Origin of the sequence: Myxococcus faecalis, from assembly GCF_050039385.1 — a bacterium.
GTDB classification, from domain to species: domain Bacteria; phylum Myxococcota; class Myxococcia; order Myxococcales; family Myxococcaceae; genus Myxococcus; species Myxococcus fulvus.
On record NZ_CP144336.1, the window covers coordinates 10,253,853 to 10,484,538 of the forward strand.

Here is a 230,686-nt window from a genome sequence, read left to right on the forward strand (position 1 = left end):
TCATGGAGAAGGCCACCGGCTCCCCCTTCACCTCGGCGATGAGCACCAGCTCCGGCCGGACGATGGTCTTCATCTCCTTGGCCAGGTGGTCGAACTCCTTGTCGGTGAAGGGCACGAAGCCCCAGTTCTTCTCCCAGGCGGAGTTGTAGATCTCCCGGATGCGCTCGACCTCGGCGGGGAAGTCCTTGAGGTTCACCGCGCGCACGGTGATGCCCTCGCGCTGCCGCATCTTCTCCGCGATGCGCACCACCTTCTCCGGCGGCTCCGCGGACGAGGACAGATCGAAGGCGAACAGGTCCTTCGCCTTCACCAGCCCGCACGCCTCCAGCAGCGTGGCGAAGTAGGGCGGGTTGTACGGCATCATGATGGCCGGGGGTGACTCGTATCCCTCGATGAGCAGGCCCCAGTCCTGGTTGGACGAGAAGTTGGCCGGACCGATCATGCTGTCCAGCCCGCGCTCCTTCAGCCACGATGCCGCGGCGTCCAGGAGCAGCCGCGCGATGCCCGCGTCGTTCACGCACTCGAAGAGGCCGAAGAAGCCCTCCTTCGTGCCGTGGATCTCCTGGTGCCGGGGGTTGCGGATGGCGGCGATGCGGCCCACCACGTCCTGGCCTCGCCACGCGAGGAACAGCTCCACCTCGCCGTACTCGAAGAAGGGGTTCTTCTTCGGGTCCAGGAAGTCCTTGCGCTCCATCTCCAGCGGAGGGACCCAGTTCGGGTCCCCCGTGTAGAGCGAGAACGGGAAGCGGATGAACGTCATCCGCGCCGCGGCGTCCCGCACGGGCGTCACCAGGACGTCCGAGGGGAGGGGCGGAAGGGCGGGCTGGACTGCGGGCGGCTCGGCGGGCAGGGCCATGGTGGAATCAGGTCCTCTCGGCGGAGTTGCCGTCGGTGCCGTTCTTCAGGAAGAAGTGCGCGCCCTTCTCCAGCAGGAAGCCGGGCAGCTCGCCGCGCTTCTCCCACAGCTTCATGGGCGCGGCGCGCAGCTGGCGCAGGTCCTCCGGCTGCAGGTTCGCCGCGCGCCAGGTGAGCTGCTCCACCGCGTCGAAGATCTTCCCGGCCACCTCGCGCGACGACATGCGCGACAGCTGGTCCAGGGTGATGCCGCCCTTGTCCGCCAGGAGGCCCGCGGAGCCCGCCGCCCACTTCTCGCTCGCCTTGTTGGAGCGCACGGACGTGCCCGGGCGGGCGATCTGCACCGGCTCGTACACCGTGGGGCGCGTCTGCGGAATCACGTTCAGCTTGCGGCCGATGGTCTCGAAGGTGTCCAGCACGCGGTCCAGCTGCGCGTCCGTGTGCGTGGCCATGAACGAGGTGCGGATGAGCGCGTGGCCCGCCTCCACCGCCGGCGGAATCACCGGGTTGGCGAAGACGCCCGCCTCGTGCAGCGCGCGCCAGAAGCGGAAACACTTCGTCTGGTCGCCGATGTGCACGGGGACGACGGGCGTCACGGACACGCCGGTGTCGAAGCCCATGGCGCGGAAGCCGTTGTGCATCTTCTCCGCGATGTCCAGCAGGCGCGCGCGGCGCTGGGGCTCCGCCTCGATGATCTCCAGCGACTTGAGCGCCGAGGCGATGGACGCCGGCGTCATGGACGCGGAGAAGATGACCGAGCGCGACTTGTGCTTGATGTAGTTGATGACGTCGAAGGGGCCGGCCAGCACGCCGCCCAGCGACGCGAAGCTCTTGGAGAACGTCCCCATCACGAGGTCCGTCTCCTTCTCCAGGCCGAAGTACTCGGAGGTGCCCCGGCCCTTCTCACCCAGCACGCCCATGGCGTGGGCGTCATCCGTCATCACCCGGGCGTTGTACTGCTTCGCCAGCTCCACGATGCGCGGCAGGTTGCAGACGTCTCCCTCCATGGAGAAGACGCCGTCGGTGATGATGATCTTCCCGGCGTTGGGATCGGCCTGGGACAACAGCTGCTCCAGGTGGTCCATGTCGTTGTGGCGGAACTTGCGCTCCGTGGAGAACGACAGCCGGATGCCGTCCACCAGCGACGCGTGGTTCTGGCGATCACTGAAGACGATGTCGTGGCGGCCCAGGATGGAGGACAGCGCCAGGTTCGTCTGGAAGCCGGTGGAGATGACCACCGCGGCCTCGCGGTTGAGGAACTTGGCCAGCCGTCCCTCGAGCTCCTCGTGCAGCGCCAGCGTGCCGTTGAGCAGACGCGAGCCCGAGCACGTGGTGCCGAACTTCTCCGTCGCCTTGATGGCGGCTTCCTTGACGCGCGGGTCCGCGGACAGGCCCAGGTAGTTGTTGGAGCCGACCATGATCACCCGCTTGCCCTCGATCTCCACCTCGGTGGCGCCGTGCGACGCCTCGATGACGCGGAAATAGGGGTAGAGGCCGGTGGCCTTCGCGATGCGGTAGTCCTTCCAATTGCTGCACTTGTCGAAGACGTCGCTCATGGTGCTCTTTCTGTAGGCCTGCGTCGGGGGAGGGTTTGGGCCTCTTCAGGAGAGGCGGAGTGCGGCACTGCGGTCGCCACTCACCATGCAGGGCTCGTTCCCGAGCCGGGGGCAACCATGCGCCCGACGACCTCCCTCGGGGGACGCGGGGCCGTGAATAAAGAGGCCGAGGGGCAGTGTCAAGGCGCGGACCGTTGCTTGGGACCCTTGCGAGAGGGGCCAAAAGTCCCCTCGGCTTGACAGCACCGTTGCATTGGTGGCACCCCGCCGACGCAGACCGTCTTCCAGTGGATAATGGGAAGCAAGGTCGCCCGCCCGCCTTCGTGCGCAAGCAGCCGACCCAGGGACGGAAGGCTTTCCGGTCGCCCGTTGTTTGAGGGGGCTACGACTGGCCGGGAATTTGCTAAGCCCGGCGAAAATCGAGGAGTGGACGGTGGCCAGGTCTCTGCGGCAACGGTGGTTCGAGGGGTTCATCCAGACGGCGGTCTCCCGGCCCTGGTACGTGCTGCTGATCTCCGCATTGCTGGCCGCCGGCGGTATGGCACTGGCGTCGCGGTTGGAGTTCCGTGGTTCATTCGTCGAGCTGCTCCCGCAGGGTGCCCGCGAAGTCCAGGACCTGACACGCGTGTCACAGAAGGCGGGTGGGGACGGGTACCTGGTCATCGTCGCGAAGGGAGACACACCCGAGCGGCTGAAGGCTTACGCGCGCGAGTTGAAGGGACGGCTCGAGGCGCTCCCCGAGGTGCGCTACGTCGAGCACAGCTATGACGTGGAGTTCTTCAAGCGCCACGCGCTGTGGCTCCTGCCCGCGGAGACGCTGGCGGAGCTGCGCGCGGACCTCTCGGCGCGGGTGCGCTACGAGCGGCAGCAGGCCAATCCCTTCTATATCGACCTGGGGGCCACGCCTCCGCCGCCCACGTTCGAGGAGATTGCCCGGAAGCACTCGCCCAACGCGCCGGTGCACGAGTCCCTGGCGAACGCGGACGGCACCGAGGTCTACCTGATGCTCAAGCCCATGGGCACCGCGGGGGACCTGGACTTCGCGCGCCGCTTCGTGGAGCTGGCGCTGGGCACGGGGCGCACGCTGGCCTCGGAGCGCTACCCGGCGGTGAAGCTGGAGGCGACGGGCAACTTCCAGAACCGCATCGAAGAGGACGCGGTGATGCGCGGTGATTTGTCGCGCGCCGGCACGCTGTCCGCGCTCATCGCCATCGGCCTCATCCTGCTGGCCACCCGGCGCATCGCGGCGCTGGCGGTGGTGGGCCTGCCCGTCGTCGTCGGCCTGTTGATGACGTTCGGCATCGCGTGGCTCGCCATCGGCCACCTCAACGTGGTGACGGGCTTCCTGGTCGCCATCCTCATCGGCCTGGGCATCGAGTACGGCGTGCACCTGTGCATGCGCTACTGGGAGGAGCGGCGCACCCGCTCCGCGCGCGACGCGCTGGCCACCGCCGTGGGCGGCACCTTCAGCGGGGCGATGACGTCCGCGGTGACGAACGCGGCGGCGTTCTTCGTGCTGATGCTGGCGCAGTTCCACGCCTTCAACCAGTTCGGCTTCCTGGCGGGGCTGGGCGTGCTGCTCGCGGTGCTGGCGGCCTATGCACTGGGGCCCTCGCTGCTGGCCATCGCGGAGCGGCTGCGCCCGGCCCGCGTGGACACGGCGCCCGCCTCCGAGGTCGCCGCCCCCGTGGTGGCGCCGCCGAAGCCCGAGCGGGAGTGGCGCCGGTGGCCCACGTCCGTCCTCGTCGTGCTCGCGCTGTCCGTGGTGGGCTTCGCCGCGTTCTCCGTCTCCATCGCGCCCCGGCTGGGCTTCGAGACGGACATGCGCAAGCTGAAGGGGGACTCCCCGGCGTCGCGGCTGGATGACCACGTCACCGAGCAACTGGGCCAGCCGCTCAACCCCGCCATCTTCCTGGTGGACGACCTGGGGCAGGCGGCGAAGGTCGAGCAGGTCATCGCCGAGGTGAAGCAGAAGAACGGCGCCGACTCGGTGTTCCTGCGCACGACCTCCTTGAACGACCTGGTGCCCGGAGACGTGGAGCGCCGGGGCGCGGAGATTGGCGGCATCCGCACGCTGCTGCACGGCCTGCCCGAGGCGGCGTACGAGGATCCGCGCCTCAAGGAGCTCCAGGGGATGGTGGAGGCGAAGCCGTATGGGCTGGACTCGCTGCCCGTGGAGGTGCGCCGCCGGTTCGAGGCCACGGACGGGCAGGGCACCTTCCTGCTGCTGTTCCCCTCCGTGTCGAACTACGACACCAAGGACCTCACGCGCTGGGCGGCGCAGATCGACCAGGTGGTGGAGGGCGCGAAGGCGGCGGGCGTGGAGATGGCGGTGCTGGACAGCAACCGCATCGCCTCGCGCATCTTCGCGCTGGTGAGCGCGGACGGCCCGCTCATCCTCTGGGCGGCCGCGGCGGCGGTGTTCCTGGTCATCCTGGTGAGCCTGCGCAGCGTGAAGCGGACGCTGCTGGTGACGGGGCCGCTGTTCCTGGGCATGACGTGCCTGGCGGGCGGCATGTACCTCTTCGACGTGCAGCTCAACTTCATCAACGCGGTGGTGCTGCCCAACCTGCTCGCCATCGCGGTGGACAACTCCGTGCACCTGTATCACCGGTACGAGGAGGAGGGCCCCGGCTCGCTCGGCAAGGTGGTGCGGCACACGGGGCTTGCGGCCGTGGTCGCCACGCTGTCGAACGCGGCCGGGTACGGTGCGCTGCTCGTCGCCAACCACCAGGGCCTGCGCAGCATCGGACAGATTGCGCTCCTCGGGGTCGTGTGCACCTTTCTGGGGACCACAGTGTTCTTCCCCGCGCTGCTTGCCCTCCTGGAGCGCTGGAAGGGGCGCAAGGGCCTGCTCGTCACCCAAGAGGGCGCGGTCGTCCGGAGTCTCGATCTCGACGCGGCCACCTCCGAGGTGGGGGCGTCGGGGGAGCGGAAATCGGCGTGAGTCTCTTGAATGCCCAGGGGCTGCGTGGCTCCGTCCCGTTGAAGGGTTCCCGCGAGGCGCAGGTCCGACTCGGGCCCGTGGACCTCATCATCGTCATCGCCTGTTCGCTCGCGGCGCTGGTGCTGCTCGGCCCCGGGCGGTGGACGCTGGGGTCGCTCCACCATGTCTGGCTGTTCGCCTCGATGGCGGCGGGCCCGCTGGTGCTGCGCACGCTCGAGTCGCGCTTCCCGACGCAGCGGTGGCTGACCGTCCTGGCGGACTTCTGGTTGCTGCCCGTGGCGGTGCTCACGCACGGCTGGCTCACCCCCGTGGTGGACACGCTCAACCCGTTCCTGCGGGACGCGCAGCTGGTGGCCGCGGACCAGCGCATCTTCGGGTTCCAGGCCTCCGTGGTGCTGGCGAACGTCATCCCCGGCTGGCTCAACGACGTGCTGCTCATCTGCTACTACGGCCACTTCGTGTGGCCGCTGGTGCTGGGCATCGGCCTGTACCGGCGCGCACGCGGCGCCTCGCCGGAGTTCGACGAGTACCTGTTGGGGCTGGGGCTGCTGTTCATCCTGAACTACTCGGCGTACTCGTTGGTGCCGGCCGTGGGGCCGCGCTACTTCTTCGTCGACGCGTTCGATGCGCCGCTGCAGGGCACGCTGACGCCGTGGCTGGACTCGCTGATGCGCAGGCCCGTCTTCGCACGGGACTGCTTCCCCTCGGGGCACACGGGCACCACGCTGCTGGTGCTCTTCTATGCGTGGCGGTTCTCCCGGAAGGTGTTCTGGGTGATGTTGCTGCCGGGCCTGGGGCTCATCTTCGCGACGCTCGCCGGGCGCTTCCACTACGCCACCGACTTGTTGTGCGCGGTGCCCCTGGTGATGGTGGTGGTGGGCATGGCCACGGCGCTGACGCGGGCGGCGCGGCATCGCGAGAGCGAGAGGGCCGCGCGTTCCGTCCCGGTGGACGCTATCCTGCGCCCCTGAGCACGGCTCCGGCCCCTCGAGGCCGGCCGTGTCGGGAGCGCTCCATGTCCAGGTCCGTGTCGTCGCAGCGCGTGTCGCGGTTCGGCACCACCGTCTTCTCCGAGTTCAGTGCCCTGGCCCAGAAGCACGGCGCGGTGAACCTGGGGCAGGGGTTCCCCGACTTCGACGGGCCGGAGGTCGTGAAGGAGGCCGCGTGGCGCGCCATCCACGACGGCGTCAACCAGTACGCCATGAGCACCGGCGCGCGGGACCTGCGCGTGGCCATCGCCGAGCACTCGGCCCGCTTCCACGGCCAGGCGGTGGACCCGGACACCATGGTGACGGTGACGAGTGGGGCCACGGAGGCCATCCTCGACGTCATCCTCGGCCTGGTGGACCCGGGGGACGAGGTCATCGCGTTCGAGCCGTTCTACGACTCGTACGACGCCAACATCACCTTCGTCGGCGCCACGGCGCGCTGGGTTCCCCTGAGGCCGCCGGACGCGGCGCATGCGCAGTGGTGGTTCGACTGGGACGAGCTGCGCGCGGCCTTCAGTCCACGCACGCGGCTGCTCATCCTCAACACGCCCCACAATCCGACGGGGAAGGTCTTCACGCGCGAGGAACTGGAGCGCATCGGCGCGCTGTGCGCCGAGCATGACGTGAAGGTGCTGTCCGACGAGGTCTACGAGCACATCACCTTCGCCCCCGCGCGCCACGTGCGCCCGGCCACCGTGCCCTCGTTGGCGGACCGCACGGTGACGGTGAGCAGCGGAGGCAAGACGTTCAGCCTCACGGGCTGGAAGGTGGGCTGGGTCATCGCGCCGCCCCCACTGCGCGACGCCATCCAGCGCGCGCATCAGTTCGTGACCTTCGCCACCGCGTCCCCCTTCCAGGCGGCCATGGCGGCGGCGCTCCGGCTGCCGGACGCGTACTTCGACGGACTGTCGGCGGCCTACGCCGCGCGGCGGGAGCGGCTGTTGTCCGGTCTTCGCGACGCGGGCCTGAAGGCCCATGTCCCGGAGGGGAGCTACTTCATCCTCACGGACATCTCCGGCCTGGGCTTCGCGGACGACGTGGCCTTCTGCCGGCACCTGGTGTCGGAGGTCGGCGTGGCGGCCATCCCCCCGAGCGTCTTCTATGGCCCCGAGCACCGCCACCTGGGCCATGGGCTCGCCCGCTTCGCGTTCTGCAAGACGGACGCGGTGCTGGACGAGGCCGTGCGCCGGCTGCGCGCGAAGCTCGGGCCCGGGCGCTGAAGGCCGGCGCCCCCGCGTTGCGACGGCGGGACGGGGTTGCTACATCCCCCGGCAGAGGAGGGCGGCGTCGTTCTTCCCGGCCGCTGACGTGCGCGCGTGGACTTCTTCGGCGAGCTGTACCTGCGCAGCACGTTGCCCTTCCTGTCCGAGAGCGTGACGGCGAGGGAGGCGGACTATCTGGCGCGCGCGTTCGCCGACGTGCCCGGCCCGGAGCCCGTGGCGGACCTGGGCTGCGGCCATGGGCGCCATGCCTCGCGACTCCAGGCCTCGGGCCCCCTGGCGGGGCGCGTCATCGGGCTGGAGCGGGATGCGTTGTCGCTGGCCATGCGACGTCCGGGGTTCCCCGTGGTGCGAGGCGACCTCCGGGCCTTGCCCTTCCGGGAGGGTTCCCTGTCCGGAGCGTACGCGTGGTACTCCACCTTGTTCGCCTTCACGGACGAGGAGCACGTGCGCATCCTCCGGGAGGTGGCGAGGGCGTTGAGGCGGGGAGGGCTCCTGGTGTTCCACACGGTGCCGCACGAGCGACTGGCCGCGTCACCGGGGGCCGCGTTCCAGCGGACACTTCCGGACGGGGCCGTGTTGGAGGAGGAGAGCCACTTCGACGCGGCGACGGGGCGCGACGAGGGACGGCGGACCCTCACCCTGCGGGATGGCCGTGTCCTGTCTGCGTCCTACTCCATTCGTTACTATCCCCTTGCGGAACTGACCGCGCTGTTGGAAAGCACCGGGTTTTCGATCTCCTGGGTGCATGGCGGACTCGATGGCGAGCCGCTGACGCGACGGTCGGCCGACCTGATTGTTGGAGCGGTGCTGCGAGATGCCTGAGACCTCACATTCACGAGCGCGCGGGAACCTGCTGGGCCAGCTGCCGAAGCGGGTGGACGTGTACGAGGTCGGTCCTCGCGACGGCCTGCAGAACGAGCTGCGCACGCTGCCCACGCGGGACAAGGCGCGGCTCATCAATGCCCTGGTGGAAGCGGGCGAGAAGCGCATCGAGGTGACGTCGTTCGTCTCGCCCAAGTGGATTCCCCAACTGGCGGACGCCGAGGAGCTGCTGCGCCTGGTGGGGCGCCGCGAGGGCGTGGTGTTCTCCGCGCTGGTGCCCAACCTCAAGGGGCTGGAGCGCGCGAAGGAGGCCGGGCTGGAGGAGGCCGCGGTGTTCATCTCCGCGTCCGAGGCCCACTCCAAGAAGAACATCAACAAGAGCATCGCGGAGGCCATGGCCGGCGCGCGCGAGGTCACCACGGCGGCGCTCCAGGCCGGCATGCGCGTGCGCGGCTACCTCTCCACCGTGTGGGGCTGCCCCTACGAGGGCCATGTCCCGGTGGAGCGCGTGGTGGACATCTGCCGGCATCTGGTGGACGCGGGCATCTACCAGCTCAGCCTGGGCGACACGATTGGCGTGGGCACGCCGAGGCAGACCGAGGAGATCCTCGACGCGCTGCTCAAGCACATCCCCGTCGAGAAGCTGGCGCTGCACCTGCACGACACGCGGGGCACGGCGCTGGCCAACTCGCTCGTCGGCTTGTCCGCGGGCGTGACGACCTTCGACGCGAGCATCGGCGGGCTGGGCGGCTGCCCCTATGCGCCGGGCGCCGCGGGCAACCTGGCGACCGAGGACGCCGTCTTCATGTTCCACGGCATGGGCGTGGAGACCGGCATCAACCTGGACCGGCTGGTGGAGGCCGGGGAGATTGCCCAGGAGCTGATCGGCCGGAAGCTGGCCGGGAAGTTCCTCCAGGCCGCGCTGGGTGAGCGGGAGAAGAAGGCGTCCCGCCGCGCTCAGACCTGAGGCGCTCGTCGCAGGTAGGGCGCGGCGCTGGTGACTTCACTCCCAGTAATCATTGATGCCGGTCTGGGTCGGCATGCCGACAAGCGCCTGCTCGGCCGCCCCGGCCCCCTCTGATGAGCTCGCCGCAGGGCCTGATGTGACGTTGGTGGTGACCAGCGTTCACCGGAGCGGCGCGGGCAGGCACTTCACTCCAGGTAATGGTTGTGCGCGTGGGGGTCGCCAGTCATCCCGAGGCCCGGTGGGGCTCCTCCCAGGGCAGGCAAGGAGCCGCCGCGTTGCGTCAGCGGCCGTCGATCATCGAAGCGAGCTTCTCCTGGAGGCCCAGGTGGGCGGCGGCGGACTCCAGCATCCGGCGCTCCTTGCGGTCGATGCGCCCGTCCACCAGGGCCATCTCGACGATGTTGCGCAGGAAGACCTCGGCCTCGGGGCTGCCGCGCGCCACCAACCGGTCGAAGAGCTGCGGCCCCGCGTTGAGCGCCATCTCCACCTGTGACCACTCCACGTTCCACCGCTCCGCGCACAGCTTCAGGAGGCGCCGCTCGGCCGCGGTGACGGTGCCGTCCGCGGAGGCGATCGCGGCCATCATGTAGATGAGCCGCTGCCGCTCCTGGAGGTCCATCACCGTGTCCGAGCCCGAGGCGGGGGCCGCCGCGGCACGGGTGACGCTCGGCGGTCGAGGCACCGACGCGCGCCGCGGCCTCTCACGGAAACCCGCGTCCTCGCGCGCGTTCCACGATTCGAACGGCAGCGCGGACGCGAGCACCCAGTCCCGCTCACCGTTCGCCAGCTGCGTGCCGCAGAACTCACACGTCGTGGCCGCGCTGTTCGTCAGCGGTGCGTTGCACTGCGGGCAGCGGTCCGTGGACATGCCGTTCGCGGTGTTCGTCTTCGCTCCGTGCTTGCGCACCAGCGTGAAGACGAAGCGCTGGGGAAGGGTGGGCAGTTGGGGCGGCCGCTCGTTGACGGGGCCGATGCCCATGCGCGCGCTCCAGCGAATCTCCACCTGCGCCTTGTCGTACCCGCGAGGGTCGATCTCCAACGCGCGCACGTCGACGGAGCCCACCGCGCACTCCAGGAACACGCGCCGCCGTCCCTGCTGACGCAGGCCCTCCAGCTCCGAGCCCAGTGACTCGAGTGCCTCCGGCGTGGCGACCTTCGACAGCCCCGTCGTGTCACCCCGGCTCTGGGCGTCGATCCACTTCCAGAACAGCAGGGACGCGCGGTCCTCGAGCATCTCCAGGTTGAGCGCCGGGTCGTCCTGGCGCGCCTGCATCAGCCCATCCACGTTGCGGTGGTAGCGCGAGTGCTCCACGCCCTGGGTGATCTCCGCCAGCGTCCAGTCGTAGTTGCCGGAGTTGACCACCGCGCCGCAGAACTCGCAGCTGTTCGCCGCGCCACCCTGGAAGGGCGCGCCGCAGTTGGGGCACTTGCCCTGGAACAGGTCCGCGCCGATGCGCGTCTGCGCGCCCGGCTTGCGCACGAAGGTCCACACCTCCGTGAACGCCTCCAACGGCGCCTTGCGCGCGGACTGGATGGCCTGCGCGTCAGAGTCGCTCGCCGACACGTCCGTGTCCCGCATCCGCGCGTGGACGCGGATCTGGACGCTGTCGAACCACTCGCTCTGCTCCAGGCCGATGAGCTGGAGGTCCAGCACCTCGATGTCGGTGATGGCGTCGCGGACGCCCTGGGCGTCGAGCAGCTTCAACTGCACGCCGAAGCGCTGCCACGTCGCGTCCGACAGGAAGGGCCGCACCGGCGTCATGTCGCGCTGGAACCAGGCCTGCTGCAAGTCGAGGAACAGCCGGCGCGTGCGGTCCAGCATGGGGCCGGGCTCGAAGGCGGGGTCCTTGAGCTTCAGCGCGTTGACCCAGCCTGCCACGTCGCTGGAGCTGACCTGGGTGCGCTGCTGCGCCTCGTACTGGTCCAGCGCCTTGCGTGTCGTCGCGTCCGGGTGGAGGTTGCGCTTGTAGAGCCAGTACATGACGCCGCCGATGACCAGCAGCGGAATCATCACCTTGGGGTAGCGGAACACCAGGCGGAACGCCTCGAACAGCAGCCAGATGGGCAGGCCGTCGCCGCCGCGGTCCCGGCTGTCGGAGTTGCCTCGGGTGTAGTGCTCGCCGCCACCGCCTCGGGCCAGGGCCTCCAGGGGACCGAGGGCCAGGGCCACCAGGGCGAGTGCCGAGGGCAGATGATGCGCCCACGGGGCGAGCTGTCGGAGCAGGTTGCGTGGCGAAGGCATGCGGGGATGCTAACCGTTTCCGCCTTGCCAGACCCGCCTTCCCACCGCACTCTGCCGCGTCCCAGGGCAGCCCGCCGGGCGGGCCCTGGAAGGGGAGCGGATATGCCGGAATTCAAGGTCGACGCACGCGGTGCCATCGAGATCTGGACCATCGACGGCGAGGGCCGCCGCAATGCCATCAGCCGCGCGATGCTCCAGGAACTGGGCGCGCTCGTCGAGCGTGTGTCATCGGGTCATCAGGTCCGCGCGGTGGTCATCACCGGCGCGGGCGACAAGGCGTTCTGCGCGGGCGCGGACCTCAAGGAGCGTGCGGGCATGCAGGAGGCGGAGGTGCGCGCGTTCCTCGACGGCCTGCGCCGGACCTTCCGCGCGATCGAAAAGAGCGACTGCGTCTTCATCGCCGCCATCAACGGCGCGGCCTTTGGCGGAGGCACCGAGCTGGCGCTCGCGTGTGACTTGCGCGTGGCGGCCCCCGCGGCCGAGCTGGGCCTCACCGAGGTGAAGCTCGGCATCATCCCCGGCGGTGGCGGCACGCAGCGCCTGTCTCGCCTCGTGGGACCGGGTCGGGCCAAGGACCTCATCCTCACCGCGCGCCGGCTCAACGCGGCGGAGGCGTTCGCCATCGGCCTGGTCAACCGGCTCGCGCCCGAGGGACATCTCCTGGAGGTGGCGCACGCCCTGGCCGAGTCCGTCGTCGACAACGCGCCCATCGCCGTGGCCACCGCCAAGCACGCCATCGACGAGGGCACGGGCCTGGAGCTGGACGACGCGCTCGCGCTGGAGCTGCGCAAGTACGAGGAGGTCCTCAAGACGGAGGATCGCCTCGAGGGCCTGCGCGCCTTCGCGGAGAAGCGCGCCCCCGTCTACAAGGGCCGCTGAGCCGCGACGCACGAAGGGCGGCGGCCCGCGAGCAGCTCGCGGACCCCGCCCCGTGAAGTGCCCGGCCGCCGTCGGCCCCCCGCTCGCGAGGGGCCCGCGGCCACCGGCTCAGGCGCTGGCGCTCTTCTCGGGCGCCAGGCCGATGTTCTGCTTGTTCATGTAGCCCATGGCCTTGTCCTTGACGGTGGTGCGCAGGTCATCCCCCGTCTTGGGCGTGAGCAGCAGCGCCGCCACGCCGCCGGCCACCGCGCCGATGACGAACAGCCCCAGGCCGCCCAGGCCGGAGCGCGCCGGCTTGTACGTCGTCAGGCCGATGTGGCGCAGCGCATCATCCGGCTCGAAGTCATCCCAGCGGTCCTTGGCCACGCGGGGAAGCTCGTCGAGGAGCTTGTGGGCCACCCACTTGCGGTACAGCTCACTCTTGGCCAAACCCTTCGCCGTCCACTTCGCCTTCTTCTTCGCGAACATGCATCCCTCCAGGGCCAGTGTGGTCGGGGCCGCGTCGCGGGCGCGGCGTGACCCCTATGAGCCTTGAAGGTAGGCAGGGGAGCCCGTGCCGCCACCCCCCGCGCCCTGGGGGTCGTTCGTCGCGTCGCCGTTTGGACGCACTCCCAGGCCCACCCCCTTGGAGAGGGGGCAGCCAGGCTCGGGGCTTTCTGGTATGTCGCCGGGCGCTCCCCGGGCCTCCAGGCGGTGCGAGAAGGTCGCCGCGCGGGGACCCTTTGCGATAGATCCGCCCGACATGGACTTCGAACTTCCCGAGAGTCACCGCGCCCTCCAGTCCTCGCTTCGCGACTTCTGCGAGGACCGCGTGAAGCCGTACGCCGCCCAGTGGGATCGCGAGGAGAAGTTCCCCATGGACGTGGTGCGGGAGCTGGGACAGCTCGGCGTCATGGGCATCCTGGTGTCGGAGCAGTACGGCGGGGCGGACATGGACTCGCTCGCCGTGGCGGTGGCCGTGGAGGAGATCGCCCGCTACGACGGCTCGCTCGCCCTCACCGTGGCCAGCCACAACGGCCTGGGCACCAGCCACCTGCGGGTCTTCGGCACCCCGGCCCAGCACGAGAAGTACCTGCCGAAGCTGGCCTCCGCCGAGTTCCTGGGCGCCTGGGGCCTGACGGAGCCGGGCTCGGGCTCGGACGCGTCGGGCATGAAGACCACGGCGGTGCGCAAGGGCGACGGCTGGGTGCTCAACGGCACCAAGATGTTCATCACCCAGGGCACCGTGGGCGACGTCTTCGTGGTGCTCGCGGTGACGTCCCCCGACAAGCGCCAGAAGGGCATCACCGCGTTCCTGCTGGAGAAGGGGATGCCCGGGTTCAGCCAGCGCGCCATCCACGGCAAGCTGGGCATGCGCTCCTCGGACACGGCGGAGCTGGTGCTGGAGAACGTGGAGGTCCCCGACTCGCACCGCGTGGGCGAGGTGGACCACGGCTTCATCGACACGATGAAGATCCTCGACAAGGGCCGCATCACCATCGGCGCGCTGGCGGTGGGGCTGGCCCGGGGCGCGCTGGAGGAGTCCGCGCGCTACGCCAAGGACCGCACCGCCTTCGGTCAGCCCATCGCGGACTTCCAGGCCCTGCGCTGGATGATGGCGGACATGAAGACGGAGACGGACGCCGCGCGGCTGCTCGTCCACCGGGCGGCGAGGCTCGCCGATGCGGGCCAGCCGTACTCCAAGGAGGCCTCCATGGCGAAGCTCTTCGCCTCCGAGGTCGCCACCCGCTCGGCCGCCAAGGCCGTGCAGATCCACGGGGGCTATGGCTACACCCGTGAATTCCCGGTTGAACGCTACCTCCGCGACGCCAAACTGTGTGAAATTGGCGAAGGAACCAGCGAGATCCAACGCACCATCATCGCGAGAGAGACCTTCAAAGGGGCTTGATGGACACCGCACGGCTGGAGGGACTCGGGCTTCAAGTCCGTGAGGACGTGGCCGGCACCGAGGCGGTGCTGGACCTGGAGTCGTCGCCGCTCGTCAATCCCGTGACCAAGGCGTTCATCGCCGAGGTGACCTTCCAGGTGATGGGGGACCGGCTCATCCCCATCTCCCCGGCGGCGGTGGTGGGACTGGCGCCCATCCTCATCGGCGCGCTGAGCGACGTGGCGGACATCGAGGCGCTGCTGTCGGATGCCTTCAACGAGCACATCTTCCACGTGCAGCGCCGCTCCGCGGAGCTCCAGGTCCTGGGGTTGTCGCCCAGGGTGGACGCGGACACGCTGGAGTTGACCACGGACGTGGTGGAGGGGGACCTGTCGGTCCTGCTCGCGGCGGACCGGCTGGGCAACTTCCGCATCGCGCGGGTGCAGCGCGACAAGGTGGACGTGGCCGGCGGTGCGGGCCACACGCTGGAGCTGTCGGAGTTCCGGGAGCGGGCGGCGCTGACGGGCTACCTGGCGGCCCTCCTGGGGGAGCCGGCGAGCCGTCCCCAGCCGACGCCCACGGGGCTGGTGCGCTTCTCGGACATCGTGGAGAAGTTCGGCGCGGAGTCGTTGGTGCCGCCCAGGAGCAGCCTGGAGTTGCTGGCGCAGTTGCAGGTGGAGGGCCGGCCGTACCGCTTCGCCGCCGCGAGGGTCGCGGGGCGCACCTTCCGGGGCCTGTTGGCGGGAGCCCAGGGCAAGGTGTGGGCGGGGCGGTTCGAGCTGGATGAGTTCCCCGGCATCGTCCGGATGGTGGCGTCGTTGTTGAAGGTGCGTCCGGAGGCCGTGAGGTTGGTGGGCCCCGACGCGCCGCAGGAGTGAGAGACGTCCGTGGAGAAGCTCAGTCCGTCGGAGCGGGTGGAGGCCCTGGAGAAGCGGCTGGGGTTCGTGTTCTCGCGCAGGGAGGTCGCGCTCGAGGCGCTCACCCACAAGACCTACGTCAACGAGACGCGGGACAAGGACCTCAAGGACAACCAGCGGTTGGAGTTCCTGGGGGACTCGGTGGTGAACCTGGCCGTGAGTCACCGGCTGATGGATCGCTTCCCGACGATGCCCGAGGGCGACCTCACCAAGCTGCGCGCCCGCATCGTCAACGAGGACGGCCTGGCCCGCGTGGCCCGGAGCGTGCCGCTGGGTGATCTGCTGCTGCTGGGCCGGGGCGAGACGCTGTCGGGCGGGCGCGAGAAGAACTCCGTGCTGGCGGACGCGCTCGAGGCCGTCTTCGGTGCCATCTACCTGTGTGCGAGCCTGGAGACCGCCGCGCAGCTGGTGGACAAGTGCTTCGCGGAGCTCCTGGACGAGGTCTCCAGCGGCCAGGGGCGGCTGGACTACAAGACGCTCCTGCAGGAGATGGCCCACGAGAAGCTGAAGGTGTCGCCGCGCTACCGCGTGGTGTCCGAGGCGGGGCCGGAGCACTCGAAGGTGTTCGAGGTGGAGGTGTCGCTCGGTGAGGCGCCCTTCGCTCGGGCCACCGGGCGAAGCAAGAAGGAGGCGGAGCAGTGCGCGGCCCAGGTCACCCTGGAGCGCCTCAAGCGGGAGGCCGCCGCCAGCCCGCCCCCCGGCCCCGAGGGGCAGGCCCCCACCTCCGAGGAGGGGATGGCCGCCCCCGCGCCGGTGACCCCGGAAGTGCCACCGGACGACAACCCGACGTGAAACCCCTTGGAGGGGAGAGGGGTGGGGAATAAGGTGCCGCGCCCATGCGTCCCTCCGCCCCCTTGCGTCTGTCGCTCGCCCTGGTGGCCTGCCTGTGGGCAGGGGTCGCCGTGGCCGCGGCGCCCGCGGCTCCGGGCAAGTGGACCAAGAAGGTGACGGCGGGCAAGGACGTCTACGCCACCTTCAAGACGAGCGCGGGGGACATCACCGTGCTGCTCTTCTCCAAGGACGCCCCCAAGACGGTGGCGAACTTCGTGGGCCTCGCGGCCGGGGAGAAGGAGTGGCGCGACCCCAAGTCCGGGGAGATGTCCAGGAAGCCCCTCTACGACGGCACGGTGTTCCACCGCGTCATCCCGGGCTTCATGATTCAGGGCGGAGACCCCACGGGGACGGGCTCGGGTGACCCGGGCTTCCGCTTCGAGGACGAGTTCCAGTCCGGCCGCACCTTCGACAAGGTGGGCCTGTTGGCCATGGCCAACCGGGGGCCGGGCACCAACGGCAGCCAGTTCTTCATCACCACCAGTACGCCGGACCACCTGACGAACCGGCACACCATCTTCGGCGAGGTGGTGAAGGGCTATGACGTGGTGGAGCGCATCGGCGGCCTGCCCCGGGACAACCGCGACCGGCCCCGCGAGGCGGTGGTGCTCACCAAGGTGGAGCTGAGCGACAAGGCGCCCCCGGGCCTCGCCGCGACGCAGGCCCCGGCGGATGCGCCGACCCGGCCCGGGGCGACGCCGAAGCGGAAGGGGTCGCAGCAGCCCGAGTCGACCCGGCCGTGGTGAGACGTGAAAGACGGGCCTGCGACTTCGGCGGGCCTCTGGTAGATGGGAGGAGTGTCGTGACGTTTTACATGGAGGACGCACCGCGGACGGTGAGCCGCCCGACGTCCCAGCCGTAGGCCGCCCGCCTGCCCGCCGCTCCCCGGCAGAAGCCAGGGACGCGGGTCTGTTATAGGGCGTTCATTTGGAAGTCTCCCCTCAGGGGCTCCCGGCATCGCGGGACTCCCAGACCACCTTCGAAGCAATGGCCTCTCCCAAGAACCACCGCAGCGGCTTCGCCGCGCTCATCGGACGCCCCAACGTGGGCAAGAGCACCCTGCTCAACGCGCTCACCGGTGAGAAGATCGCCATCGTCTCCGGCAAGCCGCAGACGACCCGCAACCGCATCCTCGGCGTGGTGACGCGCCCCGAGGGGCAGGTCGCCTTCATCGACACCCCCGGCATCCACCAGGCCAAGGGGGAGCTCAACCGCTACATGGTGGAGACGGCGCTGCAGGCCGCGGAGGAGGTGGACCTGGTCCTCTTCCTCATCGAGCCGCCCGCCGGCGAGAAGCTCGAGGTGAGTCCGGGCAACCGCACCATCCTCGAGCGGCTGCAGAAGCTGGGCAAACCCACCTTCCTGGTCATCAACAAGATCGACTCGCTGCCCAAGGCGGCGCTCTTGCCGCTGATTGATCTGTACCGGCAGGAGTTCCCGTTCGCGGAGGTGGTGCCCATCTCCGCCCGCGAGAAGGACGGCGTGGAGCGGCTGTTCCACGCGGTGCTGGGCCACCTGCCGGAAGGCGAGCGCATCTTCGACGAGGACATGCTCACCGACCAGCAGGAGCGCACGCTGGTGGCGGAGTACATCCGCGAGCAGGTGCTGCGTCACTGCCGTCAGGAGATTCCGTACTCCACGGCGGTGCTGGTGGACATCTTCGATGAATCCGAGCGCGAGCCCCGTCCGGGCACGCCGCCGGGCCAGCTGGGCGGACTCATCCGCATCGCCGCGTCCATCTACGTGGAGCGCGACAGCCAGAAGGCCATCATCATCGGCAAGCAGGGACAGATGTTGAAGACGATTGGCACCGACGCGCGCAAGTCCGTGCAGCGGCTGCTGGGAGCGCATGTCTACCTGGACCTGCGCGTCCGGGTGGAGCCGCGCTGGAGCGAGCGCCCCGAAGGCCTCAAGAAGCTGGGATACGACTGAGATGAAGCCCCTGGTCGCCATTGTCGGACGCCCCAACGTGGGCAAGAGCACGCTGTTCAACCGTCTCATCGGCAGGCGCCTCGCGCTGGTCGAGGACCAGCCGGGCGTGACGAGAGACCGTCACTACGCGGACGCGGTGTGGGGAGGCCGCTCGTTCACCTTCATCGACACGGGCGGCTTCGTCCCGGGCGAGAAGGACTCCCTGCTGCAGCAGGTGCGCGAGCAGGCGCAGCTGGCCGTGGAGGAGTGCGACGTCATCGTCTTCGTCGTGGACGGGCGCGACGGCGTCACGCCCGCGGACGAGGCGGTGGCCGGCTACCTGCGCAAGAGCGGCAAGCCCGTCATCGTCGCGGCCAACAAGCTGGACAACACCACGGGCACGATGCAGGCCCTGGCCGCGGACTTCTACAAGCTGGGCCTGGGCGAGGTGCACGCGCTGTCCGCCGAGCACGCCCTGGGCATCAACGGCCTGTTCGACGAGGTGGTGGAGAAGCTGCCGCCGAAGGAGGAGGGCGAGGACGACACCGCGCCCCCGGACGACGGCATCATCCGCGTGGCCATCATCGGCCGGCCCAACGTGGGCAAGAGCACCCTGGTCAACGCCATCCTGAAGGAGAAGCGGGTGGTGGCCAGCGACGTGCCGGGCACGACGAGAGATCCCATCGACTCGCCGCTCGAGTACAAGGGCAAGAAGCTGCTCCTCACGGACACCGCGGGCATCCGGCGCAAGAAGACGATTGCCCACCAGGTGGAGAAGTACTCGGTCATCGCGGCGCTGAAGGTGATGGAGCGCAGCGACGTGGCGGTGCTGTTGATGGACGCCACGGAGCCCGCGGTGGACCAGGACGCGAAGCTGGCGGGCCTGGCCGAGGAGCGGGGCCGCGCGCTGGTCATCGTGGTGAACAAGTGGGACCTGGTGGACCAGGACCAGCGTCGCCAGGAGGCCTACCGCGAGTCGCTCAAGCACGCGCTGAAGTTCGTGGGCTACGCGCCCATCCTCTTCACGTCCGCGCTGACGGGCTCGAAGGTGGAGAAGGTGGTGGACGTGGCGGTGGAGCTGGCCGAGCAGTTCCGGTTCCGGGCGCCCACGCCCCAGCTCAATCGCCTGTTGGAGCACATGGTGGACAACCACCCGGCGCCCATCGCCCGGGGCAAGCCCCTGCGGCTGTACTACATCACCCAGGTGGCGGCGGCGCCCCCGACGTTCGCGCTCACGTGCAACTACCCGGAGGGCGTTCCGGACATGTACAAGCGCTACATCACCAATCAGCTCCGCAAGACGTTCGACCTGCGCGTGCCCATCCGGCTCTTCTTCAAGGAGCGCCCCGGCAAGGCCAAGCGAGAGGCGCGAAAGAAGCCCCACCTCCAGGGCAAACACTGAAGCGTCCGTGCGTTGACACTCGCGGCGCGCGCTCCGTACAGTGCGCCGCCCTCCCGCTCTCCGACAGGGTAGAGCATCGAAGCGCAGAGAGAGGTTGACCGACGTGGCTGGAACCAAGACCGAGAAGATTCGCCAGCAGGAGCTTCGTCAGCCGGACACCTTCCAGAAGGTGGGCAACGACGCGCGTGACTGGCTGGCCCAGCGGCAGAAGCTCATCGGCATCGTCGTCGCCGTCATCATCCTCGGCGGCGTGGGCGCGGCCATCGCCAGCGAGCTGTCCAAGCGCGGCGAGGAGAAGGCGTCCCAGGCCCTGGGCCAGGCGCTCTCCGTGCTGGACCGTCCCATCGACGGCGTGCAGCCCGCCCAGCCCGGCGACACGGAGACGCCCTTCAAGAGCGTCAAGGAGCGCGACGAGGCGCTGGTGAAGGCCCTGTCGGACTTCCGCAAGGAGCACGGCGGCACCCGCTCGGCCACCACGGCCGCGCTGTCGCTGGGCGAGGCGCAGTTCCGCCTGGGCAACTTCGCGGACGCGCAGGCCTCCTTCGGCGAGTTCCTCAAGGGCGCCGCCCAGAATGATCCGCTCCGCGCGGGCGCGTTCGAGGGTCAGGGCTACGCCTTCGAGGCGGAGAAGAAGTTCGACGAGGCCCTGAAGGCCTTCGAGCAGATGGGCGCCGCGGGCGGTGGGGAGTTCCTGGCGGGCATGGGCGACTACCACAAGGGCCGCATGCTCATCGCGCAGGACAAGAAGGACGAGGCGGCCAGCGTCCTGTCGAAGGTGTCGACGGACCACCCGAACACCACCGCGGCGCGGCTGTCGAGCGAGCGGCTGGCGGTGCTGGCCTCGCAGGGCGTGAAGATTCCGGTGCCGGCGCAGCCCGCCGCCACTGGTACGGACGCGGGGTAGCACGGACGATGAGGAAGCAGCGCGTGAGCTGGAAGCATTGGCTGGGGAGCGCTGTGGCGCTCGGTCTCCTGGGCGGGTGCAGCAGCCTGCCGCGCTACGGCAATCCGGAGCTGCCTCGGACGGAGCAGGCCCCGCCGCTGGATTACTTCTCCGTGGCCTGGTGGGCGCCGTTGGTGACGCCCACCCTCATGGAGTACGCCCCGCGCGAGGTCGCGACGCCGGCGTATGACGGGCTGAGCAGGACTGTCATCGCGCTGACGCGGGACGGGTTCATCCGCGGCATCGGGCCGGACGGCCAGGTGAAGTGGTCCAAGAAGACCAGCACGCGCTTCGCGGCGGGCGCCCGGGTGAGCGACGGCGTCGCCTTCATCCCCGGGGGCGACGGCACGCTGTACGCGCTGGACGCGGCCACGGGCGAGGAGAAGTGGAAGTACGTGGCCGGCGAGTCGCTGGCGACGGTGCCCGTCGTGGCCGAGGGCCTGGTGCTGGTGGCCTCGGAGAGCGACACCCTGTTCGCGGTGAAGGCCGCGGATGGCGTGTGGGCCTGGCAGTACCGCAGGGATCCTCCGTCGGGCTTCTCGGTGCGCGGCGCGTCCACGCCGCTGGTGCGCGAGGGCAATGTCTACGTGGGCTTCTCCGACGGCTACGTCGTCTCGCTGACCATGCGGGACGGCAGCGCCAACTGGGAGAAGTCCCTGTCCGGCAGCGGCAACGAGTTCCTGGATGTGGACTCGACGCCGGTGATGGACGAGCACGGTCAGCTCTACGTGGCCTCGTACAAGAGCGGCATCTACGCGCTCGAGGCGGAGTCCGGGGACCTGGTCTGGACCAGCTCCGTGGGCGGCATGACGGCGCTGCTGTCGAAGGGGAAGATGCTCTTCGCGGTGGGCGATGGCCGTGTGGACGCCTACCTGGCGGAGGACGGGCGGCTCCTGTGGACGCACCCCCTGGGTGAAAGGGCCGCGCAGGCTCCAGTGTTCGCCAAGGGAATGCTCATCGTCCCCATCCAGCGCTCGCTGCTGTTCCTGGACCCGAAGACGGGCCAGGCGCGCGTGTCGTGGAACCCCGGGGACGGCGTCTCGGCGACGCCCTTCGTGGCGGGCTCGAAGCTGTTCGTGCTCTCCAACAACGGCTGGCTCTACGCGTTGGACTTCAACGGATTGAAGGGGTGACGGCGGTGACGACCCGGACGGTCCGCGTGGTGGCGGCGCTGATTCCCGGTCCCGTCGACACCCAGCGCTTCCTGGTGCAGCAGCGGCTCCCCGGTGGGAGCCGCGCGCTCCTGTGGGAGTTCCCCGGCGGCAAGGTGGAGGCCGGGGAGACGGACGAGGTGGCCCTCGCCCGCGAGTGTCGCGAGGAGCTGGATGTGGAGCTCTCCGTGGGCCGGCGGCTGTGGGAGGGCAAGCACCCGTACCCGGACCTGACGGTGGAGCTGGTGCTCTACGCGGCGCGGGTGGTGTCGGGCGAGCCGAAGCCGCTGGGGGCGCATGCGCTGGCGTTCCACACGCCGGTGGAGATGCAGGCCCTGCCGTTCTGCGAGGCGGACATCCCGCTGCTGGACGAGCTGGTGGCGGGAAGGCTGGGCGCGCTCGATTGATGCTTCAGCGGACGTTCCAGCACATCCCCGGCGTGGGGCCCTGGCGTGAGAAGGACTTGTGGGCGCGGGGCATCAAGAGCTGGGATGACTTTCCGGCGGCCGGACAGGGTGTGGCCATCACCCGGAAGACGGACGACATCGCGCGCGAGCGGATTGCCCAGGCCCGTGAGGCGCTGGAGCGCCGGGACCTGCGGCGGCTCGCGGAGCTGGTTCCTCCGCGGGAGCACTGGCGGCTGTATCCCGAGTTCCAGCACGACGCCGTCTACTTCGACATCGAGACGGATGGCCGGGAGGCACAGGCGCCCACGGTGGTGAGCCTGTTCGACTCGACCGGGCTGCACGTGTTCATCCAGGGGCGGAACATGGATGCGCTGCCGGAGGCGATGGCGGCCCGCCGGCTGTGGGTGACGTTCAACGGCTCCACCTTCGACGTGCCGGTGTTGAAGAACTACTTCGGGCCGGCGCGCTTCCCGGTGCCGGAGGCGCACATCGATCTGCGCTTCGTCACGCGGCGGTTGGGGATGGGCGGCGGGCTGAAGGACATCGAGGGCCAGATTGGCGCCGAGCGTCCGCCGCACATGAAGGGTGTGAACGGCTATGACGCGGTGCTGCTGTGGCGTGCGTACACGCGGCGCGGCGACGTGGAGGCCCTGCGGTTCCTGGTCGAGTACAACCTGTATGACTCGTTCCAGCTCCGCACGCTGATGGACGTGGCGTACAACCGCGGCGCGGATGACTTGAACCAGGACGTGCCCCGGCTGCCCGTGTTCGAGCGCGGGGATGTCCTGTACGACGTGAGCCGCATCATCCTGGAGCTGGGACCCACGGAGCGGGATCTGCAGACGCTTGCCCGGGTCCGCGCCGAGGAGCAGCTTCCCTGAGCCGGAGCGGGCAGGGTGGTTTCGTGTCGTCACCCTTCTGGAGTCTCTTCCGGTGAACAACCGGGCGTCGGCGCGTGGCCGGGGCCGTGGAATGCGCCGGGGAGTCGTTTGTAGGGTGTGACTCACCCTGGAGGGATGCGCACATGAGCGAACCGACGGACCCGATGCAGAGCTCGGAGACGCCCAAGCCCGGCTCGGCTGGGAAGAAGGCCGCGCTGATCGGAGGTCCCCTGGTGGCCGTGGGAGTGGGCGTGGCCGTGGCGATGGGCGCGTTCCGCAAGGAGCCGGTGCCCGTGCCCGTGGTGGCGGAGGCGCCGAAGCCCGTGGATGCTGGAGTCGCTCCCGCGGCGCCCACGGCGTCGCTTCCGGAGAGTGACGGCCGGGTCCGTGAGCTGGCGAGTCGGATGTCGGAGGAAGCCGAGCTCCAGCGCTGGCTCCAGGAGAAGGACCTGGTGCGCCGGGTGACGGCGGCCGTGAACAACGTCGCCGACGGCACGAGTCCTCGGATGGTGCTGGGGTTCCTGGCGCCGGCCGGTGGGTTCCAGGTCGTCGAGGGCAAGGACAAGAAGGTGACCATCGACCCGCGCAGCCATGCCCGGTACGACCTGGTCGCGCGTGTGTTCGGGACGTTCGATGCGCAGGTGGCTCGGAGCCTGTTCAAGGACCTGAAGCCGCTCATCGACCAGGCCCATGGCGAGATTGCTCCGCCGGGACAGTCGTTCGACTCGACGCTCAACCGGGCCATCGAGCATCTGCTCTCGGTTCCGGTTCCGGTTCCGGAGGGCGCGCTGGAGGTCCAGCCTCAGGCCGGGCTCTATGTCTACGCGTCGCCCGAGCTGGAGGGCTTGAGCAAGGCGCAGAAGCACCTGCTGCGAATGGGTCCGCAGAACATCCGGGTCATCCAGGCGAAGCTGAAGGAGCTTCAGACTGCCTTGGAGCTGCCGCCCGTGGCGGAGCGTTAGCGGGCCCGGGAGGGCGCTACATCCTGGAACCGGGATGTTCCGGGCCTGGGCTGCGGGCGTGAATGTTCTGGGGCCGCCTGGGCACCGGAAGAATGTTCTTGGGGCGCGAAGAATGTTCCTGGGGCGCGAAGAATGTTCCGCCGGGCCTCAGGAATATTCCTGAGGCCTCTGCTCAGCGGCGCTTCTTCTTCTTCGAGGGCGCTGGAGCCGGCGCCGGCTTCTCCTTTTCGCCGGCGATCTGGAACGTGGTCCGGAGCTCATCGACCTCGCGGCCCAGGGTGTCCGTGAAGGCCGTTCCGGTCTGGGCGTCGACGACCAGCGTGTACGAGAAGCCGGTCTTCAGCGGCTGGGGCAGGACGATGCGGTAGACGAGCTTGTCGTCGGATTCCTCGGCGACGTCGTCGGAGACCATGGCGCGCTCGGCCTCGTCGAACAGGCGGACCCGGTAGTTGCGCAGGCCGTGCGAGGCCGTGAGCTCGAGGCTGGACGTGGGCTGGATGAGGGGCTTGTCGCCGGGTTCGAGGGAGATCTCCGCGAGGTCGCTCGTGCCGGCATCGGCAAGGGGCTGGTAGCGCAGCGCGAACGTGGTCGGAGGCGGGGTCTTGGGGGCCTCGGGCACGGCGGCGACGCTCGCATCGGGGGCTCCGGGGGCCGTCTTGTCCGGGCAGCCAGTCAGGGCGAGCAGGCCGCAGCAGAACGCGGAGGCCAGCGCGGTTCGTCGAAGCAAACGCATGGCGGGCACGGTACGCGTCCAGCGTGGCCGCGAGAAGCGAGGAGTCGCGACCAGTGCCCAGCCGGGCAGGCGCTCGGTCCGGAACGAGGTTCGGTGAACGGTGCGCGGACAGGTCCGGCGTGATCCGGAACGAGGGACGACGAACAGTGTGCGGAAGGTCTGGGACGGCATGTCGGCTCAAGTGTCGGAGGTACGGGCAGAGGCTCCGGTGGGGCCCCAATTCAGGGGCTTCGGGAGGGACGCCAGGAGGCCCGGGGATGGCCCAGGAGAGCCCGCCGTCCACCCTGGTCTCCCTCTGTCGAAACGTCCGATAACATGCGTTATGTAAACTAAGCCTGCGGGGAACCAGGGGGCGATTTCGTCGGGTTCTTCCCCGCTGCCCCCGGGCTTTCCGGGCGCCGTTCCGGCCGTTCCATCCGCCAAGATGCGGGCCTCCGCCCACCCACCAGCTTCACCCCGAACGGCCCCATGAGAGTCCTCGACAGCCTGCTCGCGGATGCACGCTTCGCGTTCCGCACGTTCCGTCGCGCGCCCGGCTTCGCCGCGGCAGCCATCCTCTGCCTCGCCCTGGGCATCGGCGCGAACGCCGTCATCTTCAGTGCCGTCCATGGCGTCCTCCTCCGCCCGCTGCCGTACGCCGAACCCGAGCGAATCGTCTCGCTCGTCGAGTTCCGTGCCCACGGCAGCGGCGGCCCGGTGTCCTGGCTCACGTTCTGGGACTGGCGCGACCAGGCCAAGGCCTTCGAGCACATCACGGCCTTCACCGTTGGCGGCTCCATCCTCCGCGCCGATGGCGACTCCGAGCGCCTCGAGGCCACCCGTGGCACCTCCGGCTACTTCGCCGTCCACGGCGTGCCTCCGTTGCTCGGCCGCACCTTCGTCCCCGGCGACGACCAGCCCGGCCATGAGCCCGTCGCCGTCCTCAACGAGGCCCTGTGGCGTCGCCGGTTCGGCGCCAATCCCGCCGTCCTCGGCCGCACGGTGCTCCTCGATGACATTCCCCACACCGTGATTGGCGTCGTCCCCGAGTCCTTCGACCCGAAGACGGACGTCTGGCTCCCGTTGGTCGCTCCCGCCGATGCCCGTGGCCGCTTCTCCACGCTGCTCTCGGTCCGCGGCCGGCTGGCCCCGGGCTTCACCGTCGAGTCCGCCCACCAGGAACTCGCGGCCGTCACCGCCGCCATCGCCGCCGCGAGCCCGGACGCCCTCAAGGAGCGCACCTCCCGCGTCGAATCGCTCGCCGACGCCCGGACCCGCCTCTGGAGCGGCCCCTTGAAGCTCCTGCTCGGCGCCGTGGCCCTGGTCCTCCTCATCGCCTGCGCCAACGTCGCGAACATCCTGCTCGCGCGAGCCGGCGCCCGGCATCAGGAGCTCGCCGTTCGCGTGGCCCTCGGGGCCAGCCGCGCCCGCGTCATCCAGCAACTCCTCGTCGAGAGCCTCCTGCTCGCGCTCATGGGCGGCGCGCTCGGCGGATTGCTCGCGCGCTGGGGCCTGGACGGCCTGCTCGCCGTGGCCCCCGAGTCGATGCCTCACCGGGCCGCCATCGCCCTCGATGGGACGTCGTTCCTGTTCCTCGCGGCCATCTCCATCACCAGCGGCCTGGTCTTCGGACTGCTTCCCGCGCTCCAGTTGTCCCGGCTCGACCTCCGAGGCGCCGTGCCGTCCTCGGGCCGCCGGCTCCGCTCCACGCTGGTCGTCCTGGAGCTGGCCCTCTGTCTGGTCCTGCTCGTCGGCGCGGGCCTGCTGGGCCGAGGCTTCCTCCAGCTCCTGGGGACCTCGCCCGGGCTGGCCTCCGAGCAGCTCCTCACGCTGCACATCGCCATCCCCGACAGCCGGTTCTTCAACGACCAGGGCCTGGATACCCACGTCCCACAGACGCTCCTGGAGCCCATCCTCGAGGAGGTCCGAGCCCTCCCGGGCGTGAGCGCCGCGGCGATGACCTCGCTCCTGCCCATCCAGCGCGCCTGGAACAACGCCCGCTACGTCATCGAGGGCGAACCCCCGCCGGAGCCCGGCACGGAGCCCCGCGCCGAGCGACGCTCCACCAGCCCCGGGTTCTTCGCCACCGTCGGAATCCCGCTGCGCCAGGGCCGGGACTTCACCGCCGCCGACGCAGCCCCCGGCCAGCCCGCCACCGTCATCATCAACGAGACGCTTGTGCGCCGGCACTTCCCGGACGGCCAGGCCCTGGGGCGCCAGCTCCGCCTGGGTACCGGGCCGCACACCATCATCGGCGTGGTCGGCGACGTTCGGCAGGCCGGGCTCGACAAGACGCCGCTCGCGGAGCTCCACGTCCCATACGGACGCCCCTGGGGCGATGACAGCCTGGTCCTCGTCGCCCGGACGTCGGTGCCCCCCGAAACCCTCCTGCCGCCTGTCCGCGAGGCCGTGCGCCGAGTCGACTCGGGCCTGCCCGTCTTCCGCGCCCTCACCATGGACCAGGTCATCACCGAATCGCTCGGCTTCCGCCGGCTCGTGCTCGGCCTGCTCGGAGGCTTCGCGGCGCTGGCCCTGGTGCTCTCCACCTACGGGCTCTACGGCGTCATCTCGCTGCTCGTCTCCCAGCGCACCCGTGAGCTGGGCATCCGCATGGCCCTGGGCGCCCGGCCGAGCGATGTCCTGAGGCTGGTCCTGGGCCAGGGCGCGAGGCTCGCGGGCGTAGGCATCGCCCTGGGGCTCGTGGGCGCCCTGGCGCTGACCCGCATGCTCGAAAGCCAGCTCTACGGCGTCACGGCGACAGATCCGCTGACCTTCATCGCCGTGGCCACCCTCTTCGCGCTCGTCGCCCTGCTGGCCTGCTGGCTCCCCGCGCGACGGGCCACCCGCGTGGACCCGCTCGTCGCCATGCGGACCTGAGTCGCCCCGAGGCCGCCCTCGACGCACCGCGACGGGCGGCCCGGGGAGCGACCTCATCCCAGGAACGGGCGCGAACACCCTGGAAATCACAGCCCAAGCCCCCACGTATGGCCCCAGCGCGAGGAATCCCCCGGCCGCTCGGATGTTCAGGGTGGTTGGGAATTCTTCCCGGCTTTTTTCCCGGTTGACCCACGCAATGGGTTACCGCAGAACCGCGACACCCCCGGCCCTGGAAAGGACCTGTCCATGAAACGGTTGTTCCTGATTGCCACCCTCGTCGGCGCCGCTCCGGCCCTGGCCGACGAAGGCATGTGGACGTACAACAACTTCCCGTCCGCGAAGGTGAAGGAGAAGTACGGCTTCGAGCCCACCCAGCAGTGGCTCGACAAGGCCCGGCTGTCGTCCGCGCGGCTCGCGGGCGGCTGTTCGGCCAGCTTCGTGTCCCCCAACGGCCTGGTGATGACCAATCACCACTGTGCCCGCGGCTGTATCGAGCAGCTCTCCGGCGCGAAGAAGGACTACATCGCCAACGGCTTCTACGCGAAGACCGAAGCCGAGGAGACGCAGTGCCCGGCGATGGAGATCAACCAGCTCGAGCAGATCACCGACATCACCGAGACGCTGAACAAGGCGACGCAGGGCCTGTCCGGCAAGCAGTACGCCGACACCCTGAAGGCGAAGATGTCCGAGCTGGAGCAGGCGTGCTCCGCGGGCGACGCCAAGGTGCGCTGTGACGCCGTCACCCTGTACCAGGGCGGCAAGTACAACCTGTACAAGTACCGCCGCTTCCAGGACGTGCGCCTGGTCATGGCGCCCGAGCACGCCATCGCCTTCTTCGGCGGAGACCCGGACAACTTCGAGTTCCCCCGGTGGGACCTGGACGTGACGTTCCTGCGCGTCTACCAGGACGGCAAGCCGGCCAAGACGGACAACTACTTCAAGTGGTCCGAGAAGAGCGCCAAGGAGGGTGACATCACCTTCGTGTCCGGCCACCCGGGCCGCACCTCGCGCGGGCTGACCATCGCGGAGCTGGAGTACCAGCGCGACGTGGCCATGCCGAAGATGCTGTTCATGATGTCCGAGCTGCGCGGCATGGTGTCCGAGTTCCAGAAGCGCGGCCCCGAGCAGAAGCGCATCTCCAACAACCTGCTGTTCGGCGTGGAGAACGGCCTGAAGGCGACCAAGGGCCGTCTGGAGGCGCTGCAGGACAAGAAGTTCTTCGGCCAGAAGGTCGCCGCCGAGCAGGACCTGCGCAAGAAGGTCGAAGCCAACCCGGAGATGAAGAAGAAGTACGGCGCCGCGTGGGATGAGATCGCCAAGGCCCAGGCGCAGATGGTCAACATCCGCAAGGACCTGTCCTTCGTCGAGCAGGGCGCGGGCCTGTCCTCCAGCCTGTACAGCATCGCCAAGACGCTGGTGCGCGCCTCCGAGGAGCTCCCCAAGGAGAACGGTCAGCGCCTGCGCGAGTTCAACCAGGCCAACCTGCCCGCGCTCCAGGCTCAGCTCTTGAGCCCCGCTCCCATCTACCCGGAGCTGGAGATCCTCCGCCTGAGCTTCGGCCTGACGAAGATGCGCGAGGAGCTGGGCTCCAACCACCCGTTCGTCAAGAAGGTCCTGGGCAACGAGTCCCCCGACAAGCTGGCGGCCCGCCTGGTGAAGGGCTCCAAGCTGTGCGTCCTCAAGGACGTCAAGGGCTCCAAGGTGTGTGACGTGTCCGCCCGCAAGAGCCTGTTCGACGGCGGCAAGGCGGCCATCGCGGCCTCCAAGGACCCGATGATCCAGCTGGCGCTGGCGCTCGACGCGGATGGCCGCGCGGTCCGCAAGAACTACGAGGAGAACGTCGACGCCGTCATCAAGAAGAACGCGGAGCTGGTGGCCAAGGCGAAGTTCGAGGTCTACGGCACCAACCAGTACCCGGACGCGACGTTCACGCTGCGCCTGTCGTACGGCTCGGTGAAGGGCTACATGGAGGACGGCAAGAAGGTGGAGCCCATCACCCAGATGGCGGGCACCTTCGAGCACGCCACGGGCGAGGAGCCCTTCGCGCTGCCGCCGTCCTGGCTGAAGAACCAGAAGAACCTCGATGGCGCCACGGCGATGAACTTCGTCACCACCAACGACATCATCGGCGGCAACTCCGGCTCCCCCGTCATCAACAAGGACGCGGAGATCATCGGCCTGGTGTTCGACGGCAACATCCAGTCGCTGGGCGGTGAGTACGGCTTCGATGAGAGCGTCAACCGCACGGTGGCCGTGCACAGCGACGCCATCATCGAGTCGCTGAAGAAGATCTACGGCGCCACCCGCGTCCTCGAGGAGCTGCGCCCGGGCAGCACCCAGGTGCCCACCGTCCCCACCAAGCCGGCGGGGTGATGCACCCTCCAGCGGACCGGGTCTTCGTCTGAAGACCCGGTCCCTGAAGCAAGAAGAGGCTGCCTGGGCATCCACGCCAGGCAGCCTCTTTCGTTTTCTTCAGCGGGTATCGGGGCCCGCCGGTCGCGCGTCCCGCCCTGCCCCGCTCACTCCCACTCGATGGTGGCGGGGGGCTTGGAGGACACGTCGTAGGCGACGCGGTTGATGCCGCGCACCTCGTTGGTGATGCGCGTGGAGATGCGCTCGATGACCGGGTACGGCAGCCGCGCCCAGTCCGCCGTCATGCCGTCCACGCTGGTGACGGCGCGCAGCACGCAGGTGGACTCGTAGGTGCGCTCGTCGCCCATGACGCCCACGCTCTGCACCGGCAGCAGCACGGCGAAGGCCTGCCACACCTCCTTGTAGAGCCCCGCGGCGCGAATCTCCTCCTGGACGATGGCGTCCGCGCGGCGCACCAGCTCCAGGCGGGCCTCCGTCACTTCGCCCAGCACGCGGATGGCCAGGCCCGGACCGGGGAACGGCTGACGGGACACCATCTCCTCGGGCAGCCCCAGCTCGCGACCCAGCGCGCGGACCTCGTCCTTGAACAGCTCGCGCAGCGGCTCCACCAGCTTGAGCTTCATCGTCTCCGGCAGGCCGCCCACGTTGTGGTGGCTCTTGATGGTGACGGACGGGCCCTTGTACGAGACGGACTCGATGACGTCCGGGTACAGCGTGCCCTGGGCCAGGAACTCCGCGTCCTGGATGTCGCGCGAGGCCTCCTCGAACACGGCGATGAACTCGCGGCCGATGATCTTCCGCTTCTTCTCCGGGTCCGTCACCCCGGCCAGCGCGTCCAGGAACCGGGCCCGCGCGTCCACCGTCTTCAGCGGGACGTGGAAGCGGTCCACGAAGAGCGCCTCCACCTGGGCCCGCTCGCCCTGCCGGAGCACCCCGTTGTCCACGAAGATGCACTGCAGCCGGGGGCCGATGGCGCGGTGCAGGAGCAGCGCCGCCACGGAGCTGTCCACGCCACCCGACAGGGCGCAGATGACCCGGCCGTGCTCACCCACCTGCTTGCGGATGGTGGCCACCGCCTCGTCGATGAAGCCCTTCATCGTCCACGAGCCGGACACCTTGCAGTCGTTGAAGAGGAAGGCGCGCAGCATGGCCTTGCCCTGCGGGGTGTGCACCACCTCGGGGTGGAACTGGAGGCCGTAGAAGGGCTTGCTCTGGTGGGCCGCCGCCGCGAAGGGCGAGTTGCCGCTGCGACCGATCGCCTCGAAGCCCGGGGGCAGCTCCTCCACCCGGTCTCCGTGGCTCATCCACACCTGGACGCGGTCTCCCGGACGGAACTCCGAGAAGGGGCCGCGGGGGGCCAGCACCTCCACCTCCGCGTTGCCGAACTCGCGGTGGGCGCCCCGGTCCACGCGGCCGCCCAGCAGCTTGGCCGTGAGCTGCAGGCCGTAGCAGATGCCGAGCACGGGCACGCCCGCCTCGAAGACGAACGGGTCGCACCGGGGGGAGCCGGGCGCCTCCACGGACGCCGGGCCTCCCGAGAGGATGATGCCTCGGGGGGCGAAGCGGCGGATGTCCTCGGCCGGCAGGTCCGGGCGGTGGATTTCACAATAAACGCCCAGCTCACGGACCCGGCGGGCGATGAGCTGGGTGTACTGACTCCCGAAATCGAGGATCAGGATCTTCTCGGCGTGCAGGTCCACCGGAGTTTCTCCAAGGGGGCGTCGTTGACGGCTGGGGGCCCTTATCGCTACAAACTTCCGGAAAGCAACGCCCAAGTCCCCTCAAGTGTTCGAGGTCCGGATGCTCCGCCGCCTGTCCGCTTCCACTGCTGCGACCCTCTTGTTCCTCTCCGCCACTGGATGCGTGAAGGAAATCTCCTCTGACGAGCGGCTCGACCGCGAGACCCAGAACATGGCGGTGAAGGACACGCCAGGGGTCGCCGAGCTCCAGAAGCTCACCTGTGACGACACCAACGACGCGCTGGTCAAGGCCCGCAACGTCAACCGGCCCGAGACGGACCGGCTGGTGGACTACATCGAGCTGTACGGCTCGCTGCGCAAGCGCACCGCCACCTTCGAGGAGGCGATGAACCGCAACCCGGACCTGAGCTACCGCGAGGGCAGCCAGCAGTTCGTCAACGCCAAGGACAACTGCATCCAGCAGACGGCCGACATCCGCATCGAGTTCGAGACCTACGTGCGGGAGCTGGTCGAGGTGCCCACCGTGCAGGAGATCAAGGGCGGCAACGCCGTCACCATCGCCCGCCTGGACTTCGGCACCCTGCGCCAGGCCATCGAGGCGCTGGAGCCGGATGACAAGGACTCGCTGCTGGGCCGGGTGGCCAACGCGGAGAAGAAGATCTCCGCCGCGTCGCCCGCCGAGGAGCCCAGCGGCGGTGGCCGCAAGGGCCGCAAGTAGCCAGGCCGTCCGAGCCGGCTCCTGAGGGGCTGGCTCCCTTCGAGGGTCCGTGCCTCCTGGCGCGGGCCCTCTTTTCGTTTCCCCGCGGGGAGGCCTACTCCACGCGGTAGTTGGGCGCTTCCTCGGTGATGATGACGTCGTGCACGTGGCTCTCCTTGAGCCCGGCCGAGGTGATCCGCACGAAGGTGGCGTTCTTGCGCAGCTCCTCGATGGTGCCGCAGCCCACGTAGCCCATGCCGCTGCGGATGCCGCCCAGCATCTGGTGCACGTTCATGGCGAGCGTGCCCTTGTACGGCACGCGGCCCTCGATGCCCTCGGGGACCAGCTTCACCGCGTCCACGTCCGACTGGAAGTAGCGGTCCTTGGCGCCCTGCTTCATCGCGCCCAGGCTGCCCATGCCGCGGTAGCTCTTGTAGCTGCGGCCCTGGTACAGGATGACGTCGCCCGGGGCCTCCTCGGTGCCCGCGAAGAGCGATCCGATCATCACCGTGCTCGCTCCGGCCGCCAGCGCCTTCACGATGTCGCCCGAGTACTTGATGCCGCCATCGGAGATGATGGGGATGTCGTGCTTGTCCGCTTCGCGGCAGCAGTCATCCACCGCCGTCACCTGCGGCACGCCCACGCCGGCCACCACGCGCGTGGTGCAGATGGAGCCGGGGCCGATGCCCACCTTCACCGCGTCCACGCCCGCCTGGATGAGCGCGCGCGTGGCCTCGGCCGTCGCGACGTTGCCGGCGATGAGCTCGAAGCCCTTGAAGTTCTTGCGCGTGTCGCGCACGCCATCCACCACGCCCTTGGAGTGCCCGTGCGCGGTGTCCACCACGATGACGTCCACGCCCGCCTTCACCAGCGCGTCGATGCGCGCCTCGCGGTCCGGGGACACGCCCACGGCGGCGGCGCAGAGCAGCCGGCCCTTGGCGTCCTTGGCCGCGTTGGGGTGCGTGCGGCGCTTCTCGATGTCCTTGATGGTGATGAGGCCGCGCAGCTCGAAGTCGTCGTTGACGACGAGCAGCTTCTCGATGCGGTGCTCGTGCAGGAGCTTCTGCGCGTCACCCTGGCTGATGCCCTCGCGGCCGGTGACGAGCTTGCGCGTCATCATGGCCTCGACCTTCTGGGTGAGGTTGGTCTCGAAGCGCACGTCGCGGCTGGTGACGATGCCCACCAGGCGCTTGCCCTTCACCACGGGGATGCCGGACACGCCGTGCTGGCGCATCAGCTCCAGGGCGCGGCCCAGCGGGGCCTCTGGGTCGATGGTGACGGGGTCCACCACCATGCCGCTCTCGAACTTCTTGACCTTGAGCACCTCGAGCGCCTGCTGCTCGGGCGTCATGTTCTTGTGGATGACCCCGATGCCGCCCTCCTGCGCCATCGCGATGGCGGTCCGGGCCTCCGTCACGGTGTCCATCGCCGCCGACAACAGCGGGATGTTCAGCCGGAGGTTGCGGGTGAGGCGGGTCGTCAGGTCGGTGTCCTTGGGGACAACCGAACTTTCGGCGGGCACCAGGAGGACATCATCGAAGGTGAGTGCGAGCCGGATCTCGGGGTTCAACATGGGCGGCGCTCCCGGGGCATGGGGCCCGCGAGGCACCAGCGCCCTGCGGGTGCGGTTCCATACGAGGTACGTTGCCGCCACGCAACCTGGAAGGGCGGACTTTTTGACGCCCGTTCACTCGCACTTCAAGCGATAATCCGACCGGACTTTCCACTCACGTCTCAGGAACCGGGCTTTGACGGAATCGAATCAGGCGGCGGTCGGGTTGGTCGTGAAGCTGCCATTCGCGACGCCAGAGGAGTTCCTGGCGAAGTACGGCGGCAACGTCACGCGCGGTGGCATCTATCTGCGCGCCCGCGCGGTGAAGCCGCCCGGCACGGCCGTCACCCTGGACCTGCGGTTGGCCAGCGGCGAGCGGTTGATCCACGCCCAGGCCGTGGTCCACTTCGTCACCGGACAGGGAGGCCAGGGCGTGGCCGGCATGGGCCTGCGCTTCCTGTCGTTGGACCCGCAAACGCGCCGCTTCCTCGACTCCGCGGTCGCCGCCCTGCCCCACGCCCAGTCGGACGTCCCCCCCGTCCCCTCGGGTGTCGGGGCCCCGGACTACACCGTCCCACCTCCGGCGGAGAAGGCCAACCCGCAGGTGGTGACCCAGCAGCAGGCCGCCAGCGCTCCGGTGGCCGCCGCGCCCGTGACGATGATGTCGGACGAGGCGCTGGACCTGAGCACGCAGGAGCCCAAGCGCGCGGGCGTGGTCATCGGCATCGACCTGGGGACGACGAACTCCTGCGCCGCGTATGTGCGCAACGGCAAGCCGGGCGTGCTCAACAGTCGTGAGGGGCACAACACGGTGCCCTCCATCATCGCCGTCAACACGCGCGGCAAGCTGGTGGTGGGCCACCCCGCGAAGGGGCAGATGCTCACCAACCCTCGACAGACGGTGTACGGCGCCAAGCGGCTGGTGGGCCGCGCGTACGACTCGGCCATCGTCGAGAACATCAAGGACAAGTTCCACTACGAGATCACCGCCGGCGCCAACGGCGATGCGGGCGTGAAGCTGTCCGACAAGGTCTACTCGCTGCAGCAGATCTCCGCGCTCATCCTGCGCGAGGTGCGCGAGGTGGCGCAGAACCAGTTGGGCCAGCCCGTCTCGCGCGCCGTCGTCACGGTGCCCGCGTACTACAACGACAACCAGCGCCACGCGGTGCGGGAGGCCGGCAAGCTCGCGGGCCTCTACGTCGAGCGCATCCTGAACGAGCCCACCGCGGCGGCGCTCGCGTACGGGTACGGGCGCAAGCTCAACCAGCGCGTGCTGGTCTACGACCTGGGCGGCGGCACCTTCGACGCGTCCGTGCTGGAGCTGGCCGACAACGTCTACGAGGTCATCTCCACCGGCGGCGACACGTTCCTGGGCGGCATCGACTTCGACAACGCCATCGTCACGTACCTGCTGGAGGAGTTCCAGAAGAAGACGGGCCGCACGTTCCAGGGAGACCGCGTGGCGCTCCAGCGCATCAACGACGCGGCGGAGCGGGCCAAGTGCGCGCTGTCCGAGCGTTCGGAGATGCGGGTGCATGTGGCCTTCGTCACGATGATCGACGACAAGCCCTACGACCTGGACGTCACGCTCACCCGGCAGAAGCTGGTGGAGCTGACGGAGGGGCTCGTCGACCGGACGGTGAAGGTCTGCGACGAGGTGCTCAAGGCGAAGAACCTGGGGCCCAAGGACATCGACGAGGTCATCCTCGTGGGAGGCCAGAGCCGCTTCCCGCTGGTGCACGAGAAGATCACCCGCTTCTTCGGCAAGGCTCCGAGCAAGGGCGTCCACCCGGACGAGGCCGTGGCGCTGGGCGCGGCGCTCCTGGCGCACAGCCTGGGACAGCTCGAGGGCGTGGTGCTCATCGACGTGCTGCCCATGGCCATCGGCGTGGGGCTGCCCGGCGGGCGCTTCAAGCCCGTGCTGGAGCGCAACACGTCGCTGCCCTCCACCAAGAGCTACACGCTGTCCACGCACCGTGACGGCCAGACGGAGCTGGAGCTCACCGTGTTCCAGGGCGACTCTGAACGAGCGTCCGACAATGAGTACCTGGGCACGCTCAAGCTCGCCGGCCTGCCCAAGCTGCCTCGCGGCGCGGTGCAGGTGACGGTGACCTTCGAGGTCAACAACGAGTCGCTCCTCAAGGTGACCGCGCGCGAGTCCTCGAGTGGGCGCGAGGTCACGAGCACGTTCTCCACGAAGGACACACCGGAGGCGGTGAAGGCCCGGCTCGCACAGCTCGACACGGAGAGTGCGGCGGCGAATGTACCGCCTCAACCCACCGCACCCTCCGCGCGCACCACGAGCACGTCCGGTGCGCGCGTCGTCAATCCGGTGCCGATGAAGCCCCCGGCATCCACGCCTGCGGTGAATCGCACGCCTGCGGCGCGTCCGACAGCCGCGCAGCAAACCGCCGCTCCAGCGGTACCTGCGCTCGTCAGCCCGCCGCGGCAGCGTGGCTTCATGAAGTGGCTGAAGGGCTTGTTCGGTCGCGCCTGAAGCGCGATTTCATGCTGAGAGTGGATCAGCCCGTGCTCCACTTTCACACCGCTAATGAAGCTGCATGTGGGTAGTCGTTGTGGGCCGCGATTGTCGGGCTCGCCTGTTATTAAGCCGCCGGCCGAAAACAGCCCCGACGAGCCCCACACCCCATGCACGCTCCTTATCGAATCCTGAATGACGCTCTCCGTGTGCGCGCAGTTGGAGAGTCGTCGCGCCAGCCGCTCTACACGTTCCTGGGAGAGTCGGACGGCGACGAAGCCGCGCTGACGGCGTACGAGCTGGATCGCCAGGCGCGGCGGATTGCCGCGGTGTTGCAGTCCCGTGGCGCGGTGGGGCAGCGCGTGCTGCTGCTCTATCCGCCAGGGCTCGACTACCTCGCGGGTTTCTTCGGGTGTCTGTACGCGGGGGCGGTGGCGGTGCCCGCCTATCCCCCGGACCCGACGCGCCTGGAGCGCACCCTCCCCCGCCTGCGCGCCATCATCGACGACGCGCAGGCCACGGTGGTGCTCACGACCTCGGGCATCCTGGGGCTCGCGGACTTCGTGTTCGAGCAGGCGCCGGACTTCCGGGCGCTCCAGTGGTTGTCCACCGACGACCTGCCCGAGGGCCCGGAGGACACGTGGAAGGAGCCCGACGTGGGCCCCGACGCGCTGGCGTTCCTCCAGTACACGTCCGGCTCCACGGGTACGCCCAAGGGCGTGATGTTGTCCCACGCGAACCTGCTGCACAACCTGGGGCTCATCTCCGGGGCGTTCCAGGTGCGCCGCGACAGCGTGGGCGTCATCTGGCTGCCGCCGTACCACGACATGGGGTTGATCGGCGGCATCCTCCAGCCGCTGTACGGCGGCTTCACCGTGACGCTGATGTCACCGATGTCGTTCCTCCAGCGCCCCATGCGGTGGCTGGAGGCGGTGTCCCGGTTCCGCGGGACGGTGAGCGGCGGACCGAACTTCGCGTTCGAGTTGTGCGCGCGACGGGCGACGCCGGATGAGGTGAAGGCGCTCGACCTGAGCGCGTGGGAGGTGGCCTTCTGTGGCGCGGAGCCGATTCGCGCCGCCACGCTGGAGCGCTTCGCGGAGGTGTTCGCGCCCGCGGGCTTCCGTCGCGAGGCGTTCTATCCCTGCTACGGCCTGGCGGAAGGCACGCTCATCGTCACCGGTGAGGAGAAGGGCCGCGTGCCGCGCGTGCATCATCTGGAGGATGCGGCGCTGTCGCGTGGGAGCGCTGTGCGGGTGGCCCCGGATGCGGCGGGGGTGCGTGCGCACGTGAGCTGCGGCGCGACGCTGGCCGAGCAGCGCCTGCTCATCGTGGACCCGGAGACGCGGGTGCCGCGCGCTCGGGGCGAGGTGGGTGAGATCTGGGTGTCCGGTGGGAGTGTCGCGCAGGGGTACTGGCGCAAGCCGGAGCAGTCCCGGGAGACGTTCCAGGCGCGGCCCGTGGGTGCCGAGGATGGGCCCGCGTTCCTGCGGACGGGGGACCTGGGGTTGCTGCTCGAGGACGAGCAGCTCGTCGTCACGGGGCGCCGCAAGGACCTCATCATCCTGAGGGGGCGCAACCTGTACCCGCAGGACGTGGAGGCGGTCATCGAGCGCGCGCATCGACGCGTGCGGCCCGGGGGCGTGGCGGCGTTCGGGGTGGAGACGTCGGAGGGCGAGGCGCTCGCGGTGGTGGCCGAGGTGGCGCGCGAGCTGGCCGAGTCGAAGGACGCCGAGGCGCTGACGGCCGTGGCGGATGCCGTTCGCCAGGCGATTGCGCGGGAGCTGGAGGTCCAGCCGAGGACCGTGGCGCTGCTTCCGCCGGGCGCCGTTCCGAAGACGTCGAGCGGGAAGATCCAGCGTTACGCGTGCCGCGCGGGGCTCGCCTCGGGCGAGCTGACTGTGTTGTGGCGCTCGGACCTGGGGGCTCCGTCGACTCCGGCACGCGATGCGCCCTCTGCGCCGACGCGCGACGACGTGCCTTCCGCGTCCGGTGTGCCCTCGACTGGAGACGCCGCGTCGTCCGCGTCCGGTGTGCCCTCTGCCGGAGGCGCCGCTTCGTCCACCATCGCAGCGTCGGGCGCCACGGGGAGAGCGGATGCGAGCGCCTCGACCGTGCCTTCGCACGGCGGACCCTCCCTCAATGAATCGGGTTCTGTCAGCCGCACGGACGCGGGCTCTTCGCTGGCGCGGGCAGGTGCGGTCGCCGCGTCGTCCTCGGTGTCAGCAGCGGAGCTGGAGCGTGCGCTGCGCGAGGAGATCTCCGCCGTGCTGGGTGGGGCATCGTCGGCACTCGACGCGGATGCGCCGCTGACGCGATTGGGCATGGATTCGCTCGGTGCGGCGGACCTGCAGTCCCGCATCGAGAAGCGCCTGGGCGTACGGGTCTCCGCGGCCACGCTGCTCCAGGACGTGAGCCTCCAGGGCCTCATCTCGGAGGTCCTCAAGGCCGGCCAGGGCGGCACGGATTCGCGTCCGGGGCCCGTGGCCCGGGGCGGACCCGGCACGGGAGACCACCCCGCGTCCTTCGCGCAGCAGCGCCTGTGGTTCATCCAGCAGCTCGATCCGGCGTCGACCGCCTACCACATCCCCCTCGCCTTCTCGCTGCGCGGTCCGCTCGACACGCAGGCCCTGGAGCGCGCGCTGAACGAGCTGGTCCGCCGCCATGATGTCCTGAGGACCACGCTCATGGCGAAGGACGGCGCGCTCACCCAGCACGTCCACGCCCCTGCTTCCGTCACCCTCGAAAGGGTCATCGCGGATGCGGACGATGTCGCGGACCGGGCCTCCGTGATCGACGCGGTGGCCGTGCGCGATGGTCAGCGCCCCATGGACCCCGCGACGGGTCCGTTGCTCCGCTTCACCCTGGTCCGCTTCGCCGCCGAGGACCACGCCCTCGTGGTCTCCGTGCACCACCTGGTCGCGGATGGCTGGTCCATCGGCTTGATGGCCCGGGAGCTCGCGACCCTGCTCGTCGCGTTCACCCAGGGGCACCCGTCCCCGCTGCCCACGCCCACGCTCCAGTACGCGGACTTCGCGGTGTGGCAGCACGAGCACCTCACCCCCAAGGCCCTGCGCAAGGAGCTGACGTGGTGGAAGCAGGCGCTCGCGGAGGCGCCGTCCCTGCTCGCGCTTCCCACGGACCGTCCTCGCCCCCAGCGCCTGTCGTTCCACGGTGCCCGCCGCTCACGGCTGCTGCCCGCCGCGCTGATGACGAAGCTCCACGCGCTGGGCCGCCGTGAAGGCGTCACCCCGTTCATGAGCGTGGTCACCGCGCTGTCCACCGTGCTCCACCGCTGGAGCGGACAGTCCGACTTCGTGCTCGGCTCCGCGGTCTCCGGCCGCGAGGTCCCGGGCATCCGCGCGCTGATGGGCGACTGCACCAACTTCATCCCCCTGCGCGTCCGCCTGCCGGCCGAGGCCACCGTGAAGGGGCTGCTCTCCGCCGTGAAGCAGAGCACCCTGGGCGCGCTCGCGCACTCGCATTGCCCGTTCGACCACGTGCTCGCGGCCGTGCAGCCCGGCTCACAGCGGCGCGAGCTGTACAACGTGGCCTTCGTCCTCGACGACTACGACATCCCCCGTGACCTGTCCGTGGGCCAGGGGCTCACGCTGGACGTGTCGCTGCTGGACAACCGCACCACCGAGCTGGACCTCACCTTCGAGGCCGTCCACCGTCCCGAGGGCCTGCTCATCGGCTGCAAGTACGCGGCGGACCTCTTCGACGCGGAGACCATCGACCGCCTGCTGGGCCACCTCGAGGTCGTGGTCGGCGCGATGGCGGAAGCCCCCGAGCAGCGCATCGCCGAGCTGCCCCTGATGACGGAGGCCGAGCGTCAGCACGTCCTGCACGCCTGGAACCCCCGCGCCGACGCGCCGAGCGACGGCACGCTGGTGGAGCACTTCGAGGCGCAGGTGGACCGCTCACCCGACGCCATCGCCGTCACCTTCGAGTCCACGCGCCTCACGTACCGTGAGCTGGACGGACGCGCGAATCGCCTGGCCCAGGTGCTGCTGCGCCACGGCGTGGGCCCGGATGTCCTGGTGGGCGTGTGCCTGGAGCGCGGGCTGGAGCTGGTGGTGGCCCTGCTCGGCATCCTCAAGGCCGGCGGTGCCTACCTCCCGCTGGACCCGTCCTACCCCCGCGAGAACCTCGCGTTCATGCTGGAGGACGCGCAGGCCCCGGTCCTCATCACGCAGTCCTCGCTGGAGGACCGCATCCCCGCGCAGGGCAGCGCGGCCGTGATTCGGATGGACACGGACGCGGACGTCTCGGGCTCCGCCCCGCGTCCGCCGCGCTGCAATGCGCCGAGCGACCTGGCCTACGTCATCTACACCTCCGGCTCCACGGGTCGTCCCAAGGGCGTGATGGTGCGCCACGACAACGTCGTGCGCCTCTTCACCGCCACGGATGCGTGGTTCCACTTCGGGCCCGAGGACGCGTGGACGCTGTTCCACTCGTACGCGTTCGACTTCTCCGTGTGGGAGCTCTGGGGCGCGCTCCTGTACGGCGGCCGACTGGTGGTGGTGCCGTACTGGGTGAGCCGCTCGCCCGAGGCGTTCCACCGACTGCTCGCCGACGAGCAGGTCACCGTCCTCAACCAGACGCCCACCGCGTTCCGTCAGCTCATCCACGCCGAGCAGCAGGCCGCGGCGCGAGGACCGGTCGCGACGCTGTCCCTGCGCTACGTCATCTTCGGCGGTGAAGCGCTGGACATGGCCGCGCTGCGTCCCTGGTTCGAGCGGCACGGCGATGAGCAGCCGACGCTCGTCAACATGTACGGCATCACCGAGACCACGGTGCACGTCACCTACCGTCCCGTCCGGATGGCGGACGTGGACCGCCCGTGGTCCAGCGTCATCGGCCGCCCGATTCCGGACCTCCAAATCTACCTGCTGGATTCCTCCGGACAGCCGGTGCCCGTGGGTGTCCCAGGTGAGATTCACGTGGGGGGCGCGGGCGTGGCGCGCGGCTACCTGCGGCGCCCCGAGCTCACCGCCGCCCGCTTCGTGGAGGACCGCTTCGGCGCCGTGCGTGGGCGCAAGCTGTACCGCGCGGGCGACCTGGCGCGGCGCCTGGCCAACGGGGACCTCGAGTACCTGGGCCGCATCGACAACCAGGTGAAGATCCGCGGCTTCCGCATCGAGCTGGGGGAGATCGAGTCCGCGCTGAGCACCCACCCCTCGGTCCGCGAGGCGGTGGTGATGGCCCGCGAGGACTCGCCCGGGGACAAGCGGCTGGCCGCGTACGTCGTCCTGGGCGACCTGGACACCTCGGCGAGCGTGGAGCAGACGGCGCAGTGGAAGGCCGTCTACGACGAGACGTACACGCAAGGTGAGCGCAGCGAGGACGCCACCTTCGACATCTCCGGCTGGAACGACAGCTACACCGGAGGCCCGCTCCCGGCGCCGCAGATGCGCGAGTGGGTGGACACCACCGTCCGACAGATCCTGTCCCTGCGTCCCCGACGCGTGCTCGAGCTGGGCTGCGGAACGGGGCTGCTCCTGTACCGACTGGCCCCCCGCTGCGAGGCGTACTGGGGCGTGGACTTCGCGCGCCCCGCGCTGGACCGCATCGAGCGTCAGAAGGAGCGGCTCGGGGAGTCGCTGCGCTCGGTCCACCTGCTGCACCGCACGGCGGACGACCTGTCGGGCATCGAGCCTCGCTCGTTCGACACCGTCATCCTGAACTCCGTCATCCAGTACTTCCCGAGCGGCGACTACCTGCTCCAGGTGCTCAAGGGCGCGGTGGCGGTGCTCAAGCCCGGGGGCCGCATCTTCCTGGGCGACGTGCGCAACCTGGAGGTGCTGGAGGCCTTCCGCGCCTCGGTGCGGCTGCACCGCGCGCCTCCGAACCTGTCCACCGCGCAGCTCCAGTACCGCGTGCAGCGCGACGTGATGGCCGAGGAGGAGCTGGTCCTCTCGCCCACGTTCTTCACGTCGTTGACCACGCGCCTGCCCGGCATCTCCCGCGTGGAGGTCCTGCCCAAGCATGGCCGCTACGACAACGAGCTGAGCCGCTTCCGCTACGAGGTCATCCTTCACGTCGGCGAGGCCACCTCGCTCCCGCGCCCCGATTGGACGGACGGGAGCCAGCTGTCGCTGGAGTCGCTGCGCCAGAAGCTGGAGGCCCAGCCGACGATGCTCGCGGTGCGCGGCCTGCCGAACGCGCGCATCCTCGATGACACCCGGCTGGTCGACCTGCTGTCCGGCTCGGGTCGCCCGCCCCATGTGGCCGCGCTGCGCGAGGTGCTCCGCGACTGGCCCGGTTCGCGCGGCGTGGAGCCGGAGGACCTCTACGCGCTGGGCGGAGTGCTCGGCTACGACGTCAAGGTGAGCTGGTCGGGCGCGCACTCGAACGGTGCGCTGGACGTGGTCTTCACCCGCACGGGCGAGCCCGCGCTCTTCGACCTCTCGTCCGAGGAGGACCCGCGTCCCGTCTCCGCGCTGGCGAACGACCCGATGCGCGGGGCCCGGAGCGCGCGTGAGCTCGCGCGCATCCGTCAGGCCCTCACGGAGCGCCTGCCGCCGCACATGGTGCCGTCGGCGTTCGTCGTGCTGCCGTCCCTGCCGCTGACGCCCAGCGGGAAGGTCAACCGTGGCGCGCTGCCCGCGCCGGAAGCGGACCGCTCGGTCATCGAGGACGAGTACCTGGCGCCGCGGACTCCGATGGAGGAGACCGTCGCCCGCATCTTCTCGGAGGTGCTCGGCCACTCCCGCGTGGGCGCGCGCGATGACTTCTTCGCGCTCGGCGGGCACTCGCTGCTCGCCACCCAGGTGGTGACCCGACTGCGCGCGCAGCTCGGCGTCTCCCTGTCCCTCCGAGCCCTCTTCGAGGCCCCCACCGTCGAGCGCCTCGCCGAGCGTCTCGCGCCCCTGCAGGGTGCGCCCGCGGAGACACGGCCGGAGCCGCTGCTGGAGCGCATCCCGCGCACGGACGAGGCCCTGGCGGTGTCGTTCGCGCAGCAGCGCCTGTGGTTCCTGGAGCAGCTCCAGCCGGGACAGGCCGCGTACAACATCCCCGTGGCCCTGCGGCTGTCGGGACGTCTCGATGTCGAGGTCCTCCGCCGCACCTTCGCGGAGGTGGTCCGTCGGCACGAGCCGCTGCGCACCACCTTCGCCACCCAGGACGCCCAGCCGGTGCAGCGGGTCCACCCCGCGCCGGACGCCTGGGCGCTGGCCGTCGAGGACTTGAGCGCGCTCGAGCCCTCCGCGCGAGAGGCCGCGGTGAAGCAGCGGCTCTCCGAGGAGGCGCATCACCCGTTCGACCTGGAGCACGGCCCGCTGCTGCGCACGGCCCTGCTGCGGCTCGGCGCCGAGGAGCACCTGCTGTCGCTGTGCATGCACCACATCGTCTCGGACGGCTGGTCCATGGGCGTGCTGGTGCGCGAGGTGGCGCTGCTCTACGCGGCCTTCTCGCAGGGGCGTGAGTCATCGCTCCCGACGCTCCCGGTCCAGTACGCCGACTACGCGGCCTGGCAGCGGCGCGTCCTGGAGGGCGACGCCGCGAGGACCCAGCTCGAAGGGTGGCGCACCCATGTCCAGGGCACTCCCGTGTTGGAGCTGCCCACGGACCACTCGCGTCCCGCGGTGCGGACCTCGCGCGGCGCGACGCGGTTCTTCTCGTTGCCGCAGGCCCTGGTCTCCCGCCTGGAGAAGCTGGCCCAGGCCGAGGGCTCCACGCTGTTCATGGTGCTGCTCGCGGGCTGGCAGACGCTGCTGTCGCGCTACTCGGGCCAGACGGACTTCAGCGTGGGCACGCCGGTGGCGCACCGCTCGCGTCCGGAGCTCGAGGGCCTCATCGGCTTCTTCGTGAACACGCTGGCCCTGCGCGCGCGACTGGAGGGTGACCCGACCTTCCTGGAGCTGCTGGGCCGGGTCCGCGAGGAGTCACTCGCGGCCTTCGCGCACCAGGACGTGCCCTTCGACAGCCTCGTCGAGGCGCTGGGCGGCGCGAGGGACTTGTCCCGCACGCCCGTGTTCCAGACGGTGTTCGTGCTCCAGAACGCGCCGCTCCAGCCTCCGTCCCTCCCGGGCCTGGGCGTGGAGCTGCTGCCCACGGCGACGGACACGTCCAGGTTCGACGTCACCGTCTCGCTGATGGAGCGCCAGGGAACGCTGGACGGACAGCTCGAATACAGCCTGGACCTCTTCACCCCGGACACGGCCGCGCGACTGGTGGAGCACTTCCAGCGCTTGCTCCAGGGAATCGTCGAGGACTCGCGCAGCCGGCTCTCGGCGCTTCCGCTGATGTCCGAGGCCGAGTGTCGCCAGGTGCTCGTCGACTGGAACGACACCCGCGTGGCCGAGGCCGCGCCCGAGACCACGCTGCACGCGCTCGTCGCCGCGCGGGCCCGGGCCAACCCTGACGCCGTGGCCGTGGAGGCCGGGGCGCAGGTGCTCACCTACGGACAGCTCGACGCTCGCTCGAACCAGCTGGCCCGGCACCTCTTGTCCCTGGGGTTGGGCACGGAGCCTCGCGTGGGCCTGTGCCTGACGCGAGGGCTGGAGCTCATCGTGGGCATGCTCGGCGTCCTGAAGGCCGGGGGCAGCTACGTGCCCATGGACCCGACGTGGCCCGAGCAGCGACGGGCCCATGTCCTCGCGGACGCGGGGCTCTCCTCGGTCCTCACCGTGGACGCCTTCTCCGAGGTGCTCCCGGCCCGCTCGCGTGTCCGGCTGGACTCGGACTGGAGCGTCATCGCGCGCCAGTCGGCGGATCCGGTATCGCTCCCGGAGAGCGCGGACCAGCTCGCGTACGTCACGTACACCTCCGGCTCCACCGGCCTGCCCAAGGGCGTGGCCGTCTCGCATCGCGCGGTGCTCCGGCTGGCCCAGGGGCTGCGCATGGCGACAGGGCCGGAGGACATCGTCCTCCAGGTCTGCGCGCCCACGTTCGATCCGCACGTCTTGGAGGTGTGGACCACGCTGACCTTCGGCGCGCGGCTCGTCGTCTACCCGGCACATACGCCCGAGGTGGCGGAGCTGGCGAGCCTCATCATCGAGCGCAAGGTGAACGCGGCCGTCCTGGCCACGGCGCTGTTCGACGTCATGCAGCAGCACCAGCCGGAGGCCCTGGCCCAGGTGCGGCGACTCGTGGTCGGTGGCGATGTGCTGCCCGCGCCTCGCGTCCAGGAGCGACTGGCGCAGGGGCGCTCCATCACCAACGGCTACGGTCCCACCGAGGCCACCGTCGCGGCCACGCAGCACACGCTGAACCCCGGTGACGTGCCGGGGGACTCCATCCCCATCGGACGCCCGCTGGCGAACACGCAGGTCTACGTGCTGGATGCACACCTGCGTCCGGTGCCCGTGGGTGTCCCGGGTGAGCTGTTCATCGGCGGCCCGGGGCTCGCTCGGGGTTACCAGCATCAGCCCGCGCTCACCGCGGAGCGCTTCGTGCCGCATCCCTTCGCCACCACCCCCGGCGAGCGCCTCTACCGCTCGGGCGACCGGGTGCGCTGGCGTCAGGACGGGACGCTCGAGTTCCTGGGGCGCATCGACTTCCAGGTGAAGGTGCGCGGCTTCCGCATCGAGCTGGGCGAGGTCGAGTCCCTCCTGCGTGCCCACGCCGGAGTCGCCGAGGTCGCGGTGGTGGTGCGAGAGGACGCGCCCGGCGACAAGCGCCTGGTGGCCTATGTCGCGCCCGCCACCGTGGACGTGGAGGCACTGCGTGTCCACCTGCGGAGCCACGTGCCCGAGTACATGGTGCCGAGCGCGTTCGTCACGCTCGCCACCCTGCCCCAGACGTCCCACGGCAAGGTCGACCGCAAGGCCCTGCCCGCGCCGCACTTCACGTCGGGCGCGGCGGACTTCGAGGCGCCCCGGACTGACTTGGAGCGACAGCTCGCGGACCTCTTCCGCGAGGTGCTGCGCGTGGAGCGCGTGGGCCGACAGGACGACTTCTTCCTGCTCGGTGGCCACTCGCTGCTCGCCACCCAGGTGGTGACGCGCCTGCGCGCCCGGCTGGGGACGTCGCTGTCCCTGCGCGCGTTCTTCGAGGCGCCCACCGTGGCGCGGCTCGCCGAGCACCTGTCCGCCGCGTCGCCCGTGACCGAGCTGCCGCCCCTGGTGCCCGTATCCCGTGACTCGGGCGCGCTGGAGCTGTCGTTCGCCCAGCAGCGGCTGTGGTTCATGGACCAGCTCCAGCCGGGCCTCGTGGCGTTCAACATGCCCGCGGCGCTGAGGCTGCGCGGACCGCTCCAGGTGGACGTGCTCCGCCGGGCCTTCCGCGAGGTGGCTCGACGACACGAGTCGCTGCGCACCACCTTCACGGCTCGCGACGGAAGCCCCGTGCAGCGCATCCACGCCGCGCCCGAGCACTGGGCGTTGGAGGTCGAGGACCTGAGCGCGCTGGAGCCCTCCGCGCGTGAGGCAGCCTCCGAGCGTCGCATCGTCGAAGAGGCCCACCGACCCTTCGACCTGGAGCACGGTCCGCTGCTGCGCACCGCCCTGCTGAAGCTGGGCGCGCGGGAACACATCCTGCTGCTGTGCATGCATCACATCGTCTCGGACGGCTGGTCCGTGGACGTGCTGATCCGGGAGATCGCCGAGCTGTACACCGCGCTCCTGGAGGACAAGGCGCCCGTGCTGCCGGAGCTGCCCGTGCAGTACGCGGACTTCGCGGCGTGGCAGCGTCGGGTGCTGGATGGAGCGACGGTGGGCGCGCAGGTCGAGTGGTGGCGCTCGCGACTCGAAGGGGCTCCCGTGCTGGAGCTGCCCACGGACCACTCGCGGCCCGCGTCGCGCAGCTACCAGGGCGCGATGCACGCCTTCCGTCTGCCCGCGGACCTCGTGACGGGGCTGGAGTCCCTGGGGCGCGCGCGGGGCGCGACGCTCTTCATGGTGTTGATGACGGGCTGGCAGGCGCTGCTGGCGCGGTACTCGGGACAGCGGGACTTCACCACCGGGACGACGGTGAGCCACCGCGAGCGGCCCGAGCTGGAGGGGTTGATCGGCTTCTTCGTCAACACCGTCCCGCTGCGCTTCCAGTGGCACGAGGACCCCACCGTCGCGACCATGGTCCAGCAGGTCAAGGATGTGGCCCTGGCCGCCTTCGCGCACCAGGACGTGCCCTTCGAGCGGGTCGTCGAGGCCCTCGGCGGTGAGCGAGACCTGTCCCGCACGCCGCTGTTCCAGACGCTGTTCGTGCTCCAGAACACGCCCATGCGCGCCCCGTCGCTGTCGGGTGTGCAGGTGGACCTGCTGCCGAGCGCGACCCGGACGGCGCGCTACGACCTCACGCTCTCGCTGATGGAGCGCGACGGCGCGCTGGAGGGACAGCTCGAGTACAGCACCGACCTCTTCACCGAGGCGACCATCCGCCGGATGGCGGACCACCTGGGCGTGGTGCTCGGGGCCCTGGCCCGGGGCGGCGTGGAGCAGCGGCTCAGCCAGCTCCCGCTGATGCGCGACGAGGAGCGCGAGACGCTCCTTCGCACGTGGAACGACACCCACGTGGACCTGCCGGCCGTGGCGACGATTCCCGCGCTGTTCGCCGCGCAGGTGGCGCGGACTCCGTCGGCCGTGGCGGTGGAGTTCGACGGTCAGACGCTCACGTACGCGCAGCTCGATGAACGCTCGAACCAGCTCGCGCACCACCTGCGCGCCCTGGGCCTGGGCGTCGAGTCCCGCGTGGGCGTGTGCCTGCATCGCGGGCTGGAGATGGTCGTGGGGGTGCTGGGCATCCTCAAGGTCGGCGGCTGCTACGTGCCGCTGGACCCGTCGTATCCGGCGCAGCGCCTGGCGTTCCTCTTCGAGGACTCGGGCGTGGTGGCGGTGCTCACGCAGTCCTCGCTGGAGGACGAGCTGCCCGCGGGCTCGCAGTTCCTGGTGAGCCTGGACTCCGAATGGAACGCCATCGCGCGCCGGCCCACGCACGCGGTGAGCGCGGACCTCGGTCCGGACCACCTGGCGTACGTCTCGTACACGTCGGGCTCCACGGGGACGCCCAAGGGCGTGGCCATCCCGCACCGAGGCGTCATCCGCCTGCTCACCGGTGCGCGCTTCGTGGACCTGGGACCCAAGGAGGTGGTCCTCCAGCTCGCGCCCTTGGCCTTCGATGCGTCCACGCTGGAGCTGTGGGGCGCCCTGCTGTTCGGCGGTCGGCTGGTCATCTACCCGCAGGCGACGCCGGACCTGAAGGAGCTGGGCGAGGCCCTGGTCCGTCACCAGGTCTCACTGCTCTGGCTCACGGCGGCGCTGTTCGACCAGATGCAGCAGCATCAGCCGGAGGCGCTCGCTGGCGTGCGTCAGTTGCTCGCGGGTGGCGACGTGCTGCCCGCGCCGCGAGTGCGCGAGCGACTGGCGAGTGGCCAGGGGCTGGTGAACGGCTACGGCCCCACGGAGGGCACGACGTTCACGGCCTGCCACCGGATGTCCCCGGGTGACGACGTGGGCCTGTCCGTGCCCATCGGTCGCCCCATCGGGAACACCCAGGTCTTCGTCCTGGACGAGTCGATGCAGCCCGTGCCCGTGGGTGTCCCGGGCGAGCTGTTCATCGGTGGCGATGGCCTCGCGCGCGGCTACCTGGGCCAGCCCGCCCTCACCGCGGAGCGCTTCGTCCCCCACCCCTTCTCGACGACGCCGGGGGCGCGGCTGTACCGCTCCGGGGACCGCGTGCGCTGGGCCGAGGACGGCACGCTGCGCTTCCTGGGCCGCACGGACTTCCAGGTGAAGGTGCGTGGCTTCCGCATCGAGCTGGGAGAAATCGAGGCCACGCTCCGCGCCCACGCGGGTGTGGTCGAGGCCACGGTGGTGGTGCGCGAGGACTCGCCCGGCGACAAGCGCCTGGTGGCCTACGTGGTGCCGGAGTCACTGGAGACGGGCGCGCTGCGTGAGCACCTGCGGCGTCAGCTGCCGGAGTACCTGGTGCCCACCGCGTTCGTCGCGCTCCAGGCGCTGCCCCTGTCGCCCAACGGCAAGGTGGACCGCAAGGCGCTGCCCGCGCCGGAGCTCGGCTCGACGACGACCGTCTCCGAGGACTCCCTGCCCCTCCTCCAGCAGCAGCTCGCGGCGCTGTTCCGCGAGGTGTTGAAGGTGGACCGGGTGGGCCCGGACGACGACTTCTTCGAGCTGGGAGGCCACTCGCTCCTGGCCACGCAGCTGGTGACCCGGGTGCGCGCGCTGCTGGGCGTGGACCTGCCGCTGCGCGTGTTGTTCGAGGCCCCGACGCTGGCCGGCCTCGCGCGACACCTCGAGGAGCTGATGCTGAAGGCGTCCCGGACGCAGATGCCGCCGCTGGTATCGGTGGCTCGCGACGAGGCGTTGCCCCTGTCGTTCGCGCAGCAGCGCCTGTGGATCCTGGAGCAGCTCCAGCCGGGACAGGCCGTCTACAACGTCCCCGTGGCGCTGCGGATGACGGGCGCGCTCGACGTCGAGGTGCTGACGCAGACGTTCGCGACCCTCGTGCGCCGTCACGAGGTGCTGCGGACGACCTTCGGTGCACGGGAGGGCGTGCCGTTCCAGCGCATCCAGCCCGCGCCGAAGCAGTGGCTGTTGCCCGTGGTGGACCTGAGCACGCTGCCGGACTCCGCGCGTGAATCGGCGCTGCGTGCCCGGATGTCCGAGGAGGCGCATCACCGGTTCGATCTCCAGAGCGGACCGCTGCTGCGCACGGTGCTGGTGCGTACGTCCGCCTCCGAGCATGTCCTGCTGCTGTGCATGCACCACATCGTCTCGGACGGTTGGTCCATGGGCGTGCTGGTCCACGAGGTGGCGTCCATCTACGAGGCGCTCGCGGAGGGCCGGTCCGTGCCCCTGCCCGAGCTGCCCGTGCAGTACGCGGACTTCGCGGCATGGCAGCGCGAGTGGGTGAAGTCGGAGGGCATCCAGACGCAGCTCGAGGGCCTGCGTGCCCGCTTCACTGGCGCACCCGCGCTGGAGCTCCCCGCGGACACCGTCCGTCCGGCGACCCGTACGATTCGGGGAGGCAGCCACTTCTTCACGCTGCCGCCGGAGCTGGTGGCGGAGCTGGAGACGCTGGCGCGGAAGGAAGGGGCCACGCTGTTCATGGTCCTGCTCGCGGCGTTCGAGGTGCTGTTGTCCCGCTACTCGGGGCAGCAGGACTTCTGCGTCGGCAGCCCCGTGGCGCAGCGCACCCGGTCCGAGCTGGAGCCGCTCATCGGCTTCTTCGTCAACACGCTGGTGCTGCGCGCCCGCGTGGATGGCAACCCGACGTTCAGCGAGCTCGTGTCTCGCGTCCGAGAGGAGTCCCTGGCGGCGTACGTCCATCAGGACGTGCCGTTCGACCAGCTCGTGGAGGCGCTCGGTGGCGAGCGCGAGGGCCGCAGGTCCCCGCTCATCCAGGTCATGTTCGCGCTCCAGAACGCGCCCATGCAGCCTCCCGCGCTTCCGGGTGTCCGCGTGGACGTGCTCAAGACCACGACGAACACGGCGCGACTCGACCTCACGATGTCGATGATGGAGCAGCCGGATGGCGGGCTCGATGGCGCGCTGGAGTACAGCCTCGACCTGTTCTCGGCCGCGTCCGCCGAGCGACTGGGACAGCACTTCCGCGTCCTGCTGGAGGCAGTGGTTCGTGATGCCCGGAGCCCCATCGCCGACCTCCCGCTGATGGGCGAGGAGGAGCGGCAGCAGGTGCTGGTGGGGTTCCAGGGACGCACGGAGGCGTACCCGAAGGAGGCGACGCTGCACGCGCTCATCGAGGCGCAGGTGCGACGCACACCGGAGGCGGAGGCGGTCCGCTTCGAGGGAAGCACCCTCACCTACGCGCAGCTGGATGCACGGGCCAATCAGCTGGCGCACCACCTGCGGACGTTGGGAGTGAAGCCGGGGGTGCTGGTGGGGGTGTGCCTGGAGCGCTCGCTGGAGTTGGTGGTGGCGCTGCTGGGGGTGCTCAAGTCGGGAGCGGCCTACGTGCCGTTGGACCCGGCGTACCCGAGGGAGCGGTTGGCGGGGATGCTGGAGGACGCGGACGCGCCTGTCCTCGTCACGCAGGAGAAGCTGAAGTCGGTGCTGCCGACGACGGGCGCGCGAGTGGTGAGCCTGGACGGCGGGTGGGCCGAGGAAACCCGAGAACCGGTGGGGTACCCCGGTTGTGAGGCGGAAGCGGACTCACTGGCGTACGTCATCTTCACGTCCGGCTCGACGGGCCGTCCGAAGGGGGCGATGAACGCGCACGCGGGCATCGTCAACCGACTCTTGTGGATGCAGCAGGAGTACGGGCTGACGGCAGCGGACACGGTGGTGCAGAAGACACCGTTCAGCTTCGACGTGTCGGTGTGGGAGTTCTTCTGGCCGCTGCTGACGGGGGCGAGGTTGGTGGTGGCGAAGCCGGGAGGGCACCAGGACCCGGCGTACCTGGCGAAGCTGCTGCGGGACGAGCGAGTGACGACGGTGCACTTCGTGCCGTCGATGCTGCGGGCCTTCCTGGAGGAGCCGGGCATTGAAGGGCTGGGCCACCTGCGGCGGGTGGTGTGCAGCGGCGAGGCGCTGACGGCGGACCTGGTGACGAAGGCGCACGCACGGCTGCCGTCTGGAGCGGAGGTGCACAACCTCTACGGCCCGACGGAGGCGGCGGTGGACGTCTCGTACTTCCACTGCTCGCGAGGCACGCAGCGCACGAGCATTCCGATTGGGCGTCCGGTGGCGAACACGCGGCTGTACGTGCTGGACGCGCAGGGCCAGCCGACGCCGGTGGGAGTGCCCGGAGAGCTCTTCATCGGCGGTGTGCAGGTAGGCCTGGGGTACTGGAGGCGGCCGCAGCTGACGGCGGAGCGCTTCGTGCCGGACTTGTACTCGCAGGTGCCCGAGGCGCGGCTGTACCGCACCGGGGACGTGGCGAGGTGGCTGGCGGACGGGACGCTGGAGTACCTGGGCCGCTCGGACTTCCAGGTGAAGCTCAGAGGCTTCCGGATTGAATTGGGAGACATCGAGGCGGCGCTGCTGTCACAAGCCTCGGTGCGAGAGGCCGTGGTCCTCGTGCGCGAGGACTCCCCGGGCGACCAGCGCCTCGTCGCCTACGTCACCCAGTCCACTCCGTCCGCCGACACGAGTGGATTGAAGGACTTCCTGTCGACGCGCTTGCCCACCTTCATGGTGCCCTCGGCCTTCGTCGTCCTCCCGGCCTTCCCGCTGTCCCCGAGTGGGAAGCTGGACCGGAAGGCGCTCCCGGCCCCCGTGGCACCCCCGACCCCGGGAGGCCCCGCCGTGCCCTCCGCACCCGAACGTCTCACCCCCTTCCAGCAGCGCGTCGCCACCGCCTTCCGTGAGCTGCTCCGCGTCGAGCGTGTGGGCCTGCACGATGACTTCTTCGCGCTGGGCGGACACTCGCTGCTCGCCACCCAGCTCGTCTCGCGCCTGCGCACCACGTTCGGCGTCGAGCTGCCCGTGCATGCCCTGTTCGACGCGCCCACCGTGGCCCGAGTCACGGAGTTGGTCGAGGAAGGGATGCTGTTCCGCGACGCACCGTCACAGGTGCCCCCGCTGCGGCCCATCCCGCGCGATGGCGAGCTGCCGCTGTCGTTCGCGCAGCAGCGCCTGTGGTTGCTCGACCAGGTCCAGCCCGGAGGCACGCAGTACAACATCTCCGGCGCCATCCGGCTGGAGGGCGCGTTGAACCCGGAGGCGCTGCGACAGGCGCTCGACCTGCTCGTGTCCCGCCACGAGCCTCTCCGCGCGACCTTCGGACTGAAGGACGGTCAGCCCGTCCAGACGCTCCATCCGCACAGGCCCTGGTCGCTGCCGCTCACGGACCTGTCGGACGTCGCGCCGCCGGAGCGCGAGGCCGCCGCGCGCAAGTACGCCGCCGAGGAGGCCAGTCAGCCCTTCGACCTGTCCACGGGCCCGCTCCTGCGCACCGCGCTGCTCAAGCTGGACGATGAGCTGCACGTCCTGGTGCTGGTCATGCACCACATCGTCTCGGATGGTTGGTCCCTGGCGGTGATGGTGCGCGAGGTGGCGCTGGCCTACGAGGCCTTCGCCGCGAGGAAGGCCCCTGCCCTCTCCCCGCTGCCCGTGCAGTACGTCGACTTCGCGGCGTGGCAGCGCCAGTGGCTCCAGGGCGACACGCTGGCCAAGGAGGTCGACTGGTGGAAGCAGCGGCTCGCCGGGGCGCCCCTCGTCCTCGACCTGCCCACGGACCTGCCGCGTCCCGCGATGCGCACACCTCAAGGCGCGTCGCATCCCATCCAGCTCCCGCGTGAGCTGGTGGACCGCGTGGTCGCGCTCGGTCGACAGGCCGGGGCCACCCCGTTCATGACGCTGCTCGCGGCCTGGCAGACGCTGCTCTCCCGCTACAGCCGCCAGGAGGACCTGCTCGTCGGCTCGCCCATCGCGGGGCGTCGTCATGGCGAGCTGGAGGGACTCGTTGGCTTCTTCGTCAACACGCTGGTGCTGCGCGCCCGCGTGCGTCCCGAGGAGTCCTTCCGCGCGCTGCTCGCCCAGGTGCGCGAGACGACGCTCGCGGCCTACGAGCACCAGGACCTGCCCTTCGAGCGCCTCGTCGAAGAGCTCCAACCCCAGCGTGACCTGGGCCGCGGCCCCGTGGTCCAGGTGGTGTTCGCGCTCCAGAACACGCCCACGCCGACGATGCGCGTGCCGGGCCTCACCCTGCGTCAGCTCGACGTGGACAACGACACGGCGCGCTTCGACCTTGGCCTCGTCCTGGTCGAGGAGGCCGATGGCCTGCGCGGCGTCATCGAGTACAGCACCGAGCTGTTCACCGCGCCCACCGGGGCGCGCCTCGCCCGCCACCTGCGCAACCTGCTCGAAGCGCTGGTCGCCGCTCCGGACCGGCCGCTCTGGACCCTGGACCTGCTGTCCGCCGACGAGCGCCACCAGCTGGTCACCGAGTGGAACGACACCACGCGGCCCTACCCCGCGGACACCACCTTCGTGGAGGGCTTCTCCCGACAGGCGAGCCAGCGTCCCCAGGCCATCGCCCTGGAGTCGGGCGACCAGCGGATGACCTACGGCGCGCTGGAGGCCCGGGCCAACCAGCTCGCGCACCTGCTCCGCTCGAAGGGCGTGGGGCCCGATGTGCTCGTGGCCGTGTGCCTGGAGCGCGGCTTCGATGTCGTGGTCTCCATCCTCGCCGTCATGAAGGCCGGAGGTGCCTACGTCCCGCTCGACGCGGCGTACCCGGTGCAGCGGCTCGCCTTCATGGTGGAGGACGCGCGGCCCTCGCTGCTGCTCACCTCGCGGGTGCTGGGCGACAAGCTGACCCTGCCGGACGCGGGGCCCGAGCGCCTGCTCGTCGAGGGACTGGAGCTGGAGTCGTGGCCGACCACGGCGCCGGTGTCCCACGCGGGCCCTCGCAACCTGGCCTACGTCATCTTCACCTCCGGCAGCACGGGGCGCCCCAAGGGCGTGGCCATCGAGAACCGGGGCCTGATGCGCCTGTGCTACTCGGAGCCCTATGCCCGCTTCGGCGCGAAGGAGACCAGCATCCTGCTGGCGCCCATCTCGTTCGACGGCTCCGTGCTCGAGGTCTGCCCGTCACTGCTCCATGGTGGCCGCGTGGTCCTCTTCCCGGCCGACGCGGTGCCGAGTGACCTGGACCGCCTGGGCGAGGTCATGGCGCGGCACGAGGTCTCCTTCTCGCACCTGCCCTCCGGCCTCTTCGCGCAGCTCGTGGAGCACCGCCCGGACATCCTGGCCCGGATGGGACAGCTCCACGTCGGCGGCGAGGTGCTCTCCGTGCCTCATGCGCACCGGGCGCTGGCCTCGCTGCGGGTGCCCATCATCAACGCGTACGGGCCGACGGAGTGCTCGGTCATCGCGACCAACTACGCGCTGACGGGGCCCATGCCGTCGGGGAGCTCGTTCCCCATCGGCACGCCCATCGACAACACCACGGCCTACGTCCTGGATGCCCGCATGCAACTGGCGCCCGTGGGAGTCCCGGGCGAGCTGTACCTGGGAGGCGTGGGGCTCGCGCGCGGCTACGTGTCGCGCCCGGACCTCACGGCCGAGCGCTTCGTCCCGCATCCGTTCAGCACCCAGCCCGGTGAGCGGCTCTACCGCACGGGCGACGTGGCGCGCTGGCGCCCCGAGGGCGTGCTGGAGTTCATCGGCCGCACCGACCATCAGGTGAAGATTCGCGGGTTCCGCATCGAGCTGTCCGAGGTGGAGGCCGCGCTGGCCGCCCAGCCCGCGGTGCACGAGTCCGTGGCCGTCGTCCGCGAGGACGTTCCGGGAGATCGTCGGCTCGTGGCCTACGTGTCGCCGCGAGAGGGTCAGTCGCTGGACACGACGGACCTGCGCGCGGGCCTGCGGCAGCGGCTGCCCGAGTACATGGTGCCGTCCATCATCGTCACCCTGCCCTCGCTGCCGCTGAGCACCACGGGCAAGGTGGACCGCAAGGCGCTGCCCAAGCCGGACGCCGCCTCCACGGGACGTCAGGGGCGCTTCGTCGAGCCGGCCAATCCGCTGGAGGAGCGCATCTCCGCCGTCTGGGCGCGGGAGCTGGGCACCGAGCGCGTCGGCGTGCATGACCACCTGTTCGAGGAGCTGGGTGGTACGTCGCTCTCCGTGGTGCGCATCGCGGCGCGCTTGCGCGAAGAGCTGGGTCAGTCGGTTCCCGTCGTGTGGCTGTTCGAGCACCCCACGGTCCAGGGGCTGGCGCGAGCCCTGGAGAAGCAGCGCGCGGAGGTGGCCGCGGCGACCGCGCCCCAGTCGGTGCCGGCGCCGGAGCGGCCGGTGTCACGTCCGTCGACGACGGGGGCCGTGGCCATCATCGGCATGGCGGGTCGGTTCCCCGGCGCGGGCTCGGTGGACGCGTTCTGGTGCAACCTGCGCGAGGGCGTCGAGTCCATCTCCCGGTTCAAGCCCGAGGAGCTGGAGCGCATGCCTGGCCTGCCCGAGGGCATCGAGCTGAGCCAGCACCCGGCGTTCGTCCCGGCCGGTGGTGTGCTCGAGGGCGCGGACCGGTTCGACCACGCGTTCTTCGACATGTCCCTGCGCGAGGCGCAGTGGTTGGATCCGCAGCAGCGCGTGTTCCTGCAGTCCGCGTGGACGGCGCTGGAGGACGCGGGCATCGACCCCGAGCGCTTCCCGGGCGCCATCTCGCTGTACGCGGGGGCCATCGACTCCGGCTACACGGAGGCGGTGCGGGCCACGGTGCCGTTGGACGGCGCCGCGCTGTTCGAGCTCTACGGCACCGCGACGCACGAGAGCCTGGCGACGAAGACGTCCTTCAAGCTGGGGCTCACGGGTGAGAGCGTCCTCATCCACACCGCGTGCTCCACGGGCCTCGTCGCCGTGCACCTGGCCTGCCAGAACCTGCTGGCGGGCATGTCCGACGTGGCGATGGCCGGCGCGACGCGCCTGTCGGTGCCGCAGCGCACCGGCTACGTGTACCAGGAAGGGATGATCCTCTCGCCGGACGGGCACTGCCGCTCGTTCGACGCGGCGGCTCAGGGCACCGTCTCCGGCAACGGCGTGGCCTGCATCGTCCTCAAGCGACTGGAGGACGCGGAGCGGGACGGGGACTCCATCCACGCGGTGATTCGCGCGACGGCGACCAACAACGATGGGCGCGACAAGTCGGGCTTCACCGCGCCCAGCGTGCAGGGCCAGACGGCCGTCATCCGGCAGGCGCTCGCGCGCTCGGGCGTGAAGCCGGAGGAGATCGGCTACGTGGAGGCGCACGGCACGGCGACTCCGCTGGGCGACCCCATCGAGGTGACGGCGCTCCAGCGCGCCTACGGCCTGGGGCCCGAGCACAAGGGCACCATCGCCCTGGCTTCGCTCAAGTCCAACGTCGGCCACCTGGACACGGTGGCGGGCCTCGCGGGCCTCATCAAGGTGGCGCTGTCGCTGCGGCACGGAGAGGTCCCGCCGAGCCTGCACTTCGAGCGCCCCAACCCCCAGATTGATTTCGACGCCACCCCGTTCTTCGTCAACACCACCCTTCGGCCGTGGCCGAGGAGCGAGTCGCCGCGGCGTGCCGCGGTCAGCTCCTTCGGCATTGGTGGCACCAACGCCCACGCCGTGCTCGAGGAAGCTCCGATGTCTCCGAGTGGCTCCAGCTCACGCAAGCACCACCTGTTCGTCCTGTCGGCGCGCACGCCCGAGGCGCTGGACGCGGCCTCGAAGAACCTGGCCTCCCATGCGGAGGCCCAGGGTGACGCGCTGGCCGTGGCCGATGCGGCCTTCACGCTCGCCGTGGGCCGCAAGGGCTTCGAGCACCGGCGCGTCGTCGTGGCCCGCGACGCGGCCGAGCTGACCCGTCAGCTCCTCAAGCCCTTCACGCCCACGAAGCTCAAGGACCTGGAGGCCGCGCGCCGTCGCCGCGTGGCCTTCATCTTCCCGGGTCAGGGGACGCAGCAGCTCGGCATGGGGCGCGAGCTGCTCGACACGGAGCCGACGTTCCGCCGGCATCTGGAGTCGTGCCTGGCGCTGCTGGACGGGGAGCTGCGGGAGCGCGTGCGCACGCTCCTGACGTCGGGTCCTGGGCAGGAGTCGCGGCACGCTTCGCTGCTCGCGGACACGCGGGTGGCGTTGCCGGCGCTGTTCTCCGTCGAAGTGTCCCTCGCGTGGATGTGGATGGACTGGGGCCTGAAGCCGTATGCCGTCCTGGGGCACAGCTTCGGTGAGTACGCCGCGGCCTGCGTGGCGGGGGCGCTGTCGCTGGAGGACGCGCTGAAGCTCGCGGTGGCGCGGGGTGAGCTGATGCACCGCATGCCTCCGGGGGCGATGCTCGCGGTGGCGATGCCGGAGTCGCAGGTTCAGCCGCTCTTGGCCGGGAGGCTGTCACTGGCCGCCGTCAATGCGGCGGACCGCTGCGTCGTCGCGGGTCCGGTGGCGGAGGTGGAGGCGCTCCAGGAGACATTGAAGGCGCGGGACGTGGGCGTGGTGCGGATGCCCGCGCCGCACGCGTTCCATTCGGCGGACGTGGAGCCGCTGATGCCGGAGCTGTCGCGCGTGGTGGCGTCGCTGACGCGCTCGGAGCCGACGCTGCGCTACGCGTCCAGCGTGACGGGCACGTGGGCGAAGCGCGGTGCACTGGCCGAGCCGCAGTACTGGGCGGACCAGATGCGTCAGCCCGTGTACTTCTCGGATGCGGTGGGGGCGCTGCTCGAGGATGGGTGCAGCGTGCTGCTGGAGGTGGGCCCCGGTCAGGACCTGACGCCGCTGGTGCGCGCGTCACTGGGCCAGGACAAGGACCGCGTGAAGGCGCTGGCGACGCTGCGTCGGAGCGCCTCCACGACGGAGGACGCGAGCCTGCTGGCGTCCGTGGGTGAGCTGTGGACGCAGGGCGTGGAGGTGGACTGGTCCGCCTTCTTCACGCACGAGCAGAGACGCCGGCTGCACCTGCCCACGTACCCGTTCCAGGAGAAGCGAGTCTGGGTGGATGCGAAGCCGGGCGCGCAGACCGTGCCCGCGATGGTGGCCCAGCAGCCCGTGCAGCTCCGTGCCGCCTCGGGGGCGCCGCTCCCCGTCGCGGAGACGCAGGCCGTGACGGCCATGCCGTCCGGGATGGATCCGCGACGCCCCACGTCGTCGGGCCTCGTACAACCGGCTGCCGCGTCGACGGGCTTCGCGCCGTCTGTTGGGTCAACGGGTCTCGTGTCGCCCGCGCCGATGGGTCTCGTGTCGCCTGCGTCGACGGGCTTCGCGCCGCCTGCTGCGACCGGCTTCGGGTCGCCTTCCGTGACGGGCGTCATGCCGCCTGCTGCGGCGACGGGTTTCGGGTCCGCTGCGTCGACGGGCTTCGCGCCGCCTGTCGCGACCGACCTCACGCCGTCTGCTGCGTCGACGGGTCTCGTGTCGCCTGTGTCGACGGGCTTCGCGCCGCCTGCTGCGACCGGCGTCACGCCGCCTGCGGTGACGGGTTTCGGGGCGCCTGCCTCGACGGGCTTCGCGCCGCCCACAGTGCCTCCGGGCTTCGCGCCGCATTCTGCGCCGACGGGCCTTGTTCCGCCGGCCTCAGCGTCGACAGGTTTCGCGCCGCCAGCTTCATCGACGGGCATCGCGCCGCAGTTGCCTCCGGTGGTTGCGCCAGCGATGACGTCGCTGCGCGCGGTTCCGGTGGCCCCCGCCGAGCCTCCCCCTTCGATTCAGGAGCCCGCGCCCGTCGCCCCAATGCGTGAAGACGCGCCTCGGGGGCCCATCGAGGAGCGGCTCGCGGGTCTGTGGCGCGAGCGCCTGGGCCTGGAGTTCGTCGGCCGTGAGGACGACTTCCTGGAGATCGGCGGCAACTCGCTGATGGCGGCGCAGCTGCTCAACCAGGTCCGTGAAGCCTTCGGCGTCCAGCTCCCCCTGGCCGCGTTGTTCGAGGCCCCCACGGTGGCGGGCATCGCCCAGCGCATCGAGCCGCTGTTGCGACAGGCCCCCGCCGCGGCGCCGACACGCGAACTCCCGCTGGTTCCGCTGCCTCGCACGGGCGAGCTGCCGCTCTCCTACGTGCAGGAGCGCGTGTGGCGTCTGGAGCAGCACCTGCCCGGCCTGTCCGCGTACAACATCCCCTTCGTGCTGCGGCTCGAGGGAGACCTGGACCCGGCCACGCTGGAGCGCGCCGTCCAGGAGATCGTCCGTCGGCACGAGGCCCTGCGCACCACGTACGACGTGGTGGATGGCCGTCCCGTGCAGCGCTTCCACGAGAACGTGCGCATCCCCCTGCCCATCGTCGACGTCGCCGGGGACACGCCCGCCCGTCGCGAGGATGAGGCGATGCGGCTGGCCCGCGAGGAGGCGATGCTGCCGTTCGACCTGGTGACGGGCCCTGTCATCCGGACCGTCCTGCTGCGCCTGGAGCCGAAGCACCACCTGCTCCTGGGCAGCATCCACCACGTCGTCTGCGACACGCTGTCCACCGCGCTCTTCATCAACGAGCTGATGCAGCTCTACGGCGCCTTCAAGCAGGGCCGCCCGTCGCCCCTCCCTCCCCTCCCCATCCAGTACGCGGACTTCGGCGCCTGGCAGCGCACCGGCATCCTCGAAGGCCGCTTCCCCGAGCAGGAGTCCTGGTGGCGTCAGCGACTCGCGGGCATGCCCAAGCAGCTCGACGTCCCCACGGACCGCAAGCGTCCGGCGAGCTGCCCGCTCACCTCCGTGCGTCTGCCCGTGGAGTTCCCACGCGCCCTGGCCCGCGAGCTGGGCGCGTTCGGCAAGCGCGAAGGCTACACGTCGTACATGCTGGTGCTCGCCGCGTGGCAGACGCTGCTGCACCGCTACAGCGGGCAGACGGACATCATCGTCGGCACGCCCATCGGCAACCGCACCCGGCCGGAGCTGCTGCCGCTCATCGGCTACGTGGCGCACTCGGCGGCGTTCCGCACGAGCTTCGCGGATGACCCGACGTTCCGGGATCTGCTCAACCGCGTGAAGCAGGAGCTCAACGAGGTCCAGTCCCGTCCGGACGTTCCCTACGAGTACCTGGTCGAAGCGCTCATCCCGGGCAAGGACATCGGCCGGGGCCGCATGGCCGACACCGTCTTCGTCTTCCACAGCGGCATCAGCGGCGGCGCCGCGGCCCTGGAGATGACGGGCGTGCGCGGCTCCATCGTCGAGGTCCCGGACGGTCCGGTGCAGTGGGGCACCACCCTGTCGGACCTGACGCTCGTGCTGGGTGACGAGTCCGGCCGGGTCCACGGCGCGCTCGAGTACGCGACGGAGCTGTTCGACGCGAGCACCGCGCAGGGCCTGGTCGACCATCTGCACGTGCTGCTCGCGTCCGCGATGGCCCGGCCCGACGAGCGGGTCTCCCGACTGCCGCTCGTCACCGAGGCCGAGCGCTCCGCGTGGCCCGCGCCACGCCCCACGCAGGTCATCACCTCCATCCCGGCACAGCTCGCCGAGCGGGCGAAGCGGGATTCCAACGCCGTGGCCGCGCTCGTCGGTGAGAAGTCCTGGACCTGGGCGGAGCTGTCCCGTCGCGCGGCGAGCGTCTCCGCGAGACTGCGCGCCAGCGGCTTGAAGAGCGGTGCGACCGTCGCGGTCTGCCTGCCCCCCTCCCCTGACAAGCTGGCGGTCCTCTGGGGTGTGCTCGACGCGGGTGGCGCGGTCGTGGCCCTGGGCGCCACGGACCTGGGGCGACTGTCGACCTATGCGTCCCAGGATGCCGCGACGCCCCTGCTCATCACGTGGCGTGGTGTCGTCACATCCTCCAAGCTGGACGCCTCGCGCGTGCTGTACGTGGAGGAACTGGAGACCACCGCATCGGTGAACCCGAGCGTGACTCGCGCGAACGCACCCGCGTGGCTGCTGCCCTCGGGGACGAACCAGCCCGCGTGGACGCTGGACCACCACGCGCTGGCGGACCTGTTCATCGCGATGGATGCGCGGTTGCGTCCGTCGGAGGGCGGCACCTGGCTGGCGGCGCTCGACACGTCGACCGAGCGGCCGGAGCTGGAGATGCTGTGGGCGCTCTCGCGCGGCCTGCGCGTGGCCTTCCCCTCCGAGGCCGTCACGGCCCGGCTGGTGCGGCTCCAGGGCGGTGGTCCGCGCACCCAGGCGATGGACATGAGCCTCATCTACTTCGCCAACGATGAGGACTCGCTCACGGGGCCAAAGTACGAGCTGCTCATCGAGGGCTCGAAGTTCGCGGACGCGCATGACTTCTCCGCGGTGTGGACGCCGGAGCGGCACTTCCACTCGTTCGGCGGTCTGTACCCGCAGCCGGCCGTGGTGGCCGCGGCCATCGCCACCGTCACCAAGAACCTGAAGCTGCGCTCCGGCAGCGTCGTGCTCCCGCTGCACGACCCGATGCAGGTCGCCGAGCAGTGGTCCGTGGTGGACAACCTCTCCGGCGGCCGCGTGGGCCTGTCGGTGGCCACGGGCTGGCACGTGGCGGACTTCTCCTTCGCCCCGGCGAACTTCGAGGACCGCCGCAACGTCCTGATGAAGCACCTGGAGACGCTGCGCTCGCTCTGGCGGGGCGAGAAGCAGAAGCGCGTGGGCGGCGGCGGCGTGACGGTGGAGGTGGCCCTGCGTCCGAAGCCCGTGCAGCGCGAGCTGCCCGTGTGGCTCACGGCCGTGGGCAACCCGGAGACCTTCCGTCTGGCCGGCGAGGTGGGCGCGGGCGTGCTCACGGGCCTGCTCGCGCAGTCCATCGACGAGCTGAAGTGGAAGGTCGCGATGTACCGCGAGGCGTGGCGCCGCAACGGTCATCCGGGCCGTGGCCACATCACGGTGATGCTGCACGCGTTCATCGGTGACGACGAGCAGGAGGTGCTGCGCACGGTGCGAAAGCCGCTGCTCGGCTACTTCCGCAGCTCGGCCGAAATCACCGCGTCGCTGCTGGCGGCCCAGGGCCACCAGGGGGAGATCGACAAGGTCTCCGAGGAGGACATCAACACGCTCCTGGAGCACACCTTCGAGCACCACGCGAAGGGCACGGGCCTCATCGGCACCGTGGAGAGCGGGTTCAAGCGCCTGCTCGATGTCCGCGAGGCGGACGTGGACGAGGTGGCCGCGCTCATCGACTTCGGTCTGGACACGCCCATCGTCCTGAAGGGCCTGGAGAAGCTGGCGGTGCTCCGCCAGAAGCTGGTGCAGGAGGCCGCGTCCCGCCAGGAGCAGGTCGTTGTCGAAGGCGACCAGGGCGTGAGCGAGGTGCTGGAGCTGGCGCGTCGCTCCGGCCAGGTGTTGCTGCACACGTCGGCGCGACTGGCCCGCACGCTGACCGAGCTGCCTGGTGCTCGTGAGGCGCTGAGCCCCGTGGGCGCGCTGGTACTCGATGGGGCCTCGGCCGAGCTGGCCACGGCGCTCGCGAAGAGCTCCGGGCTCCAGGTCCTGCTCGCGGGAGCGCCACGTGAGGGCGCGCTGTTGCCGCGTGCTCCCGAGGAGCGCGTGCCCGCGGGGCTGCGCCCGTGGATCCTCGACACCGCGGGGTTGCCTGTGCCCGTGGGCGTCGTCGGGGAGCTGGCGCTGGAGGGCGCGGGTCTTCCCTCCGGATTGTGGCGCTCCGAGGAAGAGGAGCGTCGTCGACTGGTGGCGCATCCGAAGGGCGCGTCGTCCCAGCTGTTCCGCACGGGACGCCACGCGCGACTGCGCGCGGATGGTCGCCTGGAGCCGGTCAACGTCCCGGTTCCCAAGGCCCCTGCTCCGGCCGCCAAGGCCCCGCCGCCCGTGCGGACCGAGGCTCGCCCTGTCGCCGCGCCCGCCGGGATTCCACGCGCGCGCAGGGACAAGCCGCTGCCGCTGTCGTTCGCGCAGCAGCGCCTCTGGTACCTCCAGCAGTTGGACCCCACGAGCACGGCGTACAACAACAGCTCCAGCTTCCGGCTGGTGGGCCCGTTGGACACCGCCGCGCTCCAGCGTGCGCTCGACGAGCTGATGCGTCGTCACGAGGTGATGCGGACCACGTACCAGCTCACCGAGACGGGGGCGACGCAGGTGGTCCAGCCCGCGACCGGGCTGCCGATGCCGCTGGAGGACGTGCCCGGCGAGACGCCCGAGGCCCGTGAAGCCGCGATGCTTCGCCGCTGCGAGGAACAAGGCGCCTGGGTGTTCGACCTGGCGCGCGGCCCGGTCATCCGCGCCGTGCTGCTGCGCATGGGGCCACAGGACCATGTGCTCAACCTGGTCATGCACCACGTCATCTCCGACGCGTGGTGCTCGCTGGTGCTCGCGCGCGAGATGTCCGTGCTCTACGCCTGCTACAACGCGGGCATCGAGTCGCCGTTGCCCGAGCTGCCCGTGCAGTACGCGGACTACGCGGTCTGGCAGCGCGAGTACCTGGAAGGCGTGGTGCTGGACGGGCAGCTCCGGTGGTGGAAGGAGCAGCTCCTCGGAGTCCCCGCGCTGGAGCTGCCCACGGACCGGCCGCGTCCGGCGGTGCAGTCCTACGACGGTGGGAGCCTGCGCTTCGTGGTGGGCCGCGAGGTGGCGGAGCCGCTGCTCGCCCTGGGCCGCAAGGAAGGCGCGACATCCTTCATGGTGATGCTGGCGCTCTACCAGGCGCTCCTGGGTCGTCACGCGGGCCAGGACGACTTCGCCATCGGCATCCCCATCGCGGGTCGTACGCAGCCCGAGACGGAGGGGTTGATCGGCTGCTTCGTCAACACGTTGGCGATGCGCACCCAGCTCACCGAGGCCCCGACGTTCCGTGAGCTGTTGGGCCGGGTGAAGAAGCAGTCCCTGGGCGCGTTCTCCCGGCAGGATGCGCCGTTCGAGCGGCTCATCGAGCTGCTCCAGACGCCGAGGGACCAGAGCCGCACGCCGGTCTTCCAGGTCGTCCTCAACGTCATCAACACGCCGCCCGCGGAGACGTCGCACCAGACGCTCAAGCTGAGCCAGCTGGATGTCGCCACCGGGACGTCGAAGTTCGACCTGAGCTTCGAGGTCGTAGAAGGCCTGGGCGAGCTCCACTGCCGCTTCGAGTACGCGGCGAAGCTGTTCGATGAGTCCACGATGAAGCGACTGGTCGAGCACCTCTCCGTGCTCGCTCGCGCCGTCGTCGCATCTCCGGACCTGCCGGTGCAGCGCCTGCCGCTGATGGGTGAGGCGGAGCGGCAGCAGGTGCTGGTGGGGTTCCAGGGACGCACGGAGGCGTACCCGAAGGAGGCGACGCTGCACGCGCTCATCGAGGCGCAGGTGCGACGCACACCGGAGGCGGAGGCGGTCCGCTTCGAGGGAAGCACCCTCACCTACGCGCAGCTGGATGCACGGGCCAATCAGCTGGCGCACCACCTGCGGACGTTGGGAGCGAAGCCGGGGGTGCTGGTGGGGGTGTGCCTGGAGCGCTCGCTGGAGTTGGTGGTGGCGCTGCTGGGGGTGCTCAAGTCGGGAGCGGCCTACGTGCCGCTGGACCCGGCATACCCGAGGGAGCGCCTGGCGGGGATGTTGGAGGACGCGGACGCGCCTGTCCTCGTCACGCAGGAGAAGCTGAAGTCGGTGCTGCCCGCGCACGGCTCGCGAGTGGTGAGCCTGGACACGGAGTGGGCCACGGTGGCCCGTCATCCTGCGACTGCACCCACTCCGGTGGGAGGCGCGGACTCACTGGCGTACGTCATCTTCACGTCCGGCTCGACGGGCCGTCCGAAGGGGGCGATGAACGCGCACGCGGGCATCGTCAACCGACTCTTGTGGATGCAGCAGGAGTACGGGCTGACGGCGGCGGACACGGTGGTGCAGAAGACACCGTTCAGCTTCGACGTGTCGGTGTGGGAGTTCTTCTGGCCGCTGCTGACGGGGACGAGGCTGGTGGTGGCGAAGCCGGGAGGGCACCAGGACCCGGCGTACCTGGCGAAGCTGCTGCGAGAGGAGCGAGTGACGACGGTGCACTTCGTGCCGTCGATGCTGAGAGCCTTCCTGGAGGAGCCGGGCCTGGAGGGGCTGAGCCACCTGCGGCGGGTGGTGTGCAGTGGTGAGGCGCTGACGGCGGAGCTGGTGGCGAAGGCGCACGCGCGACTGCCGGCGGGCGCGGAGGTGCACAACCTCTACGGCCCGACGGAGGCGGCGGTGGACGTCTCGTACTTCCACTGCGCGCGAGGCACGCAGCGCACGAGCATTCCGATTGGGCGTCCGGTGGCGAACACGCGGCTGTACGTGCTGGACGCGCAGGGCCAGCCGACGCCGGTGGGAGTGCCCGGAGAGCTCTTCATCGGCGGTGTGCAGGTAGGCCTGGGGTATTGGCGCCGGCCGCAGCTGACGGCGGAGCGCTTCGTGCCGGACTTGTACTCGCAGGTGCCCGAGGCGCGGCTGTACCGCACCGGAGACGTGGCGAGGTGGCTGGCGGACGGGACGCTGGAGTACCTGGGCCGCTCGGACTTCCAGGTGAAGCTCAGAGGCTTCCGGATTGAATTGGGAGACATCGAGGCGGCGCTGCTGTCACACGCCTCGGTGCGAGAGGCCGTGGTCCTCGTGCGCGAGGACTCCCCGGGCGACCAGCGCCTCGTCGCCTATGTCACGGGTGACGCGGAGCCGCTGACCGCGTCGCTGCTCAAGACGCACCTCCAGTCTCGGCTGCCCGAGTACATGGTGCCCTCGACCTTCACGCACCTGGGCGTGCTCCCGCTGACGCCCAGCGGCAAGGTGGACCGCAAGGCCCTGCCCGCGCCGGAGGCCCCTGTTGTCCAGCCCGGCCGCTACGTCGCACCTCGGACGCCCGTGGAGGAGACGCTCGCCACGCTCTTCGCGCAGGTCCTCGGCGTGGAGCGCATCGGGATTCACGATGGGTTCTTCGAGATGGGCGGTCACTCGCTGCTCGCGACCCAGGTCGTGGTCCGCGTCCGGGGCGCGCTCGGGCTGGAGCTGCCGCTGCGCACCCTGTTCGAGGCACCCACCGTCGCCGCGCTCGCGGAGCGGCTGGATGCCCGTCGCCCGGGTGCGGAGCTGCCGCCGATGGTCCGCGTGGACCGGACGAAGCCCATCCCGCTCTCGTTCGCGCAGCAGCGCCTCTGGCTCATCAGCCAGTTCGCCGGCGCGGTCAGCGCCTACAACATCCCGCTGGCCCTGAAGCTCGAGGGCGTGCTGGACCTCTCCGCGCTCCAGCGTGGCTTCGACGCGCTGATGGAGCGCCACGAGGCGATGCGCACCACCTTCCGCGCGGACGGTGACACGCCCGTCCAGGTCATCCACCCGGCCTTCCCGCTGCCCTTCCAGTTCGTGGACCTCACGTCCCTCACGAACGCGAAGGAGCGCGAGGCGGAGACCGTCCGACTCGCCCTCGAAGAGGCACGGCGCCCGTTCGACCTGCTGAGCGGCCCGCTGGCCCGCGCGCTCCTGTTGAAGCTGGGCGAACAGGAGCACGCGCTGGTGCTCAACATGCACCACATCGTCTCGGACGGCTGGTCCACGGGGGTGCTGGTCCGCGAGATGGCCGCGCTCTACGCGGCGTTCCATGACGAGCGTCCCTCGCCGCTGCCGGCGCTCCCCGTGCAGTATGCGGACTTCGCAGTCTGGCAGCGCGACTGGCTCCAGGGGCCGGTCCTGGAGGAGCAGGTCGGCTACTGGCGCAAGAAGCTCGAGGGCGCGCCGTCGCACCTCGACCTCCCGACGGACAAGCCGCGCCCCGCGCAGCAGTCCTTCCATGGGGCCGCGGCGCTGATGCACCTGCCGCTGCCGCTCACCGAGGCGCTGGAGACCTTCGCCCGTCGCGAGGGCGCCACGCCGTTCATGGTGCTGCTCGCGGCCTTCCAGGTCCTCCTGCAGCGGCACTCCGGGCAGGACGACATCCTGGTGGGCTCGCCCATCGCCGGACGTCGACTGGCCGAGTCCGAGGCCCTCATCGGCTACTTCGCGAACACGCTCGTCCTGCGCTCCCGCATCCGGGGGCAGGACTCGTTCCGCGCGCTGCTCGCCCAGGTGCGGGACACCACGCTGGAGGCGTTCGAGCACCAGGACGTGCCCTTCGAGAAGCTGGTGGAGGAGCTGCACCCGGCCCGTGACGCCAGCCGCACGCCGCTGTTCCAGGTCTCCTTCACGCTGCACAACGCCCCGCTGCCGGCGCTGTCCCTGCCCGGCTTGACGCTGCGGCCGATGGACCACCACCACGGGGTCATCCGCTTCGACATGGAGCTGTCCTTCCATCGCGAGGAGACGGGCTTCCGTGGCGGCATCAACTACGCCACGTCCCTCTTCGACCACGACACCGTGGCCGCCATGGCGAGCCACCTGCGCGTGCTGCTCGAAGAGGTCATCGCCTCGCCGGACGTCCCGCTCGCCCAGGTCTCCATGCTCACCCGCGAGGAGCGCAACCGGGTGCTGGTGGAGTGGAACGACACCGCGACGAAGACGCCGCGTCCCCCGTCGATTCACGACGCCTTCGCGAAGCAGGCGGAGCGCACGCCCCAGGCCATCGCCCTCACGCACGCGGAGGGCCAGCTCACCTACGCCGAGCTGCGCGCCCGCGCGAACCAGGTCGCGCACCACCTGCACGTGATGGGCGTGCGTCCCGGTGGCCGCGTGGGTCTGTGCGTGGAGCGCTCCCCGGAGCTCATCATCGGCATGCTGGGCATCCTCCAGGCGGGCGCGGCCTACGTGCCCCTGGAGCCGAGCTACCCCACGGAGCGCCTCACGTGGATCATCCGTGAGTCCGGAGTCAGCATCCTCCTGACCCAGGAGCACCTCGCGGACGAGCTGCCCGAGCTGGGCTGCCTGCCCGTCCTGCTGGACGCGGAGTGGCGCGCCATCTCGAAGCAGCCGACGAGCGCTCCCGTCGTCTCCGTGGGCGAGGAGGACCTGGCCTACGTGATGTTCACGTCGGGCAGCACGGGCCAGCCCAAGGGCGTCTGCGTTCCCCACCGTGGTGTGCTGCGACTGGTGCGCGACAACACGTTCATGCGCTTCGGGCCGGACGAAGTCTTCCTCCAGCTCGCGCCCGTGGCGTTCGATGCCTCCACGCTGGAGGTCTGGGGCGCGCTGCTCAACGGTGGACGGTTGGTCCTCGCGCCTCCGAAGGCGCAGTCCATCGAGTCGCTGGGCGCGCTGCTGACGAGCTCGGGAGTCACCGCGCTGTGGCTGACGGCGGCCCTCTTCGACCAGGTCGTCCAGCACCAGGGCCAGGCGCTGGCGGGAGTGCGCCAGGTGCTCGCGGGTGGCGACGTGCTGCCCGTGCAGCGCGTGACGGAGCACCTGTCGCGAATCGGGCCGGACGCGGTGTTCATCAACGGCTACGGCCCCACGGAGAACACCACGTTCTCCGCCACGCACACGCTGCGGGCCGGGGACACGGTGGACCGCTCGGTGCCCATCGGCCGTCCGCTGTCGAGCTCCACCGCCTACGTGCTGGACGCCGCGCTCCAGCCCGTGCCGCCGGGAGTCTCCGGTGAGCTGTTCGTCGGAGGCGACGGCCTGGCCTGGGGCTACCTGAACCGCCCGGACCTGACGGCCGAGCGCTTCGTGCCGCACCCGTACGCCTCGACGCCGGGCGCCCGCCTGTACCGCACGGGCGACAAGGCGCGCTGGCGCGCGGATGGCACGCTCGAGTTCATGGGCCGCGTCGACTTCCAGGTGAAGATCCGCGGCTTCCGCATCGAGCCCGGCGAGGTCGAGGAGACGCTGCGCCGCTTCGCCGGCCTGCGGGACGTCGTCGTGGTGGCCCGCGAGGACATCCCGGGCGACAAGCGACTGGTGGCCTACGTCGTCCCGGAGACCGCGGGAGTGGACGTGGGCGCGGTGAAGACCTTCGTCCAGCGTCAGCTCCCCGAGTACATGGTGCCGTCGGCCATCGTGGAGCTGGCCGCCCTGCCCCTGTCGTCCAACGGCAAGGTGGACCGCAAGGCCCTGCCGGCCCCGGAGGCCCCTGTCTCCAAGGACCCGGCCGAGAACGCCCCGCGCACGCCCCTGGAGACGCAGCTGGCGGCCATCTGGGCGGAGGTGCTGCACCACGACTCGGTGGGCATCCACGATGACTTCTTCGAGCTGGGCGGCCACTCGCTCCTGGCCACGCAGGTGGTGTCTCGCATCCGGGCCACGCTCGGCGTCGAGCTGCCCCTGGGTGAGCTGTTCGGCGCGTCCACGGTGGCAAAGCTCGCGGAGCGGCTGGCCAACGCCACGGTGGCGAAGGCCCCGGCCCTGACGCGCGTGCCGCGCACGACGGACCTGCCGTTGTCCTTCGCGCAGCAGCGGCTCTGGTTCATCGACCAGCTGGAGCCCGGGTCCACGCTCTACAACAACCCGTTCCCGCTGCGGCTGGAGGGCACGCTGGATGAGCGGGCCCTGCGGCGCACCTTCGACGAGCTGGTGCGGCGTCACGAGTCGCTGCGCACCACGTTCCGCGCGGAGGGAGGCCAGGCGGTCCAGAAGATCCACCCGGCCACCTTCGTGCCCGTGCAGAAGGTGGACCTGTCGCGCATCGACGAGGAGGACCTCCGGATGGCGGAGGCCCTGCGGCTGTCGAACGAGGAGGCGCGTCGCCCGTTCGACCTCTCGCGCGGGCCGCTGCTGCGCACGCTGCTCATCAAGCTGCGTCCGCAGGACCACATCCTGCTGCTCCACGTGCACCACATCGTGTCGGACGGCTGGTCGCTCGGCGTGTTCGTGCGGGAGCTGACGTCGCTCTACGAGGCGTTCCGCAAGGGGCTGCCCTCGCCGCTGCCGGAGCTGGCCGTGCAGTACGCCGACTACGCCGTGTGGCAGCGCTCGTGGCTGCGCGGCGCGACGCTCGAGGCGCAGGTCGGCTGGTGGAAGCAGCAACTGGAGGGCGCGCCGTACGCGCTGGACGTGCCCACGGACAAGCCGCGCCCGGCGGTGTTCACCCACAAGGGCGCCGTGCTGGACCTGGTCATCCCGCTGAAGCTCAGCCAGGCGCTGGAGTCGCTGGCCCAGAAGGAAGGCGCCACGCCGTTCATGGTGCTGATGGCCGCGTTCCAGACGCTGCTGCACCGGTACTCGGGCCAGGACGACATCCTGGTGGGCTCGCCCATCGCGAACCGCAACGTGGCGGACACGGAGGTGCTCATCGGCTTCTTCGTGAACACGCTGGTGCTGCGCGCGCGCTTCACGCCGAAGATGTGCTTCCGCGAGCTGCTGGCCCAGGTGCGCGAGCGGACGCTCGGCGCCTACGAGCACCAGGGCGTCCCGTTCGAGAAGATCGTCGAGGAGCTCCAGCCCACGCGCGACGCGAGCCGCACGCCGCTGTTCCAGGCGATGTTCACGCTGCAGAACGCGCCGCTGCCGGAGATCGTCCTGCCGGAGCTGTCCGTGGGGCCCCACCCCATCGACTCCACCAACCTGGCCATGTTCGAGCTGGGGCTGGACCTGACGCGCGCGCCGGAGGGCTTCTCCGGTGGCTTCACGTACAGCACGGACCTGTTCGAGCGCGCGACGATGGAGCGCTTCGCCGAGCACCTGCTCGTGCTGCTGCGAGGCATCGTCGCGAACCCGGGCACTCCGCTGGAGGAGCTGCCGCTGCTGCCTCCCGAGGAGCGCAAGCAGCTGCTGCTGGAGTGGACGGGTGAGCGCGAGCCCCTGCCCGCGGACGCGCGCATCCACGCGCTCCTCGAGGAGCAGGTGCTGCGCACGCCGGACGTCATCGCGGTGGTGTCCGGTGAGGACTCGGTCACCTACCGTGAGCTGGACACGCGGGCCACGCGGCTGGCGTGGCGCCTGCGCGAGCTGGGCGTCGGGCTGGAGACGCGGGTGGCGGTGTGCGTGGAGCGCTCGGTGGAGCAGCTGGTGGCGCTCCTCGGCGTGCTGAAGGCCGGTGGTGCCTACGTGCCGCTGGACCCGGAGTACCCGGCGGAGCGGCTGAGCTTCATGCTGGAGGACAGCGGCGCGCGCGTGGTGGTGGCACGCGGGCAGGTCCGCGAGAAGCTGGGCGACACCACGGACCGCGTCTACCTGGACGTGGACGCCGTGCCCGAGACGGGGGACGTCGCTCCGCTCTCCGTGGTGGTGCCTCCGGAGGCGGCGGCCTACGTGCTCTACACGTCGGGTTCGACGGGGCGGCCCAAGGGCGTCGTGGTGCAGCACCGCTCGCTGGTGAACTTCACCCGCGCGGCCTGGAAGACGTACCCCGTGGAGCTGGGGGACCGCGTGCTCCAGTTCGCCTCCATCAGCTGGGACACCAGCGCGGAGGAGATCTACCCGTGCCTCACGCGAGGCGGGACGCTGGTGCTGCGCACGCCGGACATGCTCGACGTGCCGGAGGTCTTCCTGGCGCGGTGCGAGGCCGCGGGGGTGACGCAGCTCAACCTGCCCACGGCCTTCTGGCACGAGGTGACGGCGAGCCTGGAGGAAGGCCGCGCGAAGCTGCCCTCGAAGCTCAAGTGGGTGGTGATTGGCGGAGAGCGCGCCGCGCCGGAGCGGGTCGCCGCCTGGCGTCGCACGGTGGGCTCCGCCCTGCCCCTGCGCAACACCTACGGACTGACGGAGGTGACGGCGGTGGCCACGGCGGTGGACCTGATGGCGTCCCCGGCCGAGGCGTTCGAGAGCGCCCAGGAGGTGCCCATCGGCCGGCCGCTGACCAACGTGACGACGTACGTGCTGGACAGCGCGTTCATGCCGACGCCCACGGGCGTGGTGGGTGAGCTGTTCATCGGCGGTGAGGGCGTCGCGCGTGGCTACCTCGGCCGGCCGGACCTGACGGCGGAGCGCTTCATCCCGAGCCCCTTCGGCGAGGGCGAGCGGCTCTACCGCACCGGTGACAAGGCGCGCTGGCGACGTGACGGCGGCCTGGAGTACCTGGGGCGCGGCGACACGCAGGTGAAGGTGCGCGGCATCCGCATCGAGCTGGGGGAAGTCGAGGCCTCGCTGCGCGCTCGCTCGGAGGTCCGTGACGCGGTGGTGCTGGCGCGCGAGGACTCGCCGGGCGACAAGCGCCTGGTGGCGTACGTGGTGCCGACGGAAGTGAAGGAGGGGCTGGAGCCGACCCTGGACATCCTGGGCCTCCATGACCACCTGAGGCAGCACCTGCCCGCGTACATGGTGCCCGCGGCCTTCGTGCCGCTGGCCGCCCTGCCCCTCACGCCCAACGGCAAGGTGGACCGCAAGGCGCTGACCGCGCCGGATGCGAACTTGCACCGGGTCAGCCGCCAGCATGAGCCTCCCGCGACGCCGCTGGAGGGACGACTGGCCGAGCTGTGGCGGGAGCTGTTGAACGTCCCCACCGTGGGTCGTCGCGACAACTTCTTCGAGCTGGGGGGCCACTCGTTGATGGCCACGCGGCTGGTGGCTCGAGTCCGCGAGGACTTCAAGGTGGACCTGGGCCTGCGGGCCTTCTTCGAGACCCCCACGTTGGCGGGGCTCGCCGAGCGCATCTCCGGCGCCACCTGGGGGGACACGCTCCCGGACCTCGGTGTGGATCGCGGTGACGGGCCGATTCCGCTGTCCTTCGCGCAGCAGCGCCTGTGGTTCCTGGACCAGCTCCAGCCAGGGATGGCGATCTACAACATGCCCGTGGCGCTGCGCCTGTCGGGACGCGTGGAGCGCGCCGCGTTCCATCGCGCCGTCGACGAGCTGGTGCGTCGTCACGAGTCCCTGCGCACCACGTTCGAGACCGTGGGCGGTGAGCCGCGACAGGTCATCCACCCCGCGCAGCCCGGCAACCTCCGGGTGCTGGACCTGTCCCGCGTCTCTGCCGACGAGCGGATGGAGGAGGCCTACCGGCTGGCGCGCGAGGACTCGCTCACCCCTTTCGACCTGCGTACGGGTCCCCTGCTGCGAATCACGCTGCTCGTGCTGGACACCAAGGAGCACGCGCTGCTCGTGTGCATGCATCACAGCATCTCGGACGGCTGGTCGCAGGCCGTGCTGGTGCGAGAGCTCGTCCAGCTCTACGAGGCGTTCAGGAGCGGTCGTCCGTCGCCGTTGCCGGAGCTGCCGGTGCAGTACGCGGACTACGCCTTGTGGCAGCGGCAGTGGCTCCAGGGAGAGACGCTCCGGAAGCAGCTCGATTGGTGGAGCCAGCAGCTCGCCGGAGCCCCGGGAGCGCTGGATCTGCACACCGACAAGCCGCGTCCCGCGGTGCTCTCGCACCAGGGCACCACGGTGCCCGTGAGCGTGTCCCCCTCGCTCAGTCAGGCGCTGGAGACGCTGGCGCGCCGTGAAGGCGTCACGCCCTTCATGGTGTGGATGGCGGCGTACCAGGCGCTGCTGCACCGGTACTCGGGGCAGGATGACTTGCTGGTGGGCACGCCCATCGCGGGTCGGCGTCACGCCAAGACGGAGGGCCTCATCGGCTTCTTCGTCAACACGCTGGTGATGCGCGCGAGCTTCACGCCGACGCTCACGTTCCGGCGCCTGTTGGCGCAGGTGCGCGACTCCACGCTCGGAGCCTACGAGCACCAGGACGTCCCCTTCGAGCGGCTGGTCGAGGAGCTGCATCCCACGCGCGACCTGAGTCGCACGCCGTTGTTCCAGGCGCTCTTCGCCCTCCAGAACATGCCGAGCGCGGAGCTGACGTTGCCGGAGCTCTCGCTCAAGGGCGTGGAGGTCGAGTCCACCGTCAGTCGCTTCGAGCTGGAGCTGGCCCTGGTCCGCACGCCAGCGGGTTACCAAGGGGCCCTCAGCTTCAGCACGGACCTGTTCGAGCGCTCCACCGCCGAGCGGATGGTGACGCACCTGCTGCGCCTCGTGGAGGTGGCTGTCGCCAAGGCGGACGCGCCGTTGTCCTCCCTGTCCCTGATGGACGAGGCGGAGCGCCAGCGCATCCTCGTGGACTGGAACGACACGACGGCCGAATTCCCGTCGGAGTCCACCCTGCCCGCCCTGTTTTCCGAGCAGGCCCGTCGCACGCCCGAGGCGATTGCCCTCCAGTTCGAGGGCCAGCGCCTCACCTACGCGGAGTTGGAGGCCCGGTCGGGTCAGCTCGCCCGGCATCTGTTGTCGCTGGGCCTGGGCCGTGAGCCGCGCATCGCGGTGCTGATTCCTCGTGGGCTGGAGCTGTACGTGGCGCTGCTCGGCATCCTCAAGGCCGGTGGCTGCTACGTCCCGCTCGACGCCGCGCATCCCCCGGCGCGCATCGCGTTCATGCTCGAGGACTCGGGTGTGGCGGGTGTGCTCACGGTGAGCGCGCTGGGAGCCTTGCTGCCCTCGGGCTCGTGGCCCGTGGTGACGCTCGACACCGAGTGGGAGCGAATCTCCCGCCAGTCGACGGAGGCTCCGTTCGTGCCGATGAGCTCGGACAACCTCGCGTACGTCACGTACACGTCCGGCTCCACGGGGACGCCCAAGGGCGTGGCCATCACCCACCGCGGGGTGCTGCGGCTGGTCTCGGGCGTGGGCTTCGCGTCCCGCGAGCCGGGCGAGGTCATCCTCCAGGTGGCGCCGCTGACGTTCGACCCGACGGCGCTCGAGGTCTGGAGCGCGCTGCTCACGGGCGCTCGGCTCGCGGTGTACCCGCCGACGACCCCGGAGGTCTCCGAGCTGGCCCGGGTCATCGACGAGCACCGCGTCACCACGGCGCTCCTGGCCACCGCGCTCTTCGATGTCATGCAGCAGCACGAGCCGGCCGCGCTGTCCCGGCTGCCCCGCCTGTGGGTCGGCGGAGACGTGCTGCCCCTGCCCACGGCGCGGGAGCGACTGGCCAAGGGGGGCTCGCTCATCAACGCGTATGGCCCGACGGAGGTCACCGTCGTCACCACGCAGCACGTGCTGCCCGCGGGCACGTCCATCGACACGGCCGTCCCGATCGGACGCCCGATTCCGAATACACGGGTGTACGTGCTGGATGCGTCGCTGCATCCCGTGCCCGTGGGCATCCCCGGTGAGCTGTTCATCGGCGGCCCGGGCCTCGCGCGTGGCTACCAGGGCCGACCCGCGCTTACCGCCGAGCGCTTCGTGCCGGACCCCTTCTCCACCACGCCCGGCGAGCGCCTCTACCGTACCGGGGACAAGGTCTGCTGGACCGAGGACGGCGCGCTGCGCTTCCTCGGGCGCATCGATCTCCAGGTGAAGGTGCGCGGCTTCCGCATCGAGCTGGGGGAGATTGAAGCCTCGCTTCGCGCGCACCCCGAGGTCCGTGAAGCCGCGGTCGTCGTCCGCGAGGACGTGCCCGGGGACAAGCGCCTGGTGGCCTACGTCGCCACGGCGGATGGCCATGCGCCCAAGGGAGAGGACCCGAAGGCGTGGCTGCGGCAGCGCCTGCCCGAGTACATGGTGCCCGCGCACGTCGTGACACTGTCCGCCCTGCCCCAGACGACGCACGGCAAGGTGGACCGCAAGGCGCTGCCGAAGCCGGACGCCTCGGGGCTGGACACCGGCAAGGCCCACGAAGCCCCGGCGACCCCGGCCGAGCAGCGCCTGGCCGAGCTGTGGAAGGAGCTGCTCCAGGTGTCCCGCGTGGGACGTCACGACAGCTTCTTCGAGCTGGGTGGCCACTCCCTGCTGGCCACGCGTCTGGTGGCCCGCATCCGCGACGAGCTGGGACAGGAGCTGGGCGTCCGCGCCCTGTTCGAGTCGCCCACGCTGTCCTCGCTCGCGGCGCGCCTCCAGCAGGGCCTGCCCGAGGAGCAAGGGGTGACGGTGCTGCCGCCGCTCGTCGCCGCGCCGAGGAACGGGCCGCTCCCGCTGTCCTTCGCGCAGCAGCGCCTGTGGTTCCTGGACCAGCTCCAGCCGGGCAGCGCGCTCTACAACATCCCCTATGCACTCAAGCTGACGGGCGAGGTGGACCTGTCGTCGCTCCAACGCGCCTTCGATGCGCTGGTTCAGCGTCACGAGTCCTTGCGCACGACGTTCCGCATGGAGGGGGGGGAGCCGCGACAGGTCATCCACGCGCCGGCGCCTCGGCCGTTCGCGATGGTGGACCTGCGCGCGTCGTCACCGGAGCAGCGCGAGGCCGAAGCGCGACGCGTCATCAGCGAGGACGCGGTGCGCCCGTTCGACCTGTCCACCGGTCCCCTGCTCCGCGTCACGGTGATGCGGCTGTCGCAGACGGAGCAGGTGCTGCTGGTGTGCATGCACCACATCATCTCGGACGGCTGGTCCATCGGTGTGCTGGTGCGTGAGCTGACGATGCTCTACACGGCCTTCCAGCAAGGTGGGGCCGTGGAGCTGCCGGTGCTGCCGGTGCAGTACGCCGACTACGCCGTGTGGCAGCGAGGCTGGCTCCAGGGCGGCGCCCTGCGTGCACAGCTCGACTGGTGGAAGCAGCACCTCGACGGGGCCGCGCCCGCGCTGGAGATGCCCACCGACAAGCCTCGTCCGGCCGTGCCTTCGTCCAACGGCGCGCTGGTGCCGGTGTGGCTGCCGGCCGTGCTGAGTGACGCGGTGGACGTGGCGACGCAGCGCGAGCGCGTCACCCCGTTCATGCTGTTCCTCGCCGTCTATCAGGCCCTGCTCCAGCGCTACTCGGGCCAGGAGGACGTCGTCGTGGGCTCGCCCATCGCGGGCCGGCGTCACGCGCAGACGGAGGGACTGCTGGGCGTCTTCATCAACACGCTGGCGCTGAGGGCCCGCTTCACGCCGGAGCTGACGTTCAGGGGCCTTTTGTCCCAGGTCCGTGACGCGACGCTCGGGGCCTTCGAGCACCAGGACCTCCCCTTCGAGCGACTGGTGGAAGAGCTCCAGCCCGCGAGGGACCTGGGCCGCACGCCCTTGTTCCAGGCGATGTTCGTGCTGCAGAACGCGCCGTCGCCCGGGGTGTCGCTGTCGGGCCTGACGCTCGAGGCGATGGACGTGGAGCTGGCTTCGACGAAGTTCGAGCTCAACCTCCACCTGTTCCGGGCGCCCGACGGCTACCGGGGCGGGCTCTTCATCAGCACGGACCTGTTCGAGCCCTCCACGGGCGAGCGGCTGGTGCGTCACTTCCAGCAACTCCTGGAGCGCGCGCTGGCGAACCCGGATGCGCCGCTCGCGACGCTCCCGCTCCTCACGGACGCGGAGCGCCAGCGTGTCCTCGTGACGGAGTCCGCGCCCGTGTCGCCGGGGCTCCCGTTCCATCGGATCTTCGAGCAGCAGGCGGCGCGCACCCCTGAAGCGCCCGCGCTCCGCTGCGAGGAGCTGGAGTGGACGTACCGTCGGCTCGATGAACGGGCGAACCAGCTCGCGCACCACCTGCGCTCGTTGGGCGTGGGCCCGGATGTCCCCGTGGCCCTGTGCCTGGAGCGAGGCGTGGAGCTCATCGCCGCGCTGCTGGCGGTCCTCAAGACGGGTGGGGCCTACGTCCCGCTGGAGCCGTCACAGCCGGCCGCGCGCCTGCGTGCGCTCGTGGAGGAGGTCTCCGCGCCCGTCGTGGTGACGGCATCCGCCCATGAGTCGGCCTTCGAGGGACTGTCCCTCCACCGCGTGCGCATGGACACGGACGCGGTTGTGCTCGCGAAGCAGTCCACCGAGGCGCCGAAGGTCGAGGTCCGCGCCGAGCACCTGGCCTACGTGCTCTTCACGTCGGGCAGCACGGGTCGACCGAAGGGCGTGGCGGTGTCGCACGGCGCGCTCATGAGCTACGTGAACGCGGTCGTCGACCGGCTCTCGCTGACGGAGTGCAAGAGCTTCGCGCTGGTCTCGACGTTCGCCGCGGACCTGGGCAACACGGTGCTGTTCCCCGCGCTCGTCACGGGCGGACTGCTGCACGTGCTGACGCAGGAACGCGCGCGCAGCCCCGAAGGCATGGCCGAGTACTTCCAGCGCCACGCCGTGGACTGCATGAAGATCGTCCCGTCCCACCTCGCGGCGCTGCTCACGGGGGGAGAGACGGGAACCATCGTGCCGCGCAAGCGACTGGTCCTCGGCGGAGAGTCCTCGTCGTGGGCATTGCTGGAGCGGGTGCATGCCCTCGCGCCCGAGTGCCAGGTCTTCAATCACTACGGACCCACGGAGACCACGGTGGGAGTCCTCGCGGGGCGGGTGGAGCTGCCGCCCGGGGACAAGGCTCCGGCGCAGGTGCCGCTCGGCCATCCGCTGGGACAGACGCGCCTCTACATCCTCGACGCGAGCCTCCAGCCCGTGCCCGTGGGTGTGCCGGGCGAGCTGTACGTGGGAGGCCCGCAGGTGGCGCGGGGCTACCTCGGTCGCCCGGAGCTGACGGCGGAGCGCTTCCTCGCGGACCCGTTCAGCAAGGCACCCGAGGCGCGGATGTACCGCACGGGAGACCGGGTCCGGTGGCTCGAGGATGGCCGCGTGGAGTTCATCGGCCGCGTGGACTTCCAGGTGAAGGTGCGTGGCTTCCGCGTGGAGCCGGGCGAAGTCGCCACGGTGCTGCGCGGCCATGACGCCCTGCGAGACGCCATCGTCGTGGCGCGAGGAGACGGCGCGGACCGGAAGCTCGTGGCCTACGTCGTGGCCTCGTCGTCCATCGCTCCGGAGGTCCTCGCGCTGAGGACGTGGCTCCAGCAGCGCCTGCCCGAGTACATGGTGCCCTCCGCGTTCGTCACCCTCCCCGCCCTGCCGCTGACGCTCAACGGCAAGGTGGACACCAGGGCCCTGCCGGAGCCGACGCTCGAGGCCTCCAGCACCCAGGAGGTGCTCCCGCCCAGGACGCCGCTCGAGCTCCAACTGGTCCGTGTCTGGGAGGACGTGCTCGGGGTTCGTCCCATCGGTGTCCGCTCCAGCTTCTTCGAGCTGGGCGGCCACTCGCTGCTCGCCGTGCGCATGATGTCCGCGGTGAGCGAGGCAGTGGGCCAACCGGTGCCGCTGGCCGCGCTGTTCCAGGCGCCCACGGTGGAGCAGCTCGCCGCGTTGCTGCGCGACGGGGCCACGATGACAGGCACCTCGCCGGTGGTCCCCTTCGGCGCCCTGCGTCCGGGCGGGAAGACGCCGTTCTTCTGCGTGCACCCCGTGGGCGGCAACGTCCTCTGCTACGCGGAGCTGGCGCGTCGGCTGGGGACGGAGCGCCCGTTCGTGGGCCTCCAGGCCCAGGGTGTCAATGGTGAGGCCACGCCGCGAGGCACCGTCGAGGAGATGGCAACGGCCTACGTGGACGCGATGCGGAAGGTCCAACCGTCCGGCCCGTATCTGTTGGGCGGCTGGTCGCTCGGAGGCGTCATCGCCTACGAGATGGCGCGGCAGCTCCGTGAGCAGGGCCAGCGGGTGGAGCTGCTCGCGCTCATCGACACGTACGCCCCGGGCGCGGTGAAGGCCCCGGAGCCCTCGGAGATGGACCGGCTCCAGGTCATCGGCATGTTCATCCAGGACCTGCTCGGCGCCTCGTTGGCCCACGTCGAGCTGGACCTGGAGGCGCTCGCGGCAATGTCTCCGGACGCGGTGCTCGAACACCTGCGTGTCGAGGGCGAGCGCGCCGGAGTCCTGCCCCTCGGGACGGACCCCCGGCAGCTCCAGTCCCTGCTCCAGGTCTTCGAGTCGAACCTGAAGGCCGCGCGGCGCTACGTCCCCCGGCCGACCCAGGAGCGCGTGGTGCTGCTCAAGGCCACCGAGCATGACGCCGAGCTGCCCGCGGATGGCGGCTGGTCCACGCTCGTCGGCGCCGGATTGGAGCGGCACCCCGTGGTCGGAAGCCACTACGGCGTGCTCCGTGAGCCGGGCGTCCAGGCGCTGTCCGAGCGCCTGCGTGAGGCGATGAAGCACCTGCCCTGAGCGGCGGCTTCACCCAGGTGGCTGCTGTCCTCGAACCTCGAAGGTCCGAGGCGGCAGCCACCCGAGGAACAAGGCCTACGCCGCCACGACGACGGGGGCTTCCGCCACCGGGGCCAGGGGCTCGACCAGGGACTTCTGCTCCCAGATGCGAGACCGCCAGCGGACCCACATGGAGATGCCTCGGACCCACTCATCCGCGGCGACCGCCAGCCACACGCCCGCGAGCCCCAGGTGGAGCTTGAAGACGAGCACGTAGCCCAGCGGCAGGCTCATGCAGACCATCGACAGGAAGCCCATGTACACGGTGAACGGCGCGTCCCCCGCCGAGCGCAGCGCGTTCACCAGCACCAGGTTGAACGAGCGCCCCGTCTCCAGGAGCAAGCCGATCACGATGACCTGCGTGGTGAGCCGGACGATGTCGCCATCATGGGTGAACATGCCCACCAGCGGCACGCGGACCAGGATGACGGCCACGTCCACGAGGAAGGTGATGGCCACCGCCCACTTCAGGCTCTGGAGCACCCGCCGGTATGCGTCGTCCGCGCGGCGCGCGCCCACCAGCCGTCCCACGATGATGGCCGTGCCCATGCCGACGGCCAGGCTGAACAGGAACACGTACTGGGAGATGGCGTTCGCGTACTGCCGGGAGGCCAGCGCCGTCGAGCCCAGGAACGTCACGTAGTACAGGAACACCGCCTGGCAGCACTGGTACGTGCCCTGCTCGACGGCGGAGGGCACACCCACGCGGAGGATCTTCCGCACCATGTCCGAGGTGAACCGGACGAAGTCGCGCGCCTTCATCCGCACGTCCATCACCCGGTACAAGAGCCACACGAACACCACGAGCGCCAGCGCGCGGCTCACCACCGTGGAGATGGCCGCGCCCGCGACCTCGAGCCGGGGCAGCCCCAGCAGTCCGAAGATGAGCAGCGCGTTGCCGCCCACGTGCAGCGCGTTCATCCCCATCGCGATGAACATGGACTCACGCGTGAAGCCGTACGTGCGGATGAGCGCGGAGCACACGTTGATGAGCGCCTGGAGGAAGATGAACCCTCCGGCGATGCCCATGTACGTGCGGGCCTGCGCCAGCACCACGCCCTCCAGGTTCATCCGCGCCAGCAGCGCGTCTCCGCCCAGCAGCAGCCCCGCGCTCACCGTCACGCCGAGCAGCAGGTTCAACGTGATTCCCACCGCGGCGATGCGCGCCGCCTCCTCGGAGCGCCGCGCGCCCAGGTACTGGGACACGACGACGGAGGCGCCGTTGCTCATCACCTCCATGATGAGCAGACAGATGAACAGGAACTGATTGACGACCCCCACCGCGGAGACGGCGTCGTCGGACACACCGCTGAGCATCAGCGTGTCCGCCGTTCCCATCATCATGAAGAGGAGGAGCTCCAGGAGTATCGGCCACGTGAGCCGGAACAACCCCATCCTGGCGGGGTCCTGCGCAGTCGAGAGTGACATGGTTCGCCGCGATGAACGCGGGCTGGGACTAACAGGCGCCGCAATGCGTCGCCAGCCACATCGTGCTCGCCTGCCGCGCGTCACAAGAGCCTCGCGGCTCCTGTGAGCTCAAACCACCTCGCCTCGCTCGCGATGGTCGCGCGAGCGGCGCGGGCCTCAGTGCTTCATCAACTCGCGCGACGGGTCCACCGAGACGGTCACCTTCTCCGGCGACGACGTGGAGGCGACCTTGAAGAGCGGGTCGGAGCCGCTGCCCTTCACGGTGTTGCGGGGCCCGGACGTGGGCGCCGCGGGCTCGTCGTTGGACACGGGCGACGACGTCACCGCGGTGTTGCCCTGCGCCTGCGCGGCGGCCAGCCGCTTGTTCCGGCTGCGGCGCCACAGGAAGAAGCCCACCGCGGCGACGGCGAGCACACCCATGACGGTGTACTGGCCCTCCTTGAACTTGCTGATGAGCATGTCCAGCTCGCCACCGAAGTGGAACCCGAGCCAGATGAACACCGGCGCGGACAGCAGCGCGGCCAGGCCGTCCCAGAAGATGAAGCGCCAGTAGGACATGCCCACCGAGCCCGCGGTGAAGTACGTCACCGCGCGCACGCCCGGCATGAAGCGGGCGATGCAGACGATCTTCTGCCCGTGGCGCTCGAAGAGCCCCTCCACGCGCGCGCGCTTCTCCGGCGTGACGATGCGCGCGAAGAACCCTCCGCCGCCCTTCGGCGCCTCCTGGGTGGCCCCGGTGCCCCGCCCCAGCCTCCCGCCCAGCCTGCGGCCGGCGAAGAAGATGAGGCTGTCGCCCACCAGGATGCCCATGAAGCCGACCACCATCATCACCGGCAGGCTCGCCGCGCCCTTGTGGGCCAGGAAGCCGCCCAGGATGAGCGAGATGTCTTCAGGCAGCGGCACGCCCAGGCCACAGGCCACGAGGATGCCGAAGACCATGGCGTAGGCAATGAAGCCCTGGGAGTCGCCAAGCAGGGTGGTGAGGAAATCAAGCACGCGTTGTCCCGTCCGTTCACTTCCGAGGGGCCTGCTGGGGCACCGCCCGAGCCAGCCCATCCAGCGCCCACGCATCAACCGGGCGCGCCTCCTCAAAACTCCGCGACAGGGTCTTCAACCCGAAATACCCGTCGCGCCCGGCCGCTTCGTAGGCCCCAGCCGGAGCCCCCGTGGCCGTCAGGGCCAGCGCCCGACTCAGGAGCGCGACCCCGTACTCGTCGACCGTCCCCTCACCCGCCCCCCTCGCCCGGGCATCCTTCAGCGCCGCCGCCCCACCCGCCCAGCGAGCACCCAGGCGGCCGGACAGCCGTGAGCTCAGTACCCCACGCGCCAGCTCCCGCACCACCGGCTCGGCGTCAGGCGTGCGCGCCACAGGTCCCACCACAACCACCCACCCCTGCCCCGTGTCCACCGGTCGCACGCTTCCCTCGGCCTCGAGCAGATTAACCACCACCCGAGGTGCGGGCCCGCCTTCCGGCAGGCCCAGAAGTCGCGTGGCCTGTTGGACGGGGGCATCCAGCAGCGGGAGCCAGGCGCGCTGCTCGAAGCGGAAGTCCGGCAGCGTCTCCGCGCGCAGCGCCGTCACCGGCCACTCCTGCTCGGCGCGGGCCAGCAGCTCCTCCAACCCCGTGAGGCTCGCGGCGCGGCCTGGAGCCTTCGGTCCTCCCAGGACGCGCGCCAGGTAGACCTCCACCGGCTCCGGGTGCGCGGCGAAGTACGCGCGGGCCTCGGTGAGCACGGCGTCCGGCGCGGAGGCCAGCACCTGGCGGACCCGGGCGCGGGCGCGGGTGTAGCGGATGACGGGGACGGGGTGGGCCCGCTCGACGGGGCCCGCGTCGTAGCCCGCGCGGTTGAGCAGCGCATAGAGCGTGAAGACGCGGACATCCGCGAGCACCTCCAGGCCACCGGGGGTGTACTGGCTGGCGAACCAGTCCTCCTCCGAGGCGATGGAAACCTGGGCGGCCGACCCCGCGACCGCCGGGGGCGACGCCAGGAGCCCGAGCAGTGGGAGGACGGCCAGGTGGGGGGCTCGCATACGGAGCCCCAAGGCTACCACGCGCCCTTCAGGCGGCCGGCGCCTTTCCGATGAGGGTGCGAATCATGTCCCGGTTGTCCCGGGCCTTCTGGCCGAAGAAGCCGACGATGCCCATCAGCAGCTTCACGCAGGCCTGGGGCTTGGTGGCCAGCAGCTTCTGGAAGTCCGCCGCGCGAATCTCCAGCGCGGACACGTCCGTGACGGCCGTCGCGGTGCAGAGCCGCTCACCCTTCTGCACCAGGGCCAGCTCGCCCAGGGGTTCTCCCGTGCCCACCTCGCCCAGCGACACGTCCTCGCCGGAGGGGCTCCTGGCGCTCAGCCGCACCGTGCCCTCACCGACGATGATGAGCGACTCGCCCGTCTTGCCCTCGACGAACAACGCGGTGCCCTTGGGGAAGGCCCGAGGCACGGCCACACCCGCGAAGATCTGGATGCCGGTGTCGGTGAAGCCCTTGAAGAGAGGGCACGCCTTGAGGGTGTTCGCAGGCACGAGAGCCATGGTGCCAGGGTCCTAACACGGGCCGCGCGGGCCGGCGAGTCAACGGCTGGCGCGGTACTCGGAGGCGATGTGGACGTAGTGCTGAGCGGACAACAACAGGAACTCCCGCTCTTCCGGAGTCACCGCGCGCTTCACCTTGCCGGGGGAGCCCACCACGAGCGAGCCGGGGGGAATCTTCGTCCCGGGCGTCAAGAGCGTCCCGGCGCCGATGATGCAGTCGTCCCCCACCTCCACGTCGTCCAGGAGGATGGCGCCCATCCCGACGAGCACGCGGTTGCCCACGGTGCAGCCGTGCAACACCACGTGGTGCCCCACCGTCACGTCGTCACCGACGACGGTGCTGGAGCGGCCGCCGGTGACGTGGATGAGGGACAGGTCCTGGATGTTGGTGCGCTGGCCGATGCGGATGGGGTTCACGTCCCCGCGCATCACGGTGTTGATCCACACCGAGGAGTCCTCGCCCAGGTGCACGTCGCCCACGACCTGGGCGGACTCGTCCACGAAGCAGCTGGGGTGGACGGTGGGGAGCACGCCGCGAAACGGCCTGAGCGCCATGTCTCAGGCCTCCGCGACGACGTGGAACGGCGAGTCGGGACGCGGCACGGGCAGCGGCTCCACGGTGGGCAGCTGCAGCACCGCCACCTGCTTGCCGGCGAGCTGGTTGGGCGTGGAGCGGTCCACCTTCACCGTGACGAACGCGCCCGCGGGGGCGTCGCCGTCGAAGTTGACGGTGCGGTTCTCCGGCGTGCGGCCGAAGCGCTTGGCGGCGTCGTAGCGCGAGTGGCCCTCCACCATGACCTCCACCTCGGTGCCCACGAGGGCGGCGGTGGTCTCCGCGCTGATGCGGCGCTGCAGCTTCTGCAGGCGCTCCAGGCGGGCGATCTTCACCTCGTGCTCCACCGGGCCCCAGTCCTTCTCGCGCAGCGCGGCGCCCGTCTTGGGACGCGGGCTGTAGATGAAGGAGAACTGGTTGTCGAAGCGGACCTGCTCGGTCAGCTTCATCGTCATCTCGAAGTCCTCCTCCGTCTCGCCGGGGAAGCCCACGATGATGTCGGTGGTGACGGCGATGCCGGGCCGCGCGTCGCGCAGCTTCTGCAGCCGCTCCAGGTACTGCTCCACGGTGTAGTCGCGGCGCATCATCTTCAGGATGCGATCACTCCCGCACTGCACGGGCAGGTGGAAGTGCGGAGCGATCTTGGGCTGCGTGCGGAACGCCTCGATGAGCTCGTCCGACAGGTCATGCGGGTGGCTGGTGGTGAAGCGCACGCGCTCGATGCCCGGCACCTCCGCGCAGCGCAGCAGCAGCTGGGCGAAGGACACGCCGCCCAGGTACGAGTTCACGTTCTGCCCGATGAGCGTCACCTCGCGCACGCCCACCTTGGCCAGCCCGTCCACCTCCTGGAGCACGTCCGGGAAGGCGCGGCTCACCTCGCGGCCGCGCGTGTGCGGCACGATGCAGAACGAGCAGACGTTGTCGCAGCCCTTCATCACCGTGACGAACTCGGTGACCTTGCCGCGGGACGTCTCCGGGTCGGCGCGCGGGAAGACGTACTCCTCGGAGTCGACGAAGGCCGTCTCCACGACGCGGGCCCGCTCCGACTCGACGCGGCCGATGATGTCGGGCAGGCGCGCGATGTTGTCGGGGCCGAAGACGAAGTCCAGGTACGGCACCTTCTTGATGAGGCGGTCCTTCTCCTGCTGGGCCACGCAGCCGCCCACGCCGATGAGCGCGCCACGGCTGGCCTTCACCGGCTTGTAGCGGCCCAGCGCGGACAGCATCTTGTCCTCGGCCTTCTCGCGGATGGAGCAGGTGTTGAGGATGATGAGGTCGGCGTTCTCCGGCACCGGCGTCGGCTCGTAGGACATCTTCGCCAGCACCTCGCTCATGCGGAGCGAGTCGTTGACGTTCATCTGGCAGCCGAAGGTGTGGATGAAGTAGCGCTTCATGGGATTTCTCTGAGCAAGAACGTGCCCTTATGCGACGGCCGGGCGTGGAAATCAACCGAACCGGGGACGGCGGTCATCCCTGGCTGAAGAGGCCGGTCATCCGGGTGTGCAGGTCCACCAGCCGCGCCTCGTGGGCCTTGAGGAGCGCCAGGGTGTCCTCGCCATAGCGGCGCGCCAGGGCGTCCGTGGCCTGCTCCTGCTTGACCAGCTCCCCGCGGAGGCGGGCCCTCAGCTCGTCCGTCTCGGGGCTCGGGGGGTGGGACTCGAGCTGACGCAGCTTGTCGTCCAGCTTGCGAGCCGTCCACCGGCGGCCTCCGAAGGCGCGCAGCAGGGACACGCCCTGCTCCAGCGTCTTGGCGTCCAGGCCGGAGGCGTCCTGGGCCTGGCGGTGGGCGGTGGCGAGGGCCTGGGCGCTCCGGTCCGAGCCCGCGTGGGAGAGGAAGGACTCCTGGAAGCGCACCAGGGCGTCGAGCAGCGCGGTGTCCACGCGGGGCGTGGCCATGCGAAGGGTCCGGTCATCCGCCGCGGAGAGGTCCGTGCCGTGGACCTCGCGGTTGGGGACGTCCTGGTAGCCGTGGTCGTCGAAGAGAGAGGGGGCCATGGGCGCTCCTGGGGAAATCGCGGGGATGTGTAACAGGGCCTGGTGCGCCACGGTAGGCTCGTGGCGCGCCGGGTCTCGGGTGGGGGCATGTCGGTCGAGGGCCCGTCAGGCAGGTCGGCTCCTCGTCCCTGCTCCTCCCGGCCGACCGGAATCCGGGGGCGGCTGCGTATCAGGCGATATGACTTCTTGGACAGCACCTGTGGTGGGGCGGTGGTGGTGGTTGGGTCTGCTGGGTGCCCTGCCCGTGTGGGCCGAGCCGGTGCGACTGGCGGATGTGTCGACTCCTGGGAGCGTCGTCAACACGGGGCCCATGGGGCTGACGGCGATGGAGGGCTACGCGCTCTTCTTCGGGGAGAACTCGCGCGAGCTCTATCGGACGGATGGGACGCCCGAGGGGACGATGCTGCTGCGCACGCTCGCGTGGCGATTCGAGCCGCTCGGCCCCGACAACTTCGGGTGGAAGCCGCCTCCCCGCCTCGCCGTGCTGGGCGCGAGCGCGTGGTGGCGAGGCCCCGAGGGACTGTGGACGACGGACGGCACCCCCGAGGGCACGCGCTTCATGGGGAGCCTGGGGCTCGCCGAGTCGCCGACCACGCCCGTCTCCTTCGGTGGCGCGCTCTACTTCTCGGCGGGCTCGCGGTTGTATCGCTCGGACGGCACGGCGCAGGGGACGCGGGAACTCGCGGCGTTCGCGATGAAGGACCTCGGCGTGACGCCGGCCGTGGAGGCGGGAGGCCACCTCTTCTTCGGTTGTGCGTCCGAGGCGTCGGGCCTGGAGCTGTGCCGGACGGATGGCACGTCCGCGGGCACGACGGTGGTCGCGGACCTGGTGCCCGGCTCCGGCGGTGGCGCACCTCGGCTGCTGGGCGCGGTGGCGGGCCGGGTGCTCTTCTCCGCGAGCGCGGGGACGGCGACGAGCCCTCGTCGGCTCTACGCGAGTGACGGCACGGCGACGGGCACTGTCCTGCTGCATGCCTCCGCGTCGCTGGGGGACGATGGCGTGGAGGCTCCGCTGGGTCTCCAGGGGCTCGCGCAGTCCCCCACCCTGTTGGACGGCGTGGCGTACTTCCCCTGCGTGAGCGAGGCGACGGGCGAGGAGCTCTGTCGAACCGAGGGCACGGCGGAGAGCACGACGATCCTGGACCTGAATCCAGGCACGGGCGCCACGTCGCCGCGCAAGCCGGCCGTACTCGGTGGGAGGCTCATCTTCCAGGCGTGCGCGTCACTGGGCGTGGGCAACGGTCAGGAGTGTCGGCTCCATGCGAGTGACGGCACGGTGGGCGGCAGCGAGGTTGTCTGGGGGGCGAAGCCCTTCGCGGGAATCGGGATGCGTGCCGGATTGAGCGCGGTGGGCAACCACCTCGTCTTCTACGGTCATCAGGGAGGGGGCTCGAGCTCGCTGTGGGCGACGGATGGCACGCAGGATGGAACGAGGCTGTTGCTGCAGCTCTCACCCGTCGAGCAGTTCGTCATCGCGGACCTGCGACGGGACGCGGTCGTCTTCGGGGGCAAGCTGCTCTTCCCCGCGAGCGATGGACTGCGTGGGTTGGAGCTGCACTTCACGGATGGCACGCAGCAGGGCACGAACATCGTGGCGGATCCCACCCCGAGGCGGGGCACGGGTCGGGTCCTGGACATGGCGGCGCTCGACGAGCGGCTCTATGTGACATCGCACCTGGGGGCGGGCCAGCGACTGATTCGGCTCGACGGCACGACGATGGCCAAGAACCTCCACTTCGCGACGAACAGCCTCAACGATTGGATCCAGCTGGCGCCCTTCCAGGGCCAGGCGTTGCTCTCCACGGCGTCGGGCCTGTGGGCCACGGATGACAGCGCCTCGGGCATCCACCACGTGACGGGGGATGTCTCCTCGGCCCGCATCATCCCCGGCGGGGACAAGGCCTTCCTCACGGTGGGAGGCCAGCTCTGGCGCACGGACGCCACACAGTCGGGGACCTGGCGCATCTCGGATGCCCCTGAGGGCGTGTCCGAGCCGGCGTACGTCCAGGGGAGTCTCTGGTTCAGCGGCAAGACGGAGGATGGTCGCCTGGAGCCCTGGACGACGACGGGAGAGCTCGGCCTGACGCGCAAGCTCAAGGACATCCACGTCGTCACCAGCGACGGGGGCTCGGCTCCACGCGAGTTCACGGGGCTGGGCGCGCTGACGTTCTTCTCCGCGAGGGACCAGGCCGGCCGCGAGCTGTGGAAGTCCGACGGCACCACGAGCGGCACGGTGCGCGTGGCGGACCTCCGTCCGGGGGAGGCCGGTGCGTCACCCGAGCAGCTCTTCGCGTGGAAGGGCCACCTCTACTTCTGGGCGACGGCGACGGAAGGTGTCACGACGCTGTGGAAGACGGATGGGACGGAGGCGGGCACGGTGTCGCTGCGCGCGGCGACGTTGCGGCGTGCTGCCACGGCATATGGATTGGACGACGCGAACTTCGTGGCGTGGGGCGACCACCTGTTCTTCAGCGGCGCGGACGCGGAAGGTGGCCGCGAGCTGTGGCGCACGGATGGGACGGAGGAAGGCACGGTGCGAGTCGCGGACCTGATGCCCGGCGTCGATTCGGCGCATCCGAATGCATTGCTCCTGGCGTCGCCCGAGGGCCCGCTGGTGTTCGCGGCGCTCGGTCCCACGACGGGGCGCGAGCTGTGGCGGTTGGATTCACCCACGGGAGCGCCGATCCTGCTCGCGGAGATGATTCCGGGGGCGCGAGGCTCGAATCCGAGCCGCCCCACGATGGTGGGCTCGACGCTCTACTTCCAGGCGGATTACGGGCAAGGCATGACGGTCTACAAGCTGGCGGGCCTCATCGCGGACACCTTCCCGCCGAGGGTCAGCTGTCCGCCCAACCAGTCCGTGCCGGCGACGAGCACTCGAGGCGCCGAGGTCCGCTTCGAGGACGCCACGGCCTACGACGACTCGGGTGAAGTGCTCACGCTCGACGCAAGCCACGCTTCCGGAGCGACGTTCCCAGTGGGCACCACGGAGGTGACGTTCACGGCCAAGGACCTCTCGAGCAACGAGGGTACGTGCACCTTCTCGGTGACGGTGACGGGAACGTCCCAGCCAGACGCGGGTCCGTCCACGCCGGATGCGGGAGGTCCTCCGCCCACGCAGCCGCCGGACGAGGACAGCGGCTGTGGCTGCCAGAGTGGTGCCTCTTCCCTCCCCTGGGCGATGGCGCTGTTCGCGCTGCTCGGCCTGTCGCGGCGTCGCCCTCGCGTGACGCCCAGGTAGGCCTTTATCGCAGGCCAGCCGCCCGAGCCCCGCTGAAAACCGCCTTGCAATCCGCCGGATATATAGCTAGCTATATATCGCGCTATGAATTGGAGGTTCGGCATGGAAGTCGATTTCCTCGCGGGGCTCGGAGTGGGTTTCCTGGGCAGTCGTCTCAAGCGGTTGGCGGAGCGGATGCAGGCCGACGCTGGGGAGGTGGCCCGTTCGTTGGACCTGCCGGTGATGCCCGCGCAGATGTCGTTGTTGATGACGCTGCGGCTGCACGGGCCGATGACGGTGGGCGAGGTGGCGGAGCGGCTGGGGGTGGCGCAGCCGACGGTGACGCGGGCGCTCGGGTCGCTGGAGGAGTTCATCGAGACGCGGCGCTCGCCGGACGATCAGCGCGCGAAGGTGCTGGCGCTGACGGAGAAAGGCGAGGCGCTGCTGGTCCGGGTGCAGACGCAGCTGCTGGCGCGCATCGAGCCCGCGGCGGCCCAGCTGGTCGAGGGCCTGTCGGGGGACTTCATGCAGGGCCTGGCGAAGGTGGAGGCGCGGCTGGCCGAGTCCTCGATGCTGAAGCGGATTGAGGCCGCGGGCCCGCCGGCGATGTGGGTGCGTGACTTCTCCGATGACCAGGCGGAGGCCTTCCACCGCATCAACGCCGAGTGGATCCAGGAGATGTTCAAGCTCGAGGAGAACGACATCGCGCTGCTGTCGAAGCCGCGCGAGTTGATCCTCGACAAGGGCGGCGTGGTGCTGTTCGCGGAGACGCCGCAGTTGGGGGTGGTCGGCACCTGCGCGCTGATGGTGTCGAAGGACGGCTGGGTGGAGCTGACGAAGATGGGCGTGCTGAAGAGCGCGCGCGGTCTGAAGGTCGGTGAGTTCCTGCTCGCGAAGACGCTGGAGCGGGCGTCCAGCCTGGGCATGGACAAGATCTACCTGCTGACGAACAAGAAGTGCGGCCCGGCCATCCATCTGTACGAGAAGCTGGGCTTCGTGCACGACGCCGAAATCATGCAGCGGTTCGGCGCACGCTACGCGCGCTGCGACGTGGCGATGTCGTATCAGCCGAGGAGCCGCTCGTGAGTCCCCTGCCCGGCCATTCAGGCGGCAGCCCGCTCAAGCCGGAACGAGCTGGTCCGCGATGCGCGCCAGGTCCGACACGGAGGTCACCACCACGGCCTGGTGACAGTGCTTCTCGTAGGTGAGCATCTCGCTGTCACCGATGCCCCAGTTGCCGCGCTCCTCGGGGCAGATCCACAGCACGCGCTTCGCCTTGCGACGCAAGTCCTTCAGCGCCCAGACGTTGTTCGCGTTGTAGTTGTTCCGCCCATCCCCAATCACCATCACCGTGGTCCGCCGGGTGATGCTGCCCAGGTGGTCGCGGGTGAAGTCCGCCAGCGCGCGGCCATAGTTCGAGTTGGCGCTCAGGGACACCGTCTTCCCCGCCGTCGCCATGTCGATGGCCTCGTCCACGTCCAGGTCCTTGAAGTACTGCGTCACCTCGCCCACGTCGGACACGAAGACGAACGAGCGCACGCGCACGAACAGCGACTGCATCGTGTGCATGAACAGCAGCATCATCCGCGAAGCGTTCCGGACCGAGTCCGACACGTCGCACAGCACCACCAGCTCCGGACGCTCGGGCCGGCGACTGCGGAACTGGGGCACCATCGGCACCCCACCCCACGTCATGTTCCGACGCAGCGTCCTGCGCACGTTCAGCGCCCCCTTGCGGTGCGAGCGCTGCCGACGAATCAACCGACTGCGCAGCTTCTCCGCCAGCGTGCGCACGGCGGACTCCATCTGGTCCACCTCCGCCTGCGAGAGCAGGTGCAGCGGCTTGTCCTGCGCCGTGTCCGTCCGCCGACGGATGCGAGCCTCCGCCTGACGCTTCACCTCCTGCCGCGCGGCGTCCTCAATCTTCCGCATCGCCGCGGCCACGTGCCGCGAGACGATCTCCACGCCCTCCGGCGCCAACCCACGCGCCTTCAGCTCCGCCTCCAGCGACTTCATGTCGGACCGGGCCTTGTCGATGCCCGCCCCCGCCAGCATCCGCCGCGCGAAGAACCCCGCCTGCAGCGGGCTCTCCAACTGAGACAGGTCCAACTGCAGCGACGCCATCCGGAAGATCTGCGCCAGCCGCGCCCTGTCCCCTTCCAGCACCGCCTGCGCCAGCGGCGACATCTCCGGCAGCAACAGATTCATCTGGTAGGTGACCATCTTCAGCAGGTCCCCATCCAGGTACCCCTCCTCCTGGAGCTGCGCGGCCAGCGACTTGTCGATGGCCTCGAACGTCGCCGCCGCCCCCGAGAAGAAGAAGTCGAACGCGCGGTTGAACGTGTCCACGTCCAGCTCACGCTTCACCAGCGTGGTCCGCAGCACCGCCCGGAACAGCGCCCGGTCCGTCAGTCCCACCTCGGCCGTCGCCTTCAGCGCGTCCTGCACCTCGGACGTGCTCACCCGCACGCCGTTCTGCCGCAGCACCTCCGCGAACTCGACGATGCGCGCGTCCATCAGCCCTGCCCCACCCGCTCGAAGGACATCACCGCCTCCACGTGGTGCGTCTGGGGGAACATGTCCACCACCTGCAGCGCCACGGGCCGATAGCCCGCCTCCACCAACCCCGCCGCGTCCCGCGCCAGCGAGGCCGGGTCACACGCCACGTACACCACCCGCCGGACCCCCAGCGCCACCATCCACTTCGCCAGCCCCGGAGCTCCGGCGCGAGGCGGGTCCGCCAGGCACACGTCGAACCGACGCCCCTCGGCCACCAGCCCGTCGCACACCTTCCGCGCATCACCCTGGACGAAGCGCACGTTGCTCACGCCCGCCTCACGGGCACTGCGCTGCGCCAGCTCCACGCCCACCGGGCTCGACTCCACCCCGAGCACCGACTGGACGCCCGCCGCCAACGGGAACGTGAAGTTGCCGTTGCCCGAATACAGCTCCAGCACCGACTCCTCGTCCCGCCCCGCCAGCTCGAAGATGGCCGACGTCACCAGCCCCACGTTCGCCTCCGCGTGCGCCTGGGCAAAGGCATCCGGTCGCAGATACAACGGCACCTCCGGCCGCAACGGCGAGAGCGAGCGCAGCACCGGCCTGCCCACCAGCCTCGGCGAGCCCTCCTTCGGCACCAGCACCGCCCCCTCCAACCGCAGCGCCCGGACCGCGCCCTCCGCGGCCTCCAGGTGCCGCGCCGTCACCGGCCCCGTCAACGTCACCGCGAAGGCCGCCTTGTCGCCCTCGGCCAGCAGCAACACCTCCTCGGTGTCCTTCGCCAGCGGCTTGAGCAGCGGCACCAGCTTCCCGGGCAGCGCCGTCAGCACGGGCGTCAACGCGCCGCACTCGGACACCGCGAGCCGCTCATGGCTGCGCCGGCTGAAGTACCCGAGCGTTCCCTTGCCCGCCGGGTGCAGCACCGCGCGCCGCCGGTAGCCCCAGTCCCGAGGCGCCACCATCAGCGGCCGGACGATGAAGTCCTCGCGCCCCAGGTGCCCCAGGTGCTCCAGCGTCGAGAGGACGATCTCCTGCTTCGCCTCACGCTGTGCGGACTCCGCGAGCCCCAGCCAGTCACACCCGCCACACTCCCCGGCCAGCGTGCACGGCGCCGGACGCCGCGCGGGCCCGGGAGTGACGACCTCGCGCAGCACCCCGCGCAGCACCCGTCCCTGGGTTTCCAGGTGGACGCGGACGGTGTCGCCGGGGAACGCGCCCGGGATGAAGACGGTGCGCCCCTGCCAGGACGCCACGCCTTCGCCGAGCTGCCCGAGGCGCTCGATGACCAGTGGGATGGGTGTCTCGGGGAGGGGCAGCATGCAGGCGCTCGATGGGGCGCCCTCAGGCGGGCCGCCCTACTTCCGGGTCGCGTCCGACGGGAGCTCCGAGCGCAACCGCTCCACGAACTCGCCGATTCGCGACCGCTTGTCGTCGTCAACGTCCAGGAACTCCACCGCCATCCCCGGGGACTGGGAGGACGCGGCGCCGAGCGCGTTGGTGCGCGTCACCCGGCCCTTCAACTCCACCGGGAAGTGCGCCCCCGGCAACGTCACCAGCAGCTTCACCACCGTGTCGACCGGCAGCGGCTTGTCGGTGTTGATGTAGAGCCCGCCTCGCGACAGGTTGACGGCCCAGTCCGTCACGAACCCCGCCACGCTCCGGTACGCCACCGGCAGCTCGTACTCCACCCGCGGCGCGCGGTGGTCGATGGGGTTCTGCTTCTCCGAGGTATCGGCCATTCGAGGGGCTCCGCCGGGGAAGTCGTCCGTACCACCCTCCCCCAGCGGCGCACCTTAGCCTCGGTCGCTCAGACTTTCATCTCGCGCACGTCCGGGGCGATCTTCAGCTTGGGCTCGGTGAGCTTCTGCACCAGCTCCACCGTCACGCCCGGGGCCACCTCGCGCAGCACCAGGCCCTCCGGCGTCACGTCGATGTAGGCGTGGTCCGTGACGATGTGGTGCACGCACTTGAGGCCCGTCAGCGGCAGCGAGCACTTCTTGAGGATCTTCGGCTGCCCCTCCTTGTTCGCGTGCTCCATGGCCACGTAGATGCGCTTGGCGCCCACCGCCAGGTCCATGGCCCCGCCCATGCCCTTGATCATCTTCCCGGGGATCATCCAGTTCGCCAGGTCCCCTTCCTCGGAGACCTCCATGGCGCCCAGGACGGCCATGTCGATGTGGCCCCCGCGGATCATCCCGAACGACAGCGCCGAGTCGAAGAACGACGCGCCCTTCACCGTCGTCACCGTCTCCTTGCCCGCGTTGATGAGGTCCGGGTCTTCCTTGCCCGCCTCGGGATAGGGCCCGATGCCGAGCAGGCCGTTCTCCGACTGGAGCACCACCTCCACGCCCTCGGGGATGTAGTTGGGGACGAGCGTGGGGATGCCGATGCCCAGGTTCACGTAGAAGCCGTCCCGCAGCTCCTGGGCGATGCGCTTCGCAAGCTGTTCACGAGTCAGTGGCATGGGGTCCTCAGGCCGTCTTGCGGACGGTGCGCCGCTCGATCCACTTCTGGAGGTTCTTCGCCTGGACGATGCGCTTCACGAAGATGCTCGGGATGTGCACCTGGTCGGGGTCCAGCTCGCCCGGCTGAACGATCTCTTCCGCCTCGACGATGGTGACCTTGGCCGCCATGCACATCATCGGGGAGAAGTTGCGCGCGGTCTTGTTGAACACCAGGTTGCCCCACGTGTCCGCCTTGGCCGCGTGGATGATGGCGAAGTCCGCCTTCAGCGGCGTCTCCAGCACGTGCAGCCGCCCGTCGATGACGCGCGTCTCCTTGCCCTCGGCCACCTGGGTGCCCGCGCCCGTCGGCGTGAAGAACCCGCCGATGCCGCAGCCGCCGGCGCGGATACGCTCGGCCAGCGTGCCCTGCGGGTTGAGCTCCACGTCCAGCTCGCCGGAGAGGAACTGGCGCTCGAACTCCTTGTTCTCCCCCACGTAGCTCGACACCATCTTCTTCACCTGCTTGTTCTGGAGCAGGATGCCCAGCCCGAGCTCGGTGGTGCCGCAGTTGTTGGAGATGATGGTGAGGTTCTTCACGCCCTTGCGATGAATCGCCTCGATGAGATTCTCGGGGTTGCCACACAACCCGAAGCCGCCGCTCATCAGCGTACAGCCGTCCGGGATGTCGGCGACCGCCTCGTCCGCGCTCGCGTAGACCTTGTTCATGCGCCCTCCTGATAACGGAAACGGGGTGAAGGCCCGTCGAAGGCCCTCACCCCGCCCCTCTCCCCGTGGGGAGAGGGTGGACTACCGCTCCACCATCAGCGCGATGCCCTCGCCGCCGCCGATGCACAGCGACGCGACGCCCCGCTTCTTGTCCTGGTCCTTCATCGTCTGCAGCAGCGTCACCAGCACGCGCGCGCCCGAGGCGCCAATCGGGTGGCCCAGCACCACGCCGCCGCCGCGCACGTTCACCTTCGCCGGGTCCAGCCCGAGGATGCGGTTGTTGGCGATGGACACCACCGCGAACGCCTCGTTGATCTCCCACAGGTCCACGTCCGCCGCCTTCACGCCCTTCTTCGTCAGCAGCGTGTTGATGGCGTCCGCCGGAGCAATCGTGAACTCCACGGGCTTGCGCGCCGCCTGCGCGTAGCCGGTGATGCGGCCGAGGATGGTCTTCCCCTCCGCCTTCGCCCGCTCCTCGCTCATCAGCACCAGCGCCGCGGCGCCGTCGTTGATGGAGGACGCGTTGGCGGCCGTCACCGTGCCGTCCTTCTTGAACACGGGCTTGAGGCCGGGAATCTTGTCCGGCTTGGCGTTGCGAGGCCCCTCGTCCTCGGACACCGTCGTCTCCTCACCGGGCTTCTTGCCGGGGATGACCACGGGGACGATCTCCGCGGCGAACAGGCCCTCCTTCTGGGACTGGATGGCGCGGCGGGTGGACTCCAGCGCGAACTCGTCCTGCTGCGCGCGGCTGATGTTCTGCGACGTGGCGCACTCCTCGGCGCAGTTGCCCATGTGGACGTTGCCGTACACGTCCCAGAGGCCGTCGTGGATCATCGCGTCCTTGAACTCCACGCTCCCCATGCGCGCGCCGCCACGCATCGTGTGGCTGATGTACGGCGCGTTGCTCATGGACTCCATGCCGCCCACGACGACGACGTCCGCCTCGCCCAGCGCAATGGCCTGCGCGCCCGCGATGACGGCCTTCAGGCCGGAGCCACAGACCTTGTTGAGCGTGGTGGCGGGAACTCCCTCGGGCAGGCCGGCGAACAGCGTGGCCTGACGGGCGGGCGCCTGGCCGACGCCGGCCTGGAGCACGTTGCCCATGATGACTTCCTGCACGGCCTCGGGCTTGACGCCCGCGCGCTCGAGCGCGGCCTTGATGGCCACAGCGCCCAGCTGCGGAGCCGTCAGCTTGGAGAGCGCCCCCTGGAAGGAGCCGATGGGGGTACGGGCCGCGCCCACGATGACGACTTCACGAGCCATGAATCTGTCTCCCTTGAGGATGTACGGAGGTCCTTCGATAACAGCGGCGCTCGCCCTTATCACCGGGCGTTCCCCGGAGTTCAAGCGTCCTCGCTCGCCGTCCGGGCCGGAGCGTCGCCTGTCCGACCGGTCGGGAGGTCGGCGCCCATTCCCCCGAAAAGGCAACGGCCGGGCCCCCTTGCGGGAACCCGGCCGTCACGCCGTGAAGCGGCTCGCTGACTACTTCTTGGTCAGCTTGCCCATCACGTCGCCGAGGCGCGCCTTGGAGCCTTCCGCCTGCTTGCGGAGGTACTCGCGGTAGTCGTCGCCCTCGCCGATCAGCGCCTTCATGGACAGCGCGACCTTCCGGTCCGGCGTGTTGATGTCGATGATCTTCACCTCGACATCCTGGTTCTCCTGCACCACGTCACGCGGGTTCTCGACACGCTCCTCCTTCAGCTCGGAGACGTGGACGAGGCCCTCGATGCCCGGCTCGATCTCCACGAACGCGCCGAAGTCGGTGACCTTGGTGACCTTGCCCTTCACGCGGCTGCCGACAGGCAGGCGCTCGGACAGCGTCTCCCAGGGGTCCGGCTGGAGCTGCTTGATGCCCAGGCTGAAGCGCTCGTTCTCGACGTCGATGTTGAGGACCACCGCCTCGACCTCGTCGCCCTTCTTGAACATCTCGCCCGGGTGCTTGATGCGCTGGGTCCAGGAGATGTCGGACACGTGCACCAGGCCGTCCACGCCCTCCTCGACGCCGACGAACACGCCGAAGTCGGTGACGTTGCGGATCTGACCCTTGATGACGGAGCCGATCGGGTACTTGTCCTCGAGCAGCGTCCAGGGGTTCTGCTCGATCTGCTTCATGCCCAGCGCGATGCGCTTGGCCTTCGGATCGATGTCCAGGACGACGGCCTCCACCTCCTGGCCGACCTCCAGGATCTTGGACGGGTGCTTGAGGCGCTTGGTCCAGGACATCTCGGACACGTGCACCAGACCCTCGACGCCCTGCTCGATCTCGATGAACGCGCCGTAGTCGGTGATGCTGACGACCTTGCCCTTGACGCGCGTGCCGACCGGGTACTTCTCGTCGGCGCGGTGCCACGGGTCCTCCTGGATCTGCTTCAGGCCCAGGCTGACGCGCTCCTGCGTCGGGTCGAACTTGAGGACGACGACGCGGACCTCGTCACCCACGTTGAACATCTCGCTGGGGTGACCGATGCGGCCCCACGACATGTCCGTGATGTGGAGCAGGCCGTCGATGCCGCCCAGGTCGATGAACGCACCGTAGTCGGTGAGGTTCTTGACCACGCCCTTGAGGACCGCACCCTCCTTCAGGTTCTTGAGGGTCTCCTTCTTCATCTCCTCGCGCTGCTTCTCGAGGAGCACGCGGCGGCTCAGGACGATGTTGCCGCGCTTCTTGTTGAACTTGATGACCTTGAACTCGAATTCCTTCGAGATGTACTGGTCAAGGTTGCGCACGGGCCGGATGTCGACCTGGCTGCCCGGGAGGAACGCCTTCACGCCGATGTCGACGGAGAGGCCACCCTTCACGCGGCCGACGATGGTGCCCTTGACGATCTCATCGCGCTCGCAGGCGGCGCTGATCTCGTCCCAGATGCGCATCTTGTCGGCCTTCTCCTTGGAGAGGACGACCATGCCGGTGTCGTTCTCACGGCTCTCCAGGAGGACCTCGACCGGGTCGCCCGCCTTGACGGAGATCTCTCCGCGAGGGCTGGTGAACTCGGAGATCGGGACCTGACCCTCGGACTTGTAGCCGATGTCGACGATCGCGAAGTCCTTGGTCACCTGCACGACGGTGCCCTTGACGATCTCCCCTTCCTTCAGGATGCCGTCGCCACCGCGCTGCTTGAGCGACTCTTCGAACATCGCCGCGAAGTTCTCATCGCCGGCGTCCGTCTCGATCTGCTGGTTCACGTTCTGCTGCATGGAGTTGGAAGTCCTTTGAAACGGTACAGCTGCCCCCTGATTTGATGGACGGGGCCTCCGCGCGGGGAGCAGCGGGAGGTCACGGACGTCCCCACCTCTGGGGACTTTTGAATGAAGCCGCGCACCCTAGACACCGGTTATTCCGGTAGTCAAGCGCGCTCGTGCCCCATGTGCTGATCACGGATGCGCTCCGCCGGAACTGTCAAGACCCGGCGGGACCTTCCGCATCACTCGAACTAAGACCGCTCGCCCTCCCGCGCACCCCTGACAGCAGGGCGCCACGCGAGCGACCGGTGCACCTGCCCGGTCAGCGAGCCCGCGCACTGTACTCGAAAAATCCGCTGAAATGCGACCGCTCGCGTGCAGGCCCGTTCCGCTCGTGGGTCGAGGTCCGCGAGTCCGGTGCCCGGCGTGAGTCATGGGGGAGGTGCGCCCGGGGGGGTGGACTGTTTTCCCGCACGTCGGCGGCTGCGGGCCTCTTCCTTCCCTTCCCTCTCATGAGGTCGTCGCCCTCGCTCCGGGCTGGCGTCGTGTACTGGGATTTCTAGAAGGACATAGAATGCCGCGTTCACTTCTCGGCTGGCACAGGATGTCCATGCTTCGTTGGAGCCCTTCTCTCCTTCTGGTGGTCGTCGCCCTCCTGGGCGCGGGCCGAGTGTCCGCGCAGGGCGTGGACTCGAATCGGCTCATCCTGTCGAGGGACAGGAACGTGGAAGTGATGCTCGTCCACGACCGGACCGGCTTTGGTGGGTCCAACACGTTGGGGTGGTTCTATTACGACGACCTGGTGGCACGCGGGTACGTCGATATCAGGGACCCTGCTGATCCCAACGACGATGTCCTCATCGATGTCGAAGGCAATGGCATCCCCGACTTCCACGAGGACCTCTTCAACCTGAATCCGGATCGGGGCTACATCGGAGTGGGCACTCGCTGCCTCCCTGAGCGGATCTTCTTCCATCAGCGCGCATCGGGGCAGACGCTCCGTCTCCGGGAGCCGGAGATCCTGACGGGTTCATGCAACTCGGCCAACAGTTACCGACAGAAGCAAGGGCCAAGGCGTTGGCCCGATTCACCAGGTTATCCCTCACGCCCGGCAGGCACCTCAGTGGTGGGGCAGCGGGTGCTCGATTTCAGAAGCGACTTGTTGAACAACAATGACGACATGAGGGCAAGTGCCATTCCCGAACCGCTGGACTCCTATTTCAGCGATCGGGGTGCCTTCCCACATATTCCGAACCTGCTCGAACCCGAGGATGCTGAAAATGGGCACATGGGGATCGGGCACCTGATCTTCCTGTCGACTGACGACGACGATAACCACTGTCCGATGGACGGCTGGAATGGCGACTCTCCCACTTCAGAGTGTTTCATGCCGCGTATGGCCTACCAGGAGGTCGACGGCGTGCGCACGAGCGTGGGCCCTGTCTGGGACAGCCGACTCGGGGAAGGGCAGGACGGCATACCCGATTACAGGGCGAGTGCCTTCGATGACCGGGGTGTGCTCATCCCTGGCATCAATCCGCTGACCAATCCCAATGAGGATGATCGCCGAAAGAAGCTTGGCAGCATCCAGGGCCAGCGGGAGGTCGTGTTCTTCCTCGTCTCCTACGTGGAACAGATCTACGACGATGCGACGGACACCTGCTTCCTGCCGTTTGTGACGCCTGAGGCGCGCCTTCAGTGCGAGTTGTGGGGGCACGGCGACATCAACGTCTACTTCTCGAAGACGCTGTTGAACCTCGACCTGAACCAGAGCCCGGACGATGTCCTGGCGTCCATCTCGCCTCAGTCCTGGCTCGACGACGTGGCAAGGGACCGGCTCGAATCGCCGACCTACGGAAAGGTCTTCATCACCGACTCCGAGCCGCTTGAGGCCAGGAGTCACCAACAGCGAACCCCTCATGTGCTGATGCTGGCGCCCCAGTCCAACCCTGACGTGTGGGTCCTGAGTTGGGGGAACATGAACTCGGGTGGAGATCGAGCCTTCACCGATATGGCCTTCCTGGTCAGCGGCGTGGGCATCGAGGCCACACAGGTCGTGATCGATGGGCCCCTCGGCCCCGTGTACGAGGACCAGGAGCTTGCGTTCACCGCGCGCGTGGCGACAGTTTCTGGTGAGCTGGTCACCTCGGGGGGGGTGTCGTTCTACGTGGACGGCACCCTGTGGTCGTCCGTCGAGGTAGACTTCGAGGGGAAGAGCTCGGTTTTGCTCTACCTCTCCCCTGGAGAACACGTCATCACCGCCGTGTACGAAGGGCTCGATGGGCAGTACCAGCCGAGTCAGCCCACGGACTATGGGGTGTTCGTCGATGCGTCGAGCGATGGCGGCACTCCTGACGGAGGAGCACCGGATGGTGGTCAACCGGATGCCGGTGCGTTCGATGCGGGCCCCCAGGATGCGGGAGCGCCGGATTCGGGCCCCTTCGACGCCGGGTCGGAGCCGGACGCGGGTGAAGAGGAAGATGCGGGAACGCCTCCAGAGCCTGACGCGGGCGAGGATGCAGGTACTCCGCCGGACCCAGATGCCGGTGAGGACGCGGGCACGTCGCCGGATGCAGGTGATGGTGGCGATGACGCGGGAACGCCTCCGGAACCGGATGCGGGTGACGACGGTGGACCCACGCCGGAGCCCGACGCGGGCGATGACGCGGGCACCACTCCTCAGCCTGAACCTGACGCGGGCGACAACGATGCCGGTACGGCTCCTGATGCGGGTACGGAAGACGCTGGCCCCTCGGACCCCAATGGCCCCAGCGAGCCGGAGCAGCCAGGCCCTCGCGATCTGACGGTCACCGGCTGGGGATGCGGCGCCACCGATGCCAGTAGCGCGTCCTTCGTGATGCTGGTGCTCTGGGTGGGCGTGTCGGTCCTCCGCACCCGGAGCCGGAAGCTCGACTGACGGTGAGGCCGTGGCTCTCGGTGCGAGGCTTCAGCGCCGAGAGCCGAGCACCTCCGTGAATCCCTCCGGCCTCACGGCGTCTTCCAGTCTCCGTAGCACGCCGTGAGCCCGCACTCGGGACACCGGCAGCCGATGTAGACCCAGCGGACATCCGTGCTGTCCTTGTAGAAGGCGAAGCCCACGGCCATCTCGAACGCCCCATTCCCACAGGGGCACTCGGCCTGTTCGAGCTCCGCCTCTTCCAGGAACTCCTCGCTGTCCGCGAGGGGAACCTCGTGCTCGCACTTCGGGCAGCACTGCACCGCCGCGCCCGCCTCCTCATCGAGGATGAGCAGGGACCGCTCATGGCCGCACTCAGGGCAGCGCAGCTCATCGAGGCGATCGATGGGATACTTGTTCGCCTTGCTGTACCGCTCCAGCTCCGGCCGGATGTCCGCGCGCGAATCGCCGTAGTAATGCCGGCCCTTTTTCTTCAACGCCACGCGCCTACCCCAGCAGCTTGAAGCTCTCGCGCGCAATCACCACGCGCTGCACCTCGCTGGTGCCCTCGTAGATGGTCTGCACGCGGGCGTCGCGGAAATACCGCTCCACGGGGAACTCGTCGATGTAGCCGTAGCCACCATGAAGCTGCACGGCCTTGTCGCAGACGCGGTTGCTCGTCTCGCTGGCGTACAGCTTCGCCATCGACGCCTCGCGGGAGAACGGCTGCTTCTGGTCCTTCAGGAACGCCGCGCGCAGCGTCAGCAGCTCCGCCGCGTCGATCTGCGTCTTCATGTCGGCAATCATGAACCGCGGGCCCTGGAACTCGCCCACGGCCTGGCCGAAGGCCTTGCGGTCCTTCACATACGAGACCGTCGCCTCCAGCGCGGCCCGCGCCACCCCGCACGCCTGCGACGCGATGCCGATGCGCCCGCCGTCCAGCGCGACCATCGCCAGCCGGAACCCCTGCCCTTCCGCCGCCAGCAGGTTCTCCGCCGGAATCACGCAGTCCTCGAACGTCAGCGGCACGGTGTTCGACGAGCGCAGGCCCATCTTGTCCTCGTGACGCCCGACGATGAGGCCCTTCGTCCCGCCCTCCACGATGAAGCAGGACAAGCCCTTGTTGCCCGCGCCCGACGTCCGCGCCCACACCACGAACACCCCGGCGTGCGCACCCGACGTGATCCACTGCTTGCTGCCGTTGAGCACCCAGGTGTCGCCACGCCGCACCGCCGTGGTCCTGAGCGCGCCCGGGTCCGAGCCCGCGTGCGGCTCCGAGAGCGCGAACGAGCCCGCCACCGCCTCACCGGACGCCAGCCGCGTCACGTACTTCTCGCGCTGGGCCTCGGTCCCGAAGGCGTTGATCAGCTCGCCACACATGTTGGTGACGGCCATCGTCACCGCGGTGGACGCGTCCGCCGCCGCCATCTCCATCATCGCCAGCGCGTAGGAGACGGCGCCCGCCTCCGAGCCGCCGTACTTCGCCGGGATGTTCACCCCGAGCAGCCCCAGCTCCCCCAGCTCCTTGTAGAGCTCCGTCGGGAAGCGCTCCGTGCGGTCCAGCTCGCGGGCCAGCGGCGCCACGCGCTCGCGCGCGAACTTGCGGGCCGTCTCGCGAATCAGCGTCTGGGTCTCGGTCAGCTCGAGGTTCACGGAGGTCTTCCTACTCGACGGCCTTGAGGTTGAACGGGTACTCGATGGGGTGGTCCGCGCCGTCCGGAGGCTTGGGGAACGTCATGGACGTCAGCACGGCCACCACGCAGTCGTGCAGGTTCGGGTCCTTCAGCGTGCTGCCCTTCTTCACCTTGGCGTTCTTCACCAGGCCATTGGCGTCGATGGTGAAGGACGTGTGCAGCTTGCCCTCCACCTTCTTGTCCTTCTCCGCCATGTGGTCCTCGTAGCACTCCTGGATGCGCCCCTGGTTGTAGGCGACCACCTGGCGGATGGAGTCCGGCGTGAAGGGCATCCGCTCCACGTCCGGCGCGTCGCTCTTCGCGGGCGCCGGCTTCGCGGGGGCCGCGGGCTTCCCGCCCTCGGACTTCTTCGACGGAGTGCCCTGGGCGAGCGCCGCGGCGGACGCCAGGACCAGTACGGGAAGCAGTGCCCTCTTCATGATGCCTACTCCTTCAGGACGTTGGCCGAGATGACGATGCGCTGGATCTCGCTCGTCCCCTCGTAGATCTCGGTGATGCGAGCGTCGCGCACGTGGCGCTCCGCGTCCATCTCCTTGCTGTAGCCCATGCCGCCGTGCACCTGGAGGGCCTTGTTCGTCACGCGGTTGGCCATCTCGCTGGCGAACAGCTTCGCCATCGCGCTCTCCGCGCTGTGACGCACGCCCTTGTCCTTGAGCAGGGCCGCCCGCCAGATGAGCAGCCGGGCCGCGTCGATCTCCATGGCCATGTCGGCGATCATGAACTGGATGGCCTGGTGCTCGCGGATGGGCTTGCCGAACGACTTGCGCTCACCCGAGTAGCGGACGGCCTCCTCGTACGCGGCGCGCGCGATGCCCAGCGCCTGGGACGCGATGCCGATGCGGCCACCGTCCAGCGTGGACATGGCGACCTTGAAGCCCTCGCCCTCCTTGCCCAGCAGGTTCTTGGCCGGCACGCGCATGTCCTCGAAGAACATGGAGCAGGACCAGGCGGCGCTGATGCCCATCTTCTTGTCGGGCTCGGCGCGCGTGAAGCCGGGGGTGTTGGTGGGGACCAGGAAGGCGCTGATGCCCTTGTGGCCCGCCTCCTTGTTCGTCATCGTGAACAGCACGATGGCGTCGGCCTTGGGGCCGTTGGTGATCCAGTTCTTGGAGCCGTTGATGATGTACTCGTCACCCCGGCGCACCGCGACGGTCTGCTGGGCGGCGGCGTCGCTGCCCGCCTCGGGCTCCGTCAGGCCGAAGCAGCCGAGCTTGTCACCCCGCGCGAACGGCGTGAGGAACTCCTCCTTCTGCGCCTCGGTGCCGAACTTCATCACCGGATCGCAGTAGAGCGAGTTGTTCACGCTCATGATGACGCCGGTGGAGGCACAGCCGCGGCTGATCTCCTCCATGGCGAGCGCGTAACAGACATTGTCCAGGCCCGCGCCGCCGTACTGCTCGGGGACGGCGACACCGAGCAGCGACAGCTCGGCGAGCTTCTTCACCGCATCGGTGGGCCACGTGTGGTGCTCATCCCACTTGCGGGCGTTGGGGGTCAGTTCCTTGGCGGCGAACTCGCGGCACATCCGCTGGATCTCGCGCTGGACGTCGGTCAGCTCGAAGTTCATGAGGGCTCCATATTACGGGGGGTGCTCCCAGGGAATAGCGAAGACGAAGGACCCGTCCCCAAGCGACGGTTACCGTGCCGATGAGCCGCCGGCCGCCCGCCCCCGCTCCCCGGATTCCAGGGGCGAGCCCAGGAACATGTTCAGGGGCACCGTGACGTCGAAGGACACGTCCATCCGCGCCCCCTCCCCCGTCCAGGCCCGGCGCAGCACCACCGACACCGTCCACGGTGTCGTGGCCTCGTGCCGTTCAATCAGGTCATACGTGAGGCCCACCCCCGCCACGCCCCCCGAGCCGTCCTGACCCCACAGGCCCGCTCCCTCGGCGAGCACCCCGAGGCGCGCCCGGTCCGGGAACACCAACACGCGCGCTCCCGCGAGCAGCCGCCACTTCGCCGGGGCCAGGCGGACCTGGGGCTCGAGGAAGGGCGAGACGAGCAGCGTGGGGCCGGGGAGGTCCCACGCCCCGAGCGCCCACGGGTGGATGGGCCAGGAGAGCACCCAGTGGTCTGGAGCCCCCGAGGCCCACTGGTAGCGGACATCGGGCATCAACGGCTCGAGGAAGCACCCGGTATAGATGCACAGCGAGCGCTTCCACGACACGAGCGGCGAGGCGCGGCCGTGCTCGTCGTCGGGCGGGGCTTCGCGAGCGGGTTCAGGGGGCTCACCCTCGCGCGCGGGCGGACGAACGGGCTCGTCGGCGAGCGCGCGGCTCGAAGGGGCCAGGCGCCCATCGAGGACGCCCGTCGGGACACGCTCGGCGCGGGCCGGCGACGCGGCCAGGAGGACCGTGAGGAGACTCCCGACCGCGCGCGCGTGAATCACACGCCCGTGAAGCTCGCGGGACGCTTGGCGAGGAAGGCCTGCATGCCCTCGCGCTGGTCATGGGAGCCGAACAGCTCCGCGAAGCCCTGGCGCTCGAGCGTGTTGGCCTCGGTGAGGTCCTTGTCCGCGCCCTGCTCGATGACCCGCTTGGCCTTGCCGATGGCCAATGGGCTGTTCTTGAGCATCTTCGCCGCGACGGCGCGGCAGTGCGCGAGCAGCCCGTCGGCCGGCAGCACCTCCAGCACCAGGCCGATCTCCTTCGCCTTGGCCGCGTCGATGCGCGCGCCCGTGAAGATGAGCTCCTTCGCGCGGGCCCGGCCCACCACGCGGGTGAGCCGCTGCGTGCCGCCGAAGCCCGGAATGACCCCCAGGCCCACTTCCGGCAGGCCGAGCTGCGCCTTCTCGGACGCGTAGATGAAGTCGCACGCCAGGGCCAGCTCACAGCCGCCGCCCAGCGCGAAGCCGTTCACCGCGGCGATGGTGGGGATGGTCAAGGACTCCAGCAGCGCGAGCGCGCGGTGGCCCAGGGCGGCGAACTCCTGCGCCTGGGACTCGTTCAGCGCCGCCATCTCCGCGATGTCCGCGCCCGCGACGAAGGCCTTCTCGCCTCCGCCGGTGACGATGAGCACGCGCGTCTCGACGCCGAGCGAGCGCACCGCCGCCTCGAACTCCTGCAGCGTCTTGTTGTTGAGGGCGTTGAGCGCCTTGGGACGGTCGATGGTCAGCGTGGCGACCGCGCCGTCGTGCTCCAGTCGGAGGTTCTCGTAGGTCATGGTCCGGTGTCCTCTCTGGGCTCAGTACTTGTAGAAGCCGCGGCCGCTCTTCTTGCCGTACCAGCCGGCGTCCACGTACTGACGCAGCAGCGGGCACGGGCGGTACTTCGAGTCACCCAGGCCCTTGTGCAGCACCTCGGCGATGTAGAGCACCGTGTCCAGGCCGATGAAGTCGGCCAGCTGCAGCGGGCCCATGGGCTGGTTGGTGCCCAGCTTCATCGCGGTGTCGATGTCCTCCGCGGAGCCCAGGCCCTCCATCAGCGCGTAGCAGGCCTCGTTCAGCATCGGGATGAGGATGCGGTTGACGATGAAGCCCGGGAAGTCCTTGGAGACGACCGTCGTCTTGCCCATGCGCTCGGACAGCGTGCGCGTGGTGGCGTAGGTCTCGTCGGACGTCGCGGCGCCGCGGATGAGCTCCACCAGCTGCATCACCGGCACCGGGTTCATGAAGTGCATGCCGATGACGGACTCGGGGCGCTTCGTGGACGCGGCGATGCGGGTGATGGGGATGGAGGAGGTGTTGGTGGCGAGGATGCCGCCCGGCCGGACGACGGCGTCCAGGTCCTGGAAGATGCGGCGCTTGAGGTCCTCGTTCTCCGTCACCGCCTCGATGGCGAAGTCGACATCCTTCGCCTCGGTGACATTCGTGAGGGTGGCGAGGTTGGCCTCGGCGGCCTGCTGCTTCGCGGCGTCCAGCTTGCCCTTCTCCACCAGCTTCTTCAGGCCCGCGCGGATGCGGTCCGCGCCCTTGGCGAGACCTTCCTTGGACACGTCCGCCAGCGTGACGCGCAGACCCGCCTGCAATGCCACCTGCGCGATGCCCGCGCCCATCTGCCCGGCGCCGACGACGACGATGTGCTCCGTTGCCATGGTGCTCTCGAACCCCTCGGTCGGAATGTGAATGACGTCGAGCGGCCTTAGCCCACGCCCCCGGGGCGGTCAACGAGTCGCGGCGGGCAACTCCACCTGGCGGACGATGTAGCGCTCCTCCCCCACCGACAGGCGCTCCTCCACGCGCTGGCGCTCCTCGCGGCCCGCGAGCTTCACGAAGAACACCGCGCGGAAGTCACCCTCCGGCAGGTCCACCTTGAAGGTGAGCTCCGGGGGCGCGCCGGTGTCGCCGAAGAAGCGCTCCTCGCGCTTGATGAGCTCGCCGTCCGCGCCGCTCACCTGGAGGTCCAGGGCGCGCGCCTGTCGCCAGCCGTCACCCGAGGGATGGATGACCAGCTCGCGCTCGGGGATGCCGGTCACCTGCCAGAGCCACAGGCCCAGCCCGACGGCCAGCAGCAGCGGCAGCCGCTTGGCGAGCGGCGAGGAACGGAAGCCCTTCCGCGCGGGCGCGGCGGGTGTTTCAGGGGGAGGCGTGTCCGCCACCACTACTCCTTCTTCGAGCGCCGGGAGCCGGGGCGGCGGGCATTGAGCTCGGAGATGACCACGCGCGCGGTGGGGGCCGCGGCGTGCTTCTTCTCCTTGGGGCGCGGCTCGGCGGCGGGAGGCTCGGGCTCATCCTCACCGAGCTTCTCGGCCTTGTCCGGCGGGACGAGCCGGACCTGCGCCTTGATCTCCAGCGTCATGCCGGAGACCAGCTTGAGGAACTCGTCGCGCAGCTTCTCGGACTGGAGGAAGCGGCGGAGCTCCTCGGTGATCGCGCCCGTGACTTCATCCTTGGTCTTCTCCGCCTGGGAGAGGATGAAGCCGAGGGCTTCTTTCGGGAGCTTGAGCTGGCCGGCGAGGTTGCGGATGCCCTCTTCGGTCATGAAGAGGGCGCCCAGGCCGGCGACGGCCATGCGGCGGACGAACTCCGGGACGAAACCCGCGGGCCCCGAGGCGCGCCCTTCCCGGCCGGAACGGTCCTCGTCGATGAGCGGGTCGTCGGGATACTCGTCGTTGCCGGCCGGGGGCATGAAGCGTCTCCTGGGTGGGTCAGCGTGCCTGCACCACCGGCAGCGGGATGCTCTTGGCGCTCTGCGCGGACACGCGGCCCGCGATGTTGCGAGCGACCTCCAGGAAGGCCTTGGCCTCCGGGCTGTCCTTGGCGCCCACCACCACCGGTACGCCCGAGTCTCCCGACACACGCACCTTCAAGTCCAGCGGAACTTCCCCGAGGAACGGGATGCCGAACATCTCCGCGGCCTTGCGACCACCGCCGTGGTTGAAGATGGGGGTGACGTGCGAGCAGTTCGGGCAGACGAACTGGGACATGTTCTCCACGATGCCCAGCACGGGGATGTGGACCTTGTCGAACATCTGCTTGGCGCGGACCACGTCGGCCAGGGCCACGTCCTGCGGCGTGGTGACGAGCACCGCCCCCGCGGCGCGGATGGACTGCGACAGCGACAGGGCCACGTCACCGGTGCCCGGGGGCAGGTCCAGGACGAGGTAGTCGAGCTCGCCCCAGTTCACGTCACGCACCAGCTGCATCAGCGCGCCGTGGAGCATGGGGCCGCGCCAGATGAGCGCCTGGTCGGCCTCGACGAGGAAGCCGATGGACATGACCTTGAGGCCGTGGGCGATGAGCGGATCCAGCGACTTGCCGTCGGGGCTGACGGGCTTCTTGTCGCCCAGGCCCGTCATCAGGGGGACGGAGGGGCCGTAGAAGTCGGCGTCGAGCAGGCCGACCTTGGCGCCGTGCTGGGCCAGGCCCGTGGCCAGGTTGACGGCGACCGTGCTCTTGCCGACGCCGCCCTTCCCCGCGCCGACGAGGATGATGTTCTTCACCTTGGGGAGCAGCGCGCCCGCGGGGACGCCGCCACCGGCGGAGCGGACCTGGGCGCCCCACTCGATGTTGAAGGACTTCAGGCCGGGGACGGCCTTGAGGGCGGCCTCGGAGTCGGCCTGGATCTTCCCCTTCATGGGGCAGGCGGGCGTGGTGAGCTCGATCTTGAGTTTGACGGTGTCGCCGGTGACGCGGACGTCCTTCACCATTCCGGCCTTCACCAGATCCACGTGCAGCTCGGGATCGATCACCTTCGACATGGCCGCGAGGACGTCGGCCTCGGTAACGCTCATCGGGACACCTGAAACCTTTTGGAAAACGGGCGCTTGGGAGCACCCCCAGGGGCGCGGAACATGCCAGTCCGGGAGGAGCTGTACAACGTCGTTTAACGTGGTGTGGCCCAGGACGCACCCTGGCGGCGGACTGGAGGGCCGGAGGGTGTCGACAGGCTGAAGGTGTCCATCAGGGACACTGTGGGAACGGGCAGGCGGGCCTATTCCAGGGCCAAGACACGGTACTCGCCGTCCTCGAGGACCAGGCGGACGGCGCGCTCGTCGCCCAGGGGGAAGACGGCCTCACCGGCGCCGACTCGCACGTGGGTGTTGAGGGCGAGCCGGGCGCGGCGCAGGCGCTCCTTGGAGAGGGGCTCGCGCTCGAAGTCCTCCTTGAGCCGCTCGGGGGTGTAGCGGGCGCGCAAGGGAGCGGCGAGGAGGCCGTAGGCGGTCTTCCAGTCCTTGGCGTCGGAGGCGTCGAGGAAGCGGCGGAGCGCGGCGCGAGGGACATCGGCCGGGCGGGCCTCGACGACGCGCCAGTCGGGGCCGGAGCGCGCGAGGGTGAGCGCGGGGGCTCGGGCCTCGAGGAGCTCGGTGCTGGAGCGGACGGCGGCGGCGCGCTCACGGCGGGTGGCTTCGTCCGAGTAGCGCTCCAGGAAGGCCGTCTCCCCGTCGGGGCCGTTGGTGGTGAGGGCGTAGGCGTCCTGGAGCCGTCCCTCGTCGAGGGCTCGCGCGTAGGCCTCCGCCACGGAGACGGGCTCACGCGACGGCGTGGCGCAGGCGGGGGCCAGCACGAGGAGCCCTGTGAGGACGGTGCGCTTCATGGGGCGCGGACCGTACCACGGAGCTTGTGCGCGAACCGGCGCAGCCACGAGTCGACCTCGGGCTCGTCCGCCAACGACACGAGCATCTCCTTCGCATCGCCGCTCAGGTCCCACGACACCGGGCACAGGGCATACGTGGCCTGGTGCGCTGCGCCCATCAGGAGCTTCAGAATTGACATCCGCGGCGCGGGCGCACCGTAGGACTTCAACTCGAAGTCACCCGGCGCCACCTTCGCGAGCGACAGCGCGTACCGGCACGCCTCCTCGAACCCGCCGAGCTTGTCCACCAGCCCGGCCTCCTTGGCGCGCAGGCCCGAATACACGCGGCCCTCGGCCAGCGCGTGGATCTCCTCCTTGGTCCGCCCGCGCGCCTTCGCCACGTGCCCCAGGAAGGATTGGTACATCTCCTCGATGTCCGCCTCGAGCGCGGCCCGTTCCCCTTCCGTGAACGCGCGCGAGAACGACAGCAGCCCCGCGTTCGCCCCGCGCGTGATCACTGTCTTGTGGATGCCCAACATCTGCATCAGCCCGGACGTGTCGAACTTGCCCGCGAACACACCAATGGAGCCCACCACCGCGTGCGGCGCGCTCCACAGCTCCTTCGCGCCCAGCGCCACCATGTAGCCCGCACTGGCGCAGACCCGGTCCATGTAAGCAATCACGGGCTTCTTCTTCGCCACTCGCTGCACCACCTCGAGGATCTGCTCCGAGGCGATCGCCGCACCACCGGGGCTGTTCACATACAGGAGGATGGCCTTGGACCGCTTGTCCCGCGCCGCCGCCCTCAACCCCTTCACCACCGCGTCCGACGTCGCGAACCGGCCCCCCGCGTTCCCGCTCCCCGGGACGATCATCCCGGACACCGGCACGAACGCCAGCCGGGGCTTGCGCTTCCACCGCCGCCACTTCACCGGCGGGAACGGCACCGTCTCCAGGTACATCTCCATCGGCTCCAGTTCCGTGTCGTCATCCTCCGGAGCCGCGCCGTCCTTCTTCTCCACCATCCCCAGGTGCAGCGGCAGGTCCACCTCGCTCACCAGCCCATCCACCAGCCCCGCCGCCTGCGCTCGTTGCGCGCTGTACGGCCCCTGGTCGATGAGCGCCCTCACCTCGTCCGGCGTCTTCTTCCGCGCCGCGGACACCGCCTCCACCAGCGCGGCGTAGCGCTCGTCCAGGAACGACTCCACCGTGCGCCGCTGGATGTCGGAGACCTCCGGGTGCGTGAACAGCTCCGGCGCTGTCTTGTAGTCACCGCGCCGGATGAACTGCGGCCGGATGCCGATGCGCGACAGCCCCTCCCCCAACGCCGTCGACTCCGCCGCGTACCCCACCAGCTCCAGCCGCCCCATGGGCGCGAGCAGCACCTCGTCCGCCGCGCAGAGCACCGGATACGAATCCGTGTCCACCATCACCGCCCACGTCACCACCCGCTTGCCCGCAGCACGGAACTCCGCCAGCAACGCCAGCAGCGCGTCCCGCTTCGCCTGGGGCAACCCCAACCCCTCCACCTCCAACAACACCCCCTTCACCTTGGCGTCCCGCGCCAACAGCCGCAGCGCCTCGCCGAACGTCTCCAGGGACGTCACGTCCGAGGGCTCCGGCTTCGAGCCGCCCCCCAGTGAGAACCGGGGCTTGCGCTGCTCCCGGTACGGCGGATCCCCCGTCAGGCGGAAGCGCACGTAGGCCGGACGGCTCCCGGCCGCGAACATCCGGAAGGGCGCACCCAACAGGGTTCGCAGGAGCAGCAACAGGTTGGCGATGGCGAGGAAGGGCAGGCGCAGCATGGCGTCCCGAGGTCGATGTGGGCACCCAGGCGCGTACTGGACACGCTCTCCCGGTGCAAGCCCTGTTCAGCAGGCCCGTTGGGTCGTGATAGCCTCCCCCGCCATGCGAACCCCTTCCCTTGCCCGACTCCTCCTCGTCCTCGCGCTCGCGACGGGCGGAGCCGCGCTGGCCCAGCCGCGCAAACCGGTCCAGGAATTCAACGCCCCCCGTGAGCTCACCGCCGAGGAGCGCGAGGCCGCCAAGCAGCGCGCCATGGGCAACAACCTCAACAACTACGGCAAGGACATCCAGGTGAAGACCCAGCCCTTCCCCTGGAAGGCCGCGGGCCTCGCCGGCATCGTGTTCCTCGTCGCCATCCCCTTCGCCATCCGGGCCTTCCGGAACACGTCGAAGGACATGGACAACATCAACACCTTCGGGAACAACTCCAACCGCGCCGACGACGAGGCGGCCTGAAGCACCCTCGCGCTCCAGCTCTCCGTCGAGCTGGAGCCGACGGCGCGGCCTACGGCTGCGCCACCCCCGTCTCGTAGGCCGTGCGGATGCTCTGCGCGCAGGCCCGTGACTTCTCGCCCTCCTCGCTCCCCAGCTGACGCAGGCGCGCCAGGACCATGTACCGGGTCCGGGCCGCGTTCACCCACGGGTAGAAGCCGAAGGCCCCCGCGGACGAGTGTCCCGTCACCGTCCAGGTGCCGCCGACGCGCTCCCCTTCAATCCAGTGCCCCAGCCCGTAGTACGCCTCGCCCGCCGTCCACGGCGTGAATGACACCCCCGTGCCTCCGGGCCCGGCGGGCACGGCGTCCACCGTCAGCCGGGTGGCCAGCGCGGTCTGGTTGTTGAGCAGCTTCAAGAGGAAGACGCGGTACTGCGCCGCGCTCCCGGAGAAGCCCCCCGCGGGGGCCACGTCGCTGTCGGACTCCGGGAAGGTGGTGCCCAGCAAGGGGTTGAGCCAGTCCATCACGCTCGCGATGCCCGTGCCCCTGCGCAGGGGCATGTCATCCAGCGCCAGCTTCTGCATGTGGCCGCCGTTGTAGAAGTAGCGGCCATTCTGCAGCGGGCGGTAGGTGACGTCCTTGAACGACGCCCCGTAGCACGTGGACACGTTCGTCCCGGCCACTTCACACAGCGTGGTGTTCTCGTCGATGTAGCCGCTGGTGAAGTTGAGGCGCTTCTTCTCGTCCACGGTGAGGTTCGCGTAGCCCTTGGACTCCACGTAGGCGCCCGCGTAGAGCCACTTGCTCGCGGAGGCGATGGGCATCACCGTCGTCGCCGTGACGCCGCTCCCCTTCGACAGGCCGTAGAGCGGCCCTGTCCCGGTGCCGATCTCCCAGTAGAAGTTCCCGAGCGACTTGCAGCCCAGCGCTTCGTGGGCCGTGTCGAACGCGGCCTGTTCGTACACCGTGAGGGCCGCGCGCGTCGTCCCTTCATTCGCTTCGAGCGCGGCGTCGGGATGACCACAGCCGACACTGCCCAGGGACCACAGCGCGCACGCCCAGATGAACCGCGTCGTTCCGCTTCGCTTCATGGGACCTTCCTCCTGAAATGGCCCCATGAGAACCCGCACCCCGCGCGAAGGTTACGCGGCGAAGTCGCCGTTCTTCAGACCTCCTTGAAGTTCCAGCCCGCGAGGTGCTTCAGGTCCTTGGCGCCACCGACGGGGATGCGCGTCGGCATGGGTTGGCGGTGCGCTGGCGCGGGCACGCCCACCGCGATTCGCTTGATGCCGGTCGTCTTGTCCAGGCTCGCGCACCAGGTCTGCCAGCGCTCGCCGTTCAGGCGGTCCCGGAACTGGAGGCCCACGACCTGCTCCGCCGTGGGCGGCGTGGGGGACAAGAGGTCGAGGAACTCCATCCGGCCGCGCAGGGTTCCGGAGGGCTCATCGGTGCGCACCTGGTGGCAATAGGCCGCGCCCCAGAGGTCCTCGCGGAACTGGATGGCATACACGCTGCCCGGCGTCGGCGGTCCAGGGAGGGACTTCGGTTTCGCGCCGGCGGGAGTCGCCGCGCTGGCCGGCTTGCGTCGCTTCGTGGCCGGCGGTGCCGGGGCGGCGACGGGTTCCTTCTTCGGTCGCTCGAGGTGGCCGAACAGCTTCTCGACGTTCTCCTTCTGGATGCCATCCTTGGCCGACCACCACGCCAGCGGGGCCGGGACCTCGACCCGAATCGTGGGGCGCTGGTCGCGCTCCACGGCCGGGGTGAAGCGGGTCAGCAGGCCCGGGTGCTCGGGCGTCTCGAGGATGCTGATGAACGCGAGCGCCTCCAGCACCGTCTCGCAGCGATAGGTGCTGCTGGCGCTCAGCAGCTTCGCCTTGTGGAGCGCGGTGCGCGCATGGCTGTAGCGCGACGCGGGCGGAAGGCGGCGCAGCAGGTCCAGTATCTGGTGGAACACCCAGACATCGCGCGGCGTGGGCTTGGGCCACCCGGCGGCCTTCTGGTCCAGGGCCCGCGTCAGGGTGAGCACGCCCTCCGTCGGTTGCGCCGCCCCCCACATCGCCCCCTGGACGTGATTCAGGTACGCGGTGCAGGTGGCGTCGACGGCATCTTCCTCGAAGAAGCAGACCCGGCAGTGGCCACCGCCCATGGGGTCTTCCTTGTGGGTCGGCATCGCGCGCCCGAGGATGGCGGCGGGCAGGACGGCCAACCACGCTACATCGGCGGAGGTCATCGAGGCCACGAACGCATCCGCGGCGCGTTGCAGGTCCACGGCCTTGGCGGCCTTGCGCAACTTCTGGATGACCTCGTCGTGCTCCCACTGCACGAAGGTGTTGGGCACCATCCCCGCGGTCTTCAGGCGCTGGTGGTCCTCCTTCGTGAAGGAGGTGGGGATGCGGTGGCAGTAGTTCCCGTCGTCGTCGAAGAAGGTGCTGTTCGTGCCGTAGATGCGGGCCAGCAACGCCATGACTTCGGGGTCAGGAGGACTCATCCCGCGGGGCGTACCTCGACGGCCCCGCTCGCGTCCACCTGGACACGCACCGGCAGGAAGCGCTCCACGACGCGCGCGTGCGTCGTCAGGTGGTCCGTCACCCGCGCCGCCGTGAACCGCGTGGTCCCCGGCTCCGCCTCCCCCAACCGGCCCGAGGCCAGCAGCGCCGCGGGCAGGAGGATCTGATCCGCGAGGTACTCGTCCAGCGCGCCGCCGGTCTCCATGAAGTGCGCCAGCGCCTCGCCCGCTTCGCGCCCCACCTCTTCCGCCGGACGGCCCTTCTCTCCCAGCGCCGTGAAGCCCGCGATGGTGTGCTCGAACTGCGCGAGCACGAAGGTCACCGTGCCCGTCGAACGCGTCACGGGCAGCGGCCGGTTCTCCGCCTCCGCGACGATGCCTCGCTCGCGCAGCGTCGCCACCGTGGCTCGCGACTGTCGCTCCGCGATGCTGAAGGGCAAGCCGCCCACGAAGGACGAGACATGCACCTCGTGCAGCATCCCACGCGCGGGCAGCTCCACCAGCAGCGGCGGCTGCCTGGGCGCGCCCACCTCCGCGACCAGCTCCCCCGCGCCCTCGGGGTAGAAGCCCGCCTGCGGCATGGTGAGGTGCACCGGCAGCCCGTACGCCATGGCCACCGGCTGCCAGACCGTGGCCACGTAGTGGAAGCTGGGACTGTGCGGCAGGTGCGTCCCACCGCGCAGCGTCAGCCGTCCGCCGCCCGCGAGGGCCAGCGGATAGACGAGACACTGGAACAGGAGCGGTGTGCTCCCGGCGGTGCCCACCTCGACCAGGTAGTCCCCGGCGCGCACGGAGCCCGGGGTGAAGGAGAGCTCCGAGGCGCCCACGGAGGCGCCCTCACTCGTGCCGCCCAGGACCTCCGCGCCGCGCACACACGCCAGATGTTGCGGACGCAGTCCGGGAGGGTCCCTCCGCGAGCGCAGGTGGGTGATGTGGAACGGTCGGCCGGTGATGAGCGACAGCGACAACGCCGAGCGGAGGATCTGCCCTCCTCCCTCGCCCTCACTCCCGTCGAGTCGCACCAGCCCGTTGTCGGGCCCCTCGGTGCCAGTCACTGTCCCACCCTCCCGTCCGTCGTCCCGCGATGCGGCGAAACCTAACAGGAACGGGAGGGGATCTCCCGTCCGTCAACCCTCACGCCTCGTCGAGCGGGCGATGCCTGACACATGCGCCCTCGGGCCCGCCACCCTGTGCACCCCGGGGTGGCGCCATGCCCACCTCGAGTGCGGCTGAGGCTACGAGCCAGGGTGCATCGAGCGGTCCTGGGTGTCCGGCGCCGCTCGCCGTGCCTCCTCGGCGGGTGCCGGAGGCGAACCGAATGCCGTGTCATCCTTCCACCGCCGTCGCGCTGGTCGGCTGTTGACGGCGCGTCGTCCGCCACCGCGCGGACGACCGTGCCGCGCCCCCACCTCATGCATCCAGCGAGGATGCGTCCTCCGCCACGGAGCGAGCGGTCAGGCAGGGCATCACCCGCCCTGCGCGTCCAGCGACGGCAGCACGCCCACCTTGAGCGAGCTCGGATGCGTGGAGGAGTGGTACACGCGATGGAAGGCGCGCGTGAAGTCCGACTCCTTCGCCTCGAAGATGTTGGGCACGTAGGTCTGCGGGTTCCGGTCGATGAACGGGAACCAGCTGGACTGGACCTGGATCATCACCCGGTGCCCGCGCTGGAACGTGTGGAACACGTCGTTCATCGTGAAGCGCACCTTCGTCACTTCGTTCGGCTTGAAGGGCTTGGGCTCGCTGTAGCTGTCGCGGAAGCGGCCGCGGAACGGCTCGCCGCGAATCAGCGTCTGCTGCGCGCCCCGGTTCTCCAGCCCCTTCTCCGCGTCGGCGCGCGACCAGCCGCGCATCGTGCCCGGGTTCACGTCCACCAGCTTCACCACCCAGTCCGCGTCCGAGCCCGTCGTGGAGACCCACAACTCCGCCTCCAGCGGACCCGCCACCGTGAGGTCCTGCTCCAGCGGCTCCGTCTGGAACACCAGCACGTCCGGCCTCGTCGACGCGAAGCGCTGGTCCTCCGCCATGAAGCTGCTGCTCCAGCGCGTCAGGATCTCCTGCGTGTACGGCACGGGCTTCGCCGGGTCGCTGATGTACTCGGCGAAGGACTCCGCCGGGTTCGTCCCCGCGGGCGCCTTCATCGACAACCCACCCTTGGGCTGGAAGAACAGCCGCGTCTCACGCAGCCCCTTCGGCGGCCACGCGTCGAACTGACGCCAGCGGTTGGCGCCCGTCTCGAACACCATCGCCTCCGGCACCTCGGGCTTCGCGCCTCCCTTGAGGAGGTACTTGAAGAACCCCTGCGCCAGCGTCTGGAACGCCTCCGCCGTGTTGAAGCCGAACTCCGTGTCCGCCAGCTTGTCGACCTCGCCCCGCGCCCAGCCACCGTGCGGCCACGGTCCGATGAGCAGCGTGTTCTGCGTCCCCGGGTTCTGCTTCTCGATGGCCGCGTACGTCCGCAGCGGTCCGTACAGGTCCTCCGTGTCGTACCACCCGCCCACCGTCAGCACCGCCGCCTTGATGTTCTTCAGGTGGGGCAAGAGGTTCCGCGCCTGCCAGAAGGCGTCGTAGTTGGGGTGCGCGACCACGTCCTTCCAGAACGCGACGTCCCCCTTCATGTGCTTCGTCTCCGCGTTGCTCAGCGGCCCCAGGTCCAGGAAGAACTGATACCCATCCGGCGTGCCGAACGGGAAGCGGTTCCAGTCCTCGTTGTCCGTCGGCGCGGGCCTCGGCTTGCCGAAGCTGGAGAAGAAGTTGAACGCCAGCGTCAGGTTGAAGGCGCCATGCCGGTGCATGTCGTCCCAGAACCAGTCCGCGATGGGCGCCTGCGGCGACACGGCCTTGAGCGCCGGGTGCGAGTCGATGGCGCCCGCCGACGTGTAGAAGCCCGGATACGAGATGCCCCACTGCCCCACCTTGCCGTTGTTGTTCGGCAGGCGCTTCACCATCCAGTCGATGGTGTCGTACGTGTCCGTGCTCTCGTCGATGTCCTTGGGCCCGCGCTTGTTCGGGTTGTGCGGCCGCACGTTGACGAACTCGCCCTCCGACATGTTCCGGCCGCGCACGTCCTGGAAGACGAAGATGTAGCCGTCCTTCTCGAACTCCTCACCCGGCCCCAGGGCGCCGCGGTACCGGTCCAGCCCATAGGGCGCGACGCTGTAGGGCGTGCGGACCAACAGGATGGGGTACTTCTTCGCCGGCGACGCATCCACCGGCGCGTAGACGGACGTGAAGAGCTTCACGCCGTCCCGCATGGGGATGCGGTACTCGAACTTGGTGTAGCCCTTGCGGATGCGCTCGGCACGCTCCGGAGGCGGGCCCTCGGGCGGTTTCGAGCGCTGGGCCACCGCGGGACTGCCGAGGACGCACAGCAACACTGCCACGAGGCGACGGGATACGGGGGACATGCACGCTCCTGGAAGAGACGCGACATCGTGGGGGACGCAAGCCGGCCCCGAACTCCCCGGAACGACGTTTGTTCCCGAGCCGCCCGGGTTCAGCCCTTCCCCTCTCCGCCTTCCTCGGGGGCGCTGTCCAGTCCGTATTTGCGCAGCTTGTCGTGGAGCGTGGCCCGGCCAATGCCCAGACGCCGCGCCGCGCCACTGCGGTTGCCGCCCTCGATGCGCAGCGCGTCCAGGATGAGCCCGCGCTCGTAGGCCTCCACCCGCTCCTTGAGCCCCAGACCTGCCCCAGCCTCCTCGCCGCGAGGTGGCACCTCGGACTGCGCCATCGTCGCTGGCGCACCGGTGGTGACGGGGGGCGGCAGGAGGGCCAGGTCCAGCTCGCCGTCACTGGACAGCGCCACCAGGCTCTCCAGCGTGTTCTCCAGCTCGCGCACGTTGCCGGGCCATGGCAGCGCGGAGAGCTTCTCGAAGAACCCCTCCGGAAGCGCCAGGCGTCCCGTGTGGAAGCGGCCGCTGAAGCGGTCCAGGAACATGCGCGACAGCACGGGGATGTCCTCCGGCCGCTCCCTCAGCGGTGGCACGCGGAGCTGCACCACGTTGAGCCGGTAGTAGAGGTCCTCGCGGAACTGTCCCTCCGCCGCGCGCTTGCGGAGGTCGCGGTGCGTCGCCGCCAGGATTCGCACGTCCACCTTCACGGGCCGGTCCTCTCCCACCGGGCGGACCTCGCCCTCCTGGAGCACTCGCAGCAGCTTGGCCTGGAGCGGCGGTGCCAGCTCGCCGACCTCGTCCAACAGCAGCGTGCCACCATCGGCCTCGCGGAACAGCCCCTGGCGTGACTTGACGGCCCCGGTGAAGGCGCCCTTCGAGTGTCCGAACAGCTCCGCCTCCGCGAGCTCCTCGGTGAGCGCCGCGCAGTTGAAGCGCAGATAGGGACGGTTCGCGCGCGGCGAGGCGCGCACCAGCGCCTCCGCCACGCGCTCCTTGCCCGTGCCGCTCTCGCCCGTGATGAGCACCGTCACGTCTCGCGAGCCCGCGCGCTGGACCAGCTGCGCCAGCCGCCCCATGGACTCCGAGGAGAAGACCAGCGAGCGCGACAGGTTGAGCTCTCCGGTCAGTCGCTCGTTCTCGTCCCGCAGGCGCACGGACTCGAGCGCGCGCGTGACGACGGCGAGCAGCTCGTCCACGTCGAAGGGCTTGCGGAAGTAGTCGTAGGCGCCGGCCTTCACCGCCTCCACCGCGAAGCGCTCCGAGCCATGCGCGGTGATGACGATGAGGCGCGGAGCCCTCGGCGTCGCGCTCACGCGGCGCACCAGCTCCAGACCGTCCATCCGGGGCATGCGCAGGTCCGTGATGACCAGCTCGAAGGGCCGCGCCGCGAGCTTCTCCAGCGCGGCCGCGCCGTCCTCGGCCTGCTCCACCTCCACGCCCCGCAGACTCCGGAGCATCTCCTTGAGCGTGAAGCGCACGCCCGCGTCGTCATCGACCACGAGCACGCGAGTCGTCTCGTTCGCCTCAGCCCGCACGCGCCACCTCCCGCTCCCGCACGCCATCGAGCGTGCCCGCGGGCAGCTCCCGAGGCAACATCAGCTCCGCGATACAGCCCCCCGTGTCCTCGTTGCGCAGCGTCACGTCGCCCCCGTGTTGCCGCGCCAGCGCGCGCGCCACCGTCAACCCCAGTCCCGAGCCCCGCGCCTTCGTGGTGACCCCCGCCTCGAAGACGCGGTCGACCAGCTCCGGCGACAGCCCCGTCCCCGAGTCGCGGACGGTGACGCGCACGTCGCCCGCGCTCCCCGACTCGACATCCATGGACACCTGGCCTCCCGGAGGGCTGGCCTCGATGGCGTTGTGGAGCAGGTTCATCACCACCTGCTTCACCTTGCGAGCGTCACACACCGCGAGCACCGGCCCGTCCCCACCGCGCGACAGCCGCACCTGGTGCTCGGTGGCCAGGCCCTCGTGGAGGACGAGCGCCTCGTCACACAGCGACGCCAGGTCCACCTGGTTGACCGAGAGCGGGACGAGCGGGCGCGAGAAGTTGAGGAACTCCTCCAGGATGCCCTGCATCCGCGTCACCTCGCCCGCGAGCACCTCCAGTCGCTCGCGAGGCTGCGCGCGCCCGTCCTCTCGGAGCATGAGCTGCGTGAGCCCCTTCACCGTGGCCAGCGGGTTCTTCAGCTCGTGGGCAATCTCCCCCGACAGCGCCTCCAGCGTCCGCGCGTGGGTGCGGTGCGTGGCGAAGAGCTCGTCACGCTGGAGGAAGGACTCGGTGAGCATGTCCTCGAAGGTGCCGCGGATGGCGGCGCCCACGATGTTGGCCGCGACGACCAGGAACAACATCCCCACGGCGATGGCGAACAACATCGCCTTGGGAGGCTCGCCCAGGAACGACAGGTGCAACGGCGGGGTCCACTCGAACAGGTGGGCCGCCGACAGGAGCGACACCAGGACCAGCTCCGCCGCCATCAACGCCCACCGCTGCCGCTGGGGCAGCACGGCGGCGCCCACGAAGGCGAGCGGCAACACCAGCGGCAGCAGCGGACTGGCCAGCCCTCCCGTGCCCCAGGTCAGGCTCTGCTCCAGGAAGATGCCCAGCGCGAGGTTGCCGGAGATGCTCCGGGTGGTGAGCCCCTCGCGCTCGTAGCGGCGCAGCTCGTAGAAGAAGAACGACAGCGCCACCACCACCTGCCCCACCAACCAGTAGCGTCGCCAGGGCGCGCCATCCGCCAGCGCCGCGGTGGACACGGCGAGCATCAGCACCGCGCCGCCGTACGCCCTCAGGCGCACCATGCGCCCGAAGATGTGGGCGATGTGCTTGAGCTGGATGGCCTGGAAGCTGCGTCGACTTCGCGGTTCCATGTGCGCCTTCGGTCAGCGAGCGGCGGGCCCGCCTGGAGAGGTGACGGTGACAGGGCCGTCCATGCCCGTCGAGAGCACCGGATGCTGCGCCGCCGTCTCCCACGTCAGCGTGGGCCACCACTGCTCGCGGACGAGCTCCGCGTCCGGCTCCACGCTCTGCCCCGGCCGGGGCAGCAGCAACGTCACGGAGGCGCTGGTGGCCGCCGCGCGCACCCGCTCGGCGGGCTCCGTCCAACCGTGGTAGGCGAGCCCGAAGAGGGCCCAGTGGATGGGCAGCATCACCTGCCCCCGTAGCATCTGGTGTGCCAGCACCGCCTGCTCCGGACCGATGTGCCAGTCCGGCCACGCCCGGTGGTACTGCCCCGTCTCAATCATCGTCACGTCGAAGGGCCCCAGCTTCTCGCCGATGTCCTTCATCGCCGGGAACAGCCCCGTGTCGCCGGAGAACCAGGCTCGGCGCGTGGGGCCCACGAAGGCGTAGCTGGCCCAGAGCTTGGCGTCGTTGTCGAACAGGTACCGGCCGGACGCATGGCGCGCGGGCGTGGCGACGATGTCCACCGCCCCCACCTTCGTGCGCTCCCACCAGTCGAGCTCCACGATGCGGTCCACCGGCACGCCCCAGTACTCCAGGTGCGCACCCACGCCGAGCGGGACGATGAAGACCGCCTTCGTCTGCTCCTTCAGCGCCACCATCGTCGGCTGGTCCAGGTGGTCGTAGTGGTCGTGGGAGACGACGACGGCGTCGATGGGCGGCAGGTCCTTCATCGCGATGGGCGGCTGGAACCAGCGCTTGGGGCCCGCCCAGGTGAAGGGGGACACGCGCTCGCTCCACACCGGGTCCGTCAGGATGCGCAGGCCGTCGAGCTCCACCAGCTGCGACGAGTGCCCCATCCACGTCACCCGCAGGCCCGACGCGGGCGGCGTCTGGAAGCGCTTCGGGTCGATGGGCTCCACGGCGAGCGGAGCCTCGGGGCTCGCATGGGGGCTGGCGTCGAGCAGTCCCCCGAACATCTCCCCGTAGTGGTTCACCAGGGGCTGTGGGTTCACGAAGCGCCCGTCCTTCCACTGGGGCGAGCGCTCCATGCGCGCCCTGCGCTCCCCCGTCGCCCGCTTGCCGAAGGCCGTGTAGCCATCCACGACCAGGAAGAGCGTGCCCAGCACCAGCGCCGCGCCCAGTCCCATCATCCCTCGACGCAGCACGCGTCGGGCCGTTCCTCGTGTCTTCATCGGGCTGCTCCCAAGGGCATGCACAGCGCGCGCACGGCGAGGGTCAACCCATCGACGAAGGCCTCGCGTGTGTCACCGCTGTGTTTGAGTCCTCGCGCCGTGGCGTTCAGCGTGTCCACGAGCTGCCGGGCGGACAGTCCCGCCGGCTTGTAGGCGGCCGCGAGCCCCGAGGCCCGCACCACCTTCGTCACCGCTTCCACGAACAGGGCCTCGTGCTGGACGACGACCTCGCGCGCGGCGGTGCCGTTCACCACCTCGGTCAGGTCCGACGCCCCCGCGCCCACGCTGCCCACGAAGTGTCCCATCCACGCGTCGAACCCGCGCACCAGCCGGGCCTCGATGGACAGGGAGTCGTCCGAGAGGCCCTCGCGGGCCCGCTGGAGCGCGCCCTCCATCGCGTGCCGCAAGGTGGCCTGGAACAGCTCCTCCTTCGTCGCGAAGTGGAGGTACAGCCCCTGGCGCGAGATGTCGGCGGCCCGGGCCACCTCGTCCATGGACGTCTTGCGGAAGCCGTAGCGCAGGAAGACGCCGAGCGCCGCGTCCAGCAAGCGGTGCCTCCGTGCGTCCTCCGCCGCGGGCCTGGCGGGAGTCTTCGTGTCCGTGCCCATTCTTGTCAGATTTGACAAGATGGGACCAGGTTGTCAACTCGACCTGCCGGGCCGCGTGGGCGGGGCTCAGCGGAGGCTGGAGCGGCCGCCGTCGATGGCGCGCAGCGCGGGCTTGGAGGTGCGACGGGCCGAGGCCTTGGGCTTGCTCGCCGCCTTCTTCTTGGGAGGCGCGGCGGCCTTGGGCTTCTGGGCCGGCAGGCGCTTGCGTGGGTGTGGGAGTGGCAGGCTGAAGAACAGGTACATGTCGAGCAGCATGGGGCCTCTTCGCCTTCGGGACTTGCGCGTGGAGCGTGGCGCGCGGCCGTAGAGCAATGGCGGTGCCACGGCGAGCGCAAGGTGCCATGGCGCTGCGTCCACGGGCGTGAAGAAGCATGAAGAAGGGATGTTGGACTGTCGTGGGGTGTCGGGCTTCCGGCGGGGGTGCCGGATATCCGGCGGGGTGGCCGCGCGGGACTCCGACACCTGGCGGGCGGCCCTGGTGTGGAAACCCTGGCATGCGGTTTGCCATCGAGGGCGGTCGTCACGCGGCGCGAGGCCGCGGCATCGAGGGGAGACTCCATGCGACGTGCCGTCGTGTTGTTCGTGGTCCTGGTGGTGGCGCTCGCCACGCTCCTGGGGGTGCGCATCCTGAAGGACCGACGGGCCGCGGAGGGACCCGCGGGGGGCTCGGGGGTGGTGGAGGGCACGGCGGTGGACCTCCGCGCCCGCATCAACGCCCGCGTGCTGTCGCGGCAGGTGGAGGAAGGCGCCCGCGTGGAGAAGGACGCGGTGCTCGTCACGCTCGATTGCACCGAGCCCGAGGCCGGGCTGGAGGAGGCCCGCGCGAGGTTGTCCATGGCCCAGGCGCAGGCGGACGCGGCGCGAGCGGCGGCGGTGGCCGCGAGCCGCAGCAGCGAGGCGGTGGCGGCGCAGGCGCAGGGAAGCCAGGCGCAGATCGCCTCGCTGGCGGACCAGCAGGGCCTGGCCCAGCGGCAGGCGGACCGGCTCCAGAAGATGGGTGATGCGACCACGGAGGCCGCGCTGGACCAGGCCCGCGCGCAGGCGCAGTCGTTGGAGCAGCAGCTCGCGGCGGCGCGCCATGCGAGCACGGCCGCGTCCCGTCAGGCGCGCGCGGCCACCGAACAGGAGCGCGCGAGCCTGCAGCAGGCGGAGTCCGCGCTTCGCGCCATCCAGGCCGCGGAGGCCACGGTGAGGCGGGCCCAGGTCGCCGTGTCGGAGTGCGAGCTGCGCGCGCCGCTGAGCGGGACGGTGGAGACGCTGGCGCTCGAGGTGGGTGAGCTCGCCCTGCCCGGCGCCGTCGTGGCGCGGCTGGTCGACACGCATCGTCCCAAGGCGACCTTCTATCTGCCGAACGCGGAGCTCGCGGCGGCGCGGCCGGGCCAGTCCGCCACGGTGCGCGCGGATGCGTATCCCGACCGGACCTTCAATGCCCGCGTGGTGACGGTGGCGCGCGAGGCCGCCTTCACGCCTCGCAACGTGCAGACGCGCGGCGACAGGGACAGGCTCGTCTATCCCGTGGAGGTGCACATCGAGGCGCCCGCGGACGTGCTGCTGCCCGGCATGCCGGTGGAGATCACCCTGGGCCCGGTGAACGACGCGGCGGTGGCGGAGCAGCGGCCATGAGCCCCTGCCCCGACGTGGACGTGTCGCTGGAGGACGTGCGCCGGAGCTTCGGGAAGGCCCTGGCGCTGCGAGGCGTGTCGCTGGCCGTGCAGCCCGGCGAGGTCTACGGACTGGTGGGGCCGGATGGCGCGGGGAAGACGACGGCCATCCGCTTGATGGCGGGGCTGCTGCTGCCGGACGCGGGGCGCGTGAGGATGCTCGGTGAGGACCCGGCGGACACCCGCTCGGCGGTGCGCGAGTCCCTGGGCCTGGTGCCCCAGCGCAACACGCTCTATGGCGACCTGAGCGTCGACGAGAACCTGCGCTTCTTCGCGCGGCTGTTCGGCCTGTCGCGCGAGGACTTCGCGGAGCGGCGCGAGCGACTGCTCGACATCACCCGCCTGGGCCGCTTCACGGAGCGGCGCGCGGATGCGCTGTCCGGAGGCATGTACAAGAAGCTGGCGCTGGCGTGCGCCCTGCTCCACCGGCCGCGCGTGCTGCTGCTGGACGAGCCCACCAACGGCGTGGACCCGGTGAGCCGCCGCGAGCTGTGGGAGCTGCTCTACTCGCTGGTCCACGAAGGCATGACGCTGCTGGTGTCCACGCCGTACATGGACGAGGCGGCCCGGTGTCATCGGGTGGGCCTGCTCTACTCGGGCACCCTCATCGCGGAGGGAGACCCGCGGGCCCTGGCGCGCGAACACGGCGCCGCGGCGTCCAACTTCGAGGCCGTGTTCCTGGCGCTGGTCGAGAAGCACACCGGCGGGAGGGCCGCATGACGCCGGCCATCGAGGTGCGTCACCTGACGCGCAGGTTCGGCGCCTTCACCGCCGTGGACGACGTGAGCTTCGACGTGGGGGCCGGGGAGATCTTCGGCTACCTGGGCGCGAACGGCGCGGGCAAGTCCACCACCATCCGGATGCTGTGTGGCCTCTTGCGGCCCACGGGCGGAGACGCGCGGGTCGCGGGCTTCGACGTGGAGCACGAGCCCGAGCGCGTGAAGGCGGGCATCGGCTACATGTCCCAGAAGTTCTCGCTCTACCTGGACCTGAGCGTGCGCGCGAACCTGGAGTTCTTCGCGTCCGCGTACGGCGCGCATGGGAAGGAGCTGCGCACGCGCATCGGGGAGATGGTGGAGCGCATGCAGTTGGAGGCGGTCCAGGACGAGGTGACGGGCGCCCTGCCCGGCGGCATGCAGCAGCGCGTGGCGCTGGCGAGCGCGGTGCTGCACCGTCCTCGCATCGTCTTCCTCGACGAGCCCACCGCGGGGGTGGACCCGGTGCAGCGGCGCTCCTTCTGGGAGCTGATTCGCGACCTCGCGTCCCGCGGCACCACCGTCTTCGTCACCACGCACTACATGGACGAGGCGGAGAACTGCGCCCGGATCGGCATCATGGTGGACGGGAGACTGGTGGCGCTCGACACGCCGGCGGGCCTGAAGGCGACACACGCGCCGGGCCGGGTGCTGGAGGTGCGCGGGCCGAACCTGTCCGCGGCGCTCGACTCGCTGCGCGGCATGGACGGGGTGCTGGACGTGAGCCGCTTCGGTTCGGGGGCCACGGTGCGGGTGGACCCGGCGCGGCTTCCCTCGGAGACGCTGGCCGGGTGGCTGCGGGCTCGGGGCGTGGACCCGTTGGAGCTCGAGGACTCCGCGCCGACGCTGGATGACGTGTTCCTGGCGCTCACGGCCCGCGCCCAGCGGGGGGATGACTGACGCCATGGCCGCGACACGCGCGAATCATCGGGTGGGACGCATCCTCGCGATGGCGGAGAAGGAGGTGCTGCACATCCGCCGGGACATCCGCACCCTGTATCTGGCCCTGGCGATGCCGGTGCTGATGCTGGTGCTGTTCGGCTTCGGCATCAGCTTCGACGTGGACCACCTGGAGCTGGCGGTGGTGGACCAGGACCGCACGGACCTGTCACGCGAGCTGGTGCGCCACGTCACCGCGTCGAACGAGTTCGTCGTCACGCACGACGGCACCTCCCCCGAGGCCGCCCTGGGCGAGCTGCGCCGTGGCGCCGTGACGGGCGTGCTCCTCTTGAACAAGGGGTTCGCGGAGGACGTGAAGCGCGGCGGCGCGCAGGTGCAGTGGCTGGTGGACGGCTCGGACGGGAACACGGCGACCCAGGCGCTCGCGAAGGCGCAGGCGCTGGTGCAGATGGCGGGTCGCTCCATGGGGGGCACGGTGCTGCTCGCGGCGCCGCCGCTGGAGGCGCGCGTGCGGACGCTGTTCAACCCGGATGCGCGCTCGGCGATGTTCCTGGTGCCGGGGCTGGCCGCGTACCTGCTGGCCATCGTCGCGGTGCTCATCACCGCGCTGACGGTGGCGCGCGAGTGGGAGCGCGGCTCCATGGAGCAGCTCTTCGCGACGCCGGTGGGACGGTTGGAGATCGTCGTCGGCAAGCTGCTGCCCTACCTGGGCATCGGCCTGCTCCAGGTCCTGCTGGTGCTGACGGTGGGGGCCTGGGTGTTCGACGTGCCGGTGCGCGGCAGCCTCGTGGTCCTGGGGCTGGGCTCGGTCCTGTTCCTGGTGGGGATGCTGGGCCAGGGGCTGCTCATCTCGGTGGTGACGCGCAACCAGGTGGTGGCGACGCAGGTGGCGACGATGACGTCGGTGCTGCCGTCGATGTTGCTGTCGGGGTTCATCTTCCCCATCGAGAACCTCCCGGTGCCGCTGAAGCTCATCAGCACGTTGATTCCGGCGCGGTACTTCGTGGCGACGCTGCGCGGGGTGCTCCTGCGCGGCAATGGAATGTCGGTGCTGTGGCCTCAGCTGGTGGCCCTGGCCCTGTTCGCGCTCTTCATGCTGGTGCTGGCGACCCGCCGCTTCCAGCGGCGCCTGGATTGAAGGGAGGGACACGGACATGCATCCGCTGATGGTGCAGTACCGGGCCGTGGTGGTGAAGGAGGTGCGCCAGACGGCCAGGGACAGGCGCGTCATGGCGCTGCTGACGCTGGCACCCCTGATGCAACTCTTCCTGCTGGGCTTCGCGGTGAACTTCGACGTGCGCCATGTCCCCACGGTGGTGGTGGACCGGGACAGGACGGCGGAGAGCCGCGACTACACGCGCTCCCTGCTCGCCGGGGACACGCTGGACCTGAAGGCGGAGCTCTCCGACGAGCGCACCGCCGAGGAGGCCTTGGAGCGAGGCGAGGCCTCGGTCGCGCTCATCATCCCCCGGGACTTCCAGAGGGATGTCTTGAAGGGCCAGGGCGCGCAGGTGCAGGCGCTGGTGGATGGCTCGGACCCGACGCGCTCGTCCGTCGCGGGGAACGCAGTGGCACAGTTCGCGGTGCTGCGCGCGACCCAGCTCGCCTCGGCGCAGGCCCAGCGGCAGGGAGACCTGCTTCCTCTCGCCCCCGTGGAGCTGGTGCCACGCGTGCTCTACAACCCGGAGCTGGCCACGTCCGTGTACGTGGTGCCGGGCATCGCGGCGATGCTGCTGCTCATCGTCACCACCGTCATCATGGCCATGGGGTTGTCGCGTGAGCGTGAGACGGGGACGCTGGAGCAGCTCCAGGTGACGCCGCTGCGCCCCGGCATCCTGATGGCCGGCAAGGTGACGCCGTTCCTGCTCATCGGTCTGGTGGACGTGGGGCTGGCGCTGTGCGTGGGCGTGTGGGTCTTCGGCGTGCCGCTGCGTGGCAGCCTGACGCTCGTCACGGTGGCCACGCTCTTCTATCTGTTGTCCACGCTGGGCGTGGGGCTGCTCATCGCCACGGTGAGTCGCACGCAGCAGCAGGCGTTCGTCGGAGGCTTCCTCTTCGTGCTGCCGGCGGTGCTGCTGTCGGGGGTGATGAGCCCCGTCCGGGCGATGCCGGACTGGCTCGCGTGGGTGACGTACCTGAACCCGGTGCGCTACTACGTGGAGGTGCTGCGCGGTGTGCTGCTGCGAGAGGCGGGGCTGCCGGACTTGTGGCTGCAGCTGGTCCTGCTCGCCTTCTTCGGCATCTTGATGATGGCCGTGGCGGCGCGGCGGTTCCGGAAGACGTCCGCCTGAGGACGTGTGGGGTGGAGTCGTCAGGGGAGCGAGCGCTGCGGAGGCCCGCTCCCGTGCGCTCGCACTGAGACTGGAAAGCGCGCGGGGCGTGCGTTACAGGCGGGCACCAGCATGTCCGAGACCGCCGCCCCTGCCCTCTCCGTCTTCCGTCATCGCGATTTCCGCCTCTACCAGATCGCCCGGCTCTGCGCGGTGCTCGCGATGCAGGTCGAGTCGGTGGCCATCGGCTGGCAGGTGTACGAGGTGACCGGGAGCGCGCTGGCGCTCGGGTACACGGGGCTCTCGCAGTTCGTGCCCTTCCTGTGCTTCTGCCTGATTGGGGGACAGGTCGCGGACCGGTTCGACCGACGGAAGATCCTCGCCATCTGTCAGGGCGTGATGCTGCTGTGCAGCCTGGCGCTGCTGTCGTTCTCGCTGGGGCACATCCGGGATGTCCGCTTCGTGTATGGCGTGCTGGTGCTGTTCGGCACGGCGCGCGCGTTCTATGCGCCGGCGGGCTCGGCGCTCACGCCGCACCTGGTTCCGAAGGAGGAGCTGACGCGCGCGGTGGCGGTGAACTCCACCACGTGGCAGGTGGCCACCATCGCGGGTCCGGCGGTGGGCGGTGTGCTCTATGGGTGGGCGGGACCGACGGGCGCGTATCTGGGCTCGGCCACGCTGTGCGCGCTGACGGTGGTGTGGATCCTCTCGCTGAAGGTTCGGACGGGGCGGGCCTCCTCGGCGCCCCTGTCGTTCTCCACATTGGTGGCGGGGCTGGGGTTCGTGCGTCGGCAGCGGATGCTGTTGGGCAGCATCACGCTGGACCTGTTCGCGGTGCTGCTGGGTGGCGCGGTGGCGCTGCTGCCCATCTATGCGCGGGATGTGCTGCACACGGGGCCGTGGGGGTTGGGGCTCTTGCGGTGTGCTCCGGCGGCGGGCGCGGCGTTGGTGGCGGTGGTGCTGGCGATGCGGCCGCTGGGGGGACGGGCGGGCGTGAAGATGTTCGTGGCGGTGGCCATCTTCGGCGGGGCGACGCTGGTGTTCGGGATGAGCCGCTCGCTGCCGTTGTCGCTGCTCGCGCTGGCGGTGGCCGGGGCGGCGGACATGGTGAGCGTGGTGGTGCGTCACACGCTGGAGCTGATGGCCACGCCGGACGAGATGCGTGGGCGGGTGGGCGCGGTGAACATGATGTGCATCGGCGCCTCCAACGAGCTGGGGGAGTTCCGCGCGGGTTGGCTCGCGGAGCACGTGGGCGCGGTTCCCGCCGTGGTGACGGGCGCGGTGGGGACGCTGGCCATCGTGGTGCTCTGGGCCTGGGGCTTCCCCGAGCTGCGGCGCGTGGACCGGCTGGAGACGGCGACGCGAGGCACGTAGCCCGAGCCCCGGGAGGCCGAGGCTCCCGCGTCACAGGCAGGGCGAGGTCAGGCCGCGGCGCCCTCGTAGCTGACGCGCAGGCCTCGGTGCGTGACGGTGATGACGGGGCGGCCCATCCATCCGCAGTGTTTGCAGACGCCGCTGGGACCTGACGCCGTGACTCGCACGGGCAGGTCCGATGCGCAGACGGGGCAACCCTCGGGAATCTTGAAGTCGCGCGATGCGGGGTGTGCTTCGGTCATGCATTTGAGGTAACGCAGACGTCGACCTCCGCAAGCACGTGGGCGGTGCTGGGAGCAGGCGGGCACACGAGGGGCCGTGCGCCGTGTCGCTTCAGGTGGCCTCGTCGAGGAGCCGGCGATAGGCGCTGACGATCTCCGCGTCGGTGAGGTCGTTGAGGCCCTCGGTGACTTCGAGCTCGGTGTCGATGATTCCGGGGACGCGTGTGGGGGCGAAGCCTCCCAGCCAGATGCGTGACTGCTTCGCCTGGGCGAGGGAGCGGAGCGAGAAGGCCTGGGCGTCGCCGCGGACGTAGACGCGGAACATGTTCGTCTGGATGGGACGGGGTTGCACGGTGAGCCGTGGGTCCGCAGCCAGGGCTTCGCTCAAGGCCTTGGTGCGGCGGAACAGCGCGGGCAGGCCGGCGATGGCGCCATCGAGCCGCATCGCCGCGGAGGCGACGGAGGGATAGTGGTGGTAGAGGTTGCCGCCGTGTCGGTGGCGCCACAGGCGGGCCTCGCGGATGAAGTCCTCGCTGCCCACGAGCATGGCCCCGCTCAGCGCGCCGATGTGCTTGTAGAGGGAGACATAGACGGAGTCGAAGCCTCGGCAGATGTCGGCGAGGGGGCGGTCGTAGAAGGGCTGGCACTCCCACAGGCGGGCGCCGTCCATGTGCAGCTTCACGTTCTTTTCTCGACAGGTGCTCTTGAGCTCCTGGAGTTGTTCCCAGGTCTGGAGCTGACCGCCCAGCCAGCGCACGGGGAGCTCGACGCTGACGGTGCCGAGCGGGTCCGGTGAGTGTTGTACGTCGCGGGCGAGGAGCGGTCGTGTCCAGGGCGAGAGGATGACGTCGCGCAGGTTGTGGAGGACGACGTGGCTGCTGTCCTCGTGAAGCACGTGGTGAGAGGACGGGTGGAGGCCGACGTTCCGGTTGCCGCGCGTATCCGCGTAGATGCGCAGCGCGATGAGCTGGGCCATGGTGCCGGTGGGCATGTAACAGGCGGCCGGGAAGCCCAGCAGCGTCGCGAGCTTCTTCTCGAAGGACTCGACCAGCTCGCCCTGTCCGTAGAAGTCGCTGCCGGCGCCCTGGCGGCGCATCCATTCACCGATGGCGATGAGCTCCGCGGCGGGGTCGCGGGCGAGGGTGCCGGTGACGGAGCCGCGACAGGCGCGGCGGATCGCATCGACCTCTGCGCGGGTGGGCGGAGCGGTCGCGGGCTTCGAGGCCTGGGGCTTCGCGGGGGCGGCGGCGTGTGAGCCGACGGGGGCGAGCAGCGCGCTCCCCGCGAGCAATCGGGTCAACGCGAGGAACTCACTTCGGCTGAAGCGGTGGTGGGACATCGAGCACTCCTCGGGGCACGGATGATGGTCCTCGCGCTCGAGCGTAATCGCGTGGCCCGTGTGACTTGGGCGATTCCCGCCTCTGGCACACGCAATCCCGGATGCGGACGTCCGCGCCCGAGTCACCCGTGCCCCGCCTTGCTGCGCTGGAGGCTTTCGCGCGAAGGTGATGTCCACCATGGCGGAGAGCCCTCCTCGCGCGAACTCCTGGTGGACCTGGCCCCGTTCGCTCCTGTTGGCGCTCGCGCTCGGCACCCTCGTCTCCCTGCCCTCCCTTCGCGTCGGACTGCTGCTCGATGACCTGGTCCACCGGCTCGCCCTCTCCGGGCAGGTCGCCGCGCTGGGCGATTGGGGACCCCTGACGCTCTATGAGTTCGTGGGCGGACCGCGCACCGATCCACAGAGACTCCGTGAAGCCGGGCTGCTCCCCTGGTGGACCTCGGACACGTTGTCCATTCGCTTCTTCCGCCCCATCCCGAGCGCCCTGCTCTCCGCCGATGAATGGCTCTTCGGCGACGCTCCCCTCCCCGCCCATCTGCACAGCCTCGCCTGGTTCCTCGGTCTCATCGCCGTGGTGGGCTGGCTCCATCGACGACTCCTCCCCGCCCCCGTCGCCGCGCTCGCCACCGTCCTCCACGCCATCGCCGCCGCGCACCTGTTCCCCGTCGCGTGGCTCGCCGCCCGACATCCCCTGGTCTCCGCGCTGCTGGGCCTCCTCGCCCTCGCCGCACACCTGCGCGCCCGTGAAGACAGCTGGGCTCCCGGTCGTGTCCTCGCGCCCCTCGCCCTCGCGCTCGCGTTGCTCTCGGGCGAAGCCGCGCTGAGCGCCGTCGCCCTCCTCGGCGCCTACGAGCTGTTCGGCCGTCGCGACACCCTCCACACCCGGATTCGCTGGCTCGCGCCCTACGCGGTCCTCGTCGTCGCCTATCTCGCCTTCTACGCAACCCAGGGCTACGGCGCGCGCGGCAGCGGCGGCTACCTCAACCCCATCGCCGCTCCCGGCGACTTCCTCGCCACCCTCCTCCAGCGCGTCTTCATCCTCATGGGCGAGCTCGTCGTGGCCACCCCCTCCGACGCCGCCGCGGGCACCCCCGCCTCCCACGCGGGCTTCGCGGCCTGGGGTGCCCTCACCTCGGCACTCGTCCTGCTGATGTTCCGCGCCATCCGCCCGCTCCTCTCCGAACAGGAGCAACACTCCCTCCACTGGCTCATCCCCGGAGGCATCGCCGCCACCCTCCCCGGCGCCGCCGGCATCATCGGCGGCCGGGTCCTCATGGTGCCGCTCCTCGCCGGCAGCGCCCTCATCGCGACGCTCATCCTCCGCGGCTGGACCGCCGCTCGTGAAGCCCAACGTCCCCGTCGCCATCGACTGCTGCTCTGGACGGCCGTCAGCGCCCTCGTCCTCGGCCACTGTCTCCTGGGCCCCGCGTTCCGTGTGGGACTCGGCATCTCCCTGGGCCGCCTCGCCGACGCGCAGTGGCGCATCGCCCGCGAGGCGCCTCCTTGCAAGGGGACCCTCGTCCTGGTCGTCGCCGCGGACCCGAGCATCTCGCTCTACGTCCCCGCCGCCATGGCCCTTCAGGGCCGCGCCCCCCAGCACTACCGCCTGCTCAGCGCCGCACCCCATGACCACGTGCTCGAGCGGACCTCCGCCCACGCGTTCGACCTCATCGTGCGCGGCACACCCCGCAACCTGGGATTCTGGGAGCAGGTCAACCGCGACGTGCCTCCGCCTCAAGGCTCACGACTGACGTTGGGCGACCTCCTCGTCACCGTGAAGGAGTCCACCGACACGGGCTTCACCCGCGCGAGCTTCGACTTCGGCCGACCCCTCGAGTCCGACGCGTTCTGCTTCGTCACCTGGAGCGACACCGGCCTGCGTCGAATCGACCTGCCCGCTCCTGGCCAACATCTCGCTCTGCCTTACAGCCGGGGTCCCGCAGGGATGTGAACACTCCCCCGCGAGGGGCTGTGCATGAGCCGACGCGGGCCCGGCAGGTCGATTGCCCGAGCCAGGGCACCGGCGCGCAAATCGCGCCACTCCACCTCTGCCCCAGGCCCTCATGACGCCACTCCGCATGCTCCGCCTCGCACCGCTCCTCGCTTGCGCCCCGTTGTTCCTCTCCGCCTGCAACGACGACAGCGACGATGACTCGCTGGAGCCCGACGAGGCGCAGTTCAAGGTGATGACCCGCAACATCTACCTGGGCGGCAACATCGAGCTGCTCGCCACCGCCCAGGCCCCCCAGGACATCCCCGCCCTCGCCGCGCGCATCTACACCACGGTCCAGGCCACCGACTTCGCCGCGCGCGCCAAGCTGATCGCGGATGAAATCCAGGCCACCGACCCCGCGCTCATCGGCCTGCAGGAGGTCTCCCTCTTCCGCACCCAGAGCCCGAGCGACTTCAGCAACAACCCGCTGCCCAACGCGACCACCGTGACGTATGACTTCCTGGCCATCCTCCAGGCCGAGCTCCAGGCCCGGGGCCTGAGCTACCGCGTCGCCGCCACCATCCAGAACGCGGACGCGGAGGTCCCCGCGGCGCTCGCCGGCAACGCCACCGACCTCACCGATGTCCGCCTGACGGACCGCGACGTCATCCTCGCGCGGGGCGACGTGCAGATCGCCAACGTGGAGACCGCGAACTTCGCCTTCGCCCAGGACGTCCCCGTGGGCGGCGCGTCCATCCGCTTCACGCGCGGCTACGCCAAGCTCGACGCCACGCTGAACCGCGTCCCCTTCACCTTCGTCAACACCCACCTGGAGACGCTCCGCCCCGGCAACGAGAACCAGGCCGCGGAGCTGGCCGCCCTCGTCAACACCTACAAGCGGCCGCTCATCGTCGTCGGCGACATGAACACCGGCCCGGGCGCGGTGACCACCGGCTACGACACCCTCGTCAGCGCGAACACCGGACTGGTCGATGCCTGGACGCGCGTGGGCACTGGCGACGGCTTCACCTGCTGCTTCAGCGAGACGGTGAACGACACCACCACGGCCGCGCTCGACGAGCGCATCGACCTGGTGCTGTTCGCCGACGATGACGACGACATCGACGTGCGCTCGGCCATCATCGTCGGCAACCAGCTGGACGACCGCAACGCCGCGGGCCTCTGGCCGTCCGACCACGCGGGCGTGGTGGTGGAGTTCCGCGTCGAGCGCTGAGGGGGTGACACACGGAGGGCTGGAGGTCTCCCGGGTCCGGGAGTATTCAAGCCCCCACATGTCTCTTCGCCTCATCAAGCGCCTGTCGCGGGACTGGTTCCTCCTGGGGATGCTCGGTGCCGTGGGGCTCGCGCTCCTCTTCCCCGACTTCGGCAGGTCCGGCGGCGCGATGCACGCCGACGTCGTCACCAACGTCGGCATCTTCCTGGTCTTCTTCCTGCACGGCCTGGGCATGCCCACTTCCCAGCTCAAGGCCGGCGCCCTCCAGTGGCGGCTGCACGTGCTGGTGCAGTCGTTCACCTTCCTCGTCTTCCCCGCGCTCTGGATGGTGCTCAACCTCATGGTGGGCCGGTGGGTGTCGGACGAGGTGTCGCTCGGCTTCCTGTTCCTCTGCGCCGTGCCGTCCACCATCTCCTCTTCCGTGGCGATGACCGGCGTGGCCCGGGGCAACGTGGCGGGCGCCATCTTCGACGCGAGCCTGTCCAGCCTCCTGGGCATCGTCCTCACCCCGCTCATCGTCGGCCTGCTCGCGCAGACCACCGGGGCGCGCCTGTCCATGGGCGAGGCCATCCTCAAGCTGTCCGCGCTGCTGCTGTTGCCCCTGGCCCTGGGACAGCTGGCCCGGCCGCTCCTGGGCGCGACGTTCGCCCGCCATCGCAAGTACACCAACGGCATCGACCGGCTGTTCATCCTGGTGCTCGTCTACGCGTCCTTCTGCGACTCGGTGGCCTCCGGCATCTTCGGCCTCCACGGCGGCGCCACCCTGGCGCTGGTGCTCGGAGGGGCGGCGCTCATCCTGGTCATCGTCCTGACGCTGAGCACCCAGGCCGCGCGGCGACTGGGGTTCGACAAGGAGGATGAGATCGCCGCGGTGTTCTGCGGCTCGAAGAAGACGCTCGCCTCGGGCGTGCCCATGGCGCGGCTCCTGTTCGGCGCGCACCCGGCCCTGGGGCTCATCGTCCTGCCCCTGATGTTCTACCACCAGCTCCAGCTCCTGGTGTGCTCGGTGCTCGCGGAGCGCTACGCGGCCCGCCCACAGGGGCCCTGAATCGGCGATGCTACGCGGATGGCACCGATGCGACGTGACCCCACCGTGGCGGCGGTTCGGCACTTCAACCGCTTCTACACGCAGAAGATCGGCGTGCTGGACGAAGGCCTGCTCCACAGCGAGTTCTCGCTCACCGAGGCGCGCGTCATCTACGAGCTGTACCACCGCGAGTCCCCCACCGCGACGGAGCTCAGCCGCGAGCTGGCGCTCGACGCGGGCTACCTGAGCCGGCTGTTGCGCAACTTCAGCAACCAGGGCCTCATCGAGAAGGTCCCCTCCGCGCTCGACGCCCGCCAGCACCTGGTGCGGCTCACCGACAAGGGCGAGCAGACCTACAACCGGCTCAACAGCCGCTCCAACGACTCCATCCGCGCCCTGCTCTCCCCGCTGCGCGCCGACGAGCGCCCGCGCCTCCTGGACGCGATGCAGACCATCGAGGAACTCCTGGGCGAGCGCTCCACCCAGGCCGCCCAGGCCCACGTCGTCCTGCGCGAGCACCGCCCCGGGGACATGGGCTGGGTCGTCCAGCGCCACGGCGTCCTGTACAGCCAGGAGTACGGCTGGGACCTGCGCTTCGAGGCGCTGGTGGCCGGCATCACCTCGCGCTTCATCCAGGATCGGGACCCGGCGCGGGAGCGCTGCTGGATCGCCGAGCTGAACGGCCGCCCCGTCGGCTCGGTGTTCCTGGTGCGCGACACCAAGACGGTGGCGAAGCTGCGCCTGCTGCTCGTGGAGCCCTCGGCCCGGGGCCACGGCGTCGGCACGAAGCTGATGGACGCCTGTCTCCAGTTCGCCCGCGAGGCCGGCTACCGCAAGGTGCGGCTGTGGACGGAGCAGCAGCTCCACTCGGCGCGCCGCATGTACGAGCGCGCGGGCTTCACGCTCGTGGGCAAGGAGCCTCACGCCATGTTCGGCGAGGGCCTGATGAGCGAGACGTGGGAGCTGAAGCTCTGAACGAAGAAGGCGGCCCCACGCGTGAGCGCGAGGCCGCCGGGAGGACCCCGGGCGACGGTGGGAGCGCCCCGCGCGAGCGCGCCCCACCGTGCCGGAGGTCAGGGGGAGCGCCGGACTACAGCGGGCTCACGCAGGTGCAGGTGCTGGCCGCGCCGTAGCAGGCGGCGCTGCTGCCCGCGGCGACGACGGAGTAGCAGGTGTTGTGGCCGGAGAGGACCTCGCCGTCCACGTAGTTGGTGGCCGTGGTGGTGGCGACGCGCGCCTTGCCGTACTGGCAGCCGTTGATGCCGTCCGACTTCATCACCCAGTACTGGGTCGCGCCGCTGACGGCGCTCCAGCTCAGGGAGACCTGGCCCGTGGCCGGCGTCACCGTGACGGTGGGCGCCGCCGAGGGGCCGCCCGAACAGCCGCTGTTCACCGGCGCCGGGGTGGAACAGGCGATGTTGTGGCGGTTGAACGCATTGTAGATGGCCGTCATGTGCGGCGTGCCATCGTTGATGTTGCCGTTGTCGTCGTCCGCCGCCAGCCACTGCTTGTAGCCGTTGGTGGCCGCGCAGCCGTCGGACGTGCCCGCCGTGCAGTTGCAGGCGTGCCACGAGCCGATGTTGCCGCTGCCCTGGTAGAACACCTTGTTGCCGATGTTCTGCGCCGTGTTCCAGTCGTAGTTGAACGGCGCCGAGCGCAGGTCCCGCGCGATGAAGTCCCACGCGGCCTGACGCACGGGGGACGCGGCGCAGTGCACCTGACGGCTGCAGGGGCCGGTGCCGCTGGAGCAGCGCGTGCAGACGAAGTTCTGCGGGGTGGTGGGCGTGGGCGGGTTGTGGGCCGCGTAGTCGGCGTCCCGGACACCCGAGCAGTTGGTCGCGCACCAGGCCCCGCCCGTCTGCGCCTCGTTGACGTTGTAGCCCGTGCCATCGGCCGTCATGCCGCAGCCGTTGTTGAGCGTCTGGAAGAAGCCGTAGCCCACGCACGAGGCCGGAGACTGGCCGGAGGTCGGCGTGGCCGACGGGTTGAACGGCAGGCGGTACATGGACGCGATGTCGGCGTAGGCCTCGCTGGAGTTGCTCAGCGTGCCGGCCGTGTCGTTGTCATCCATGCCGTGGCCCCACTCGTGGTCGAACACGGCGGCAATCTCCCCCGTGTTCCGGCAGCCACCGCCGCTGCGGTAGAAGTTCACGGTGGAGCCGTTCCAGAAGGCGTTGCAGGTGCTCTGGATGTTGACGTTGGCCGTCATGGACGCCTGCAGCCAGGTGTTGGTGGGCAGCCAGCCGCGCGCCAGCTCCTTGATGCGGTTGAGCTCGTAGAACGCGCTGCGGGTCGCCGCCGTGTTGCCGCTCGTCGGCGACGGGCAGGTCACGGTGCCGGTGCCCAGGTTGATGTTGCCCGCGCCGGAGGCGCTGAGCGAGCCGCAGGTGTCGGAGAGGCGGATGTACCGGCCGTTGAGCGTGGTGGTCGTCGTGCCGGAGGTGTAGTTGTAGACGCCGTAGCCGTCCGTGTAGACGCCGGTGCCCACGTTGGCCCAGGGCATGGGGTAGTTGGGCTGGTGGGCGCCGCAGAACGAGCCGGGCGTGCACGGGTTGGGGATGCCCGTGTTGGTGAACACGTAGGCGCCGCCCGTCACGGACTGGTCGAAGTAGTGGTTGTCGTCCTCGAGCGCGAGCACGTCACCGGTGGCCGCGTCCACGGTGACCTTCCAGCGCTCGTGGCCCTCGGTGGTGGTGAAGCCGTACGTCCACACCAGCTGGTGCGTCATGCCCCGGCCGAAGCCCGCGTTGGGCACGGACACCGGCGTCACCTCCAGCGTGGGCTCCTTCCAGATGCCCTCCGGGCTCTCGTACAGGCCGAAGCGCTCGTGCGCGAGCACCGTGGCCTTCTCCGCGTCCACCAGCGGCATCGGCGACACGCCGATGTTCGCCCAGGACTCGGTGCCCAGGAGGATGAGGTTGCCGTGGCTGATGGTGGCCGCCAGCCGCCCGTACCGCACGGGGATGCCCTGGTACTGCTGCGGGATGGAGACCTGCCACAGGTCCGGGGTGATCTGATCCGCCCGGGCCTCGCCCAACTGGAGCAGGTCCACGCCCACCGCGGCGCGGTTGGCCTCCACGAACTTGAAGACGAGGTCGGCCACGACGGCCCCGTCCACCTTGTCGACCGAGCGCCCCAGCTGCCGGCCCAGGCTCCCCAGGGTCAGCTTGTTGCCCACCCCGTTGCCGGGGATGAGCGGGACGGCGCCCTGGATGTTGGCGGCCGTCCCCGTCACGACGTCGATGTAGATCTCGAAGTTGTTCCCGTTGCGGGCGAAGAAGTCGTCCCAGACCTTCTTGCTGTCAGGGCCCAGCTTCGGCAGGGCCTCGGACAAGGGCACCTGCCCGCTGGCCAACGACAGCTCGGGCTTGAAGAACGCCTGGGAGGCCAGGGCGCCCTTGGGGGAGTTGTCCGTGGGATTGAAGCCCCACGCCTGGGACGTCGCCATCACTGCCATGCATACGGCGGCTTTCACGACGCTGCGCATTGCGGTGCTCCTTCACGTGAAGGACCAACGAAACGGGGACTCCATGGGGCCGGGATTGGCCCAAGGAATCCCCGGGTTGCGCATAATCCAGATTTGCACGGAGAGTGCTTTAGATTGGCACTAAAAGTGTTTCCCGCAAGACTTTGACTAGACGCGGTACGTGGCCGCCACGGTGTCCATCTGAGCGGCGACCTCCCGCAGGGAGGCGGTGATGCGCTGGGCGGCCTGAAGGCCTTGCATGGACTCCTCCATCATCCGGGACAGGTCGGTGACGGCGGTGAAGATCTGCGCCACGCCGGCGTTCTGCTGGGTGACGGCGGCGGCGATCTGCTGAGCGGCGGAGGCGTTGTCCTGGATGATGCCGGTGAGCTCGCGGAGGCTGTCGCCGCTGGCGCGCACCTGGGTGAGGCCCGTCTCCGCGCTGCCCTGGCTCTGCTCGGCCTGGGTGACGGTGGACTGGATGGAGCGGCGGATGTCCTCGAGGATCTCCCGCACGCGGCCGGTGGAGGTGATCGACTGGTCGGCGAGGCTGCGGATCTCGCGCGCCACCACGCCGAAGCCCTTGCCGTGCTCGCCCGAGCGCACGGACTCGATGGCCGCGTTGAGGGCGAGCATGTTGGACTGGTCGGCCAGGTCCTTCACCGTCTGGGTGATGCCGCCAATCTGCTGGGTGCGCTCGTTGAGCGCGGCGATGCTGCGGGCGACGACGCCCACCTGCTCGCGCAGCTCCTCGAAGCCCTGGAGGCTGGCGGAGACCGTGGCCTCGCCGGCCTGGCCCACCTCGCGGGCGCGGGCGGTGACGCCGAGCACGGCCTGGGAGCGCTCGGCGGCCATCAGCGAGGTCTGCTTGATCTCCTGCGCGGTGACCTGCGTCTCCTGGAGGGCGGCGGCCTGCTTCGTCAGCGTGCGCTCCTGCTGGGCGGCGGCGGCGGTGAGCTCGGAGACCGTCTGGCTGAGGACCTTGGTGCCCGCCTGCAGGCCGCGGGTGGACTCGCGCAGGTGCTCCATCATCAGGGCGAAGGCGGAGGCGAGCTCCCCCACCTCGTCGCGCCGGGTGGAGACGTCCACGCGCTGGGTGAGGTCGCCCTCGCGCACCACGCGGGTGACCACCTGGCTCAACCGGGAGATGGGCCCAGTGGCGCCGCGCGCGAGCAGGAAGCCGCCCACACCGGCCACGACGAGCGCCAGCGCCGTCAGCCCCACGGCCACCCTGCCCGCCTCCGCCAGCGGCGCGTACGCGTCCTCCGGGTCCACGGTGGCCACGAAGCGCCAGCCGTCGCCCACGTCCCGCACGCTGCTGGCGTTGACCGCCTCCACGCTGACGACGTCATCGGGCCGGGCGATGTCCCGCTCGTGCGTGTCGAAGAGCGTGGTGCCCTGCGCGTCCAGCACCTCCAGCGCGAAGCTCTTCTGGCCCCGGGCGCGGGAGCGCTCCAGCGCGGGCGCCACCACCTCGCCCACCTGGCTCCACTCGTAGGCGGCCAGCAGCACGCCGATGCGCGCGCCGCTGATGGGGCTGAGCACGGGCACGGCCAGCGGGAGCACGGTGCGCTCGAAGAACGGGTCCACCTTCGTGAAGCCGGTGATGTCCTGGGTGCCGTTGAGCGCGGCCTTGAACCAGGGCGCGGCGCGCACCTGGCTCTCGCGGCCCTCGTAGGCGCGTCGCAGCTTCTCCTCGCTGGCGGACACCGCGCGGCCGTCCTCGGTGAAGAGCACCAGGCCCGCGAACGAGGGGTGGCGCTTCTCCAGGGCGACGAGCACCGCGTCGCTCTTCTCGAAGGTGTCGAACAGCAGCGCGCCGCGGAGGATGGCGTCCTCGGACCAGGAGCGCGCGTTGGCCTCGCGCTCCACCAGGGCGCTCTCCACCAGGTCTCTCAGGCCCTGGGCCTCCACGCGCAGGGTGGCGTGGATCTGGTCCTGGAGGTTGTTGAAGACGAAGACGCGGCCCAACAGGTTGAAGGGCAGCAGGGCCCCGAGCGTGAGCAGGGCGACGGCCACCGTCAGTCGGGTACGAAGGGAGAGTCCGTCGAAGAGGCGCATGGGGTGGCGGCGGGACTTCAGAGGTCGAGCAGGGAGAGCGAGAGGGTGACGGCGCCGATGACGCGGCCCGCGTCGCGGACCGGCAGGGACACCTGGACCACGTAGGCCTGGGAGGACTCGTCGAAGAAGGGCTTCTCCTCGAGCATGCGTCCCTCGCGGAACGGCACCTGGAACTTCTCCTCGTCACCCTGCCAGTAGTCGGACGTGCGGCGCGTGGCGCCCACCAGCGCGCCCAGCCGGTCCATCGCGAAGGCCTCCGCCACCACCCGGCTGCCCAGGGCCTCGCGGTGGCGCGCCAGCACCCGTGAGCAGCTCGCGTCGAGCACGCGCTGCTTGAAGGGCGTGAGCGCCGGCGTGGACAGCCAGACGTCATCCTCCGCGCGGATGGTGGCGAGCGTCAGGCCGCGCGCGTTCTGGGCCCGCACGGCTTGAACGAGCTCCGGATCCGCGGCCACGCGCTGCAACGCCGCCTGGAGCCGGCTCACCTTCGCGAGCTGCGCGGCGCCGTCCGGAGGAAGTCCTCCGAGCAGCAGGAGCGCCATGCCGAAATGCCACATCACGACCTCAACGCGTCCGCACGCTGCATCGGCGAGACAGACTTCCCCCTCTCCGCCGGCGGATGTGTCGACGATACATGAATGAGACGTCGCCGGTGAGCCCCACACCTGAACGGCCCCTCACCTTCCCTCCGCTCACCTGCCCGCCCGGAGCCATCCTGACCCAGGCTCAGCCCCGCTCATTCGTGAAACACTGAAACCCCAAGCGGACGACGAGGCTGCGCCGGGTACAACGTGACCGCGAGCCCTTCGCGTCAGCGATGTCTTCAGCGAACCGCCTGGGCGAAGTGACGTGCGAGTCTTTGCAGCAGCTCGCGGTTCTCCGGCTCCGCGGCCTCGAGCCTGGGGAGCTGGCTCACCAGCTGCGTCACGTCCTTGTGACGCAGCGCGAGGTCCTCGGCGCCCAGCTCGAACCAGCGTCCCAGCTCGCGCGCGGTCAGCTCCAGGTGGAACTGGAAGCCGTAGGAGCTGCCCAGCCGGAAGGCCTGCTGCGTGTAGCGGTCCGTGGACGCGAGCAGCGTCGCGCCGGGCACGGCCTTGAACGTGTCACCATGCCAGTGGGCCACGGTGCAGCGCGGGCGCGCGCCGGTGATGACGGCGTCCTTCAGGGCCTCCGGCGTCCAGCGCACCGGGCCCACGCCGACCTCGAAGCCGTTCTTGCCGGGGAAGACCTCCGCGCCCGCCGCGTCCGCGAGCAGCTGCGCGCCCAGGCAGATGCCCAGGCACGGGCGCTCATGGGCCAGCCGTTCCATGAGGATGGAGCTCTCGTCGCGCAGGAACGGGTGCTGGTCGGCTTCGTAGACGCCCATGGGGCCGCCCATCACCACCACCAGCTCCGCGTCCACGTCCTCGTGCCGGACGGCGCGGAAGCGGTGGACCAGCGTGAAGCCCACCTCCGTCAACGCGGGTCCCAGCAGGCCGACGCCCTCGTGCTCCTCGTGCTGATACACCACCGCGCGCATCGTCACGTCCCCTTCCGCCCCGCCTGGGGCCGCCCGGCCTGCGACGTCCTTCGCTCACGACGTGGGCTTGTCGCCCTTCAGGATGCGCAGCAGTCCCTCCTGCGCCACGGACGCGACGAGCCTTCCCTCGCGCGTGTAGACGGAGCCGCGAGACAGGCCGCGCGCGTTGCCGGACCACGGGCTGTCCATGACGTACAGGAGCCAGTCGTTCACCTTCAGGTCCCCATGGAACCAGAGGGCGTGGTCCAGGCTCGCGCCGATGACGTGGGGCTGGAAGAAGCTGGCCGCGTGCGGCAGCAGCGCGGTGCTGATGAGGTTGAAGTCGGACGCGTACGCGAGCACGTACTTGTGCACCTGCGGGTCCTCCGGGAGCGCTCCGTCCGCGCGAATCCAGACGGCCTTGCGAGGCTCCCCCGGCACCGGATGGAACGGGTCCATGTAGTCCACCGGCCGCATCTCGATGGGCTTGTCGCAGAGGATCTTCTCGCGCAGCCGCGCGGGGATGCGGTCCACCTGACGCTTGAGCAGCTCCAGGTCCGTGGGCAGCCCCTCGGGAGGCGGCACCGCCGGCATGGGCGACTGGTGCGCGTACCCGGGCTCGTCGCCGTGGAAGGAGGCCATCATCGTGAAGATGGGCTGCCCCTTCTGGATGGCGACGATGCGCCGCGTGCTGATGCTGCCGCCGTCGCGCACCCGGTCCACCGTGTAGACGACGGGCTGGCTCGCGTCGCCGGGCCGCAGGAAGTACCCGTGCAGCGAGTGCACGTGCCGCGCGGTCTCCACCGTCTGGCTCGCCGCCGACAGGGCCTGCCCCAGCACCTGTCCGCCGAAGAGCTGACGGAAGCCCAGATCCTGGCTCTTTCCGCGAAAAAGGTTTTCCTCGATGACTTCCAGCTTGAGGAGTTCCAGCAGCTCGTCCAGGACGCGGCTCATGAGGCGTCGTCCTAGCCGACCCTGGCCACGGCTGTCGCGCCCCGTGTGCGTGACGCGTCCCGGAGAGGACGGCCGCTCGGGGAACGAAAGGAAATGAGGAGCGGGGCCGGGCGTTGAGCCAGGGAAGCCCTTCTTCCACGAGCCCGCCCTTGCGCACACCCCATCTGCTGACGACGCTGTGCCTGTTGCCCTCGCTGGCCCTCGGCGCCGAGCCCGCCGCGCCCCCGTCCGACGCGGAGCGCTGGTGGGGCCATGTCCGCCACCTCGCCGACGACGCACTGCAGGGGCGGGACACCGGCAGCGAGGGCCACCGCAAGGCCGCGGCCTACGTGGCCGAGCAACTGGCGGCGCTCGGCGTCAAGCCCGGCGCGGGTGACAGCTACCTCCAGGAGGTGCCGCTCGTCTCCCGACAGCTCGTCGAGGCGAAGTCGAGCCTGGCGTTGGTGCGTGACGGCCGCGCCAAGGCGCTGGTCATCGGTCAGGACGCCATCATCTCCCCGCGCTCGGGCGAGGCGGGCTCGGTGGAGGCGCCCATGGTCTTCGTGGGCCACGGGCTGTCCATCCCGGAGGCGGGCCACGACGACCTGGCCGGCGTGGACTTGAAGGGGAAGATCGCCGTCTATCTCCAGGGCGGCCCGGCGCACGTCTCCGGCCCGCTGCGCGCGCACCACAGCTCGCAGGCCGAGCGCACGAAGGCGCTGAAGAAGGCGGGCGCCCTCGGCACGGTGATGCTGCTCAACCCGAAGCTGGAGGAGACGCCGTGGTCGCGCACCGCCGCGTCGCGACACCAGAAGGCGATGACCTTCGCGGACCCGGCGCTGGATGAGAGCACGGGCCTGAAAGTGGGCGTCACCGTCAACGCGGCCCACGCGCAGAAGCTGTTCGCCGGCGCGCCGCACTCGTTCCAGGACCTCCTGAAGCGGGCGAACGCGAACCAGCCGATGCCGCGCTTCGAGCTGCCCGCGCGCCTGAAGGCGAGCTCCGAGCGTGTGTCCTCGCGCACGACGTCGCCCAACGTGGTGGGCCTGCTGCCGGGCAGCGACCCGGCCCTGGCCGGTGAGTACGTGGTGCTCACCGCGCACCTGGACCACGTGGGCGTGGGCCAGCCCGTGGACGGTGACAACCTCTACAACGGCGCCATGGACAACGCGACGGGCGTGGCCGCGGTGCTGGAGGTGGCGCGCGCGCTCACGGCCCGGAAGCCGGGGCGCTCCGTGCTGTTCGTGCTGGTGACGGGCGAGGAGAAGGGCCTGCTCGGCTCGCGCTACTTCGCGCTGCGCCCCACGGTGCCCGCGGACACGCTGGTCGCCAACTTCAACCTGGACATGTTCCTGCCGCTGTTCGCCTTCGAGCGCGTCGTCGCGTACGGCCAGGAGGAGTCCAACCTCGCGACGCCGCTGGCCCAGGTCGCCTCCCGGCACGGCGTGAAGCCGATGCCGGACCCGGAGCCCCACCGGCTGCTCTTCATCCGCAGCGACCAGTACTCCTTCATCCGCCAGGGCGTGCCGGCCCTGTCCTTCAAGTTCGGCTACGCGCCGGGCTCCGCCGAGGAGCGCGCCTTCAAGGCCTGGTACTCGCGCCACTACCACGCGCCGTCGGATGACCTGTCGCAGCCCATCCACCAGGAGGGCGCCGTGAAGTTCGTCCGCATGCTCGCGGACCTGACGCTCGCTGTGGCCAACGCCCCGGAGCGCCCGCGCTGGAACGACGACAGCTTCTTCCTGCGCTTCGCGCCGACGAAGGCGAACGCGACCCCCTCCCTGAGCAATCCATGACACCGCCCATGCGGGCCCGGTAACACGCGTACAGGTGTAGCTTTCCATCGACGTGACAAACAATGACGCCCGGCGTCATCGCTGCTCACGTGCGGGATGCAAATCGCAAGGGGTGGCTTGAAGCGAGACACCCATTTGCGCCACGCTTGTTTGCATTGAGACATCTGCCGCGAGACGGGCGAGGAGCGCCCGCACATCGACGGGGGGCGAATGCAGTCAAACGTGTTCACCGCGGTTCTGATTCCACTGTCGTTGGCCGTCATCATGCTCGGCCTGGGACTGTCGCTGACGCTCGCGGACTTCAAGCGCGTCATCGTCTACCCGCGAGCGGTGATCGTGGGGCTCGTGTGCCAGATGCTGGTGCTTCCCGCCGGCGGTGTTCTCATTGCCCATGCCTTCGGACTGGGGCCGGAGCTGGCGGTGGGGCTGATGTTGCTGGCGGCCTCCCCCGGCGGCGCGACGGCGAACCTCTTCAGCCACCTGGCCCGCGGTGACGTGGCCCTGAACATCACGCTCACGGCGGTCAACAGCGCGCTGACGCTGGTGACGCTGCCGCTCATCGTGAACTTCTCGCTCAACCACTTCATGGGCGAGGACCGGGCGGTGCCCATGCAGTTCGCCAAGGTGCTGCAGGTCTTCATCATCGTGCTGGGGCCGGTGAGCATCGGCATGCTGGTGCGCTCGAGGAAGCCCCAGGTGGCGCTCAAGCTGGACAAGCCCATCCGCATCATGTCCGCCGCGTTCCTGGCGGTGGTCATCGCGGCGGCCGTGTACCAGGAGCGCCAGAACATCGGCGCGTACTTCCAGCAGGTGGGCCTGGCGGCGCTGAGCTTCAACCTGTTGAGCATGGGCGTGGGCTTCGTGACGCCGCTGCTGTTCCGGCTCCCCCGGCGTCAGGCGGTGGCCATCGGCATGGAGATCGGCATCCACAACGGCATCCTCGCGATGACGATTGCGATGAGCCCGCTGCTGTTGGGCAACGCCACCATGGCCATCCCGCCGGCCATCTACAGCATCATCATGTACTTCACGGCCGCGGCGTTCGGCTACGCGGTGACGCGACGCCACGCGGACGAGCAGGACTCTCCCGCCGCAACCCCCAGTCGTTCCTGAAGCACCCGCCGCGGTTCCTCCCCGCCGCGGTCTCCCCCACCCGAGGAAGTGTCGAGATGATGCTCAAGCGTCTATCGCTGTCCATCTGCACGCTCTGTTTGAGCCTGGGTCTGGTGTCCCCCGCGGCCGCGCAGCAGTCCGCGGCCACGCCGACGCCTCCGCCGGATGCTCCCACGGCCGGGCCCACGAACACCCCGGAGGTCGCCCCCGCCAGCGAGCCCTCCCCGGTCCCCCCACCCCGCCCCATCCCCAACGTCCGGCTGTACATGACCAGCTTCAACCTGTTCCGCGTCAACCCCATCGGGTTGGAGACGCAGAACCGGCTGGTCATCCAGAAGCGGCTGTTCAACAGCGAGTCCGTGCTGATGCGCGACACGTTCGTCAACGCCGCGGCCCTCATCAAGGCGAACCCCGCCTCGTTGAAGGTGGGGCCGATGTTCGAGATCCAGCCGATCGCCCTGTTCAACCTGCGGCTGAGCTACGAGTACACGAACTTCCTGGGGACCATGGGCTTCCTGCAGGGGTACGCGAACCCGCTGAACGACTTCTCGGATGACGCGCTGGATGCGCGCGAGGACGCGGCCTACAGCACCAGCGGCCACCACTTCCTGGTGGAGCCGACGCTGCAGGCGAAGGTGGGCCCCATCGCGGTGCGCACCAAGTTCAGCATCGAGTACTGGAACCTGTCGCTGCGCGACGGCGAGACGACGTTCTATGACCCGATGCTCGACTCGCTGCTCGCGGGCAAGGGCTGGGTCTTCACCAACGACTCGGACGTCGTCTACCTGTCCGGCCGGTGGATGCTGGGCGCGCGCTTCAGCGGCGTGTGGCCGCAGTACACCGAGGACCAGGGCGTCTCCGACGCGTTGAAGGCGGACAACAGCCACATGCGCGCGGGCCCCGTCGTCTCCTACGCCTTCAACACGGACGAGGGCACGATGTTCAACCGCCCCACGGTGCTGGGCATGGTGGCCTGGTACCTGAAGCACCCCAGCCGTCAGGAGGCGATGCCGTACCTGCTGCTGGGCTTCTCCTTCAACTCGGACCTGATGGGCGGGCGCTAGTCCGCGTCAGGGAGGAAGGGCCGCTCCCGCGAGAGGACTTCGCGGGAGCGGTGGTGGGGCCCGGGGCTCACGAAGGCCCCGGGGTTCGAATCAGTGGTGGCTGTCCGGGCCGTGAGCGTGGCCGTGCTCCAGCTCCTCGGCCGTGGCGGCGCGGACGTCGGCCACGGTCAGCTGGAAGTGCAGCGTCTTGCCGGCGAGCGGGTGGTTGTAGTCCACCACCACGGTGTCGCCCTTGATCTCCTTCACGAGCAGGTCGACCTCGTCGCCCTCGGGGTCCGTGGCGGTGAGGATGCCGCCCTCCTGGAGCTCCAGCCCTTCGGGGAACTCGTCACGGGGGACCTCCTCGAGGCCCTCGGGGTCATGCGGCCCGTAGCCGTCCTCGGGGGGGATGACGACCGACAGGCTGTCTCCCTTCGCCTTGCCCTCCAGGGCCTTCTCCAGGCCGGGGACGACCTCCTCGTGGCCCTGCAGGTAGACGAGCGGATCTCCCGGCTCGCTCTCGTCAATGAGCTTTCCATCGCCGAGGTGAAGCTTGAAGTCGATGGAGACGACACTGTCCTTCGCGATTTTCATGGCGCCTCTCTTAGCGCAGGCCGTTGTCCAACGCTCCCATCATGTGCTCGGCCGGTCTGCGGGAGGGCATGGGAGCGGGGCCCCCCGCCCGAAACCGGACGCAAGGGCTTTCAGGGGCCGGGGCGAGGTGGGCGGGCGCCCAGGTCCAGCGCGCGGGCCCGCGTGCTCCGGTCGATTCGGCCCTCCAGGCGAACGATGCGGCGCCGGTGGTCCTCCGGCAACTCCGCCGCCGCCGAGAGTCGGGCGTGGCGCAGCGCGGCCGCGAGGTCCTTGAGGGAGTGCTCGTAGAGCTTGGTCAGCTCCAGGTGCAGGCTCGCCGCCTGGAAGCCCCGGGCGGACTGGAGGGCCTGGTGCAGGTGGTCCGCGGCGGCCTGGGGCTCGCCGGCCATGCGGGCCAGGCGCGAGGCCAGGGCGTGGGCCTCCATGCCCACGGTGCCGGAGCCTTTCGTCGCCGCGGCCGCGAAGGCCCGGGCCCGGGTGTGGTCTCCCGCCCGGAGCGCCACGCTCGCGAAGCCGAGCAGGTCCCTGGGGTCCTCGTCCCGGGGAACGGCGGTGCCGTCGCCGGCGCGGAAGCGGCGGACCATCTCGCCCAGGAGGGCGGCGAGGAGGAGGAGGTCGTTGGCGTTGTGCTCGAGCACGGGCGTCAGCGAGGTGCCGTCGCCGCCGCGCAGGTAGCGGAAGTACAGGTCCGGGATGAGCGAGCCGTCCACGTCATCGACGCGGCGCAGGCCGAGCACCTGCTCCTCCATGTGGACCAGTCGCGTGCCGGCGCCCCGGTGCTTGAAGACGCGGCGGGCGCAGTGGAGCAGGTCCAGGTGGGGCAGCTCGGCGGGGGCCTTCACGCGGTTGAGGACGAAGCGCGTGCGCAAGAGCGGCCAGTCGAAGCTCTTGCCGTTGAAGGTGACGATGCAGGAGGAGCGGGCCATGCGCTCGGCGAGCACGCGCAGCATGGGGGCCTCTTCGCCGAGCTTGCGCAGGAAGAGCTGGTGGACGCGCAGCGAGCGCCCCTCGAACCAGGCGAGGCCCACGAGGAACGGCACGGTGCCGGTGCCGCCGGCGAGGCCCGTGGTCTCCGTGTCGAGGAAGAGCATGCGCTGGTAGTCCACGCCGGCCAGGTCCTCGTGGAGCGCGAGCCGGGCGACCAGGGCGCCCTCCACGTCGAGGGCGCCGGCCACGGGGGCGCTGCCGTGGTGGTGGTCCGGAGGCAGGAGGCGCTCGGAGACGTGGACGGTGCCGTGCGGTGTCTCCTGGGCCACGACGGGCAGCGGACCGGGAGGAGGACGAGGCTGGGTGGGGCGGCGCGCGGCCGTCTGACCCTGTCGCTCGGACCAGTCCGCGAGCATCCGCCGGAGGGACTCGATGCGCGGGTCGCTCGGGCGCGCGGGGGCCTGGGGCGATGCGGCGGCGGCTGACGGTTCGGGCGTGACGGCGTGGCGCGATGTCTCGTCCGGCCCGGGGGCTTGTCCCGTATGGGCAGGAGCCGGGGCGGCTGACACCGTCGGCGGCGGTGACGCAGGAGCGAAGGTGTTCGCCTCGGCGGAGCGCTCCGCGACGTTCCCCGGTGGAGCCCTCCCCTCGTCCGACGGCTCCGGGAGCGTGGCCACGCGGCTCGCGGGCTTGCCGCCGGGGCCCACGCCCGTCAGTCGCGCCAGCTTTCGCTTGAGGTCCACGCGCCGAGCCCTCCTCCGTCTACTGCACGCCCGCGACGCCGAGCAGGCTCAGCACCTCGAGCCCCAGGCGCTTGCGCGGATGCGGGTCCACGGGCGCCTGTCCCGGCATGACACCCGACGCCGGACCGATGCACGCCGGGCAGCCCTCTTCGCACGCGCAGGACTCCAGGAGTCGCCGCGCGCGCACGAGCAGCTCGTCGCGCTGGTCATACAGCCGCGCCGCCAGCCCCACGCCGCCGGGGATGTTGTCGTAGAGGAAGATGGTCGGATCGAACCCCACCCCGCCATCCTTGCGCGGAGGCCCGTCCGCGTCATCGCGGCTGCCCAGCGTCTTGCCGATGTCCCGAGGGTCGATCATCAACCCCACGCACGCCACCGTGCGCAGCGCCGTGGCGATGCCTCGCAGCGCGTCGATGACCGCGGGCCTCGGCGCCTTCATCGAGCGCACCACCGACTCCGGCACTGTCAGCCACAGCGCCGTGGTGTGCATCTGCATCTCCGGCAGCGCCACCTCGCCGTAACCGACGTTCTCGTGCGTGTGGTACTTGATCTTCTTGTACCCCACGACCTTCTCGATGACGCTCACCTCGCCCATGCCGGCCTGGAGCGACGGGCCCACGGGCGCGCCCTGGTCCTCCTGGATGACATTCACGCGCACGTACGTCATCGCGTCCGTGAAGTAGTCCGGCGCCACCTTGCGCACGAAGGCCTTGTGGTTCTCGTAGTCGAACTGCTCGACCTGATACTGCTCGGCCTCGTGCTGGTAGATGGCCTGCTCGTGCAACATCGTGTGCGCCGAGCGGAAGTCCATCTCCGCCAGCGTGCGGTCCGTGCCGCGCTCGATGATGACCACGTTGTCCCAGCCCACGCTGCGCAGTGACACGTGGTTCGCCGGATACGCATCCGAGGACCAGTGGAACACGCGCCGGCCGCCCTCCCCCGCCGTCGGATGCACCACCTGGTGCTGTGCGAGGAACCCCAGCGCCTCCGCCGTCGACTCCGCCGGCACGTCGCCGAAGGCCTCGCCCTCCTCGAACGGCAGCTCGAACGACGCGCACTTGAGGTGCTGGACGAGGATCTCCACGTTGTCCGGATCGATGCGCGCGTGCTCCACCGGCGCGCCGATGAGGAAGCGCGGGTCCGCGGCCATGTACTGGTCCAACGGCGCGCTCGACGTCACCAGCAACGCCAGGCTCCCCGCGCCACGACGTCCCGCGCGGCCGAAGCGCTGCATCAGCGCCGCCACCGAGCCCGGGTAGCCCGCGCACACCACCGCGTCCAGCGAGCCGATGTCGATGCCCAGCTCCAGCGCGTTCGTCGCGACGACACACCGAACCTCCCCCGCGCGCAGCGCCGCCTCCGTCGCCCGCCGCGTCCCCGGCAGATAGCCGCCCCGGTAGCCCTGGATGAGCGACGGATCCAGCTTCTCCTCGACGAACCGGTCGCGCAGGTACTTGAGCATCACCTCGATGTTGTTGCGCGACTGTCCGAACAGCAGCGTCGACACGCCCGCGCGCACCAGGTCCGACGTGAGCCGCACCGCCGTCTTGAGGTAGCTGGCCCGGATGCCCAGCTCCGCGTTGACCACGGGCGGGTTGAACACCATGACCCGCCGCTCACCCGCCGGCGCCCCGCTCTGGGCGACCAGCTCCACGTCACATCCGAGCATCCGCCGCGCGTGCGCCTGCGGATTGCCGATGGTCGCCGACGCGGCGATGAACACCGGGTCCGAGCCATGGAAGCGCGCCACCCGACGCAGCCGGCGCAGCACGTTCGCCAGGTGCGAGCCGAAGACGCCCCGGTACGTGTGCAGCTCGTCGATGACCACGTAGCGCAGGTTTGAGAACAAACGAGCCCAGCTCGCGTGGTGCGGGAGGATGCCCGTGTGGAGCATGTCGGGGTTGGTGAGCAGCACGCCCCCCCGCTCCCGGGCGGCGCGGCGTGCGTCCGCCGGCGTGTCCCCGTCGAAGGTGATCGCGCCATGCGTCAGCCCGGCCTCGCGCATGAAGGCCCGGAGGGATTCCTCCTGGTCCCTGGACAGCGCCTTGGTTGGGAACAGGTAGAGGGCGCGCGCCTGGGGCTCCCGGGCGAAGCGATCCATCAGCGGCAGGTTGTAGCAGAGGCTCTTGCCCGAGGCGGTGGGGGTGGCGATGACCAGGTTCCGGCCCGCGCGGGCCAGCCGGAAGGCCTCGGCCTGGTGGGAGAAGAGCTGCTCGACGCCTCGCTGGCGGAGCGCCTCCCGCACCTGGGGGGCCACGTCCTCGGGGATGGGCGCGAACGAGCCGACCCGGGCGGGGGTGGCCTCGTCGAGCGAGAAGCAGGGCGACAGGCCCCGGTCCGCCTTCCATTGCTGGAGCACGGAGTCCAACCCCCGGGGGGCGTTCCACGGGGTGCGACGCGGGCCACCGAAGGCCCCTTCTTCCTCCTCGAACTTCATGGGTCGGGCACTGTACAGGTGTATACCGGGGCGGACAACGCGAACACGGTCGAGCACGCCGGACGCGGCTCGGCTAGGTTCCCGCGCCCGTGGCCCTCGCCATCTTCCTGTTCACCTACGTCTTCATCGCCGGCGCCCGGCTCCCCTTCCTCAAGCTCGACCGCCCCGGAGGCGCGCTGCTCGGCGCGGTCCTCATGGTGGTGTTCGGCGTGGTCTCGCCCGCGGAGGTCTTCAACCACAGCGAGGACACCGCGAAGCACGCCATCGACGCGGACACCATCGTCCTGCTGCTCGGGATGATGCTGCTGGCCGCGTACATGTCCCAGGCCGCCGTCTTCCGCACGGCCGGCGCCTGGGCGGTACGTCGCGCCCGCACGCCCCGCCTGTTGTTGATCGCCGTGACGTTCATCTCCGCGGTGCTGTCCGCCTTCCTGGTCAACGACACGGTGTGCTTGATGCTCACGCCGCTGGTGCTCGCCACGGTGGATGACGCGAAGCTGCCGCCCGTGCCGTACCTGCTCGCCGTGTGCATGGGCAGCAACAGCGGCTCGGTGGCCACCTTCACCGGCAACCCGCAGAACATGCTCATCCAGGGCGCGTCGGGAATCTCGTACGCCAGCTTCGCGGCGTACATGGCGGTGCCCGCGCTCCTGTCGACCGTCATCGTCGCCGCCGCGCTGGTGTACCTCTTCCGCAACGAGCTGAGCACGAAGCGCTTCGAGCCCCAGCCGCCGCCGCCGCCCGTGGACCGCTGGCTCCTGGTGCTGACGCTCACGGTGACGGTGGGCGTCATCGTGGCCTTCTTCGCCGGGCTGCCCATGAGCTGGAGCGCGCTGGCCGGCGCCGCGCTGGTGATGGCCCTGTCCCGTCGCGAGCCGCGCGAGGCGCTCGAGCGCGTGGACTGGGTGCTGCTCTTGTTCTTCGCCAGCCTCTTCGTGGTGGTCTACGGCGTGAACAAGCACGGCTGGGCGGAGGAGATCCGCCTCATCTTCGCGCCGCTGATGGCGGGGCCGCCGTGGCGGGAGACGCTGGGCTTCGCGGGGCTGACGCTGGTGGCGTCCAACCTCTTCAGCAACGTGCCCTTCGTCATGCTCGCGCGCTCGTGGGTGCCCACGCTGCAGAACGTGGAGCTGGGCTGGCACGTGCTGGCCCTGGGCTCCACGCTGGCCGGCAACCTCACCCTCGTCGGCAGCGTCGCCAACCTCATCGTCTTCGAGGCGGCGCGCGGCAAGGTGGACATGTCCTTCATGCGCTACCTGCGCGTGGGGCTGCCCGTGACGCTCGTCAGCTTCGTGGTGGGGATCGCGGTGCTCCTCGCGGAGCACGCCCTGTTCTGACTCAGGGGTCCGGGTCCGGCAGCTCGCCCGGCGCCAGCTCCGGGTCGGGCGGCTTGGGCGGCTCGACGAAGGTGGGCGCGACGGCGTCGGGAGCGGCGGGGCCCGGAGGCGCCGCCACCGAGGGGCCGCCGCGACGGTCCCTGGGCGTGAGGTCCTTCACGAACTCGAGCGCAACCTGGTCCAGCAGCGTGGTGAGCGCCTGGCGGAACAGGTCCGGGTTCTTCCCCACCTTGAACGGGTCCAGGTGCTCCGCGCCCGCCTCCACCTGGTCCACCTCGAACGGGTGACGCCACACCTCCGAGCGCCCATCCAGCGTGAACATCCGGCCATAGCCGCGCAGGAAGGCACCCGCGTGGCCCTTCTTGCTGCGCATGCCGTACTCCTGCACCACGAACTCGACGATGGTGTCCGCCCCCAGCGGCGTCACCAGGTCGTAGTCCGGAGCGTTCGCGGGGACCTCCTCCACCAGGAAGCTCTCCAGCACGGACGCCACGCGCGCGGGGTCCACCGTGTACGTCCACGGGGCCTCGCGAGGCAGCTGCGTCAGCGTGTTGACGCGCAGCCGCTCGGAAATCTCGAAGCGCGTCACCGCCTGCTGGAGCTTCACGGTGAGCCGCCGGTCCGCCTCCACGGGCTCCAGCTTCTTGAGCTTGTCGCCGTACGCGGAGTCTTCGCGGAATACGAAGCTGCGAGGTCCCGCGCCGTCCTCGATGCGGGAGATGAAGGCGGGGCGGCGCACGCGGTCCAGGTCGGCGCCGGCGAGCCGCTGCGACGCACAGCCGGCGCAGAGCGCCAGCGCGAGAAACGGGAGAAGGCTTCGCGTCATGACCTGAGACTTACCCCATTGCGGGGCGGCCCGCCCCTTCCGGGCCCGTGGCGCCGCCCTGCCCTCCCGCCGAGCCGTCCGCTGGTATGCTCCCGCGCGTGAATCCTTCCTCCGTGGCACCCCCTCCCCCCGGCCGTAAGCGCCGGCTCGGGGAAATCCTCATGGATGCGGGTCTCCTGACCGAGACCCAGCTTCGCTCCGCGCTGGCCGAGCAACGCAAGTGGGGAGGCCGCCTGGGCCTCACGCTGGTGCAGATGCGCTTCGTGGACGAGAGCTCCATGGTGCACGCCCTGTCGCGCCAGCTCGCCATCCCCACGGTGGACCTGGATGCCCTGACGCCTTCGGCTCCGGCGATGCAGGCGCTGCGCGTGGACATCGCCGAGCGCTACACGGTGTTCCCCACCGCCTACGAGCCGTCGAGCAAGCTGCTCACGGTGGCCACGTCGGACCCGACGAACGTGGAGTCGCTCCAGGAGCTGGCGTTCCACACGGGCCAGCGGCTCCAGGTGGTGGTGGCCGCGGCCTCGTCCATCGAGCGGGCCATCCGCCGTCACTACCATGGGGAGATCACCTCCACGACGGCGTCGCCGCTGGCGTTCGGAATCGACGAGCAGACGTTCGAGCTGGCGCCTCCGTCCGAGTCGGCCGTGGAGCTGATGCCCGCCCCGCGCGCGTCGGGCCCGTCGTCCGTCCGGGAGGGTGAGCTCACGCAGCAGGTGGAGGCCCTCACCCAGAAGGTGACGGACCTGGAGCGCATGGTGGCGCAGCAGGCGCGCTCGCTGCGCGCCATGCTGGAGCTCCTGGAGACACGGGGCCTCGTCACCCGCGACGACTACCTCGCGAAGGTGCGCTGAGGGACGAGGCCCGGTTCAGACGAGGATGAGGTCCTCGTCGCCGCCCAGGGCCTCCACGCCGAGCACCTGCTCCGTGCGGCGAAGGCGCTCGTCGGTCAGCTCGGAGATGAGCACCAGGATCTGAGGGTGGCTGGAGATGAGCGCGTCGAAGTCGGCGCGCGGCAGTCGCAGGAGCGTGGTGTGACGCCCCGCGGTCACGGTGGCCGTGGCGGGGGTCTTCTGGAGCAGGGAGATTTCGCCGAAGAGGTCTCCCTCCTTCAGCCGCGTGAGCAGGTGCCCGTCCTTGTGCACCTCCACCTCGCCCGAGAGCAGGACGTAGAGCCCGTCCGTCTGGTCCCCGTCGCGGATGATGACGTCACCGCGCTCGACGTCGCGGGCGCGGAAGCGCTCCACCAGCGTGCGCCGGTCCTTCCGGTTGAAGGGCCGGAAGAGCGCGGAGGTGTTCATCACGTTGGTGAGCAGACGCTGGCGCACGAACTTCTTCAGGGCCGCGGCCACCTGCGGATGGCTCCGGGAGAGCGAGGCCAGGACGGGCGCGGAGATCTCCAACAGCTGCGTGTCCTCGGAGGCGGCCTCCACGGAGGCGGTGCGCGGCGCTCCGGAGAGGATGGCCATCTCGCCGAAGAACGCGCCGCCCTCGAGCACCGCGAGCTCCACGCGGCGCTCGGCGTCCATCCGGAAGACGCGGGCCTGGCCCTCGCAGATGACGTAGAAGGCATCGCCGTGGCTGCCCTGCTCGATGATGCGCTCCCCCACGCTGAAGCGGCGCAGCGGGCAGCGCTCGAACAGCTCGATGAAGGCGTCGCGAGGCAGGTCCGAGAACAGCGGGATGGTCGGCAGCGCGTCCAGAGAGGGCGCGTCGGTGATGACCTCCTCGGTGAGGCTGAAGACCTCCTCCTCGTCGCTGACGGCGGCGCTCCCGGCCCGCTGATTCAGACCGGCCTGGGCCGCGAGCTCCACGGCGTGCAGCAGGGAGTCCGCTTCGAGCTCCAGCTCGGTGAAGGACGACGGGCGCGGCGGCACCGCGCGCAGCGATGCGCCCAGCTCGCGGGACACCTCGCGGAACGGGACGGCGGTGGCGCCCGCGGGGGGCGTGACGTCCGCGCGGCGCGGGCGCAGGCCCGGAGGCGCCGAGGGCGGGTCGATGAGCGTGGGCGTCGGCGGGAGGCCGGGCTCCATCGCCTGTGCATCCGCGATGGGCGAGGACAACGCCTTCCACTTCCCGCTCACGGGGGACTTCGCCGCGGGCACAGGTGCCGAGGGGGGCGTGATTCGCTGCGGGGTGCGCGGCGCGAGTCCTGGAGGCAGTGTGCTCGCCGTGGGGGGCGCACCCGGCTCGGGCTCGCCCACGACGACGTCGAAGCCTTCATCCTCGGAGGCGGTGCTCGAGGAGGGCGACGGTGCCATCGAAGCCCGTGCCACGGCAACGGTGCTCGAGGGGGAGAGGCCCGCTTCGGCCCATCCGGTGCTCGACGGCTCGACGTGGGAGGACGGTGCCTCGTCATCGTGAGGGGCGGGCTCGGCTTCCTGCCCCACGCTCACGGAATGGACGACGACCTCCTCCGCGCTGGAGGTCGTGGAGGACGTCTCGACGGAGAGCTCGAGTCCATCCGATGCGTCGCCCGACACCGGTTGCGGGGACGGCGCGGGGCGCTCGGGCGGCGGCGGCGCGGAGAGCGCGCTGCCCATGGGGCCTCGGGCCCGGGCGCCCACGGGCGTGCCTCGGCGCGCGTAGAGGTTCGCCAGCATCTGCTGGACGCCCTGGTGGCTCGGGTCCAGCTCGAGGATGAGCTTGCTCGCGGCGATGGCGCGCGGGAGGAAGCCCTCCTTGGCGAAGCCCTCGGCGGCGGACTGGTACGCGGCGACGGCGCGCTCGCGCTCCCCTGCCTTCGCCCAGGCGTCACCCATGCGCAGGCGCGACTGGTGGTCCTTGGGGTCGAGCTTGCAGAAGTCCTCGTACAGCTCGGCGGCCTTGGAGAAGCGCCCCTTGGTGAAGGCCGCGGCGGCGCTGTCCTTGAGCTTGCGTGCTTCCATTACCGAGCCCCCTCCGAAGCCGTGCCCCCCTTCGCCAGCGCCGCGCCCGCCGCGTCACGCACGGTCCGGAAGTAGTCGCTCTTGAGCGCATCGAGGAACTCCGAGTGCGTCGTCGCGCCCATGCGCTTGAGCGCCGTGGCCGCCGCCGCGCGAATCTCCGGCAGGTCGTGGAACAAGTCCCTCGCGACCACGTCGGCCGCCTGCACGTCCCCGATCGTCCCGAGCGCCAGCAGCACGTCGCGCCTCGCCACGCTGTTGGTCTCGTCGAGCGCCTTGATGAGCGTGGGCACCGCGTCCTTCGCCTGGATGCGCGCGAGCACCACCGCCGCGAGCGCCGCCTCCGGCCCACCCTCCTTCACCACGCCCTGGAGCACCGCCGACGCCGACGCCGGCACCCCGGGGCCCTTCGCCAGCGCGTCCAGCACGAGCAGCTTCTCGCCGCCCATCTTCGGCAGCGCCTCCAGCAAGGCCACCTGCCCCGCCTCGCCCGACTCGGCGAGCGCCTGCGCCAGCGTCTTCTGGAGATCCCTCTCGGGCTCGAAGATTCCCTCGCGAGCCACGGCCACGCCCTCGGCGCCCAGGCGCGTCAGGCCCACGAGCGCCGCCGTGCGCAGGGGGATGCTCGGGTCCTGGCTGTATCCCTTGAGCAGCTCCAGGGCGCCCGGCGCGCGCAGGGTCCCCAGCGCGCGAATCAGCGTCGCCAGCGGGACGAGCCGCTCGGCCTCCACGTCGTCGAACAGCTCGCTGGGCACGCGGGGCTTGACCACGGTGCGGCCCGCGTCCTTGGCCCGCTGCGCGTTGAGCGCCTTCACCCGCTCGAAGAGCGAGGCGTGGCGGGACGCGCGCTCGTCATTCGGCGAGGCCGCGACGTGCGGGGAGGTCGTGGCGGACGGGTCGAACCCGGCGCCGTAAGTCTCGGGGAGCTTCTGGGTGACCCAGTCCGAGCGCAGCGCCTCCAGCCCCTTGGCCTCCTGCTCGTAGAGCTTCTGGAGCTGGGGCACGACGGACGCGTCGCCCACCGCGGCCACGGCGTCCACCGCGAGCATGCGCAGCGTGGCATCGTTCTGGTTGAGCCACGGCATCACCTTCGCGAGCAGCGGCTGGGCCACGGGGCCGAGCCCGGCGACGGCCTGGAGCCCGCTCGCGGCGGTGGCGGGACGCGCCAGGCGCTCGCCGATGGGGTCCAACGGGCAGCCGCCGCGGGTGCGCATCGCCAGGGCCGCCGCGAGCGCGTCGGACGGGGCACCATCGAGCGCGACGGCGCACAGCGCGGTGTCGGTCTCCGGCGTGCGCGGGAAGGACAGGATGGCGTCGATGGCCAGAGGGCTCACCGCGCTCTTCTCCACGGCCACGGCCTGGAGGCGCGGCGCGGCGGCGGGGTCCTGCAGCTTGCTCAGCGCGATGATGGCGGACTCGCGCAGCTCCGGGAAACTCTCGTCGAGCAGCAGCGCGATGTCGCCCACGGCCCGCTTGTCACCCGCGTCGCCCAGGCCGCGCACGGCGGCGGCGGCGAGGATGACCTGGCTGTCTCGGACCAAGGGCAGGAGCCGATTCACGGCCTCGGGACGACCGCTCTTGCCCAGCTCCTCGGCGGCGCCGACGCGCTCGGGGAGCTCGCCTTCGGTGAGCGTGAGGAGGTTGCGGTCCCACTGGCCCTTGGCCTCGGCGGCCACGACTTCCGCCATGGCGCCCGGCACGTTGGCGTTCTTGAGCGCCTGGACGATGACCTGGCGGGTGGTGCGCCCCCGGCGCCCGTACTGGAGCGTGAGGTAGGCCTTGGCCTTGTCGTTGCGCACCTTGGAGAGCGCCATGGCCGCGCGGCCCTGGACCTCCTCGTCGGAGTCCTCGAGCAGCTCGCCCAGCAGGTCGACGACGCGAGGATCCTGACTCTCGCCGAGCGCGACGGCCGCCTCCGCGCGGACGATGGACGCCAGGTCCTTGGCCGCGCGGGTGAAGAGGATCAGGTCATCGGGATTGCCCTGTCCGGCGAGCTTCTTCACCGCCAGGGCGCGGACCTCCGGTCGAGGACTCTGGAGGTCTGCGAGGAGCTGGTCCCGGCTCCCGTTGCAACCGAGGACCAGGGCCAGCATGAGGATGTAGGGGCGTGCGCCGGTTCGCATCGGTCTCCGCTGAGGGAAACGGTGGAAAAGTCGCGGGGGGTTATATCAACACCCCCCTTGTCGCCCAATCCGCCGTGTGGTCCTCAGCGAGGACGGCGAGGTCCCTTGGAAGGTCCGCCGGACCGGCCGCCGCGCGGAGCCTGAGCGCTCCAGCGGGGCTTGGAGCCCGATTCCTTCTTCTTGCCCCAGTCCTGGAAGCCCTCGGACTTGCGACCGTCCGTGGGAGCGGCCCCTCGGGCGCCCGCGCGGACGACTCGCTCACGGGGAGCGCCACGGTCGTCGTAGGGGGCCCAGCTCTTCCCCTCGCCGCCTGCTCCCTTGGCGCCCCTGCCGCCGGGCTTCGCGCCGAAGCCGCGACCCCGAGGGCCAGCGCCCTCCGCGTCACGGGGACCCCGAGACGGACGCCCCTCGGCGCGGCCGCGCGGAGCGGCCTTGTCGCCGAATGAACGACGCGCCGGGCCACCCGCGCTTCGCGCACCACCGAAGCGAGGACGTCCCTCTCCGCTGGACTCACCGCCCGCGGCACCGCCGAAGCGGGGACGGCTCATGCCACTGGATGCGCCACGGGACGCAGCGCCGCCGAAGCGAGGACGGCCTTCGCCGCTGGGCGCGCGATCGGAGCTCCCGCCACGGCCGAACCGGGCTTGGCCCGTACCACCCGCACCACGAGGACCCCGAGGACGATCCTCGCTCCCGGCGCCGAAGGACTTGCGCGCCGGGCGATCCTCGCCGGCACCGAAGGCCTTACGGGCCGGACGATCCTCGCCACCCGCGCCGAAGGACCGACGGGCCGGACGATCCTCGCCACCCGCGCCGAAGGACCGACGGGCAGGACGATCCTCGCCGGCACCAAAGGACTTGCGAGCCGGACGATCCTCGCCGGCGCCGAAGGACTTGCGAGCCGGACGATCCGCTCCACCCGCGCTGAAGGACCGACGGGCAGGACGATCCTCGCCACCCGCACTCCACTCCTTACGGGCAGGACGTCCCGCGCTGCGGGCACCACCCTCGTCGTTGGAGCCCCACGTCTTGCGAGCCGGACGTCCCTCACCGCGGGCACCCTCGTCGCCGCCAGCGCCCCACGTCTTGCGTACGGGGCGGCCCTCGCCACCCGCGCTACGAGGACTGTCATCGCCGCCCCAGGACTTGCGAACCGGACGACCTTCGCCTCCGGCACCAAAGGACTTGCGAGCCGGACGGCCCTCATCACCGCCGAAAGACTTACGCGCCGGACGACCCTCGTCACCGCCGAAGGACTTGCGCGCCGGACGGCCCTCATCACCGCCGAAAGACTTACGCGCCGGACGACCCTCGTCACCGCCAAAGGGCTTGCGCGCCGGACGACCCTCGTCACTGCCGAAGGACCTACGCGCCGGGCGGCCCTCATCGCCGCCGAAGGACTTACGAGCCGGGCGATCCTCGCCACCGGCGCTGAATGCCCTACGGGCCGGACGGTCCTCACCACCCGCACCGAACGACTTACGAGCCGGACGCCCCTCGCCACCAGCGCTCCGAGCGCCACGAGGCCCCTCGTCACCGCCGAACGTCTTGCGCGCCGGGCGCCCCTCACCGCGAGCGCCCTCGCCCCACTCCTTCCGAGCAGGACGACCGAAGCGCGACGCACCACCTTCCGCACGCGGTCCACGCGAGCGCGGAGCATCCCCGCTCCCGAACTCCTTGCGAGCCGGACGACCCGCGCCCGCACGGTCCCGGCCGAAGCGCGCGAGCCCCGAGCCACCCTCACCCGCCGGCTTCCGCTCCGCACGGGCCGCGGGCTTGCGGCGCACCGGCGCCGCGTCATCGTCCATGGCCAGCTCGTCCTCGTCCGACTCATCGAAGCCCGGCGCCGCGCGACCATGGCGCCGAGGCGGCAGCCGCAGGTCCGACGACGGAGGCGACGCCTTCCCGTCGGCCACCTCGTTGAGCAGCTCGACCTCCGCCTTCTTCAGCGGACGCAGCTCACCCGGACGCAAACCCTCCACGCCCACGCCCGCGTAGGCCGGACGGAACAGGCGCACCACCGGGTGCCCCACGGCGGCGCACAGCCGCTTGATGAGGTGCGGACGGCCCTCCGCCACGACGATCTTCAGCCACGTGTTCTTCTCGGCGGCCTCGAACACGCCCACCGACACCGGCGTGGCCATGCCGTCCTCCAGCCGCACGCCGCCGCGCAGCTTCTCCAGCGTCGGCACGTCGGGCTGGCCCTTCACCTTCGCCAGATATGTGCGAGGCACCTGGAAGCTCGGGTGCGTCAGCTTGTGCGCCAGCGCGCCATCATCCGTGAACAGCAGCGCTCCCTCGGCGTCGTAGTCCAGCCGGCCCACGGGGAACAGGCGCTTGCCCGTCTCCTCCACGTAGTTCGCCACCGTCGGGCGCCCCTGGGGGTCCGACAGCGTGGTCACCACGCCCACGGGCTTGTAGAGCAGGAAGTAGGACGATTCGTCCGGCGGCGTGACGAGCTTGCCGTCCACGGAGACCAGGTCCGTCCCCGGCTCCACCCGGCTTCCCAGCTCCGTCACCGTCGTGTTGTTCACCGCCACGCGGCCCGCGGTGATCAGCTCTTCTGCGTGCCGGCGCGAAGCAACTCCCGCGCGGGCCAGGTACTTCTGTAGTCGTTCGGCCGCCATTACTTCCCCTTCACTTGCTGCCCGTCACTCGGGCTTCTGCCCCTCGGTGCCCGTCTCGGGCTTGGGGGCTGTGTCCAGGACACTGGAGCTGGCCTTCTGTATCTGGTCAGCCGCCGCCATGGCTTCCTCCAGGTCCTCCAGCGCGGCCTCGCTCGCCGCCGCGCTCTTCTCCATCCGCTTCGTGAATCCCGGGTCGGAGAGTGCTTCCACCGTCCCCGCCGCTGCCGGTGCGGGTCGTACTTCTTTCTCCACGATTTCGCGATGCTCCTGCGTGAGCTCGTGGAATTCCCGCAGCGTGGGCAACGCCGACAGGTCCTTCAGGGCGAAGAACTCCAGGAATTCACGCGTAGTGCCATAGAGGATGGGTCGCCCCACCTCCTCGCGCTTGCCCAGGATCTTCACCAGCTTGCGGTCGATCAACGCCTTGAGCACGGCGCCGCAATCCACGCCGCGGATGTCCTCCAACTCCGGCCGCGTCACCGGCTGCCGGTACGCGATGATGGCCAGGGTCTCCACCGCCGCCCGGGTGAGCCGCTGGGGCTTCACGCGCAGGTAGCGCCGGACGTACTCGCCCGAGTGGGGGTCCGTGCGGAACTGCCAGCCGCCGGCCACCTCGTACAGGACGATGCCGCTGATGCCGTCCCGGTGGATGCCGGACAGCTGGTTGAGCGCCTCGGCGATGAGCGTCTGCTCGATGCCGGTCGCCTGGTACAGCTCGTCCACGGACAGGGGGCGCTCCGCCACGAAGAGCACGCTCTCGATGACCGTCCGGACGCGGTCCTGCGACAGCTTGCGGCTCTTGGAGACCAGCTTCTCGAAGGAGGTCTCCAGGTCGGGCGTGGACTCGGAGTCCTCCTCGATGGCCGCCGCTTCCACCTCGTCCAGCTCGTCCGCCGGGCCGGGGCCCGTGACGGCCGCCAGCTCCTCCTCGGAGAAGGGGCTCGGCCCTCCGGACGCGGCGGACTCCTCGCCGTCTCCGCCTCGGGAGCCTTTCCTACCGGTAGTCACTCTCGTCGACCTCCGTGGGGGCCAGCCGCTCCAGGGCATCCCCGTTGGGCAACAACAGGATGGGCCCGAGCGGCTCGTCCTGTACCACACGGATGAGCCGGCGTTTCACCATTTCCAGAACCGCCAGGAAGGTGACCACAATCTCCTGGCGGGTGGGCGTGTCCTCCTCGTTGAACAGGCTCTCGAAGAGGACCTGTCCCTGGGGACGCAGCCGCCCGACGATGCGCAGGATGGCCTCGGAGAGGGTGATCTTCTCCCGGACCACCTCGTGCTGGACCTTGGGCGTCAGCCGCTCCAGCACCCGGTCCAGCGCCTCGATGAGCTTGAGGACGCTGAACTCCTGCAGGCCCACCTCCTCCTCGGGGATGGGCACCGCCTCCACCGGGACGCTGCGCGCGAACACGTCCCGGCCCAGGATGTCCTGGCGGGCCATGTGCTCGGCGGCGTCCTTGTACTTCTGGTACTCGAGCAGCCGGCGGACCAGCTCCGCGCGGGGGTCCTCGGGCTCCTCCACCGCCGCCAGGGCCTCGCCGCCCTCGGGCACCGCCACCGCGTCCTGGCGGGGCAGCAGCATGCGGCTCTTCAGGTGGGCCAACGTGGACGCCATCACCAGGAACTCCCCGGCGATGTCCAGGTTGATCTCCCGCATCCGCTCCAGGTGCTCCAGGTACTTCTCGGTGATGAGCGCCAGGGGGATGTCGAAGATGTCGACCCGGTGCTCCTTGATGAGATGGAGCAGCAGGTCGAGCGGACCCTCGAAGTTGGGTAGCGCGACGCGGAAGGCGTCCGCCGGGGTCCGGGGCGGGGCGCCTTCGCCGAGGCCTTCATCGGCCGATGTCGGGCGGCCGTCACTCACCGGCGTGTTCCTGGCGGCCCTTCTGGCTGTCGGTGGCTGCTGGTCATCACGCAAGGGCCCGGATTCGCGTGATTCGAGCGCGAACCGGGGGACACACCTCCTTAACAGTGGGTCCCAGGTGGGTCAAACAAACGGCGGTAAACACCCGTTCAGGCCCGGAACCTCACGGGATGCCCACCGCGCGCCGGACCTTGTCCATCAGGACGGAGGCCTCCTGGCGGGCCCGCTGGGCGCCATCCTGGAGGATGCGCTCCAGCTCCGCCGGGTCGCCCGCCAGCTCGGCGTACCGCTGACGGGCCGGTCCGAAGGTCGTGTGGAAGGCCTCCAGGAGCTTCTTCTTGTACTCCCCGTAGCCCTTCCCTCCCGCCCTCCACGACGCGTCCACCTCCGCGAACTCGGACGCCGGCAGCATCAGCTTGAGCAAGTCGTAGAGCGGCACCTCGCTGACGAGCGACGCGTCCGCCGGCTTGCCCTCGGGCACCGGCTTGGGCGCCTCCACCGGCGTGGAGTCCGTCTTGATGGACATGATGCGCTTCTTGATCTCCTTCTCGTCCCCGAACATCTCGATGGTGTTCCCGTAGGACTTGGACATCTTCTTGCCGTCCACGCCGGGCACCGTCTGGGTGGCCTCCTGGATGCGGGCCTGGGGCAGCTTGAGGATGCCGGGCGCGTGGCCGCGCTCCTTGCCGTCCGGGTCCGCCGGGTCGTAGCCCTTCACGTACTCGGTGTTGAACTTCACCGCCCAGTCACGGGCGAACTCCACGTGCTGGATCTGATCCTTGCCCACCGGGACGAAGTCCGTGCTGTAGAGCAGGATGTCCGCCGCCATCAGCACCGGGTAGGCGAAGAGGCCGAAGTCCGGGCTGATGCCCTTGGCCACCTTGTCCTTGTAGCTGTGGGCCCGCTCCAGGTGCGCGTGCGGCACCACGGTGCCCAGGATCCAGTTGAGCTCGAGCACCTCGCGCACATCGCTCTGGCGGAAGAGCACCGCCTTCTTCGGGTCCACCCCGAGCGCCAGGTACGCCAGCGCCGCCTCGCGGGTGAGCTCCAGCGCGAGCTTCGCGTCACGCACCGTGGTGAGCGCGTGCAGGTTGGCGATGAAGTAGTACGCCTCGCCCTCTTCCTGGAGCTGCACGAACTGGCGAATGGCGCCGAAGTAGTTGCCGATGTGCAGCTTGCCGGAGGACTGCACGCCTGAGAGGGTCCGCATGTCGGGTTCCGAGTCGGGAGTCAGCGCGCAGAGTCGTTTTCGCGCGTTTTGTGTTCTGCAGCGTCGAGGTGGTTCGCACACCCGCCGCGCCCCTGCAATCTTCCGTTCAGTCGCGGGCACTCCCCGGGCCTGACGCCCGCCCGCCGCGAGCCCTCGTGGAAAATTGCGGCGCGCACGGAAATCCTGAGTGATTCCAGGCGCTTGCGGTTGAGCGCCGGTGGGTGGAGCGGTACCCTGACCGCCACACCTGCGAGCAACCTCACCTCGGGAGGACAGACCGGCATGGAGTCATTCAAGGGAAGTCTCGCCAGCTATCGCCTGCAGATGGTGATGCCGCCGTTGTTCTCGACCGCGGGGGTGGAAGGCACCCTGCGCGTGGAGCGCGGAGCCATCCGGCGGTGTTTCCAGGTGAAGGACGGCTTCCTGGTGGGTGAGAGCTCGAATGACCCCCGCGAGCACCTGTCCCAGGTCCTGGTGAACCTGCGCATCCTGGATGCTCCCCGGGCCGCGGCGGCATTCGAGGCGGCGGAGGGCGCGGGCACCCCCTATGGCACCTTCCTGGTGCAGCGCTGCTTCGTGGAGCTGCCCCGCCTCATCGAGGCGATGGAGCACAAGGCCCGCGAGGCCCTCTTCGACTGCTACGGCTGGGAGTCGGGCGAGGTGGAGTTCACCCCGAAGCTCCCGCCGTCCTCCCGCGCGGTGGGGTTGAAGCTCGCGCTGAACAGCCTGCACCGCGACGCGGTGACGCGGCTGCGCGAGTGGTCCGTGTTCCGCGAGGTCTTCCCGCACCTGGACGCCACCTTCAGGGTGTTCCGCGAGTTCGCCGTGGAGACCTTCTCCGAGGAGGAGGACAAGCTGCTGGAGCTGGCCGCGGGCGGCGCCACGCTGGGGGAGATGCTGGCCACGGCGAAGGAGGCCCCGCTGTTCGCCGCGCGGTGGATCCTCCACCTCTATCGCCGGGGCGCCCTGGCGCCGCGCCTGCCCAAGGGCCCCAGGCTGGGAGAGGCCGCGGAGCTGGCCGAGCTCCTGAACCTGGTGAAGCGCTTCCTGGAGTCGGGCAAGTACGACCACGCGGTGGCGCTGGCCGCGCAGATCCTCGAGCGAGGCCCCGTCCCCGAGGCCCACGCCCTCTACCGCGAGGCCGAGGTCCGCCTGACGCTGGCCCTGAGCGACGAGCTGTTCGCTCTGGACGGACGGCTCGTCTTCGAGCCCATCCCCCGCCCCACCCCGTCGCAGCTCACTGCGGATGACCTCTACCTGTACTCGAAGCTGCGAGGCAGCCGGAGCATCCGCCAGGCGCTGCGCACCGCGGCCATGGGCGAACTGGCCGCGTCGCGTTCGGTGCACCGGCTGATGGCCTCCGGGCTCATTCACGTCGCGCCCCTGCCCGGCTCCGACGCCACCGCCGAGGCACGCCGCACCAGCACGGACCCCTTCGGCGTCCCCGCGGTCAACGTGGGCTCCTGAAGCCAGAGCTCCCCCAGGTCCAGGACCACCGCGTCGAAGGGCTCCGCGCGCATCAGGGCGGAGCCCTCGTGCACCCCCACCCGCGCCCAGCCCCTGTTCCCGCGTCGGTACACCTCCAGGCGACACCGGGCCGGGTCGATGAGCCAGACATGCTCCACGCGGGCCTGGTGATACGCCTGCATCCGAGAGGAGAGCTCCCCGCTCCGTGGCGAGAGCACCTCGCAGACCCAATCCGGGGCGGGCGTGAGCCAGGGTGCCTCAGGCTCGGGGGGCTCCGGAACCTCCGCCCGTCGCCAGGCCGCCAACGGGGGCACGACGACGCCCGACTCCAGGTGGAGCTCCGGCGTCTCCAGGAACCACCAGCCCCCCGGACCACCCCGGGCCCAGTCGAAGGGCCGCACGAGCAGCGCTCCCAGCCGATGCACCAGCGGATTCAGGTCCACCGCCGCGCGGGGCATGGGCGCGGGCCACAGCGCCTCGAGCGGCTCCGCCACCCATGGCAGGGGCGGCGTCTCGATGTCCTCATACGTCCTGGGCTTCTTTCCTCGGATGTCTCCCACGCCTGCCTCCGTCGATGGGACGCCCAGCGTCCCTCGCGTGACACCCCACCCCACAGGGTGTCGACCTGATACGTAGGCAGTCTAATGCCCGGTCTGACATGTCGGGTCCACCGACCCCACCGTCGCGGCTACGACCCCGTCTTGCGCTTCTTCTTGGGGGTGAACGCGTCGCTGCGCGGGTGGAACTCGTCGTAGACCGAGCGCAGCCGGGCGCTGTTCACGTGCGTGTAGATTTGCGTCGTGGCCAGGTCCGCGTGACCGAGCATCTGCTGCACGGCCCGCAGGTCCGCGCCGCGCTCCACCAGGTGCGTGGCGAACGAGTGCCGCAGCTTGTGCGGAGACAGCGGCTTGAGGATGCCCGCCTTCAAAGCGTAGCGCTTGATGAGCTTCCAGAACCCCTGCCGGGTGAAGCCTGAGCCCCGGGGCGTCACGAACAGCGCCCGCGCCTCGCGCCGTCCGAGCATCGCCGGACGCGAGGCGGCCAGGTACTCGCGGACCTTCTCCACCGCCACGCGCCCCAGCGGGACGACGCGCTCCTTGGCGCCCTTGCCCTTCGCGACCAGATACCCCGCGCTGAGCTGCACGTCGTTGACGCCCAGGCCGCACAGCTCGCTGACGCGCAGCCCCGTGGCGTAGAGCACCTCCAGCATCGCCCTGTCCCGAAGCCCCGCGGGAGAGCCCTCGTCCGGCGCGGCGAGCAGCTGCTCCACCTCCTCGAGCGTCAGGAACGAGGGCAGCTTGCGCGCCGAGCGCGGCGTGTCCACGTCCTCCGTCGGGTCCTTGTCCGCCAGCCGCTCCGCGACGAGGAACCGGTGGAAGCCGCGCAGCGCGGCCAGGTGTCGCGCCTGGCTGCGCTTGCCCAGGCCGCCCTTCGTCAGCGCCGACAGGTGCGCCGTCACATCCTCCTGGCGCGCCCGCGTCACGTCGTCGACGCCGCGCCCGCGCAGGTCCTCGAAGTACGCGGTGAGGTCCGCGGCGTAGGCATCCACCGTCTTGCCGGACAGCCCGCGCTCGGCGCGGATGAACGCGATGAACGCGTCGAGCAACCCTTCCATGGCCTTCAGGCTAGCGGAGCCTCGCGCCGAGGCAATCCAACGCCCCCAACTTCCCGGGCGCGCCCCTCAGCCATGGGGCCCGCCCGCCGCGCCCTCCGTCGTCGAGGCGCGCTCCAGCGCCTGCACCACCCACGGCCAGCCCACCAGGATGTTCCCCGGCGAGCGCAGGCAGGCATCCGCCACCGCCAGCACCTCCGCCGGCCGCGAGCGCACCGCCAGCGCCAGGTGCCGGCTCAGGAACGGGTGCGGCAGGTAGCTCAGGTTGTGATGGCGCACCGGCACCCAGTGCAACGTCGGGCGCCCCGTCCACCGCTCCACCGCGTACGCCACCGCCGACGCGAGCACCTCCAGCGCGTACAGCGGCAACCGGAACGCGCTCACCAGGAAGGCCACCAGCGCCGACGCCGCCACCGCGCCCGCGAACGACACGTTGGCCTGCCGGCTCCACACCAACATGGGCACCACGCTGGTGACGATGGCCGCCACCTGCACCCGCCACACCGACGGACCCCGCCCGCCGCTGATGCTCGCGATGCTGCCCACCGACAGCCCGGACACCATGCCCAGGCAGATGCCCACCGCCACCCCCGCCGCGCCCCCGAGCACCGGCCCGAAGGCCCCCGCCGCCGTCGCGTGCAACCCCACCAGCATGGACAGGCTCGCCAGGGAGCCCAACATCACCCCGGCCGCGAGCCCCGACACCTGCGCGAGGGCCAGCCCCACCGCCGAACAACACAACGCGGACACCGCCCAGCCGCCGCGAAGTGGAATGCCGGCACAGTACAGCCCCAGCCCCACCAGCCCCGTCACCAGCGGCGAGCCCACCACCAGCATCAACAACATCCGCCGGACGTAGAGCCCCGCGGCCCGGCCGCCATTGGCCTGCTCACGCCACAGCTGGCCGATGCGCCCCCCGGGCGCGAGGATTCCCGCCGCGCGGAGCCTGTAGTGCAGGTCCACCGGGCGGAACAACAGCAGCAATAGCAACCTCATCAGCGACGGAACCTGCTGCGGCATGTCCGTTCGCGTTGGCTCCGCGGCCCCTGATTCCACGGCGGCCCCCCTCTTGTTCGAGTTTCAGTCCTCCAGCCTACCCTTGCCCTGCCGGAGGATTTCAAGCGTGTCGCCGATGAGTGAAACCACTGTCGACGGTTCGTTCAATGTCACGCCTCCGTCGAGGATGAGCTCCAGGCCATGGCCGAACGCGTCCTTGATCTCCCGCGCGTCCGTGAGCGGCTCACCGTCCGTATTGCTCACCGACGTCGTCACCAGGGGGCGCCCCAGTGCACGCGTCAGCTCGCGCGCCAGGGGGGCATCCGGGACCCGGATGCCGACCTGCTTCTGCTTCGACATCATCAAATCGGGCACCAGCCGCGTCGCCTCGAGGATGAAGGTGAACGCACCTGGAGTGAGACCCTTCATCGTCCGATACGCGAAATTGCTGACGTGAGCGTAACGGGCGACGTCCGACAGGTCCGGGCAGAGGAAGGACAGGGGCTTCTTCTTGTCGCGTCCCTTGAGCTGGTAGAGCCGCTCGATGGCCTTCTTCGAGCCCAGGTCACAGCCCATGCCGTAGTACGTGTCCGTCGGGTAGGCGATGAGCCCGCCGCGCTCGAGCACCTCCACCGCGCGCTGGATGTGGCGCGGCGACGGGTGCTCCATGTCCACCTCGAGGATGGGTGCGGCCATGATTCGTGTGTCCCTCCTGCGTGCGGCCCAAAAGCCTACGCGGTTCCCTGTGCCTCGTCCGTCCTGACTTCGCCACTGGCCGTCAGTGCACGTCGCGTCAACACCGGGCCCACCAGCTCGTGCGCGGTGATCATCGCGACGATGAGCACCTCCACCTGGGGCCCGAAGGTCGGGAACGTGCGCGACACCAGCGCCGCCAGGCCGAACGTCACGCCCGCCTGCGAGATGAGCCCCATCCACAGGTACTCCTTCAGCCGCGGGTCATCCGTGGGGGCGAAGCGTCGACAGGCGAACCAGATGGCCAGCCCCCGGAGCACCACCAGGAGCAGCGCCGCCGGCCCCACCGTCATCAACGCGTCCAGCTTCAACCCCGCGCCCGCCGCCGCGAAGAAGAGCGCGAACACCGGCAGCCCCGCGCGCTGGATGGCGTGGTGGATGCGCTCCCCCTCGCGCTCGTCCAGGTTGGCGATGAGCGCGCCGGCCGCCAGCGACACCAGCAGCGGGGACAGGTGCAGCCGCGTGCCCCCCTCCGCCGCCGCGAAGGACAGTCCCACCAGGAACAGCGGCAGCTCCTGCTTCACTCCTCGCATGTAGAGGAGCATCACCACCGCGAGCACCCCGCCCACCACCACCGAGCCGAACAGCTCCCACCCCACCCCGCTCAACAGGCCCGTCACGTCCAGCCCGCCGCCGAAGCTCGCCCGCGTCACGCCGGCCGCCAGCGCGAACGCCACCATGACGAACAGGTCGCCGATGATGACCAGCGCCATCAGGAACTCCGTGAAGGAGCCCCGCGCGCTCGTCTCCTGGACGATGGCGATGGTCACCGTGGGCGAGAACGACACCACCACCGTGGACACCAGCGCACTCACCGCCAGCGCCTGCTGCCAGGACATCGGCGCCAGGAACGGCAGCAGCGGCTTGAGCGCGAAGGTCGCCCCGAAGCACACGGCGAACGTCACGCCGCACACCGCGGCGCACAGGAGCGCCACCCTCGCGCCCACGCGGCGGATGAGCCCCAGCCGCAGCTCCGTGCCGGCCACCAGCGCGATGAGGCTCACCGCGAGCCCCTTCACCAGGTCCAACCCCTTGACGCCCTCGCCCGGGATGAAGCCCAGCGCGTACGGCCCCACCGCCACGCCCACCAGCAGGTAGCCCGTGAGCCGGGGCAGCCCCAGCCCCTTGGCCACCTTGCCCGCGAACAGGCCGCACAAGAGCAGCGCGCCGGCCGCCAGCGTCACCGGCGTGCCCGCGTCCTCGCGCAGCACCTGGGCGCGGCTGATGATGGCCAGCAGCCCCACCAGGAGCAGCAACCGCAGCACCGCGCCCCTCATGTGGCCACCCCCACGCTCGCGGACTCCGGAGGCTCACGCGGCGGCGGTGGCGAGAGGACCTGGCGGAACGCCGGTCCCGCGAGCAGCTCGTTCACCACCGCGCCCACCACCACCACGTCCAACACCCGGCGCGCCAATGTGCCCGGCACCAGGAAATCGTATTCGGCCACCAGGCACAGCGCGAGCCCGCCCTGCGCGATGAGCGCGTAGCCCACCCGGGGCGGCAGCTCCAACACGCCCCGCGCCAGCCGCTGCGCCATCCGTCCCCCCACCACCTTTCCCAGGAACCGCAGCCCCACGAAGCCCGGCACCAGCGCCCAGGCCGCCCAGTCGCGCGTGTACAGCCCGCTGCCCACGAGGAACACCACCACCAGGAACACCGGCCGCTCCACCCGCCCCAGCGCGCGCGCCACCCGCTCCACCGTGCGCCCGCCCACCAGCGCCAGCGTCGCCCCACACGCCACGCCCGCCAGCAGCGCCGACACCCGCAGGTACGCCGCCGCGCCGCCCACGAGCGCCACCATGCCCAACGTCACCGTGGTCAGCTCCGCCGGGTCCTTCATCGCCCGCGTCAGGAACGCCAGCAACGCGCCGCACAGGACGCCCAGCAGCATGGCCAGACACACCAGCCCCAGCCCCTCCCCCGCGTTGGAGCCCGCGCCCAGCACCAGCGCCACCGCCAGCACCGCCAGCCCCAGCGCGTCGTCGAGCATCGTCAGCAGCGCCACGCCCAGCCCCCGCGCCCGGTCCATCCGCCCGCCCCGGTACGCCAGCACCGCGAAGTGTCCGGAGGACAGGCTCGCCGCCGCGCCCAGGAGCGACGCCGCCCCCACCGCCGCCACCACGGACGGCCGCGATGTCAGCATCAGGGGCACCACCAGCGGCACCGCCACGAACAGGAACGCCGTGCCCGAGTGCGCCAGCGCCGCCGCGTACACCGGCCGGGGCAACAGCCGCAGCAGCCGGGGCTCCAGGTTCAACCCCAGGATGACGCCCGCGGTGCCCAGCCCCAGCGCCATCACCGGGCGCATCAGCTGCACGTCCTCCGCGGACAGCACCCCCGCCGCCGAGGGCCCCAACACCACGCCGAACAACAGGAACAGGAATCCCCCCGCCGCCAGCCGCGCCAGCGCGGGGAAACGCCCCGGGTCCAACGCCGGACTCGATGCGAGCAGGGAGAGCGCCGCGATGGCGAGGAAGACGAGCAGCGCTTGCACGGGGCTTGCTTACACCGGCCTCGCCCCGCTCGTCACGAGCGCCGGTGGGTGGGGGCGGCGATCACCGGGAGGGCCACCAGCCGACCCATCGGGGGATCATCCGCGTCCATCTCCAGCTGGACACGTTGGATCATCCGCTCCATCTCCTCGGCCGACACGCCAGGGAGGGTGCTCACCAACAACACCCGGTCCTCGTCCGCTCCGAGGGCCAGACTGCGAAGCCCCGCGAACACGGGGACTTCGGCGGACAGCGCCGCGGCCGCGCTGCGAGCTCGGACCACCAGCGGCTCCGGGATTCCAAACTCCCGGAGCCGACGGATGGCTCGCTCGGTGCCTTCCACCTGCTCGAGGAACGTGATGACCAGGTACACGCGGGCCGTCTTACCGGGTCCGCGTGCCGTTGGCCACGCTACTCGTTCTGGCCGGGGCCCGCCGTCTCACCGGAGGGAGCCGCCGGAGGCGTGGAGCCCTCCTGCTGCGGCGCGGAGCCCTCCGGCGTCGCCGCCATCGCGGCCCGGGCCGCGCGCTTGCCCTCCTCGATGAGCTTCTTCACCTTCTGCCCACCCTTGCGGCCAATCTCCTCGTAGAAGTTCGGCCCTCGGGTGGCCTTGACCCGGTCGCCACCCTTCTTGCCGATCTCCTCGTAGAACTTGGCGCCGCGCTCGGCCTTCACCGTCTCGCCGCCCTTGCGGCCAATCTCCTCGTAGAACGAGCGACCTCGCTCCGCCTTCACCGTCGCTCCGCCCTTGCGACCGATGGTCTCGTAGAACTCGCGACCTCGCTCGTTCCGGACCGTCTCGCCACCCTTACGGCCCGCCTCGGCCACCGTCATGCTGCCCTTGTTGTCCTTGTCCGACATTGCGCCCTCTCCTCTCTTGGCTGCCTGCCCCCATCCCTCACCGCGATTGCCCCTTGCCTGAAACCTTGGGACGGAAGCGCCCCGATGCAAGCAAGCTCCGTACACCGCCAGCCGTTCTCGCCTGACCCACCACACCAAAACCCCAATGATTCCGGTGGGTTCGTCAAGCTCGCCCTGCTTACTTTCCCGGCGGAGGCATGCCCGGCAGGACGCTCTCTTGTTGAAAACAATTCCCTCCGCATTGCCGATTCCCGAACCGACACTCACTTTCATGCCCGCGGCGCGCGTTCTCGTGCCGCGGGGAGGCGTTGCGTGGCGCAGGGTGCGAAGACATGGCTTCGGGTCCTGGCCCCGATGCTCGTGTCCGTGGGTGGACTGTTGACGCTCCGGCTCCTGGGGCCGGACTTCATCGACCAGCGACATCTCTCGGATCTGCTGGCCCCACTGGGTGATGCGGCGCCTTTGGCATACATCGCCTTCCTCGCCGTACGTCCCCTGACGTTGCTGCCCGGGCAGCTCATGACCGCCGTGGGCGGGATGATGTTCGGGACGCTCGCAGCGACCCTCTATTCACTAACGGGCAGCTTCCTGGCCGCCATGTTGCTCTTCGTGCTGGCACGCAAGCTGGGGACCCGGCCGATGAAGCGCCTGGCCGGCGGCAAGTACCCGGCGCTCGTGCGCGCGGCGAAGCGCAACGATTTCCTCTTCTCGTTCACCATGTGCATCAACCCGCTGTGCCCCACCGACGTGATGCTGGCCGCGGCCGCCGCCAGTGGCGCGCGGTTCTGGCCCTCGGTGGCCGGGGTGATGCTCGGCACCATTCCCGGCACCTTCCTCACCGCGCAGTTCGGCAGCGGGCTGGCCCAGGGACGCACGGTGATGACCGCGGTGTCCGCCGCGGGCCTGGTCCTGTCGTTGGTGTTGGGCGTGTTCATCGGCCGTCGCTTCTACAAGGAGCTCAATGAGGCTCCGGAAGTCCCTTCACCGCCATCTGATGCGCGAGGGGATTCGACGGTTCCCGAGCTGCGGAGCGCGACGGCCGCGGCGGTGCCTGCCGCTCAGGCCAAGAGCAGCGGCGTCCCTGCCACGTATTGAGTGGAGGCGCGCGCGGGCGCGGACACCCGCGCGGCCCCGGAGGTTCCCTCCGACCTCAGTCCCAGCGGCTGGTGAGCTTCACGGACCACGAGCGGAGCGTGCCGCTGCCCTGCCCCGTGGGGTTGGAGATGCGCAGGAGCCACTTGCCGTTGATGGTGCCGTCGCGCGGGATGCCCCGCGTCACGGGGATGCGCGCCGGGGGCACGCCCTCGTTGGGGCCGTCCCACAGCAGGGCCGTCTCACCCCCCGGGTCCTCGAGCGTCAGCACCAGCCTCGACGGCTGGGCGTGCACCAGGTCCAGCTCCACGGTGATGTCCTCGGGCACGGTCGCGAGCCCCACCACGCCCACCGTGGACACCCAGGGCGTCGTCGTCGAGCCCGGCAGCGACAGGTCCGCGTGGTTCGTGAACGTGCCCGCCATCCACGACGGACGGCAGAGCCCGTCCTCCGCGCCGGTCTGGGGCCCCGAGCACGTCAGGCCCGCGGCACACGGACGCAGCACGGAGCAGCTGTCGCCGTCGCCCGGCATGTACGCCGTGTTGCGGCAGCGGCCGTAGGCGATGGGACCTCCGAAGGCCAGGCCCGTGCACGACAGGCCCGCCTGACACGTGTTCGGCCCGGTGCACGGGTCACCTTCCGGCGCGAGCGCGACGTGGTTCTTCAGCGCCCGCAGCCCCGCGCCATCCATGAACGGCAGGCGGGACAGCTCCACCAGGTGGTCGATGCGGCGCGCGTCGATGATGGTCTGCGCCTGGGCCGCGCTCAGGCCCACGGTGCCCTGCAGGACGTTGAGGGGCGCCGTGTTCGCGGCGGCGATGACCCGGCGGGCCTCGGCGAGGTTGAACGCGATGCCGTGGAAGATGCCGACCTGCTCGTCCAGCGGCATCTCCACGCGGCCGGTGCCCCGGACATAGGCCTCCAGCGCCTCCAGCGCGGCCGGGCCCACCTGCGGAACCGCGTCCACCTGGGCGATGGAGACGAAGTGGCGATCATCCGCCGTGGACTCGATGCCGTCCGGCCCGTTGCGGTACGCGACCAGGCTCTGCGCGGTGAGCGCGTTGAGCGGCACCTCGTTGTCCAGCACGGCCACCGTCGTCGAGCGGCTGTTGAGGAACGCCAGCACGCCCGTGGACGCCGGAGTCCCCGTCATCAGGGCCTGCGCGCGCGTCATCAGCACCGCGGCGGGCTTCTCGTCGGCGGGGGTTCCACAGCCCAACAGCATGGGAAGAATGGAAAGCGGTAGATACCGCATCAAGTTGAAGGTCATGGGAACCGTGTACATCAGGTGTCCGACGTAATCTTCAACAGAGACGTCACGAGTCGCCGGTCACGGCCCCTTCAGGTCGGCTTCAGCCTGGCGGCGCAGAAGAAGGCGCCCGCGGCGGCGGTGAAGGTGGTGGCGGCGATCCACCCGTTCGCGGGGAGCTGGAACAGGGCCATGGCCGCTCCGACTCCGGCCAGCGTCAGGAAGACGCGTCGCGCGCGGGCCCGGCCGCCGCGCCGACGGCCCGCGGTCACCGAGTAGAAGAAGGCCGCCGCGCCCGCGACGAACTGGGCGAACAGCAACCGGTAGGCCGAGTTCCGCACGAGCTCCTCATGGAGCTCCATGAGGGTGGGCGGCGCCGGGGGCTCGCCGGACAGGGCCCGGAGCGTCGCGTTGAAGCGGACGAAGAGCGCGTTCTCCGAGCCCATGGTCAGGAAAAAGAGCTGGACGAGGATGACCCCGAACAACGTCACGAGGAGGATGAGCCAGGGGACCGCGAAGCGCTGCCGTTGCCATTGGCGCAGGGCGTCGAGTTCCTCGGGTGTCAGCGTGAGCGCATCGGGGTAGCCCAGGCTCAGCAGCGCATGGGTGGCGGCGATGGTCGACGGCATCGTCGGCGTGCCGAGCCCCGCCAGGGCATGTGTCTCCAGGTAGGAGCGCACCAGCGTCGCGCTGCGCTGGGGGTCGGGCGCGGAGGGCAACTGGAGCAGCAGCGTGTTGATGTCCTCGGCCAGAAGCCCTCGCTCCTCCTCCGAGGCGCCTTGCGCCCGACGGACCAGGGCTTCGAGGCGCTCGGTCGCGGAGTCCTCCGCGCCAGGTCCGGACACCGCCACTCGCTGACGCTCACCCACCGTGTTCCTCCCGCGCCCCGGTTGCGGCAGGGCGGGAGGCATCGTAGCCAGCCGCCCCCACATTTCGAAATGGCGGCTCAGGAATGGAGGATGGGCTCCAGTTGGGCGGCGATGCGCGGGGGCATGCGCTCTCCGGGGCCCACGCCTGTCGGCCGCATCACCGCGCGGGCCCGGTCCTCGCCGTGGCGCAGGCGCATGCGAATCATCTCCGGGGAGAAGTCGAGCGTATCGCCCATGGGCGCGGTGGGTTCGATGACGGTGATGCGGCAATAGACATACGGCTTGCCGTCCGGGGCGCGGAGCGACGTCCCCTGCTCATGGGCCTGTCTCACCATGTCATTGATGCGCACGAAGACATCCACGTCGTTCATCAGGATTTCGTTGAGGGTGATGTCCGTGAGGCTCCGGCGGGCCACGTCCAGGATGTTGGCGGGATGGCGGACGGGCTCCAGTCGCGAGGAAGAACAGGCGATGACGACGATCTCCGTGGGCGCGTACCCGAGCGCGTCGCCCAGCGGCGTCACGTTGCGCAGGCCTCCGTCGACGATGGCCTGGGGACCGATGGGCTCCCAGATGACGGGCATGGTCGCGCTCTGCCAGACGGCGGAGAGGAAGTCGCTCGCGTCGCTCGACACCAGCTCGTATTGCCCCGAGGTGAGCGACACGCGGCCCACGTGGGCGGGGATGGCGAAGGGCCTTCCGGCGAGGTTGCGCTCGACCAGATCTCTCAAGGGCGTGTTGTCATAGATGCCCAGCTTGTTGAGCAGGCCGATGCGCAGGGCGACGACGAGCCAGGGGACTCTCCGGTACACGTCCGACTCGCGGAGGTTCATCCAGAGGTCCGTCAGGCGCTCGTACTCGCGCTGGGCGATGACGGCGCCGTTCAGCGCGCCCACGGAGACGCCGAAGACGCGCTCCCAGCGGAAGCCATGCACCTCACGCAGCACCCGCTCGGCGCCCACCTGGAAGGCGCCCTTGCCTCCACCACCAGACAGCACGAGCGTCGCGGGACGGTCCGACATGGGGCTACCTCGCTGGGGACGGTGGGAAGCGGGAGATAGGCAGGCTGGCGGAGGCCCGGTATCGCCCGAGGGCCCAGGCCCGCTGTCCTCCCCTGGGCCCTTCCCGCGTCGACTCAGCCTTCGGCGGCCCGCACCGCGCGCATGAAGCGCTGGAGCTTGTCGGCGTCGAGCGCCCCCGAAGTCCTCAGTCCGCTGCACACGTCCAGGCCGAACGGTCCCACGGATTGAATCGCCTCCGCCACGTTCTCGGGCTTGAGGCCCCCGGCCAGGAAGACAGGGACGGCGACCGCCTCACGGATGCGCCGGCTGAGGGACCAGTCGTGCACGCGGCCGGTGCCACCCAGCTCCTTCACCGCGAGGGACGGGTTGCCGGAGTCGAGCAGCAAGGCATCCACCTCGCGAGCGACGGCACAAGCCTCCTCCACGGACGCGGCATCGACGACGTGGACCACCTGCACCAGCTTCACAGCGGGCAGCGCCGCGCGCAGCCGCCGCAGTGTCTCCACCGGAAGGCTGTCGACGAACTGCACGGTGTTCACGCGGGTGCGACGGACCTGGGACGTCGGATGCGGTCTTCGCCGAGTCACGAGCGCTCGGAGTTCCTGCAACGTCGCGGCGAACAGCCGAGGGACTGGCACTCCCTGTCCGTCTGGCGAGAGAATGAGCGCGGGAGGGACAATGAGTCGAAAGACTGTCTTCGCGGTGGCGATCGGCCTGGCGCTCGTGGGTGTGCTCTTCATCTGGCGCGCGGCATCGACAGAGGGGGGAGACGCCTCGATTCCCGCCGCGTCCGACTCCGCCTCTCGTGGTGAGTCGGCCAAGGCGAAGCCTGCGTCACCCTCCACCCCGCGAGAGACCGTGGCCCAGGCTCCCGCGACAGGTACACCTCCGGTCGCCGAAGCGATGCGCGAGGAGGAAGGGACCGTCCAGGTCGAAGTCCACGGAAGCTCGCGGCCCGTCGAGGGAGCGCAGGTATCGCTCTACGTCCAGGGGCCGCGTTCACCTGAGACAGGCCGCCCCACGTGGTTCGTCGCGGGGCGAGGAACCACGGACGCCACGGGCACGCTGCGACTCCCCGCGAGGCCCGGTCCGTACCTCGTCACCGCGAAGGCGCGGGGGTTCGCCACCGCGAGGCTGTCGCTCACCCGTCCTCGTGGCGAGGCACTCACGCCCGTACGCCTCACCCTTGGCGAGGGTGTGACCTTGTCGGGCTCGGTCGTCGAGCGCGCCTCGAAGGCCCCCGTCCCTCTCGCGAGGCTCACGCTCACGCTGCGCACGGTGCTGGCCTCCGCCTCCGTCGCGACCACCTCCGTTCCGGAGGAGGAACGTCACGAAGCCTCGGCCGACGAGCGCGGCCTCTTCCGCTGCGAAGGACTCACGCCCGGCGAATACCAGCTCGAGGTCACGGCGCCCGCCCACTCGACCCGGCGCATCGCCCGGGTCCAGGCTCCGGCCTCCGGACTCGTCGTCGAGCTCGATGGCTCGGCCTTCATCGAGGGATTCGTCGAGCTGCCGGAGGGCAAGCCCGCGGCGGGGGCTCGCGTCACGGCCACGGGCATGGGCGAGACGTTCGAGACGGAAACCAGCGCGGGCGGTGGGTTTTCGCTCGATGTGCCCCCGGGCGTCTATCAAGTGTCGGCGCGGCTGGATGCGCTGACGGGCACCGCGCGGGAGCGCGCGGTCGTCGGCGCGGGGATGACCCTCCGTGACGTCCGCATCCGACTGGGCGCCGCCGCGTCTCTCACGGGAATCGTGCGCGGCAAGGGCACCTCCGTGCCCATCGCGGGAGCCACGGTGTCCATCGCCCCGGGCACCATGGTGGCGACCTTCGACGCCGCCCCCGCCGAGGTCGCGAGCGCCACGAGCGGCACGGACGGACGCTTCGATGCGGGGAACCTCGCACCGGGTTCCTATTCGGTGACGGTCCGGGCGAAGGGCTTCCGGGTTCTGCGGCGAGAAGGCATCACGGTGCTCGCGGGTCAGCGCTTCGAGATGTTGGCCGAACTGGACGCCAATGGGCGCATCGAGGGCACGGTCGTCGACGACAGCGACCAACCTCTCGCGGGAATCCAGGTCACCCCCGAGCGTCGCTGGCGGATGATGCCCATGGAAGGCGTGCTCACGTCGGTGACGGATGCACAGGGTGCCTTCGTTCTCGAGGACGTCCCGCCGGGTGACGTCTTCGTCGCCGCGCGCCGGCCGGGCAGTCAGCTCCATGTCCGCGAGCGCGTGGCGGTGAGCCCCGGCCAGACACATCAGGTGAAGCTCAAGCTGGGGGGCGAAGGCACGCTCGAGGGAACCGTGAAGCTCGCGGACGGGCGCGTGCCCACGGCGGCCGTGACGGTCTTCGCGCAGCTCGCGGACACGGCGCGCACGGAGGCACATCAGATCCCCACCGCGGCGGACGGCACCTGGAGCATGCGAGTGCGAGCCGGGCGCTACCGCGTCGCCGCATGGCTCGTCGACGTGGGCAACCAGAACAGCGACCAGGAGAAGGTCGTCGACCTGAAGGCGGGCGCGACCGAGCGCGTGGACCTGCAGGTCCGCGAGGCGGAGCGTCCCCTCTCCGTCACGGTGCTGGAACCCAATGGCGCGCCGAGTGTCTCGGCCACGGTCATGGGGGCGGAGGCGGGCAAGAACGAGATCTTCCTCGAGGACTCCACGGATGCCTCGGGACAGGTGACGCTGGTCGCCGACTCACTGGGCACCCAGCCGCTGCACATCTGGGCCACGAATGGCGGGCGCCGGGGCGACCTGCCCTCCGTGCCGGCCACGCAGCGGTCGCTGGTCATCCAGCTCCAGCCCGGAGGGCGGCTCACGGGGGCGGTCCGCTCGGCGGGAGGCCGGAGCATCGAGGGCTTCCGCCTGGTGGTCTCCGCGACGAAGAGCGAGGACGACTTCCTGTCGCGACAGGAGCTGGAGCTCGCGGGAGATCGCTTCGTGGTCGAGGACGTCAACCCAGGCGCCGTGACGGTGTCCGTGACGCTGCCCGACGGTCGCGCGGGCAAGGCGGACACGATGAGCGTCGCGGGCCAGACGACCCCGGTCGACGTCGTGGTGGAGCCGGGCAGTGCCATCTCGGGCCGGCTGGTCGACAAGGCAGGCAAGCCCATTGCCCAGGCGTTCGTGGACGTGGATGGCCTGACCTCGGCGCCCACGGGCGCGGATGGGCGCTTCCGGGTGGAGGATGTCGCGCCGGGCCAGCACCGGGTCATCGCCTGGAGCGAGAAGACGGAGCGCGCGGAGAAGAAGCTCACCCTGGCGGTGGGCAAGTCCCAGGACGTGGGCGACTGGAAGCTCGGGCCGCCGCGCATCGAGCCGGGGCGGCTGGGAATCTTCTTCGGGATGGCCGGAGACGACGTCCTGGTGCGCGGCGTGCTCGAGAGCATGCACGGCGATGCGCTTCGCGTGGGAGACATCGTCCAGTCCATCGATGGCGCCACGGTGCTGACGGCGGGAGAGGCACGTGAGCGTGAGTTGGGGGCGCCGGGCAGCCCCGCCATCCTGATCATCCGGCGCGACACGAGGACCTATCCCGTCACCCTCTCCCGAGCCCCCTGAGACGGCTGTGCGTAGCGAGCCGTCTCGCGGGTCCAGTCCGTGGTGCCTTGCATCAGGTTCTTGATCGCGGCGATGTCGCGGTCGATGACGCTCCAGGTCTCGATGCACTGGACGCCCTGTCGTATCCGCTGCTCCACGGCGGCGAAGGTCTCGACCCGCTTCGCGATCTCACCCTCGACCTGGTCCATGGCGGCGGCCTGCCCACAGCCCTCGTGATGCATCAGGAGGAGCACCATGTTGTGCATCTGCCCGCTCGCGGCCTCCTTGGGCGCTGAATAGATGTCGTTGACCATCACCACGACGTCCGTGCACAGCGAGCGCAGCGTCGTCATGTCCTCCGTGCCATGCACGGCGGGCGGAACGTCGAGTCCCTCGGAGCGTTCACAGATGTCGAGGCTCGGCAGGACGCCGATCGAGAGCCGTCGCGTGCGCAGATAGGTCTCGAGGTCCACGGGCCATCCTTGCGTGCGCTCACGCGCCTCCTGGTAGTACGACTCGAAGTACCCGGCGAGGTCCTGGGTGAACCGTGCCTTCCAGGACGCACTCGCGCCAGCGGTCGAACGCCCCCACAACTCCAGCAGGGCGGCGCCCAGGCGCGATGAGGGGTACCGCTGGGGGGTCGAGCCCTGGATCACCGCCAACAGTTCGTCCAGCACGGCGCGGGTCGCCTCGAGGTCGAGGCCGATCGGTCCATCGAACTGGTCGTCGAAGACGAAGAGCCACCCCATCCAGTCGCTCACCAGGTCGAGGCCCGCCCCCCGGCTGTTCGGACACATCCTCGCGGACAGCCGGTCGAACCGGCTCGCGTCATAGGTCCGCAGGGCTTCGGGCTGGACGATGAGTCCCTGGAAGGCCAGCCAATGCAGGGTGTGCGCCCGAGTGGCCTCGACGTCAGGGCTGATGCCCGCGACGTAGCGAAGGTCGATTCGAGGAACGCGGCTGTGCATGGAACCCTCCTGTTGGCTGTCGTCACGACGCCTTGGCTTGCTCCCGAGAAGGATTGAGGAGCGAGGCCCAGGGCCACGCGCCCTCCTTGGAGCGGAGCTGCTCGGAGTCGCTGTACCGGCCCGACTCCAGCGACCAGTCCAGGTTGCCCCGCATCCAGTTCTTCATCGTGGTGATGCTGCGGTCGATCTCACTCCAGACCCGCGGAGTCCGGACGCCCTGGCGCATCCGGACCTCCGCCTCCTCGAAGGCTCGGACCCATGACTCCACCTGCCCGATGGCCCACGCCTGGGCGGACGCCTCATCGACGCCCTGATCCCGCATGCGAAGCAGCACCAGGTTGTGCGTCTGCCCGATCGCCGCCTCCTTGCGGGCCGAGCAGATGTCGTTCACGCCCAGCACCACGTCCACGCACGTGGACCGCATGGTGGCCATCGGCTCACAGGCGACAATCTCTGGAGGGAGCTCGTAGCCGTGCATCGGCTCGCCGAGGTCCAGCCAGGGAAAGATGCCCGCCGTCTCACGCCGAGTGGCCAGATAGGTCGACAGGTCCCCCGGCACGCCGTCCCGCCAATCCACGGCCTCGCGTTGTTGTGCTTGGAGATACCGGACGAAGCTCGTCGCGAACCGCTCGACCCAGGCCTCACTCCGCCCCGCGACCAGCCGCCCCCACAGCTCGACCCAGGCGACCGCCAGCGGAGATGAGGGATACCGCCGAGGTGTCTCGGACCGGGTCACGGACAGGAACTCTTCCAGCGCGGCGCGACTGGCCTCGATGCTCCGGCCCAGCGGTCCGTCGAACTGGTCGTCGAAGATGAAGCCCCAGGCCATGAAGTCGTTCGCCAGGTTCAGCCAGGTGCCAAGGACCTCCGGGTACGTTCGCGCGGTGAGCCGGTCGATGCGCATCTGGTCGTAGATCCGCAGTGCATCCGGGCCCACGACGAGCCCCTGCCGTGACAGCCACCGCAGGGTGTGCGCGCGACAGGCCTCCGCATCCGGGCTGATGTCAGACGGATAGGGAATGCCTATCCGCGGAATCTCTGTGCGCATTCACGCACGATAATCAGCGCAATGTTCAGCAACAACCCGAAGGGTGTCCGACGGAACGACTCTCATTCCCGTGTGGTGCGGGGGATGACGACAGCCGGGTGCGGGGTCGACGCGAGCCCGCTATTCACACGCGGACGGCTTGAGGGATTCGAGCCCAGAGGCACGCCGCCGCTCCAGGCCATAGTAGGCGCCCTCAAGCGTTTCATGGCCTGCCAATATGCAGGACGCCAGATCCGCAGTCACCTTCGTAACCATCAACGATTATCAAAAGCATGTCACCCTTCTGGATGCCAGATAGCGTCATTCTGGATTGATAGTATTGACCCACATCGTCATTGCATCCCAAGATTTGAGACGTGTTCTTGTAGTTGCGAACTTCCAAAACAGTGTCGAAGCTCGACCCCAGGGTCGAGAAAACAAATGCCCCAGAATAAGGGGCCTTCCAAATATAGGCCATATCACCTGTGCCACCTGAGTTGCAGCTCAGTCGCCACTGGTTAGACACACCGCAGGTGTTATAGGCCGCAACAGTCGGGCTGACTCGACTGCCCAGGTCCCCACCGAACTCAGACTGGGAGACCTCACCCAGATATTCTGGCAGTAGATCGTCGTCTCCACCAAAAACCGCCTCTTCAGGAGCTGGACCGCACGCCCCGAACGACAGGACTCCAATCCCCGAGAGAAAAACAACCTGAATGACCTTTCGCATAGCACGCCCCATGGTCTTGAGCTTCACCAGGCACCGAGACACGTCTTGGACCAGGCAAGCCCTGGCGCTAGCGGCCGCCTGCTCGAAAGCTATGCATCGTCGATAGACAAGGTATCGCCTGATACGCCCAGGCCACTCGCGAAAATCGGACAGTCATTCAATGCCGCCACGATGCCAGCTCCAGAAGGCACTTATTCATCATCCACTTGTGGGCAGCGCGCCCGCAGAACCGTCCTGAGCCTGACTCGCGCTGGCGTCAGTGTCCCGCTGCGCCCCTGCGCTAGGGAACGCTTGCCCCCAGCATTCGGACGCGCCGACATGACGCCGACCGGGAGGTCCGCAGTGGGAATCCTCGAACCGATGCTCCGCCGGCCCGTGCTGCATCAAATCGCGCGCGGCTCCGTCTGCCCGCACTGCGCCGTGGGCTGAGAGCACGACACCTATGTCAAAGACGCGCGCAGGCATCGACATCGAGGGCGAACCCAACTCGTCCGTGTCCCGAGGCGGCCTGTGTCCGATGGGCTCCTCGACCGTCCAACTCGTCACCGGAACCCACGTCGCCTTTTTAAGTATAGGCCGAGCTTTGAGAGAAGCCTTACAGAGTCATGAGTGCGGAACTTTGCCGTCACTTCAAATTCACCCGTGCCACTCAATGACCCACCGCCGCACATTAGCCCTCGTCCTCAAAAGCACAAACGCCTTGCAACACCAGCCTTTATTCTGGCAATGTCAGCAATCTCGGCATAGCCGGATATTGCACCTTGGGCAGGAGTCCACATGAAGCGCTGTCATATCGGTGGCGTCGTTCTTGCGATTTCACTCTCTGCCTGCGGTGAGCCATCACGCAAAGAGGGGGCTTCGGGCACGCTCGATAGCAATCAGGCTTCTTTGCTGCCGCCAGGCGATCCGCTCATTGGGAGCTACTATCTCACGGTGGATTCGTCGTACACCATGGCAATCTTTTCTGACGGGACCGGCGAAATCACAGGGCTTTCGCCTTTTGAAACGTGCAGGTCTGTGGGTGATCCACTTTATCGCAACATCACGCTGGTGACTTCCTCGCCCGAGTGGAGTGTCTACGAGGCTGAGCATTACGAAGAATGCGGCGTCGTGAGTCCTGGTTGGCAGCCCACGATCATTCAACTCGGCTGCAATTCGGCCACATCTTTCTGCGGCATCTCGGAAAACGACGGTCGTGGGCTTGATTGGGTTTTCTATCAATACTGAGTGATGTCTGTGCCGTGATAGCCGGGTAGGAAGGGCTGCTTGCGGTCCTTCCTACATCCGGTCAACGACACACCCCACCAGCGACCGTCTGGAGTCCGACGTACTCAGGCCATGGTGGCCCTCCCGCTAAGTGTCTCGGGCACACTCGGCGTCCATCATCCGGACGCGCGCCGGCATGACTCCGACCGGGAGGTCCGCCGTGGGAATCCTCGATCTGATGCTCCGCTGGCCCGTGCTGCGTCAAATCGCGCGCGGCGACGTCAAGGCGCTCGGTGATACGGCCATAACGGAGCGCAGCCGGACGCTGGAGCCCCGCACCGCTCGCGCGGACCGCGTCGTCAAATCCGTCTGCCCCTACTGCGCCGTGGGCTGCGGACAGGACATCTACGTCAAGGACGAGCGCATCATCGACATCGAGGGCGACCCCGACTCGCCCATCTCCCGGGGCCGCCTGTGCCCGAAGGGCTCCGCCACCTTCCAGCTCGTCACCGGCACCCACCGCGTCCAGCACGTGCTCTACCGCCGTCCTGGCGGCTCCGAGTGGGAACGCCTCCCGCTGGAGCAGGCCATGGACATGGTCGCCGAGCGCGTGAAGCGCACCCGCGACGAGACCTGGGAGGACACCGACGTCAACGGCTTCAGCGTCCAGCGCACGCTGGGCCTCGCGCACCTGGGCGGCGCCACGCTCGACAACGAGGAGAACTACCTCCTCAAGCAGCTCTTCACCGCCCTCGGCATCGTCCAGGTGGAGAATCAAGCCCGCATATGACACTCATCGACGGTGCCCGGTCTGGGCATCACGCTGGGACGTGGCGGGGCCACGACCTTCCAACAAGACCTGCGGAACTCTGACTGCATCCTCATCCAGGGCTCCAACATGGCCGAGTGTCACCCGGTGGGCTTCCAGTGGGTGATGGAGGCCAAGGCCCGGGGGGCGACGGTCATCCACGTGGATCCTCGCTACACGCGCACCAGCGCCGTGGCGAACCAGCACGTGCCCATCCGTGTCGGCTCGGACATCGCGTTCCTGGGAGGGCTCGTGCGCTACGTGCTCGAGCACGAGCGCTACTTCAAACGGTGGGAGCGGTGGCGGCGCGCTTCGCGGTGTTCCATGGCGGGCAGGCGTCCGCGAGGAATCCTCAGGCGACGTTCAAGCCCCAGCGACAAGGGCATGGGGCGGCGGAGGTGACGGGCCACGCGGTGGCCTCGGATGGGAAGCCCTGGAGCTTCCCGTTGCCGGTGGTGCGGTGAGGGTGCGCCCTGGTGGTTCGGCCCTGTCTGGGGAGGGGCGCTGATACCAGGGGTAGTGGCACCCACGAGGCCCTCCCTTTTGGTCGCCAGGAGCGATAAACCTGGGGGAACCATGGCCGAGACCTCTTCGCTGAACATCCCCACTGTCGACCTTGCAGACCTTGCCTCCGGCGAGGCGAGCCGCATCGAGCGCGCCGCTGCGGCGCTGCGTGAGGCGTTTGGCGTCTTCGGTCTCGTGTACATCAAGAACCACGGCGTCGACACGCAGGCGCTCCATCGCTACTACGACGCCTTCGCGGCCTTCATCGCGCGCTCGGCCGAGGCGAAGAAGCCCTACGGTCGCGCGGAGCTCTGGTACCAGCGGGGCTGGACGCCGCCGAACACCGAGGTGGCCGTCGCCGGCAATGGGCAGCCGGACTTCAAGGAGTGCTACTTCGTCGCGCCCTACCCCAACGACGAGGTGGCGGCGATGGAGTTCCCGGAGCTGTATCCGGAGAACGTCTGGCCGCCCGACGCGCCGGAGTACTTCCAGGAAGGCATCGTGACGTTGGGGCGCTCGCTCCACGAGGCGGGCCTCAAGCTGCTGCGAGGCTCGGCGGTGGCGCTGGGGCTGCCCGAGGACACCTTCACCGCGCTCTGCGAGCGGGCTCCGCACATCACCCGCGCGCTCCAGTACCTGCCACTGCGTCCGGAGCAGGTGAACACGGACATCGTCTGGGGCGAGGAGCACACGGACTTCAACCTGCTCACGCTGCTGCCCGGTGGCCGGTTCCTGAACCCCGAGGGCAAGCCGGCGCCGAGCCCGGATGACAAGAGCGGGCTGTATCTGCGCACGCGCGCGACGGACGAGGATCCGCAGGGCCGCAAGGTCCGTGGCACCGCGCCGGCGGGCTGCATCGTGGCGCAGGTGGGACAGCAGCTGGAGATCCTCACGGGCGGCACGTTCCTGGCGACGCCCCACGTGATTACGGCGCCCGGAGTCGCGGGCTGGCAGCGTCAGTCCGCCGCGCACTTCGTGCATGTGCACACCAGCGCGGTGCTGTTCCCGCTGGAGAAGTTCCGCACGCCCTCGGCCATCCGCAGCTACGCGCCGCCGGTCCTCGCGGGGACGTATGACATCAAGACGCTCGTGGACATCGGCCTCGCGCCGCCGAGCGCGCTCGACAAGCTGGGCTACCGCCACTACGACCGGCTCAACCAGCAGCGCGCGGGCGAGTAGCTCCGCGACGAACCAAAAGACAGACATGTCTATCATTGCATTGATAGACATGTCTGCTTTGTCTTGGATTGCTCTCCTCTCATGCGGGCCTACCTGATGGTTCGTGCATGTAGGCACGAGTCACGGCCCCTGTATGATCGCTGCTCGAGAGGGCTGGAAATGGCTGAAGGGCTGTTCATGTAGGCATTGGCCTCCAGGATCCTGTTCGCGAGGGTGACAGGCCCTCGAAAAGTAGCTGATAAGCTGTTCATGTAGGCATTGCACATCCAATGCGTGCCATCCCAGCCAAGGCTCGCAGCGAAAAACCACTGAACATCATGGCAGTAGGCTTCAGGAGATATCGAGATGCAAAGCGGACGTACGACGACCGTGATGGTGGCGCTCAGTCTGGGTCTGGTGATGGCGGCGGGATGCGCGAAGAAGCCTGAGGTCCCCGGCTCTCCGGAGGATGTCTATCGGCGCTTCGCGCTCGCGAACCTCACGGGCAGTGAGCAGGCCATCCGCCCCCTCATCATCGACCACCCGGACGCGGCGATCCTATGGTCGGAAGGGGCCTACCCCGCGGACGTGGCGGAGGAACTCGGCAAGCACTACCGCGAGATGAAGATCGTCCGCATCGAGGAGAAGTTCGAGTGGGTCCTCATGAAGGGCTCCGACTCTCCTATCCCGATGGAGCTCCGTCGCATCGACGGGGTGTGGCGACTCGACGCGTCGCCGATCATCGACTTCCGCAAGCGGGCGGCCGCCCAGCGCGGATCCGACTCCAGTCGGCTCCCGTGAAAACCCCCTGAGAGTCTGTTCAGGGGGAGCGCGTGCCGCGACGCCAGGCGGCGGCGAGAATCCGGCGCCGGGCCACGACACGAGCCTCACTCCACGACGAACCAAAGGCAGCGTCGGAGACCCACGACGCTGCCCCCGCTGTCCTCAGGCCACCTTCTCCTCGATGACCGCGAGCTCCGTCCCCTCGCTCACCTGCTCACCGGGGTGATGACGGAAGCTCGCGAGCACGCCATCGCGCGGGGCGGAGATGGTGATCTCCATCTTCATCGCCTCCATCACCAGCAGCGGCGTGCCCTTGGAGACCTTCGCCCCCACCTCGGCCAGGTGCGCGATGACCTTGCCGGGCATCGGCGCGCGCAGCCCGCCCTCTGCCTCCGGGGCCGTCGCCTCGACGTCGAGCGGATCGAACGACTCCAGCTCCCACCGCCGGCCTCGCGCGAACACGCTCCAGCGCGCCCCCACCGGGACCACCGTCGCGTGAACCGTCCCCTCGGGCGACGCCAGCGTCACCGCGTCCCGCTCGCCCACCGTGAACCGCACCGGCAACCGCGCCGCGCTGTCCTGCCCCCCCGGCGCCGACACCCGCATGCCATAGGCCCCAGGACCGGTCTGCTCGGCGCGAATCTCCCGCACCACGTCCCCGTGACGCAGCGTCACCAGGAACGGCGCCACCGCGCCCAGCCGGAAGCCATCCAGCTGCGCCCACGGCGAGCCCGGCTCCGCCTTCGCGGCCTCGTCGCGCGCCCGCGAGAGCACCGCCACCGCGCCCAGCCGCCAGATGTCGTCGGGAATCTCCCCCTTGGGCGGCTGCAGCGCCTCGCGCTCACGCTCGATGAGGCTCGTGTCCAGGTTCGCCTGGGAGAACGATGCCGTCCTCACCAGTCGTCCCAGGAACTCCACGTTGTTCGCCACGCCGACGACCTGGTAGCGCTCCAGCGCCTCGCGCATCTGCCGCAGCGCCGCGTCCCGGTCCTCGCCCCAGACGATCAGCTTCGCGATCATCGGGTCGTAGTGCGTGGAGATCTCATCCCCCTGCTCCACCCCCGTGTCCACGCGCACGTGCCGCGACGTCTCCGGCGGCACCAGGTGCACCAGCCGGCCCACGGACGGGATGAAGCCCGCGTCCGGGTTCTCCGCGTAGATGCGCGCCTCCATCGCGTGGCCCCGGATGGACAGCTCCGCCTGCGTCTTCGGCAGCCGCTCACCGGAGGCCACCCGCAGCTGCCACTCCACCAGGTCCAGGCCGGTGATCTCCTCGGTGACGGGGTGCTCCACCTGGAGACGCGTGTTCATCTCCATGAAGTAGAAGTTCCCCGCGGGGTCCGCGATGAACTCCACCGTGCCGGCGCCCACGTAGTTCACCGCCTTGGCGGCGAGGATGGCCGTCTCGCCCATCTTCGCGCGCAAAGCCTCCGTCATCCCCGGCGCCGGCGCCTCCTCCAGCACCTTCTGGTGACGCCGCTGCACCGAGCAGTCCCGCTCGAACAGGTGCACGTAGTTGCCGTGCGTGTCACCGAACACCTGCACCTCGATGTGCCGCGGCCGCTCGACGTACTTCTCGATGAGCACCAGGTCCGAGCCGAACGCCCCCAGCGCCTCGCGCCGACACGACGCCAGCTGCGCCTCCAGGTCCTCCGCGCGGTCCACCCGGCGCATGCCCTTGCCGCCGCCACCCGCGCTCGCCTTGATGAGCACCGGGAAGCCGATGCGCTGGGCCTCCGCCTTGAGCCGCTCCACGCCCTGCTCGTCGCCGTGGTAGCCCGGCGTCGTCGGCACCTTCGCCTTCTCCATCAACGCCTTGGACGCGGACTTGGAGCCCATCGCCCGGATGGACTCGGCGTTCGGCCCCACGAAGACGATGCCCGCCGCCGCGCAGGCCTCGGCGAGCACGGGGTTCTCCGAGAGGAAGCCGTAGCCCGGGTGGATGGCCTGGGCGCCCGTCTTCTTCGCCGCGTCGATGAGCTTCTCCACCACCAGATACGACTCGCGCGCGGCGGGAGGCCCCAGCCGGACGGCCTCGTCCGCCAGGCGGACGTGACGGGCGCCCGCGTCGGCGTCCGAATAGACGGCCACCGTGCGGATACCGAGCCGACGCGCCGTGCGGATGATGCGGCAGGCAATCTCGCCGCGATTCGCGATGAGCAGACTTTCGAACATGGTCGAGTCCTACATCCGGAAGACGCCGAATCGAGTCTCCTGAATCGGAGCATTCAACACGGTCGAGAGTGAAAGGCCGAGCACGCGACGACTCTGCGAGGGGTCGATGACCCCGTCGTCCCACAGTCGCGCGGTGGCGTAATACGGGTGCCCCTGCTCCTCGTACTGCGCGCGGATGGGCGCCTTGAACTCCTCCTCTGCCTCCTTCGCCCACGTGCCTCCCTGGCCCTCGATTCCGTCCCGCTTCACCGTGGCCAGCACCGACGCCGCCTGCTCGCCGCCCATCACGCTGATGCGCGCGTTGGGCCACATCCACAGGAAGCGCGGCGAGTACGCCCGGCCGCACATGCCGTAGTTGCCGGCCCCGAAGCTGCCGCCGATCAGCATCGTCACCTTGGGCACCCGCGCGGTGGCCACGGCCGTCACCATCTTCGCGCCGTCCTTCGCGATGCCCGCGTTCTCCACCTTCCGGCCCACCATGAAGCCGGTGATGTTCTGCAGGAACACCAGGGGGATGCCGCGCTGCGAGCACAGCTCGATGAAGTGCGCGCCCTTCTGCGCCGACTCGCCAAACAGGATGCCGTTGTTGGCGATGATGCCGACCGGGATGCCGTAGAGGTGCGCGAAGCCCGTCACCAGCGTGGTGCCGTAGCGCGCCTTGAACTCGTCCAGCCGCGAGCCGTCCACCAGCCGGGCAATCACCTCGCGCACGTCGTAGCGCTTGCGGGCGTCGAACGGGATGATGCCGCCCAGCTCGCTCGGGTCGTAGAGCGGCTCCTCGGAGCGCTCCAGCGCCACCGTGTGCGGCCGCGTGCGGTTCAGGTTCGCCACGATCCGCCGCGCGAGGAACAGCGCGTGCGCGTCGTTCTCCGCCAGGTGGTCCGCCACGCCGGAGATGCGCGTGTGCACGTCACCGCCGCCCAGGTCCTCGTTGGTGACGACCTCGCCGGTGGCCGCCTTCACCAGCGGCGGGCCGCCCAGGAAGATGGTGCCCTGGTTCTTGACGATGATGGTCTCGTCGCTCATCGCCGGCACGTACGCGCCGCCCGCCGTGCACGATCCCATCACCACGGCGATCTGCGGGATGCCCGCCGCGCTCATCTGCGCCTGGTTGAAGAAGATGCGGCCGAAGTGCTCCCGGTCCGGGAACACGTCGTCCTGGCGCGGCAGGTACGCGCCGCCGGAGTCCACCAGGTACACGCACGGCAGGCGGTTCTCCTGGGCGATCTCCTGCGCGCGCAGGTGCTTCTTCACCGTCATCGGGTAGTACGTGCCACCCTTCACCGTCGCGTCGTTGGCGACGATCATGCACTCCTGGCCCTGGACGCGGCCGATGCCGGCGATCATCCCCGCGGACGGGGACTCACCGCCGTACATGTTCCAGGCCGCCAGCTGGCCGATCTCCAGGAACGGCGAGCCGGGGTCCAGCAGGCGCTCGACGCGATCCCGGGGCAGCAGCTTGCCTCGGGAGACATGGCGCTGGCGGGAGCTCTCGCCGCCGCCCTTGGCAGTGAGCGCCACCTTCTCGCGCAGGTCGCCGACCAGCTTCTGCATCGCCTCCGCGTTCGCGCGGAAGTCGGCGGAGCGGGTATCCGTGGTTGATTTGAGGATGGCCATGGTGGTGTTCCCTATGCGGTCTCGGCGAACAGCTCGCGCCCGATGAGCATGCGGCGGATCTCCGACGTCCCGGCGCCGATCTCATAGAGCTTGGCGTCGCGCCACAAGCGCGCCGTGGGGTACTCGTTGACGTAGCCATTGCCGCCGAGGATCTGGATGGCCTGTCCCGCCATCCACGTCGCCTTCTCCGCGGAATAGAGGATGGCGCCCGCGGCGTCCTTGCGCAGCGTCCTGGCGTGGTCCGCCTTGTCGCAGGCCTGACCCACCGCGTAGACGTACGCGCGGCACGCCGACCACGACGTGTACATGTCCGCGAGCTTCGCCTGGATGAGCTGGAACTGGCCGATGCTCTCCCCGAACTGCTTGCGCTCGTGGACGTACGGCAGCACCACGTCGATGCAGGAGCCCATGATGCCCAGGGGCCCACCGGCGAGCACCGCGCGCTCGTAGTCGAGCCCCGACATGAGCACCTTCACGCCCGCGCCCACGCCGCCGAGCACGTTCTCCTCCGGCACCTCGCAGTCCTCGAAGAAGACCGGGTACGTGTTGGAGCCGCGCATGCCCAGCTTGTCCAGCTTGGTGCCGAAGCTGAGCCCCTTGGAGCCGCCCTCGACGATGAAGGCGGTGATGCCCTTGGGGCCCAGCGCCTCGTCCGTCTTCGCGTAGACCACCAGCACCTTCGCGTTGGCGCCGTTGGTGATCCACATCTTGGCGCCGTTGAGGATGTACTTGTCCCCGCGCTTCTCGGCCTTGAGCTTCATGCTGACGACGTCCGAACCCGCGTCCGGCTCGCTCATCGCCAGCGCGCCCACGTGCTCGCCGCTGAGGAGCCCGGGCAGGTACTTGCGCCGCTGGGCGTCGGTGCCGTTGCGGTAGACCTGGTTCACGCACAGGTTCGAGTGCGCGCCGTAGGACAGGCCGACGGACGCGGACGCGCGGGAGATCTCCTCCATGGCGACGATGTGGGCCAGGTAGCCGAGGCCCGCTCCGCCATACTCCTCGCTCACCGTCATGCCGAGGACGCCCAGGGCGCCCAGCTTCGTCCAGAGGTCCTCCGGGAACAGGTTCTCCCGGTCGATGTCGGCCGCCCGGGGAGCAATCTCCTTGGCGGCGAAGGCGCGCACGGTGTTGCGCAACATCTCGACGGATTCACCGAGCGCGAAGCCCAGCTCTGCGAAGTGAGCCATGAAGTCGTTTCCCAACCAGCGTCTCGAGGTGGCTGGCGGACATTAGGTACGAGGGAGGGCTCGCGTGCGCCAGGGTGGTTGCAAATCGTGCCAACCAGGCCATGCTGCTCGCCGATGCCCCGACGCCTCCAGCGCTCCCCCGAACCCCTGCCGCGCGCGGAGACGCCCATGGCGTTCGTCCGCGCCATCGTGCTCGCGTACGAGAAGTACGGGGTGGACCCGCACGACGCACTGCGAAAGGCGGAGATCACCCGCGCGCAGCTCGGCCGGGTGTCTGCGCGCATCAACGCCGGGCAGTTCGAGACGCTCTCGGCCACGGCGATGCAGGAGCTGGATGACGAGGCCCTGGGGTGGTTCACCCGCCGGCTCCCCTGGGGGACGTACGGGATGCTCTGCCGGGCCTCGCTCAGCTCACCGACGCTGGGCATCGCGCTGCAGCGCTGGTGTCGCCACCACCGGCTGCTGACCGAGGACGTCCTGCTCTCACTCGAGGTGGAGGGCACGACGGCGCGGCTCGCCATCGAGGAGCGGCACGAGCTGGGGGCCATGCGCGAGTTCTGTCTGCTCAGCAGCCTGCGCTACGTGCATGGGTACGCCTGTTGGCTGGTCAACTCACAGCTGCCCCTGCGCGAGGTGACGTTCCCCTTCGCGACGCCGGCGCACCAGTCCGTGTACCCGCTCCTGTTCCCGGGGCCGGTGCGCTTTTCGGCCACCCGCGCCAGCATGAGCTTCGACGTGGGCTACCTGGAGCTGGCGGCCAAGCGTGACGAGCAGGCCCTGCGGGCGATGCTCAAGCGGGCGCTGCCGCTGACGGTGCGGCAGTACCGGAGGGACCGGCGGCTGGTCGAGCGGGTGCGCTCACAGCTGAGCGACCCTCGCGCCTCGGGGACCACCGCGCAGCACGTGGCGTCCGCGCTGCACGTGTCGGTGCGCTCGCTGCATCGACAGCTGGCGCTCGAGGGGACGTCGCTGCAGAACCTCAAGGACGACGTGCGGCGACGCCACGCGCTGGAGCTGCTCGGGCGCTCCTCGGTGCCCATCAAACACGTGGCGCTGGACGTGGGGTACGCGGACGAGAAGATCTTCTCGCGAGCGTTCAAGCAGTGGACCGGAGAGTCGCCGAGCGAGTACCGCCAGCGGCTCCAACGCGCGGGCGAGTGAGGTCTCAGAACGACTGGCGCAGCACGGCCTCCACCGCGGCCTTGCGTCCTGGGCTCAGGCGCAGCCGGGTGCCGTCGCGCAGGATGACGACCCAGCCCTTGTCCACGTCGGGCTCCAGCTCCTTGATGCGACTGACGTTCACCAACGTGGACCGGTGGACGCGCACGAAGCACTTCGGGTCCAGCCACTGCTCGACCCGGTTGAGCGTCTCGCGCAGCATGGGGCTCTTCGCGCCGGAGTGCAGCACGACGTAGTTGCCCTCCGCCTCGCACCAGTCCAGCTCGGCGACGGGCACGACGACCACCTTGCCGTCCGTCTTCACCGCGATGCGCTCCAGGTACTGTCCGGTGTCCGCGGGCGGCGCGTTGGCCGGCGTGTAGCCCGCGAGCAGTGACGACAGTCGCTCGAGGAGCGCCCGCTCCCGGCCCTGCTCACGCTGCTTGCGTGCGCGAGAGAGCGCCTCCTGGAAGCGGGCCGCGCTGAAGGGCTTGAGGAGGTAGTCGAGGGCGTTCGCCTCGAAGGCGCGCACGGCGTGCTGGTCGAAGGCGGTGACGAAGATGACCGGCGGCATCAGCTCGGGCCCGACTTCGCGCAGGACGTCGAAGCCGTCGACCTCGGGCATCTGGACGTCGAGGAACACCAGGTCCGGCCTCTCTCGGAGGATGACGTCCACCGCGTCGCCTCCGCTCTCGCATTCCCAGAGCGCCGTGACGTCGGGGGCACGGGACAAGAGGTGGCGCACGTTGTCGCGGGCCAGCGGCTCGTCGTCCACCACCAGCACCCGCCAGCCTGCCTCGCTCCCCTCACCCATTCGCTGCCCTCCCCTGCGGTGACGGCTCGACCGTGGACACCTGGAACGGAAGCTCCACGCGGGCCAGGGCGCCACCGCCCGGTGCGTCCTCGAGGGTCACACCATAGCCTTCGCCATGGAGTTGCTGGATGCGCTCGCGGGTATTCGCCACGCCGATTCCCGTTCCGGGTGTGCTCCCTGGACGGAGCCCGGGGCCGTCGTCGCGGACCTCGAGCACCAGCCGTTCGCCCCGTCTCAGGGTGCGGACCCGGATGTTCCCTCGGGCCGCGCGGCGGGAGGTGCCGTGCTTGATGGCGTTCTCGACCAGGGGTTGAAGGACGAGCATGGGCACGCGTGCCCCCAGCGTCTCAGGCTCCGCTTCCAGGTGGAAGCGCAGGCGACTGCCGAAGCGGAGCTGCTCGATGCCGAGATAGCGGCGGACCAGCTCCAGTTCCTCGGCCAGGGCAATGCCCTGCTCGTTGCGTCCGTCCAGGCTGGCTCGCAGCAGCGAACCCAGCTCCACGAGCGCGTCCTCGGCCTCCGCGTTCCGCGTCTGTCGAACGAGAGAGACGACGGCGTTCAACGTGTTGAAGAGGAAGTGCGGGTCGAGCTGCGCCCGGAGCGCCTCCAGCCGCGCCTCCGCCAGACGTGCCGCGAGCCGCGACTCGCCCAGCTCCCGCTCACGGGCTCGACGGAACGCGCCCAGCGTCGCCCAGGCCGCGAGGAACAGCAGGTACTCGAAGGACCCGAGCACGCCTCGCTCCAGCAGGAGTCTGCGGAACCCGTCGGTGAACGTGAGCCCGCGAGTCGACCACGACTCAAGCACCGAGAACGCCAGCGAGAGCAGCACCGAATGGGCCAGGACGAAGCCGCCACCCAGCGCAATGAGCCATCCCCCGGTCCGAGCTTCGAGCGGAGCATCGCGCGACACCCGGCGGAGCGTCATGAGCACCAGCGGCACCAGCAGGGCCCAGACACTGTAGGGAATCAGGGCCAACGCCAGCGCGGTCGAAAAGCCCTGCTGCGCCCCAGCGTGGGCATTCAATGCCTGCGGCACGGCTGCGAGCAGCCCCGTGCTCGAACCGATAAGCCAAATCCTGCCCCGAGGGATAGCCCCCCTCTGCGCCAGTCCTCCTCCGGGAGTCCCCGGCCCCCTCTCCTCGTCAATGCCCACGGAGCGACAGTGTAGCAGTCAACACCGCTATTGGTCATGAGGGATGGCGAGGTGACTTACACGATTAGACTCACCAAGCACACTGCGCAACCAACGGCACCTCAGTAGGGCGAAAGCATCCAGAGATGACAAGCTCCTCGGCATTCTCCAGTGTCGCGACCGAAACGGCCGCGAAGATCGCGGAAGAACTCTCCAAGAAGTATATCCTCTCGGAGAGCTCCTTGATCGCCCAATCCATAGGCGGAGCAGTCTTCGGTGGCCTTGCGACGATCGTCTTGGGAGACCTGCTGTCAGCGGTGTTCCCTCCCGACGGCTCGGACTATTTTGATTGTCTCACCAGACTCGACGAAATCGTCAATCAGGCCATCGAAAAGAACACCCAGAGCCAGATTTCCGGCGCATTCAACGAAGTCTTCAGGAGCATCAAGAATGAATATGCCCCGCTGAGAAATGATTCAACCCCACTGGCGGACAAGGCAAATAAGCTCTTGGACCAATTGCGGCAGCACGTCCAAACGATCACGACCGCAAGCGCCGGCGGAGGTCTGGGAACCCTTCAGACAGATCAATACGCACAGATTGGTTTTCCGGCGTTCCTTCTTGGCGCCAATCTGCACCTCGCCCTGCTCCAAGAAATGGCAATCATGTACTATTTCGTGGATCAGGAGACATATGAGGCATACATCAAACCGCGAAGCGGAGTCATCGCGCAGTACGCAAGTGACTATGTGGATTTTGCCAGAACGACCTGGGAGAAGATCAAAGTCTCGCGAAGGGACCAGATCTCGATCCAAAAGGCCGCTCGGCAGATCAGCACGGGACGCGGCGTTGTCTGGGAGGACTACGTCGCCGTGTTCGATCAAGGCAAGGAAGACATGGGGTTCTCATCCTATACCAGTGAGATGAAGGGATTTGCGGCGCTCTATGTCGACAAGTCCCTCTGGCCTTCCCGGCTGCAGGAGCTGTCCAATTCCCTGAACAACCCGCCAGGCATCGCCAACTCCTGGTCCACGCTGATAGACACGCCTACTGGCGCATCAATAGCAACCTGGCCACCCTCGCAAGCTCCGATCGAACCCGGCAAGGTCTATTACATCATGGCCGCGTCAAATGCCGCCCACGGGGAAGTCGACACACTTGCTCCTGGAGATGTATTGGCGTCCACGACGGGGGCATATCTATTTGCGTGTCAGGAGGATGGGCAGTGGACGTTATCCATGCTTGGAGGAGACGTGCTCTGGCATGCCAATGGTGCCGGTCCAGGAGGGGTGGCGTTCATGCAAGACGATGGAAATTTCGTCATCTACAAGGATGGAATTGCACAGTTCGCGTCGGGGACTCAGTCGAATCCCCATGCCATCCTCGTTGTGTCGAATGACGGTCAGCTCCAACTCTACCTGCAGGCGCCTTCAGAATACGCGCCGACGCGGACCCCTATCTGGTCGAGGCCGTGAGTCGACTTCGAGCGTAGTTGGATCGCCGATCGGCTATGCTCCTCCGACTCCGTGAGCACGACGCCCCCGGGCTCCGCGCCCAATGACTCCAGTTCCCATGTTCCCGGGACCTCTCCCGGACGAACTCCCACACTGCACATGACGGAGGCCCCGGCGCCCCCGTCATCTGGAGGGCTCGCGAGAAACACGGGGACCGCGCTGCTCGTTGCCTTGGGGCTCGCCCTCCCGGCGCTCACGGCCTACTTGATTCGCCCGCCACCACGGAGCCCTATCAGCGAGTCCTCGCCCATCTCGACTCCCGAGCCCTCGGCGGCGCCACCGGATGCACGCACGGGCCCCGTGAGCATCTGCGTCCTGAAGTTCCGCGACGTCAACCAGGACACCTCCCTCGAGCTCGCCCTGGCCGAGTCCGTCATCACCGACATCGGCGCCCATCCCGGACTTCGCCTCGTCGAGCGCGAGCAGCTCGACCTTCCGATGAAGGAACAGGACTTCCACCAGTCGGACCGCGTGGACCCGGAGACGCGCGCTCGTCTGGGTCGCCTCATCGGCGCCGAGGTTGTCGTGCTCGGCAGCATCCAACGCGCCGGTCCCCTGCTCCGCGTCGCCGCCCGGTTCGTCCACGTGGAGACCGGCGAGGTGCTCGACACCGCGCGCGTCGAGGGCCCCGCACAGCAGCCCTTCGAGGTGCAGGACGCCCTCACCGCACGGGTTCGCACGCTCCTCCCGGCACTGAACGCAAGGCTGCGCCCGTGAGCCCAGCCCGCGCACTCCTGCTCCTCCTCCTCTGCGCCCAGACCGCGTTCGCGGCCACCCCGTCCAAGCCCCCACCGGGTCCCGCCGCGGTGATGCCGTTCCGCAACCTCAACGGCGACACGTCCATGGACTGGCTCGCGCGCGGCATGACGGAGACGTTGATCTCCGACCTGCGCGCCAGCGGACGCGTCCAGGTCGTCGAGCGCGAGCAGCTCGAAGCGGCACTCGCCGAGCTGAGCGCGAAGGACCGACAACAGCTCACCGAGTCCTCGGCCGTCCGCGTGGGCCGGCTCGTCGGCGCCCGGACCCTGGTCCTCGGCAGCATCCAACGCGCGGAGAATCAGGTCCGCATCAACGCGCGCTTCATCGACGTGGAGACGGGCGTCGTCCTGGACACCGCCAAGGTCACCGGCTCCCTGGAGCGCATCTTCGCCCTCCAGGACCAAGTCTGTGGCCGGCTGCTCCGTGAGCCCGTGAAGCCACGCGCGGGACGCCCCTCGGGCAAGGCGGCCGTGCTCGCGCTCGAGACCTACGGCCGCGCCATGGCCACCACTTCGCCCGATGAGCGCGCGTGGCTGCTGCGCGCGACGCTGTCCGGCTCGCCGGACTTCGCCTACGCCCAGGAGGAGCTGTCCCGGATGGACCAGCGCCTGGCCGAGCTCGCGCGCGAGGCAGAGCCCGAGGTGAAGGACGAAGAGGCTCGCCTGCGTGGCGTCATGGAGGACCCGAAGAGCCCCGCGGACGAGCGCTCGGCCGCGGCCCTCCAGCTCCTCAACCTGTCCCGCGCGCGCGGACGCTGGCGCACGCTCATCCGTGATTCCGAGCGCATCCTCGCGCTCGACCTGTCCGCGCATCTCGGTCGCCGTCCGTCCGAGGAGGCCTCGCTCTACCGCTTCCAGGCCTTCGGTTATCTCGACGACTGGGACGCCCAACGTGTCGCGGGCGAGGACTTCCTGCGCCGCTGGCCGCTCAGCCCCCTGGCGGCCTATGTGGACCTGATGCTGCGCACCACCGCGAGCAACGTGGCGGACGGCCAGCGGGCCTTCGAGAAGATGCGCGCGGACCTCGCCGCGGAGGAACAGGCCGTGGCCCTGCGGATCAGCGAGCTCGAGAAGAAGGGCAAGCCCACGCAGGAGGAGCACCGCAAGATCGCGCTGCGTCGGTGCCTGGAGCACAACAACCACCCGCGCTTCCGCGTCCATGTCCTGGCTCCATGCCGCGCGTACTACGAGACCTGGAGCGCCAGCGCGACGACCCCCGCGCAGAAGAACGACCTGCGCTACGCGAGGGAGGCGGAGCTGACCTCCCTCGTCGGCCTGCGCCGCTACGCCGAGGCCCGTGCGCGTCTCGCCGCCTTCCGCCAGGAGGACCCCGACGGCGAGCGCATCAGCCGCGCCCGCGCCGTGGTGCTCAACATCGGTGCCCACGAAGAGGAGTGAGCCTCAAGGCACGATCGCGGGCAGCTTCGTCACGAACCCGTCCGGATTGCCCAGGAGCGTGTTGCCCTCGTAGTTCCCCTCCAGGTAGCCACCCAGGTACAGGTTGTCGTCCTCGTCCAGCACGACGCCCATCGGGTACACCGGCTTCTCCACGCCGCCGAGCACCGCCGGCGCCGTCTGCCGGATCCACTGGATGGCACCCGCAGTGTCCATCTTGAAGACGAACGGATGTCCCGCGCCTCCCGTCGTGTCCGTGGGCGAGCTCACGTCCCCGTGGCCCGTCCCCGCCACATAGAGGAAGTTGTCGAACGGGTTGCTGAAGAGGCTCCAGGCGAAGTTGCCCGCGCCGGAGTCCAGCTCCTTCACCCACTGCCGCGTGCCCGCCGGGCTGTAGCGCGCGACGAAGGTCGCGACCTGGGGCGTGCCCACCGGCAGCCCATCCATGCCGCCGCCGCTGTACCCCGTCACGTAGAGCTGGCCGTTCGTGTCCACCGCCGCGTCCCGGAGGCTCGCGTTCGTGCCCGGCGCCCCCAACAGCCGCGTCCACTGCTTCACGCCATCCGCGTCGTACTTGATGATGAACGCATCCTCCGGACCGGTCAGCACCTGGCCGTCCAGGTTGCCCGCCGTGATGCCCGCGACGTAGACGTTGCCCGAGTCATCCGCGGCGGCCCGATTGGCCCGCGTGCGCTGCCCCGCGACGCCGAACTGCCGCGTCCACAGCAGCGTGCCCGCCGCGTTGAACTTGCTGACGAACCCATCCGCGATGCCCGTCTTCGTATTGCCCGGCAGCGCCCCGTCCGTCTGCCCCACCAGGAACGCGTTGTCGACGTGGTCGAGGGCCACGCCGAGCCCCTCCGTCCCAGCTCCGGGGGCACCCACCTGCCGCGTCCAGCCGTGCACCCCCGTGTAGCGGTAGCGCAGCAGGAACGCATCCTTGGTCCCGATCAACGGCGCCCCCTGCAGCGAGCCGCTCGTGTACCCGGCGACGTAGATCTCCTCGAACCACCGATTGCGCGCCACGCTCTCGCCCACGACGATGCCGTTCGGCACGCCCAGCTGCCTGTGGAAGCTGACGTTCCCATTCCAGTCCCTCGCGGTGAGGAACGCGTCCATGCCGCCCACCAGCGGCGAGCCATGCAGCCCCACGTTGGTCATGCCCGTGACGTAGGTCCGCGCCGCCGGGTCGCCCGCCATGTCGTGGATCCGGGTGAAGCCGCCCGTGGCACCGGCTGTGTTCGTCCACAGGTCATCCACCGACGGGAAGGCCCGGCACTCGTACATCTCCATCAGGTTGAGCGAGATGGTCTCGATGCCCGCGCGGGCGTCGTTGTCGTCCGTCACGTTCAGGCGGTACTTCTTGTAAGCACCCGGGGAGGCCACGTCGAACTGGCGCCGCTCGACGCCCGCCCACCCCGTCTGCGCCGAGCGCGTGTCCACCACCACCCACGCGCTGCCGTTCCAGCCCTCGAACGTCCAGTTGCGTGGCGCCCGCGAGGTGATGCCGCCGTTGTTGTAGCTGAGCGCGTAGCGCCGAACGATGCGCGGCAGCCCCGGGAACTCGTAGGCCAGCCACGCGGGTGCGACGCTCTTGGTGGACAGCCAGAAGGCGCTCGTGTTGTCGAACGCCTTCCACGCCTCGTAGATCGTGGGGTTCGACGTCCACCCGCCGGAGCTGGTGACGATGCCCGAGGGGCTGGTGGCGCTCGTCATCACCGGCAGGATGTTGACGCAGTTGTCGAGGGCCTGCGCCGAGCTCGTCAGCTCCTCCTGGGGCCCGTCGGCAGGTGGCTCCCCACCCTGGCAGCCCCCCAGCGCCAGCGCGCCGAACAACGCCCACCCCGCTACCGCGTTCACGCCTCTCATGGTGTCTCTCCTTCGACCCGCCACGGGCCCCGTTGATGGGGCTCCGGGGGGCCACGGAGATACCGGCCCCCCGGGAAACGGCCGGGAGGAGAGTGACGAAACCGCCCCCGGGCGGGACGAAACCGCCCCCGCCGGGGATGAGACCTGAATCAAAGTTCATATTTTCCAGCCCCTTGCGAGCGAGCCGCTTTTCCACGCGCTGCGTCGAAAGAATCGGCCTTGCCGCAGGGCGACCCAACCCATTGAATGGTGCTCATGAAATTCCTGCGTGAGCTGCGCTCGGTCCTGAACCTGACGGTGCTGGTGGCGGGGCTCGGCTACTTCGTCGACCTCTTCGACATCACGTTGTTCGGCGTGGTGCGCGCCGCCTCGCTCCGCGACATCGGCATCACCAGCCCGGAGGAGGTGCTGTCGAAGGGCATCCTCATCTACAACTGCCAGATGGTGGGGATGATGGTGGGCGGCCTGCTGTGGGGCGTGCTCGCCGACAAGCGCGGACGGCTCTCCGTCATGTTCGGCTCCATCCTGCTGTACTCGTTCGCCAACCTGGCCAACGCCTTCGCCTGGGACGTGACGAGCTACGCGGTGTTCCGCTTCCTGGGCGGCGTGGGGCTCGCGGGGGAGCTGGGCGCGGCCATCACCCTGGTCGCCGAGTCGCTCCCCAAGGAGAAGCGCGGCCTGGGCACCACCATCGTCGCGACGCTCGGCATGCTCGGCATCGTCGCCGCGGCCTTCGTGGGGCAGCACCTCAACTGGAAGGTGGCCTACTTCACCGGCGGCATCATGGGCATCGCGCTGCTGTTCGCCCGCTTCAAGGTCTCCGAGTCGGAGCTGTTCACCAAGAAGACGGACCCGTCGCGCGCCAATCCGCTGCTGCTGCTGCAGGGCAACCGCTTCCTCAAGTACATCTGCTGCATCCTCATCGGCGTGCCCATCTACTTCACCACGGGCATCCTCTTCACCTTCGCGCCGGAGCTCACCGCGGGCCTCAACGTCCAGGGCACCGTGACGGCCGGCAACGCCATCCTCTACGGCTCCATCGGCCTGACGATTGGCGACCTGCTCGCGGGCCTCTTCAGCCAGTGGCTCAAGAGCCGCAAGCGCGCCGTGGCGCTCAACCTGGTCGGAGGCTTCCTGCTGATGCTCGTCTACGGGCTGGTGCCCGGGCTCACCAGCACCATGGTCTACATCTTGAGCTTCCTCATCGGCATCATGGTGGGCTACTGGGCGGTGCTGGTGACGATGGCCGCCGAGCAGTTCGGCACCAACATCCGAGGCACGGTGGCCACGACGGTGCCCAACTTCGTCCGGGGCTCCGCCGCCATCGCCGCCAGCGGCTTCGCCGTCCTGAAGGGCCACATCAGCGTGCCCGCCGCCGCCCTCACCGTGGGCAGCATCTGCTTCGGCCTGGCCCTGCTGGCCCTCACCCGCATCGAGGAGACCTTCCACCGAGACCTCGACTACGAGGAGACCGGCCCCGACGCGGCCACCGCGCCGAGCGCTGGCCCCCAGGCCTCCTGAAGCGGCCCCTTCAGCCCTGGCGCGCGCGCACCCGCACGGGCATGCCGCGCTTGGGCACGAAGGTCAGCCGCGTCTGCCACTCCACCGGCGTGCGGCCCAGGTACTCCACGTCGCAGCGTTGCAGCAGCAAGGCCAGCGTCTGCACCGTGTCCACCTGGGACATGTGCTGGCCCACGCAGATGCGCTGACCCGCTCCGAAGGGCACGTAAGCGCACTTGTGCTGCCCCACCTGCCGCTCCGGCAGGAAGCGGTCCGGGTCGAACGTCTCCGCGTCCTTCCAGTGGTCCGGGTGCCGGTGGATGGCGTACGGGCACATGAGCAGCTGCGTCCCCTTCGGGAGCATGACGCCGCCCACCTCCACGTCCTCCGCCGTCTCGCGCAGGATGGTCCACGCCGGAGGGCTCAGCCGGTTGATCTCCTGCACCACCCGCGTGGTGTACGGGAGCTTCGCCACGTCCTCGTACTTCGGCGCCTCGTCGCCGCACACCTCCCGCACCTCCTCGCGGATGCGGCGCACCACGTCCGGGTACTGGGTGCACGCGTGCACGGCCCACGTGAGCGACGTGGCGATCATCTCGAAGCTCGCGCCGAAGAGGTTCACGATCTCGTCGCGCACCTCCTTGTCGTTCATCGACTCGCCCGTCTCCCGCGCGCGCGACTCCACCAGCATGGACAGCAGCGTGATGTCGCCGTCGCGGGTGCCGCGCTCCCGGCGCTTGCTCAGCCGGCCGTAGATCCACCCGTTGATGAGCCACAGCGCCATGCCCATGCGCGGGGCCTTGGGGTCGAAGCGGGGCAGGAGCTTGTAGAACAGCACGCCCCACGGCGTGTGGCGCCGGCCGAACACGTCGATGGCGTCCATGATGCGCGCGAAGTGCTCCTCGCGGGGGCTCTCGTCGAAGCACGTGCGCCACATCACCCCGAACATCAGGCGCGCGGCCTCCGTGTACATGTCGAAGGACTCCCCCTTCGCCCCCAGCGCCATCCACCGCTCCACCCCCTTGTGCAGCTCGTCCGAGAACAGCCCGGACCACAGGCGCACCTTCTCCTTGCTGAACAGCGGCTGGACCATGTGCCGCTGGCGCTTCCAGTGGTCCCCCCGGCTCACCGTCAACCCATTGCCGTTGAAGGGGTTCTCGATGCGCGGCTTGGGGAACAGCTGCGGCTCGTCGATGAGCACCCGCTTGACGTCCACGGGGTTTCGCAGGAACGCGATGGGGGTGCCGTAGACCCGGACGAGGGACACGTCGCCGTACTCGGCATGGAGCTTGTTCGCGAGCGCCAGGGGCTCGTTGAGCATGGGGAAGAAGCTCCCCAGGACGGGCAGTCCCCGGGGGCCGGCCACGCGGCGCCCGGAGGATGAGTTCACGGAGGTGTCCATGGCCCGATTTGCGCCGGTCACCTCCGGGCCGTCAAGGTGGCCCCACTGACTTGAACCCGACGTCCGCCCTCGGACCGGTTGCGCCGGGCCCCTCAGCCGCCCTATCCCCTGGACCCAGCCATGGCTCCCTCTTCCATCCGACCCATCCAGAAAGTGCTGTGCGCCAACCGCGGCGAGATCGCCATCCGCGTGTTCCGGGCCTGCAACGAGCTCGGCATCCGCACCGTCGCCATCTACAGCGACGAGGACCGGACCCACGAGCACCGCCACAAGGCGGACGAGGCCTACCTGGTGGGCCGAGGCAAGCGCCCCGTGGAGGCCTACCTGGGCATCGACGAAATCCTCGACGTGGCCGAGCGCGCCGGCGTGGACGCCATCCACCCCGGCTACGGCTTCCTGTCGGAGAACGCTGGGTTCGCCGAGGCCTGCGAGCGCCGGGGCATCCGCTTCATCGGCCCCACCTCCGCCGTCGTGCGGACCATGGGCGACAAGGTCGCCGCCAAGCAGCTGGCGAAGCAGGTCGGCGTGCCCACCGTGCCGGGCACCACGCTGGAGGGCGACGACGCGAGCGTGCTCGCCCAGGCGCGCCGGTTCTTCCAGGAGCACGGCGGCCCGGTGCTGGTGAAGGCCGCCCACGGCGGCGGCGGGCGCGGCATGCGCGTGGTGCGCGAGGAGAAGGAGCTGGAGGCGGCGCTCACCTCCGCGCGCTCCGAGGCCCAGAGCGCCTTCGGCTCCTCGGCGGTGTTCCTGGAGAAGTTCCTGGAGCGGGTGCGCCACATCGAGGTGCAGCTGCTCGGTGACCTCCATGGCGGCCTGGTCCACCTGCACGAGCGCGACTGCTCGGTGCAGCGCCGGCACCAGAAGGTCATCGAGATCGCCCCCGCGCCCAACCTGGCCCCCGCCCTGCGAAGCGCCATCTGCGACGCGGCGGTGCGGCTGGCGCGCGAGGCGGGCTACAGCAGCGCGGGCACCGCGGAGTTCCTCGTCTCCGACAGCCACTTCTACTTCATCGAGTGCAACGCGCGGCTCCAGGTGGAGCACACCGTCACCGAGCAGGTGACGGGCGTGGATCTGGTGCAGAGCCAGATCCGCATCGCGGAGGGCTACGCGCTCGGCTCACCCGAGGTGGGCATCACCTCGCAGGCGTCGCTGCAGCCGCGCGGCTACGCGGTGCAGCTGCGCGTCACCACGGAGGACCCGTCCAACAACTTCATGCCGGACGCGGGCATCATCACCGCGTGGCGCGCGGCCACCGGCTTCGGCATCCGCCTGGACGGCTCCAACGGCTACACCAACGCGCACATCTCGCCGTTCTATGACTCCATGCTGGTGAAGGTCATCGCCTACGCGCCGACGTTCGAAGGCGCGGTGATGAAGGGCCAGCGCGCGCTGCGCGAGTTCCGCATCCGCGGCGTGAAGACCAACCTGCCCTTCCTGGAGAACGTGCTGCGCCACCCCGCCTTCCAGGCCGGTGAGACGTACACGCGCTTCATCGACGAGACGCCGGAGCTGTTCCAGCTCACGCCTCGCAGGGATCGCGCGAGCAAGCTGCTCACCTACCTGGCCGAGGTCATCGTCAACGGCCACCCCACCATCAAGAAGCACCAGCGGCTCAAGCCCACGCAGTTCATGGAGCCGCGCGTGCCGGTGGCGCCGCCCGGCCCCGTGCCGAAGGGCACCGCGCAGATCCTCGCGGAGAAGGGCCCCCGGGGGCTGGCCGAGTGGGTGCTCGCGCAGAAGCGCGTGCTCCTGACGGACACCACCATGCGCGACGCGCACCAGTCGCTCCTGGCCACGCGCATGCGCACGCGCGACATCCTGCGCGTGGCGCCGGCCACCGCGCACCTGGCCTCGGAGCTGTTCAGCCTGGAGAGCTGGGGCGGCGCCACGTTCGACACGTCGTACCGCTTCCTCAACGAGGACCCGTGGGCGCGCCTGCGCTCGCTCAAGGCCGCAGCGCCCAATCTGCTGCTCCAGATGCTCCTGCGCGGCGCCAACGCCGTGGGCTACACCAGCTATCCGAACAACGTGGTGGAGGCCTTCATCGACGAGGCGGCCGAGGCGGGCGTGGACGTCTTCCGCATCTTCGACAGCCTCAATGACCTGGGCAGCATGGAGGTGTCCATCCAGCGCGTGCTCAAGACGGGCAAGGTGGCGGAGGTGGCCATCTGCTACACGGGCGACGTCGCCAACCCCAAGCGCAAGAAGTACACGCTGGACTACTACGCGGACCTGGCGAAGCGCATCGAGGACTCGGGCGCCCACTTCCTGTGCATCAAGGACATGGCGGGCCTCTTGCGCCCCCGCGCCGCGGCCATGCTGATGGACCGCCTGCGCGAGGTGACGAAGCTGCCCATCCACCTGCACATGCACGACACCGCGGGCAACGGCGTCGCCAGCTACCTGGAGGCCATCGAGCACGGCGTGCACATCGTCGACGTGGCCCTGGGCAGCATGGCGGGCCTCACCAGCCAGCCCAGCCTCAACGCGCTGGTCAGCGCCCTGCGCGGCCACCCACGCGAGACGGGCCTGGCCAACGCGCGCCTGCAGCCGCTCGCCAACTACTGGGAGGACGTGCGTGAGTACTACGCCCCCTTCGAGAGCGGCCTCAAGAGCACGACGAGCGAGGTCTACTACCACGAGATTCCGGGCGGTCAGTACTCCAACCTCCGGCCGCAGGTGGCGGAGATGGGGCTCTTGAGCCGGTGGAACGACGTGAAGGACGCGTTCGCGCTGGTCAACGTGCTGGTGGGGGACATCCCCAAGGTGACGCCGTCGTCGAAGATGGTGGGCGACTTCGCCATCTTCCTCCTGAAGAACGACCTGATGGTGCGCGCGGCCACGCTCGCGGAGGCCGCCACGCTCACCCACCAGAAGCTCATCGCCGAGGCGCCCCGGCTCGACTTCCCCTCCAGCGTCGTGGGCTACTTCCGCGGCGAATTGGGCCAGCCGCCCAACGGCTTCCCCGAGGACCTGCGCGCCGCGGTGCTCAAGGGCCTGCCGCGCGTGGAGGGCCGCCCGTCGGCGAGCATGCCCGCGCTGGACCTGGAGGCGCTGCGCGCGGAGCTGGCGAAGAAGACGGGCCAGCCCATCTCCCACGCGGACGCCATCTCCAGCGCGCTCTACCCGCGCGTGATGGCCGGGTACCTGGACGACGCGGGCCGGTTCGAGGACGTGTCCATCCTCGACACGCCGAACTACTTCTACGGCATGGAGGTGGGCCAGGAGATCTGGGTGGACCTGGAGCCGGGCAAGACGCTGGTCATCAGCCTGTCCGCGGTGGGCGAGCCCGACGAGGACGGCCTGCGCACCGTCTACTTCGCGCTCAACGGCCACAACCGCACGGTGCAGGTGCGAGACCGGAGCCGCGCCGCGCGCGTGGAGGCCCGTCGGCAGGCGGACCGCGCCAACCCCAACCACGTCGCCGCGAGCATGCCGGGCACGGTCATCGCGGTGCACGTGAAGGCCGGGGCCAGCGTGGAGTCGGGCGCGCCGCTCGTCACGCTGGAGGCGATGAAGATGGAGACGGTGGTGCGCGCGCCTCGCGCGGGCACCATCGCGGAGGTGGCCACCACGCTGAAGGCCGCGGTCCAGGGCGGTGACCTGCTCGCGGTGCTCCAGTAGGGACGCTTCACGAAACCGGGGCGGAACGTTGAGTGTGGGCGCGGCCTTTGACATGGTCGCGCCCCATGAAGCGTTCACTCCTGTCCTTATTGGCACTGACGTCGTGCGCCACCTCCTCGAGCACCACGGCACCGGGCTCGGACTCCACCGCGTCGCAGGTCTCCGCGTTGCCGGAAGAGGTCCGGCTGGCGGACCTGCGGCAGATGACGTTCGGCGGTGAGAACGCGGAGGCGTACTGGTCCTTCGATGGCAAGCAGCTCTCGCTCCAGGCCCGTCACGAGGGCATGGGATGCGACCGCATCTACCGCATGGAGGTGGACCCGGCGAGCGGCGCGTCCGCCAAGGTGTCCCCCATCTCCAGCGGAGAGGGCGCCACCACGTGCGCGCACTTCCTGCCCGGGGACCAGGAGGTCATCTACGCGTCCACGCACCTGGGCGGCGCCGCGTGCCCTCCCAAGCCGGACCACTCGATGGGCTACGTCTGGGCCCTCTACGACTCGTATGACGTCTTCAAGTCGAACGCGGATGGCTCGGGCCTGACGCGGCTGACCCAGACGCCGGGCTACGACGCCGAGGGCACGGTCTGCGCGAAGGACGGCTCCATCCTCTTCACGTCCGTGCGGGATGGAGACCTGGAGCTGTACCGGATGGACCGCGACGGGAAGAACGTGAAGCGGCTGACGCACACGCCCGGCTATGACGGCGGCGCGTTCTTCAACGCGGACTGCTCCAAGATCGTGTGGCGCGCGTCGCGGCCGGCGCCCGGCAAGGCGCTGGACGACTACAAGGCCCTGCTCGACAAGGGGCTGGTGCGGCCGACGAAGCTGGAGCTGTACGTGGCCAACGCGGACGGCTCCGAGGCCCGGCAGATCACCTGGCTGAACGGCGCCGCCTTCGCGCCCTTCTTCCACCCCAACGGCCGGCGCATCCTGTTCTCGTCCAACCACGGCGACCCGAAGGGCCGTGAGTTCGACATCTGGGCGGTGGACATCGACGGCTCCAACCTGGAGCGCATCACCCACGCGCCGGGCTTCGATGGCTTCCCGATGTTCTCGCCGGACGGCAAGTGGCTGGCGTTCTCCAGCAACCGCGCCACCGCGCCGGGCAAGAGCGACACCAACCTGTTCATCGCCCGGTGGGTCGAGGACGCGAAGCCCGTGTCCACCACCGCGTCCGCCGCGGACCGCGTCCGTCAGGACGTCACCTGGCTGGCCGCGTCCGAGCGCGAGGGCCGCGGCATCGGCACGGATGGCATCGAGGCCGCCGGCGGCTACATCGAGAAGCGCTTCCAGGATCTGGGCCTGAAGCCCGCGGGGGACTCGGATTCCTTCCGTCAGGCGTTCCCCGTCGTCACCGCGGTGAAGCCCGTCGTCGGCACCGAGGTGCGCATCGGCAAGACGGCGCTGACGGGCGACGCGTTCAGCGTGCTCGGCTTCTCCGCGCAGCAGCAGGCGCAGGGCGCGCTGGTGTTCGCCAACTACGGAATCGTCGAGCCGTCGCTCTCCGTGGACGACTACGCGAAGCTGTCGGTGAAGGGGAAGATCGTCGTGGTGCGGCGCTTCGTCCCGGACACGGCGGCGTTCGCCGACACGGACAAGCAGCGGCGCTTCGGTGACCTCCGCTACAAGGCGTGGCAGGCGGCGCAGCGGGGCGCGAAGGCGCTCATCGTGGTGGACTGGCCGCAGGCTCCGACGCCCACGCCCAAGGAGTGGCAGATGCCGCCCGAGGCGACGCTGCCCGCGCTGCACCCCGAGGGTCCTGGCGACGCGGGGCTGCCGGTCGTCGTGGTGAAGCGCGCGGCGCTGGAGCCGGTGTGGGCCTCGCTCACCAAGGGCCAGCGCGTGGACGCGGCGGTCGGCGTGAAGCTGGAGGTCGAGCAGCGCTCGGCGTTCAACGTCGCGGGCCTGCTGGAGGCTGGCGAGGGCAAGGCGCCCGGCGTCGTCGTGGTGGGCGCGCACTATGACCACCTGGGCTTCGGGGGCCGTGGCTCGCTGACGCCGGACCGGCACGAGCCGCACGTCGGCGCGGATGACAACGCCTCGGGCGTCGCGGGCCTGCTGGAGATCGCCCGCACGCTGAAGGAGCGCCGCGCCGAGCTGAAGCGCGACGTGCTGTTCCTGGCCTTCTCGGGTGAGGAGTCGGGCCTGCTGGGCTCCACGCACTTCACCCGTCAGCGGGGCGACGCGGGCATGAAGCAGGTGGCCGCGATGCTGAACCTGGACATGGTGGGCCGGCTGCGCACCGGTGGACTCTCCGTGCTGGGCGCCGAGTCCGCGAGCGAGTGGGCCCCGCTGCTCACCCGCGCGTGCGCCGAGGCGCGCGTCGCGTGCAACCCGAGCGGTGATGGCTACGGCCCCAGCGACCACTCGCCCTTCTACGCGTCGGGCGTGCCGGTGCTGCACTTCTTCACGGGGACGCACACGGACTACCACAAGCCCTCCGACACGGTGGAGGGGCTCAACGCCGTGGGCACCGCGCAGGTGGCGCAGGTCGCGTCCGTGGTCGCGCTGGGCCTGGATGGCGCCACCACGCTGACGTACCGCAAGGTCCCCTCCCCCACGCCGCGCGGAGACATGCGCAGCTTCAACGCGTCGCTCGGCACGGTGCCGGACTACGCGGGCCCGCCGAACGGACTGAAGGGCATGTTGCTGGCGGGCGTGCGCGCGGGCGGCGCGGCGGACCAGGCCGGCATGCTGCGCGGCGACGTCCTGGTGAAGCTGGGCAAGCACGTCATCGGCGGCGTGGAGGACCTGATGTTCGTCCTCAACGCCTCCAAGCCCGGTGAGACGGTGGAGGCCCGCGTGATTCGCGACGGCAAGGAGCTGCCGCTCGAGGTCACGTTCCAGGAGAGCAAGCGCCCTCGCTGAGTCCTCGCGTCACGCGTCGATGAAGGGTCCACGGGCCCGGGCCACGTCCGTGAAAGGACGTCCCGGGCCCGTGTCGTTCCGGGGGCTCAGCAGCCCACGTTGCCCCAGCAGTACGGGACGATGCCCAGCTCGAACTCCACACCGCCCAGCGGCGCGAAGGCGAAGTTCCAGGGGTTGGAGCCCGCGCCCCACATGAGGCCCGTCAGCGCCACGCCATTGGCGGTGAAGACGTACACGGGAGAGCCGCTGTCACCGCCCGCGCCGTTCTGCGCGCCGCTGGTCGCGATGTAGTTGCAGTAGAACGTGTCGGGCACTCCGCCGCCGTTCACCGTGGCGCAGGCCCACTGGATGGTGCCGCTGGTGGTGCCCGAGGTCCGGCCCGTCTTGAACACCGTCTGCCCCTGCGACGGATAGAGCACCTTCCCCGTCACCTCATTCCAGGCGGAGATGTTCAGGTTGAACGCCCCAGGCGTCTGCACCACGCGGGAGCTGATGGCCGCATCCGCGCGGAAGAAGGCGCTGTCGCTGTAGCGGCAACGACGCCCCGCGGGACAGCTGCCTCCCGTCGCGTAGAACGGGTCCGTCGTCTCCGTCCCCACCTGCCACGGGTACACGGCCTGATAGGCGAGGGTCGACTCCACGCCACCCTGCACCGTGGTGCAGTGGGAGTTGGTCACGAAGCCCAGCGTCCCGCCTTGCAGCGCCGCGAAGCCCAGCGTGCAGTACTTGCCCGGCGTTTCAATCTGAAGTCCGCCCGCCACGGGCGTCCATCCGCCCTGCACGCTGGCGGGACGGACGGAGCCGACCTCGACCACGTCCACCGCGTCGCGGTCCACCGCCAGCCGCCCGAGCGTCCACTCGACGCGGGCACGCGACTCGGCGCGCTCGATGCCGATGGCCACGCGGTTCGACTTCTCGTCCACGTCCGTGAAGACGGCGCCCGGCAGCGCGAGCACCTCCGGCGTGAGTCGCTCCTGAATCGCCTTCAGCTGGGAGAACGTCCGCGTCGCCGGCTCCGTCACCACGCCCGCCGAGGGAATCTTGTCCACGCCGAACACGGAGGTGATGGCGCCGCGCGCCGCCGGGGCCGCGGAGGCATTCACCAGCCGCACCACCAGACGCCCCTTCTCATCGTGGTACATGCCGGCGAAGCCCGGCGCCGAGCGCTCCACCTCGAGCAGCGCCTCATCCAACGTCCGAGGACGCGCGGCACTGCTACTGCTGGCGGGCTCCGCGGTCGGCCCACCGGCCCACGCCGCATCACTGAAGCCTCCCAGGCACAGCGAGGCACTGCCCACCACGACACGAAGAATCGCTTGCTGGCGCATGACGTTCGCCCCCACGACCACGGGTGAGTCCCGGCCGGTCGGTCGCGGACACACGCCGGGCGCTGCGACCCGGGACTCCATCACTTCACGCGGAGGACTTGAAGCAGGATTCTGTGAATTTCCGGAAATATCTCAGGCCAGCAGGAGCTCGCGGATGGCCTCGGCGACCAGCCCCTTCGCCTTGTTCGCGGCCTGCTCCAGCGAGTCCCGGATGCGCCCGAGCGTGGCGGACTCCACGCCCTCCAGCGCGGTGAGCGCCGCCGTGTCCTTCTCCGAGTCCTCCGAGGTGAGCAGCGTCGACAGCAGCGTGGCGGCCTCCAGCGGAGGCGCGCCGACCCGCAGCAGCGCCACCGCGGCGCTGGCGGCCACACGAGGGCTCTCGTCCAGCAGATGCCTGCGCAGCGTGGCCACCGTCGCGAGCGAGGACAGTCGCCCCAGTCCGAGCAACGACACGGACTCCAACCGGATGGGCGCCTGCGGGTCCTCGGCCGACTTCAGCAGCACGGGCTCCAGGGCGGCCAGCTCGGGCGCGGCCTGGCCCTCGCGGCGGTCGTCCTCCAGCAGGCTGCGCAGGGACATCAGCGCCAGGTACTGACGCGTGCCCTCGGCGCGCCCCACCTGGTCCACGAGCGCGGGCACGGCCAGCTGCGGCGCCGCGGGTGCGAGCGAACCGAGCGACTCGAGCGCGGCCCCGGCCACCGGCTCCACATCCTCCAACGCGGTCAGCAGGCGCGGCAGCAGCGACACGGCGGACTCGCCCACGCGGCCCACGACGCCGGCGGCCACGCGTCGGACGGAGGGCCGCTCGTGCCCCAGCGCCTGCTCCAGCGCACTCAATGGCAGGGGTGCCATGCGGTACAGGTTCGCCACGAGCAGCGCGGCGTCATCCAACGCGGGCGCCTCCGCATCCAGGCGGGACACCGCGGACAGCACCGCCTCCATCGCGGGCAGCGTCAGGGACACGGGCGGCGGCCACCAGGTCGTCTGGAGCAGGTGGAGGATGGGGGCGTAGGCCTTCGTCGCCTCCGGACGCTCCAGCTCCTTCAGGAGCAGCCGCGCGACCCGCTCACGGACCTGATGGTCCTCCGCGCAGAGCGCGTCGCCCAGCGTCTCCAGTGCCTCCGACACGCCTCGCGGGTCCGAGGAGGAAAGGCGGGACACGGACTCATCCAACGACGGGGCACGGTTCGCCACGGATCCTCACATCTCGAAGGGTGCCCGGGAATCATCCCGCCGGTGCCGATGGATTCCAAGGCGGGGATTCACCCGCGTTCAAGTGCACGCACCCGGTAGGCCCGAGGTGAAATACCGAACGCTCGCGTGAAGCTCATCGTGAAATGGGACAGGTCACCGAAGCCGGATTCCAGTGCGATGTCCGTGACCCGGGTCCGACTTGCCCTGAGTAGATTCGCCGCCAGGCGCAACCGCATGGCGATGACCCACTGCCGGGGCGTCTGTCCCGTCACCGCTCGGAACACGCGCAGGAAGTGGAAGCGCGTCAGCCCCGCGATGCTCGCCAGCGTCTCCAGCGAGCAGTCGTCCGAGACATGGTCCTCGAGGTAGCGCAGCACGCGCGCCACGCTTCGGGCCTGTCGCTCGGAGAGCTCCACCCGTGTCGCGGCGGGCGCACCGCCCAGGCGCAGCGCGACGTCCAGCACGGACAGCACCACCTCGCGCAGCTCCTCCGCGTCGCCCGGCTCCAGGGCCTGCCGCGCCAGGAGGACCGCCTCCAGCGACCCGAGCGACGCGGGGACGCTCGTCCGCTCGAAGGGGCGCGTGTCCTCCGCCCGCGAACCCAGGAGGGCCTCGTCCAGCATCGCGTCCGAGCACTCGATGACGAGCGAGCGATCTCCTCCGTCATCGACGTGGCGGAACTCATACGGCGCGGCGCGATTGCCGAGCAGCAGCGCGCCCGGCCCCACCACCGCGTCCCCTTCGGGGCCTCGCGCGTGGAAGGCTCCGGACAGCACGACGCTGACGCAGACCCGCGCGTGCGCGCCTTCGACCACGGGGCTGTGGCAGCCCGCGCGACAGACGCAGTCGCTGACGTCGAACGCCTCGCCCTCCCCCAGCACGTGGTAGCCGGGGGCGCGCTCGGGGAGCACGGCAAGATTCCCAAAGTTTCGCGTCATGGGCCGATGCTACTCCGACCTCCGAGGGACGGAACCGTCGGTCAGGAGGAATGGCACATGGTGGGGTCGATGCGCGGCGTGCTGGTGACGTTGGGATTGCTGGGCCTGGGGTGCGGCGCGCACCCAGGCGGTGAGCGAATGACCGCGGCGAAGCGCGCCGACAGCTGCACGCCGGAGCTCTACGGCGCGGGCCTCTTCACCACCGGCGCCTGGGACTTCTTCATGGCCTTCTCGCCGGACCAGCGGCGCGTGCTCTTCGGCCGCGCGGATGATGCCTTCGAGCGCTTCACGATGTACGAGACGCGGCTCGACGCCAAGGGACGTTGGTCGCAGCCGGAGCTCCCGCGCTTCGCCAGGGAGTGGAGCAACGCGGACCCGCATCTGTCGCCGGACGGACGCACGGTGTTCTTCATCTCGGACCGCCCCGAGCCGGGTGAGCCCGGGCCTCGCGCCAGCTACGACATCTGGTCCGCGTCCCTGGGCGCCGATGGTGAGTGGGAGGACGCACGCCGGCTGCCCGCGCCCGTCAACGACAAGGGCCGTGACGAGTGGTCTCCGGCGGTCGCCGCGAACGGCAACCTCTACTTCGGCGGAGACCTCCCGGGCACGCACGGAGGCAGCGACCTGTGGGTCTCCCGCTGGGTCGACGGGGCCTACCAACCTCCGGAGAACCTGGGGGCCGCCATCAACTCCTCGATGCACGAGCTGGAGCCGTGGATCGCCCCGGACGAGAGCTACCTCATCTTCAGTGCGTTGCGCCGACCCGATGGATTGGGCCGATATGACCTGTTCCTCAGCCGCAAGGTCGACGGCAAGTGGGAGCCCGCGCGGAGGCTGTGCGCGGGTATCAACACGCGCGACAGCGAGTACAACCACAGCGTGTCGCCGGACGGGAAGTGGCTCTACTTCAGCAGCACGCGGCCGTTCTCCGGAGACGTGGGCGAGCGCTTCGACACGCCCAGGGATGATGCAAGCCTCCAGGGCATCGGCAACGGCACCGGGGACATGTACCGCATCCCGATGAGCGCCATCGGCCTCTGACCTCAGGCCCGGAGCGTGGGCGAGCCCGTCTTCCGGACCGCGCCGGGAGACACGCCCATGAAGCGCTTGAAGGCGCGACTGAACGCGGCCTCGGACTGATAGCCCATGCGCGTGGCGAGCTCGCCCAGTCCGGGGCGCTCGTCCTTGAGCGCCGAGTGCGCGACGTACATCCGCCACCGCGCGAGGTAGTGCATGGGCGGCTCGCCGACCCGCTGGGTGAAGCGCGCGGAGAACGCGGAGCGGGACATGGCCACGCTCGACGCCAGCGAGGCCACCGTCCACGGACGCGTGGGCTCGCGGTGGATGAGCGAAAGCGCGCGGCCCACGTCGGGGTCCTGAAGCGCGCCCAACCACCCTGACTTCGCCTGGGAGTCCTGCGCCATCCACTCGCGCAGGGCCTGCACCACGAGCACGTCCGCGAGCCGCGTGATGACCGTCTCGCCACCGGGCCGCAGCTCCTGGGCCTCCGCGGCCATGAAGCGCAGCGTGCTCTGGAGCCAGTCCATGCGCGGCGAGTTCGACGGCTCCACCAGGATGATGCCCGGCAACAGGGACATGAGGTGTCGCGCGGCGGGATGGTCCAGGCGCACGGCACCGCAGATGAGCGTCGTGGGCGCGCCACCGCCACCGTGTCGCAGGATGGAGTAGCGCTCGCTCACCAGTTCCTCGGAGAGCTCCTCGAGCTTGCGCGCGGGTCCGCCTCGCTCGTGCACCAATCGATGTCCCGCGCCGTGCGGCACGAGCGCGAACGTGCCCGGCTGGAGCAACCGCGGTTCCACGCCGTCGACCTCGAGCCAGCACTGTCCCGTGGTGACGACGTGGAACATGAGGCTCCCCTCGGTCGCGGGAAGGTCGAGCCCCCACGGCGCCGTCAGCTCCGAGCGGCAATAGAACGTGCCGCTCATCCGCAGGAAGTGCAGCGCCTCGCCCAGCGCGTCGACCGGAGGTCTGAGTTCCGCCATGTCGAGACGATGCGCCCTGCCCTCCTCCAAGTCCAGCCCAGCCTGGATGAATGAGCATGAACCAGCGACTTGGCGTCATTGAGAGTCCTGCCCCCGGGCCCGATATTGGACTCCAGGCAAGCCAATGCCGTGGGGCCCAGGGCCCCGGGAGAACACATGCTGACCGTGATGGGAGCGACCGGGAACACCGGCAAGAAGGTGGTGGAGCTGTTGCTGGCGGCGGGCCAGGACGTGCTGGCGCTGGGCCGCTCGGAGGAGCGACTGGGGGAGCTTGCGGCGAAAGGCGCCAGGGTGCTCGCGGGGGATTCGGAGGACGCGGCGTATCTGACGCGGGCCTTCCGTGGCGCCCAGGCCGTCTACACGCTGCTCCCCACGGACCGCGAGTCCGCGAGCTACCACGAAGCCCAGCGCCGCAAGGGTGAGGCCATCGTCCAAGCGCTGCTTGACAGCGGCGTGCGACACATCGTCGCGCTGAGCAGCCTGGGCGCGGACCTGGCCGAGGGTACGGGTCTGCTCGCCACGCTGCATGCCCAGGAGCAGCGTCTCCGGACGCTGAAGGACACGCACGTGCTGCTGCTGCGTCCGGTGTCCTTCTTCGAGAACTTCCTCGACGCGCTCCCCGTCATCGAGCATGAGGGCGTCAACGCGGACTCCGTCACGCCGGACCTCGCCCTGCCGATGATTGCGTCACGCGACATCGCGGAGGTCGCTGCCCGAGCGCTCGTTCAACGCGACTGGTCGGGCGTCGTCGTCCGCGAGCTGCTCGGTCCCAGGGACCTGAGCTACCGCGAGGCCACCCGCATCCTCGGAGAACAGTTGGGTCGCCCCGGCCTCGACTACGTGCAGCTCCCGCCCGAGGCGATGCGCCAGGCGCTCATGCAGGCCGGAATCTCCGAGACGTTCGCCGGGCTCTATGTCGAGATGACGCGCGCCTTCAACGAGGGGCGCATCCAGCCTCGCGCGGGCAGGACTCCCGACAACACGACCCCGACGCGGTTCGAGGACTTCGTCGCCACGCTTCGGTGAACACCATGCTCGAAACCCTGCTGCCCCTCCTGACGTGGGCGTCCCTGCTCGGCTGCGGCCTGATGGCGGGCGTGTTCTTCGCCTTCTCCACCTTCGTGATGAAGGGCCTGGAGCGAGTGCCTCCGGCGACGGGCATCGCCGCCATGCAAGGCATCAACACCGCCGTGATGCCGAGCGTGTTCCTGGGGGTGTTCATGGCCACCGCCCTCGCCTGCGCGGGGCTGGTGGTGTGCTCGGTGTTCACCTGGGCCCAGCCGGCCGCGCGCCTGCGACTGCTGGGCGGCATGCTGTACCTGGTGGGCTGCTTCGGGGTGACGGCCGGGTTCAACGTCCCGCGCAACGATGCGCTGGCGAGGCTCTCCGCACAGAGCGCGGAGGCACCGGCGTACTGGGCGCGCTACCAGTCGGAGTGGACGGCCTGGAATCACGTGCGGACCCTGGCGTGCCTGGGTGCGCTGGTGAGCCTGGTGCTGTCGCGGGACTGAGGCGTCAGTCCACCTTCGCCACGCGGTTGCGGTCGCCGAGGAACTCCTCCACGCCGTGCGCGATGGCCTTGGCGACGTCCGTCTGGTACGCGCCCGAGGCCAGCCGCTTCTCCTCCTCCGGGTTGGACAGGAACGCGGTCTCCACGAGGATGGCCGGCATCTTCACGCCGAGCAGCACGTAGAACAGCGCCTCCTTGTGGCCCAGGCCCTTGATGTCCGAGTACTTGCGGGACAGCTCCGTCACCAGGCTGCGCTGCACCTGGTTCGCCAGCCGCGAGGACTCCTCGGTGTTCGCCTTGGTCGCCAGGTCCGCGAGGATGAACTGCAAATCGCTGATGCCCTTCTCCGACGACGCGTTCTCGCGCGCGGCCAGGCGGATGGAGTAGCGGTCCGCGGACGTGTTCAGCGTGTACGTCTCGATGCCGCGCAGCTTCCGGCTGGTGGCCGCGTTGCAGTGGACGGAGATGAACAAATCACCGCGCTCGGTGTTGGCGAACTTCGCGCGGTCCTCCAGGCGGATGAAGCGATCATCCTCGCGCGTCAGCACCACCTCCAGGCCCTTCTCGCGCAGCAGGTCCGCCAGCTTGAGGGAGATGGACAGGGCCACCTCCTTCTCGCGCGTCCCCTCCTTACCGATGGCGCCCGTGTCGTGACCACCGTGACCGGGGTCGATGATGACGCGGCGGACCTTCAGCCCCAGCTGCTCGGCCAGCGTCAGCTCCGCGCGGCGCGACTGCTTCGCCACGGCCTTGAGGCGCGCCTGCGCGACCTCGTCGTCGACGGGACGGGTGATGGGCTTGGGGGGCTCGACCGGGCTCTTCTGCTCGGCCTTCGGGGCCTCGGCGACCTTGACGGGCTCGGGCTCCGGACGGCGCTCCTGCGCGCGAGGCGTCTCCGACTTCGCCGAGGCGACCTCCACCGGCGCGGACGGCTTCACGTCCACCGCGGGCGTGGGCTGCGACGCCGGCTCGGCCGGCTTCGTCACGGAGGCGACCTTGCCCGTCTCCACCGGCTTCGACGTCTGGGACTCCTTGGCGGCCAGCGCCGAGGCGACGGCGGCGTCGAGGCCGCCCTTGCTCTCACCGGACGGCTCACCGCCCACGGGGGTGGTGGGGTCCAGGCGGGGGATGATCGGGGACGGCTCGCGGGCCAGCTTCTCGATGGCGCCGACGAGCGCGGACGCGGGCTTCTCGGCCGGTGTCTCGACGTGGGCCACGGCGGTGCCCTTGTCCTCCTTCGCGGGGACGGGCGTGGGGGTCGGCTTGCGCGCGGGGGGCGGCGTGACCTTGGACGCGGGGAGCGAGGCGAGCAGCGCCTTCATCTCCTTCGTCTGGTCACCCTTGCTGTTGACGGCGAGCATCTCGGTCAGGACGCGACGGGCCTCCTCGGGGCGGTCCGTGCGGTGGACGTGGATGCGCGCGAGCGCCAGGGCGGCGTCATCGGCGAGCCGGTGCTTGGGGTATTCGGTGCGCAGCTTGTCGTAGTCCGCGATGGCGGCCTTGAGGTCCTCCTCGACGAAGGAGATGCGGCTGAGTTCCTGGAGCAGCTCGCCCGCGGTGAAGAGGGCATCCGGGGCGCGGTCCGACTTGGGGTGGGCCTTGGCCACCGCCTGGAACTTGTGCACGACGTTGAGCCAGTGGTGGCGCAGCTTGCGCCGGGCGGCGTCGTCCTTCAGCGCGTAGTAGGCGCGCCGGGCTCCCTGGTAGGCGTCCTCGGCCTCGTTCCGCTTCGCGGCGCCCACCGTGCCCGGGACGAGCAGCAGGAGGATCAGCGCGAGCAAAAGGCGTGGGGACATGAAGAACCTCCGGCGGGCTGGGAGCTACAGGCGTGTGTCACACAGCCCCACGTCACCGGCAAATTTTCGACCCCCTCCGAGGGCTCGTCAGCGCAGCCACCCGAGCACGCCGGCCAGGTCCTGGTCGATGACCCGCGCCCAGCCGGGCTCCCGGGGCACCACCGCCGCGAGGACCTTGGTGCCGTTGCGCACGGGCGCCCTGCCCGGCCGTACCCGCGCGCGGACCTCCATCTTCACGTCCTGACGGAAGTAATGCGCGGGGAAGACGACCTCGCCGCCCTCCTCCGGCAGCGGCCCGTCCGGCGTCAGCCACACCAGCGCGCCCAGGCGCAGGGGCTCCACCTCGGAGCGCACGAGCCGCTTCGCTTCGCGGGTGAAGAAGACTCCAGCGAGGAGCAACCCCAGGAGTACGCCCCAGGGGACCAGGTTGGTGCGCAGGGCCTGCGAACGGGCGAAGCGCTCCTCGCGGGGCTGCCCCGGAGCCGCGGGGTCCACCAGCAGCTTCACTGTCGCGCCCTTCCCGAGGCCCTCGGCGTCCTCGGCGAAGGTCCTGACGCCGGAGACGGAGTGCTCCACGTCCTGGAAGGTGTAGAGCACCTCCAGGGTGGCCTCGGCGCCGACGCGGGCATCGACGGGAGGAAGCCGGGTGGAGACGATGGTCCCGTCGACCTCCTCGGCGCGGGAGGTGAAGCCCTGCTCCTCCACGAAGTGGCGGCCGGCCCACAGGGCCACCGCGCCGAGCAGCGCCACGAAGGCCAGCCCGAGCACGGCGTCACGCGCGAGGCGGCCCACCGCGCCGGGGACCTGCGTCAGACGGACCTTCCGAGGTGCATGAGGGATGGCGAGCTGCATGGCGCCACGAGCCTACACGCGATCCGCCTTGGCGCCAGCCGCTCGCGCACGGGCACGAGCAAAGGAGCCTCAGCGAGGTGCTTGGGTCACGCCCTCGATGCGGGACGGTGAGCCCCGCGCGGCTTTTCGTCGACGCGGTCAGCCCTGCGCGGGGAGCTTCACCCAGACGCCGCGGAAGCGCTTCTTCGCCGGGTCCTTCAGCTTCTTGCACGCGGTGCCATCGACGGGGACGGTGCCGTCGTCGCTGAGCAGGAGGATCTCCTCCGCGTCCTCGGGCGTGAAGAACGCCTCCGGGTTGAAGCCCGCGAGGTCGACGGTGCTCGCGAGCACGGGCGCGTCGTCCCCGCCCAGCCAGGTGAACAGGCGCGAGGTGCCCGAGCCATCCGTGCCGCCGCTGATGATGAGGTACCGGCCGTGCCACCAGGACAGCGAGCGGATGCCCATGCCGCCCAGGTCCACGAGGCGGGGCTCCCCCACGCGCGCGGATTGCCCTTCGAGCACCATCTGCACGGGGTTGAGCACGGGCACCAGGAGCGCCTTGCCCTGCGGTACGGGGCTGCGGAAGCCGACGTAGATGGACGCGCCGTCCGCCATCGCCGTCATGCCCTCGATGTTGAGCCCGCCCTCGGCCTTGGGGGCGAGCGGCTCCGCCTCCGCGAGCCGGAGGCTCGACAGCTGCGGCGCCGCCAGCAGGTCATCGAGGAGCTGCGTATAAGGCCGGCCCACGAGCCGGGGCTTGCCGTCGACCTCCTCGGTGGCGAAGAAGCGCAGCCGGCTGGGGGCCTTCTTCCCGGCGCTGTTGCGTCCGTGAGACGTGAGCCAGAACGAGTACGTGCCCAGCCCCGTCGCCGCCTCGATGTCCGCCTCGGGGGGCTTCTTCTTGTGGGCCGGCAGCTCCAGGTCCGGAGACAGGTCCACGCTCTGCACGGGAGCGCCGCCGCGCCGCGCGTCGTAGACGCGGAGGATGTTGTCCTCGTCATCGCCCACGACGAACAGCGAGCCGCCGAGGGCCACGGCCCCGGAGGCATCACACATGCCCTCGAACACGAGGACATCCCGCCCCGAGCCCCCCTCGGCGGGAGCGCCCTCGGGCGCCGAGGACACACCACGGGCCGCACAGCCCGTCACGCAGATTCCCAGGATGATGGAGGCCAGCCTCATAGACCCCCAGATCTCGTCACGAGCCGGCCGCGCGGGAAGTCCCCCACGTACGACTGTGGGCTGCGAGACAATCCCTGCGTCGGTGCTCCGCCGCTCGCCCGAAGAGGATGAACGCACCTTCCACGGACGAAGCCCCGCCTCCGCGTGGTTCCACTCACGCAATCATTTTTCAAAGCCAGACCACGCCGATGACCTCACCCCTCGGCAAACACTTACACCCCAGATCTCCACCCTCCGATGATTGACATCACAATGGACTCCCCTTAAAACAATAAATACCCGGAGTGAAGTCGATACGAGATCGCAGCTGTCTGTCCGCCAGTCTTCCGTCACGGGAGGAGTCGATGACCACGCCCCTGGTTACCGCCAAGGACATCGCGGATTACCACGAGAATGGCGCAGTCCTCATCCGGAACGTGTTATCGGCGGAGGCGGTCGGTGCCTTCGTCGAGGCACTCGATGCCGTCCTGGCACGGCAGACCCAGACACAGCGCATCGGCCCCAACGCCGTGTTCGTGAAACAGGGTGGCAGCCTCTTCTTCGAATTCCTCTCCAGGGACCTCCCATTCTTCGCTGGATTCCTGAAGCAATCCGCGGTGGCGAGCGTCGTGAGCCAGCTCCTCGAATTGGACGAGGTCCAGTTCTGGCGGGACGAGGTGCACTACAAGGAATCCGGCAGCAGCAGCAACGGGACGCCCTGGCACCACGGCATCGCCTCCATTCCCTTCAAGGGAGAACAGACGCCGACCGTCTGGCTGCCGATGACCGCCGTCTCGGAGGACGCCTCTCCGCTGCAGACCATCGCCGGCTCCCACCGGCACCAGTCGGTCCGGTACCGTCCTCCCACCCGCCGCGAAACCACCGCGCTCAACAGGGGCTATGAGGACACGCCCGACTTCGACACGCTCATCACCGAGGGCGGGCTCGAGGTGCAGACCTGGACCGCCCAGGCGGGCGACGCGGTCATCTTCCATCCCTATACGGTCCACGGCGCTCCGCCCAACGTCTCGGGCCGCCGGCGCATCGCCTATGTGAGCCGATGGATGGGCGAGGAGGCGCTCTACCAGCCCGACGAGTACAGCACCGTCGACCCGTGGCTGGATCCCGCGACGATGATCGTCGACGGGCGCCCCTCCCGGACCTGGTTCCCGCCCTTCCCGGCCCGCCGTTAGACGCACCGGCCCGCGCATTCCCAGACAGCATCCTTCACGAGGAGTGGGACATGAGTCACCCGGTATCGCCTTGCGTGGCACCAGGGACGGAGCAGGCCGCGTCCGAGGCGGACCTCTTCGCCATTCCCGAGGGCAGCCGGGAGGCCTTCCTGCGCTTCCGGGACAGCCTCTCGCGGGAGGACCGGGAGGCGCTCCGGTTGCTGGCCGTCGCGATGAAGAAGAAGTCCGCCGTCGAGTTCATCGGCTCGCTCCCCAAGGAGCGCTGCCTGGACGCCGAGGAGCTGTGCCTCTTCGACAGCGAGACCGTCCGGAAGACGCCGACGTTCCGCTCCCCGGTGAAGAGCCTCGTCGTGGTCCTCAAGGCCACGCGGCTGTGCAACCTGCGGTGCACCTACTGCCGCTCCTGGGCGGAGGGGCCAGACCAGACCATGGCCTTCTCGGTGTTGCTGCGCGCCGTCCGGGACATCCTGTCCATGACGGGCCTGGAGCGCGTCGAGTTCGTCTGGCATGGCGGCGAGGTGACGTTGCTGCGCCCCAGCTACTTCAAGAAGCTCATCTGGCTGCAACAACAGTTCCGTCAGCCCGGGCAGACGGTCCGTAACTCCATGCAGACCAACGCCACCCACCTGTCGGAGGAGTGGCTGGAGTTCCTCTCCGCGTTGGACATGGGCGTCGGCGTGAGCCTCGACGGGCCTCCCGAGGTGCATGACTCCAGGCGCCTCAACCAGGGGGGAGGCCCGACCTCGAAGGCGGTCATCGCGGGCCTCGAGAGACTGCGCAAGGCCCGCATCCCCCACGGCGCGCTCATGGTCGTGGACCGGGACCTCCGCGACCTCGGCGCCGCGCGCCTGCTGGAGTACCTGGACGAAATCGAGCTGCGGGACGTGAACTTCCTCAACGTCCTGCCGGACAATGTCGACGCGGGAGACGGCCAGCCTCGGGGCACCTACCTGAGCTATCCGGAGTATGTCGCCTTCCTCGTCGAGGTCTTCGACCTGTGGTGGGCACGCTACCGAGGCACCCTGCGCATCAAGGACTTCGAGAGCCTCATGCCCTCGGTGAGGAGCGGCGCGAAGCCCCCTGTCTGCTATTGGGAGGGCGACTGCATGGGGCGCTACGTCACCCTGGAGGCCAATGGAGACCTGGCGCCCTGTGACAAGTACGTGGGCGCCCCGGGGTCCGTGATTGGCAATGTGATGAAGTCCCCGGTGTCCCGCCTGCTGGCGACGTCCCGCTATCTGGAGGGCGAGCGCACCGAGACGCGGAAGGTCACCCAGGGGATGGAGTCGTGCGGGTGGTTCGGCCTGTGCCAGGGCGGCTGCCCTCACGACGTGAAGCTGAACGTGCGCTACGTACCGTCCTTCGACGGCACCTGCTGTGGACTGTCACCGCTGCTCGAGCGCATGCGCGCCGTCGCCGAGCCCTCCTCCCCACACCTGCAGACGCCGAACGGGGCCGTCGCCGGCCCGTAGGCGTTCCCCTCTCCCCGGCGACAAAAGGAAACGACTCATGGTTGCGAACGAGACGCAGAAGGCGGATCTCTCCCGCGTGTCGCAGATGATGGCGGGCTTCCTGCAGCAGCACGGCGGCGACATGAAGGTCGCCCAGCGGGCGGAGGCCCTCCAGCGACTGACGGGCGGGGAGGTACTGCTGAGCGAGGACGCCGCGGCCCGCGCCCAGCAGTCGGGCGACGAGGCGCAGAGCGCGTGGACCTGGACCTGGCCGTTCTGAGGTGACGTCGAAGGGCGCCCTTCGTCGCGAAGGGAGGGCGCTTTCGGCCGCGAGGAGACAGGTCCTCGCGGCCTGTGTCCCGAGGGCTCAGTTGCGCGCGAGGTAACCGGCCATCTCGGAGATCTCCCGCCACGAGTCCCGGCTGTACGACTGCAGGTAGTTGACGAGGATCCGCCCCGGCTGCTCGTTCGTCCGCATCCACTCGTTCAGGTGCCTCGCGGTGTAGACCAGATGCCGGACCTCGTCCCGATGGATGGCCTCGAAGCAGGCGACGACCTTGGACCCCGTGGTGTTCGGCAACCTCGGAGACAGCATGAGGTACTGCTCCAGCAGGCTGAAGGTGCGGATCTCCGCCACGTGGGTGGCGCAGAGGAAGCCGACGACGTTGCCATCGAAGCCGACGGCGTTCTCGGCGTGCTCCTCGCGCTCCACATGCGGTGAGGCGCCCTCGACGCCGGAGAGCCGATCCACCAGGGCCCCGAGCATCCGGCCATGACGGAACTCGTCCTGCGCGTGCTTCAGCAGGTCCTCCCTCAGCGGGCCCTCCGCGTGGCGCTCGGCCACGTAGGCGATGAGCCGCGCGCCCTCCGTCTCGTTCCTCGAGTGTCGCTCCAGCCGGTGCAGCAGCGCGCCGGGATGGCGGAACATGGCTTCGTTCACCCCCAGCATGACGTCGCTGTTCGCGGTGAAGTCTTCCTCCCTGAGTACGTCCAGCGCCCGCTGGTATCCCGATGCGAGCGAGATGTCGTGCTCACGGAGCAGGGAGCTGATCTCATCCACGAGGTTCATCATGGCATCCTCCTCATCCCTTCATGCGCCGGATGTCCGTCATGTTAGAGGCGTCTGGAAATAAATGCATGTCAAACATGCGGCACCTCCCGATGCGGTCGCGCTCACTCGGGACGCACGAGGACGACCCGGCGCGGCTCGTGGTCTGGGATGGCTTTGGGGTCCACCAGGTCCACGATGTCGAACTCGAGGGACGCCCTGGGGGGCGGATGGAAGCCGAAACGGTAGACGCTGCGCAGGCTCTCGCGGCCGGCCAGCAGCTCGGGCGGCGGCGGCGGCAGGGACGCGATGCGCAGGTCCGCGAGCAGCTCCTCGTCCATCGGGGGGTCGCACGAGGGGAGGAGGATGGAGAGCTGGAGCACGCGTCCGTCGGCGGCCTGGACCAGCCGCACTTGCGCCGCGCAGGGCCGCCCCGACTTGCGCCGGGCGCGGGTGCCCCGGGCGCGCCAGGCGGCCCTCAGCGCGTCCGCCAGCCGCGCGTAATAGGCGTGCATGGCGCCGGTCCGGACCTGCAGCTCGGCCGCGCCGTCACGCAGCATGTCGCTGACCGCGGGCGCGCTCGGGGGAGCGGTGCTCCCGGGGGACGCGGGCGCGGGCCCCGTCGTCAGCGGGGAGACCAGGGAGCGGGGGCTCAGGTCGATGGGCGTCGAGGGGGCACGCATGGGGATGCCGCTTGCCCGCTCCTCCGGGCGGCGCTGTCCGGTCGGTGGCGCGGCGGCGGTGTCCTGCTGGGACGCAGGAGCGTGAGGTCCCTGCGCCTGGGCTGGCGCGGGCCTTCGCTTCGAGGGCGCGGGGCGGACCGGTGCAGGGGGGACGAGAGGCGGGGCGGGCGGCGCCTGACGCTCGACGATGTCGAACTCCACGGCCCGCGAGTCGGCGACCTTCGAGACCGGGCCTGGGCTCCGGGACCTGCCCCACACGAGGAGCAGCGCATGCAGGACCCCGCTCACGAGCAGCGCCGCGACGAGCCTCGCTCTTCCGGAGGCTCGCTTCACGCGTCGCACCGCGGGGACCGTGGTGTGTGGTGTTGGGATTCCCGGAACGGCACGCGCCAAATATATATCGGGAAGGTGGGACGACGGCCGTCCAGTGCGGCGACCCACCCTTGCGCCTCCGGAAGCCGCTGCCCGCGAACCCTGTCCCGGTGGGAGGAAGACCTTGAGCACCTTCCGCGCTGAAATCGTCCACCTCTTGCAGCCGGCCGTGCAGGGACCGGCGGATGGAGCACCTCGAGAGAGAGGAGCATGTCGGCACGAGCGTCATGGCGTGACGCGCATTGCGTCCCCATGGAACGCAGCGCGCGGCGAGTGACGCCCTGGGAGCCCGCCAACGCGGGGCTGGTATGGCCCTTGCTCGGAGGGGCGGCGATGGACACACGGGCACTCGCTCCGTGCCTCATTCGCCTGGCGTGAGTCGCCCCCATGCAAATCACCTTCAATGGCATCACCTACGAGACCGACGACACCTCGCAGAAGAACGCGCTCGCGCTGGCGATCGACACCTGCACGGAAGTCTGGATGCTCGACCAGGCGATCAGCGCGCTGCGCTTCAAGTCCTTCGGCAACGACGTCGCATCGACGGTCATCGAGTACATGGAGAAGCGGCGCGAGCGATTGGAGGCGCCGCGGATCACGTTCACCCAGGGCTTCGTCTTCCGGGATGACCGCAAGAAGTGCACGGTCTGCACGACGCCGTTGGAGCTGGACAAGTACGGGACGGGGAGCGACTGGTTCAGCAGCTCGGACTTCAACCAGTTCATCTGCGGCTCCTGCGCGATGAAGAAGCCTTCCGACATCAAGCCCTGCCCGACGACGGGCTGCGGTCGGCTGTTCTGGTCCTGCACCTCCCAGACGACCTGCGCGGACTGCTACGCGCGGAAGCACTACGAGGGGCTGGCGCGCAACCAGGCCATCACCGTGAGTCAGGTCAATCTGGACGTGCCCCAGTACCACGGAGGCGTCCACGCGGAGATCCTCTTCCGCAACTACATCAAGGCAGAGACGAACCTCGACTCCATCTGCGTGAGCCGGAACAACGGCATCGACCTGGTGTTCATCACGAACGGAAACGACGAGTACGACCTGCTGAGGAACTGCATGGTCGGGCCCTCGACCGTGCCGGTCAGCACCTCGCGCTTCCCGACCCGGACTCGCACGCAGAAGGTGACGCAGCGTGGCCAGGTCATCCACTGCATCGAGGTGAAGGTCAACGACGCGCAGTGCTCCAAGGCGCAGAAGAACGCCGAGAAGTTCGTCAATGACCGCATCAAGCGGGCGCTGAAGGGCGAGTACGGCGACGACGCGCTCGAGGGCGCGGGCACGGTCGAAGCGGCGATGAACCAGGGCGCCGAGTTCGAGCTGCACCTCATCCGCGTATCGATGCCCCGGTTCGGGACCACCGAGTACCTTCAGGGTGCGCCCATCACGGCGGTCCGCTACGCCTGGGGCGAGACGGGTGGCACCGGCGGCGTGCCGATGACGCTGTTGGCCCAGTGCAACAGCATCACCTACATGGACAGCGCCTGGATTGGCGACACGGGTGAGCGCATCGCGATGCAGTTCCTGCAGCACCTCGGGTTCGACATCCGGGGGCCGGTGCAGAACAACACCGGCAACGGCGTGGACCTCACGGCGAAGCTCAAGCACACGCCCACGAGCCCCCGCTGGGCCTTCTTCGAGGTGAAGGCCAGCACCGCGAAGTTCCAGACGTCGCTGGAGCACGCGGAGGAGGAGCAGTGGATGTTCGTGATGGACCGCTGCTCCAAGGCCGTGATGCACATCCAGAACTACAAGAGCCTCGGGGCCTATCAGGGCTCCTCGGTCCACCCCACCGTCGCGACGGTCAGCGACCTGTTCTGGGACTTCCAGTCACCGGAGCACTGGGAGACGAGAGCCCTATACTTCCGCGTGGCGGTGCGTCTGCCCGACCCGGGCCAGAACGACGCGCCCCAGGTGAAGCTCCTGGCGTGGCCCAGCCCGCGAAGCCAAGGGACGAATCCGCTGAAGAAGGACCCCATCCCCCAGCCGCTGTTCATCGGCTACGGAGGGTCGTCATTCCCCACGCCGACCACCAGCGTGGGCAAGGTCTCGATGCAGACGCTCGCGCCCCACCCCTTCGGCGGGCGCTACGACAACGTGCACTCGTGCTTCGTGATGGGCTGCGACTGCTCGCAGTTCGTCGCCTCGAGCCCATTCTCCAAGACGTGCCAGACGTGCCTGCACGACCATGGGAGCTGAGCGCGAGGAGTCCCGCGTAGCGCCCTCCCCCGCGAGCCTCAACCTCAGCGGTGGCAGCCGGGCGCGTGAGGGCCCGAAGTCGGCGAGACATAGATCCGGAAGGAGATCGGCGAAGACCGAGGGCCTGTCACCGAGCCGACCGCGAAGGTCTCATCGGCATACACGCCACAGAGGCTGAAGTCGAACGGCAAGTATCCGGACTGTTCGAAGACGCCATGCTGGTTGGTGTATCCCACCAGGTCTCCGTTGTTGCCGTACGCCCCTGGATTCGCCCCCTGCTGGTGCGTCCGCCACGCATGGACCGCGGCGAACGGCTGGGCTGGGGAGGTGGTGACGACCAACTCCACATAACGGCCACCCTCGTTGGCCAGGTTGTACACGTCGCTGTTCCTGTAGGCCTGGGGCGCCTGCAAGAGCTGGCTGTCTTGACGACCGTGATCCGCTTCAGTCTGGACGCGGTCGCTCTCAAGGTCACTCCCGCCGCAGGCCGCCATCCCCGCGCACAGCCCCAACAGCACCGCCAAGCAGCGTCCGATCTTCTGAGTAGCCACTGTCAATCTCCTGTTGCGAGCACACAGCGCCCAACCACCAAAGCTCCAATTCAAGCATATCCTGCTTTCGTGACTGTTGGCGGCGGCGTTCAAAGCCCTCCTGGAAGGATGAACTCCGCCAAGCGGGCCTTGCGTCGGAGCCGTTGGGACGGTTGTCCATTGCGCCTGAGCGCCGCTGGGAGCGCTGTGCTGGGGAGGTGACATGAGCACCTGTCTTCGGCGAACCAGGCTGTGCTTCCACGCGTCCTGTATGATGGGCGCCCCCATGACAAACCATCGCTACTCGTGGCACCTGAGCATCCCCGCCCTCGCCGCGCTGTTCCTCCTCGCGGCCACGCCCGCCGTGGCCCAGAAGTCGATTCCTCCCGAGAAGGCACCTGCCAGCCCCCTCGCGATGACGGCGAAGATGCTGGACGACAACACCTACGTGAAGGTGACGTACCACTCGCCCCGCATCCAGGACCCCAAGACGGGCGAGAAGCGGCAGATCTTCGGCAAGCTCGTCCCCTATGGCGAGGTGTGGCGCCTGGGCGCGAACCAGGCCACGGAGCTGACCACCACCGGTGACATCGAGCTCGCCGGCAAGAAGCTCGCCGCCGGCACCTACTCGCTCTTCACCATTCCCCAGGCCGACAAGTGGACCCTCATCGTCAGCAAGGACGTGGGCCAGTGGGGCGCGTACAAGTACGACAAGACGAAGGACGTGCTGCGCGTGGACGTTCCCACCAAGAAGTCCGCCGACACCTACGAGGCCCTCACCATCACCATCGATGTGAAGGCCCCCGCGCTCAACTTCGCCTGGGAGAACACCCAGGTCTCCGTCCCCCTGAGCGTCGCCAAGAAGAAGTAGCCACCATCGCCGCGGCGCCGGGCGCAGGTCCGCGAACCTCGCCCGGCCCGCTGCTACTCCAGCTCGCGCTGGAGCTTCGCCAACAGGTTGAGCGCGTCCAGCGGCGTCAGGTGGTTGATGGCCGCTGACTTGAGCGCCTCCAGCGCCTTCTGGTGCGACGCGGGCAGCGCGGGAGCCGGGGCCACGGGCTCACCGAACAGCCCCAGCTGCCCCGCCGCGACAGCCGCCTTCTTCGGGTTCTGCCGCACCGCCACCCGAGGCCGCCCCGCGT

Annotated in this window: 154 protein-coding genes and 1 pseudogene (2 of these 155 only partly in view); 63 read left to right on the top strand and 92 right to left on the bottom strand. The window is 69.9% G+C overall.

Features of this window, described 5'->3' with window-relative positions; all coding sequences use genetic code 11:
- Both VZQ01_RS40870 and VZQ01_RS40875 read right to left on the bottom strand, forming a co-directional pair.
- Positions 1–856, bottom strand: partial view of a GNAT family N-acetyltransferase gene (locus VZQ01_RS40870; protein ID WP_223749004.1) — the 5' portion only. 326 nt of this gene lie to the left of the window's left edge; only the first 856 of its 1,182 coding nucleotides appear in the window; it begins with the start codon at positions 854–856; the stop codon falls past the left edge of the window.
- Between the two features lie 7 nt (positions 857–863).
- Positions 864–2,411: an aminotransferase class I/II-fold pyridoxal phosphate-dependent enzyme gene (locus tag VZQ01_RS40875; RefSeq protein WP_141324050.1), complete on the bottom strand. Its 1,548-nt coding sequence runs from the start codon at positions 2,409–2,411 to the stop codon at positions 864–866.
- 433 nt (positions 2,412–2,844) lie between these two features.
- On the opposite strand from VZQ01_RS40875, the gene VZQ01_RS40880 reads away from it, so the two are divergent.
- The 5 genes from VZQ01_RS40880 to VZQ01_RS40900 all read left to right on the top strand — a co-directional run bounded on the left by VZQ01_RS40880 (position 2,845) and on the right by VZQ01_RS40900 (position 9,359).
- Positions 2,845–5,358 carry an efflux RND transporter permease subunit gene (locus VZQ01_RS40880; protein ID WP_426746353.1) on the top strand — a complete coding sequence of 838 codons (2,514 nt, stop codon included), beginning with the start codon at positions 2,845–2,847 and terminating at the stop codon, positions 5,356–5,358.
- Between the two features lie 5 nt (positions 5,359–5,363).
- Positions 5,364–6,329, top strand: coding sequence for a phosphatase PAP2 family protein (locus VZQ01_RS40885; protein ID WP_223783376.1), 966 nt, complete (start codon positions 5,364–5,366; stop codon positions 6,327–6,329).
- Between the two features lie 44 nt (positions 6,330–6,373).
- Positions 6,374–7,567 carry a methionine aminotransferase gene (locus VZQ01_RS40890; RefSeq protein ID WP_426746354.1) on the top strand — a complete coding sequence of 398 codons (1,194 nt, stop codon included), beginning with the start codon at positions 6,374–6,376 and terminating at the stop codon, positions 7,565–7,567.
- Positions 7,568–7,663: 96 nt separating this feature from the next.
- Positions 7,664–8,392: a class I SAM-dependent methyltransferase gene (locus VZQ01_RS40895; protein WP_223749001.1), complete on the top strand. Its 729-nt coding sequence runs from the start codon at positions 7,664–7,666 to the stop codon at positions 8,390–8,392.
- On the top strand, positions 8,385–9,359 hold the full coding sequence (locus VZQ01_RS40900) for a hydroxymethylglutaryl-CoA lyase (RefSeq protein ID WP_046713845.1): 975 nt from the start codon (positions 8,385–8,387) through the stop codon (positions 9,357–9,359). The genes VZQ01_RS40895 and VZQ01_RS40900 overlap by 8 nt, the downstream gene beginning before the upstream one ends.
- 280 nt (positions 9,360–9,639) lie before the next feature.
- Here the strand turns inward: VZQ01_RS40900 and VZQ01_RS40905 are convergent, their stop codons facing one another.
- Positions 9,640–11,601, bottom strand: coding sequence for a TIM44-like domain-containing protein (locus VZQ01_RS40905; protein WP_426746355.1), 1,962 nt, complete (start codon positions 11,599–11,601; stop codon positions 9,640–9,642).
- Between the two features lie 102 nt (positions 11,602–11,703).
- Here VZQ01_RS40905 and VZQ01_RS40910 point away from each other — a divergent pair, with 102 nt between their 5' ends.
- Entirely contained in the window at positions 11,704–12,480 is a 777-nt protein-coding gene (locus tag VZQ01_RS40910) for an enoyl-CoA hydratase-related protein (RefSeq protein WP_223748999.1), read from the top strand.
- A 108-nt stretch (positions 12,481–12,588) separates the two neighbouring features.
- On the opposite strand, the gene VZQ01_RS40915 is transcribed toward VZQ01_RS40910, so the two are convergent.
- Complete coding sequence (locus VZQ01_RS40915) at positions 12,589–12,948, bottom strand: YtxH domain-containing protein (protein ID WP_223748998.1); 360 nt, start codon at positions 12,946–12,948, stop codon at positions 12,589–12,591.
- A 274-nt stretch (positions 12,949–13,222) separates the two neighbouring features.
- Here VZQ01_RS40915 and VZQ01_RS40920 point away from each other — a divergent pair, with 274 nt between their 5' ends.
- From VZQ01_RS40920 to VZQ01_RS40970, 11 genes are all read left to right on the top strand, one after another.
- Complete coding sequence (locus VZQ01_RS40920; RefSeq protein ID WP_426746356.1) at positions 13,223–14,368, top strand: acyl-CoA dehydrogenase family protein; 1,146 nt, start codon at positions 13,223–13,225, stop codon at positions 14,366–14,368.
- Positions 14,368–15,225: a hypothetical protein gene (locus VZQ01_RS40925; RefSeq protein ID WP_174816821.1), complete on the top strand. Its 858-nt coding sequence runs from the start codon at positions 14,368–14,370 to the stop codon at positions 15,223–15,225. The genes VZQ01_RS40920 and VZQ01_RS40925 overlap by 1 nt, the downstream gene beginning before the upstream one ends.
- Before the next feature lie 9 nt (positions 15,226–15,234).
- Positions 15,235–16,056, top strand: a complete 822-nt coding sequence (rnc, locus tag VZQ01_RS40930) for a ribonuclease III (protein ID WP_426746357.1) — start codon at positions 15,235–15,237, stop codon at positions 16,054–16,056.
- A gap of 44 nt (positions 16,057–16,100) precedes the next feature.
- On the top strand, positions 16,101–16,841 hold the full coding sequence (locus tag VZQ01_RS40935) for a peptidylprolyl isomerase (RefSeq protein ID WP_426746358.1): 741 nt from the start codon (positions 16,101–16,103) through the stop codon (positions 16,839–16,841).
- Positions 16,842–17,082: 241 nt separating this feature from the next.
- Positions 17,083–18,027 (top strand): GTPase Era, encoded by a 945-nt coding sequence (gene era, locus VZQ01_RS40940; protein WP_223748994.1) that lies wholly within the window; start codon positions 17,083–17,085, stop codon positions 18,025–18,027.
- Between the two features lies 1 nt (position 18,028).
- On the top strand, positions 18,029–19,408 hold the full coding sequence (der, locus tag VZQ01_RS40945; RefSeq protein WP_141324063.1) for a ribosome biogenesis GTPase Der: 1,380 nt from the start codon (positions 18,029–18,031) through the stop codon (positions 19,406–19,408).
- Between the two features lie 103 nt (positions 19,409–19,511).
- Positions 19,512–20,312: a tetratricopeptide repeat protein gene (locus VZQ01_RS40950; protein WP_223748993.1), complete on the top strand. Its 801-nt coding sequence runs from the start codon at positions 19,512–19,514 to the stop codon at positions 20,310–20,312.
- A 23-nt stretch (positions 20,313–20,335) separates the two neighbouring features.
- Positions 20,336–21,484: an outer membrane protein assembly factor BamB family protein gene (locus tag VZQ01_RS40955; RefSeq protein WP_491630667.1), complete on the top strand. Its 1,149-nt coding sequence runs from the start codon at positions 20,336–20,338 to the stop codon at positions 21,482–21,484.
- Entirely contained in the window at positions 21,481–21,909 is a 429-nt protein-coding gene (locus VZQ01_RS40960) for a (deoxy)nucleoside triphosphate pyrophosphohydrolase (protein WP_223748991.1), read from the top strand. The genes VZQ01_RS40955 and VZQ01_RS40960 overlap by 4 nt, the downstream gene beginning before the upstream one ends.
- Complete coding sequence (locus VZQ01_RS40965; protein WP_223748990.1) at positions 21,909–22,790, top strand: ribonuclease H-like domain-containing protein; 882 nt, start codon at positions 21,909–21,911, stop codon at positions 22,788–22,790. The genes VZQ01_RS40960 and VZQ01_RS40965 overlap by 1 nt, the downstream gene beginning before the upstream one ends.
- Positions 22,791–22,933: 143 nt before the next feature.
- Positions 22,934–23,752: a DUF3014 domain-containing protein gene (locus VZQ01_RS40970; RefSeq protein WP_426746359.1), complete on the top strand. Its 819-nt coding sequence runs from the start codon at positions 22,934–22,936 to the stop codon at positions 23,750–23,752.
- A gap of 172 nt (positions 23,753–23,924) precedes the next feature.
- Here the strand turns inward: VZQ01_RS40970 and VZQ01_RS40975 are convergent, their stop codons facing one another.
- Positions 23,925–24,656 carry a hypothetical protein gene (locus tag VZQ01_RS40975; protein ID WP_267700930.1) on the bottom strand — a complete coding sequence of 244 codons (732 nt, stop codon included), beginning with the start codon at positions 24,654–24,656 and terminating at the stop codon, positions 23,925–23,927.
- A 297-nt stretch (positions 24,657–24,953) separates the two neighbouring features.
- Here VZQ01_RS40975 and VZQ01_RS40980 point away from each other — a divergent pair, with 297 nt between their 5' ends.
- Entirely contained in the window at positions 24,954–27,341 is a 2,388-nt protein-coding gene (locus tag VZQ01_RS40980) for an ABC transporter permease (protein ID WP_426746360.1), read from the top strand.
- Between the two features lie 246 nt (positions 27,342–27,587).
- Positions 27,588–29,714, top strand: a complete 2,127-nt coding sequence (locus tag VZQ01_RS40985; protein WP_223748986.1) for a S46 family peptidase — start codon at positions 27,588–27,590, stop codon at positions 29,712–29,714.
- A 146-nt stretch (positions 29,715–29,860) separates the two neighbouring features.
- On the opposite strand, the gene guaA is transcribed toward VZQ01_RS40985, so the two are convergent.
- Complete coding sequence (guaA, locus tag VZQ01_RS40990; RefSeq protein WP_223748985.1) at positions 29,861–31,414, bottom strand: glutamine-hydrolyzing GMP synthase; 1,554 nt, start codon at positions 31,412–31,414, stop codon at positions 29,861–29,863.
- Between the two features lie 85 nt (positions 31,415–31,499).
- Here guaA and VZQ01_RS40995 point away from each other — a divergent pair, with 85 nt between their 5' ends.
- Complete coding sequence (locus VZQ01_RS40995; protein ID WP_223748984.1) at positions 31,500–32,132, top strand: hypothetical protein; 633 nt, start codon at positions 31,500–31,502, stop codon at positions 32,130–32,132.
- Between the two features lie 94 nt (positions 32,133–32,226).
- On the opposite strand, the gene guaB is transcribed toward VZQ01_RS40995, so the two are convergent.
- Complete coding sequence (gene guaB, locus VZQ01_RS41000) at positions 32,227–33,684, bottom strand: IMP dehydrogenase (RefSeq protein ID WP_141324073.1); 1,458 nt, start codon at positions 33,682–33,684, stop codon at positions 32,227–32,229.
- Positions 33,685–33,859: 175 nt separating this feature from the next.
- On the opposite strand from guaB, the gene VZQ01_RS41005 reads away from it, so the two are divergent.
- Positions 33,860–36,160, top strand: coding sequence for a TIGR02266 family protein (locus VZQ01_RS41005; protein WP_223748983.1), 2,301 nt, complete (start codon positions 33,860–33,862; stop codon positions 36,158–36,160).
- Between the two features lie 152 nt (positions 36,161–36,312).
- Positions 36,313–79,959, top strand: coding sequence for a non-ribosomal peptide synthase/polyketide synthase (locus tag VZQ01_RS41010; RefSeq protein WP_426746362.1), 43,647 nt, complete (start codon positions 36,313–36,315; stop codon positions 79,957–79,959).
- A gap of 75 nt (positions 79,960–80,034) precedes the next feature.
- Here VZQ01_RS41010 and VZQ01_RS41015 read toward each other — a convergent pair whose 3' ends face one another.
- The 7 genes from VZQ01_RS41015 to VZQ01_RS41045 form a co-directional block, all read right to left on the bottom strand.
- Complete coding sequence (locus VZQ01_RS41015) at positions 80,035–81,426, bottom strand: MATE family efflux transporter (protein WP_223748560.1); 1,392 nt, start codon at positions 81,424–81,426, stop codon at positions 80,035–80,037.
- Between the two features lie 156 nt (positions 81,427–81,582).
- Positions 81,583–82,422, bottom strand: a complete 840-nt coding sequence (locus VZQ01_RS41020) for a DedA family protein (protein WP_223783312.1) — start codon at positions 82,420–82,422, stop codon at positions 81,583–81,585.
- Positions 82,423–82,438: 16 nt separating this feature from the next.
- Positions 82,439–83,458 carry a hypothetical protein gene (locus VZQ01_RS41025; protein WP_426746363.1) on the bottom strand — a complete coding sequence of 340 codons (1,020 nt, stop codon included), beginning with the start codon at positions 83,456–83,458 and terminating at the stop codon, positions 82,439–82,441.
- A gap of 28 nt (positions 83,459–83,486) precedes the next feature.
- Positions 83,487–83,957: a cyclic nucleotide-binding domain-containing protein gene (locus VZQ01_RS41030; protein ID WP_141330461.1), complete on the bottom strand. Its 471-nt coding sequence runs from the start codon at positions 83,955–83,957 to the stop codon at positions 83,487–83,489.
- A gap of 39 nt (positions 83,958–83,996) precedes the next feature.
- The gene (locus VZQ01_RS41035) at positions 83,997–84,512 is read right to left on the bottom strand and encodes a gamma carbonic anhydrase family protein (RefSeq protein ID WP_046713821.1); all 516 of its coding nucleotides are present in this window, start codon (positions 84,510–84,512) and stop codon (positions 83,997–83,999) included.
- 3 nt (positions 84,513–84,515) lie between these two features.
- Positions 84,516–85,904 (bottom strand): tRNA (N6-isopentenyl adenosine(37)-C2)-methylthiotransferase MiaB, encoded by a 1,389-nt coding sequence (gene miaB, locus VZQ01_RS41040; protein ID WP_426746364.1) that lies wholly within the window; start codon positions 85,902–85,904, stop codon positions 84,516–84,518.
- Positions 85,905–85,977: 73 nt separating this feature from the next.
- On the bottom strand, positions 85,978–86,505 hold the full coding sequence (locus VZQ01_RS41045) for a hypothetical protein (RefSeq protein WP_426746365.1): 528 nt from the start codon (positions 86,503–86,505) through the stop codon (positions 85,978–85,980).
- A 220-nt stretch (positions 86,506–86,725) separates the two neighbouring features.
- Here VZQ01_RS41045 and VZQ01_RS41050 point away from each other — a divergent pair, with 220 nt between their 5' ends.
- Together VZQ01_RS41050 and VZQ01_RS41055 are read left to right on the top strand one after the other, a co-directional pair.
- Entirely contained in the window at positions 86,726–89,746 is a 3,021-nt protein-coding gene (locus VZQ01_RS41050) for an HYR domain-containing protein (protein WP_426746366.1), read from the top strand.
- A gap of 102 nt (positions 89,747–89,848) precedes the next feature.
- Entirely contained in the window at positions 89,849–90,811 is a 963-nt protein-coding gene (locus tag VZQ01_RS41055; RefSeq protein ID WP_223783308.1) for a bifunctional helix-turn-helix transcriptional regulator/GNAT family N-acetyltransferase, read from the top strand.
- Between the two features lie 33 nt (positions 90,812–90,844).
- Here the strand turns inward: VZQ01_RS41055 and VZQ01_RS41060 are convergent, their stop codons facing one another.
- From VZQ01_RS41060 to VZQ01_RS41090, 7 genes are all read right to left on the bottom strand, one after another.
- Positions 90,845–92,242, bottom strand: coding sequence for a vWA domain-containing protein (locus tag VZQ01_RS41060; RefSeq protein WP_223748567.1), 1,398 nt, complete (start codon positions 92,240–92,242; stop codon positions 90,845–90,847).
- Positions 92,242–93,543, bottom strand: coding sequence for a class I SAM-dependent RNA methyltransferase (locus VZQ01_RS41065; protein ID WP_426746367.1), 1,302 nt, complete (start codon positions 93,541–93,543; stop codon positions 92,242–92,244). The genes VZQ01_RS41060 and VZQ01_RS41065 overlap by 1 nt, the downstream gene beginning before the upstream one ends.
- Before the next feature lie 36 nt (positions 93,544–93,579).
- On the bottom strand, positions 93,580–93,963 hold the full coding sequence (locus tag VZQ01_RS41070) for a TIGR02266 family protein (RefSeq protein WP_141330444.1): 384 nt from the start codon (positions 93,961–93,963) through the stop codon (positions 93,580–93,582).
- A 68-nt stretch (positions 93,964–94,031) separates the two neighbouring features.
- The gene (locus VZQ01_RS41075; protein WP_223748569.1) at positions 94,032–94,688 is read right to left on the bottom strand and encodes a CoA transferase subunit B; all 657 of its coding nucleotides are present in this window, start codon (positions 94,686–94,688) and stop codon (positions 94,032–94,034) included.
- A gap of 7 nt (positions 94,689–94,695) precedes the next feature.
- Positions 94,696–95,394, bottom strand: a complete 699-nt coding sequence (locus VZQ01_RS41080; RefSeq protein ID WP_046713813.1) for a CoA transferase subunit A — start codon at positions 95,392–95,394, stop codon at positions 94,696–94,698.
- Between the two features lie 81 nt (positions 95,395–95,475).
- Complete coding sequence (locus VZQ01_RS41085; RefSeq protein WP_426746368.1) at positions 95,476–96,657, bottom strand: thiolase family protein; 1,182 nt, start codon at positions 96,655–96,657, stop codon at positions 95,476–95,478.
- A gap of 219 nt (positions 96,658–96,876) precedes the next feature.
- Positions 96,877–98,589, bottom strand: a complete 1,713-nt coding sequence (locus tag VZQ01_RS41090) for a 30S ribosomal protein S1 (RefSeq protein WP_141330440.1) — start codon at positions 98,587–98,589, stop codon at positions 96,877–96,879.
- A gap of 709 nt (positions 98,590–99,298) precedes the next feature.
- Here VZQ01_RS41090 and VZQ01_RS41095 point away from each other — a divergent pair.
- Positions 99,299–101,491 (top strand): Ig-like domain repeat protein, encoded by a 2,193-nt coding sequence (locus tag VZQ01_RS41095; protein WP_426746370.1) that lies wholly within the window; start codon positions 99,299–99,301, stop codon positions 101,489–101,491.
- Positions 101,492–101,562: 71 nt separating this feature from the next.
- Here VZQ01_RS41095 and VZQ01_RS41100 read toward each other — a convergent pair whose 3' ends face one another.
- The 12 genes from VZQ01_RS41100 to sppA all read right to left on the bottom strand — a co-directional run bounded on the left by VZQ01_RS41100 (position 101,563) and on the right by sppA (position 111,922).
- Positions 101,563–101,973, bottom strand: a complete 411-nt coding sequence (locus VZQ01_RS41100) for a hypothetical protein (RefSeq protein ID WP_426746372.1) — start codon at positions 101,971–101,973, stop codon at positions 101,563–101,565.
- Between the two features lie 4 nt (positions 101,974–101,977).
- On the bottom strand, positions 101,978–103,123 hold the full coding sequence (locus VZQ01_RS41105) for an acyl-CoA dehydrogenase family protein (RefSeq protein WP_141333060.1): 1,146 nt from the start codon (positions 103,121–103,123) through the stop codon (positions 101,978–101,980).
- A gap of 10 nt (positions 103,124–103,133) precedes the next feature.
- Positions 103,134–103,583 (bottom strand): AgmX/PglI C-terminal domain-containing protein, encoded by a 450-nt coding sequence (locus tag VZQ01_RS41110; RefSeq protein ID WP_426746373.1) that lies wholly within the window; start codon positions 103,581–103,583, stop codon positions 103,134–103,136.
- A 5-nt stretch (positions 103,584–103,588) separates the two neighbouring features.
- On the bottom strand, positions 103,589–104,731 hold the full coding sequence (locus tag VZQ01_RS41115; protein WP_223748574.1) for an acyl-CoA dehydrogenase: 1,143 nt from the start codon (positions 104,729–104,731) through the stop codon (positions 103,589–103,591).
- A 69-nt stretch (positions 104,732–104,800) separates the two neighbouring features.
- Positions 104,801–105,553, bottom strand: a complete 753-nt coding sequence (locus tag VZQ01_RS41120) for a hypothetical protein (RefSeq protein WP_426746374.1) — start codon at positions 105,551–105,553, stop codon at positions 104,801–104,803.
- Positions 105,550–106,326 carry an enoyl-CoA hydratase/isomerase family protein gene (locus VZQ01_RS41125; protein WP_223783302.1) on the bottom strand — a complete coding sequence of 259 codons (777 nt, stop codon included), beginning with the start codon at positions 106,324–106,326 and terminating at the stop codon, positions 105,550–105,552. Before VZQ01_RS41125 ends, VZQ01_RS41120 begins: the two co-directional genes overlap by 4 nt.
- A 21-nt stretch (positions 106,327–106,347) precedes the next feature.
- Entirely contained in the window at positions 106,348–107,196 is an 849-nt protein-coding gene (locus tag VZQ01_RS41130; protein WP_248542648.1) for a 3-hydroxyacyl-CoA dehydrogenase family protein, read from the bottom strand.
- A 69-nt stretch (positions 107,197–107,265) separates the two neighbouring features.
- Positions 107,266–107,700, bottom strand: a complete 435-nt coding sequence (locus tag VZQ01_RS41135) for a hypothetical protein (protein ID WP_408890384.1) — start codon at positions 107,698–107,700, stop codon at positions 107,266–107,268.
- A gap of 2 nt (positions 107,701–107,702) precedes the next feature.
- Positions 107,703–108,230 carry a hypothetical protein gene (locus VZQ01_RS41140; protein ID WP_141324923.1) on the bottom strand — a complete coding sequence of 176 codons (528 nt, stop codon included), beginning with the start codon at positions 108,228–108,230 and terminating at the stop codon, positions 107,703–107,705.
- A gap of 19 nt (positions 108,231–108,249) precedes the next feature.
- Positions 108,250–109,335, bottom strand: coding sequence for an Mrp/NBP35 family ATP-binding protein (locus tag VZQ01_RS41145; RefSeq protein ID WP_426746375.1), 1,086 nt, complete (start codon positions 109,333–109,335; stop codon positions 108,250–108,252).
- A 200-nt stretch (positions 109,336–109,535) separates the two neighbouring features.
- Positions 109,536–110,138: a hypothetical protein gene (locus tag VZQ01_RS41150; protein ID WP_426746376.1), complete on the bottom strand. Its 603-nt coding sequence runs from the start codon at positions 110,136–110,138 to the stop codon at positions 109,536–109,538.
- The gene (gene sppA, locus VZQ01_RS41155) at positions 110,135–111,922 is read right to left on the bottom strand and encodes a signal peptide peptidase SppA (RefSeq protein WP_426746377.1); all 1,788 of its coding nucleotides are present in this window, start codon (positions 111,920–111,922) and stop codon (positions 110,135–110,137) included. The genes VZQ01_RS41150 and sppA overlap by 4 nt, the downstream gene beginning before the upstream one ends.
- A 103-nt stretch (positions 111,923–112,025) precedes the next feature.
- Here sppA and VZQ01_RS41160 point away from each other — a divergent pair, with 103 nt between their 5' ends.
- The gene (locus VZQ01_RS41160) at positions 112,026–112,379 is read left to right on the top strand and encodes a hypothetical protein (RefSeq protein ID WP_141324930.1); all 354 of its coding nucleotides are present in this window, start codon (positions 112,026–112,028) and stop codon (positions 112,377–112,379) included.
- Positions 112,380–112,428: 49 nt separating this feature from the next.
- Here the strand turns inward: VZQ01_RS41160 and VZQ01_RS41165 are convergent, their stop codons facing one another.
- From VZQ01_RS41165 to VZQ01_RS41205, 9 genes are all read right to left on the bottom strand, one after another.
- Positions 112,429–113,448: a hypothetical protein gene (locus tag VZQ01_RS41165; protein ID WP_426746378.1), complete on the bottom strand. Its 1,020-nt coding sequence runs from the start codon at positions 113,446–113,448 to the stop codon at positions 112,429–112,431.
- A 74-nt stretch (positions 113,449–113,522) separates the two neighbouring features.
- The gene (locus tag VZQ01_RS41170) at positions 113,523–114,845 is read right to left on the bottom strand and encodes a hypothetical protein (protein ID WP_426746379.1); all 1,323 of its coding nucleotides are present in this window, start codon (positions 114,843–114,845) and stop codon (positions 113,523–113,525) included.
- On the bottom strand, positions 114,842–115,918 hold the full coding sequence (gene rtcA / locus VZQ01_RS41175; protein WP_426746380.1) for an RNA 3'-terminal phosphate cyclase: 1,077 nt from the start codon (positions 115,916–115,918) through the stop codon (positions 114,842–114,844). The genes VZQ01_RS41170 and rtcA overlap by 4 nt, the downstream gene beginning before the upstream one ends.
- A 411-nt stretch (positions 115,919–116,329) precedes the next feature.
- On the bottom strand, positions 116,330–118,270 hold the full coding sequence (locus VZQ01_RS41180) for a CocE/NonD family hydrolase (protein WP_426746381.1): 1,941 nt from the start codon (positions 118,268–118,270) through the stop codon (positions 116,330–116,332).
- 89 nt (positions 118,271–118,359) lie between these two features.
- The gene (locus VZQ01_RS41185) at positions 118,360–119,712 is read right to left on the bottom strand and encodes a sigma-54-dependent transcriptional regulator (protein ID WP_420715396.1); all 1,353 of its coding nucleotides are present in this window, start codon (positions 119,710–119,712) and stop codon (positions 118,360–118,362) included.
- Between the two features lie 67 nt (positions 119,713–119,779).
- Complete coding sequence (locus VZQ01_RS41190) at positions 119,780–121,123, bottom strand: sensor histidine kinase (protein WP_223748583.1); 1,344 nt, start codon at positions 121,121–121,123, stop codon at positions 119,780–119,782.
- 12 nt (positions 121,124–121,135) lie between these two features.
- On the bottom strand, positions 121,136–122,350 hold the full coding sequence (locus VZQ01_RS41195) for an MBL fold metallo-hydrolase (protein ID WP_426746382.1): 1,215 nt from the start codon (positions 122,348–122,350) through the stop codon (positions 121,136–121,138).
- Positions 122,347–122,898, bottom strand: a complete 552-nt coding sequence (locus tag VZQ01_RS41200) for a TetR/AcrR family transcriptional regulator (protein WP_408890391.1) — start codon at positions 122,896–122,898, stop codon at positions 122,347–122,349. Before VZQ01_RS41200 ends, VZQ01_RS41195 begins: the two co-directional genes overlap by 4 nt.
- A gap of 126 nt (positions 122,899–123,024) precedes the next feature.
- Positions 123,025–123,213 carry a hypothetical protein gene (locus VZQ01_RS41205; protein ID WP_223783297.1) on the bottom strand — a complete coding sequence of 63 codons (189 nt, stop codon included), beginning with the start codon at positions 123,211–123,213 and terminating at the stop codon, positions 123,025–123,027.
- 303 nt (positions 123,214–123,516) lie between these two features.
- Between VZQ01_RS41205 and VZQ01_RS41210 the strand changes: the two genes are divergently transcribed.
- The 6 genes from VZQ01_RS41210 (at position 123,517) to VZQ01_RS41235 (ending at position 129,918) form a co-directional block, all read left to right on the top strand.
- Positions 123,517–124,581, top strand: coding sequence for an HlyD family secretion protein (locus VZQ01_RS41210; protein WP_223748587.1), 1,065 nt, complete (start codon positions 123,517–123,519; stop codon positions 124,579–124,581).
- Complete coding sequence (locus VZQ01_RS41215; RefSeq protein WP_223748588.1) at positions 124,578–125,339, top strand: ABC transporter ATP-binding protein; 762 nt, start codon at positions 124,578–124,580, stop codon at positions 125,337–125,339. Before VZQ01_RS41210 ends, VZQ01_RS41215 begins: the two co-directional genes overlap by 4 nt.
- On the top strand, positions 125,336–126,274 hold the full coding sequence (locus VZQ01_RS41220; RefSeq protein ID WP_267700991.1) for an ABC transporter ATP-binding protein: 939 nt from the start codon (positions 125,336–125,338) through the stop codon (positions 126,272–126,274). The genes VZQ01_RS41215 and VZQ01_RS41220 overlap by 4 nt, the downstream gene beginning before the upstream one ends.
- A 4-nt stretch (positions 126,275–126,278) precedes the next feature.
- A complete protein-coding gene (locus tag VZQ01_RS41225) occupies positions 126,279–127,412 on the top strand; it encodes an ABC transporter permease (protein WP_267700992.1) in 1,134 nt (377 codons plus the stop codon).
- Between the two features lie 16 nt (positions 127,413–127,428).
- Complete coding sequence (locus VZQ01_RS41230; RefSeq protein WP_223748590.1) at positions 127,429–128,565, top strand: ABC transporter permease; 1,137 nt, start codon at positions 127,429–127,431, stop codon at positions 128,563–128,565.
- A gap of 111 nt (positions 128,566–128,676) precedes the next feature.
- Complete coding sequence (locus tag VZQ01_RS41235; protein ID WP_426746383.1) at positions 128,677–129,918, top strand: MFS transporter; 1,242 nt, start codon at positions 128,677–128,679, stop codon at positions 129,916–129,918.
- Between the two features lie 47 nt (positions 129,919–129,965).
- Here the strand turns inward: VZQ01_RS41235 and VZQ01_RS41240 are convergent, their stop codons facing one another.
- Both VZQ01_RS41240 and VZQ01_RS41245 read right to left on the bottom strand, forming a co-directional pair.
- Positions 129,966–130,160, bottom strand: a complete 195-nt coding sequence (locus VZQ01_RS41240) for a hypothetical protein (RefSeq protein ID WP_046713785.1) — start codon at positions 130,158–130,160, stop codon at positions 129,966–129,968.
- Positions 130,161–130,251: 91 nt separating this feature from the next.
- A complete protein-coding gene (locus VZQ01_RS41245; RefSeq protein WP_426746384.1) occupies positions 130,252–131,478 on the bottom strand; it encodes a threonine aldolase family protein in 1,227 nt (408 codons plus the stop codon).
- A 178-nt stretch (positions 131,479–131,656) separates the two neighbouring features.
- Between VZQ01_RS41245 and VZQ01_RS41250 the strand changes: the two genes are divergently transcribed.
- The 4 genes from VZQ01_RS41250 (at position 131,657) to VZQ01_RS41265 (ending at position 136,647) form a co-directional block, all read left to right on the top strand.
- Positions 131,657–133,429 (top strand): hypothetical protein, encoded by a 1,773-nt coding sequence (locus VZQ01_RS41250; RefSeq protein ID WP_426746385.1) that lies wholly within the window; start codon positions 131,657–131,659, stop codon positions 133,427–133,429.
- A gap of 127 nt (positions 133,430–133,556) precedes the next feature.
- Complete coding sequence (locus VZQ01_RS41255; protein ID WP_223748594.1) at positions 133,557–134,645, top strand: exonuclease/endonuclease/phosphatase family protein; 1,089 nt, start codon at positions 133,557–133,559, stop codon at positions 134,643–134,645.
- A gap of 58 nt (positions 134,646–134,703) precedes the next feature.
- The gene (locus VZQ01_RS41260) at positions 134,704–135,693 is read left to right on the top strand and encodes a bile acid:sodium symporter family protein (protein ID WP_223783292.1); all 990 of its coding nucleotides are present in this window, start codon (positions 134,704–134,706) and stop codon (positions 135,691–135,693) included.
- 27 nt (positions 135,694–135,720) lie between these two features.
- On the top strand, positions 135,721–136,647 hold the full coding sequence (locus VZQ01_RS41265) for a bifunctional helix-turn-helix transcriptional regulator/GNAT family N-acetyltransferase (RefSeq protein WP_426746386.1): 927 nt from the start codon (positions 135,721–135,723) through the stop codon (positions 136,645–136,647).
- Between the two features lie 115 nt (positions 136,648–136,762).
- Here VZQ01_RS41265 and VZQ01_RS41270 read toward each other — a convergent pair whose 3' ends face one another.
- The 5 genes from VZQ01_RS41270 to tesB all read right to left on the bottom strand — a co-directional run bounded on the left by VZQ01_RS41270 (position 136,763) and on the right by tesB (position 143,651).
- The gene (locus tag VZQ01_RS41270; protein WP_407940328.1) at positions 136,763–139,129 is read right to left on the bottom strand and encodes a hypothetical protein; all 2,367 of its coding nucleotides are present in this window, start codon (positions 139,127–139,129) and stop codon (positions 136,763–136,765) included.
- 177 nt (positions 139,130–139,306) lie between these two features.
- Positions 139,307–141,199, bottom strand: coding sequence for a methyl-accepting chemotaxis protein (locus tag VZQ01_RS41275; protein ID WP_426746387.1), 1,893 nt, complete (start codon positions 141,197–141,199; stop codon positions 139,307–139,309).
- A gap of 17 nt (positions 141,200–141,216) precedes the next feature.
- Positions 141,217–141,756 carry a PDC sensor domain-containing protein gene (locus VZQ01_RS41280; protein WP_408891726.1) on the bottom strand — a complete coding sequence of 180 codons (540 nt, stop codon included), beginning with the start codon at positions 141,754–141,756 and terminating at the stop codon, positions 141,217–141,219.
- Positions 141,757–142,022: 266 nt separating this feature from the next.
- A complete protein-coding gene (locus VZQ01_RS41285; RefSeq protein ID WP_426749033.1) occupies positions 142,023–142,718 on the bottom strand; it encodes a type 1 glutamine amidotransferase in 696 nt (231 codons plus the stop codon).
- A 54-nt stretch (positions 142,719–142,772) separates the two neighbouring features.
- Complete coding sequence (gene tesB / locus VZQ01_RS41290; RefSeq protein ID WP_426746388.1) at positions 142,773–143,651, bottom strand: acyl-CoA thioesterase II; 879 nt, start codon at positions 143,649–143,651, stop codon at positions 142,773–142,775.
- Positions 143,652–143,800: 149 nt separating this feature from the next.
- Between tesB and VZQ01_RS41295 the strand changes: the two genes are divergently transcribed.
- From VZQ01_RS41295 to VZQ01_RS41305, 3 genes are all read left to right on the top strand, one after another.
- Entirely contained in the window at positions 143,801–145,426 is a 1,626-nt protein-coding gene (locus VZQ01_RS41295; RefSeq protein ID WP_426746389.1) for a M28 family metallopeptidase, read from the top strand.
- A 222-nt stretch (positions 145,427–145,648) separates the two neighbouring features.
- Complete coding sequence (locus VZQ01_RS41300) at positions 145,649–146,539, top strand: bile acid:sodium symporter family protein (RefSeq protein ID WP_223748601.1); 891 nt, start codon at positions 145,649–145,651, stop codon at positions 146,537–146,539.
- Between the two features lie 56 nt (positions 146,540–146,595).
- Positions 146,596–147,603, top strand: coding sequence for a hypothetical protein (locus VZQ01_RS41305; RefSeq protein ID WP_223748602.1), 1,008 nt, complete (start codon positions 146,596–146,598; stop codon positions 147,601–147,603).
- 90 nt (positions 147,604–147,693) lie between these two features.
- Here the strand turns inward: VZQ01_RS41305 and VZQ01_RS41310 are convergent, their stop codons facing one another.
- The 3 genes from VZQ01_RS41310 to VZQ01_RS41320 all read right to left on the bottom strand — a co-directional run bounded on the left by VZQ01_RS41310 (position 147,694) and on the right by VZQ01_RS41320 (position 152,283).
- Positions 147,694–148,176, bottom strand: a complete 483-nt coding sequence (locus tag VZQ01_RS41310) for an FKBP-type peptidyl-prolyl cis-trans isomerase (RefSeq protein ID WP_141333454.1) — start codon at positions 148,174–148,176, stop codon at positions 147,694–147,696.
- 110 nt (positions 148,177–148,286) lie between these two features.
- A complete protein-coding gene (locus tag VZQ01_RS41315) occupies positions 148,287–149,846 on the bottom strand; it encodes a ribonuclease H-like domain-containing protein (protein WP_426746390.1) in 1,560 nt (519 codons plus the stop codon).
- 19 nt (positions 149,847–149,865) lie between these two features.
- Positions 149,866–152,283, bottom strand: coding sequence for a DEAD/DEAH box helicase (locus tag VZQ01_RS41320; RefSeq protein ID WP_426746391.1), 2,418 nt, complete (start codon positions 152,281–152,283; stop codon positions 149,866–149,868).
- Positions 152,284–152,372: 89 nt separating this feature from the next.
- Here VZQ01_RS41320 and VZQ01_RS41325 point away from each other — a divergent pair, with 89 nt between their 5' ends.
- A complete protein-coding gene (locus VZQ01_RS41325; RefSeq protein ID WP_223748605.1) occupies positions 152,373–153,620 on the top strand; it encodes an ArsB/NhaD family transporter in 1,248 nt (415 codons plus the stop codon).
- A gap of 1 nt (position 153,621) precedes the next feature.
- Here VZQ01_RS41325 and VZQ01_RS41330 read toward each other — a convergent pair whose 3' ends face one another.
- On the bottom strand, positions 153,622–154,446 hold the full coding sequence (locus tag VZQ01_RS41330; protein WP_426746392.1) for a hypothetical protein: 825 nt from the start codon (positions 154,444–154,446) through the stop codon (positions 153,622–153,624).
- A 161-nt stretch (positions 154,447–154,607) separates the two neighbouring features.
- Here VZQ01_RS41330 and VZQ01_RS41335 point away from each other — a divergent pair, with 161 nt between their 5' ends.
- A complete protein-coding gene (locus tag VZQ01_RS41335; protein WP_141332434.1) occupies positions 154,608–155,300 on the top strand; it encodes a GspE/PulE/PilB domain-containing protein in 693 nt (230 codons plus the stop codon).
- 15 nt (positions 155,301–155,315) lie between these two features.
- On the opposite strand, the gene VZQ01_RS41340 is transcribed toward VZQ01_RS41335, so the two are convergent.
- The 6 genes from VZQ01_RS41340 to trpS all read right to left on the bottom strand — a co-directional run bounded on the left by VZQ01_RS41340 (position 155,316) and on the right by trpS (position 165,155).
- Positions 155,316–157,334: a cyclic nucleotide-binding domain-containing protein gene (locus tag VZQ01_RS41340; RefSeq protein WP_426746393.1), complete on the bottom strand. Its 2,019-nt coding sequence runs from the start codon at positions 157,332–157,334 to the stop codon at positions 155,316–155,318.
- The gene (locus tag VZQ01_RS41345) at positions 157,334–159,454 is read right to left on the bottom strand and encodes a HEAT repeat domain-containing protein (RefSeq protein WP_426746394.1); all 2,121 of its coding nucleotides are present in this window, start codon (positions 159,452–159,454) and stop codon (positions 157,334–157,336) included. The genes VZQ01_RS41340 and VZQ01_RS41345 overlap by 1 nt, the downstream gene beginning before the upstream one ends.
- Before the next feature lie 83 nt (positions 159,455–159,537).
- Positions 159,538–162,081 carry a pseudouridine synthase gene (locus VZQ01_RS41350; protein WP_426746395.1) on the bottom strand — a complete coding sequence of 848 codons (2,544 nt, stop codon included), beginning with the start codon at positions 162,079–162,081 and terminating at the stop codon, positions 159,538–159,540.
- A 24-nt stretch (positions 162,082–162,105) separates the two neighbouring features.
- The gene (scpB, locus tag VZQ01_RS41355; RefSeq protein WP_223748610.1) at positions 162,106–163,089 is read right to left on the bottom strand and encodes an SMC-Scp complex subunit ScpB; all 984 of its coding nucleotides are present in this window, start codon (positions 163,087–163,089) and stop codon (positions 162,106–162,108) included.
- Positions 163,076–163,945, bottom strand: coding sequence for a segregation and condensation protein A (locus VZQ01_RS41360; RefSeq protein ID WP_141332429.1), 870 nt, complete (start codon positions 163,943–163,945; stop codon positions 163,076–163,078). The genes scpB and VZQ01_RS41360 overlap by 14 nt, the downstream gene beginning before the upstream one ends.
- A 163-nt stretch (positions 163,946–164,108) precedes the next feature.
- On the bottom strand, positions 164,109–165,155 hold the full coding sequence (gene trpS, locus VZQ01_RS41365; protein WP_223748612.1) for a tryptophan--tRNA ligase: 1,047 nt from the start codon (positions 165,153–165,155) through the stop codon (positions 164,109–164,111).
- A 282-nt stretch (positions 165,156–165,437) separates the two neighbouring features.
- Here trpS and VZQ01_RS41370 point away from each other — a divergent pair, with 282 nt between their 5' ends.
- Entirely contained in the window at positions 165,438–166,622 is a 1,185-nt protein-coding gene (locus VZQ01_RS41370; protein WP_426746396.1) for a DUF4388 domain-containing protein, read from the top strand.
- Here VZQ01_RS41370 and VZQ01_RS41375 read toward each other — a convergent pair.
- From VZQ01_RS41375 to VZQ01_RS41410, 8 genes are all read right to left on the bottom strand, one after another.
- Complete coding sequence (locus tag VZQ01_RS41375; RefSeq protein ID WP_426746398.1) at positions 166,526–167,182, bottom strand: Uma2 family endonuclease; 657 nt, start codon at positions 167,180–167,182, stop codon at positions 166,526–166,528. The two genes, VZQ01_RS41370 and VZQ01_RS41375, sit on opposite strands and share 97 nt — an antisense overlap.
- 128 nt (positions 167,183–167,310) lie before the next feature.
- Complete coding sequence (xerD, locus tag VZQ01_RS41380) at positions 167,311–168,237, bottom strand: site-specific tyrosine recombinase XerD (protein WP_248542681.1); 927 nt, start codon at positions 168,235–168,237, stop codon at positions 167,311–167,313.
- Positions 168,238–168,303: 66 nt separating this feature from the next.
- On the bottom strand, positions 168,304–169,254 hold the full coding sequence (locus VZQ01_RS41385) for a hypothetical protein (RefSeq protein WP_223748616.1): 951 nt from the start codon (positions 169,252–169,254) through the stop codon (positions 168,304–168,306).
- Positions 169,255–169,314: 60 nt separating this feature from the next.
- Positions 169,315–169,926 (bottom strand): L-threonylcarbamoyladenylate synthase, encoded by a 612-nt coding sequence (locus tag VZQ01_RS41390; protein WP_223748617.1) that lies wholly within the window; start codon positions 169,924–169,926, stop codon positions 169,315–169,317.
- A 35-nt stretch (positions 169,927–169,961) separates the two neighbouring features.
- Positions 169,962–171,260 carry a cation:proton antiporter gene (locus tag VZQ01_RS41395; protein WP_223748618.1) on the bottom strand — a complete coding sequence of 433 codons (1,299 nt, stop codon included), beginning with the start codon at positions 171,258–171,260 and terminating at the stop codon, positions 169,962–169,964.
- Positions 171,257–172,477 carry a sodium:proton exchanger gene (locus tag VZQ01_RS41400; RefSeq protein ID WP_426746399.1) on the bottom strand — a complete coding sequence of 407 codons (1,221 nt, stop codon included), beginning with the start codon at positions 172,475–172,477 and terminating at the stop codon, positions 171,257–171,259. The genes VZQ01_RS41395 and VZQ01_RS41400 overlap by 4 nt, the downstream gene beginning before the upstream one ends.
- A 32-nt stretch (positions 172,478–172,509) precedes the next feature.
- The gene (locus VZQ01_RS41405) at positions 172,510–172,848 is read right to left on the bottom strand and encodes a hypothetical protein (protein ID WP_046713755.1); all 339 of its coding nucleotides are present in this window, start codon (positions 172,846–172,848) and stop codon (positions 172,510–172,512) included.
- Between the two features lie 38 nt (positions 172,849–172,886).
- A complete protein-coding gene (locus VZQ01_RS41410; protein ID WP_141324348.1) occupies positions 172,887–173,336 on the bottom strand; it encodes a general stress protein in 450 nt (149 codons plus the stop codon).
- A gap of 354 nt (positions 173,337–173,690) precedes the next feature.
- Here VZQ01_RS41410 and VZQ01_RS41415 point away from each other — a divergent pair, with 354 nt between their 5' ends.
- Positions 173,691–174,431 carry a TVP38/TMEM64 family protein gene (locus VZQ01_RS41415; protein ID WP_255653314.1) on the top strand — a complete coding sequence of 247 codons (741 nt, stop codon included), beginning with the start codon at positions 173,691–173,693 and terminating at the stop codon, positions 174,429–174,431.
- Between the two features lie 55 nt (positions 174,432–174,486).
- Here the strand turns inward: VZQ01_RS41415 and VZQ01_RS41420 are convergent, their stop codons facing one another.
- The 4 genes from VZQ01_RS41420 to VZQ01_RS41435 all read right to left on the bottom strand — a co-directional run bounded on the left by VZQ01_RS41420 (position 174,487) and on the right by VZQ01_RS41435 (position 178,155).
- Complete coding sequence (locus VZQ01_RS41420; RefSeq protein WP_426746400.1) at positions 174,487–175,698, bottom strand: proprotein convertase P-domain-containing protein; 1,212 nt, start codon at positions 175,696–175,698, stop codon at positions 174,487–174,489.
- 71 nt (positions 175,699–175,769) lie between these two features.
- Complete coding sequence (locus VZQ01_RS41425) at positions 175,770–176,546, bottom strand: hypothetical protein (RefSeq protein WP_426746401.1); 777 nt, start codon at positions 176,544–176,546, stop codon at positions 175,770–175,772.
- A gap of 77 nt (positions 176,547–176,623) precedes the next feature.
- Entirely contained in the window at positions 176,624–177,568 is a 945-nt protein-coding gene (locus VZQ01_RS41430) for a patatin-like phospholipase family protein (RefSeq protein ID WP_426746402.1), read from the bottom strand.
- Positions 177,569–177,681: 113 nt separating this feature from the next.
- Positions 177,682–178,155, bottom strand: a complete 474-nt coding sequence (locus tag VZQ01_RS41435; protein WP_426746403.1) for a phosphoribosylanthranilate isomerase — start codon at positions 178,153–178,155, stop codon at positions 177,682–177,684.
- A 91-nt stretch (positions 178,156–178,246) separates the two neighbouring features.
- On the opposite strand from VZQ01_RS41435, the gene VZQ01_RS41440 reads away from it, so the two are divergent.
- Complete coding sequence (locus VZQ01_RS41440) at positions 178,247–181,129, top strand: carboxypeptidase regulatory-like domain-containing protein (protein ID WP_426746404.1); 2,883 nt, start codon at positions 178,247–178,249, stop codon at positions 181,127–181,129.
- Here VZQ01_RS41440 and VZQ01_RS41445 read toward each other — a convergent pair.
- The 3 genes from VZQ01_RS41445 to VZQ01_RS41455 all read right to left on the bottom strand — a co-directional run bounded on the left by VZQ01_RS41445 (position 181,099) and on the right by VZQ01_RS41455 (position 183,860).
- The gene (locus VZQ01_RS41445; RefSeq protein ID WP_408890413.1) at positions 181,099–182,076 is read right to left on the bottom strand and encodes a terpene synthase family protein; all 978 of its coding nucleotides are present in this window, start codon (positions 182,074–182,076) and stop codon (positions 181,099–181,101) included. The genes VZQ01_RS41440 and VZQ01_RS41445 overlap by 31 nt on opposite strands.
- Before the next feature lie 22 nt (positions 182,077–182,098).
- A complete protein-coding gene (locus VZQ01_RS41450) occupies positions 182,099–183,124 on the bottom strand; it encodes a terpene synthase family protein (RefSeq protein WP_426746406.1) in 1,026 nt (341 codons plus the stop codon).
- 202 nt (positions 183,125–183,326) lie between these two features.
- Positions 183,327–183,860, bottom strand: a complete 534-nt coding sequence (locus VZQ01_RS41455) for a hypothetical protein (protein WP_426746407.1) — start codon at positions 183,858–183,860, stop codon at positions 183,327–183,329.
- A 750-nt stretch (positions 183,861–184,610) separates the two neighbouring features.
- On the opposite strand from VZQ01_RS41455, the gene VZQ01_RS41460 reads away from it, so the two are divergent.
- The 4 genes and pseudogenes from VZQ01_RS41460 to VZQ01_RS41475 all read left to right on the top strand — a co-directional run bounded on the left by VZQ01_RS41460 (position 184,611) and on the right by VZQ01_RS41475 (position 188,310).
- Positions 184,611–185,060: a hypothetical protein gene (locus VZQ01_RS41460; protein ID WP_426746408.1), complete on the top strand. Its 450-nt coding sequence runs from the start codon at positions 184,611–184,613 to the stop codon at positions 185,058–185,060.
- A 217-nt stretch (positions 185,061–185,277) separates the two neighbouring features.
- Positions 185,278–186,141: pseudogene (locus VZQ01_RS41465) on the top strand (molybdopterin-dependent oxidoreductase); the annotation flags it as partial.
- Positions 186,142–186,423: 282 nt separating this feature from the next.
- Positions 186,424–187,530, top strand: a complete 1,107-nt coding sequence (locus tag VZQ01_RS41470; protein WP_223748629.1) for an isopenicillin N synthase family dioxygenase — start codon at positions 186,424–186,426, stop codon at positions 187,528–187,530.
- A gap of 345 nt (positions 187,531–187,875) precedes the next feature.
- On the top strand, positions 187,876–188,310 hold the full coding sequence (locus tag VZQ01_RS41475) for a hypothetical protein (protein WP_408890415.1): 435 nt from the start codon (positions 187,876–187,878) through the stop codon (positions 188,308–188,310).
- Positions 188,311–188,454: 144 nt separating this feature from the next.
- Here VZQ01_RS41475 and VZQ01_RS41480 read toward each other — a convergent pair whose 3' ends face one another.
- From VZQ01_RS41480 to VZQ01_RS41490, 3 genes are read right to left on the bottom strand one after another with little or no spacing between them, the layout of a single operon-like run.
- Positions 188,455–190,467: an acetyl/propionyl/methylcrotonyl-CoA carboxylase subunit alpha gene (locus tag VZQ01_RS41480; RefSeq protein WP_426746409.1), complete on the bottom strand. Its 2,013-nt coding sequence runs from the start codon at positions 190,465–190,467 to the stop codon at positions 188,455–188,457.
- A gap of 9 nt (positions 190,468–190,476) precedes the next feature.
- Entirely contained in the window at positions 190,477–192,084 is a 1,608-nt protein-coding gene (locus VZQ01_RS41485) for a carboxyl transferase domain-containing protein (RefSeq protein WP_223748632.1), read from the bottom strand.
- Between the two features lie 11 nt (positions 192,085–192,095).
- Positions 192,096–193,271: an isovaleryl-CoA dehydrogenase gene (locus tag VZQ01_RS41490; protein ID WP_223748633.1), complete on the bottom strand. Its 1,176-nt coding sequence runs from the start codon at positions 193,269–193,271 to the stop codon at positions 192,096–192,098.
- A 168-nt stretch (positions 193,272–193,439) separates the two neighbouring features.
- On the opposite strand from VZQ01_RS41490, the gene VZQ01_RS41495 reads away from it, so the two are divergent.
- On the top strand, positions 193,440–194,432 hold the full coding sequence (locus VZQ01_RS41495) for an AraC family transcriptional regulator (protein WP_223783276.1): 993 nt from the start codon (positions 193,440–193,442) through the stop codon (positions 194,430–194,432).
- A gap of 4 nt (positions 194,433–194,436) precedes the next feature.
- Here the strand turns inward: VZQ01_RS41495 and VZQ01_RS41500 are convergent, their stop codons facing one another.
- Positions 194,437–195,243: a LytR/AlgR family response regulator transcription factor gene (locus VZQ01_RS41500; RefSeq protein ID WP_223748635.1), complete on the bottom strand. Its 807-nt coding sequence runs from the start codon at positions 195,241–195,243 to the stop codon at positions 194,437–194,439.
- Positions 195,236–196,219 carry a sensor histidine kinase gene (locus VZQ01_RS41505; RefSeq protein WP_426746411.1) on the bottom strand — a complete coding sequence of 328 codons (984 nt, stop codon included), beginning with the start codon at positions 196,217–196,219 and terminating at the stop codon, positions 195,236–195,238. Before VZQ01_RS41505 ends, VZQ01_RS41500 begins: the two co-directional genes overlap by 8 nt.
- A 302-nt stretch (positions 196,220–196,521) precedes the next feature.
- On the opposite strand from VZQ01_RS41505, the gene VZQ01_RS41510 reads away from it, so the two are divergent.
- From VZQ01_RS41510 to VZQ01_RS41520, 3 genes are all read left to right on the top strand, one after another.
- Positions 196,522–197,850 carry a hypothetical protein gene (locus tag VZQ01_RS41510; protein ID WP_426746412.1) on the top strand — a complete coding sequence of 443 codons (1,329 nt, stop codon included), beginning with the start codon at positions 196,522–196,524 and terminating at the stop codon, positions 197,848–197,850.
- A gap of 339 nt (positions 197,851–198,189) precedes the next feature.
- Positions 198,190–198,606 carry a CsgG/HfaB family protein gene (locus VZQ01_RS41515; protein ID WP_426746413.1) on the top strand — a complete coding sequence of 139 codons (417 nt, stop codon included), beginning with the start codon at positions 198,190–198,192 and terminating at the stop codon, positions 198,604–198,606.
- A complete protein-coding gene (locus tag VZQ01_RS41520; protein ID WP_426746414.1) occupies positions 198,603–200,045 on the top strand; it encodes a FlgO family outer membrane protein in 1,443 nt (480 codons plus the stop codon). The genes VZQ01_RS41515 and VZQ01_RS41520 overlap by 4 nt, the downstream gene beginning before the upstream one ends.
- 3 nt (positions 200,046–200,048) lie before the next feature.
- Here the strand turns inward: VZQ01_RS41520 and VZQ01_RS41525 are convergent, their stop codons facing one another.
- On the bottom strand, positions 200,049–201,911 hold the full coding sequence (locus VZQ01_RS41525) for an SBBP repeat-containing protein (protein ID WP_426746415.1): 1,863 nt from the start codon (positions 201,909–201,911) through the stop codon (positions 200,049–200,051).
- Between the two features lie 255 nt (positions 201,912–202,166).
- Between VZQ01_RS41525 and VZQ01_RS41530 the strand changes: the two genes are divergently transcribed.
- Positions 202,167–203,432, top strand: a complete 1,266-nt coding sequence (locus VZQ01_RS41530) for an MFS transporter (protein ID WP_223748642.1) — start codon at positions 202,167–202,169, stop codon at positions 203,430–203,432.
- A gap of 10 nt (positions 203,433–203,442) precedes the next feature.
- Here VZQ01_RS41530 and VZQ01_RS41535 read toward each other — a convergent pair whose 3' ends face one another.
- Positions 203,443–204,801, bottom strand: a complete 1,359-nt coding sequence (locus VZQ01_RS41535) for a cytochrome P450 (protein ID WP_426746416.1) — start codon at positions 204,799–204,801, stop codon at positions 203,443–203,445.
- A 132-nt stretch (positions 204,802–204,933) separates the two neighbouring features.
- Between VZQ01_RS41535 and VZQ01_RS41540 the strand changes: the two genes are divergently transcribed.
- Positions 204,934–208,437, top strand: coding sequence for a pyruvate carboxylase (locus VZQ01_RS41540; RefSeq protein ID WP_426746417.1), 3,504 nt, complete (start codon positions 204,934–204,936; stop codon positions 208,435–208,437).
- A gap of 89 nt (positions 208,438–208,526) precedes the next feature.
- Positions 208,527–211,304, top strand: coding sequence for a M20/M25/M40 family metallo-hydrolase (locus tag VZQ01_RS41545; protein ID WP_426746418.1), 2,778 nt, complete (start codon positions 208,527–208,529; stop codon positions 211,302–211,304).
- 86 nt (positions 211,305–211,390) lie between these two features.
- Here the strand turns inward: VZQ01_RS41545 and VZQ01_RS41550 are convergent, their stop codons facing one another.
- The 3 genes from VZQ01_RS41550 to VZQ01_RS41560 form a co-directional block, all read right to left on the bottom strand.
- Positions 211,391–212,632, bottom strand: coding sequence for a chymotrypsin family serine protease (locus tag VZQ01_RS41550; protein WP_426746419.1), 1,242 nt, complete (start codon positions 212,630–212,632; stop codon positions 211,391–211,393).
- A gap of 132 nt (positions 212,633–212,764) precedes the next feature.
- A complete protein-coding gene (locus tag VZQ01_RS41555) occupies positions 212,765–213,793 on the bottom strand; it encodes a hypothetical protein (RefSeq protein ID WP_426746420.1) in 1,029 nt (342 codons plus the stop codon).
- Between the two features lie 101 nt (positions 213,794–213,894).
- Entirely contained in the window at positions 213,895–214,764 is an 870-nt protein-coding gene (locus tag VZQ01_RS41560; protein ID WP_223783267.1) for a helix-turn-helix domain-containing protein, read from the bottom strand.
- Positions 214,765–214,821: 57 nt separating this feature from the next.
- Here VZQ01_RS41560 and VZQ01_RS41565 point away from each other — a divergent pair, with 57 nt between their 5' ends.
- Positions 214,822–215,805: a Xaa-Pro aminopeptidase gene (locus tag VZQ01_RS41565; protein ID WP_408890427.1), complete on the top strand. Its 984-nt coding sequence runs from the start codon at positions 214,822–214,824 to the stop codon at positions 215,803–215,805.
- A gap of 2 nt (positions 215,806–215,807) precedes the next feature.
- Here the strand turns inward: VZQ01_RS41565 and VZQ01_RS41570 are convergent, their stop codons facing one another.
- Positions 215,808–216,767: an AraC family transcriptional regulator gene (locus VZQ01_RS41570; protein ID WP_426746421.1), complete on the bottom strand. Its 960-nt coding sequence runs from the start codon at positions 216,765–216,767 to the stop codon at positions 215,808–215,810.
- A 156-nt stretch (positions 216,768–216,923) separates the two neighbouring features.
- Between VZQ01_RS41570 and VZQ01_RS41575 the strand changes: the two genes are divergently transcribed.
- Entirely contained in the window at positions 216,924–217,793 is an 870-nt protein-coding gene (locus VZQ01_RS41575; protein ID WP_426746422.1) for an NmrA family NAD(P)-binding protein, read from the top strand.
- Between the two features lie 5 nt (positions 217,794–217,798).
- Positions 217,799–218,278 (top strand): anthrone oxygenase family protein, encoded by a 480-nt coding sequence (locus VZQ01_RS41580; RefSeq protein WP_223748652.1) that lies wholly within the window; start codon positions 217,799–217,801, stop codon positions 218,276–218,278.
- A 4-nt stretch (positions 218,279–218,282) separates the two neighbouring features.
- Here the strand turns inward: VZQ01_RS41580 and VZQ01_RS41585 are convergent, their stop codons facing one another.
- From VZQ01_RS41585 to VZQ01_RS41595, 3 genes are all read right to left on the bottom strand, one after another.
- Positions 218,283–220,073: an N-acetylmuramoyl-L-alanine amidase gene (locus tag VZQ01_RS41585; RefSeq protein WP_223748653.1), complete on the bottom strand. Its 1,791-nt coding sequence runs from the start codon at positions 220,071–220,073 to the stop codon at positions 218,283–218,285.
- A gap of 87 nt (positions 220,074–220,160) precedes the next feature.
- Positions 220,161–220,925 carry a DUF3592 domain-containing protein gene (locus VZQ01_RS41590; protein ID WP_223783263.1) on the bottom strand — a complete coding sequence of 255 codons (765 nt, stop codon included), beginning with the start codon at positions 220,923–220,925 and terminating at the stop codon, positions 220,161–220,163.
- 138 nt (positions 220,926–221,063) lie between these two features.
- Positions 221,064–222,086 (bottom strand): DUF3616 domain-containing protein, encoded by a 1,023-nt coding sequence (locus VZQ01_RS41595; RefSeq protein ID WP_426746423.1) that lies wholly within the window; start codon positions 222,084–222,086, stop codon positions 221,064–221,066.
- A 344-nt stretch (positions 222,087–222,430) separates the two neighbouring features.
- Here VZQ01_RS41595 and VZQ01_RS41600 point away from each other — a divergent pair, with 344 nt between their 5' ends.
- From VZQ01_RS41600 to VZQ01_RS41610, 3 genes are read left to right on the top strand one after another with little or no spacing between them, the layout of a single operon-like run.
- A complete protein-coding gene (locus tag VZQ01_RS41600) occupies positions 222,431–223,258 on the top strand; it encodes a phytanoyl-CoA dioxygenase family protein (protein WP_426746424.1) in 828 nt (275 codons plus the stop codon).
- A 50-nt stretch (positions 223,259–223,308) separates the two neighbouring features.
- A complete protein-coding gene (darW, locus tag VZQ01_RS41605; protein WP_408890436.1) occupies positions 223,309–224,730 on the top strand; it encodes a radical SAM/SPASM peptide maturase DarW in 1,422 nt (473 codons plus the stop codon).
- Positions 224,731–224,767: 37 nt separating this feature from the next.
- A complete protein-coding gene (locus VZQ01_RS41610) occupies positions 224,768–224,989 on the top strand; it encodes a P-loop NTPase family protein (RefSeq protein WP_141332782.1) in 222 nt (73 codons plus the stop codon).
- 87 nt (positions 224,990–225,076) lie between these two features.
- On the opposite strand, the gene VZQ01_RS41615 is transcribed toward VZQ01_RS41610, so the two are convergent.
- Together VZQ01_RS41615 and VZQ01_RS41620 are read right to left on the bottom strand one after the other, a co-directional pair.
- A complete protein-coding gene (locus tag VZQ01_RS41615; RefSeq protein WP_426746425.1) occupies positions 225,077–225,781 on the bottom strand; it encodes a hypothetical protein in 705 nt (234 codons plus the stop codon).
- A gap of 101 nt (positions 225,782–225,882) precedes the next feature.
- Positions 225,883–226,440: a TonB C-terminal domain-containing protein gene (locus VZQ01_RS41620; RefSeq protein ID WP_426746426.1), complete on the bottom strand. Its 558-nt coding sequence runs from the start codon at positions 226,438–226,440 to the stop codon at positions 225,883–225,885.
- A gap of 759 nt (positions 226,441–227,199) precedes the next feature.
- Between VZQ01_RS41620 and VZQ01_RS41625 the strand changes: the two genes are divergently transcribed.
- Positions 227,200–229,014 carry a hypothetical protein gene (locus VZQ01_RS41625; RefSeq protein WP_408890439.1) on the top strand — a complete coding sequence of 605 codons (1,815 nt, stop codon included), beginning with the start codon at positions 227,200–227,202 and terminating at the stop codon, positions 229,012–229,014.
- A gap of 44 nt (positions 229,015–229,058) precedes the next feature.
- Here the strand turns inward: VZQ01_RS41625 and VZQ01_RS41630 are convergent, their stop codons facing one another.
- Positions 229,059–229,565, bottom strand: coding sequence for a hypothetical protein (locus tag VZQ01_RS41630; protein WP_408890440.1), 507 nt, complete (start codon positions 229,563–229,565; stop codon positions 229,059–229,061).
- Positions 229,566–229,830: 265 nt separating this feature from the next.
- On the opposite strand from VZQ01_RS41630, the gene VZQ01_RS41635 reads away from it, so the two are divergent.
- Entirely contained in the window at positions 229,831–230,415 is a 585-nt protein-coding gene (locus tag VZQ01_RS41635) for a DUF2911 domain-containing protein (protein WP_408890441.1), read from the top strand.
- Positions 230,416–230,468: 53 nt separating this feature from the next.
- Here the strand turns inward: VZQ01_RS41635 and mutS are convergent, their stop codons facing one another.
- On the bottom strand, positions 230,469–230,686 hold the end of the coding sequence (gene mutS, locus VZQ01_RS41640) for a DNA mismatch repair protein MutS (RefSeq protein WP_426746427.1). Its footprint extends 2,548 nt past the window's final position; 218 of the gene's 2,766 nt are visible here — the last part of the coding sequence; its start codon lies beyond the right edge, outside the window; it ends in the stop codon at positions 230,469–230,471.

Bases quoted from the DNA above. Each gene is read 5' to 3' on its own strand.
- VZQ01_RS40875 (WP_141324050.1), bottom strand. From the start codon at position 2,411: ATGAGCGACGTCTTCGACAAGTGCAGCAATTGGAAGGACTACCGCATC.
- VZQ01_RS40890 (WP_426746354.1), top strand. From the start codon at position 6,374: ATGTCCAGGTCCGTGTCGTCGCAGCGCGTGTCGCGGTTCGGCACCACC.
- VZQ01_RS40900 (WP_046713845.1), top strand. From the start codon at position 8,385: ATGCCTGAGACCTCACATTCACGAGCGCGCGGGAACCTGCTGGGCCAG.
- VZQ01_RS40905 (WP_426746355.1), bottom strand. From the start codon at position 11,601: ATGCCTTCGCCACGCAACCTGCTCCGACAGCTCGCCCCGTGGGCGCAT.
- VZQ01_RS40910 (WP_223748999.1), top strand. From the start codon at position 11,704: ATGCCGGAATTCAAGGTCGACGCACGCGGTGCCATCGAGATCTGGACC.
- VZQ01_RS40915 (WP_223748998.1), bottom strand. From the start codon at position 12,948: ATGTTCGCGAAGAAGAAGGCGAAGTGGACGGCGAAGGGTTTGGCCAAG.
- VZQ01_RS40920 (WP_426746356.1), top strand. From the start codon at position 13,223: ATGGACTTCGAACTTCCCGAGAGTCACCGCGCCCTCCAGTCCTCGCTT.
- VZQ01_RS40925 (WP_174816821.1), top strand. From the start codon at position 14,368: ATGGACACCGCACGGCTGGAGGGACTCGGGCTTCAAGTCCGTGAGGAC.
- VZQ01_RS40935 (WP_426746358.1), top strand. From the start codon at position 16,101: ATGCGTCCCTCCGCCCCCTTGCGTCTGTCGCTCGCCCTGGTGGCCTGC.
- era (WP_223748994.1), top strand. From the start codon at position 17,083: ATGGCCTCTCCCAAGAACCACCGCAGCGGCTTCGCCGCGCTCATCGGA.
- der (WP_141324063.1), top strand. From the start codon at position 18,029: ATGAAGCCCCTGGTCGCCATTGTCGGACGCCCCAACGTGGGCAAGAGC.
- VZQ01_RS40965 (WP_223748990.1), top strand. From the start codon at position 21,909: ATGCTTCAGCGGACGTTCCAGCACATCCCCGGCGTGGGGCCCTGGCGT.
- VZQ01_RS40970 (WP_426746359.1), top strand. From the start codon at position 22,934: ATGAGCGAACCGACGGACCCGATGCAGAGCTCGGAGACGCCCAAGCCC.
- VZQ01_RS40975 (WP_267700930.1), bottom strand. From the start codon at position 24,656: ATGCCGTCCCAGACCTTCCGCACACTGTTCGTCGTCCCTCGTTCCGGA.
- VZQ01_RS40980 (WP_426746360.1), top strand. From the start codon at position 24,954: ATGAGAGTCCTCGACAGCCTGCTCGCGGATGCACGCTTCGCGTTCCGC.
- VZQ01_RS40985 (WP_223748986.1), top strand. From the start codon at position 27,588: ATGAAACGGTTGTTCCTGATTGCCACCCTCGTCGGCGCCGCTCCGGCC.
- guaB (WP_141324073.1), bottom strand. From the start codon at position 33,684: ATGTTGAACCCCGAGATCCGGCTCGCACTCACCTTCGATGATGTCCTC.
- VZQ01_RS41010 (WP_426746362.1), top strand. From the start codon at position 36,313: ATGCACGCTCCTTATCGAATCCTGAATGACGCTCTCCGTGTGCGCGCA.
- VZQ01_RS41015 (WP_223748560.1), bottom strand. From the start codon at position 81,426: ATGTCACTCTCGACTGCGCAGGACCCCGCCAGGATGGGGTTGTTCCGG.
- VZQ01_RS41025 (WP_426746363.1), bottom strand. From the start codon at position 83,458: ATGCGAGCCCCCCACCTGGCCGTCCTCCCACTGCTCGGGCTCCTGGCG.
- VZQ01_RS41030 (WP_141330461.1), bottom strand. From the start codon at position 83,957: ATGGCTCTCGTGCCTGCGAACACCCTCAAGGCGTGCCCTCTCTTCAAG.
- VZQ01_RS41035 (WP_046713821.1), bottom strand. From the start codon at position 84,512: ATGGCGCTCAGGCCGTTTCGCGGCGTGCTCCCCACCGTCCACCCCAGC.
- miaB (WP_426746364.1), bottom strand. From the start codon at position 85,904: ATGAAGCGCTACTTCATCCACACCTTCGGCTGCCAGATGAACGTCAAC.
- VZQ01_RS41045 (WP_426746365.1), bottom strand. From the start codon at position 86,505: ATGGCCCCCTCTCTCTTCGACGACCACGGCTACCAGGACGTCCCCAAC.
- VZQ01_RS41055 (WP_223783308.1), top strand. From the start codon at position 89,849: ATGGAAGTCGATTTCCTCGCGGGGCTCGGAGTGGGTTTCCTGGGCAGT.
- VZQ01_RS41060 (WP_223748567.1), bottom strand. From the start codon at position 92,242: ATGGACGCGCGCATCGTCGAGTTCGCGGAGGTGCTGCGGCAGAACGGC.
- VZQ01_RS41065 (WP_426746367.1), bottom strand. From the start codon at position 93,543: ATGCTGCCCCTCCCCGAGACACCCATCCCACTGGTCATCGAGCGCCTC.
- VZQ01_RS41070 (WP_141330444.1), bottom strand. From the start codon at position 93,963: ATGGCCGATACCTCGGAGAAGCAGAACCCCATCGACCACCGCGCGCCG.
- VZQ01_RS41075 (WP_223748569.1), bottom strand. From the start codon at position 94,688: ATGCCACTGACTCGTGAACAGCTTGCGAAGCGCATCGCCCAGGAGCTG.
- VZQ01_RS41080 (WP_046713813.1), bottom strand. From the start codon at position 95,394: ATGAACAAGGTCTACGCGAGCGCGGACGAGGCGGTCGCCGACATCCCG.
- VZQ01_RS41085 (WP_426746368.1), bottom strand. From the start codon at position 96,657: ATGGCTCGTGAAGTCGTCATCGTGGGCGCGGCCCGTACCCCCATCGGC.
- VZQ01_RS41090 (WP_141330440.1), bottom strand. From the start codon at position 98,589: ATGCAGCAGAACGTGAACCAGCAGATCGAGACGGACGCCGGCGATGAG.
- VZQ01_RS41110 (WP_426746373.1), bottom strand. From the start codon at position 103,583: ATGAAGAGGGCACTGCTTCCCGTACTGGTCCTGGCGTCCGCCGCGGCG.
- VZQ01_RS41115 (WP_223748574.1), bottom strand. From the start codon at position 104,731: ATGAACTTCGAGCTGACCGACGTCCAGCGCGAGATCCAGCGGATGTGC.
- VZQ01_RS41125 (WP_223783302.1), bottom strand. From the start codon at position 106,326: ATGACCTACGAGAACCTCCGACTGGAGCACGACGGCGCGGTCGCCACG.
- VZQ01_RS41130 (WP_248542648.1), bottom strand. From the start codon at position 107,196: ATGGCAACGGAGCACATCGTCGTCGTCGGCGCCGGGCAGATGGGCGCG.
- VZQ01_RS41140 (WP_141324923.1), bottom strand. From the start codon at position 108,230: ATGCCCCCGGCCGGCAACGACGAGTATCCCGACGACCCGCTCATCGAC.
- VZQ01_RS41145 (WP_426746375.1), bottom strand. From the start codon at position 109,335: ATGAGCGTTACCGAGGCCGACGTCCTCGCGGCCATGTCGAAGGTGATC.
- VZQ01_RS41150 (WP_426746376.1), bottom strand. From the start codon at position 110,138: ATGAAGCGCACCGTCCTCACAGGGCTCCTCGTGCTGGCCCCCGCCTGC.
- sppA (WP_426746377.1), bottom strand. From the start codon at position 111,922: ATGCTGCGCCTGCCCTTCCTCGCCATCGCCAACCTGTTGCTGCTCCTG.
- VZQ01_RS41160 (WP_141324930.1), top strand. From the start codon at position 112,026: ATGCGAACCCCTTCCCTTGCCCGACTCCTCCTCGTCCTCGCGCTCGCG.
- VZQ01_RS41165 (WP_426746378.1), bottom strand. From the start codon at position 113,448: ATGAAGCGAAGCGGAACGACGCGGTTCATCTGGGCGTGCGCGCTGTGG.
- VZQ01_RS41170 (WP_426746379.1), bottom strand. From the start codon at position 114,845: ATGAGTCCTCCTGACCCCGAAGTCATGGCGTTGCTGGCCCGCATCTAC.
- VZQ01_RS41180 (WP_426746381.1), bottom strand. From the start codon at position 118,270: ATGTCCCCCGTATCCCGTCGCCTCGTGGCAGTGTTGCTGTGCGTCCTC.
- VZQ01_RS41185 (WP_420715396.1), bottom strand. From the start codon at position 119,712: ATGCTCCGGAGTCTGCGGGGCGTGGAGGTGGAGCAGGCCGAGGACGGC.
- VZQ01_RS41190 (WP_223748583.1), bottom strand. From the start codon at position 121,123: ATGGAACCGCGAAGTCGACGCAGCTTCCAGGCCATCCAGCTCAAGCAC.
- VZQ01_RS41195 (WP_426746382.1), bottom strand. From the start codon at position 122,350: ATGAAGACACGAGGAACGGCCCGACGCGTGCTGCGTCGAGGGATGATG.
- VZQ01_RS41205 (WP_223783297.1), bottom strand. From the start codon at position 123,213: ATGCTGCTCGACATGTACCTGTTCTTCAGCCTGCCACTCCCACACCCA.
- VZQ01_RS41210 (WP_223748587.1), top strand. From the start codon at position 123,517: ATGCGACGTGCCGTCGTGTTGTTCGTGGTCCTGGTGGTGGCGCTCGCC.
- VZQ01_RS41215 (WP_223748588.1), top strand. From the start codon at position 124,578: ATGAGCCCCTGCCCCGACGTGGACGTGTCGCTGGAGGACGTGCGCCGG.
- VZQ01_RS41220 (WP_267700991.1), top strand. From the start codon at position 125,336: ATGACGCCGGCCATCGAGGTGCGTCACCTGACGCGCAGGTTCGGCGCC.
- VZQ01_RS41225 (WP_267700992.1), top strand. From the start codon at position 126,279: ATGGCCGCGACACGCGCGAATCATCGGGTGGGACGCATCCTCGCGATG.
- VZQ01_RS41230 (WP_223748590.1), top strand. From the start codon at position 127,429: ATGCATCCGCTGATGGTGCAGTACCGGGCCGTGGTGGTGAAGGAGGTG.
- VZQ01_RS41235 (WP_426746383.1), top strand. From the start codon at position 128,677: ATGTCCGAGACCGCCGCCCCTGCCCTCTCCGTCTTCCGTCATCGCGAT.
- VZQ01_RS41240 (WP_046713785.1), bottom strand. From the start codon at position 130,160: ATGACCGAAGCACACCCCGCATCGCGCGACTTCAAGATTCCCGAGGGT.
- VZQ01_RS41245 (WP_426746384.1), bottom strand. From the start codon at position 131,478: ATGTCCCACCACCGCTTCAGCCGAAGTGAGTTCCTCGCGTTGACCCGA.
- VZQ01_RS41250 (WP_426746385.1), top strand. From the start codon at position 131,657: ATGGCGGAGAGCCCTCCTCGCGCGAACTCCTGGTGGACCTGGCCCCGT.
- VZQ01_RS41255 (WP_223748594.1), top strand. From the start codon at position 133,557: ATGCTCCGCCTCGCACCGCTCCTCGCTTGCGCCCCGTTGTTCCTCTCC.
- VZQ01_RS41260 (WP_223783292.1), top strand. From the start codon at position 134,704: ATGTCTCTTCGCCTCATCAAGCGCCTGTCGCGGGACTGGTTCCTCCTG.
- VZQ01_RS41265 (WP_426746386.1), top strand. From the start codon at position 135,721: ATGCGACGTGACCCCACCGTGGCGGCGGTTCGGCACTTCAACCGCTTC.
- VZQ01_RS41270 (WP_407940328.1), bottom strand. From the start codon at position 139,129: ATGGCAGTGATGGCGACGTCCCAGGCGTGGGGCTTCAATCCCACGGAC.
- VZQ01_RS41275 (WP_426746387.1), bottom strand. From the start codon at position 141,199: ATGCGCCTCTTCGACGGACTCTCCCTTCGTACCCGACTGACGGTGGCC.
- VZQ01_RS41280 (WP_408891726.1), bottom strand. From the start codon at position 141,756: ATGTGGCATTTCGGCATGGCGCTCCTGCTGCTCGGAGGACTTCCTCCG.
- VZQ01_RS41285 (WP_426749033.1), bottom strand. From the start codon at position 142,718: ATGCGCGCGGTGGTGTATCAGCACGAGGAGCACGAGGGCGTCGGCCTG.
- tesB (WP_426746388.1), bottom strand. From the start codon at position 143,651: ATGAGCCGCGTCCTGGACGAGCTGCTGGAACTCCTCAAGCTGGAAGTC.
- VZQ01_RS41305 (WP_223748602.1), top strand. From the start codon at position 146,596: ATGATGCTCAAGCGTCTATCGCTGTCCATCTGCACGCTCTGTTTGAGC.
- VZQ01_RS41310 (WP_141333454.1), bottom strand. From the start codon at position 148,176: ATGAAAATCGCGAAGGACAGTGTCGTCTCCATCGACTTCAAGCTTCAC.
- VZQ01_RS41320 (WP_426746391.1), bottom strand. From the start codon at position 152,283: ATGAAGTTCGAGGAGGAAGAAGGGGCCTTCGGTGGCCCGCGTCGCACC.
- VZQ01_RS41330 (WP_426746392.1), bottom strand. From the start codon at position 154,446: ATGACGCGAAGCCTTCTCCCGTTTCTCGCGCTGGCGCTCTGCGCCGGC.
- VZQ01_RS41335 (WP_141332434.1), top strand. From the start codon at position 154,608: ATGGATGCGGGTCTCCTGACCGAGACCCAGCTTCGCTCCGCGCTGGCC.
- VZQ01_RS41340 (WP_426746393.1), bottom strand. From the start codon at position 157,334: ATGGAAGCACGCAAGCTCAAGGACAGCGCCGCCGCGGCCTTCACCAAG.
- VZQ01_RS41345 (WP_426746394.1), bottom strand. From the start codon at position 159,454: ATGCGAACCGGCGCACGCCCCTACATCCTCATGCTGGCCCTGGTCCTC.
- VZQ01_RS41350 (WP_426746395.1), bottom strand. From the start codon at position 162,081: ATGGCGGCCGAACGACTACAGAAGTACCTGGCCCGCGCGGGAGTTGCT.
- trpS (WP_223748612.1), bottom strand. From the start codon at position 165,155: ATGCGGACCCTCTCAGGCGTGCAGTCCTCCGGCAAGCTGCACATCGGC.
- VZQ01_RS41370 (WP_426746396.1), top strand. From the start codon at position 165,438: ATGGAGTCATTCAAGGGAAGTCTCGCCAGCTATCGCCTGCAGATGGTG.
- xerD (WP_248542681.1), bottom strand. From the start codon at position 168,237: ATGGAAGGGTTGCTCGACGCGTTCATCGCGTTCATCCGCGCCGAGCGC.
- VZQ01_RS41385 (WP_223748616.1), bottom strand. From the start codon at position 169,254: ATGCCGCAGCAGGTTCCGTCGCTGATGAGGTTGCTATTGCTGCTGTTG.
- VZQ01_RS41390 (WP_223748617.1), bottom strand. From the start codon at position 169,926: ATGGCCGCACCCATCCTCGAGGTGGACATGGAGCACCCGTCGCCGCGC.
- VZQ01_RS41395 (WP_223748618.1), bottom strand. From the start codon at position 171,260: ATGAGGGGCGCGGTGCTGCGGTTGCTGCTCCTGGTGGGGCTGCTGGCC.
- VZQ01_RS41410 (WP_141324348.1), bottom strand. From the start codon at position 173,336: ATGTCGGACAAGGACAACAAGGGCAGCATGACGGTGGCCGAGGCGGGC.
- VZQ01_RS41415 (WP_255653314.1), top strand. From the start codon at position 173,691: ATGCTCGTGTCCGTGGGTGGACTGTTGACGCTCCGGCTCCTGGGGCCG.
- VZQ01_RS41420 (WP_426746400.1), bottom strand. From the start codon at position 175,698: ATGACCTTCAACTTGATGCGGTATCTACCGCTTTCCATTCTTCCCATG.
- VZQ01_RS41430 (WP_426746402.1), bottom strand. From the start codon at position 177,568: ATGTCGGACCGTCCCGCGACGCTCGTGCTGTCTGGTGGTGGAGGCAAG.
- VZQ01_RS41440 (WP_426746404.1), top strand. From the start codon at position 178,247: ATGAGTCGAAAGACTGTCTTCGCGGTGGCGATCGGCCTGGCGCTCGTG.
- VZQ01_RS41445 (WP_408890413.1), bottom strand. From the start codon at position 182,076: ATGCACAGCCGCGTTCCTCGAATCGACCTTCGCTACGTCGCGGGCATC.
- VZQ01_RS41450 (WP_426746406.1), bottom strand. From the start codon at position 183,124: ATGCGCACAGAGATTCCGCGGATAGGCATTCCCTATCCGTCTGACATC.
- VZQ01_RS41460 (WP_426746408.1), top strand. From the start codon at position 184,611: ATGAAGCGCTGTCATATCGGTGGCGTCGTTCTTGCGATTTCACTCTCT.
- VZQ01_RS41470 (WP_223748629.1), top strand. From the start codon at position 186,424: ATGGCCGAGACCTCTTCGCTGAACATCCCCACTGTCGACCTTGCAGAC.
- VZQ01_RS41475 (WP_408890415.1), top strand. From the start codon at position 187,876: ATGCAAAGCGGACGTACGACGACCGTGATGGTGGCGCTCAGTCTGGGT.
- VZQ01_RS41480 (WP_426746409.1), bottom strand. From the start codon at position 190,467: ATGTTCGAAAGTCTGCTCATCGCGAATCGCGGCGAGATTGCCTGCCGC.
- VZQ01_RS41485 (WP_223748632.1), bottom strand. From the start codon at position 192,084: ATGGCCATCCTCAAATCAACCACGGATACCCGCTCCGCCGACTTCCGC.
- VZQ01_RS41490 (WP_223748633.1), bottom strand. From the start codon at position 193,271: ATGGCTCACTTCGCAGAGCTGGGCTTCGCGCTCGGTGAATCCGTCGAG.
- VZQ01_RS41495 (WP_223783276.1), top strand. From the start codon at position 193,440: ATGGCGTTCGTCCGCGCCATCGTGCTCGCGTACGAGAAGTACGGGGTG.
- VZQ01_RS41500 (WP_223748635.1), bottom strand. From the start codon at position 195,243: ATGGGTGAGGGGAGCGAGGCAGGCTGGCGGGTGCTGGTGGTGGACGAC.
- VZQ01_RS41510 (WP_426746412.1), top strand. From the start codon at position 196,522: ATGACAAGCTCCTCGGCATTCTCCAGTGTCGCGACCGAAACGGCCGCG.
- VZQ01_RS41525 (WP_426746415.1), bottom strand. From the start codon at position 201,911: ATGAGAGGCGTGAACGCGGTAGCGGGGTGGGCGTTGTTCGGCGCGCTG.
- VZQ01_RS41530 (WP_223748642.1), top strand. From the start codon at position 202,167: ATGAAATTCCTGCGTGAGCTGCGCTCGGTCCTGAACCTGACGGTGCTG.
- VZQ01_RS41540 (WP_426746417.1), top strand. From the start codon at position 204,934: ATGGCTCCCTCTTCCATCCGACCCATCCAGAAAGTGCTGTGCGCCAAC.
- VZQ01_RS41550 (WP_426746419.1), bottom strand. From the start codon at position 212,632: ATGCGCCAGCAAGCGATTCTTCGTGTCGTGGTGGGCAGTGCCTCGCTG.
- VZQ01_RS41560 (WP_223783267.1), bottom strand. From the start codon at position 214,764: ATGACGCGAAACTTTGGGAATCTTGCCGTGCTCCCCGAGCGCGCCCCC.
- VZQ01_RS41565 (WP_408890427.1), top strand. From the start codon at position 214,822: ATGGTGGGGTCGATGCGCGGCGTGCTGGTGACGTTGGGATTGCTGGGC.
- VZQ01_RS41570 (WP_426746421.1), bottom strand. From the start codon at position 216,767: ATGGCGGAACTCAGACCTCCGGTCGACGCGCTGGGCGAGGCGCTGCAC.
- VZQ01_RS41575 (WP_426746422.1), top strand. From the start codon at position 216,924: ATGCTGACCGTGATGGGAGCGACCGGGAACACCGGCAAGAAGGTGGTG.
- VZQ01_RS41580 (WP_223748652.1), top strand. From the start codon at position 217,799: ATGCTCGAAACCCTGCTGCCCCTCCTGACGTGGGCGTCCCTGCTCGGC.
- VZQ01_RS41585 (WP_223748653.1), bottom strand. From the start codon at position 220,073: ATGTCCCCACGCCTTTTGCTCGCGCTGATCCTCCTGCTGCTCGTCCCG.
- VZQ01_RS41590 (WP_223783263.1), bottom strand. From the start codon at position 220,925: ATGCAGCTCGCCATCCCTCATGCACCTCGGAAGGTCCGTCTGACGCAG.
- VZQ01_RS41595 (WP_426746423.1), bottom strand. From the start codon at position 222,086: ATGAGGCTGGCCTCCATCATCCTGGGAATCTGCGTGACGGGCTGTGCG.
- VZQ01_RS41600 (WP_426746424.1), top strand. From the start codon at position 222,431: ATGACCACGCCCCTGGTTACCGCCAAGGACATCGCGGATTACCACGAG.
- darW (WP_408890436.1), top strand. From the start codon at position 223,309: ATGAGTCACCCGGTATCGCCTTGCGTGGCACCAGGGACGGAGCAGGCC.
- VZQ01_RS41610 (WP_141332782.1), top strand. From the start codon at position 224,768: ATGGTTGCGAACGAGACGCAGAAGGCGGATCTCTCCCGCGTGTCGCAG.
- VZQ01_RS41615 (WP_426746425.1), bottom strand. From the start codon at position 225,781: ATGATGAACCTCGTGGATGAGATCAGCTCCCTGCTCCGTGAGCACGAC.
- VZQ01_RS41620 (WP_426746426.1), bottom strand. From the start codon at position 226,440: ATGCGTGCCCCCTCGACGCCCATCGACCTGAGCCCCCGCTCCCTGGTC.
- VZQ01_RS41625 (WP_408890439.1), top strand. From the start codon at position 227,200: ATGCAAATCACCTTCAATGGCATCACCTACGAGACCGACGACACCTCG.
- VZQ01_RS41635 (WP_408890441.1), top strand. From the start codon at position 229,831: ATGACAAACCATCGCTACTCGTGGCACCTGAGCATCCCCGCCCTCGCC.